The organism is Sphingobium scionense, from assembly GCF_014197035.1.
Taxonomy (GTDB): domain Bacteria; phylum Pseudomonadota; class Alphaproteobacteria; order Sphingomonadales; family Sphingomonadaceae; genus Sphingobium; species Sphingobium scionense.
In genome coordinates this window covers 173,015-399,639 of record NZ_JACIEU010000001.1, presented here as the reverse complement: position 1 = coordinate 399,639, position 226,625 = coordinate 173,015, and the positions used below count along the sequence as shown (strand labels likewise).

The window sequence follows — 226,625 nt, the reverse complement described above, 5'->3', positions numbered from 1 at the left end:
TGGCTTCCAGCGCCTTGGCGACTTCGTGCAGTGCGTCCATTGCGGTCCAGATCTCATGCTCGTCTTCGTTCGACGAGACATCGTCCGCCCCCGCTTCCAGCGCGGCTTCGAACACGGCGTCGGCATCGCCGGCGCTGGCGGGATAGGTGATGAGGCCCAGGCGGTCGAAGCCATGGCTAACCGCGCCCGACGCGCCCAGGTTGCCGCCATTTTTGGCAAAGGCGGTGCGGACATTGGTCGCGGTGCGGTTGCGGTTGTCGGTCAGGGCCTCGACGATGATGGCGACGCCGCCGGGGCCATAGCCCTCGTAGCGGATTTCCTCGTAATTCTCCATGTCGCCGCCGATCGCCTTGTCGATCGCGCGCTGGATATTGTCCTTGGGCATCGACTGGGCCTTGGCGGCGTTGACCGCCAGGCGCAGGCGCGGGTTCATGTCCGGATCGGGCATGCCCATCTTGGCCGCGACGGTGATTTCGCGCGACAGCTTGGAGAACATCGACGAGCGCTTCTTGTCCTGCGCACCCTTGCGATGCATGATGTTCTTGAATTTGGAATGGCCGGCCACGGCCTTCTCCTGACATTTTCTGTGAAACCGAAGCGCGCTCTCTAGCGAGCGCGTGGGCATCCTGCAACGCTAGAGGATAGTCGGGGCGCGGCGATCAGTAGCGGATCGCGGTGCCCGAGGCGGAGACCATCAGCATCGAGCCGTTGGCGCCGATCACTTCATAGTCGAGGTCGACGCCGACGATGGCATTGGCGCCCAGCTTGCGGGCATTGCCCTGCATCTCCTCGATCGCCTCGCTGCGGGCGCGCTGCAGCACATCCTCATAGGCGCCCGATCGGCCGCCGACGATGTCGCGCACGCTGGCGAACAGGTCGCGGAAGAGGTTGGCGCCGACGATCACTTCGCCGGTGACGATGCCCAGATAATCCTGGGCAGGTCGGCCTTCCAGGCGGCTGGTGGTGCTGACGATGATGTCGGTCATAAAGGGCGTCCTCTCTTTTGTGGCGCCCCTGGCGCGAGGGGGCTGGACCAGATGTAGGTCGACAGCACCCCTCGGCAAGGTCCGGTGGCATGCACCGGTCGGGAATCAGGCGGTGTCCGCCTTATTCCATGCCCAGCGCGGACAGATAGGTCTGCAGGATCGCTTCCATTTCCTGGCGGTCATGCGGCTGCATCTTACGCAGGCGGATGATCTGGCGCATGATCTTGGGGTCGTAACCGGTTGCCTTGGCTTCCAGATAGACGTCCTTGATGTCGTCGCCGATGCCCTTCTTTTCTTCTTCCAGGCGCTCGATGCGCTCGATCAGAAGGCGCAGCTGGTCGGCTGCGATATTGCCCTCGCTCATGGGAATCTCCGTGTCAGTGTGAATCGGTTGGCGGATGCTCCTAGAGCCTGATCGACCGAGGTGGAAGCGCTTTGCGCTTCCACCGATATCGCGAATCAGGCTCTATTTGGGAATATCAGGCGGAGTGTCGCGCGCAGCGCTGGTTCGACAGGATTTGCCGAGCGCCTAATGGTTGTCCGCGTTCTTCGCCACACTCTCCTGCATCTTTGCGATCTGCTCGGGCGTCGCCTCGCTCTGATGGCGGGCCTTCCACTCGGCAAAGGGCATGCCATGGACGATCTCGCGGGCCTCGTCGCGGGTCAAGGTTCCGTCCGCCTCGGCAATCCAGTCGGCCAGGCAGTTGCGGCAGAAACCCGCGGTGCCCATCAGATCGATATTCTGCACATCGGTGCGGTGCTGCAAATGCGCCATCAGGCGGCGGAAGGCGGTTGCAGCGACGGCGTCACTGAGTATGGTAGCGGACACAGGCGGAACCTTTCGCTTAATCTACATCATCCTGTCGTGCAGCACGGATAATCGATAACGACGCCCTGGCAAGCCAGAGGCGATCAATACGGCCAGGAGAAGACATGACACGACTACCGCCCCGCTCGCGCAAGGTTCGCATTCTCGCGACCCTCGGCCCCGCCAGCGAGAGCGCAGAGATGATCCGCGCCTTGTTTGTCGCGGGTGCTGACGCCTTTCGAGTCAATATGAGCCATGGCGCGCATGAGGATCATGCCGCTCGCATCGCGACGATTCGCGAACTGGAAAAGGAATTCGCCCGGCCGACCACGATCCTGGCCGACCTTCAGGGGCCGAAATTGCGCGTGGGCACGTTCGAGAAGGGGCTGGTGGTGCTGGAAACCGGCGCCTCGTTCATCCTCGATCGCGACGACACGCCGGGCACGGTCCAGCGCGTCAACCTGCCGCATCCTGAAATCTATGCTGCGCTGGTCCCCGAAACCCGACTGCTGCTGGACGACGGCAAGCTGGTGCTGCGGGTGAAGGCAGTCACCGACACGCGAATCGACACTGTCGTCGAAATCGGCGGCACCCTCTCCAACCGCAAGGGCGTGAATGTGCCCGACGTGGTCGTTCCGGTGCCGGCGCTCACCGACAAGGATCGCCGCGACCTCAGCTTCGCGGTCGATCAGGGCTGCGACTGGATCGCCTTGAGCTTCGTGCAGCGGCCCGAGGATCTCGCTGAAGCGCGCAAGCTGATGGGCGGCCATGGCGCGCTGATGGCGAAGATCGAGAAGCCCTCGGCCGTGCAGCGGCTGGAGGAGATTATCGAGATGGCCGACGGCGTGATGGTCGCGCGCGGTGATCTCGGCGTCGAATTGCCGCCGCAGGCGGTGCCGCCACTGCAGAAGCAGATCGTCGCCACCGCACGTCGCATGGGCCGTCCGGTTGTGGTCGCAACCCAGATGCTCGAATCGATGATCAAGGCGCCGACCCCGACTCGCGCCGAAGTGTCGGACGTGGCGACGGCGGTCTATGACGGCGCCGACGCTATCATGTTGTCGGCCGAGACGGCGGCGGGCGACTGGCCGGTCGAGGCGGTGTCGATGATGGACAGCATCGCCCATAGCGTGGAGCGCGATCCGGGCTATTTCGCGCGGCTGCACTTTACCGAAACGCGGCCTGATCCGACCACCGCCGACGCCCTGGCGGAAGCGACCGCCGGCATCGTGCCGGTTGTGGGTGCCAGCGTCATCACCTGCTTCACCTCGTCGGGCAGCACCGTGCGCCGCGTGGCACGTGAGCGGCCGTCCGCGCCGATCCTGGCGCTGACGCCGCGATCCGATACCGCGCGCAAGCTGGGCCTGACCTGGGGCGTCCATGCGATCCGTACCAAGGATATCGGCAACTTCGAGGAAATGATCGGCAAGGCGCGCCGCATGGCGCTGCGCCATGACATGACGGTCAAGGGTGGCAAGATCGTGGTGCTGGCCGGCGTGCCCTTTGGGACGCCCGGCTCGACGAACGTGCTGCATGTCGCGACCGTGCGCGGCGATGAGTTGAAGGGGCGCGACGAGGCCTGATTCTCCACGCTCGACCGATTCGGCGCGGCGGCCCATCCGGGTTGCCGCGCCTTTTTGTTGGGTAGGCGAATCGATTCGCTGGAAATGCGCGGCCAACACGTTGAGCGCCCGATCCATGGGATCGGGCGCTCAATAAGACCTTTGGAAGGTCCGGAGGATCGGCGAGCCGATCCGTCCGCGCTGTTTAGCCCTGGCGGGCCTTGAAGCGGCGGTTGGTCTTGTTGATGACGTAGGTCCGGCCACGACGACGGATCACGCGGTTGTCCCGGTGGCGGCCCTTGAGCGACTTGAGCGAGTTGCGGATCTTCATTGTCAGCCTTCTGGAATCATGTCTGATTGGAAAAATCGAAGCGCAGCCCCTATGGGGGAGGCGGCCGAAAGTCAAGGGTAGGCCACCGCCTTTTGCCACCGTTCATCCTGCATGCAGCCAAGTCATGGCTTCACCCGTTGGAAGGGAATGCTATGCCGGTGTCGTGTTGGACATAGTCCCGTTGGAGTGCAATCGCATGTTGAAACAGATCATCCTCTCCTCCTGCCTTGCCCTGTCGCTCGCCGCCTGCGCGACGGTGCCGTCGGTGGAGGTGACGCGATTCCACAATGGCAGCCCGGCACAGACCGGATCGATTGCGGTGCAGGAAATCCCCGGCAATCCGGACGTTGGCCTGGAATTTCGCACCTATGCCGGCGCGGTGAGCCAGGAACTGCAGCGCGTCGGTTTCACCAATGCGGGCGATGCCGGCAGCGACTATGTCGCGCTGGTCGGCTTCCGCCGCAGCTTCCGTCCGACCGGCACCGCGCGCAATGAAAAGCCGGTCAGCGTCGGCGTTGGCGGGGCGCTGGGCAGTGGCGGCTATTCCGGCCTGGGGCTGGGCGTCGGCATCAACCTGTCGGGCAAGCCCAAGGATATCGTCTCCACCGAATTGCAGATCCAGATTCGCCGTCGCAGCGATCAGGCCGCCATCTGGGAAGGCCGCGCCTCGACCGAATCGCGTGAAGGCACGCCCGAATCGCAGCCGCGCGCCGTCGCGCAAAAGCTCGCTGCTGCCCTCCTCGGGGGCTATCCGGGCGAATCCGGGCGCACTATAACGGTCAAATGACCATCTCCATTTCGAGCGCCTTCGACAGCGGCAACATCCGCGTTCTTTCCATCACCGACAGTCCCGCAGGCGTCCGCGCCGAGCTGGAAATCGTCAAGGACAAGGACAGCGACTTCTATCAATGGTTCCATTTCCGTCTGGCGGGCGCCGCCGGACGGGAGGTGGAACTGGCGATCGTCAATTGCGCGGGGTCGGCCTATCCGGACGGCTGGCCGGGCTACAAGGCGCGGATGAGCGAGGATCGCGAGAATTGGCTGCAAGCCGATACCGATTATGCCGACGGCACGCTGACCATCCGCCTCTCGCCCGACAGCAATGCCGTCTGGCTCGCCTATTTCGCGCCCTTTTCGATGGAACGCCATCATGACCTGGTCGCCTGGGCCGCCTGCCAGCCAGGCGTCGAGCATCGCGAACTCGGCCTGACCTTGGACGGCCAGCCGCTCGACATGCTGAGCGTCGGCGAAGGCCCCAAGAATGTCTGGCTCTATGCCCGCCAGCATCCCGGCGAGAGCATGGCCGAATGGTGGATGGAAGGCGCGTTGGAGCGGCTGACCGACGACGAGGACGCGGTGGCGCGCTATCTGCGTCAGAAGGCGACCTTCCACATCGTCCCCAACATGAATCCGGACGGCAGCCGGCGCGGTCATCTGCGCACCAATGCGGCGGGCATCAATCTCAACCGCGAATGGCATGAGCCGTCGATGGACAAGAGCCCGGAAGTCTATCTGGTCCGCGCCGCGATGGACGAGACCGGCGTCGATTTCGCCATGGACGTGCATGGCGACGAGGCGATTCCGGCGGTGTTCCTGGCGGGCTTCGAGGGCATTCCCTCGATCACCGACCGGCAACTCTCGCTCTATCATCGCTATCGCGACACGCTGGCGGCCCGCACGCCGGATTTCCAGACGCGCCTCGGTTATCCGGTGGCGAGCGGCGGCAAGGCCAATCTCGCCATGTCGACCAACCAGCTGGCCGAACGCTTCGGCGCGGTCGCGATGACGCTGGAAATGCCGTTCAAGGATAATGACGATCTGCCCGACGCCGATTTCGGCTGGTCGCCGGCCCGTTCGGCGCAGCTCGGCAAGGATTGCCTGGCGGTGCTGGCGGAGATGATCGAGGATATCTGACCGGGCTGATCGGGGGCAATAGATGGAGCATGGCGGCGTGACGCGACGGACGATTCTGCACGGCGCCGGTGGCGCCATGGCGCTCGGCATGGTCGGCGCGCCGGCCATCGCCAAATCCCGTCCGTCGCGCGAGCGGCTGGAAGCGGCGCTCGCGCGCATCGCCGACCCGGCGGGGGAAGGCAAGCGCACCTACCTCACCCTCTATGCGGACAGCGCGCGGGCGGCGGCGGACGCGGCCGATGCCCGCGCCAGTTCGCCCCTCTCGCCGATCGACGGCGCGATCGTCAGCATCAAGGATCTGTTCGATGTCGCGGGCGAGCCGACCCGCGCCGGGTCGCTGATCCTGGCCGATGCCCCGCCCGCCACCGTCGATGCGCCGGTCGTCGCCCGGCTGAAGCAGGCCGGCGCGGTGATCGTCGGCAAGACCAACATGGTCGAATTCGCCTTTTCCGGCGTCGGCGTAAATCCCCATTATGGCACGCCGGGCAATCCGGCCGACCGGGCCCGCGTGCCCGGCGGATCGACCAGTGGCGGCGGCGTCGCGGTGGCCGATGCCATGTGCGAGATCGCGATCGGCACCGATACCGGTGGTTCCTGCCGCATCCCCGCCGCGCTGTGCGGCGTCGTCGGTTACAAGCCGACCAAGGCGCGGGTGCCGGCCGATGGCGCCTTCCCGCTGTCGCCCACGCTCGATTCGATCGGGCCGATCGCGACCAGCGTGGACGCCTGTTTCCGCACCGATGCGATCCTGGCCGGAGAAGCGGCGCGGCCGCTCGATATCGCGCCGCTCAAGGGGCTGCGCGCCGGCATTCCGCAGGGCCTGCCGCTGGCCGATCTGGACGCGACCGTCGCGGCGCGTTTCGCGGATGCGCTGGCGCGGTTGGGCAAGGCGGGCGTGACGCTCAGCGACGAAGTCTTTCCGCAATTCGATGCGATGCAGGCGCTCCAGTCGCCGGTGCCGATCGCCTCGGTCGAGGCCTATGCCATCCACCGCGATCGAATCGCGACCCGTGCGCAGGATTTCGATCCGATCGTGCTGGCGCGGATGCAGGCGGGCCGTGACGTGACGCCCGAACGCCACCGGCAGATGCTGGCGGAGCGCGCTGCGCTGGTGCGGTCGATGGACGCGCGCCTGGCCGGACTGGACGTCCTCGTCCTGCCGACCACGCCGATCGTCGCGCCGACCAAGGCGGAGGTGGCGAACGCCGACGCTTTCGTCGCCCGCAACCGGCTGCTGCTGCGCAACACCGGCCTCGGCAACAGTTTCGATCTGTGCGCCATTTCCCTGCCTCTGCCGCGCGAGAGCGGCCTGCCGGTCGGCCTGATGCTGATGGCGCGCGCCGGGCAAGACCAGCGCCTGTTCGCGATCGCGGCAGCGGTGGAGCGGCTGCTCGCAGTTTAGCCGAACAGTTCCTCCAGGAAATTCACCATCGCGCGGAAGCTGCGGCGGTCGGCGTCGGCGCTATAGGCCAGCCCCTTTTCGGGCATATGGACGCTCTCGTCGGTGAAGGCGTGGCCGGTGTGGCCATAGGCATGAATCTGCCAGTCGCAGCCCGCCTCGGTCAGTTCCTTCGCCAGGCCGACGGTCGCTTCGGGCGGGGCGATCGGATCTTCCCAGCCATGGCAGACCAGCAGCTTGGCAGTGATCCGGGCGTTGGGGAAGGGGGGCGCCTCATAGACCCCATGGAAGCTGACTCCGCCGGCAATGTCGGCGCCAGCCCGAGCCAGGTCGAGCACGCATTTGCCGCCGAAGCAGAAGCCGATCGCGGCCGTGCGTGCGGCATCGACCGCCGACATATCCTTGAGCAGCGCATGGACGCCCAGCATCCGGTCACGCAACAGCGCGCGGTCGGCGTTGAGTTCGTTCATATAGCGCCCGGCGTCGGGATCTTCGCGGGTGGTGCGCTTGTCCTGCCCGAAAACATCGGCGACCAGCACCGCATAGCCCCGCGCCGCGACTTTCTCCGCATAGAGGAAGTCGGCTTCCTTGGTGCCCAGAACATTGGGAACCAGCAGGATGCCCGGCAGCGGGCCGGCAGCGGCATCGTCGACCACGGCGACGCTTTCGAACGGGCCGCCCGGACCGTCATGGATGAGAGTCTGACGGGTGAGGACCATGAAAGCGTCTCCTGTGGATAAGTCGAAAAGTCAGATGCTGCCGAAGCCGGGGGCTTCGCCACGCGCGGCGGCATTGATTCGGCGCGGCCGCTTCCAGCCGATCTGGGGGCGCTTGCGCAGGCGCAGGGTCGGCCAATGACCGCGATCGCTGCGCTCGGCGAGGCGCATGCCCTGCGCGCGATAGGCGGCGATCACCGCATCGGCCTGTTCGTTGAGCAGGCCGGCGAGCACGATCGTGCCGCCATCCTCCACCAGCGCGCAGAGCGAGGGCGCCAGTTCGATCAGCGGCCCGGCCAGGATATTGGCGATCAGCAGATCATAGGGTGCGCGCCCGACCAGCGCGGGATGATCCACGCCGGCGGCGGTGCAAAGCGCCAACTGGCCAGCCCCGGCGCCCAGGGCAATGCCGTTCGCCACGGCATTTTCCCGGCTGATGTCGACCGCCACCGGATCGATGTCGGAGGCAATCGCATAGGCGCGCGGCCATAATGTCATCGCGGCAAAGGCGAGCAGGCCGGTGCCGGTGCCTATATCGGCGACATTGCGGAAGCGCATGCCGACGCTGCGCATCCGGTCGATCATCGCCAGGCAGCCGGCGGTGGTCTCATGCTGGCCGGTGCCAAAGGCGCGACTCGCCTCGATCAGGAAATTGACATGGCCGGGCTGTTCGGGGTCGCTGGCGACATTGCGGACATGGAAGCGGCCGGCGGTGACGGGTTCCAGCCCCTGCTGGCTCATCGTCACCCAATCCTCGTCGGGCAGCGCTTCCACCTGCGGCTTGATAGCTGATGCGCTGGGCACCAGGGTCTTGAGCAGCTTGATCGCGGCCGGACTTGGCTTGCCTTCGAAATAGGCGTCGAGCTGCCACTTATTCTCGTCGTCCGGCTCCGCCTCGCTGGTCATCAGCACCGGCGGATGCTCCATCAGGGCGAAGGCGGCGATGTCCCCGTCCAGCGCCTCCGCTTCGGCGCGGGTGCAGGGCAGGGTGACTTTCCAGCTCTGGGCGGCTGGCGCAGCGACATCATTCATGCCGCCGCCTTTAGACCAGCAGAGGGAAGAGGGGAAGCATCTGGCAATTGTCAGATTGGGCTCAGGCCGGAGCGAAAATAGTGACTTTCGAGAACCGGCGCGGAACGTGCTTGAAGCACGTGAGCACCGGAAGCGCAGAAAGACGCTATTTGCAGCCCGGCCTCAGCCCAGTCTCAGGCGACCTGGCGACCGAAGTCGCTGGAGGCATGCCGCAGGCTGGACAGCTTGCCCTCGACACTCATGAAGCCGCGTTCCAGTTGGTCGATTTCCGACGCGACCACTTCGGTGTCCTGGCGGATCGCGGAAATGGTGGTCGACATCGAGTCGGCGGCAAGGGCGGTCTCATCGACGGCGGCGGTGATCATCGTCACCGTCTGTGCCTGGGCATCCATCGCGTGGCGGATGCGCTGGGCACTGGCCTGCACTTCGCCCACCGTGTCGCGGATGCGCTCGTTGGTCTCGACCGACTGGCGGGTAGATGCCTGGATGGCGCCGATCTTACCGGCAATCTCGTCGGTGGCGCGGGCGGTCTGGTTGGCCAGACTCTTCACCTCTTGTGCGACGACGGCAAAGCCGCGACCGGCGTCACCCGCACGGGCCGCCTCGATCGTGGCGTTGAGCGCCAACAGATTGGTCTGGCCGGCAATGTCGCGGATCAGGCCCAGGATCGATTCGATCGACTTGGCATGGTCCGACAGGGTGGCCGACATGGAAACGGCATCGCCAGATTGCGACGCGGCGCGCTGCGCCACTTCGGCGGCGCTTTCCACTTCGGTGCGGGCGTCCTCGATCGCACGGATCAGGCCGGCCGAGGTGCGGGCGGCCTCGCGCATCGCAAGGGCGGATTGTTCGGCGGCGGCGGCGACTTCCGATGCCTTGCCCAGCATGCCGCGGGTCGCGGCGGAGGCATCCTTGGCCTGTTCGCGCAGCGATTCGCCCAGCTGCGACGCGCCGTCGATCTCGCCCATGATGCGCTGCTCGAACAGGACGCCGAACTGCTGGCGGGCATTGCGCTGGCTTTCGGCATCGTCGATCGCGATCACATTGGCCATCAGGCCGGCATCGACCATGCCGGCCTGCGCCATGATGTCGACCAGCCGGCGGCGGGTGGCGTCGTCAGGCGCGCGTTCCCAGATGAGGTCGGTCAGCTTTTCGTTGGCGGCGGCAACGGGCAGCAGCACGCCGCGCACGGAAATGCCGTGCTTGCGGGCGTGGCGGACGCAGGCGGTGGAGGACAGCGCCCAGTCGCCGGCGCTGTAATGGCGCAGCTTCTGGCGCACATATTCATGTGCGGCGGTCTCGATCTTCGCCAGCGTCGTGGGCTGCAGCCGGCTCTTGAGGCCCGAACTGTCCATATAGGTGGAAAAGAAGGTGCGGGCCGCGACAACCGCATCGTCGCCGACCAGTTGCTCGATTTCGGCCATGCCGCGGGCCAGATCGCCGCGGGGGTCCACTTCGGCCAGCATCTGGGCGATGGCGTTCCTGGGCGTGGTGGCGGAAGTCATGGATTGCAGAACCCCAATTGGTGTCAGGACGAACCAGGCGGTGATAGCGCCATTTGGTTAATCACTTCTTATTTGGACGGCCTCGTCGACTTGGTCGGCGCGGCTTGCCCTCCGGCGTCTTCGCTCCTAAGGGGAGCGGACTCAAAGGACATAGCAGGGACCAGGGTAGACATGGCGCGAACCAACAGCCGGCCGCTCTCGCCGCATTTGACGATCTGGAAATGGGGGCCGGCAATGGCCGTCTCCATCATTCACCGCGTGACGGGCAATGGCCTGGCCACTGCAGGCGCTCTTGGCCTCATCTGGTGGCTGATGGCCGCTGCGACCGGCCCGGAAGCCTATGCCACCTTCGTCACCTGCGCGACCTCGCCGATCGGCTATCTGGTCATGGCGGGTCTGTCCTGGTTCTTCTTCCAGCACCTCTTCTCGGGTCTGCGCCATTTCGTGCTCGACATGGGCGCGGGTTATGAGCTGAAGACCAGCAAGACCTGGTCGATCCTGACCTTCGTGCTGTCGACGATCGCCACCGCCGCCTTCTGGGCCGCGATCTGCCTGGGGAAATTCTGATGGGTACCGGAACCGGAATCGGCCGCGTCCGCGGTCTTGGCTCGGCCAAGCATGGCGCGCATCACTGGCTGGCCCAGCGCTACACCGCCGTAGGCAATCTGCTGCTGGTGCTGTGGCTGCTGTTCAGCCTGATCGCGCTGCCCGGCCTCGATTATGAGAGCGTGGTCAACTGGATTCACAATCCGCTGGTCGCCGTGCCGCTGATGCTGATGATCGTCAGCATCTTCATGCATCTGCGTCTGGGCATGCAGGTCATGCTGGAGGACTATGTCCACGACAAGGGGCTGGCCTTCTTCTCGATGCTGCTGCTGAACTTCTATGCCTATGCCGGCGCTGCCGCGGGCGTCTTCGCGATCGCCAAGATCGCCTTCATCGGGGTCGTCAAGTAATGAGCGAAGCCTACAAGATCATCGACCATACCTACGACACCGTCGTCGTGGGTGCCGGCGGCTCGGGCCTGCGCGCCACCATGGGCAGCGCCGAAGCGGGTCTCAAGACCGCCTGCATCACCAAGCTGTTCCCGACCCGCAGCCACACCGTGGCGGCGCAGGGCGGCATTGCCGCCTCGCTCGGCAACAACAGCCCCGACCACTGGACCTGGCACATGTACGACACCGTCAAGGGGTCGGACTGGCTGGGCGACCAGGACGCGATCGAATATATGGTGCGCGAAGCGCCGGCGGCCGTGATCGAGCTGGAACATGCCGGCGTGCCGTTCAGCCGCAACCAGGACGGCACCATCTATCAGCGTCCGTTCGGCGGCCACATGCAGAATATGGGCGCCGGCCCGCCGGTGCAGCGCACCTGCGCCGCCGCCGACCGTACCGGCCACGCCATGCTGCACGCTCTGTATCAGCAGAGCCTGAAGTATGACGCCGACTTCTACATCGAATATTTCGCCATCGATCTGATCATGGAAGATGGCCCGAACGGCAAGGAATGCCGCGGCGTCATCGCCATCTGCATGGAAGATGGCAGCATCCACCGCTTCCGCAGCCATGCCGTCGTGCTGGCGACCGGTGGCTATGGCCGCGCCTATTTCTCGGCCACCTCGGCCCATAGCTGCACCGGCGACGGCGGCGGCATGGTGCTGCGCGCCGGCCTGCCGCTGCAGGATCTGGAGTTCGTCCAGTTCCACCCGACCGGGATCTATGGCGCGGGCGTGCTGATCACCGAAGGCGCGCGCGGCGAAGGCGGCTATCTCACCAATTCCGAAGGCGAGCGTTTCATGGAACGCTATGCCCCGTCGGCGAAGGATCTGGCGTCGCGTGACGTCGTGTCGCGCTCGATGGCGATGGAAATGCGCGAGGGCCGTGGCGTCGGCGAGCACAAGGATCATATCTTCCTGCACCTCGACCATATCGACCCCAAGGTTCTGGCCGAGCGCCTGCCGGGCATCACCGAAAGCGGCAAGATCTTTGCCGGTGTCGACCTGACCCGCCAGCCGCTGCCCGTGACCCCGACGGTCCATTACAATATGGGCGGCATCCCCTGTAACTATCATGGCCAGGTGGTGACGAAGGTCGGCGACGATCCCGAAGTCGTGGTGCCGGGGCTGTTCGCGGTCGGCGAAGCGGCCTGCGTGTCGGTCCATGGCGCGAACCGCCTCGGCTCCAACTCGCTGATCGACCTTGTCGTGTTCGGCCGCGCGACCGGCCTGTTCCTCAAGGACAATCTCAAGCCCAACACCCCGCACAAGCCGCTGCCGGCCAATGCGGCCGATCTGGCGCTGTCGCGCCTCGATCACTACCGCAACGCCAACGGCACCACCTCGACCGCAGACATCCGCATGGACATGCAGCGCACCATGCAGAAGCATGCTGCCGTGTTCCGCGACAGCGAATTGCTGGCCGATGGCGTCGTCAAGATGCAGGCGGTCAACAAGCGCCTTCAGGACGTCAAGATCGCCGACCGTTCGCTGATCTGGAACACCGACCTGATCGAGACGCTGGAACTGGACAATCTCATGAGCCAGGCCATCTGCACGATGGAAGGCGCCGAGGCCCGCAAGGAATCGCGCGGCGCCCATGCGCATGAGGATTTCCCGAACCGCGACGACGAAAACTGGATGAAGCACACCATCAGCTGGTTCGAAGGCTGGGGTGGCTCGAACGGCAAGGTGACGCTCGATTATCGTCCGGTCCACGACTACACGATGACCGACGAGGCCGAGTATATCAAGCCGAAGGCACGCGTATACTAAGCCTCTGGCATCATGCCGGAAATCTGAAGAGGGCGGGCCATCTGGTCCGCCCTTTTTCTTTGCCCATTGCCAGCGCGCGATCAGGCTCTAGCTTGGGTGTCGATCGATCAAGGAGGTGCCGGCGATGCGGAAACCTGTTGGACGTCAGGGACTGATCCTGCTGCCCTTGTTGCTGACGGCTGCGGCCCCGCCCGAAGATGTGGACGCGGTGCTGGCGCTGACGCGGACAACGAAAGCGACATATGCGGTCTGCACCTGGAATGTGGTGACGCCCAGCGAGGAGGTGCAGCTCAAGGAATGGGCGGCGGAATATCATCAGGGCGACCGTCACCGGGTCGAAACCCCGCGCGACCGCATCGTCGCCAATTGCGCGACCGGGGAGGCGCAGCATCTCGACGTGCGCACTGGTGAAGTGTCAACTTCGCCGTCACTCGCGGCCGCTGCCTGTGGCGTCAACGCCAACCGCAAGCTGGTCGCCAAGGAATTTCTGGGACGGGAGACCGGCGGCCTCTATGGCCCGGTTTCGCGCATCGCGGTCGCCGATGACGGCAATCTGCGCACCTATGATGTGCTCGACGACGGCGCGATCATCGCAGCGACGATCCATGATGCCAATGGTGACGAGACCGAACGGCTGACCAGCGCGGTCCTCACCTACAGCCACAGCCTGCCCGAAGCCGACATCTTCTCCACCACCTCGCTCAGCCGCAGCGTCGTCACGGATGGCTGTCGCAGCGGCCATGGTGGGTGAGGGGGCGGTCAGGTCACGGCAAAAGGCAACAGCGCCTCATAAACCTCGATCCCCGGCTTGCCTTCCACCCGGCCGCCCTGGCGCAGGATGAAGGCATGGCGGACGATCTCGGCCTGCTGCTCGATGCCGTAGCGGGCGAACGGCTTGCCCGGCTCGATCGCATAATCATAGCGGCAGAAGGGGTGGCGCATCAGCGGCAGCCAATATTTGCCCGACCGCTGCGCCTGCCACACATGGGTCATCTCATGGATGAACAGGCCCTGCAGGCTGAGCGGGCTGGCGCAGAAATCGTCGCAGAAGAGGCCGCCTTCGGGATGAAACCACAGGTCGCCGTCGGGGGCCATGGTCACGCCGCGCGGCTGGAACGGCCACCATTTCCGGTTGTGGACGCGCACCCGGTCATAGGCGATCGCGTCGCCGAACATCGTCCGGGCGAGCGCGGCCTCCTCAAGTGTCAGCGGACGGCTGGTCAATGCGCCTTATGCTCTTCCGTCGCATTGCCCGCAGCAGGGGCCGCCGGTGCGCTGCCGTCGGGCTTGCGGATCACCGCATCGACCAGCAACCGGTCGCCGTTCGACATCAGGAAGGTGAGTTGCATCTTGCCGCGGCTGATCGCGGTATCGTTGATGCCCCAGATCATCAGATGCTTGCCGCCCGGCGCGAAGGCCACCGTGCCCTTGGCGGGCACATCGACGCTGTCGATCGGCTGCATCGACACCATGCCGTCCTTGCCGACGCTCTCATGCATTTCGACCTTGAGCGCATAGTCGGTCATCACCCCGCGCAACTGCACCCCGGCATCGCCGCCATGGGCCACGAAATAGCCGGCCGACGGCGTGTCCTTGTTGGGTGACAGCCGGACCCAGGCCTGGTCGACATAGCTGGGCGCAGGGTCGCCGCAGCCGGCGAGGGCCAGCGGCGCGGCAAGGGTGATAAGGGCAAAGGGCGCACGCATGGACTTGGGCTCCGTGACTGTCTCGTTTCCGGTCAATAGCTGACTAATCGTCCCCGATCCTTGTGCCAAGCGAAAGCGCGCCTATATCCCTTGCGCAAACCGGCCTTGCCTTGGCGCTTACGTGAGGTATGGGGCCGTCAACCGCTGAATATATTTTGGGGTTCAAAGAGGACACAAATGGCAAAAGTTATCGGTATCGATCTTGGCACGACCAACAGCTGCATCGCTGTGATGGATGGCGGCAAGCCCAAGGTTATCGAAAATGCGGAAGGTGCGCGCACCACGCCGTCGATCGTCGCCTTCGCCAAGGATGGCGAACGCCTGATCGGCCAGCCGGCCAAGCGCCAGGCTGTCACCAATCCGGACAACACGATTTTCGCGGTGAAGCGCCTGATCGGCCGCCGCTTCGACGATCCCATGACCAAGAAGGACATGGAACTCGTCCCCTATGACATCGCCAAGGGGCCGAACGGAGACGCTTGGGTCAAGGCCGGTGGCGAGGAATATAGCCCGTCGCAGATCAGCGCCTTCATCCTGCAGAAGATGAAGGAAACCGCCGAGAGCTATCTGGGCGAAACCGTGACGCAGGCGGTCATCACCGTGCCCGCCTACTTCAACGACGCCCAGCGTCAGGCGACCAAGGATGCCGGCCAGATCGCCGGTCTGGAAGTGCTGCGCATCATCAACGAGCCGACCGCGGCCGCGCTTGCTTATGGCCTCGACAAGCAAGACGGCAAGACCATCGCCGTCTATGATCTTGGCGGCGGCACCTTCGACATCTCGATCCTGGAGATCGGCGACGGCGTGTTCGAAGTGAAGTCGACCAACGGCGACACTTTCCTGGGCGGTGAAGATTTCGACGCCAAGCTGGTCCAGTATCTCGCCGAAGACTTCAAGAAGGCCGAGAGCATCGACCTCACCAAGGACAAGCTGGCCCTTCAGCGTCTGAAGGAAGCGGCCGAAAAGGCGAAGATCGAGCTGTCCTCGGCCCAGTCGACCGAAGTCAACCTGCCCTTCATCACCGCTGACCAGAATGGTCCCAAGCATCTCGTCAAGACGATCACCCGCGCCGATCTGGAGCGTCTGGTCGCCGACCTGATCAAGCGCACGATGGAGCCTTGCAAGAAGGCGATGGCTGACGCCGGCGTCACCGCCAGCGAGATCAGCGAAGTCGTCCTGGTCGGCGGCATGACCCGCATGCCCAAGGTGCGCGAAGCCGTGAAGGAATTCTTCGGCAAGGAACCGCACACCGGCGTGAACCCGGACGAAGTCGTCGCCATGGGCGCCGCCATTCAGGCCGGCGTTCTGCAGGGCGATGTCAAGGACGTGCTGCTGCTCGACGTGACCCCGCTGTCGCTGGGCATCGAGACGCTGGGTGGCGTGTTCACCCGCATGATCGACCGCAACACCACCATCCCTGCCAAGAAGTCGCAGGTCTATTCGACCGCCGACGACAATCAGCAGGCGGTGACCATCCGCGTGTTCCAGGGCGAGCGTGAAATGGCGGCGGACAACAAGATCCTCGGCCAGTTCGACCTGGTCGGCATCCCGCCGGCGCCGCGCGGCGTGCCGCAGATCGAAGTCACCTTCGACATCGACGCCAACGGCCTGGTCAACGTGTCGGCCAAGGACAAGGGCACCGGCAAGGAGCAGCAGATCCGCATCCAGGCCTCGGGCGGCCTCAGCGACTCCGACATCGACCAGATGGTCAAGGATGCCGAGCGCTTCGCCGAAGACGACAAGAAGCGCCGTGAAGCGGCCGAAGCCAAGAACAATGCCGAAAGCCTGGTCCACACCACCGAAGCGCAGCTGGTCGAACATGGCGACAAGGTCGACGCCTCGCTGAAGGGCGAGATCGAAGCCGCGATCGCGGAAACCAAGAGCGCGATCGAGGGCGGCGACGCCGAAGCCATGAAGGCCAAGGCGCAGGAACTCGCGACCGTCGCGATGAAGCTGGGCCAGGCGATCTACGAGAAGGAGCAGGCTGCTGCAGCCTCGCCGGAGGCCGAAGCGCCGAAGGCCGATGACGGCGTCGTCGACGCCGAATTCTCCGAAGTGGACGACAACAAGGCGTAAGCCCCATGAAACGCTCCTCGACTTCGCTTCGGGCGGACAGGCTGGTTTCTGACCAGTGCATCCGTTCGGAGCGAGGCCGGGGACCGTGCGCGCCGAGGGCGAGATGACGACCGAAATCGACTATTACGAACTGCTCGAAGTAGAACGCACAGCCGACGGGGCCGCGATCAAGAGCGCCTATCGCAAGCTGGCGATGAAATATCACCCGGACAAGACCGGGGGCTGCACCGACAGCGAGGCCAAGTTCAAGGCCGTTTCCGAAGCCTATGACTGCCTGAAGGATCCGCAGAAGCGGGCGGCCTATGACCGGTTCGGTCATGCCGCGTTCAAGCAGCAGCAACAGGGCGGCGGCGGTGGCGGATTCCACGGCGGTGCCGGTGGTTTCTCCGATCTTGGTGATATTTTCGAGACGATCTTTGGCCAGGCCGGCTTTGGCGGCGGTGGTGGCGGGCGCCAGCAGCAGCGCCGCGGCGCGGACCTGCGCTATGATCTCGAAATCACGCTGGACGAAGCCTATCACGGCAAGAAGACCGAGATCCAGATCGAGGTCTCCGCCGCCTGCGACAGCTGCGAAGGCTCGGGCGCCCAGCCGGGCACCGGGGTCAAGACTTGCGGCACCTGCCAGGGTCATGGCCAGGTCCGGGCGCAGCAGGGCTTCTTCGTGGTCGAGCGCACCTGCCCCAGCTGCCATGGCGCAGGCCAGGTGATCGAAAGCCCCTGTAAATCCTGTCGCGGCGAAGGCCGGGTCGATCGGCCCAAGACGCTGTCGGTCAATATTCCGGCGGGCGTCGACGAAGGCACCCGCATTCGCCTGTCGGGCGAGGGCGAGGCTGGCGCGCGTGGCGCGCCTGCGGGCGATCTCTATATCTTCCTGCATGTGAAGCGGCACAGCATCTTCGAACGGGACGGCACGACGCTATTCTGTCGCGTGCCGGTCAGCATCACGACGGCGGCGCTGGGCGGAGTGATCGAAGTGCCGGGCCTTGATGGCCAGCGGCACGAGATCAAGATCCCGAACGGTATCCAGTCGGGCAAGCAGATCCGCCAACGCGGCGCTGGCATGCCGGTGCTGAACGGCCGTGGCCAGGGAGACATGGTTGTCCAGGTCGATGTCGAAACGCCGACCAGGCTGACGGCCAAGCAGCGCGAACTGCTGGAGGCCTTCCGCGAGACCGAAACGGGCGAGGAATGCCCGCAATCGAGCGGCTTCTTCGGTAAACTCAAGGAATTGTGGGGGGACTGATCCTCCCTACAATTGGTTCTTGTCATGACGATGCGATAGCGGCCCCTGCCCAGGGGCCGCTATTTTTGATTCCCGACCCTGATCTCGAACAGCTTGGGCCAGTTCTTGCCGGTGATGAAGACGCGGTCGGTCTTCGCGTCATAGGCGATGCCGTTGGCGACGGCTTCGCTGTCGGTGACGCCGGCCTGCTTGCGCAGGGGAGCGACATCGATCCAGTCGATCACGCCGCCGCTGCGCGGGTCGATCCGGGCGATCTTCGTGTCGTACCAGACATTGGCCCAGATCTCGCCCTTGACCCATTCCAGTTCGTTCAGCCGATCGACCGCGCGGCCGTTCCAGGTGACGGTGATGCGGCGCTGTTCGCTCAGCGTCTCGGGATCGAGGAAGCGCAGTTGCGCGCTGCCGTCGCTCATGATGATCGATCGGCCATCCTGGGTCAGGCCCCAGCCTTCGCCTTCATAGCGGAAGGTCGAGAGGGGCGAGAAATCGTCCAGTTTCCAGACGAAGCCTTGGCGGTGGCGCCAGGTCAGGCTGACGAGCTTGCCGCCCCAGTTGACGATGCCTTCGCCGAAATAGGGCTGCTCGACCACGCGGCGCTGCTCGACCTTGCCGGTCTTGAGCGCGACCTTGCGAATTTCCGACTGGCCTTCGAGGCCGGTGCTCTCATAGAGCGCGCCGTCGAGGTAGAAGAGGCCCTCGGTAAAGGCTGCCGGATCATGCGGATAGGCCTTGATCAGTGTCCAGGGCGTTTCCGCCCGCGCCGGGATGGTCAGGGTGAAGGCGCAGGCAAGCGCCAGCAGCCATTGCCTCATTCGGCGGCCTGCGCGGCGATCGCGGTGGCGAGCCAGGCGGGCAGGGTGGCGGGATCGATCGCCTCCACCCGTTGCAGCTCGATCGACAGGTTGAGGTCGGGCAGGGCGGCGCGCTGGCGCTTCTCGTCGGCCTGTTCCAGCGGCACCGCTACCAGCCGCCGGTTCACCTTGTTGCGATAATGCATGCGGGCGGTGTTTTCCTGGCCGACATAGCAGCCCTTGTCATAATCGACGCCGTGCAGTTCCTCGGCATTGGTTTCGAGCCACAGCGTCTGGTCCTGCCCCAGTTCCGCCGCGCCCTCGAAGATGCCGAGCGACAGCCGATGGGCGCGGAACGCGGCGGAGGCGTCGCCATCGGTCGCCGGCGCCAGCCAGCGCGCGCCCAGTTCTGGCAGGCGGGGGTCGCAGGGCTTGTCGGCCGCGTCTAGCGCCCAATGCACGGCCAGCGAATCGTCGCGGGCGATCACCACCTTGCGCCGCAGCCGGTAAATGGTCAGCCGCTTCGCCAGCGCATCGGCCTGCGCCGTCTCGCAGTCGATCAATATATCGCCGTCGTCGCCCCACAGGATGAAGTCGAACAGCGCCTTGCCCTGTGGCGTCAGCAGCGCGGTCCAGCGCGCTTCGCCGTCTTTCAGCGTCAGCACGTCGCGGGTCAGCAGCCCCTGCAGGAAGGGACGTGCCTCTTCGCCGGAAATGCGCAGGACCGCGCGGTCGGTAAGGGTGGTATCGGTCATCGGCTTTAGGTAGGACGGCGGCACGACTTCGCCAAGCGGTTCGCGCGAACAGCAGACAGGAATATCGCCATGACCCAGACCTTCGACATGATCCTCAAGAACGGCACCGTCCATACGCCGGGCGGCGCGGAGCAGGTGGATGTGGGCGTGCGCGGCGGCAAGATCGTCGCCATCGGCACCGGCCTGGGCGATGCGGGCGAAGTGATCGACTGCACCGGCCTGGACGTGCTGCCGGGCTGCATCGACAGCCAGGTGCATTTCCGCGAACCGGGACTGGAATATAAGGAGGATCTGGAATCGGGCAGCCGCGCCGCGGTGCTGGGCGGCGTCACCGCCGTGTTCGAAATGCCCAACACCAATCCCAATACCGACACCGCCGAGCGGGTGCATGACAAGCTGAAGCGCGCCCATCACCGCATGTGGTGCGACCATGCCTTCTATGTCGGCGCGACGGCGGAAAATGCCGAGCAGCTGAAGGAACTGGAGCGCATTCCCGGCACCTCGGGCGTCAAGATCTTCATGGGCGCATCGACCGGCAGCCTGTTGGTGGATGATGACGCGGCGCTGGCCTGCGTGCTGGCGTCGGGCACCCGCCGCGTCGCCATCCATGCCGAGGACGAGACGCGGATGAACGCGCGCAAGGATTATCGGGTCGAGGGCGATCCCTCGTCGCATCCCGTCTGGCGCGACGATGAAAGCGCGATGATCGCGACGAAGCGGATCATCGCGCTCGCCCGCAAGGCGCGCCGCCGCATCCACATCCTGCACGTCACCACCCCGGCGGAGCTGGAATATATCGGCCAGAACAAGGATGTCGCGACCTGCGAAGTCACGCCGCAGCATCTGACGCTGGCGGGGGAGGACGCCTATCCACGCCTGGGCACCTATGCCCAGATGAACCCGCCGATCCGCAGCGCGGCCCATCGCGACGGCCTGTGGTTCTGGCTCAACCAGGGCGTGCCCGACGTGCTGGGCAGCGACCATGCGCCGCACACGATCGAGGAAAAGGCCAAGACCTATCCCGCCTCGCCCAGCGGCATGCCGGGCGTGCAGACCCTGGTGCCGCTGCTGCTCAACCATGTCGCCGAAGGGCGGCTGACGCTGCGCCGCTTCATCGAACTGACCTCGTCGGGGCCGCAGCGCGTATTCGGCCTCACCTGCAAGGGGCGCATCGCGCTCGGCTATGACGCCGACTTCACCGTGGTCGACCTCAAGAAGAAATGGACCGTCGGCAAGGACTGGCTCGCCTCGCGCTGCGACTGGTCGCCGTTCGACGGCATGGACCTCACCGGCAAGGCGATCGGCACCATCATCCGCGGCAACCGCGTGATGTGGGAAGACAGCCTGGCCAATCAGGCGGTCGGCGAACCGGTCCGGTTCGAGGCGACCGAATTCAACTGATCGGGATCAGGCCGTCGCGAGGGACGGCCTCCAGCCCCCCTCCCGTAAACGGGAGGGGAATGGCGGGAAACCACCCATCCCAAACATGAAAATGGCCCTGACCATCCGAAGACGATCAGGGCCGCAAGTCGTACCGAAAAGAATTCCGGGCCGGTCGCTCAGCCGCGTTCGCCGAGCAAGATCAGATTAGAAGCGGAAACCGCCCGTTACCGCGATCTGATGGCGCGACGCGGCGATGCCGGTGTTGAAACCGTCATAGCTGTAATTGCCATAGTCGCTGTAGCGATATTCGAGACGGGCAAAGTTTCCTGCGTTCGCGAATTCGATGCCGCCGCCGACGCGGTAACCGTCAAGGTTGTCGCCTTCGCTGGCGCTGTCGCCATCATAGCTGACCGAGAGCTTCGCGCGGGCGTTGGTGTAGCCGCCCTTGGCATACAGCATCAGGTTCTGCGACACCGGGAAACCAAGGCGCGCGCCGACATAGAGGTCGCGGCCAGCCGACAGCTTCCAGCGATCGCCATCGACAAGAACGTCGGTTGCGGTTTCCTTGACGGTGGAGTCGCTGACTTCACCTTCAACGCCGATTACCAGAGTGCCGATGTCATAGTCATAGCCAGCGGTCAGGCCATAGAGGAAGCCGCCCTTGCTATCGTCGAGATCGTCGTAGGACAGATTGACACTGTCATAGCCAACGGTCGCACCGACCTTAAAACCGCCGAAATTCGAGGCTTCCTGCGCGTATGCGGGAGCCGACACAGCAGCCAGAGCGGCCGCCGCGAAAAGAACGTTCTTCAAATTACAAACCCCTGATATTGATGCACAAAGTTATCGTGCGACCCTTGCTGGCTCCAATAGGGGGTGAAGCCGTTAGGGCAACCTTGGTTTCGTTTCCAAACCGTTTCGAGGATGGATTGTGACAATTATGTCGCGTTGCAATTTGTCGGGATGGATTGACGATGATTGGGTTTATCGTCCCCGATATGGCTCACATGCGATGCCATCCCCGTCGCCATCCATATGTGCCCCATAGCCCGGCTGCCCCCGGTGGATTGGCGCAGCGCCGGCTGCACGGGCGTCGGCGCAATTCCGATACGACCATGTTCCCGACCCCGTTGGAGTTTGGGCGCGTGGGCTGCGCTGAGGAGTGGCGCTAGAACCTGAAGGCTGCTGGGCGTCCAGTTCGTCCGCCGACATCGGGCGATCCCGGATCGTGTCGCGGGTCGGTCGCCACTCTGATGTGACTTCGTCGGCGGCGCTGGCTTCGGGGACCGTCGTTGAGGAGGACATGTATCTGCTACCACCGCCCACGGCGACGCCGACCAGCCCGGCGACCGCAAACGACTTCAAGGCGAAATTGTTACGCATGTGGGGCATACTGCCGATCGAGAGTAAAGGATCGGTTTGCATTCGAGGGCGGTGCCGATCCGGTGCCCCATTGGCGCGACTCGCTTTGATGGGAGCCGCGCTGCCGCGCGGCGGTCAGAGGGTTTCCGGCTTTGAAGTGGGAGGCCTGCCAGCGGGCCTGTTCGAGATTGCATCAGTGATATGGATAGCCATGGGACAAGCGCGAGGCGGCGTGCCAACGATTATGTCCAGTATCAAACATTCTCTTCCAAAACCCGCCAGTCCGCTTCCCACCCATTCCGGCCGCCCCGATAAAAGTCCTGTCCTACAGCCATGCGCCCGGTATAAACTTCCGGTCGGCTCCTTTCTATCGTCAACCCATTCTATTTCGGCCGTTTTTTCGATCGGCCCAATGTCCCTCATGGCGCACATGCGTAAACTTCCACGCGCTTGCAGCTAAGGCGTTGAAAAGATGTTGTTATGATCGGGGTGAAACGTCATCGGGCAACCGTTATTGCCGCCTGATCGGTCAAGTTTCGCCTCTCGCGACCAAGTAATCCCGCTGTTTGGGCCTTTTCGCCCACCATGCACGCCCATCCGCCTCCGGCGCCGTGCAGAACAGGTCTGTCCAGACCGGGGTCAGGCCGTCGCCAGCCGGTTGCGGCGGGCGGCGGCATAGCTGTCGCTGGCGAAGAGGATGAGGCCCAGCCAGATCAGGCCGAAGCTCAGCATCTGCCCCTGGCTCAGCGTCTCGCCCAGCAGCACCACGCCGCACAGAAATTGCAGCGTCGGCGCCAGATATTGCAGCAGCCCCAGCGTCGCCAGCGGCAGGCGCTGGGCGGCGGTGGCGAACAGCACCAGCGGCACGGTGGTGACGCCGCCGGCCAGGATCAGCAGGCCGGTGGTCGACACGTCCTGGCCAAAGCTGATGCCGCCATGGCCAGCCAGCCAGATCAGGTAGCCGATCGCCGGCGCGACCAGCAGCAGCGTTTCGACCCCCAGGCCGGTCATCGGCGCAACCGGGGTGAGCTTGCGGATCAGGCCATAGAGGGCGAAGCTGATCGCCAGCGCCAGGCTGATCCACAAGGTGGTGAGCGCGGCCGCAGCAAGGATGGCGACGCCGATCGCGGCGATCGCGATCGCCAGCATCTGTCCGCGCCGCAGCCTTTCCTTGAGTATGACCACGCCCAGGCCGACGCTGACCAGCGGGTTGAGGAAATAGCCCAGGCTGCAGGCGATGACATGGCCGTCATTGACCGCCCAGACATAGACCAGCCAGTTGATCGCGATCATCACCGCCGATGCCGCCAGCGGCAGGACCAGCCGGGGCGTGCGCAATGCCGCGACGAAGGCGGCCAGCCCCTTGCGCGCGGCCAGCAGCACCAGGATCAGGATGACCGACCAGATCACCCGCTGGGTCACGATCTCGATCGGGTCGACATGATGCAGCAGGCGGAAGAAGAGCGGCAGCATCCCCCAGATGCTGTAGGTGCCGATCGCGGCGATGACGCCCTTGCGGGCTTCGCTTTCCGCTATGGTCACAGGATGCCGCCGCCCAGGAATAGGCGCAGCGCGCCGAAGGCGGCGACGATCAGGCAGAAATTCTGCCCGCCCTTCTTCGACGACATCAGGCCGATGAAGGCGCCGAACAGCGCCATCGGCACCAGCAGCCAGTTGAGCGCGCCGAGCAGCGGAAACACCGCCGGGATCATCAGGACAAGGGTGACAAGACCGATCAGGGCTGACAGAAGGTTGAGCATAGTCCGACTGATGGCGGCTTTGCTGTCCCGGAACAAGACAAGCGACCATGCCACCCGGCAGAAACTGGCCCTGCGATGGCGTAAGGGCGTCTATGCACCCTGAATGCGAACGGAAAGTCCCGCTATCCGTTCTATGTCGCCGGGTTATGAAGGAGCGAGGCGGATGGCGATTTCCCGACAGATTGGTGTGATGGCGTTGCTGCTGGCGCTCCCGGCCTGTGGCAAGGGCGGCAAGGACGGCAATCTGGCCGCGCTGGACGACCAGTTGACCAACAATGCCGCCGACCCTGCGGTCAGGGGCGCGCTGGCCGACGACATCGTGGTCGATCCCAATCTCGTCGGCCAGTCGAACCGCAACGCCGTGCGCAGCGCCGATCGTGCCGCCAATGGCGCCCTGCCGGTGCTGAGCGGTGACGCCGGCAAGGCGCAGGCACAGGCGGCCAAGCTGGTCGGCGGCAAGCTGCTGTCCGCCCCGGCGCCGGTCAGCGGTCCGATCAAGAACAGCCCGATGACGCTGGGCGGGCTGGCGCGCGAACAGGCGCAACTGGGCGGCGGGGGCAATGCCGGCTGCGCCAAGAAGCTGATCTATGGCATGCAATGGGCGAGCCGCATGCCCGATCCCTTCACCCTCTATCCCGGCGCACAACTGACCGAGGCGGCGGGCGCGGAGAAGGATGGCTGTACCCTGCGCGCGGCGAGCTTCGTGACGGCGGTGCCCAAGCAGGGCGTGATCGACTATTATTATACCCAGGTTCGCCGCGCCGGCTTCGATGCGGAACATCGTATCGTCGAGGGCGACAATGTGCTGGGCGGCACGCGCAAGGCCGATGGCAGCGCCTATTTCATCGTCTTCACCAATGCGCCGGGCGGCAAGACCGGCGTCGACATCATCGCCGACCACGGCAGATAAAAGCGGCCATAAGGGCAAGGGGGCATTGTCCCCTTTTGCTGCACTGAGGCGCTTTGTTTCCAAAACGGAAACGATCTGTCGTCCTTTTGCCAGCTACAAGCCCGACCCGTGCATCGCTACATCGCCTGCAACAACAGGTGGGATCAAGGCGATGCAGCACTCCGTCTTCAACCGGGCCAATACGGCCAATGACAATGTCGGCGAACCCTTTGACGCACAGGAGCGCCAGGTGCTCTGGCTGGCCGATAGCGATCCGGCCAGTTCCGTGCCCTCGGTCCGCGCGCCGCTCGGCCGGTTGCGCAGCTTCCTGCGCGGCCCGGAGCCGACCTACGCCCTGGCCAATCCGCGGCTGGAAACGCTGCGCCAGAGCGCGATCATCCTGCGCACCGGCCGGTCGCTGACCGGTGAGGAACTGGACGCGTTCGATGCGGCCGGTTTCTCGCGCGAGCAGCTCGACCTGCTGCGCGTGCTCTACATGACCGGGGATGCCCGGCGGGCGGTGGTCCGTGCGGCCTGATCCTTCCGGCAGCGCGTTGCGCCAGCAGCCGATGCAGGCGCTGGAGATGCTGCGCGCATTCCATCTGGCGCATCCGCGTGTCGTCACGCGGCTGGCGCTGTTCTTCCTGATCCTGTTCGTGGAAATCGCCCTGTTCAGCGGCATCAACGGCATGGTCGATGACCTGCTGGTATCCTTCGTGGCGACGGTGGCGGCGTCGCTGCTGTTCCTGCCGATGATGGTCAGCGGCCAGGCGCGGTGATCGCGGATGCCGCGCCCGGCTGGCGCCAGCCGGGCGGAGCGTGTAGCACCGGTTCGACGCGGCAGGAGAGCAGACCGGACGACGCCATGGATCTGGATGATTTGCGCAGCTTTGCCCAAGTCGTGCGCCATGGCGGCTTCAGCGCGGCGGAGCGCGCCAGCGGCGAACGCAAGGCGAAGCTCAGTCGCCGGGTCGCGCGGCTGGAACAGGTGCTGGGCGTCCGCCTGATCGAGCGATCGACCCGCAATCTGCGCGTGACCGATGTCGGCCGCGAAATCTATCGCCAGTGCGAGGCGATCGCCGAAGGGATCGACGCCACCCAGGCGATTGCCGCGCGCGCCCGGTCGCAGATCAGCGGCAATCTGCGCATCGCCTGCCCGCCGGGGCTGGCCCGCTATCTGCGCACTGATGTCTTCGCCCGGTTCCTGATGCTCTATCCCGACGTCCATCTGGAAATGCATATCAGCAGCCGGCGGATCGACCTGATTCAGGAGCGGTTCGATGCCGCCTTTCGCGTCGATATCGACACCGTGCATGATCAGGCGCTGACGATGCATCCGCTGGGGCTGCTGGAGCGTATCCTGGTGGCTGCGCCGGCGGTGGCGGCGCAGGTCGCGGCGACGACCATCGCCAGCCTTGCCGAACTGCCGACGCTGAGCGTGGGCGAGCATGTCGAACATGATGAGTGGCTGTTGATGAACGGGCAGGGACGACAGCATGTCGTCGCCCATCATCCCCGTTTCTGCAGCAATGATTCAGCGAGGGTGCGCGATGCGGCGGTGGCCGGGCTGGGCGTGGCGCTGCTGTCGTCAGCAGCCTGTTCGGTCGAGCTGCAACAGGGGCGGCTGGTGCATGTCCTGCCCGACTGGCGGACCAGCGAGGGCATCGTCCACGTCCTCTTCACCGCGCGCACCGGCATGTCGCCGACCCTGCGCGCGTTCATCGACTATGTCGCGGAAAGCTTTCCGTCGCTGACGGACGGCCCGCTGGCCTGAACGGCCGTCAGCGCAAGCCGGCTTCCTTGGTCAGGCTGTACACGCCGCCGACGATCAGCCCGAGCGCCAGCATGTGCGCCGAAAATTCGAAAACAATATCAACCATAATCGATCCCCACCGATTGGAAGCGATCCTTGTGCGGCAGGGCGCCTAACAAGCCGTTAATGCTGATCGGAACGGCGGCTGCCTGTGTCGGGCCTCGCGCTTGACGCTGGTTTGTCCCGATCATAGCATCGGCCCAATATTGGTGGGACGTTCGGAGGCAGGGTTCCATGGAAGATGCCGCTCAGGACCGCGCGCCGGGATACCGCTATTCGCGGCGCGCTACCCTGTCCCTGATCCGGCAATTGTCGGTCGTCCCCAACTGGCGCAATGGCTTTTTGCTGATCCTGCAATGGGCCGTCATCGTCGCCGCCTGCGTGATCGCCATCCGGGTCGATCGCTGGCCCGCCTATCTGATCGCGGGCATCGTTATCGGCACGCGAATCCAGGTTCTTGCGGTGATGATGCATGAGGCCTGCCACGGGATGCTGTTCAGCAATCGCCGCGTCAATGACCTGATCGGCGACCTGTTCGTGGCCTATCCCTTTGCCCTCAGTGTCGATCTCTATCGCGCTGCCCATATGGTGCATCACCGCCATACCAATACGATGCGCGATTATGATTATCGCGCTGCGCGTAAGGATAGCGACCAGGATTTTCCGAAGGACGGGCGCGCCATGGCTGTGTTGCTGTTGCGCAGCCTGACCGGCGTCAACTATTATCGCGTGGCCCGCCCGGCGCGGGTCTGGTCGCCGCTGGCCAATTTCCACAATCCGATGCGCTTCGGCTTCGATTTCCGGCTGGCGCTGCGTATCCGCTATGTCGTCTGGGCGGTGCTGGTCTACGGCCTGATCCTGTGGTCGCCCTGGCGCTGGCAGATATTGGGTTTGTTCCTGATCCCGCAATTTCTGTGGATGAACGTCTTCAACCGCATCCGGGCGATGGCGGAGCATAATGGCGTCACCGACGAATCGGAAATACGCGGCACCCGCACCGTCATCCCGACCCTGATCGACCGGATCCTGATCGGGCCGCTCAATGTCAGCTATCATCTGGAACATCATCTGTTCCCGTCGGTGCCTTGGCATAATCTGCGCCGCTTGCACCGGCATCTGATGGCGTCCGATCCGCTCTATGCGCAGGATGCCCATGTCACGCGGGGCTATTGGGCCATGATTCGGGAATTGATGCCGCCCCCGGGCGCTGGCGATTCAAACCGGCGGGCCGTGCCGGTCGAGGCAAATTCCTAGCCCGAAAGGCGGCGGATCAGGGGATGACCAGTTCCATGCCCGCCTTCACCCGGTTGAGCGCCAGATAGCTGTGATAGCTGGCGACTGATTCATTTTCGGCGAACAGGCGGCGGGTGATCGCTTCATAGCTGCGCATGTCGGGCGCGACGATCAACATGATGAAGCTGCGGCCGCCGGTGACATAATAGCATTGCTGCACTTCGGGCGCGTCGCGGAACAATTGCTTGGCCTTGTCGACGCGCGCCGCCTTTTCATCGACCAGATTGACCTCGACGATGGATGTGACGCCGAGGCCCACCTGATCGGGATCGACGATCGCGACATTGCGCACGATCACGCCGCTGCGCTCCATCGCGGCGATACGGCGCTGCACGGCGGCGGTCGACAGATTGACCGCCTCGGCAATCGCGCGCTGCGGCATGCGGGTGTCGCGCTGGATCAGGCGCAGGATGGCCCGGTCGAAGCTGTCGATTTTGCTGGTCTGGCTCATAAAGTGAGTAATTGTTGCATTTGATGGGCCAATCAAGAGCACTTTTCTCGGTGCGATGATGATATTTCCCATATCGGAATTTGACGGGCGATAGGCGGGCATGAACCAGTTACGACAGCCGGGCGCGATCCTGGCCGGCATATTGAGCGGAGCAGGCGCTGGTGCGTTATGGGGCTTGGTCTTTCTTGCTCCTGAACTTGTGCCCGGCTTTAGCCCGCTCGAACAGGCGATCGGCCGTTATCTGGCCTACGGCCTGATGTCAGCGTTGCTTGTCGCGCCGCGCTGGCGGACGATCCGGCCGCTACTGACGCCGCGCATAATGTGGACGCTGGCCTGGCTCGCGCTGGCCGGCAACCTCTTCTACTATGTGTTGCTGGTGAGCGCGGTGCAGATGGGCGGTATCGCCATGACCTCGCTGGTGGTCGGCTTCCTGCCGGTGGCGGTAACGATCGTCGGCAGCCGTCAGGCGGGCGCGGTGCCGCTGCGGCAACTGGCGCCATCGCTCCTGCTCTGCGTCGCCGGGGCCTTGTGCATTGGCTGGCAGGCGATCGTCTTGCCCGGTGGCGGCGCCGTGGCGACGCGGATCATCGGCTTTGCCTGCGCGGTCGGCGCGCTCATCTCCTGGACCGCTTTTGCCATCGGCAATAATCACTGGCTGCGGCGGATGGAGGGTATCGGCTCGCAGGACTGGAATTTCCTGATCGGCCTTGCCACCGGGGTGCAGGCGCTGCTGTTTCTGCCGCTCGTCCCCTGGCTGGGTAGCGGCAGGCATGATGCGGCCGACTGGACCCGCTTTGCCATTGTCGTCATCGCTGTCGCCCTGTTCGCCTCGATCGTCGGCAATGCGCTATGGAATCGCATGACCCGGCTGCTGCCGCTGACCATGGTGGGGCAGATGATCCTGTTCGAAACCGGCTTTGCCTTGCTCTACGCTTTCATCTGGGAAGCGCGGCTGCCGACGCTGCTGGAGGGCACGGCATTCGTCCTGGTGATCCTCTCGGTCTTGAGCTGTATTGCCGCCCATCGCCGTCCCGTCCCGGCAGAGGGTAGCATCGCCGCCTGAATGCGTCCTTTCCCCTTTTGCGGAATCGCGATAGGGCGAAAAGCATGACCAATATCTTTCTTGTTATGGGCGGCGGCGCAGTAGGCAGCCTGCTGCGCTACCAGCTTGGCCGTTTCGCCGGGCTGATGGCGCCCGGCGCGGCCTGGCCCTGGGGCACTTTTGCCGCCAATCTGATCGGCGGTTTCGCCATGGGCCTGCTCGCCGGCTGGCTGGCGCGCGGCAGCGCCGTCTCGGGCGAGCCGATGCGCCTGCTGCTGGGCGTCGGCCTGATGGGTGGCTTTACCACCTTTTCCTCCTTCAGCCTGGAGACGATGCTGATGATCGAGCGCGGCCAGATCGGCCTGGCGCTCGCCTATGCCCTCTTCTCGCTGGTCGGCGCGGTCGCCGCGCTGGCGCTGGGTCTTACGGTTATGCGGAGTGTTGCGGCATGAAGGGGCGTCCTCCCGGCAAATCTGGTGGTCCGGCACGCGGCGGCAAGCCCGGCGGCACCACGAAACCCGGCGGCCGCAGCGGCGCGCCCGGTCGCGCTCGTGGCGGGGCCAAGGCAGCGAGCGCGCGCAAGAAGGATGGCGACAAGCCGTTCAAACCAGCGACCAGGCCTGCGGCCAAGCCCCGCACCAAGGCGCCGGTCGCCAAGGCGGCGGCTCCGGCCCCGGCGGTTGTAGCCAAGCCCAATCCCGCCAAGGGCGTCAGCCTCGACGTGCGGCAATATCGGGTGCAGGCCGATGATGACGGCATCCGCCTCGACCGCTGGTTCCAGCGGCATCTGCCCGATGTCGGCTTCAACATCGTGTCGCGCTGGTCGCGCACAGGCCAGTTGCGCGTCGATGGCGCGCGCGCTGCGCCAGGCGACCGCATCGCCGAAGGCCAGATGATCCGCGTGCCACCGGCCGAGCCCAAGGCGGCGCCGGCGGACAAGCCCAAGCGCGTCCGGGTGATCGACCTGACCGAGGACGAGATCGCCTATGTCCAGGACATGGTGATCCACCGCGACCGCCAAGCGATCGTCATCAACAAGCCGCCGGGTCTCGCCACCCAGGGCGGGACGAAGACCGACGAGCATGTCGACCGTCTGCTCGACGGACTGATCTTCGACGGCGAATCCCGGCCCAAGCTGGTCCACCGGTTGGATAAGGACACCTCGGGCGCGCTGCTGCTCGCCCGCTCCAGCCGTGCGGCCGCGCATTTTGCCAAGGCCTTTTCCAGCCGCACCGCGCGGAAAGTCTATTGGGCGATCGTCATCGGCGTGCCCAGCATCGACGATGGCATGATCGAACTGCCGATCGCCAAGCAGCCGGGCACCGGTGGCGAGAAGATGCACGTCGATCAGGAGGAGGGCCTGCCCGCCCGCACCCGCTATCGCGTGATCGAGCGCGCCGGCAACCGCGCCGCCTGGGTCGAGTTGCAGCCCTATACCGGCCGCACCCACCAGTTGCGCGTCCATATGGCGGCGATTGGCCACCCGCTGGTCGGCGACGGAAAATATGGCGGGAAGGAGAGTTTCCTCTCAGGCTCGATCAGCCGCAAGATGCACCTCCACGCCCGTCGCATCCGCGTCGACCATCCCGATGGCGGCCGCATCGACATGAAGGCGGAATTGCCCGAGCATTTCCTTGCCAGCCTCGTTTCGCTGGGTTTTGACCTGTCGCTGGGCGACATGCCGCTGGACGACGAAATCGATCGCACCCCCACGCGCGAGGATGAGAAGAAGTTCGCCAGGGCGCATGCCAAGTTGGTCCGCAAGGAACGACGTGGCGAACGGCGTGGCCGCGGCGGGAATTAAGGGGCGGGCGTGCATCCTGATCCCAAATTCCGCTGGGCCGATCGGGACGCTATGCGCGCCTTCGTGGCGAAAGCGCCGTTCGGTATGTTGTTTGCCGATACACCGGCCGGCCCTTGCGTTGCGCATGTTCCGGTGGTCTGGCTGGATGAGGGGCGCATCGGCTTTCACTTGTCGCGCGGCAATCGCATGGCGGCACATCTCGATGGCGCGCGGGCGCTATTCGTGGCGAACGGGCCGCATGGCTATGTCAGTCCAGACTGGTATGGCCTGGAGGATCAGGTGCCGACCTGGAATTATGTTGCGGTCGAACTGGAGGGGGATGTCCGGATGATGGCGCCCGATCGCCTCCCTGCGCTGATCGATGCCTTGTCCCATGACAATGAGGTTCGGCTGGCGCCCAAGCCCGTCTGGACCCGCGACAAGATGGCGGATGGGCTGTTCGACCGGATGCTGGGCGCGATCACCGGTTATGAACTGACCGTCGCCGACTGGCGCGGCACCCGCAAGCTGGGCCAGAACAAGGTGGCGTCCGCGCGCCTCGGCGCCGCGCAGCGGCTGGAGGAGGCGGGCGACAGCGGCATCGCTGCGTTGATGCGGGAAACGCTGGCATGAGCAACCGCCTGGTCGTGTTCGATTGCGATGGCACGCTGGTCGATAGTCAGCACAGCATCTGCACCGCCATGGCCCGGGCCTTCGAGAGCGAGAAGCTGGTGCCGCCCGACCGGCTGGCGATCCTGTCGATCGTCGGCCTGTCGCTGCCCCATGCGATGGCCCGGCTGCTGCCCGAGGCCGAGGCGGATTATCATCTACTGCTGACCGATCGCTACAAGGCGGCCTTCCACGCTCTGCGCAGCGCCAATGCCGTGTCCGAACCGCTCTATCCCGGCATGGCCGACCTGGTGCGGGAACTGGACGGCGATGGCTGGCTGCTGGGCGTCGCCACCGGCAAGTCCGATCGCGGCCTCAACCTGTGTCTTGCCCATCATGATCTGGCGCATCATTTCGTGACTCTGCAGACCGCCGATCGCCACCCGTCCAAGCCCCACCCATCGATGCTGTTGCAGGCGATGGCGGAGGCGGGCGCGGTGCCCGAAACCACGGTGATGATCGGCGATACCCATTTCGACATCGACATGGGACTGGCCGCCGGCACCCGTGCGATCGGTGTCGGCTGGGGCTATCATGCGCCGGCGGAGCTGACGCAGGCGGGCGCCCATGCAGTCGCGATGGACAGCGACGCGTTGCGCCGCCATATCGACGCGCCATGAACGACATGCCTCCCATCCCGCCGGTCGACCCGGAAAAGATCGCGCGCCAGCGTCATTTCGCGATCGGCCTGTTCCGCCTGTCGGGCGCTTTCCTCGTCATGTTCGGCTTCCTGGCCATCATGCAGCGCTTTTCCTGGGTGCAGGGCGACAAGGCCAAGGCATTCGGCATCATCATGGTGATCGTCGGCCTGTTCCAGTTCGTGGTCGTACCGCGCCTGATGCTGGCCCTGTTCAAGCGGAGCCGCCCGTGAAGCGATTCTACAAGCAAGTGACGGTCGAGCCGGTCGAAGCTGGTTTCGCGATCCGGCTGGACGGGCGCCCGGTGCGCACGCCCGCCCGCGCCGAACTGGCGCTGCCCAACGCCGTGCTGGCCGAGGCAGTGGCGCAGGAATGGTGCGACCAGGGCGAGACGGTCGATCCCGCGACCATGGCCTTCACCGGCCTCGCCAATGCGGCGATCGACCATGTTGCCGGCAATCGCGCCAAGTTCGCGGCCGACATCGCCGAATATGGCGGCACCGACATGCTCTGCTACCGGGCCGAGGGGCCGGAGGCGTTCGTCGCGCGTCAGGCTGCAGCCTGGGATCCGCTGCTCGACTGGGCGCGCACCCGCTATGGCGTCGCCTTCGTCACCACCCAGGGCATCATCCATGTCGCCCAGCCCGACGCGACGCTGGAACGGCTGGCGGCGGCGGTGGACGGACTTGCCCCCTTCACCCTGGCCGGCCTGTCGCGGCTGGTGACGTTGAGCGGCTCGCTGGTCTGCGGCCTGGCGGTGCTGGAAGAGGCGTTCGACGCGGATACCGTATGGGAAGCGGCCGAGATCGACGAGCGCTGGCAGGCCGAACAATGGGGCGAGGATGCCGAAGCGCTGGCCCGTTCGGCGCGCCGCGCGGGCGAGTTTGCCGTGGGTCGAGCCTTTTGCGGGATGGCGCGAGCCTGAGGGACTGGGAACGGGACCGCTCGTTCGTTCATTCTTGTGTTGGCGGATGCCCTGATTGCATCCGCCAACATCGGATCAACGACCAGGGAGACCCTGACCTTGCAGTCCCGCATTTTTGTTTCTGCCTTTCTCGCCCTTTCCACCCTTGCCGCACCGGCCCTGGCACAGGATGCCCCCGCAGCCAGCGCTGCCCCCGCCGCCGGCCAGATGACCCCCGAACAGATCAATGCCTTCAATCAGGCGGTGACCGATTTCACCGCCGGCCAGACCGCGTTGCAAGCGGGCGACAACGCCACCGCCGCGACCAAATATGAGGCGGCGATGCCCGCCATCCGCACCGCGGTGGAGGTCGACCCCGCCAAGATCGACAATGTCAATTTCCTCGCCAACGCGCTTTACGCCGATGCCGCTGCCCAGGGCGCGCTCGGCAAGATGGACAAGGTGATCGCGCTCTATAGCGAATCCCTGCCGCACTGGCGCAAGCTGGTGGAGGCCAAGCCCGCCGATGCCACCAGCCGCAACATCCTGGCCGGTATCCTGATCCAGTTGGGCAACCAGAAGCTGGGCGCGCAGGACAAGGCCGGCTCCGCGCCGCTCTATCAGGAAGCGCTGGGCCTGGCCCGCAAGTCGGCGGCGGCCAATGCGGCCGATCCAGTGACGAAGAATATCCTGTTGTCGGCGCTGATCGGCGCCAGCCAGGCGACCGGCGATGCCACGCTTCAGACCGAAGCGGCGACGATGAGCAAGGCGATGCTGGCGGACGGTTCGGTCGATGCGTCGAACAAGCCGGCCGCTCAGGCACTGAGCGGCGTCAAGGCCGGCTGACGATGAAGAGAAGGCTTCGCCCGGCGATCCGGGCGGGGCCTTTGCCGGTCAGGCTTCGACCATGCCGGTAATCTTGTTGGCATAGACCATGCGGCCCGGCCCCAGCATGCCCAGAACCTGCGGCACCATGTGGCGGGCGACCGCGAAACAGCCTTCGCTGCGGCCGCACTTGCCCCAGGATGCGACATGATCTTCGCTGACATAGTCGGCGCCATGGATCACGATCGCGCGCATTTCCGCATTGTTGTTCTGCGGATCGAGGCCGGCAAGGCGCATCGACCGGCCATGCTGGCCTTCATACATGGTCAGCGTCTTGTAGGCGCCGGACGAACTGGCGAGCGAATTGGGCTCGTTGGAAAAGCTTTGCAGCCAGCCCGAATGGCCCGGATCTGACCCACGCCCGTGCGACACCAGATAGCTGTTCGCCTGGCCGCCGATCAGGTCGACGATATGGAATCTGAATTCCTTCGACGGCGCGTTGAAGTCGGCGATGGCGATGCGGTCGCGCAGGGTGAAGTCGCGCGCATGCTGGTCGAGTGCGGCCTTCGCCTCTTCCAGCAGCAGCGCATAGGGCTTGCGCGAAAAAATCGGTGCGGCCGATGGAGTCGCGGGAACCGGAGGACGGTTCGCGGGTTCAGGCGCTACCGGAAGCGCGGCCTTGCCAACACTATCGGTCAAAAACGAAAGGGCGAGTCCGCTTAAAGCGAACTTCGTGAATTTGCGGCGATCCATATGCCGTCTATAACAAATCAACGCCCCCGCTCCAAGACGGGGGCGACCTTCGTCACAGGCTGCTATTGCCCGCTTCGTCCGCTCCCTGGCTCCCCTCGCCGTTTTCGCGCAGGCGAGAGGTCATGCCGCTGGCTTCGGCATCATCCAGAATCTGCTGCTGTTCCGACACGGACGGCGGCGGTGCCGGAGTCGGGGTGACGACATTTTCCGGCTCGGGCGGCAGCGCTTCCGGTTCGTTCACGATGACATTCTCGACCGGGGGTTCGACCAGATTGTTGGTCACCGGTGCTTCCTCTTCCTTCTTGCCGCAGGCGGCAAGCAGCAGCGCGCCCGACAGGGCGGCGAAGGTCAGGGGGCGGGCAAAATGGCGCATGGGGATCAGTCCTTGGCTGCGGGGGCGGTCGAATTGACCGCAGTGGGGTCGACGCGGCGGCTGGAGGCCTCGATCTTCTGGGCCAGCAGCTTGTCCCAGTCATAGGGGTCGGCGCGGAAGTTCATGGTGCCGTTGCTGCTGGCAAAGGCGGTCCAGTAAAGCAGATAGACCGCGACCTGCGAGGGCAGCGACACGCGCTGGGTCTTGTTGGTGTCGATTAGGCTCTGGATCTGGCCCGACAGGCTGGGATCGCTCGCCACCATTAGTTCGGCCAGCGACACCGGTTTTTCCAGGCGGATGCAGCCATGGCTGGCAAGCCGGTCATAGCTGGAGAACTTCCCGCGCGAAGGCGTGTCGTGCAGATAGACGGCGAAGGGATTGTTGAAATCGAACTTCAGCCGGCCGAGCGCGCTGTTGGGGCCGGCGGGCTGGACGATGCGCTCGCCGCCCTCGGGCGTCTTCACGATCTTGTAGCCCTGCTTGGCCAGGGTCGCGCGACCCTTGGGAAACAGTTCCTTCCTGGCGATCGACATCGGCACGTTCCAGGGCGGATTGACCACGATGGAATGGATGTTCGACGACAGCATCGGCGTCTGGTTGGTCGGGCTGCCTGTGACGGCGCGCATCGAGGTGACGGGTTGGTCGCCCTGGAACACGGTCAGCACGGCGGCGGCGATGTTCACCTGGACGCGGTTGACCGGCAATTCGCGCGGCATCCAGCGCCAGCGTTCCATATTGGCCATGATCGCGGCGATGCGATCATCCACCGACACGTTGAGTGCGGTCAGGGTGCGCGCGTCGAGCAGACCGGTGGGATTGAGGCCATAGCGGCGCTGGGCGCGTTGCAGCGCGGCGGTCTGCGGCTCGGTGCCGGTGACGGTGCGATCCTCCAGCGCCAGGCGGGCGCGCACGACATCGGCCGAGGCGCCTGCCGACAGGCTGGGCCAGCCGCCAGTATCCCGGATCTTCTCATAGGTGGCGAGGCCCTTGCGCAGCCCGTCATAGCCCGAATAGGGCGGGGTCAGGCTGGCGGCCCATTGCGGCAGCCGATCCTCGGCAATCGCCTTGGCGAGCGAGGGGCGCGGATCGAAGGCGGCCGGGCGCAGCGCCCAGACCTCCAGGAAATCGGCGGTATCGACCCGGCCGGTGCTGAGCGCGCGGCCGCGATCCAGCAATGCGTTCAGCAATTGCTGCCCGTGCATCGGCGCGGTCGGCTTGCTGCGCGCCATCAGCCCTTCGGCCATGCCGCTCTTCAGCCATTCATTCGCCCAGTCATCCTGCGCCTGCGACAGGGCCGGCAGCGGCACGGGCGGGGGCATCACCGCCATGGGCGGGGGCAGCACGACTTGGCCGGCCGGCGGCGCGCTCTGGGACGGTGTCACGGCCGGCGGCTGCGCGACGGCCGGGATGGCGGCGGCGGCCAGCAGGGGGAGGGCGAGAAAACGGATCAAATCGGGACGGTTCATGCTGGACCAGATAGCGCAAAGCGGCCATCTATCAAATCGCGATAGCGGGAAAAGATCATGCTGCACGTCGTTCACCATCCCGCCTATGTCTCCCCGGCCACAGACGGGCAGCAGGCGCGCTTCGACAAATATGGACTGGTGATGGAGGTGCTGGCCGACAGCGGCGCGCCGATGACCGTTCACACGCCCGCTCCGATGCCCGCGTCCTGGATCGCGGCGGTGCATGATCCCGCCTATGTCGAGCAGGTGCTGGCGCTGGCGGTGCCGCCCGAAAAGGAACGGCGTATCGGCTTTCCGGTAACCGAGCGGGTGATGCGCCGGGCGCTGCTGTCACCGGGCGGCACCTGGCTGGCGGCGAAGCTGGCGCTGCTTCACGGCTATGCCGCCAATGCGGCCGGGGGCAGTCATCATGCGCTGGCCGACAGCGGCGCGGGCTATTGCGTGTTCAACGATTTGGCGATCGCGGCCAACCGGCTGATCGCGGAGGGGGATGCGAACCGCATCCTGATCCTGGACCTCGACGTGCATCAGGGCGATGGCACGGCGTCGCTGATGGCGGGGCGGGGCGATGTCTTCACAGTGTCGATCCATGCGGAGAAGAATTTCCCGGTGCGCAAGGCGCGGTCGACACTGGATCTGGGCCTGGCCGACGATACTGGCGACGCGGAGTATCTGGCGGCACTGGGCGAGTTGCTCCCGCGCGCGCTGGATGATTTTGCGCCGGACCTGATCCTGTATCAGGCCGGGGTGGACGGTCATATGGATGATCGGCTGGGCCGGCTGGCGCTCAGCGACGAGGGGCTGGCCGCGCGCGACGGGCTGGTGATGCGCCAGGCGCTGGCGCGCGCCATCCCGGTCGCCAGTTGCATGGGTGGCGGCTATGGCCCGGACCGGATGGCGGTCGCGCGCCGCCATGCCGCCTGCATGCTGCGTATGGCGTCAGTGGAGCGTGCTGTCTGACGCGTTCGGCTTCGCGGCGCGCCCTTCCATCAGCTTCGCGGCGATCAGCCCGGCCACGCTCAGCGCGACCAGATCGCTCAGCGCCAGATAGAGGCTGTAGCCCCAGGGTGCATGGTTGAACACGGCCTGGCCGATATGCAGCCACAGCACCGTGGCGAGCGCGAACAGGATCGACACCCGCGCCCGGCTGTTGAAGTCGCCGGTGACGAAGCGCAGCGCGAGCGCGATCAGCACGCCGGTCGCCAGCGCCAGCAGCAGTCCGCCGATCAGGCTGGAGCCGTCCATCACCGGGAAGCCAGCATTATTGTAGAAGAGCATCGCCACCGGCCCCTTGCCATAGAGGATGGTGCCCTGCGCCGTGGCGGGATCGGGGATGACATAGACGCCGGTGCCATTGCGGGCCAGCGCCTGCGCCATTGCGGCCTGCAGATTGGCGCTCGCCTGCGGATCGGCACGACTGAGCGCCAGCGCGCTCAAGGGCGTGCCCCAGAAGAGGAAGCCGATGATGAACATGGCGAAACCGCCCAGCAGTCCGCCCAGGATGGTCCGCAGCATCATGGCCTCACTCCCCGTTCCAACGCGCTCCGGACGCGGAGGCTGATCTACAAACGCAGGGAAGGCAATGTCTTTCCGTGGACGGAATCAATCCTTTGGACGGGCCGCCTTTTCGGCGATGCCCGAAAGCCCCTCGCGCCGGTCCAGTTCGTCCAGCACATCGTCGAAGGGAATGCCGCAATCGGCGAGCAGCACCAGCAGGTGGAAGAGGAGGTCCGCGCTTTCGCCGACCAGTTCGGCCCGATTGTCGGCCATGGCGGCGATCACCGCCTCGACCGCTTCCTCGCCGACCTTCTGGGCGATCTTGCCCCGGCCGCGGGCGGTCAGCTTCGCCACATAGGATGCCGATGGATCGGCCTTCCGTCGCTCGGCGATGGTCTGTTCGAGGGTTTGAAGGGTCGCGCGCATGGGCTGCATCAAGCGTCCCGCGCGCGACCCGTCAAATGAATTTTACTTCTGCTTGCGGCGCGCGAAGAAGACGCGGCCGGCCAGCACGGCGGCACCCATGCCGAACAGCGCCATCTGTTCGGGTTCAGGCACCGGGGTCGGCGTGCCACCGCTGCTGCCACCCGACGAGGTGCCGCCGCCGCTGGAGCCGCCGCACTTGAACCAGCAGAAGGTGGCGTTGGCGGGGGCGGGGATGGCGAGGCCCATCAGGCTGGCCGAACCCGCTACGAGAAGAAGTTTGCTGATCTGCATAAAAGTCACCCTGTTTCAAAATGGACAAATCGCTTCGAAACGACCCTGCGCCCTGTCTACGCAGTTCCCATGCCAATTTTGCCAAGTGACGCTTTTCTGCGGTTGGCGACCAATGGCCGCCAAAAGCGCTATATGGTTAATGTCAATTAACCCGACATTTCGGCGCTTTTCCGCGCTTTAATGGCCGCGAACAGGGATGCCGGCGCGGGCCAGGGCCTGATGCGCTTCAGCAATACTATGTTGACCGAAGTGAAATATGGACGCCGCCAGGACCGCGCTGGCATGCCCCTCGACCACGCCTTCAACCAGATGATCCAGCGTGCCGACGCCGCCGCTGGCGATCACCGGGATCGACACGGCATCGGCGATCGTGCGGGTGAGCGCCAGGTCATAACCCCGCTTGGTGCCGTCGCCGTCCATCGAGGTGACGAGCAGTTCGCCTGCGCCGAGTTCGGCGAGGCGCAGGGCATGCTCCAGCGCGTCGATGCCGGTCGGCTTGCGGCCGCCATGGGTGAAGATTTCCCAGCGATCCTCGCCCACCTTGCGGGCATCGACCGACCCGACGATGCACTGCGCGCCGAAGCGGTCGGCGATGTCGGCCACCAGTTCGGGCCGCGCGACCGCGGCGCTGTTGACCGCGACCTTGTCCGCGCCGGCGAGCAGCAGCGCGCGGGCGTCCTCCGCGCTGCGCACGCCGCCGCCGACGGTGACGGGCATGAAGCAGACTTCGGCGGTGCGGCGCACCACGTCCAATATGGTGCCGCGCGCCTCATGGGTCGCGGTGATGTCGAGGAAGCAGAGTTCGTCGGCGCCGGCCGCGTCATAGAGCTTGGCCTGCTCGACCGGATCGCCGGCATCCTTGAGGTCGACGAAATTGACGCCCTTCACCACGCGGCCATTGGCAACGTCGAGGCAGGGAATGACGCGGGTGCGGACGGTCATGACAATTTTCCTTTTTCCGTTCGCCCTGGGCGAAGTCGAAGGGCTCGCCCGAACACAGTGAGGGCCTTCGCGCCGCTCAGGCCTGAACTTCGACTTCGCTCAGCCCGAACGGTAATATGTTTACGCCGCCGCCTGCGCGACCGCGAGCGCGGTCTTGAGGTCGAGGCGGCCGTCATAGATGGCGCGGCCGGTGATGACGCCTTCGATCCCGTCATCGGCATGGAGGCTGAGGATGCGGATATCCGCGATCCCCGCCACGCCGCCGCTGGCGATCACCGGCATGTCGGTGGCGCGGGCAAGGTCGACGGTCGCATCGATATTTACGCCCTTGAGCAGGCCGTCGCGGCCGACATCGGTGAAGAGCAGGCTGGCGACGCCCGCATCCTCGAACCGGCGGGCGAGGTCGATCACCGGCATGTCGCTCTTTTCCGCCCAGCCATCGGTCGCGACGAAGCCGTCGCGCGCATCGACCGCGACGACGATGCCGCCGGGGAAGTCACGCGCCGCCGCCTTGACGAAGGCGGGATCCTTGAGCGCGGCGGTGCCGATCACGATGCGCGATACGCCGAGGTCAAACCAGCGCTCGACCGACTCCCGGTTGCGGATGCCACCGCCGAGCTGGACATGGCCGGGAAAGGCCTCGACGATGCGTTCGACCGCTTCGGCATTGACCGCATGGCCGGCAAAGCTGCCGTCGAGATCGACGACATGGATATGCTGGGCGCCGGCCGCGGCGAAGATCAGCGCCTGCGCGGCGGGATCGTCGCCATAGACGGTGGCGCGGTCCATGTCGCCCTCGGCCAGGCGGACGACCTGGCCGCCTTTGAGGTCGATGGCGGGGAAGACGATCAGGGACATGGGATCAACCTTTGCGCGAACGGGGCCTCAAGGCCGCCAGTCGAGAAAACGGGACAGGAAGGACAGGCCGTAGCGCTGGCTCTTTTCCGGGTGGAACTGGCAACCGATGATGGTGTCGCGCGCGACGGCGGCGACCAGCGGCCCGCCATGGTCGGTGACGGCGGCGACATGGGCCGGATCGGCGGCTTCATAATGATAGCTGTGCAGGAAATAGGCCTCGCCGGCCTCGATCAGCGGCGGGGTGCAGTTCAGCACCACATCGTTCCAGCCCATATGCGGCACCTTGATCGTCGCATCGCCGGGTTCGATCAGGCGCACCGTTCCGGGGATCCAGCCCAGCCCCTCATGCCGGCCGAACTCTTCACCAGCGTCGGCGAGCAACTGCATGCCGACGCATACGCCCAGGAAGGGGATGCCGCGCTGGTTCACGGCCTCGTTCATGGCGTCGACCATGCCGGGGATCGCCACCAAGGCGTCGCGGCAGGCGCGAAAGGCGCCGACGCCTGGCAACACGATGCGGTCGGCCTTCGCCACGATATCGGCATCAGCGGTAATGGTCACATCATCGGCACCCGCCTTGCGCAGAGCATTGTGGACCGAGTGGAGATTGCCCGCGCCATAGTCGATCAGGGCGATGGTCATGGCAGCAGCGTGTCCAGATTGACGCTGGCGGCGCGCGCGGGGAGGAACTCGATCAGTTCGAACGACGCCGCGCCGTTGACGACGAAGGGATCGGTCGCCGCCTTGGCCGCGATATCGTCACGTTCGCCGCGCGCCAGCAGGATGCCGCCGGTGCGCGGTTCGCGCCGGCCAGCGAGCAGCAGCCAGCCATCGGTTATGCCCTGGTCCAGCCAGGCGCGATGATCGGCCAGATGGCCGTCCAGCACATCGATCGGCGCCGTATAGGTCAGCGAAATGATGAACATGGGGTCGGCCTTTCTATGGAAGTGATGCTTAGAGCATGCCCTTGGTCGAGGGGATGGCGTCGGCCTTGCGCGGGTCGATCTCCACCGCCTGGCGCAGCGCGCGGGCCAGGCCCTTGAACGCGCTTTCGACGATATGATGATTGTTGCTGCCATAGAGCAGTTCGATGTGGAGCGTGATGCCGGCGGCCTGGGCCAGGCTGTGGAAGAAATGCTCCACCATCTCCGTGTCCCATTCGCCGACCTTGGTGACGGTGAAGGGCAGCTTGCACACCAGCCAGGGGCGGCCGGAAATGTCGAGCGCGACGCGGCTCAGCGTCTCGTCCATCGGCGAATAGACGCTGCCGTAGCGGCTGATGCCGCGCTTGTCGCCCAAGGCCTTGGCCAGCGCCTCGCCGATCGCGATCGCCGTATCCTCGGTGGTGTGATGCTGGTCGACATGCAGGTCGCCGACGGTCTTGACGGTCATGTCGATCAGCGAGTGACGCGACAGTTGCTCGATCATATGGTCGAGGAAACCGATCCCGGTGGAGACGGTGTAAAGACCGGTGCCGTCGAGGTTGACGGTCACGTCGATCTGCGTTTCCGCAGTGTTGCGGTGAATCTCGGCCGTGCGCATGCGCGCCCTATAGCGCGTCGCGCGCGCCATGCAATCTGATGATGTACCTCTCGGGCAGGGGTTGACCGGCGCTTTCGCGTCGTTAGGACATGTGCCCCATGAGTGAAGACCTGCCCGATAGCCTGATTCCCTATGACGAAATCGTGCAGGAGGCGCTGCGCGCGGTCGTCGGCCGCGTGCTGGGCGAAGTCCAGCAGACCGGCGGCCTGCCGGGCGTCCATCATTTCTACATCACGTTCAAGACGCATGCCGCCGGGGTGGATATCCCCAAGCATCTGTCGGAACGTTTCCCGGACGAAATGACCATCGTCCTCCAGAATAAATTCTGGGATCTGAAGGTCAGCGACCGCCATTTCGAGGTCAGCCTGACCTTCAACCAGGTTGCGGCGCATCTGGTCATTCCCTTCAGTGCGATCACCGCCTTCGTCGATCCGGCGGTCAATTTCGCTCTGCAGTTCCAGGTGCAGGCCGATGAAGAGCCCGAACCCCATGATGCGGCGGAAAATGACGCGCCACCGGTCATGACCGAGGATGGCTCGAACGTCGTCACCGTGGATTTCGGCAAGAAGAAGTGAGTCCTGCGGCCGATATCGGCCGCATGCTCAGAATTCGTGGCGATAAGAGAAGCGCAGCTTCTGGCTCGTTCCGAAACTATTGTCGACATAGCTGATATTCGCGCCGACCGTGTCGCGGTGGCTTATGTGGTAGGACAGGCCACCGCCCAGCGCCACGCCCGAAAAATCATGGGTGCCCTTGGTCACATTGCCGCCCGCCATCGCGGTCAGCTTCGGCCTCAGCGGCCGTAGCAGAAACAGCCCGGCATAGCCGCTGTTGCTGCTGAGCGCGATTGGCAGGCCATCGCTCTGGTCGATGTCGCTGACCGGGCCATGCCCCTTGGTGTAGCTATAGCCGAAGGGCACGAACATCTGCAATTTCCCGGTCTTGAGGCCGATTTGCGACAGCGGCACGAAGCCGCCCAGCGAATAGCGCGTCTGTTCCACGCCCGAATCGAAATGGCTCTTGCCGGCCGAGAAGGTCAGGATCGCGACCGGAAACAGATAGGATGCGCCGACCGACCAGAGGCCCGATTCCGACACGCGGGCATTGAATTTCAGCTTGGGGCCGACCGCGACCGATCCGGACAGCGAAAATTCGTCCGAGGCGCGGGTGATGCCGACCTTGGTCGCGATCTTGGTGGGATCGTCGGATGATTTTTCCTCTTCTGCGCGGGCCGGCGCGGTCGTGGCGGCAAGGCAGAGGAGGAGGGCAAGGACGGGACGATCAGACATGCGGTTTTCCTCCTGGGTGCCGGGCAGGATATCGGGCCGGGCGGGTCGATCAATTGCGGTAAACCCCGGTAAAGGCGTAGATCCTGCCGCTTTGTATCGCTTCCAGGCGGCTGGGCGGATCGGGCGCGGGGATATGCGATATTCGCAAGTTTCGCCTTGGAATTTCCCGCCTCGGCCCTACATCGGGACCAGTTTTGCGATTGATTCTTAACTGGGAGTTCTGAATGTCCGCTACCCGCACCGAAACCGACAGCATTGGCGCCATCGAAGTGCCGGCCGACGCCTATTGGGGCGCCCAGACCCAGCGCAGCATCGAGAATTTCCCCTTCGGCGCGACCGAGCGGATGCCGATCGGCATCGTCCATGCGCAGGCGATCGTGAAGCAGGCGGCGGCGCGGGTGAATGCGAAACATGGCTTGGACGCGAAGATCGTCGCGGGGATCGAAGATGCGGCGCAACAGATCGTCTCGGGCGCGCTGGACGACCAGTTTCCGCTCGTCATCTGGCAGACCGGCAGCGGCACCCAGACCAACATGAACGTCAATGAAGTCATCGCCGGCTATGCCAATGAGCAACTTGCCGGCACGCGTGGCGGCAAGAGCCCGGTCCATCCCAACGATCATGTGAATATGAGCCAGTCGTCGAACGACAGCTTCCCCACCGCGCTGCATGTCGCGACCGTGCTGGCGACCCGCGACCGGTTGATCCCGGCGCTGGAGAAACTGACCGGCGCGCTGACCGCCAAGGCGGAAGGCTGGGGGCATATCGTCAAGATCGGCCGCACCCATACGCAGGATGCGACTCCGCTGACGCTGGGCCAGGAATTTTCCGGCTATGCCGCGCAGTTGGTCAGCAGCAAGGCGCGGATCGAAGGCGCATTGAACGGCAATATCCGCAAGCTGGCGATCGGCGGCACGGCAGTCGGCACCGGTCTCAACGCGCCCGATGGCTGGGCGGACGACATGACGGCGGCGATCAGCGACATTGCCGGCACCCCGTTCGAAAGCGCCCCCAACAAGTTCGAGCAGCTGGCCGCCAAGGACGGTCTCGTCTTCTTCTCCGGCGCGCTCAACACGCTGGCGGTGGCGTTGACCAAGATCGCCAACGATATCCGCTTCCTGGGCTCCGGCCCGCGTTCGGGCCTGGGCGAGTTGGATCTGCCCGCCAATGAGCCGGGCAGCTCGATCATGCCGGGCAAGGTCAACCCGACCCAGTGCGAATCGCTGACCATGGTGGCGGCGCAGGTGATCGGCAATCATCAGGCGGTGACCGTCGGCGGGATGCAGGGCCATTTCGAACTCAATGTCTTCATGCCGCTGATCGGCGCCAATGTGCTGCGCTCGATTCATCTGCTCAGCGTCGGCATGGAAAGCTTCGCCGAGCGCTGCATCGAGGGGATGCAGGCCAATGAGGGGCGGATCGCGGAGCTGGTCGAGCGCTCGCTGATGCTGGTGACCGCGCTCGCGCCGGAGATCGGCTATGACAATGCCGCGACCATCGCCAAGCATGCGCACAAGAAGGGGCTGACGCTCAAGCAGGCCGGTCTCGAACTGGGGCTGGTCGATGAGCCGACCTTCGACCGGCTGGTGCGGCCGGAAAATATGGTCTGATCCAGATCAACTGGCGGAACCGGGGCGGGTGCGATACATTAATCCCCTATGAAGAAAACGCCCGCCCCGACCGCCGCAAAGCTTCCGTCCACCGCGACGCGCGTCCGCAAGTCGAGCCTGTTTCGCAAGGCGGCACGGCTCGGCGCGACGGTGGTGGCCGCGCGGGTCGCGGCAGATACGGGCAAGAAGGGCGTGATCGGCCTGATCGCCGGGGCCGGGGCCAAGCGCCTCATCATGCGCTATCCGGTCGGCGCCATGGTTCTCACCGGCGCCTATCTGGCAGGCAAACTCTATGAGGCCAAGCGCGAGGCGGACCGCAAGATGGCGACCAGGCTGCTGACCGATGCCAGCGCCAAGCCGATCCTGATCGACGAAGCGCGGGCGGCACGTAAAAATGCGAGCTAAAGCGCGCTCTGCCACTCCTTGATCGCATCGATCGGCCAGGCGAGCATCAGGACATTGAGCGTCAGATTGTCGCGGATCACTGCGAGCGCCAGCAACTCGAAGCCGATCGCGACGACGACCGTCAGCCAGACCGGTGCGCGCGACGCGAACAGGAAGCCCAGGGCCATCATGCCGATGTCGCTCATCGAATTGAGGATGGAATCGCCCGAATAGCCGAGCGCGATCGTCGCCGTGCGATAGCGGTCGATGATGATCGGTGAATTTTCGAGGATCTCCCACCCCGCCTCGATCGCCACCGCCACCGACAGGCGGATGCCCAGCGGCCGGCGGCGCATCAGCAAATGGGTCGCGCCATAGAAGAGGAAGCCGTGGATGATGTGGCTGAGGCTGTACCAGTCGGACAGATGCTGGCTGTTGCCGCTGTCGATCAGCCCATGCCATAGCGCGATCGTGCCGCAGGTGCAGATCGGCGGGCGCCCCATCAGATAGAGGATCGCCGCTGCCCCCAGCGCGATCAGCAGGGCGAGGATAAAGCCCTGCTGTTTCATTCCTTTACGCGATCGCGCCAAGCCTCTTCTCCCCCAACCACTTGCAAAATGCCGTCCACGACGCCACTAGCGGCCATGGCCGACAACATTCCCACCGACACCCCCGATTTCAAGCGCCGCGGCGTTCTCTTTGTCCTGTCCTCGCCCTCGGGCGCCGGCAAGTCGACGATTGCACGCAAATTGCTGGCCTGCGAACCGGACCTGTCGATGTCGGTGTCGGCGACGACGCGGACGATCCGGCCGGGCGAAGTCGATGGCAAGGATTATCATTTCGTCGACCTGGAAGAGTTTCGCCGCATGGCGAACGACCATGAGTTCCTGGAATGGGCGCATGTCTTCGGCCAGCGCTATGGCACGCCGCGCGCGCCGGTCGAGGCGATGCTCAAGAGCGGCAAGGATGTGCTGTTCGACATCGACTGGCAGGGCGCGCAGCAGTTGCACCAGATTGCCGGCGGCGACGTGGTCCGCATCTTCATCCTGCCGCCCTCGATGGAGGAACTGGAAAAGCGTCTGCGTGGCCGCGCGACCGACAGCAACGAAGTTATCGAGGGCCGCATGGCGCGTGCCGCCGGCGAGATCGCCCACTGGGACGGCTATGACTATGTGCTGTGCAATGTCGACGTCGAAGAATGTTTCGAGCGCGTGCGCACCATCCTGCACGCCGAACGGATGAAGCGCAGCCGCCAGACCGGCCTGATCGGCTTCATCCGCCGCCTCAGCCGCTATCATCAGGAAGATTGAGTCCTGGCGGCCAACAGGGCCGCTATTTCTCGAAGCCTGCCGGGTCGGCCCAGTCGGGGTGGACCCAGGCCATCACCTTGAACAATGTCCCCATCTCCGCCTCGTCGGTGAGGCGGTGGCGCTGCGCCTCCAGTTCGGCGGCGCGCTGCGGGCTGCCCTTGGCCAGCACGGACGCGCGCACGTCGATGCCCAGATGGCGCAGGAAATGGCCCTGCGTCACTGCGCCATGGACGCGCAGCCCGACCTGGCGCGCGACATTGGCCAGCATCGTGAAATCGACATGGGTGGTAAGGTCGCTCTCGCCCGGATCGGTGAACGGATCGGTGAACTGGTGGTTCTTCACCGCCTGCAGCGTGTCGCCCAGTGCCGGGCCTTCATAGCCATAGTCGATGATGATCGCGACGCCGCCCTGGCGCGCGATCCGGCTGGCCAGGGCATAGCCCGCGGTGGCGCCGGCCTGCGCCACTTCGATGATCGCGCCCTCGGGCGCCTGCGCGGCGATCGGCGGCAGGCCCGATTCGATCCGGCGATAGCCCGGCACCGCCATGAAGCGGCCCTCTTCCTCGCGCCGGATCACCACGCGTTCGCGCCATTCGTCGCCGACGCGGATCATCTGCCGCACCGGCAGGGCATCGAAAAATTCATTCGCGACCACCAGCAGCGGCGACTGGTCGGGCAGGCTTTCGACGCTGTCATGATGGACGACATGGGGAATCTGGGCGCGCTGCCGCTCGCGCAGGGTCGGGCTGGTCTCGACGAAATGGATGCGAGAGGTGACGTCGGCGCCCTCCATCGCGCGCAGCGCATCGCCCGCCAGCGTGCCGCGACCCGGCCCCAGCTCGACATAGAGCGGATCGGCGCGCCGCCCCGATCGCAGCCAGACATCGGCCAGGCACAGGCCGATCAGTTCGCCAAACATCTGGCTGATTTCCGGGGCGGTGGTGAAATCCCCGTCCAGCCCCAGCGGATCGCGCGTGCCATAATAATGCTGGTTTGCCTCGCCCATATAATGGGCGACGGAGATCGGCCCGCCAGCATCAATCTGGCGAGCCAGACGCTCGGGCAAGCCCATCGCGCCGGGCAGGGCGTCAGCTGACACTGGCGCTGCCCGCGATCGGTTCCACGCGCACGCGCCGGCCCTTGGCGGTGACGATCAGGTAGAGGCCGCCCAGAATCATCGGCACGCACAGCCACTGGCCCATGTGCAGGCCGGTGCGGGCGGCAAATTCCATCAGCTGGGCATCGGCCTCGCGGAAATATTCGACGCCGAAGCGGAACACGCCATAGAAGAAGACGAACAGGCCGACCAGCATGCCCGGCTTGTAGCGCGCCTTGGTCTTCCAGAAGGCGAAGGCAAGAATGCCGAACAGGATGATGCCTTCGAAAAACGCCTCGTAAAGCTGGCTCGGATGGCGGGCGAAGGGACCGCCGGTCGGGAAGATCATCGCCCAGGGCACGTCGGTTTCCTTGCCCCACAGTTCGCCATTCACGAAATTGGCGAGGCGGCCGAAGAACAGGCCGAATGGCACGACGCAGGCGACATAGTCATGGATGCGCAGCCAGCTCAGCTTCTCCTTGCGCGCCATGTAGAGGATGCCGAGCGACACACCCGCCGCGCCGCCATGGAAGGACATGCCGCCATTCCACAGCTTGAAGATGTCCAGCGGATGCTGGAGGATTTCAGGCTGGTAGAAGAAGACATAGGCGAGCCGGCCGCCGATGATGATGCCCAGCGTCGCATAGAAGATCATGTCGTCGGCGTGGCGACGCGCCATCGGCGAACCGGGCTGGGCAATGAGCTTCAAGAGATACCAGTAGCCGATCAGGATGCCGGCCAGATAGGCCAGACTATACCATTTGAGCGTGAAGAAGCCCAGGTCCAGGGCGACGGGGCTGAGCCCCAGCTGGTCGAAGCGGATGGCGCTCGAAGCGGCGGCGACAAGGTCCAGGATCAAAATGGCATTCCCTCGGCAATCAGGCCTGCGGCCATAGAACAAGCGGCCGGCAAGATGAAGAGGGGCGATCCCGATTGAAGCTCGATCGCGTCAAATAGGCCGGGCATGCCCGGCGCGGCGACGTCAGGCCGCTTCGCTACAGTCCAGCAGCGCCGCGCGATCCCTGATTTCCACCATGCGCCGGCCGGGCAGGGCGATGATGCCGATGCGCTTGAGGTCGGTCAGTTGCCGGCTTACCGTCTCGATCGTCAGGCCCAGCACATCGGCGATCTGCTGGCGCGACAGCGGCAGGTCGAACCGGTCGAGCGGGGCCTGGCCTTCGCGGGCCAGCCGGCGCGACATGTCGAGCAGGAAGGTCGCGATCTTCTCGCGCGCATTCTTGCGGCCGAGCAGCAGCATCCAGTTACGCGCCCGGTCGAGATCGTCGAGCGTGCGTTGCAGCAGTCGATGCTCCAGCTCGGGATGGGTCCGGGCAAAACCGTCAAAGGCGCCACGGGTGAAGAGGCACAGGCGCGCGTCGGTCAGGGCGGTGACGCTGTGCGGCGTGCTGCGGCCGAAGGGGCGGCCGATGAAGTCGGACGGATAGACCACACCGACAATCTGTTCGCGCCCGTCGCCGGTCGAGGCCGACAATTTGAGCGTGCCGTCGATCACATTGGCGACGATGGTGGCGTCGTCGCCTTCCCACATCACCGTCTGCCCCGCCGCGATCGTGACGCGCCGGCCGAGGCGGTTGAGCGCGCCGCGCTCATCCTCTTCCAGCGTGGCGCAGATGGCGCGGTCGCGCACTTCGCAGCGCTGGCAGAAGCTGGCGTCGGAGCAGGGGGCAGGAACGGGCATGCCGCCGGGCAGGGTTTGCGCGAGATCAAAATGCATGTTCATGACCGCTGCTTGGCGCGGCGGCGGGGCGGGCACTATCCGTAAATCCCCTATGAGACTTTCTGCCCTATTCGAGCCCCGCCTGGAACGCGATGCGCAGCGTCTCCGACAGGCTGTGGACTTGCAGCTTCTGCATCAGGTTGGCGCGATGAATCTCCACCGTGCGCGGGCTGATGCCCAGGTCATAGGCGATCGTCTTGTTGGGCAGGCCGTCGACCAATCCCTTGAGCACTTCGCGTTCCCGATCGGTCAGGATGTTGAGCCGGGCGCGGGCGGTCTCGCGCTGGCTGTTGCGGCCCTGGTCGACGCTTGCCTGCTCGCAGGCCGCCTCGATCGCGGCTAGCAATGCCGCCTTCTCGAACGGCTTTTCGATGAAATCGGTGGCACCTGCCTTCATCGCGGCGACCGCCATGCCGACATCGCCATGGCCGGTCATGATGATGACCGGCAGCATGATGCCCCGCGCGCGCAGTTCGCGCTGCACGTCCAGCCCGTCAATGTCGGGCATGCGCACGTCGAGCAGCACGCAGCCAACCTCCAGCGTTCCGACCTCCTTCAGAAATTCGGTGCCACCCGAAAAGAGCCGCACTGCAAAGCCGCTGGTCTTGAGCATGAAGGAGAGCGAACGGCGGATCGCCTCATCATCATCGACGACATGGATAGGCTGGTCGGTGGGCAGGCTCATGGCAGGCGGTCCGCAGAATCGAGAGTGAAGTGGAAGGCGACGCCGCCCCAGTGCGAGGCGTCGGCCCAGATCCGCCCGCCATGTCCCTCGACGATGGTGCGGCTGATCGACAGGCCCACGCCCATGCCGGCGGGTTTGGTCGTGCTGAACGGGGTGAAGAGCGATCGCGCGACCGCCGGATCGAGGCCCGGACCACTATCGGCGATGATGAGTTCGACCTGCCCGTCCTCGGCCGGCACCGCTGACAGGCGCAGGATGCGGCGGTTGCGGCCATCCATCGCCTCGACCGCGTTGCGGACCAGATTGATGATCACCTGCTGCACCTGCACGCGATTGGCGATGACCCGGCCGACGCGCGGATCGACGACGATGTCCATGTCGATGCCTCGGCTGTCGATGCCGATGAAGGCGAGCGCGACACCCTCGGCCAGCAGCGTGGCGGCCGGTTCGGCCTGGCGGTCGGCCTCGCCCCGGCGGATGAACTCGCGCAGGGAGCGGATGATCTGGCCCGCGCGCATCGCCTGTCGCGCGGCCTCGTCCATTGCCTCGCCCAGCAATTCGCGGTCGATCGGGGCATCGGTGCGCAGCAGGTCGCGGCCCGCCTCCATATAATTGGCGATCGCGGTCAGCGGCTGGTTGAGTTCATGCGCCAGCGCCGCGGCCAGCGTGCCCATCGCCGTGACGCGCGCGGCATGGCTGAGTTCGGCCTGCAGATCCTGCAGGCGGCGTTCGGCCTTCTGCCGATCGGTCAGGTCGCGAACGAAGCCGGTGAACAGCTTTTCGCCATGGTCCTGCACTTCGCCCACCGCCAGCTCGATCGGGAAGGTGGAGCCATCGCGTCGGCGTGCGGTGGTCAGTCGGCCGATGCCGATGATGCGCTTCTCGCCGGTGTCATGATAATGGTGCAGGTAGGAATCATGCCGATCGCGATCGGGCGACGGCATCAGCATCGCGACATTGCGGCCCAGCACATCGGCTTCGGTATATTGGAACATGCGCTGGGCGGCCGGGCTGAACGAGACGATATGCCCGGTCGCATCGATCACGATCAGTGCATCGGGCACCGTTGCCAGGATCGATCCCAGCAGAGCCTGTTCCCGGCTGGTCGCATTGTCCTGCGGATCGCCATCGTTGAACGCCATGTCCGATCACTGGCCGGAAATCAGTGCGCCAGCAAGAGCGGAACCCTTGTTTCGGCCAGAATATAGCGGGTTACGCCACCGAAAATGGTTTCCCGCAAGCGGCTGTGGCCGAAGGCGCCCATTACCATCCAGTCGATCGACAGTTCCTGGCAGGCATGAGCCAGCGCTTCCTCGACGCTGCGATCCTTGCGCGGCCATTCGTGAATTTCGACCGCGATGCCATAGCGCGACAGATATTCGGCGGCATCGGTCGGCGGGAAGTCGCGCTTGGACCGTTCGTCCACGGTGACGACATGGACTTCGCTGGCGACCTCCAGAAGGGGGCGGCCCGCCGTCAGCGCTGATGCTGCCTCATGCGACCCGTCCCAGGCCACCATCGCCCGGCCGGTGCAGCGGAACCCCTTGGCCATGCTCGGGATTGCCAGCACCGGCGCGCGGCTGTTGACCGCCAGGTCAGCGACGATCGGCGCCGGATCATCGACCTGTCGGCGGCCCGGCGGCGGCAGGGAAACGAGCATCGCGTCGGCCAGTCGCCCGGTTTCCAGCAGGCCCTGGACCAGGTCGCCATTACGATAATGCCAGTCCCAGGACATGCCCTCTCGCCGCAGGCGCTCTTCCAATCCGAGCCTGATTTCCTCGTCCTGGCGGCGCACCGCATCGATCGCTTCCGGCACCAGATAGCCGCTGCCGTAGAGATCGGCGGCTACCAGTTCGGGCAGCGGCGCGATTTGCAGGCAACTGATATGGGCGCCGGTCGCGCGCGACAGGTCGAACGCGGCCTGCAGCCGGCTTTCCATGCCGTTGTCCGCGCGTATGTGCAGCAAAATGGTCTTCATCGAACATGTCCCGACAAGAGGGCGCCGATGCAGCGCCGGATGATCGTCATCCTGACTAGAAGCCCGGCCGGCTCGTCTCTATCCGCAAATTTCCCTATTTCGATTGTCGATCCGATGGCACATTCGGGGGGCAACGATCATAGCAAGGGATGCCTTCTTCATGACCGACAAGGATATTCTGGAAACCCGCACCGGTATTCGCGTCCAGGTGCGTCCAGCGCAGGACGGCGATGCCAAGGCGTTGGCCCATTTCTTTTCGGCCGTGTCCGATGATGATCGCCGCTTCCGTTTCCTCAGCAGCGCGCCGGGCGTCAGCGCCGGGCAGATCCACGATCTGATCCATGGCGATCCCGACAATTGCGAGACTTTCCTGGCGACCGACGAGAAGGGCGCTATCCTGGCCGCCGCGACGCTGGCCGCAGATCCCGACCGGACCCGCGCCGAAGTCGCGATTTCGGTGCGCGCCGACCATCGCGGCAAGGGTGTGGGCTGGAGCATGCTGCGTCATGCCACCGACCGGGCGCAGGAAATGGGCGTAGGCCTGTTGCAGGCGATCGAAAGCCGGGCCAATCATGCCGCGATCGAACTGGAGCGCGAACAGGGCTTTGTCGCTCGCAGCATTGATGACGAGCCGTCGCTGCTGATCCTGGAAAAGCATTTCTGATCGCATAGCTGGTGAAATGATGAAGGGGTCAGAGCGGCGATCCGCTCCGACCCCTTCCTCCTGGCCCCCCCCGAAGGATCAGAAGCGCATGCCGACACCCACGCCGAACACGAAGGGGTCGAGCGATACCTTGACGTTCTGGGTGCCAGCCGCCGCGGTGGTCAGCCGCACCTTGGTGTCGATGTCGATATATTTGACGTCGAGGTTGAGGAAGATCTTGTCGTTGAGGTCGATGTCGACGCCGACTTGGCCGGCCCAGCCGAAGCTGTCGGACATATGGACCTTGGTCTTGCCGACCGCATCCTCCAGCCCGCTCGACGCATCCTCGTTGTAGAACAGCGTATAGTTGACGCCGGCGCCGATATAGGGGCGGACATGGCCCTCGACGATCGGGTGATATTGCATCGTCAGCGTCGGCGGCAGCACCCAGGTGGAGGCCAGCTTGCCGATCCCGCCGGTGGTGCCGCTGCGCCCGCTGGCGCTATGCTTGGTGGTCGCGGCGATCAGTTCGAAGCCGATATGGTCGGTCGCCATATAGGTGACGTCGACTTCGGGCGCGATGCCGTTGTTCACCGACACTTTCTCGCCGGGGAAGCCGGGCAGGATGCTGCCGCTCTTTTCGGTGGGGGCGACCATGATGCCGCGCACGCGCACCAGCACGTCGCCCTGCTTGGCCTGCGCCGGGGTTGCTGCCAGCGCCGTGCCCATGGCGCCCATTGCGGCGACAATCATCATCTTTTTCAAGTGCATGCCTTTTCTCCATCCCTGATCGTGGGTCAGTGACGGCGCTGTGCCCCCGATCGGGGTGGTCTTCCTTGATGCGGCGCAATCGACGATTTGATTCTGCGCAATGTTTGGCATCGGGCGCCATGGCAGGCGGGACGCCATGTTCCGCTATCATCCAGACCTGCTCGCCGCGCCGGTGCCGCGCTACACCAGCTATCCGACCGCCGCCCAGTTCGGCGAGGATGTCGGCGCGGCCGATTTGGCGCAGCGGCTCGATACGATATCGGCGGACGCGCGCCTGTCCCTCTATGTCCATATCCCCTATTGTCATGACATTTGCTGGTATTGTGGGTGCAACACCGGCGCGGCGACGCGGCCCCGGCGTCTGTCCGCCTATGTCGATGCGCTGGAGCGGGAAATGGCGCTGGTTTCGGCGCGGCTCGGCGGACGGGGCCGCGTCACCCATGTCGCCTTTGGCGGTGGCAGTCCCAATTCTCTGCCGCTGATCGACTGGGTCCGGCTCAATCATCAGTTGCTGCTCTGCTTCGACGCCAGCGCGGCGGCGATGGCGGTGGAACTGGACCCACGCCGGATCGACCGGGCCTGGATCGACGCCATGGCCAAGGTCGGGGTAACGCGCGTCAATCTGGGGGTGCAGACCTTTGCCACCCATGTGCAGCAGCGGATCGGCCGGGTGCAGCCGGCCGAAACGGTGGCGATGGCGGTGGGCGCGCTGGCCCGCGCGCGCATCCAGGTGGGCTTCGACCTGATGTATGGCCTGCCGGGGCAGAGCGAGGCGGATCTGGCGCAGACCCTGGAGGACAGCATTCGCCTGTCCCCTTCACGCATTGCGCTGTTCGGCTATGCCCATATGCCGCGCCTGCTGCCGCGCCAGCGGCGGATCGACACGACCGAATTGCCAGGCGTCGAGCAGCGCTTTGCGATGGCGAAGCTTGGCCATGCGATGCTGACGGCGGCCGGCTATCAGGCGATCGGCTTCGATCATTTCGCGCTGCCCGATGATCCGCTGGCGGTGGCTGCTGCATCAGGAAGGCTGCGCCGCAATTTCCAGGGCTTTACCGAGGATGACAGCGATGCGCTGATCGGCATGGGCGCGAGCGCAATCAGCCAGTTCCCCGACCTGATCGTCCAGAATGAGAAGAATGCCGGCGCCTATCGGGAGGCATTGTCGGATCATCGGCTGCCCGCGGCCCGTGGGGTGCGGCGCAGTGCCGATGACCAGCGGCGGGGCGCGTTGATCGAACGGCTGCTGTGCGATGGCCGAGCGGCTTGTGGCGACCTTGCCGAGCCGGCGCTGCTCGATCGGTTCGAGCGGATCGGTCTGCTCCGGCGGGAGGGAAACGAGTTGATGCTGCAACCCGGCGCGGCGCCCTATGCCCGGTCCATCGCCGCCTGTTTCGACGCCTATCTGCGCCCGGCCGAAACGCGCTTCAGCGTCGCGGTCTGATCGCCGGCCCGGCCTCCGCCGGGCCGGCGAACACAAGTCCGATCAGAAGCGCACGCCCACGCCCATCCAGACACGGGCCGGATCGATCAGATAGCCCGACGTGTCATAGTTCAGCCGCTTGTCGAGCAGGTTCTGCACACCGGCATGGACGGTGAAGGCGGGCGTGATCTTGTAGGATGCGCCCATGTCCACAACCGTATAGTCGGGTGACACGATATTATTGCCGCTGATCTGCGCCTCGGTCACGGCTTCCTCGCCGCGATAGACGGCGCGCACGAAGGCGGAGAAGCGCTTGTCCGGGCGCCAGTTGAGCGAGGCGCTGGCCTGCTGCTTGGGCGTGTCGTTGAGCGCCGCGCCGATATTGGCGCCGCTCAGCTGTTCCGAATCAGTCAGCGTGCCTGTGGCGTTGAGCCGCAGCGTGTGGGTCAACGGCACATCGACCGACACTTCCACGCCGCGTACCCGCGCCTTGTCGACATTGACGTAGGTCGTGGGCGGGCGGCCGATCGAACTCAAAGGCTCGTCGATGCACCACGCAGCAGCGACTTCGCAGGTCACGCGGGTGATCTTGTCGTCGAAGCGGGTGTCATAGGCGGTTACGCTGGCGTTGAAGCCGCTCCGCGAGAAGAGCAGGGCCGCCTCGATCGTGCGGGAGGTTTCGGCCTCCAGATCGGGATTGCCATAGATGGTGCCGCCCCGGCTGCTCTGGCCCCAGTCGGGAATGGTCTGGCGCAGACTGGGCGCGCGGAAGCCCTGCGAATAGCCGCCCTTCAGGGTCAGCGCCTGGGTGATGTTCCACACCGCATAGACGCGCGGGGTCCAGTGGACACCATATTGTTCGTCATGATCCATGCGGATGCCGCCGGTCAGCGCCAACCCGTCGAGCAGCTTCAGCTCATTTTCGGCGAACAAGGCCCAACTGGTCCGGGTGGTGCCGGTGGTGGTCGCCCCCGACAAAAGGTTGCCGGTCAGGTCGGACAGATCCTCATAGCGATAGAAGCCGCCGACGGTCAGCGTGTTGGACGGCAGCGGGATCACCCATAGGCTCTGGCCGACCGTGTTCTTGATCCGCTTCTGTGCCTCGACATGTTCGGCATCCTCATATTGCAGATAGGATTCGGAACTGGCGAAGCCCCACTGGCCGCTATGGCTGATCGATGCGACCTTGCGCTTCTGGGTCTGGGTGCTCTCGGTGCCGAGCGGCGCGGTCGCTGACGTCTCGGTCGTCTCGCCGGCGACCTCGATCACCTTCTGCCGATAATAGCCGCCCTCCAGCAGGATCTGGTGGTTGGCGCTGAGGTTGAAGCCCAGCTTGCCGGCCAGGCTGTCATCATGCCGCTCGGGCGTGCCGCCGATTTCCGTGTCGCCCTCGCGGCGGTTCATCGATCCCTGCAATTGCAGGCCGATGCCTTTGGTCACCGGCCCGGACAGATAGAAATTGCCGTCGGCATAATTGCCGAAATTGTCCGCCAGTTGCATCGTACCGTTGACGCGCGCGCTGCCGCGCCAATGGTCGCTGATCCGGCGGGTGATGATGTTGACGACGCCGCCCATCGCGTCCGATCCGTAAAGCGAGGACATCGGGCCGCGCACCACCTCGATCCGCTCGATCGCTTCGAGTGGCGGCAGCATGCCGCCTTCGCTGACATTGCCGCCATTGGTGCGGGATTCGCGCGACGACAGCCGCTTACCGTCGACCAGGATCAGCGTATATTGCGGCGCCATGCCACGGATCGAGATGTCGCGGCTATTGCCTTCGCCCGGCGTGACGGTGACGCCGGGGATTTCCATCAGCGCATCGGTCACTTCGCGATAGGGCATGGCGTCCAGCGTCTCGCGCGTGATGACGCTGATCGAGGCGGGGGCGTCGCGCACCTCCTGTTCGCGGCCGGCGGCGGTGACGACGATCTGGTTGGAATCCTGGTCGGCCTCGGCCGCCAGCGCCTGCTGTGCGCTGCTCAGCGCGACAAGGGCCGCGGTCGCCCGCAGCAGATGGATGGATGGCATGGAAATCCCCTGTTCTGGATAGATAGGCACCCGCCAGCCACCCGGCCGGACGAGTCCCGGAAATCAGTGGTGCGGGCTTGGCCCGATCGGTGGAGCGAATATCATGGCGGATTCATTTGCGATCGATTGTCAATTGCAAGTAGCCGTTGCCAGAAGCGCGGGGCGGCGCCAAATATCGATATCGGATAAGGCTTATGCGGCCTTGCTATGGGGCAGGGCTGCGTCGCTGCCGCAATGGTCGGCGAACATGTCGCACAGCCAGGCGATGGCCGGGTCGCGATGCGACCGCTCGTTCCACAGCAGCCGATAGCCGAAGGTGCCGACCAGGTCCGGCGCGGGCAGGCAGGCCAGGTCATGGGTCCGGGCGATCGCCTCGGCCGCGCGGGTCGGCAGCGTCATCAGCGCGTCCGATCCCCGGATCATGTGCGGTGCCGCCTGGAAATAGGGCAGGCGGGCGATCACCCGCCGGCGCGGCGCCAGTGCGCCCAGGCGCAGTTCGATCCGGTCGAAGCCGCTGTCGCTGACGACGAAGCTGATATGCGGGCAGGACAGGAAATCCTCGACCGACAAGGCCCGGTCGGTCGGATGCGCCGCCAGCTTGTGATGGCGATCGACGACGCAGCTGAACGTCTCGGTGAACAGGAAACGCTCATAGGTCTGGGCCGGATCGGGATCGAGCCCGCTGATGATGAGGTCGATCTCGCCCGCGGTCAGCCGCGCCACCATGTCGCCGGTCAAAGGCACGATGTCGATCGCCGCCAGCGGCGCCGCGCGGCCGATATGCGGCAGGGTCGGCGCGACCACGGCGGCGACGCCGAAATCGGTCGATGCGACGCGGAATCGGCGATCGAGCGTCGCCGGATCGAAACGCGGCGGTTCCAGCAGGCCGGCGGTCGTCGCCAGCCAGTCCTGGAGCGAGGGCGCCAGTTCCTCGGCCCGCCGGGTCAGTTCCATGCCGCCGGCGGTGCGCACCAGCAGCGGGTCGCCGAGCAGGCTGCGCAACTGCGCCAGCGACCGGCTGACCGACGGCTGGCTGACGCCCAGTTGCTGCGCCGTGCGCGTGACGCTTTTCGTGCGCAGCAACAGGCCCAGTATCACCAGGCTGTTGAGGTCGAAATGCACGCCGCCAAGCAAGAGAAGTCGGTCCTGTTTCTTAAGGATAATGCGGACCATTCTTAACTGTGGCACTGGTCAGGGTCCAGTCCCGTTGCATTGCCGGACTGTTTCGCCGGGCGATCGGACCCAATTGACAGGCGGTGTCATTCGGACTTATGAAATATTCTGTATCATATCTTCGTCGATCAAAAGGCTGTGCGCCTGCAATCATTGTGTCCGGGGCAACAGGTGCGACGATGGTGAAGGGATGGGCGTCGTCTGTGCGGCGCTCGACGCCGTGACGGTCGATCCAGCATATAAGGGCCGCGCGGTCTGGATGGGAGGATGCCATGACACGCCGTTTCCGGACGTTGCTTTTCTGCGCCTGCGCGACTCTGCCCATCCTGCCGGGCCAGGCTCTGGCCCAGGACAGGGCCAGCGTGACCCAGGACATCATCGTCACCGCCCGCCGGACCGAGGAACGGCTGCAGGACGTGCCGATCTCGATCACCGTGTTCAACCAGGAACAATTGGCCAACCGCAATGTCGTCAATGCGCAGGATCTGGCCGCCTATACCCCTTCGTTGTCCGCCAACGGCAATTTCGGCAGCGAGAATAGCAGTTTCGCCATTCGTGGCTTTGCCCAGGACATCGGCACCGCGCCCTCGGTCGGCGTCTATTTTGCCGATGTGGTCGCGCCGCGCGGGGCATCCAACGGCCTGCCCTCGGGCGATGGCGCCGGGCCGGGCGCCTTTTTCGACCTGCAGAATGTCCAGATATTGAAGGGGCCACAGGGCACCCTGTTCGGCCGCAACACCACCGGCGGCGCGATCCTGCTGGTGCCGCAGAAGCCGACCGACGAATTTTCCGGCTATGTCGAAGGATCGGTTGGCAATTATGACATGTGGCGCGGCCAGGCGGTGGTCAACGCGCCGCTTGGGGATCGCGCGCGGATGCGCATCGGCGTCGACCGGCAGAAGCGCGACGGCTATATGCGCAATGGCAGCGGCATCGGCCCCGACCGGTTCGGCGATGTCGACTATATCGCGCTGCGGGCCAGCCTGGTCGTCGATCTGACCCCCGATCTCGAAAACTACACCATCCTGTCCTACAGTGACTCCAGCAATAATGGCCCGATCCAGAAGCTGGTGGCGGCCGCGCCGGAGGGGCTGGGTCAGCTCGCCTATGGCCAGTTGCTGCGCCAGGGCAGCGGTTTCTATGACGTCATGCAGGCCTTGGAAGACCCCTATTCCAGGACCGAGCAATGGCAGGTGATCAACACGACCAGCTGGCAGGCGAGCGACACGCTGACGGTCAAGAATATCGTCAGCTACGCCCAGTTGAAGCAGCGCATGAATGCGCCGCTGTTCGGCACCGATTTCGTCGTCGATTTCGCCGCGATCAATCCCTTCCTCGCCGCGCTGGGCAGCTATCATCTGCCCTTCACCACGGTGACGTCGATTCCGGACGGCTATACCGCCAACCAGTCGACCTTTACCGAGGAACTGCAATTGCAGGGCCGCTCGGGCGATGGCCGGCTCAACTGGCAGGTGGGCGGCTATCTGGAGGTCAGCGAACCGCTGGGCATGAGCGGCAGCCAGTCGCCCTTCCTGGCGTCCTGCACCGATTCCGCCACGCTGCAATGCACCGATCCGCTGGGCTTCCTGTCCAATCTCGATCCGACCATCCCGACGTTCGCCAAGCCGATCCATGCCGGCACCGTCAATTACACGGCTGGGCGCACCAATTTCCACAATGTCGGCCTCTATGCGCAGGCGACCTATGCGCTGACCGATCAGCTGAAATTGACCGGCGGTTTCCGTTACACCTGGGATCATTCGCGCAATGTCAGCGACCAGCGCACCTATATCGTCGCCTATCCGCCGCAATATGGCGCCTTCAATCCGGCCGCGCGCTATCGCTGCACCAATCCGCAGGCGGCGGCGACCAATTGCGTGTCGCATTATTATCAGTCGTCGGAAAAGCCGACCTGGCTGGTCGACCTGGATTACAACCCGACCCAGGACATATTGCTCTACGCCAAATATGCGCGCGGCTATCGCGCCGGCACGATCGTCCCCAACATCACCGCGCCGCTCAACATCGTCGAGCCGGAGAAGGTGGACAGCTATGAGCTGGGGCTCAAGACCAGCTTTGGCGGAGCGTTGCGCGGCACCTTCAACCTGGCCGGCTTCTATAATGATTTTTCCAACCAGCAATTGCAGGTCGGCTTCAACGCACGGCCGCTGTCCGGGCAGGCGTCCACTGCGGCGCCGGTCAATGCCGGCAAGTCGGAGATATGGGGGTTGGAGGCGGATGCCTCGCTGACCCCGTTCCAGGGGCTGGTGCTGACCGGCGGCTACACCTATCTGCGCACCAAGATCAAATCGGTGCCCGATTTCTCCAGCTTCAACGATCCCAATTATATCCTGGCCGCGCCGTTCCAGCCGGGCGATCCCGAAGTGCTGTCGCCGCGCCACAAGTTCACGGTCAGCGGCACCTACACTCTGCCGCTGGATGAAGAGAAGATCGGCCGCATCTCCTTCGGCGCGACCTTCACCCATCGTTCCTCGATGCTGGTCAACTATACCGATCGCACCAATCCCGATCCGTCGATCGCTGCGCTCAGCACGCTGGCACCGCTCGATCTGCTCAACCTCAATGCCAGCTGGAACAATATCGCCGGCGCGCCCATCGACCTCAGCCTGTTCATGACCAATGTGACCAGGGAAAAATATTATAGCTTCATCGCCGGGCTGGGGTCGCCCAGCGTCAATTTCGAAACCGCGACGCTGGGCGAACCGCAAATATATGGCGCGCGCCTGCGCTTCCGCTTCGGGGGATAAACGGGCACCGGCGACCGGAAATTGATCCATGTCTAGGACGGCGCTTCCGGCGGCTGCTAGGTTGCATGGCAATCAAGCGGAGTCGGTTCGATGGACGTGATCACGGATGCTGCCTATCTGTTTCGCCGGTCGCGCGACGAGACGCGCAAAGCCGACGAAGCCCGTGCGCGCGGCGACGCGGTATGCGTGATTGCTGCGCACAATGAACTGGCGCTGCGCTACAAGGTCCGCGCCCTGTCGCTGTCCAGCGGCGCGGTCCCCTGCATCGACGCGACCGGGCGACGATCGGCCTAATCCTTTTCGCCCTGCAGGCTGATGCGGCCGGGTTTCAGCCCCGGCGCGCTGACCTGTAGCGTGATCGCGCCCGCTTTGCCGGTGCCGCGCAGGAAGGCGACCGCCTTGCCGGCCACGGCCGCGCGCTGTGGCGAGGCAAAGGCGGTGTGATCGGTGACGCTGCCATTGTCGAAGGCGACGACGCGGCCCGGCCCCGACACCGTTGCGCTCAGCAGCGGCGTCGCGCCGGGCACCAGCACGCCCTTCGCATCCACCACTTCGGCCCGCACCGCGACGACATCGTCAAAGCCGCCGCCGACGACCTTCGCCTCGGGCACCAGCCGGATCGCTGCGGGGGCGCCGGCGCTGCGCAGCATGTCTTCCGCCACTTTTGCACCAGCCCGATAGCCGACCGCGCGCAGTTCGCCCGGCGCATAGTCGACGTCCCATGTGATTGCGCTGTCGTCCGCGTTGCGCGGCTTGCGCCCCAGCGACCGGCCGTTGAGGAACAGCTCGACCTCGTCGCTGTTGCTGTAGACCTCGACCTTTTCCTTGTGCGCGGCGCGATTGTCGGGCGACCAGTCGGTCAGCGCGCCCGGCCCCTTGGGCTGGGGCAGGGCGATGCCGACCATGGTCGGCATTTCGCTGATGTCGATCACTTCGGTCACGCGCCGCGCCAGCTTCACCACCGGCTTTTCCGACCACCAGCTCGCCCGTTCCCAGCCGATCGGCTTCACCCCGTCGACCCGGTCGACCAGACCGGACGGGTTGCTGATCGCCGGCCAGCCGGCCCGGTCCGCCTCACCCAGATAATCGACGCCGGTCCACAGGAACATGCCAGCATAGGCCGGGTCGTCGCGCACCACGAGCCAGCTTGACCGGTTCTTGCTGTTTTCGGTGCCGATGATCTTGCGGCTGGGCTTGTCGGCATGGGCCTTGGCCAGTTCATTCTCGCGATAATTCTGGCCCACCACGTCCAGCAGGTCGGCGGTGCCATTGTCATAATCATGGGTGGTGTTGGGGCGGAACAGCGCCATCGTCACCGGCCGGGTCGGATCTTCGGCATGGAAGATATCCTGCAAGCGGGTGATGATCGACTGCGCCACCAGCGGATAGGGCGTGTCGTGAATCTCGTTGCCGATCGACCAGATGACGATGCTGGGATGATTGCGATCGCGCCGCACGAAATCGCGCGCATCGATCGACGACCAGTCGGTGAAATAGAGATGATAATCCTGCGGATTCTTCGCCACCGTCCACATGTCGAAGCCCTCGTTCATGACGATCAGGCCAAGCCGGTCGCACAGGTCGAGAAATTCGGGCGAGAAGGGGTGATGGGCGGTGCGCACCGCATTGACGCCCAGCGCCATCAGCCCCTTGAGCCGCCGTTCATAGACGGACAGCGGCACCGCCATGCCGAACGGCCCGCCATCGGCATGGATCGCCACGCCCTTCAACTTGATGTTGCGGCCATTCAGCCAGAAGCCGCTCGCCGCCTCGAACCGGGCATCGCGAATGCCGAAGGGGACGCGCTCCTCATAGAGCAACCGTCCGTCGGTCGCGCGCACGCGCAGCAGCGCCTGATGCATCGCCGGATCGCCAATGTCCCAGCGGCGCGGATCGGCCAGGGTGCCGGTGACATCCATCTGGGTCACGCGGCCGGCGGGCAGGCTGATGCTCTGGCCGGTGAAGGTCGCGATGCTGCGGCCATCCGGCCCCTCGATCACCGCCTCCAGCCGCGCCTCGACCGGGGCGCTGCCCTGGTTCATCACGCTGCTGCCGATGGTCAGGTCCGCGCTCTTTGCGTCGAGCTTCGCCACGCGCACGCTACTGCCCCATGTTTCGGCATGGACATCGCCCAAGGTGAGGATGCGGACATGGCGATAGATGCCGCCGCCCGCGTACCAGCGCGAGGCGGGTTGCGCGGAGGTGTCGGCGCGCACCGCCAGCACATTCTCCTGCCCGGCGGATTTCAGATGCTGGGTGATCTCGTAGCGGAAGCTGGCATAGCCGCTCGGCCGATGGCCGACATGCTGCCCGTTGATCCACACGCCTGACCGCTCCATCACGCCGTCGAATTCGACAAAGACGCGCTGGCCGGCGGTGGCCGGCGGTAGGGTGAAATGCTTGCGATACCAGGCGACGCCGGTCGGCAGAAAGCCGCCCGATCCGGTCGCGGGCGCATGTTCTTCGAACGGCCCGGATATCGCCCAGTCATGCGGCAGGTCGACCTGCTGCCAACCGGCATCCGCAAAGCCGGGCTGTTCGGCGGTCGCGACATCGCCCTGATGGAAGCGCCAGCCGGCATCGAAATTCTCGGCGCCGGTCGGCTGGGCGAAGACTGGGGTGGGCAGGGCGATCAATAGCGCCAGCGCCAGGCCGGCGGCACTCCGCCCGATCATCCTGCGCATCCGTGCGGTCCGTCCCGTCGCCATATCGGCCCCCTCTCCAGAATATGTCCACTATGTGGCGCTATGGCGCCCTATGTGGGTATATGGCTACAGGAGTGGCGGGCCGATGCCAAGCGGCTTTGCGGCCCCTGCGGGGCGGGCGGCGGCGCAACAGTCAAATCTCCTACGAAGTTCACAGTGTCGTGCGCGGATTCGGGCGAAATGCACCGCAAACGCCCCCATGACGCGCCTGCCACGCGACAGCGACGCGTCGGTTGGGTCACGATGCGGGTCATCCCGACGCGTCGCCGACGCGACATCCAGGCGACAGCGAAGCGACAGATTTGCGCCGCTGATGCGTGAACCGGGGAGCAAAAAGGGAGTGGGGCCATCCCACAGGATAGACCAGAGAAAGGCCGAGTAGGAAAGCCGATGGCCGGAAGCGTCCCGCCCATCATCGGTGTCGGCGCGGGCTGAGGGACATGCTTGCAAGCAAGCCATAAATTTATTGGGACAATTGCATGTCCAGGCCAAGCAAGCTGGCAAGCTTGAAGGTGGCGAATAGCAGGCCGATCAGCAATAGCGCCAGGATCGCGCTTATCTTGCCAATGGCGGTCAGAATATCGCCTTTCCGTGCCTTCCTGTCCTGATCATGATGCCATTTTACGGCAAAGAACATGCCGGTGCCGAGGACCGCAATCTTGAATATTATGAATATGACAGGAAAGGAATCCATCACCCAAATTATTCCGGTGTAATTCTTGAAGCTATTGATTTGTTGTACGTTGCTGGAGCGGTGGCGAACATTGGACATAATGCCCGCCCTCGATTGAGGCCAAAGCCGCTCTCAGCGTCAGATTTGACCTGCTCGTGGGCGCGCATTTGCCCCTTCAGCGCACCTTGAAACCATATGTGCCGCTGACCGGCTGATGGTCGTTGCCCATCACGGTCCAGTTGAGGTCGTAGCTGCCGGTCGGCAGGGCGCGGGGCAGGGTGATGACCAGACCCTTGCCGTCGGCGGCCGCGGCGGTGGTGAAGCCCTTGATCGGCATCGGCGGATGATCGGCCATGCCCGGCATGCCGGTCATGGTGAGGGTGATGCTGCTATGATCGGCCTGGAGCGCTTCGGAAAAGCCCAGGGTCAGCCGGGTCGGCTTGGCGACGCTGGCATTGGCGGCGGGACTGGCCGCAACGAGCTGCGGCCTGGCGAAGGCGGCGCCGGGCAGAGCGATGAGGGCAAAGGCTGCGGCGATCAGGGATTGTTTGAACAGGGGTGGGCGGGGCATGGATGTCTCCGAAAAAATGCGCGTCTTGCAGGGGAATACGCATTGTCCTGTCGCATCCCTCACCCCTCACGCTATTTTGTGCGAGGGATGGGCCGGCCGGATGCGTATCGTCAGGCAGGACAGGAAGGACGGGACGATGGACGATCTGGACGACAGGCTGGCCGGGCTGCGCGCCGCGCCGGCGACGGCGCGCTTCGACGGGCTGGAGGAGGCAGTGATGCAGGGGCTGGACCGCCGCCGCGAACGCAGCGTCGCGCGGCGCAGCCTGATGCTGGCCGGCGTGATGGCGATCGGCATCGGCTGGATCGGCAGCACCGTGCCCGCGCAGCCGGCGCAGGCCGCGCCCGGCCCGCTGCTGATCGGCATGTCCGATTATGCGCCCTCGCGCCTGCTGGAGCGATAGACATGGGCAAACGCTATTGGCTGGTGGCGCTGGTCGCCTTTGCCGCGGCGCTGGCCGCCGTGCTGGTGGCGCGCACCTGGCTGGCGCCCGCGCCGCCGGTGGAGAATGAGGTCCATGCCCTGCTCCATGATCGGCTGACCCTGGACGCCGGCCAGAAGCAGCGCATCGCCGATCTGGAAGCCGCCTTCGCCCAGCGCAAGGCGGCGTTGGATGCAGAAATGCGCGCCGACAACCAGCGGCTGGCCGCGGCGATCGCCGCCGAACATGGCTATGGCCCGCGCGTCGCCCAGGCGGTCGACCGGTCGCACCAAGCGATGGGGGAATTGCAGAAGGAAACATTGAAGCACATCTTCGCGATGCGCGGTGTGCTGCGCCCCGATCAGGCTGCGCTGTTCGACGCGGCGGTGGTCAAGGCGCTGACCCAGCCTGTCGGGTGATAGCCGACGAACATGATGATGCCAGTCTGGCGGCGCAGGCGCTGGCCGGGCGGCAGGCGGCCTATGGCGCGCTGATGCGGCGGCACCGCGATGCCGTCTATCGGCTGGCGCGCGGCCATGTCGGCGATGCCGATGCGGCAATGGACATCGTGCAGGAAAGCTTCGTCGCCGCCTTTGCCTCGCTTGCCCGCTATGATGGACGCCGGCCCTTTCGCGGCTGGATCGCGCGGATCACGATCAACAAATGCCATGACTGGGCGCGCCGCCGTGCCGTCCGCCGCTTCTTCAGTTTCGCCCGGCCGATCGAGGATGCGGCCTATGTCGCCGACGCGGCGCCCGACCCGGAAGTGGCGGCCCAGTCCCGTGCCGGCGTCGCCCGGATCGAGGCGGCGGTGGCGGCGCTGCCGGTTTCCTTGCGCGACGTTATCCTGTTGCGCGGGATCGAAGGCATGACCCAGGCCGAGGTCGCGCAGATATTGGGCGTCACCGAAAAGGCGGTGGAAACCCGCCTCTACCGCGCCCGCCGGCAATTGCAGGAGATGTTGAGGGAAAGCGACGCGGCGCGCGTATAGAGCAGCATGACCGATCTGCCTTCCCTTCCTCTCGACCGCCGCAGCCTGATCCGGGGCGGCGCCGCGCTTGCACTGGCGCAGGCACTGCCCGGTTGGGCCGACACAGGCACGCATGGAGCCGCTCAGGGCGCGCTGTCGGGCGAGACGATCGCGCTCCGCATCGGCGATGGGCATTTTGCGACCGGCGGCCGATCGGCCCATGCGATCAGCGTCAATGGCGGCACGCCCGCCCCGCTCATCCGCCTGCGCGAGGGGCAGGATGTCAACATCGCCGTCACCAACCGGCTGAAGGAGGATAGTTCGATCCACTGGCACGGGCTGATCCTGCCCTTCCAGATGGATGGCGTGCCGGGCATCAGCTTCCCCGGTATCGCGCCGGGCGAGACCTTCATTTATCGCTTCCCGGTGCGGCAGGCGGGCACCTACTGGTATCACAGCCATTCGGGCATGCAGGAGGCGATGGGCCTTTATGGGCCGATCATCATCGATCCGGCCGGCCCCGATCCGGTGGCCTATGACCGGGAGCATGTGATCCTGCTCGCCGACTGGAGTTCGGTTCATCCGCACAGGCTGCTGCAACGGCTCAAGCAGATGGGCGGCTATTACAACATGCAGCGCCAGACGCTGGCGGGGTTGCTGGCGCGGAAGGATCAGGGCCTCAAGGACCGGATCGACTGGGGCGCGATGCGGATGGACCCGACCGATATTTCCGACGTCACCGGCGCGGTCTACAGCTATCTGGTGAACGGCATGGGCACGGCCGAAAACTGGACCGGCCTGTTTGCGCCGGGCGAGCGGGTGCGGCTGCGCATCATCAACGCGTCGACGATGACCAATTTCAATGTTCGCCTGCCCGGCCTGCCGATGACTATGGTCCAGTGCGACGGGCAGGATGTCCAGCCGGTCGAGACCGACGAGTTCCAGATCGGCATTGCCGAAACCTATGACGTGATCGTCCAGCCCGGCGAGGCCAAGCCCTATGCGCTGATTGCCGAGGCGATCGACCGGTCCGGCCTGGTCCGCGCCACCTTGGCGCCGCAGGTCGGCATGGCCGCGCCCGTGCCGGGCCGGCGCGCCCGGCCGCTGCTGGGCATGAAGGATATGGGCATGGACATGGGCGGCATGGACATGGGTCATGACGGGGTGATCGACCTCAGCCAGCCGGCCAATGACGCCATGAGCGGCCACGCCATGAAGATGCGCGACAAGTCGGTCGCGCCGGGCGTGAAAATGGGGCCGGGCGTCGCCACCCTGTCGCCGATGCCGGCCGATCGCACCGCCGACCGGCCGACGGGGCTGGAGGATGTCGAGCATCGCGTGCTGACCTATGCCGATCTGCGGTCGCTGACGCCGAACAGCGACCTGCGCACGCCGACCCGGTCGCTCGACATCCATCTGACCGCGAACATGGAACGCTATATGTGGTCGTTCGATGGGGTGAAGCTGTCGGAGGGGGCGGAGCCGATCGCCTTCCGGCATATGGAACGGGTGCGCGTGACCCTGATCAACGACACGATGATGCCGCATCCCATCCATCTGCACGGCCATTTCTTCGAACTGGTGACGGGCGAGGCGGCGCATAATCCGCGCAAGCATACGGTGAATGTGCTGCCCGGCGGCAAGCTGAGTTTCGACCTTACCGCCGATGCGCTGGGCGACTGGGCGTTCCACTGCCATATGCTGATGCACATGCATGCCGGGATGATGCGGGTGGTGACGGTTCGCCATGGGGAGGATGCGGCATGAAGGCGCTCGCATTCCTTCTGCTCGCCGCCGCTGCGCCGGTGCAGGCCCAGACGATGGACCATAGTCAGATGGATCATGGCGCGATGGGGCATGCAATGCCGGCTATCGACGCCGCGATCCCGCAGGGCACGCCGCCGCCAGTGCCGACCGATCATGCCGCCGACGCGCTCTATGACCCGGCCGCCATGGCCCGCGCCCGCACGGCGATGATCGCGGAAGGGGGCGGCATGACCTATTCGCAATGGATGCTCGATCGGCTGGAATATCGCGCCGGCAAGGGCGCGGACGGCTATGCCTGGGAGGGCGAGGGCTGGATCGGCGGCGACATCAACCGCTTCGCGGTCAAGAGCGAGGGCGAAGGGACATTCGGCGGATCGCTCGAACGGGCCGAGGTGCAGGCGCTCTACAGCCGGGCGATCGACCCTTGGTTCAACCTGCAGGCGGGCGTGCGGCAGGATCTGGGCGAAGGGCCGGATCGTAGCTATGCGGTGATCGGCATCGATGGCCTGGCGCCCTACTGGTTTGAGGTCGGGGCCGAAGCCTTCCTGTCGAGCAAGGGCGACGCCCATCTGCGGCTGGAGGCGAGCTATGACCAGCGCATCACCCAGCGGCTGATCCTGCAGCCCGCCGCCGAGTTCAATCTGGCGGCGCAGCATGTGCCCGAACTGGGAATCGGCGCCGGCCCGTCCGATATCGAGCTGGGGCTGCGGCTGCGCTACGAGATCGCCCGCGAATTCGCCCCCTATGTCGGCGTGCGTTGGGAGCGCAAGCTGGGCGACACCGCCGACTATGCCCGTGCCGCCGGTGAACGCGCCTCTGCCACCAGCCTGGTGATCGGCCTGCGCGCCTGGTTCTGAGAGGCGCTTGCAGCCCGCCTGATATTCGATTATCGATCTCGCCGATCCCGCGCCACACGGCGTGGGATCATGATCGCGCCGGTGTCCCGAAAGGGGCTTAATAGGGAATGCGGTGCGGATGGCCCTCTCATTCAGGGTGTCGTCCAAATCCGCAGCTGTCCCTGCAACTGTAAGCGGTGAGCGCGATGTACATGTGCGGACGGCAGAATGCCCGATCCGCCAGCCACTGGGCCGGACGCTAAATCCTGCGAGGCCTGGGAAGGCCGTGCATCAAGCGATGACCCGTGAGCCAGGAGACCTGCCGGCGTCTGGTCGCTCTTGCCTTGGTCCAGGGGATGGCCGCGGCACGGTAACTTCCGTCTGAGCGACGAACGAGCGGCTGGGGCCGCTGCGATGACGCGCGTCGGTTGCCCTTGGGCGCCCGGCCGGCGCGTGTGTCGGACGTTCGCGCGCGTGCCGCAAGCGAAGGTTGCCCCCGCCCGTCGAACGCGGCGCCGGATGGGGGAATATATGAAGTCCAATATCGTTTCGCTGGTCGCTCTGGCCCTTTCGCTTGCCATCGCATCGCCGGCATTGGCCGACGAAGGGGAAGGCGACAGCATCGTCGTCACGGGCACCAGCCTGGAAGAGACGCTGCCGCAGCAACTCTCCCGCTATGGCCATGCCATCGAGATCGTCACCGACACGCAGATCCGCGATGCCGCCGCGATCGACACCGCCCGCGCGCTCGAAGCCGTGCCGGGCCTGTTCATCCGGTCGCAGTCCGGGCCGTTCAGCTATGTCGACATCGCGCTGCAGGGATCGCGCACCAAGGATGTGCTGTGGACGATGGACGGCATCCGCCTCAACAATCGCCTTTATGGCGGCACGTCGCCCAATGACACCATGGCCGCCAGCATGATCGAGCGGATTGAGGTGCTGAAAGGGGGCGAAAGCCTGTTCTACGGCACCCAGGCGGCGGCCGGCGTCATCAATGTCGTCACCCGCGATTTCAGCGATGATCTGGGCGGCCAGGTCAATGCCAGCCTCGACAGCTTCGCCGGCACCAGCCTGGACGGCTATCTGCGCGGCGCGATCGGTCCGCATCGCTTCGTGGTCTGGGCCAATCGCAGCCAATCGGACGGCTATCGCCCCTATGACGTGATGCAGCCCAGCGCCACCGATCGGGCGCGCGGCTATGATCTCTGGTCGGCGGGCATCAAATATCAATATGACATCGCGCCGGACCTGCGCCTCAACGCGCTCTACCAGCATACCAGGGCCGATCTCGACAATATCAGTGCGACGCGGACCAAGGAGAGCCGCAACGACCGCAACGAGGAAGTGGCCAGCCTGCGCCTCGACTATACCGGCAAGGATGGCGTGCAATTCTTCCTCAAAGGCTATTTCCACGACTGGAAGACCGCCTATGTCCAGATCCGCAACCCCGTGCCAGCGGGGCCGCCGCAGGTCATCTACCCGGCCGGTACCTTCTGGGGCTATCAGGATTATGGCGGCAGTGCGGTGGTGCAGCTCAACATGCTGCGCGGCATCGACACGCTGATCGGCTATGATTTCCAGAGCTTCAACGGCCGCGACGACGTCCTGCTGATCGCGCCGACCGACGAACAGGTCCATGCCGGCGTCCTGCAACTGCGCACCAATGACGACCTGTCGAGCAAGGGGCGGATCGCGGCGGGGCTGCGCTACAACAAGGCGAAGGGATCGGAAAAGACGATCTGGAACGTCTCGGGCCGCTATGATGTCAGCGACGCCTTGTTCGTGGAGGCCAATGGCGGCACCTCCTTCGTGCTGCCCGATGCCTCGCAGCTCTACGGCAATGATCCCTGTTGCGAGGTCGGCAACCCGAACCTGAAGCCCGAGGAGAGTCTGAACCTCAACGCCGCGCTGGGCGGCGCGCTGGCCGGCGGCGCGATCCGCTGGAAGGCGACCTGGTTCAACCGGCGCATCACCGACCTGATCGACACGACCTATGACGATCCGGCCTTCCCGGAAGGCACCTATATCAACGTCAGCGACAAGGTGCGGGCCAGGGGCGCCGAGCTGGAGCTGAATGCGGACCTGACCGGCGGCTGGGGCCTGTCAGCCAGCTACACATATTCGCGTGTCCGCAATCAGGGCAGCTCGGTCCAGCGGGATCGCAATCCGGAGCAATATGGCCGCGCCGCGATCGTCTATGCGCCGCAGACCGGCCGCTTCGGCGCCAATCTGTCGGCCAATTGGGTGGGCGATGTCTGGTCGACCGCATCGGGCTTTGGCCGGATGAACTATGGCAATTATGCCGTGGTCGATGCTGGCGCCCATCTGTGGCTGGACCAGGCGCGGCGCAACCGGTTCGGCGTCAATGTCGAGAATCTGTTCGACAAGGATTATGCCAGCACCGGCTATCGCTCGGCGGTCAGCGATGCAGGCGTATTGGATGGCAGCAACAGCCGCTTCCTCTATTATTACCGGGGCGTGCCGCGCACGCTGCGGGTCAGCTATGGCCTGAGTTTCTGACCATGATGCGGCCGGTCCTGCTGCTGCATCGCTGGCTGGGCATCATCATCGGCGCCGTCATGACGCTGTGGTGCCTGTCCGGCTTCGTGATGCTCTATGTCGACTATCCGCGCCTGACACCGGCCGCGCAGCTTGGGGGGCTCACGCCCCTCAACCTGTCACCGGGGCAGGCGGAGATATTGCCCGATGCCATGATGCTGTCCGCCGCCCGGATCGAGATGATGGCGGGGCGGCCCGTGCTGCGGGTGACACCCGCGTTCGATCCGACGCGGACCATCCCGCAGATGCGGGTGTCCGCCGGCACCCATGACTGGGCGTCGGGCCAGCCGGTCGAACAGCTCGATCCGCAAAATATCCACAGGATCGCGACCGAGTTTGGCCGCAACAGCGCCATTGCCGGACCGCCGGAGCGCATCGCGCAGACGGAGATGGACCAGTGGACGGTCCAGACCTTCCGCCGCAACGCGCCACTCTACCGCGTCGATTATGCCGACGGAGCGGGGACGCAGGCCTATGTCTCGGGCAGGAGCGGGGAAGTGGTGCAACTGACCACCCGCTTCCAGCGCTTCTGGGGCTGGCTCGGCGCGGTGCCGCACTGGCTCTATCCCACGATCCTGCGGCAGGATGGCGCGCTGTGGAGTCAGGTCGTCATCTGGACCTCGCTGATCGGCTGCTTCCTGACGATCACCGGCCTGTGGGTCGGCATCGCCCGGCTGCGCCGTCGCCGCGATGGCGGCATCGGATCGCCCTATCGCGGCCTGTGGTGGTGGCATCATATGGCCGGGCTCTTCTTCGGCATAGTGACGCTGACCTGGGTGGCGAGCGGGCTGTTGTCGATGAACCCCTGGGGGCTGCTGGATAGCGAGGCGATGATGACGCAGCGCCAGCGGCTGAACGGCGATTTCGCCTGGGCCGATGCGCGCCGGGGGATCGCGGCGCTGCCTGCCTTGCCGACGGGCGTCGTCCGGCTGGAGGTGGTGCCCTTTGCCGGTGCCGTCCATCTGGTGGCGATCGATCGGGCTGGCAAGGCGCAGCGCTTCGACGCGGCTGGCCGGCCTGCCGCTTTGTCCGAAGCGGGCCTGCGCGCGGCGCTGCATGATGGTCCGGCGATCGGTTCGATCGAGCTGCTGGGCCAAGAAGACGCCTATTATTATGGCCACAAGGCGAGCATCGCCCTGCCGGTGTGGCGCGTCATCCTGGCCGATGACCAGGCAACGCGTCTTTATGTCGATCCGGCATCGGGGCGCCTGATCCGCGCCTTCGACCGCAATGGCCGGGCCTTCCGCTGGCTGCAGGACGGGCTGCACCGGCTTGATTTCCCGCTGCTGCGTACCCGTCCCTGGTGGGATCTGATCGTCCTGCCGCTGCTCGCCATGGTCACGCTCGTTTGCGGGACCGGGACATGGATGGGCCTTTCCAAACTGCGGCGTGATCTGCGCCGCGTCCGCAATCACCGTCGGCGCGCCCGCGCCCTACGGCCCCTGATCGGAGAAACCGCATGACTGCCACCCCTTTGCAGGCGTCGCTTCGGCGACGCAGCGTGCCGCTGATCGCGGCGCTCGTCCTTGCCAATCTGGCCGTCTGGGGCTGGGCCTTCGCCCTGTTCGGCGACCGGCCGGTGATGATGGGCACGGCCCTGCTCGCCTGGGGCCTTGGCCTGCGCCACGCGGTCGATGCTGATCATATTGCCGCGATCGACAATGTGACGCGCAAGCTGATGCAGGATGGGCAGCGGCCGCTGACCGTGGGCCTGTGGTTCGCGATCGGCCATAGCGCGATCGTGCTGATCGCGGCGCTGGGCCTCGCCTATGCGGTCAGCGCGCTCGCCGGGCTGGAGCGGTTCCGTGCCGCCGGGGGCGTGGTGGCGACGCTGATTTCCGCCACCTTCCTGTTCGCCATCGCGATCATGAACCTTGTGATTCTGCGCCAGGTCTGGGCGACCTTCCGCCGGGTGCAGGCGGGCGGCAGCTATGTCGAGGCGGATCTCGACATGCTGACCGGCGGGCGTGGGCCGCTGTCGCGCCTGTTCCGTCCGGTCTTCCGCCTGATCTCGCGCCCCTGGCAGATGGCGCCGCTCGGCTTCCTCTTTGGCCTGGGTTTCGACACCGCGACCGAAGTGGCGATCCTTGGCCTCTCCGCCGCGCAGGCGAGCGACGGCTTTGCGCTGGGGCCGGTGCTGGTGCTGCCCTTGCTGTTCGCCGCCGGCATGGCGCTGGTCGACACGGTCGACGGCATGCTGATGATGGGCGCCTATCAATGGGCGTTCGTGAAGCCGCTGCGCAAGCTCTACTATAATATCGTCATCACCGCCCTGTCGGCGGCGGTGGCGATCGGCATCGGTACGATCGAGACGCTGGCGCTGCTCGGCGACAAGCTGGGGCTAAGTGGCGGCATCTGGGATGTCGCCGCCACGCTGGGCGAGCATTTCAACGATCTGGGCTTCGCGATCATCGGCCTGTTCATCGCCTGCTGGATCGCCAGTGCGCTCTTCTATCGCTGGAAGGGCTATGACGCGATCGAACTGGCCCCGGCCGGGGAGGTGCGGGCTTAGCCTGAACCGTTCGGGCGGAGCTTCGGTTTTTGCTCAGCCCGAACGGTAATCTTCAGCCTTCGCGTGCGACCTGGAAGCCAGCGAAGGACTGGCTGACCGGCATCAGTTCCAGCGTGTTGATGTTGAGATGCGCGGGCTGGTTCGCGACCCAGAGCAGGGTGGCGGCGATGTCCTCCGCGGTCATTGGATTGGCATTGCCGTAAAGCGTGTCGGACGCCTGCTGGCTGCCGGTGCGGACCAGGGTGAATTCGGTTTCGACCATGCCCGGCTCGATCGAGGTGACGCGCACGCCGGTGCCGTGCAGGTCCGACCGCAGGCCGAGCGAGAATTGATGCACGAACGCCTTGGTGCCGCCATAGACATTGCCGCCGGCATAGGGATAGGTCGCCGCGACCGAACTCAGATTGATGATCCCGCCTTTGCGCGCGACCAGGCCGGGCAGCAGCTTGTGGGTGACGGTGACGAGGCCGGTGATGTTGGTCTCGATCATCTGCTGCCACTGGGCGAGGTCGGCCGACTGGGCCGGTGCGGTGCCGAGCGCCAGGCCGGCATTGTTGACCAGCATGTCGATCGCGCGGAAAGCTTCGGGCAGGCTGGCCAGCGCCGCATCGATCGCGGCTTCGTCGCGCATGTCGAACAGCAGCGGGCAGAAGGCGTCGCCGATTTCGGCGGCCAGCTTTTCCAGCCGATCGGCGCGGCGGCCGGTGCCGATCACCTGCCAGCCATCGGCGGCAAAGGCGCGGACGGCGGCTTCGCCGATGCCGGCGGTCGCGCCGGTGATGAGGACGGTCTTGGTCATGTCGGTCTCCTATCCGCTGTTGGCGGCCGCCTTAGAGCTTGTTTGAAAAATCGCGAAAGAGCGATTTTTCGTTACGGTTCCAGCCCGCTCCCCCGCCCAACCACCCGACAGGATGACACTGGATCGGGTGGTTGGGCGGGGGAGCGGGCTGGAACTAGCTTTCTTAAACAGTCTCTTAGCGAGATCAGGCGGCTCCGCCCAGCGCCTTCACCAGCGCGACGCTGGCGCGCATTCGCTGGGTCTGCGCGATCAGCACTGCGCGCTGGGCGTCGAGCGCATCGGTCTGCGCCGTCACCACCTCCAGATAGTCCGACGCGCCGTCGCGATAGCGGGTCAGCGCCAGATCGCTGGTGCGCTGCGCGGCGTCGGCGGCGCTGCGCTGGTGGCCGATCTGGTCGGACAGGTGATGATTGGCGGCGACCGCATCCTCGACCTGGCGGAAAGCGGTGAGGACCGTGTCGCGATAGCCGGCGGCCAGTTCCTCATACTCGGCGCGCGACATCTTCACCTGTGCGCGGCGCTTGCCGCCGTCGAACAGGTTGAGCAGCGCCGATGCCGGGCCGAGGCCCCAGAAGCTGTTGGGCGCGCTGAACAGGTCGCCATGGGTGGTTTCCCAGCCGCCGGTCAGGCCCAGCGTCAGCGTCGGGAAGAAGGCCGCCTTGGCGACGCCGATCCGCGCATTGGCGGCGAACATGCGTCGTTCGGCCGCCGCGATGTCGGGCCGGCGCTCCAGCAGATGCGAGGGCGCGCCGGTCGGCACGTCCGGGGCGGCGAGCGGCTGGGTGCGGGCGGCGATGCTGAAGTCCGACGCGATCGCACCGACCAGCGCGGCGATCTCATGCTCGGTCGCGGCGCGTTCATTGGCGATCGCGGAGATATCCGCCTTGGCATTGTCCAGCACCGTCTTGGCGCGGTTGACGTCGATGCCCGACGACACGCCGCCCTTGTGGCGCCGGTCGGTCAGGTCGTAGGCCTTGCCGAAGGCTTCGACCGTCTGGTTCAGCAGCTCCGCCTGCGCATCCAGCCCGCGCAGTCGCGCATAGGCGTCGGCGACGGCGGCCTGCAGGCTGAGCCGGGCGGAGGCGAGATCGGCATTGCTGGCGTCGGCGTCGGCGCGCGCCGCCTTCACGCTGTTGCGGATGCGGCCCCACAGGTCGAGTTCATAGTCGAGGCTGCCACCCACCACATAGTCATTATAGGTGACGGCGCTGCCATTGCCCTGGAAGCGGTTGCCCGACACACGGCGGCGGCCGGCATCGGCACCGGCACTGATCTGCGGGAACAGGTCCGCATTTTCCACCCGCGCGGCGGCGCGCGCCTGATCATAGCGGGCGAGCGCGGCGGCGAGCGTCGGGCTGGCCTGCTCGGCGCGGGTTTCCAGGTCATTGAGGACGGGATCGTTGAACGCCTCCCACCAATTGCCGCGCGGCGCCGCGTCGGCCGGCTGGGCCGCGGTCCAGCCCGCCACTTCCTTATAGGCGGCGGGGGCGCTGGTCTGGGGCGGCTGATAGGCCGGCGCCATCGAGCAGCCGGCCAGCAGGGCCGCCGCCAATGTCACGCCCGCGCCGCCGATCCGGCGGTCAGCGCGCATGCGTCGCGCCCTTTCCGGCGGCAGGCGCCGACGCCTGCACCTTCACCGTGTCGCCGGTGCGAATCGCATCGGGCGGGGTGTCGACGATCCGGTCATTGGGGCTGAGGCCGCTGGCGATCTGCACTGTCGCGCCTTCGTCGCGGGCGATGGCGACGGTCTTGAGCGTCACGCGGTTGTCCGCGCCGACCACTGCGACCGACGGACCGTCATTGCTGTAGAGAATCGCGCTGCCCGGCAGGGTCACGCCATTGCCCTGGCCGGCACCGACCTTGAAGCTGACCTGCGCGAAGGCGCCGGGCTTCAAGGCCCCGTCGGGATTTTCCGCCTGCAACTGCACCAGCACGGCGCCCGACTGCGCATCGACAGCGCCCGAGCTGCTGGTCAGCGTCGCGGCAAAGCTGCGGCCGGGATATTCGGGCAGGGTCAGGGTCGCGCCCATGCCCGGCCGGACCGAAGCCGAATAGCCCTGAGGCACGCGGACATAGATGCGCATGCGATGGATGTCGGACACGGTGAACAGCGGCTGGGCGGCGGCATTGCCGGACACCACCAGCGCACCGATCTGGGCCGATCGGCTGGTGACGACGCCGTCGAATGGCGCGGCGAGGCGGGTGAAGCCCTGCTGCGCCTTCAGCCGCTTGACGTTGGCGAGCGCCGCGTTGGAGACGGCGGTGCGAGCGGCGAGATCGCCGGCCTTCTCGTCCGCCTCCTGCCGCGAGACGGCGTCCTGCGCCAGCATCGTGTTCCAGCGCTTCGAGGTGGTTTCCGCGAGGCGCTGGTTGGCGAGCGCGGTCTGGTAATCGGCCTGGGCTGCGGCGACCTGCTGGTCGAGGTCGGGCGCGTCGAGCATGGCGAGCGGCTGGCCCGCGCGCACCCGGTCGCCGATATCGGCCAGCCAGCGGCGGACATAGCCATTGGTTCGGGCATAGATGGCGGCGCTGTTATAGGCTTGCACATTGCCGGGCAGGACCAGGTCATTGCCCTCGCCATTCACGGTCGGCTGTACCACGGCGACGGTCGGCACCGACGCGTCGGCGGCGGTTTCGCGCAGTTCGTTGGTGGCGCTGATGCGCGATGCGACGCCCACGCCGACCACGGCGAGCGCGACCACCGCCGCGCCGATGCCGATCTTCTTCAGCGTGCCGCTGTCGGGGCCGGCCTGCTCGGGATGTTCGATGCTGTTATGGTCAGACATGGCTCGGCTGCATTTCCATGGTGTTGGCCTTCCCTGCCTTGCGGCCGTGGACGAAGGCGAAGATGGTGGGAACGAAGAAGAGGGTGGCGATGGTGGCGCAGATCAGGCCGCCGACGACGGCGCGGCCCAGCGGGGCATTCTGCTCGCCGCCTTCGCCCAGGCCTAGCGCCATCGGCCCCATGCCGATGATCATGGCGAGCGCGGTCATCAGAACCGGGCGGAAGCGGACCATGCCCGCCTCCAGTGCGGCCTTGGTCGCGTCGCCCAGTTCGGCGAGCCGTTCGCGGGCGAAGCTGACGACCAGGATCGAGTTGGCCGTCGCCACGCCCATGCACATGATCGCGCCGGTCAGCGCCGGCACCGACAAAGTGGTGCCGGTCATGAACAGCATCCAGACGATGCCGGCAAGCGCCGCGGGCAGGGCGGTGATGATGACGAACGGGTCGACCCAACTCTGGAAGTTGACCACGATCAGCAGGTAGATGAGCACGATCGCGCCGGCGAGGCCGAAGCCCAGGCCAGAGAAGGCAGTGTTCATCGTCGCATATTGGCCGCGAATGGTGATGGTGGCGCCCTTGGGCTCCTCGGCCTTGAGCGACTTGATCGCCCGGTCGATGTCGCCCGCCACCGCGCCCAGGTCACGGCCCTGCGTCGTCGCGAAGATGTCGAGCACCGGCGCGATATTATAGTGCGACACGACCGGCACGGTGTTGGACCGCACGATGGTGGCCAGGCCGCCCAGCTGTTGTGCGGCACTGGCGTTCGCGCCCGAGACCGGCAGGTTGGACAGGTCGCTGATCGACCCCACCAGATATTCGGGCGCCTGTGCGACGACCGGATATTGCACGCCATTCTGCGGGTTCACGAAGAAGACCGGGGCGGTCTGCGACGTGCCGGCCAGCGAGCTGGCAAGGCTGGTGGTCACGTCGCGTTCGGTCAGGCCATATTGGCCCACGCGCGAGCGATCGACATCGACGTCGAGCTGCGGCGCGCGGCCGGGCTGCTGGATGCGGGCGTCGGCCAGGCCCGGGATGGTGGCGATCTTCGCCAGCAGCTTCTGCGCATAGGCGCGGTTCGCCTCGGCATCCTTGCCCGCGATCTGGACGTCGATCGGCGCGGGCGCGCCGAAGTTCAGGATCTGGCTGGTGATGTCGGCGGGCAGGAAGGCGAAGGTCGTGCCGGGGAAACGGCGCGGCAGTTCGCGGCGCAGCTGGGTCACGAACTCGTCGGTCGGCCGATGGCCATGGTTGAGCGCGATCAGCATGTCGCCGTCCTGCGGGCCGATGGTGCCGCTGTTGTTATAGACAGTGTTGATGGAGCTGACCGGCAGGCCGATATTGTCGGTGATCGAGCCAAGCTGGGCGGCCGGGATGATCTTGCGCACTTCGCGCCCGATCTGGTCGAAGCGAGCGGCGGTATCCTCGATCCGGGCGCCGACCGGCACGCGGATATGCATGGCGATCTGGCCGGAATCGACCGAGGGGAAGAAATTGCTGCCCAGGAACGGCAGCAGGCCGAACGAGAGCACAACGATCGCCATGAAGCCGATCAGGAAGGGCTTGCGGGCGCCCAGCGCGCGATGAAGCATCCCGACATAGGATGTACGGATCTTCTCGAACCGATATTCGAAGCCGCGCTGGAAACGGACCAAGGGATTTTTCGATGTCGCCGTGCCGGCCAGATGCTCGTCCTCGTCACCCAGCTTGTGCGGCTTGAGCAGATACATGGCCATGGTCGGCACCAGCGTTCGCGACAGGATGAAGGACGCGATCATCGCGAACACCACCGACAGCGCCATCGGCACGAACAGGAAGCCGGCGACCCCGGGCAGGAAGAACATCGGCACGAACACGATGCAGATACACAGCAGCGAGACGAACGCCGGAGTCACGATCTGCGCCGCGCCGTCCAGGATGGATTCCACCACCCCCTTGCCCTGTTCCAGATGCCAGTTGATATTCTCGATCGTCACGGTCGCGTCGTCCACCAGGATGCCGACCGCCAAAGCAAGGCCGCCCAGCGTCATGACGTTCAGCGTCTGGCCGAACATCGCCAGCGCCGCGATCGCGGCCAGGATGGCGAGCGGGATCGACAGGGCGATGATGACGGTCGAGCGCCACGAACCCAGGAACAGCAGGATCATCAGCGAGGTGAGCGCTGCGGCGATCGCGCCTTCATGGATGACGCCCTCGACCGCAGCCTTCACGAACAGCGACTGGTCGCCGATCGGCAGGATCTTGAGCGTGTCGGGCAGGGTGGCCGAAATCTTCGGCAGTGCCTGCTTCACGCCGTCGACGATCGCCAGGGTGGACGTGCTGCCATTTTTGAGCACGGTCAGCAGGGCGGAGCGGCTGCCCTCGACATGGACGATATTCTGCTGCGGACCTGCACCGTCGCGAACATAGGCGACGTCGCGCATGTAGATGGTCGCGCCGTTCACCACCTTGACCGGCAGGTCGTTGAGCGCCTCGATCGATTCCGGCGCGTTGTTCAGGCGGACGCTATATTGAGTCGCCCCGATCTTGACGAAGCCGGCCGGGTTGATCTGGTTCTGCGCGGCGATGGCATTGCCGACATCCTGTGCCGACAGCCCCTTGGACTGGAGCGCCAGCGGGTTGAGGTCGATCTGCACCTGGCGCTGCTTGCCGCCGGAAGGGAAGGGCATGGCAAGGCCCGGGATGGTCACCAGCTGCGGCCGGATCTGATTCTGGCCAAGGTCGAACAATTGCTGTTCCGACAGGCCCTTGCCCGACAATGCGAGCTGCAGGATCGGCACGGTCGATGCGCTGTAGTTCAGGATCAGTGGCGGTGTGATGCCCGGTGGCATCTGGCGCAGCACGGTCTGCGAGATCGACGTGACCTGCGCGGTCGCGGTGCGGATGTCGGCGCCGGGCTGGAAATAGATTTTGATGACGCCAATGCCCTGCAGCGACTGGCTCTCGATATGTTCGATGTCGTTGACCGTCGTGGTCAGCACGCGCTCATAGGGGCTGACGATCCGGCCCGACATGTCTTCGGGCGACAGGCCGGCATATTGGAAGGCGACCGCGATCACCGGGATGCGGATGTTGGGGAACATGTCGACCGGGGTGCGCGCGGCGGACAGGATGCCCACGATCGCGATCAGGATCGCCATGACAATGAAGGTCAGCGGGCGATGCAGGGCAACCTTGACGATACCGATCATTCACGACTCCCGGGGCGCATCGCCCGGCGGAAACATGCCGGGGTGCGAAAATTTGCGCCTCTCCTGAAGGAATGTCTCTGTTTTACGGGTTCTGCAGCCATGTTGCCAGAGCGGCAGGCGGCATGAGCCTATGAAGCGCATTCATGAATGTGACGGCAATCCGCATTTCGGCCGCAATCCGGCACGCGCAGCGGGATCGGGGGCGAATCCGCGCGCCATGCCATGGGACGATGAGGACCACCGCCACATCCGCGATGGGCCATGCGCCCTTGGACATTCTGCGTCTAATATATAATATGGCATGATTGATATTTTAGACGAATGGATCAATGGATCTTCGCCATCTCCGCTATTTCCTGACCGTTGCCGAGGAAATGCATTTCGGCCGGGCCGCGTTGCGGCTTGGCATATCGCAACCGCCGCTCAGCCAGCAGATCAGGGCGCTGGAGGAGGAACTGGGCGTGCGCCTGTTCGACCGCACCAGCCGCCGCGTGCGGCTGACCGAAGCGGGACGGCTGTTCGAGCCGGAGGCGCGGGCGACATTGGTGCAGGCGGATCGCGCCAGCCAGACCGCACGCCGGGCGCAGCGCGGCGAGATCGGCCATCTGGGCCTGGGCTTCACCGCCTCCGGCCCATTCGTGCCGCAGATCGCCAGCGCCCTCTATCGCTTTCGCCAGACCTATCCGCAGGTCGAACTCATCCTGCGCGAACAGGGGCGCGACGAGCAGATCGAGAATGTCCGCAACCATCAGCTCGACATCGGCCTGGTGCGCGACTTCCTGCCGCCGGTCCTGCCCGAGGACATGGTGTCGCACTGCCTGTTGACCGAGGACATGCTGCTGGCGCTGCGCGATGATCATCCGCTGGCGCTGCGCAAAGACGATCCCAGCATCACTGATCTCGCCGGCGAGCCGCTGGTTCTTTATGGCGCGCCCAATGGCGCGGGCTTTACCGAACATTTCTTCGCCCAGTGCGAGGCGGCGGGCTTCGTGCCGCGGATCGCGCATGAGGCGCGCAGCCTGGCGACCTTGCTGGGCCTTGTCTCCGCCGGTTTCGGCCCGACCGTGATCGCGCGGTCGATGGCGCGGCTGCATGTCGACAATGTCGTCAACCGCCGCTTCACCTCGCCCGTCACCAGTTCGCTATGGTTGATCCATCACCGCACCCTGTCGCCGCCGGCCGAGGCGTTTCGCGCGACCGTGCTGGAGGATAGCCCGGCGCGCTGACATGGCTCAGGGCGTCGGGGTGGCACCATCCTGCGCGAACCAGGGTTCGGCCAGCCTGGCGGGCGTCGGCCAGATTTCATCCAGCGTCGCGGGATCGTAAATCCGGCCATTCTTCATCACCGCGCCGATCTTCTGCGCATTGGCGATGTCGGCCAGCGGGTCGGCGTCCAGGATCAGCAGGTCGGCAAACTTGCCCGGCTCCAGGCTACCGACATCGTCGCTATGGCCGATCACCTCGGCCGACCCGATCGTCGCGGCCTTCAGCGCCTCCATCGGCGTCGCCCCACCGGCAGCGAAGGCCTGTAACTCCCACTGATAGCCCAGCCCCTGAATCTCGCCATGGCTGCCCAGGCCGACGAGGCCGCCGGCGCGCTGGATCTTCACCGCATCGGCCGCGATCTGCTGCCAGCTCTGCGCCTCGGGCGGCATCCAGTGGCGGTTGCGCAGCTTGTCGCTGACGATCCCGGCCGGCACGAAATGGGTCCATTTCGCATCATCCTGCGGCCGCTTGTTGATGATGAAGTCGAACAGCGCCGGGGTGGTGCCATAGGCGACCAGGATGGTCGGCGTGTAGCTGGTGCGGCTCTGCGCGAACAGGCGGACGATATCCTCGCGCAGCGGCGACACCGGGATGCTGTGTTCATTGCCGGAAAAGCCGTCGATCGCGTGCGTCAGGTTCAGCACCATGTCGCTCGCGCCCTCGGTCGTGGGCATCATGCCCAGTTCCGCCGCCGCCTCGACCATGAACTGGCGCTGGGCGCGGTCGCCGATCATGTAGCTCTTGATGTTCCGGGTGCGATAATGGTCGCGATAGCGGGTGAGGACGTCCACCGCATCCTGCTTGCTGTGGATTTCCGCATTCACGAACACACCCGGCCCGGTCGACCAGGCGCGCGGTCCCCGCATCATGCCGGCATCGATCATGTCCTGATAGGCGAAGATGTCGGTGGTGAAGGGCTGAGGGTCGAGCGCGGAGGTGACACCGAAGGCGAAGTTCGCGGCAAAGTCCCAATGGCCGCGTTCCTGGATTCCGCGTCGTATCTCGAACCAATGGGCATGGGTGTCGACGAAGCCGGGAACGATATATTTGCCGCCGACATCGCGGATCGTCGCGCCCTGCGGCACGGCGACCGACCCACTGGCGCCGACCGCGACGATGCGATTGTCGGTGATGACGATGTCGGCATTGCGGATCACATCCTGCCCGCCCGCCATCGGCATGACGGTCGCGCCGCGCAGCACGACGCTGCCCTGCGGCACATCGCGCGGCAGCTCGACCGGCAGGGCGAAGCTCTGCGCCACCGTCTCGGCCGCGCCCGGTGCTCCGTTCAATGCCTGATCGGTCGGCAAGCGGCGGAAGGTCGATCCGACCGACCAGGTGATGGTCGCGCCCTTGTCGGCCCAGTCGATGAAATCGGCGCCGACCCGTGTCAGCTTGCGCCGCGCCACCGCCGGCGTGTCGAGATTGACGGTCGCCGGTTCGTCGCCATTGGCGGGCGGGATATCGACCAGATAGGCCTGGCTGAACGACTTGATGAGCGCGCGGCTGCCGTCCGGGCTGATCCGCACATCCTCGACCGGCGCCGGGCCGGGGAAATATTGGCCCAGGCCATGGGCGAGCACGCGCAGCAGCGGCTGTGGATCGCCGCCCGCCAATGGCACCGAGGACAGGCCGCCGGCGCCGTAGAAATAGAGGGTGTCACTTTCGCTGCCGAACTGCGGCTGGCGCGCCCCCATGGCATGGGTGATCAGCCGTGCTGTGCCACCGCCGGCGGGCATGTGGATGATGTCGGTCGGGCGCGCGGGATCGATCTCCGACGCGGTGCGCAGCCGGTCATATTGGTTCGCGCGCAGCGCCACCACGCCCTTGCCGTCGGGGGTGAAGACGGGCTGGCTGTAATAGGCCGGGAACTGGGTCAGCCGGCGCGGCGTGCCGCCCGTAGCCGGGATCGTCCAGACATGGCCGCCATCCTTGGCGGTCCAGCTGACATAGGCGATGCTCTTGCCGTCGGGCGACCAGCTCGGCTGGAAGGCATCGGCCGCGACCAGCCTTTTGGGTGTCATGTTCGCTGTCAATTTCTGGACATACAGACCGCCCAGAGCGGTGAAGGCGACGCTGCCGCCGTCGGGCGACTGGCGCGGTGCCTGCACCACGCGGACGCGCACCGGCCCGGTCTCTTCCGTCTGCCGCACGCGGGTCAGCGGGCCGAGGCCCAGTTGCACCGGGGCGGTGAAGGGGATGTCGCTGATCCTGCCCGATGCGATGTCGAGCCGCTTGATCCCGCCGCCGATGCTGATCAGCATCGCCTTGTCGCCCGACATGAAGCTGAAGCGCGGCAGCAGGTCGGCATAATAGCCGCCATCCTGACCGTCCCGGTCGATCGGAAAGGCGATCCATTTGTCCTCGCCGGTCTCCAGATTGCGCAGGCGCAGTCCGTCCTTCTGACCCCCATTCGCGGTGCTTCGGCTGGCATAGGCGAGCAGCTTGCCGTCGTGGGACAGCGCCGGGCGCATCGCTCCGCCGGCCGACTGGATGATCGTCTCGTCCTGCCCGGTCTTGAGGTCGCGGCGCGCGATCGACCAGTTGGGCAGGTCATTCTCGGTCCAGGTATGGCCGCGCTTGGTCGCATAATAGAGAGTGCGGCCGTCGGGCGTCGCGACCGCGCCCATGGCATTCATCTTCGCGTCCCAATTGTCGGGCGATCCCGCCTTGGTGATCTGGATGCCGCTGCCGCCGTCACGGTCATACAGGAACAGCTCGAACGCCAGGATCGAATGGACCGTGCGCGAGACATAGACATGGCGGCCATCGGGCGACCAGGCGGGCGAGGCATAGATGGCGAGCGACTGGTCCTGCGACAGCTGCTTGAGGCCAGTGCCGTCGACATTGGCGATCCAGAGATTGGTGACGCCCGACCGGTCGGAGAGGAAGGCGAACTGCTTGCCGTCGGGGGAGAAGACCGGATTGCGCTCGAACGCCATGCCGGTCAGCAGCGGCCGCGCCGTGCCGCCGCCCGCGTCGAGCGCATAAATGTCGCCCAGCAGGTCGAACAGGATCGTCCGGCCATCGGGCGACATGTCCGGCTGCATCCAGGTTGCCTCATGCGCGTCATAGCGCAGCGTCCGGGTGGGCGTCAGGCTCAGCCCGCTCTTGTCCTGCGCCAGCGCGGGATGGGCACAAAGCAGGGACGCACCCAGCATCAGGGAGGCAAGAGAACGCATTGCGGCCTTTCGGTCAGAAGCTAGGAAGGCAGATAGGGAACGGGGCCGCAACCTTGCGGATGCGGCCCTGTTCTTCAAGGCGTTAGAGGCTCCAGTCGGCGCGCAGGCCGATGGTGCGCGGCCGGATGATCGAGCCCTGCGGCGTCGCCGCATCGTTCGCGAACGGGGCGTTCAGCACGCCATATTTGTCGAACACATTGTTGGCGAAGGCCATCAGCCGGACCTTCTCGCCCAGGCTGACCGAGGCGCGCAGGTCGAACACGTTGAAATCGCCACGGCGCGAGACATCGTCGAAGCTGGTCGGCGCCGACGAGAGGTAGCGATGGGCGATGTCGAAGCTGGGCGCGCCGGTCACATCGGCGAAGCTGAGCGTCAGATTATTGGCGATCGACCATTTGGACGAACCCGGCAGCGTCGTGCCCTTGGCATAGCCGCCCAGCCCCGCAACGTCGAACGGATAGGGCAGGAATTCGGTCAGCTCCGCATCCTGCCAGGTGACGTTGCTGGTGAAGTGGACGATCTTGTTGACGTTCACCGTGCCGGAAAATTCCACGCCATTGACGCGCGCGCCGCCGGCATTGACGACATAGGAATAATAGGACGGCCCCGGACCGAAGAGACGCGCCTGGATATTGTTCCAGTCGAGGTGGAAGCCGGTCAGGTCGATGGCGAAGCGGCCGTCGGGCGTCTGCGCCTTCACGCCGATTTCGTAATTCTTGACCTTGTCGCTCTCATAGGCTTCCGGAATGCTGGGCAGCAGGCCGGCATTGGGGTTGATGCCGCCGACGCGATAACCCTGCGAATAGGTGGCATAGACCATGACGTCCTTGGACGGACGCCAGGCGATCGTCGCCTTGGGCAGGAAGCCGTCTTCCTTCTGGTTGACGCTCCCGCTGCTGTCGGTCGGCGTATAGCCGCCTTCATAACCGCCCAGCGCACCCGCCTGGTTCAGTACGTCGGCCTTGGCGGTGGTGTCATAATAGCGACCGCCCAGCGTGATCTCGATCTGCTCCACCGGCTTGTAGGACAGTTCGCCGAACACGCCAAAATCCTCGTTCGTGCTCTTGGTGAAATAGCCATAGAGGCGGTCGCCCGGCGTCAGTTGCGCACCGGAATAGCCACCGAACAGGTCGGGATTGGCGTCGATATAGTCGGCGGCACCGGCCTGGAAGATCTGGTCATAGCTGTTCTTCTTGGCCTGCAAATAGCTGACGCCGACCAGCCATTTGAACGGACCGTCGCCGGCCGAGGCGAGGCGCGCCTCCACCGTCTTGATGAGCGCGTCGGCCTCGCCCAGCGAATAGGCCGCGCCGTCGCCGGTGGTGACGCCGGTCACATAGGCATAGGGGTAGGAAAAGATAGTGGTGTTGGTCTTCTTGGTGATCGACCCCAGCACGGTCAGGTTGGCGATGTCGCTGACTTCCTGGTCCAGCCGCAGGCTGTTCATCCAGAATTTCGTCTTCTGGGTTTCGGCGCGCGGCAGGTCGCGGACATAGGGGTTGCCCAGGTCGAGATAGGTCTGGTCGTCCAGCTTGCTGTCCTGCCAGCTCGACAGATAGGTGACCTTGGTCGTCTCACCCAGATTGGCGACGATCGATCCGCGCAGGCCGCGGGTGCGATAATCGTTGGAGCCGTTCACGCCGATGCCGGGATTGTCGAGGTAGCCCGCGTCCGACCGCTGCAGCGCGACCAGGCGCAGCGCCAGCTGGTCGGCGACCAGCGGGATGTTGATCATCGCCTTGGCGGCATAGTTGAGTTCGCCCGAGGCATTCTTGGTGGTGCCAACCAGGCCCGATGCGGCGGCGTCGACCTTGGACGGATCGGCGACATTGGCGACATAGTTGACGAGGCCGCCCAGCGTCGAGGAGCCGAACAGCGTGCCCTGCGGACCGCGCAGCACTTCGACGCGCTGCAGGTCGAACGTGTCGACGTCGGGGATGCCGATCGGGAAGCCCGGCTCCACCACCGGCACTTCGTTGAGATAATAGCCGACCGTGGTCTGGCCCTGCTCATGATAGGTGGTGGCGGCGACGCCGCGGATCACGACTTCGGAAATGCCGGGCTGGTAATCGTTGAACACGACGCCGGGCAGGCGGACGATATAGTCCGACAGGCTGTTGGCGTTCATCTTCTTGAGCTGCTCGCCGGTGACGGCGCTGATCGGCAGGGCGACCTGGCGGATATCCTCGTCGCGCTTGCCGGCGGTGACGATGATCGTCTCGCTGTCGCTGGCGGCCGGGGCCTGGGCAAGGGCGGTGCCGGACAAGATGGTCGCGGCCGCCATGGCGGTGAAACTCACAGTCTTGAGATGCGTCAGTCTGTTCATTGTCATTCCCCTTATGATGTGAGAACCGACCTTGTTCCGGCCGGCTTTCTCCCTTGCTCTGTTGTTAGATGTCGCTCCCTTCGCCAAAGCGCTGGCGACCGCCGACGATCGTGCGCAGCACCTTGGTCGCGCCGATCCTGGCCGGATCGATCGCGAACAGATCGGCGTCCAGCACCGCGAAATCGGCCAGCATGCCGGGCTTCAGCAGGCCCATCCGGTCGTCGCTGAAACCGGCAAAGGCGTTGGTCGCGGTATAGGCGTGCAGCGCCTGGAGCATGCTGATCTTCTGCTCGGGCAGCCAGCCGCCGGGGTTGGCGCCGTCGATCGTCTGGCGCAGCACGGCGGCGGCGACCCCGGTCAGCGGATCGAGCGGCGCCACCGGCCAGTCCGACCCGAAGGCGACCTTCGCCCCCGCGTCGAGCAGCGACTTGAACGCATAGGTGCCCTTCAGCCGCTCGGCGCCGACCCGCTGGATCGCCCAGCGTCCGTCGTCGATCGCATGATAGGGCTGGACCGATGCGATGACCTGCTGCCGGGCGAAGCGCGGGATCGCGGCCGGCGCCAGATGCTGGGCATGTTCGATACGGAAACGGCGGTCGCGCCTGCCATTCTTCGCGGCGGTGGCCGCAAAGATGTCCAGCGCCTCGTCATTCGCCTTGTCGCCGATGCCGTGGATGGTGATCTGCAGGCCCGCCGCATCCGCGTCGTTGGTCCATTGCTGGACATCGGCACGCTTGTGGATCGGGAAGCCGCTATTATCGGGCGCGTCGTCATAGGGGCGATAGAACATCGCCGTGCGCGACCCCAGCGATCCGTCATATTGCAGCTTCAGCCCGCCCCAGCGGACCCAGTCGTCGCCGCGACCTTCGGCCTCGATCAGCGCCTTGAGCTTCGCCCAGTCCTGCAACGGCACGAAGGAATAGAAGCGCATGTCGGTCTCGCCTTTGGAACGCAGGCGTCGCAGCGTGTCATGGGTGATCCAGTCCAGTTCGGTGGTGTGGACCTGGACCACGCCCCTGGACAGGCCATGGGCGATGCCCCGGCGCGCGGCATCCTCCTTGTCGGCGTCGGTCGGCGCGGGGATGGCGCGCTTGACCAAGTCCATCGCCGCATCCTTCAGGATGCCGGTCGGGTTGCCATCCTTGTCGCGCACGATCATGCCGCCGGGCACATCGGGCGTGTTGCGGTCGATCCCGGCCAGTTTCAGCGCCAGCGAATTGAGCGCCAGCATGTGCAGGTCCAGCCGCTGCACCGCGACCGGGGTGTTGGGCGTCACCGGGTCCATCCAGCTGCGATCGGGCAATTCGCCGCCCCATAGTTCCGCGTCCCAGCTGCCGCCTTGCAGCCATTGGCCGGGCTTCAGTGCCTTGGCGGCCTCGCCGACGACGCGGGCAAATTCCTGCGGACTCTTCGCCTCGCGCAGATTGGGCTGGCTCAGCAGATAGGAGCCGGTGAGGAAATGGGTGTGCGCGTCTGTGAAGCCGGGCATGACGAAGGCGCCGCCCAGATCGATGATGCGCGTGGTCTTGCCCGACTGCCCCTTGACCGCCGCTGCGCCGATCGCGGCGATGCGTCCGCCGGCAATGCCGATCGCAGACCGCTGCACCGGCATGCCTTCGCCGGTCCAGACCGTCGCGTTGACATAGGCGGTATCGAGCATCTGCGCCCTGGCCCACAGGCTGCTTCCCAGCGTCAATCCGGCGAGGCCAGTGGCGCCGCCGGCCAGCATTTCGCGTCGGCTGAACATCATTGCTCTGCTCCCTCGTGGCTGGTCTCGTCCAGCCGGTCCTCATTGTAGATCCGCATCCAGTCGCGCAGCCCGCCAGGGGCCAGGCTGCCGACAATCTCGTTGATGCCCTGGCGGCTTTCGTCGCGGCCCAGCTTGAACCGGCCGTCGATCGCGCGGACATGGGCGCGAAAGCCGATGATATGCTTCATCATCGGCTCCAGTCGCGGGCCGGCATCGTCGATATGCCAGGGGGCGGCACGGCCAGCCTCCATCCGGTCGGTCAGCGTCTCGATCGACTCGCGCGTCGCCTCGGGCAACAGCTCGACATCGACGGTCAGCACCGCCATCGCATAGTTCCAGGTCGGCACCCATGTCGGGTTCGACTGCATTTCGGGCGAGATATAGCCCTGCGGCCCGTTCACCAGCACGGTGGCGCGGGGCGCCGCGCGCAGTTGCGCCACTTGCGGGTTGGACAGGGCGAAATGGCCCAGCAGCGACACCAGCGCACCGTCCGCGTCGCATTCGGCCAGCAGCGGCAGCGGCGTCGCGCCGAAGCCGGCCTCGCCATGGGAGACGATCCAGCAGAGCGGATGGTCGCCGATCAGGGTGACGATGTCGTCCGGGGAGCGGGGCGCATATTTCATATGCATGACACTGCGCCGGCATTGGACCCTTCCGAAACATCCAATTCAGGAAAGTGAAGGGGTCCAAGTAAGATCAGGGTTCGGCGCAGCGGCGCAGCGCCTGCAACACCTCTTTCGCCTCCTCCTCGGTCAGGCTGGCAAAGCCTATGCGCAGGCCCCGCTCCGTCCCCTCCTCGGCCGCGTAGCTGTGCGAGGAGGCGAAGCTGAGGCCGATCTCGGGTGCCCGTGCCTCCAGCCGATCAAGTGCGGCCATGTCCTTGAACTGCAACCAGAAGGCGAGGCCGCCATCGGGCAGGCGATAGTCGATCAGCCTGTCCATTTCGCTGTCAAGATTGCGGGCGAAGGCATCGCGCCGCCGGGCGTAGATCTGCGCCGTCTTGCGCACATGGCGCCGCACCTCGCCGCTTTCCAGCAGTTCGGCGGCGGCCTCCTCCGTCACGGTATTGCCCATGCCGTCGATCAGCGAGATCTGATAGGCCAGCGCGTCGACGACTTTGGGCGCGGCGGCGATATAGCCGATGCGCAGTGCCGGCACGAGCAGCTTGGACATCGACCCGGCATAGATCACCCGCGCCGGAGCGTAGCTCGCCATCGGCAGCAGCGGCTGCGCGCCGAAGTGGAATTCATGGTCATAATCATCCTCGATGATCGCGAAGGCGAATTGCCGCGCCAGTTCCAGCAGGCGCAGCCGCCGCTCGGGCCGCATCGACACGGTGGTCGGGAACTGGTGATGCGGCGTCACGAAGATGGCGCGAACCCGATGCTTGCGGCAGGCGCGTTCGACATCGGCGACATCGACCCCGTCCTCATCCAGCCCGACGGTGACGATCTTGGCGCCGCAGGCGCGGAAGGCGGCGACCGCCGGCTCATAGGTCAGCCGCTCGACCAGCACCGCGTCGCCCGGCCGGATCAGGATGCGCGCGGTCAGGAACACGCCCATCTGGCTGCCGCGGGTGATGCAGATATTTTCCGCCCCGACCATCAGCCCGCGCTGGCGCCGCAACATGCTGGCGATCTCCTGCCGCAGTCGTGGCGACCCGCGCGGATCACGATAGTGGAGCGCATTGGCGCGCGACGCCCCCTCCGCCGCCTTGCGATAGGCGCGGGCGAGCAGGTCGGCGGGAAACAGGCGCCCGTCGGCAACGCCCTCGTCCAGCTTGCGCCATTTGCCCGCCGGAATGGCGATCAGTCGATCGGGCGCGGCCAGGAACGGATATTCGGTCTCGTCCGGCTGGCGGGTGTCGGGCGCGATCGGCGGGGCAGGGGCATCGTCGCTGCTGGGCAGGGAGGTCGACACGATGGTGCCGCGCGTGCCCGCGCTCACCAGCCAGCCCTGCGCGATCAGTTCCTCATAGGCGGTGACGATGGTCTTGCGATTGACCTCCAGCGCGGCGGCCAGTTCCCGGCTGCTCGGCAGGAACTCGCCGGGCAGCAGCCGGCCGCGTTCGATCTCGTGGATCAGGCCATGGGCGATCTGCATGTAGCGGGGACTGTCCGGCGCGATCCGCACCCGTTCCTTGAGCGGCAGGGTCCAGGGGCGCAGCATCCGCGTGGCGATCAGCGGCGCGATGCAGCCAGGGCCATGTCGGCAAGGGCGATCGTCCCGAGCGGCCCGGCGCGGTCGCCCAATGCCGGGTGGGCGACATAGTCGTCCATCGATGCGATCGTCGCAGCCGCGCCATAGGCCGCCAGGCTGGCGGTCAGTCCATCGCGGATCAGGGGCATCAACTGCGGCTGGCCCATGGCGACCCCACCGCCGATCAGGATACGCTGGGGCAGGCTGGTCAGCGCCAGATTATGGCACATCGCCGCCAGTGCGTGGGCGACGAACGACCATTGTGGATCATCAGCGGACACGTCGCGTCCGCGCTGGCCGGTCCGCGCCTCGATCGCGGGACCATTGGCCAGTCCCTCCAGGCAATCGCGATGGAAGGGGCAATTGCCTGCAAAATCGTCACCGGCGGCGCGCGGCACGCGCATGTGCCCGGCCTCGCTATGGCCCAGTCCGCGCACGGGCATGCCGGACACGATGCTGCCCACGCCGATGCCGGTGCCGACCGTGACATAGGCCCAACTGGTCAATCCCTGCGCCGCGCCCCAGCGCCCCTCGGCCAGCGCCGCGCCATTGACATCGGTATCGACCATGAAGGGCCGTCCGGCCGCGAGGTGGGTGATGTCGGTCCCGTTCCAGCCCGGCTTGGGCGTGCTGACGATCGAGCCGAAACTGGCCGACGCCGGATCAAGATCAAGCGGTCCGAAGCTGCCAAGGCCCAGCGCGGCGAAATCCCATCCGGCCAATGTCGCGGCCACCGCGGACAGGGTCTCGGCGGGCGTGGTGGTCGGAATTTCCACCTGCGCCTGGATATCGTCCGGTCCGGTGCCCAGGATGCAGATGCATTTGGTGCCGCCCAGTTCTACGCCTGCCAGCATCGGCTCATGCTCCCCAGATCGTCTCGGCATAGGCCAGGAAATTGCCGCCCAATATCTTCTCGATCCGGGCCGTCGAATAGCCCTTGGCGCGCAGCAGCCCGACGAGCTTGCGGAACTGGTCCGGCCCGCGCAGGTCGACGACGAAGGGATAGGTGTCGGGCCGTTCGCCCTTGGCGCTGATGCCTGCGGCCTGGCGCGCGGCGATTTCCTTGGCCAGCACCGCCTCATAGGCCTTGAGGTCGTCGATCTGCGTCACCGTGCCGTCGGTGCCGATGCCGACATGATCCTCGCCGCACAGCTTCACCGCATGGTCGATATGGGCGACGACATGTTCGGCGCGGGCATGGCCCGACATATCAAGGAAGGGCATGAAATAGATGCCGATGAAGCCACCGCGATCGGCGACCAGCTTCAATTCCGCGTCGGTCTTGTTGCGGGGCAGGTTGGTGACCGCGCGGCAGCCGGTATGGTTGATCGAGATCGGCTGTTTGGAAATGCGCGCCGCCTCCAGGCAGGTCTGCTCGCCGCTGTGCGACAGGTCGACCATCACCCGCTGCGCATTGCAGCGCGCGACGACCTCGCGGCCGAACGGGGTGAGGCCGCGATTGCCCGGCGCCATCGATCCGTCACCCAACTGGTTGGCGGGATTATAGGTCAGCTGGAAGATGCGCACGCCGAGATTGGCAAAAATCTCGACCTGGCTGGCGTCCTGGCCCATCATCGCGCCATTCTGGAAGCCGTAGATCAGGCCGACCTTGCCCTCCGCTTTGGCGCGGCGGATGTCGGCGGCGGTCAGGATCTTGATGAGGTCGCGGCTGTTGGCGCGCACCTGTGCATCGGTCTCCGCAACTTCGCGCACGCTCTGGACGAATGGGTCGTCCGATCCGGAGACATAGCCGATGGTGATGTTGACCGCCGTCACGCCCGACGCATGGGCTTCGGCCAGCACGCGCGGGCTGAATTGCGGAACGAGGGAGCCGGCCGGCTGGTTGGGGTCGCCCAGGCCGCCCAGCGCATTGATGACGATCATGTCCTTGATCGGATCGGTCTCCACGCCTGCGGCGCGGGCACTGCCGGCGGCCAGCATCGCGGCCGATACTCCCATGAAATTGCGCCGATCCAGCTTCATTCGTCGTCCCCCATTGCTTCCTTGGTCACCGGCACATAGGCGGTGCGGGCATAGGCTTTGCCGCGCTTCACCACCGTCTCGATCGTCTGGATATTGGCGATGTCGGCGACCGGATCGCGCTTCAGCACCACGAAATTGGCAAGCTTGCCCGGTTCGATCGACCCCATATCCTTGGCCTGTCCCGCCGCCTGCGCGCCGACCAGCGTGGCAGACCGGATCACCTCGACCGGGGGCATGCCGACATTGCGGGCGAGGAAGAGCAGCTCCTCATGGACGGCGGGCCACTGATCCTCGACCTCGCCGACGAAATCGGTGCCGGTGGAGATGGGGACGCCCATCTTCCACGCCTGACGGGTGAGGCGGGTGGTGAGATCACCGGTGCAGCGCAGCGGCTTCGCCTTGGGGTCGGCCTTGCGCTTGGCTTCGAACTTCACGAACAGCGCGCCGGTCGCGTCGAGGATCGTGCCTTGCTTGCGCATCGCGCGGAACAGGTCGGCCATCACCGGATCATCATCGCCCGGCGCCAGCAGATTTTCATGTACCGGCGTCCGGTCCTCATAGGCGGCGAGCATCACCGGCTCGCGCTGATAGGCGAGATAGCAGACATGGCTGATCGCGTCCGGTCCGGCGGCGATCACATCGGCCGGGCGGGTGGGGAAGACCGAACTATGCGCCCAGACCAGCATATGCTGGCGATGGGCGGCGGCGGTTACCGCCTTGACCTGGCGCGGGGTCAGGTCGGCATAGACCTTGATCGCGCTGGCCGATGTGCCGCGCGCCAGGGTGATGGCTTCCTTGAGGTCGGTCCTGTCGTCGATCGCCTGCATCCAGGGCGCGGTGCCCGGCGTCACCCCCTGGCTGGCGGCGGCAACGCGCGGGTCGGCGAAGAAGGGCCGGCCGGCCATGATCGCGGCATAATAGATGTCGGGTGCGGCGATCTCCGCCATGCGCGCCTCGCGCGCTAATTCGCCGACCGAGCGCAGATCGTCGGCCATGTCGCGCACCGCCGTCACCCCGCCATAGAGATTGCGGCGCAGCATCGCCTTGGCCTGCACCGCGTTGGGCGGGGTCGCCATATGGACATGGCTGTCGATCAGGCCGGGGATGACATAGCGGTCGGCCAGATCGACCTGCCGCGCGCCCGCGACATCGGCGGCGGGCAGGCTGCCATGCGGCGCCAGCGCGACGATCCGATCGCCGCGCACCAGCATGTCCTGATTGCCGCGCGGCGCCGCGCCGGTGCCGTCGATGATGGTGGCGCCGCTATAGAGCACCGCTTCCTCGACTGGCTTGGGCGGCTGGGCGAAGGCGGCGAAGGGCAGGGTGCAGACGATCAGGGCGGCAAGGCGGGCGGTGTGCATCATCTATCCTTATTCGCCGGGCCGATAGGTGCGCACGGCATGGGCCTTTATGTCTTCGGGGTAGAAATAGACCGGGCGCAGATCGCCCTTGGCATAGAGATCGACTTGATCGGCGAAATGGGGCGAGTGGGGATCGCCGCTCTCACCGCCGGCGCTGACGGCGCGGGCGACGACCTTCGGCCCGAATTCGACCGCCGCGACGAAGCTGTTGCCCTTCGTGCCATAATAGCGCTTCGTCCCCGGATAGCGCGCCGCGCCGAACGCCGCGAGCGATCCCCATTGCGACGAGGCGAAGGGGATGGGGGTGCTGGGCTTGGCATCGTCGAACGTCTGGACGATCGCGCCGTCATTGCGCTGGTAGCGGTTGATCTCGCCCCAGGGCACGGCGATGCTGCCGAAATCGGCAGTCAGCCGCTCGACCGCCTCGCGCAGTGCCGCCAGTTTCTGCGCGTCGCTCGCGCGGGTCGCCATATAGTCGATGGTGGACAGGCCCGCTTCCTTCGCGGCCGGCGCCACCGCCTTCCACAGCGCCTCGCCCCAGAAGACGGCGAGCGAGGTCTGGGTCGAGGTCAGGCTCCATTTATAGTCCCAGCCGCGCAGGCTCTGCACCGCATCGGCCAGCGCCGGATCGGGCGCCCCATCCTGCGCTCTGTCCTGTGCCGCGATCAGGCCCGGAACCAGCCGGGCGAAGCCGGTCAGATAGGGATCATAGGCCGCGCCGATCAGGCTATCGAGGGTGAAATGCTCATTGGCCGACAGCACGATCTGCGCATGGGGGCCGCGCGGATTTTCGCCGGCCTGATCCATGTAGCGGGGAAAGGCCTCGCTCTTGGGGCTATCCGCGCCCGCCGCCGTCCACGGCCAGTTATTGGTGTTCATCGCCCAGCCGCCTTTGGGGTTTACCGCCTGGGGCAGGCTCGACAACTCGTGCAGGCCGCGCCAGTCGGTCGCCGGGTCGCTGCCGTCCACGGGCTTCGTATAGTCGAAGCGATCGTCGCGGATCGGCACGAATTGCGGGTGCAGATAGGCGATCTCGCCCTTGTCGTCGGCCAGCAGCGTGTTGTTGCTGCTGTTCGCCTTATTCTCCGCGACCTTGAGGAAGCTCGCATAATCGCTGGTCTTGGTGCGCAGATAGCTTTGCTCCAGCGCCGGCACCGGCTTGTTCATCAGCGCGAAGGCGATCCACTTGTCGCCCTCGGTCCGCACGATCGGGCCATGATGGGTGGAGTAGCCGGTGAAGGCGCGCTGGGCGAGCTTGCCATCTGGCGTGCGGTAGGAAATGGCGATGGTCTTTTCGGTGACCGGGCGCAATTCCTTGCCATAGCGGTAGAAGAGGCGATCGCCCTGCGGCACGTTCGTTTCGGCAAATTCGTCGACATTGTCGATGCCGCTCGACGTGTGCATCCAGCCGATATGGCGGTTGAAGCCCTGATAGATGAAGAACTGGCCCCAGGTGACCGCGCCATAGGCGTCCAGCCCCTCGTCGCTGCTCATCTGCAGTTCGGATCGGAAGAAGAAGCTGGTGTGCGGGTTGATCATCAGCAGGGCATGGCCGCCTTCCGTCCGGGACGGCGCGATGGCGAAGCCGTTGGATCCCTGCGGCTCGCGATAGGCAAGGCCCTGTTCCAGCATGGTCAGCGCCACCGGCTTCTTCTCGTAAAATGCCTGTAGCTGGGTCAGCGGCACCCGCTCGATATCGCCGCCGATGCTGCCTTCGGTGAAGCTCAATGCCATCCATGGCTCGAACCGGGTGATGACGCGCGGCTTCACCATCGGATGGGTGGAGAGATAATAATTCAGGCCATCGGCCCAGGCCTGCATCAGTTTCTTGAGCCAGGCCGGGCTGCGGGCATAGTCGGCCTGCAGCCGGGCGGGATCGATGAACAGGCGCTGGCGCAGATCCTGCCAGATCGCCTTCTCGCCCTCAGCTTCGGCAAGGCGGCCAAGATTGACCAGATAATTGGTCTCGATCCGGTTGAAGTCGTCTTCCGCCTGGGCATAGACCATGCCGAACACGGCGTCGGCGTCGGTCGCGCCATGGACATGGGCGATGCCCCACTGGTCGCGGGTGATGGTGACCCTGGCCGGCGAGAGCGCGGTCGGCGATTGGGCGAGGGCAGGGCAGGCGGCAAGAGCGACCAATGCCCCCGCAAGGGAGGTGGCGCGCGGCAGGAATTTCGTCATAGAGAGGGGGAGTAATGAAGGGGGCGGGACGGCGCAAGCAGCCACCCGTCAAGGGGGATGATATCGATGCACAGGCTTTTGATCCTGCTGGCCTTTCTGTTCGTTGCGCCGATGCCGGCCGGAGCGAAGGAGGCCGCGCCGACGCTCTATCTGCTGCGCCCCGATGCGGTGTTCGACGGCGCGGCGTCGCATCGCGGATGGGCGGTGCTGGTGCGTGGCAACCGGATCGAGGCGGCCGGACCGGGGATCGCGGTGCCCGCTGGGGCGACCGTCATCGACTTGCCCGGCAAGACCCTGCTCCCCGGCCTGATCGAGGGCCATTCTCACCTGTTCCTGCATCCCTATAACGAGACGAGCTGGGACGATCAGGTGCTGCACGAGCCGCTGGCGCTGCGCACGGTGCGGGCCACGGTGTCGGCGCGGGCGACGCTGATGGCGGGCTTTACCACGGTGCGCGATCTGGGCACCGAAGGGGCGGGCTATGCCGATGTCGGCCTCAAGCAGGCGATCGAGCAGGGCATCATCGCCGGGCCGCGCATGCTGGTGGCAACGCGGGCGCTGGTGGCACCGGGCGCCTATGGCCCGCGTGGGTTCGAGCCGGGCGTCGCCGTGCCACTGGGCGCGGAGGAAGCCGGCGGCCCCGATCTGGTGACGGCGGTGCGGCGACAGATCGCGGCCGGCGCCGATGTCGTGAAGCTCTATGCCGATTATCGCTGGGGCAAGGGCGAGCCGAGCCGCCCGACCTTCACCCAGGCGGAAATGACGGCGGCAGTGGAGGTGGCACACAGCGCCGGGCGCAAGGTTGCGGCCCATGCCGTCACTGATGAGGGGATGCGCCGCGCGATCCTGGCCGGGGTCGACACGATTGAGCATGGCTATGAGGGCAGCGCCGCGACCTTCGCGCTGATGAAGGCGCATGGTGTCGGCTATTGCCCGACCCTGGCAGCATCCGACGCCACCGCGCGCTATCGTGGCTGGACCGGGGCGGAACCGGCCCCGGCGGCGGTGACGCAGGCGCGCCAGGCGCTGGATCGCGCGCGGGCGGCGGGTGTCGCCCTCTGCCTGGGCGGCGATGTCGGCGTGTTCGCGCATGGCGACAATGCGCGCGAGGCGGAGCTGATGGCCGCCGCCGGCATGGCGCCCCGCGACGTGCTGGTCGCGGCGACCAGCGGCAATGCGGCACTGTTCGGCATCGCCGACCGGCTGGGCGCGGTGAAGCCGGGCCTGCTCGCCGATCTGGTCGCCGTCCAGGGCGATCCGACGCGGAGCATCGGCGCGCTGCGCCAAGTCGGCTTCGTGATGAAGGACGGCGTCATCTACAAGGGGTCGGGCGCGCAGCGATGAGCCAGGGCGATCGCGCGTTCCTGGGCCATCCGCGGGGCCTGGCCTATCTGCTGTTCACCGAAGCGTGGGAGCGTTTCTCCTATTATGGCATGCAGTCGCTGCTGGCCCTCGATCTGGTCAAGCATCTGCTACAGCCCGGACAAGCCGACGGGCTGCTTTTCTTCGATGCCTTTCGCCAACTCTATGGCGAGCTGGATGGCCAGCCGCTCGCCTCCGCCATTGTCGGCACCTATTTTGCCAGCGTCTATGTGACGCCGATCCTGGGCGGGCTGGTCGCCGACCGGCTGCTGGGACGGCATCGCACGGTGCTGCTGGGTGCGCTGACGATGATGGCGGGGCATTTCCTGATGGCGGTCCAGGCCGCCTTCCTGCCGGCGCTAGGCTTGCTGGTGCTGGGCAGTGGCCTGTTCAAGGGCAATCTCGCCAGCCAGATCGGCGCGCTCTATGGCCATGATGACCCGCGTCGCGACGGCGCGTTCCAGCTTTATTATCTGGGCATCAATATCGGCCTGATCGCCGCGCCGCTGGTGATCGGTACGCTGGCGGAAACGCGCGGCTGGCATATCGGCTTTGCCGTCGCCGGCGTCGGCATGGCGATTGCCACGATCATCTACCTCGTCGGGCGCGAGCATCTGCCGGCTGATGAGCGCAGGCCAAGATTGCAGGGGCGCCGGGCCATGACCCGGCAGGATCTGCGCGGTCTGCTGGGCATCGTGCTGCTGATCCCGCTGCTGGCGGTCGCGCTGCTGCCCAACAACCAGATATTCAACGCCTATCTGATCTGGGGCGACGCGCATCTTGAGCTGACGTTGGGCGGGCTGCGCGTGCCGACCAGCTGGCTCATCACCCTCGATGCGGGGCTGGGCCTCGCCATCCTTGCCGGTCTGCCCTTCCTTTATCGCCTTTATGCGCGCCACCGGCCGGAACCCGGCGATCTTGCCAAGCTGACGATCGGGTCGCTCTTTGCGACCGGGGGCATGCTCTGTCTGGCGCTGGGATCGGCGCTGGCGGGGGCAGACGGCAGGACGGGGCTGGGCTGGGCGATTGCCTTCCATCTGCTCAACGGCATCGGCTTTGCCCATATATTACCGGTCAGCCTGGCGCTGTTTACTCGCGCCGCGCCGCCGTGTCAGGCCGGGCTGGCGATCGGCCTCTATTATCTCGTCTTCTTCCTGGGCAATGTTCTGGTCGGCTGGGTGGGGGGCTTCTACGCCCGCATGCCGGCCCCGTCCTTCTGGCTGCTACATGCCGGGATCGCTGCGGGATGCGGCGCGATTTTCCTGATATTGACGTTACGGAAAGCGGTTTTCCGGTCGGATTGACGCTTTTTTCACGTTCGACCGACGCCTGGCCTCACACTGGCCATGCCATTCCCGATCCTGCGAGCGCGGGCATCCGACGCGCGCCGACAGGAGGGAATGATGACTGCCGATTTCGATCCCGCCGATTTTGACGGCGACAGCGCGCTCGATACCGACATGGCCGGTTTCGACATCGACCCCAAGCTGCGGCCGGTGCGGCATCTGCCGCTGCTGGTGCAGGCGAGCGGCCGCTATAATTTCGTGCGCTCGCCGCGCTTCCCGATGCCGCGCGCGCTGCCCGGTGCGGTCGATCGCTTCGACGACGATATCAATGCGCTGACGCTCTACACGCGCGAGGAATTGCGGCTCGACGTCGACGGCCGCTATCCGCAGATGACGGTCAGCGGCACGCGCGCCGGCCCGCTGGGGCCGGTGGTCAGTTGGGTTGCCGCACTGACCCGGACCGGGGCCAATCATTATAGCGGCCAGATCTGGTTCAAGGATGGCCAGGTCGGCGCCATCCCCCATACCCAGATCAGCCTCAAGGTGACGAAGAGCCTGCTCGCCGCCCAGCGCAAGGTCGAGGCGACCTTCACCGGCGGTGGCGCGGCTAGCTTCGTGCGCACCTATATTTTCAGCTCTTCGAGCTTCCGTCCGGCCGAGTTCGAATATGACACGGTGGCTGGCGCGACCCGCGTGACGGAAATCGGCACGCACGATCATCCCAATCATCCCGCGACCATGGCCAGCGAGACGCTGAGCCTGGATACCGTCTATCGGCGGGCGGGCTTCAACGTCGGCAACGCGTCCGGCGGCGGCGCCATTCCACTGGATGCGGCCGGCGCCGACCAGCGCTGGACCGACCAGGAAATGCATGATGCGATGCAGATTTACTGGTCGCGCTTCACGGATAAGCCGCAGTGGTCGTTGTGGGTATTGTTCGCCTCGCTCCATGTGCAGGGCAGCAGCTTGGGCGGCATCATGTTCGACGATATCGGGTCGAACCATCGCCAGGGTACGGCGATCTTCACCGACGCCTTCATCGCCAATCCGCCGGCGGGCGATGCCGATCCCGACGCCTGGGTGCGGCGGATGCGCTTCTGGACGGCGGCGCATGAGGTCGGCCACGCCTTCAACCTGGCGCATAGCTGGCAGAAGGCGCTGGGTACGCCCTGGATTCCGTTGGCCGACGATCCCGAAGCGCGCAGCTTCATGAACTATCCCTATGCGGTGGCAGGTGGTCAGGCGGCCTTCTTTGCCGATTTCGACTTCCGCTTTTCCGATCCGGAACTGCTGTTCATGCGCCATGCGCCCGAACGCTTCGTGCAGATGGGCAATGCCGACTGGTTCGACCAGCATGGATTTTCGCAGGTGGCGATGGACTCCAATGAGGAGTTCGGCCTCACCCTGTCGGTCAATGCCCGCGATAATCGTCTGCCCTATCTGTTGCCGCCGGTGGTCGAGATGGCATTGGTCAACCGAAGCGGACGGCCCAAGCTGGCATCGGCGGCGCGCCTGTCCGAGCGCGCGGGGCTGACCCTGATCATCAGCAAGGATGGCCGGCCCGCGCGCCAATGGTCGCCCTATTCGCGCCATTGCGGCGAGAGCCTGGAGATCATCCTGGGCCAGGGGGAGGCGCTGTATGACAGCGTGCTGGTCGGCGCCGGCCGCAATGGCTGGGACATGGCCGAACCGGGCCGCTACACTATCCAGGCAATGCTGGTCGTCGATGGCCGGGCGGTCATCTCCAACGCGTTGGAGGTCAAGGTCGATCCGCCCGAGAGCCGCGAGGAAGAGCGGCTGGCGCAGGATATCTTCACGCCGGAAGTCGGCCAGGTGCTGGCCGTCAACGGCACGCGCGGGGTTGGATCGGCGGTCGATGCGCTGCGGGCCGCCACGCGGATGCGCCAGCATCCCGTCGCGCGCCAGGCGGCGATCGCGCTCGCCGGACCATTGGCCGACGAATATAAGCTGCTGCAGGTGGATGAGCGGGCGCGGCCCGGCGAAACGCCTGCTGCGGCCGCCCGCCGGATCGAAGTCTATGACGCCGATCTGAAGGAGGCGCGCCACCTGCTGGCGATCGCGACCGAGGGCAGCGCCGATGCCGCCGTCAATGCCGTTGGCCATACCCGTTTCCTGCGCGAGGCGGGCAAGCTCGCCCGTGCGCTGGATGGCGGAGTGGCCTCGGTGCTGCGCCAGGCGGGGCTGGGCTTCGACGCGGTGCGGGCAGGCGATGTCATTGGCGGCTTCAACCTGGGCCAGGACATGCAGCGCATGCTGGCCGTCAAGGCGAACGGCCTCAGTATCTGATCCATGCAGGCGCATCGCCTGTCGTGGCGGTGCGCCCCATCATTCCGAAAGGGGACCAACAATGTCGGAATTTCGCAAAATCACGATCGCACTCGAACAGGGATTCAAGGACGACAGCGTCCGCATCTCGATCGGCGATCGGCTGGTGCATTGGCTGGACCATGTGAAGACCCGCGCCAAGATCGGCGTTGCCCATACGCTGGAACTCAACCTGCCGGCCGGTAATGATCCGGTGCAGGTCGAACTGCCGAGCAAGGATGTGCGCATCTCGATCGAACCGGGGATGGGCGAGGCATGCTATTGGGGCGTGTCGGTCAGCCCGAACGGCAAGGCCATGTATGTGAAGCGCTCGGTCGAGCCCTTCGCTTATGTCTGACGCGCTCCGTGCGGCGTTGATAGGGTTTTCCCTTATTGTCCTCGCCCTGCTTGTCATTACGGTCCCGCAACCTACTTTTGATCCATCACGAACTGTGGGGGTATATATGGCTGAATCCTACGACACCGACGCAAATTATGTCATCAAGCTGACCGATCCGGCCGATCCGGCCAAGGTCGTTGGCTATGCCTTTGTCGAGCAGGTCCATTATCTGGCCGCCGATGATGTCAGCGATGATGCCAAGGCGGCGATTGCCGGCGTGGCCGGCCTGTTCACCGAAGGCCCGGTTCTGGACGCGGTCGCCCTGCCGGGGCAGCAGCGCGCCACCCGTGCCTATTTTGCCGAGATCGGGTCGGGCAAGGCCGACTTCGCCTGAGGCCGATCGCGCCATGAAGATGTTCCGGCGCGGGGCGCATCGCTCCCGCCGTCCTGCCGACACTCTCGCACGGATCACGCCTGTGGCCCGTGCGCTGGGTGTCACGCGGCTTGCCGATGTGACCGGTCTGGATCGCATCGGCATCCCCGTATTCCAGGCGGTCCGTCCCCTGTCACTGTCGCTGTCCGTTTCGCAGGGCAAGGGCGCCACGCCCGATGCCGCCCGCGTCTCTGCCCTTATGGAAGCGATCGAACTGCATCATGCCGAAACCTGCGTTGCCAGTAGCCATGGCGTGGCCGATGCCGGGGAAGCCCGGCTCTGGAGCCAGATGGCGCGGGCCGACAAGCAGGGCGTAGCCTTCGATCCCGTCCGACCGCGTGGCTGGGTCGAAGCTGTCGACCTGCTGAGCGGGCGGGCGACGCGGATACCCCATGGGCTGGTGACGATGGACTTCACCGTGCCGGCCGAACCCGATCTGTGGCCCAACAGCAATGGGCTGGCATCCGGCAATACGCCGGCCGAGGCGCGCTGTTCGGCGCTGTGCGAACTGATCGAGCGGGAGGATCATGCCCGCTGGCTGGAACGGGGGCTACGCGCCCGCCGGGCGAGTGCGATCGATCTGGACAGTGTCACCGACCGACTGGGGCGCAGCCTGATCGCGCGGGTGCGGCGCGCGGGTCTGTCGCTGTCCTTGTGGGACATGACCGGTCCGATCGGTGCGGCCGTGATCGGCTGCGCCATCACCGAACGCGGCGCGGCCCGCAGCGTGCAGTTGCCGCCGGCGATGGGGGCGGGATGCCATCCCGATGCCGGTGTCGCGCTCGCCCGCGCCATTTGCGAGGCGGCGCAGACCCGTGCCGCGCTGATCGCCGGCGCGCGCGACGATATCGATCCGGCGCGCTATCGCGATGCCGGGCAGCAGCGGCAGGGTTTTCTGCTGGCGATGCTCGATTTCGTGCCGGCAACCCGACCCTGGTCGGCGGTGCCCTCCGTTGCCCATGACGGGGCGGAGGATGACCTGGCCTGGCTGCTCGATAGCTGTGCGAGGGTGGGGGCAGGGCCGGTCCTATGTCATGACCTGACCCGGCCCGACCTCGGCATCGACGTGGTGAAGCTGCTGGTGCCGGCCTTTGGCGATCATGACCGGCCATCGCGCACAGGCGCGACGCAAGCGGCGATGGAGCCGGCATGAGCAGGCATGCGATCGTCTTTGCCGGGCCGAGCCTGGGCGGTTGCGCGATGGCCTTGCCCGATGGCGTCGACCTGCGCGGACCTGCGCGGCGCGGCGACATGCTGCGCGCGGCGATCGAACGGCCGGCCGCGATCGGCCTGGTCGACGGGCTATTCGAAACCACGCCATCGGTCTGGCACAAGGAAATCATCCAGGTGATGGCCGAGGGGATCGCCGTCTATGGCGCGGCGAGCCTGGGCGCTTTGCGCGCGGCGGAACTGGCGCCGTTCGGCATGGTGGGCATCGGGGCGATCGCGCAGGCTTACACGGCTGGGCAGATCGAGCGGGACGATGCGGTGATGGTCAGTCATGCGCCGGCAGAACTGCGCCATCGCGCGCTGACGCTGGCGCTGGTCGATGCCGAACATGCGATCGAGCAGGCGGAGATGGAGGCAGGCGATCGTGCCCTGCTGCTGCGGCTGGCGCGGCGGATGAATTTCCGCGATCGTAGCTGGGCGCTGATTGGCGAAACCTTCCGGCAGGCGACGGGGCGCAATCTGCCACCGGTCGATCAGCGGTTGAGCCTCAAGCGCGCGGATGCGGAGCTGTTGCTGCGGACGATTGCGGGACCGGTGGTCGCGCCGCATGTCGCGCCGCCGCCGCAAAGCTTCTTCCTGCGCAGCCTGCGCGCGGAGATCAGCGCGGCGTGATGCGCAATCCGGCCTGTTCCAGCCCGGTCAGGAACAGGTCGCGCTCGGCCGGACCTTGCAGCGGCAGGAACTGGATCATGGTGTCGACCAGATCCACGTCGCGGGCCGGGGCATCGCCCTGCCACAGGCTGGCGAAACGCTGGCGCAGTTCGTCGATCACCGGGGCGGCCCGCTTCGCGCCGCCCAGCATGCCCAGATTGGCGCCCCGTACCGCCAGATAGTGGATCGATCGGTTGCGGCCGATCTCGAACTGGGTTTCCGCCGCTTCATGCTCCCCCGACAGGGCATAGAGCACCGCGAGATCGGAAAAATATTCGTCCGATGGGAAGGGGTTCAGCTCGAAGGCACGGGCGATCAGGCGCTGCGCTTCCTTCAGTTCGCCCAGATGGACGAGGCCGAAGCCGATCTCGTTGATGCCGTCGGCGTGAAAGGGCGTCAGGTCGAGCGCGGTCATGAAACCCTGCATCGCCTGTTTCATGTCGCCGCGCCGCAGATAGCACCAGGCGAGGCGCGACTGCACGCCGCCATGGGTGGGTTCCAGCGCGACCGCGCGGGTGCAGAGATCGAAGGCGCGCGCGCGTAATGGCGCGGCATCATGGCCCGCCATCAACTGCATGAAATCGGTGTTGTAGAGGCGCGCCAGTTGCAGATAGGCGTTGGTCAGGCGCGGCTCCAGCAGGATCGCGCGCTCCAGCAGGTCGGCACCTTCCTGCACGTCGACCAGGCTGGCGGCAGCCAATATCTTGGCGCGGGCGGTGAAATAGAGCGGATAGGCGTCCGACCCGCTGGGCACGCGTCCTTCCATCAGCTTGCCGACATCGCGTTCGACCACGGGCAGGATGGCGCCGGCGATCCGGGCGACCAGATCGTCAATCGCGGCGAGCAATTCGCCTTGCCGCACGGTCAACTGGCGTGTCCAGACCAGGAAGCCGCTGTCGATCCGCGTCATGCGCAGATTGATGCGCCAGCCATCGCCGTCGGCGCGGACCGACCCGTCCAGCGCATAGCTGGCGAGGGAGCCGGAGGCGGCCGCCTTCATCCGCTCGGTGGACGGGGCATCGACCGACAGGATGCGCAGGTCCCGCATGCCGCCCAGGGCGGTCTGCAGATCGTCATGGCAGATGCTGGTGAGCAGGGCGCCGTCCGGCCCGCCATCGCCGATCAGGGTGAACGGGGCGATCACCAGGATCGGCGGTTCGACATCGGCTTGCGGCATCGCGGCGATGGCGGTCGCGCGCGGGGCGGCGGCGATGACCGATCCGACCGTCGTCAGTTCGCGCAGTAGTCTTTCGGTGTCGGGCGAGACGCGGGCATCCAGATCGCGTTGCAGCCCGGTCTCCAACTGGCGGTAGCGGCGGTGGAGCGCGACATGGTCGCCGGCCTTCTGGTCGAGCGCCATGCCGAGCCGGGCGATCCGTTCATCGCCGGTGTCGAGCCGCTGCAACTGGGTCAGGATCGTCCGGCGCAGGTCGAGCAGATCGTCCGAGCCATTGCGCTCCACGGCGTGCAGCACATCCTGGACGATACGCTCGCGCCAGCGCTGCCGCTCGATCATCAGCCAGTCGTCGAAGCTGCGATCCAGCCCCTCCAGCCCGTCCAGTATCGCGCTGCCCGCGCCGTCGAGGATGCGGGCCAGCTCGGCAAGATCGTTGGCGGCGGCGCAGGCGAGTATCTCGCCCAGATCGCTGGAAAAGCCGCCCTCTGCCAGACGAAGGTCGCGCCGTTCGATTTGGATGAGCGGGGCGGCCGGATGCGTGCGCAGATCGGTCAGTGCCTGGCGCAGGCTGGCGCGGGCCTGAACCTCGCCCCGATCGCTCCACAACAGGCCGACCAGTCGGTCGCGGCTGGCGCGGCGGTCGGGTTCCAGCGCAAGATGGGCGAGCAACGCACAGGCCTTGCGGCTGCGCGGGCTATGGTCGCGTCCGTCCGCCTCGTCGATCAGCCGAAAATCGCCGAGCAATCGTAAGCGAAACCGAAGCTCGCCAACCCGTATCACCATTGCGCCCTTTATTGTTGGCGACCTGTAGTGCCGGGCCGCCCGTCAATTCGCCCTAACACAGCTTGCTGAACAGGGCGACGGTCCGTTTAGGCTGCGTCACGATCTAGGGCCATAGCCAATTCAGCGGTCGAACAGCTTGATCTCCGCCAACCGGATCGCCTTGCCCTGGGGCTGGCGCATCAGCACGCGCCACTGGCGCGCGGCGCGGCCGGCAAAGCGCAGGTCGGTCACGCCATTGGCGCGCGGCACCCCCTTGGGCACCGCCACATCGCGCCATTGGCCATTGACCATTGCCTGCAGGCGATAGGATTGCGGCACGGCAAACTGCTTGCCGTCGGCGAAGAAGGCGAGTTCGGCGCGGCCGATGGACACTGGTTTGCCCAGGTCAACGGCATACCATTGGTTGGCCTCTCCCGGCGCGGAGGACCAGCCATTGGGCAGTTCGGGGAAGAACCAGGTGCGGCCGTCGATCGCGTCATGGACATTTTCGGAGTCGGTGTTGCTGGATGCGCTGCCCATCGGGAACTGGCTGCGCACCAGTTGCACGGCGCGGTTGATCGGCCGGGCGACCGGCGCATTGGCGATGCGTGTCACCGGCAGCTCGATCCGGCCCAATGTCTCGCGCCGGGCGACTTCCTTGCCGTCGACCTCGACCGACAGGCCCTTGCCCCGGCCATAATGGCTGCCGTCCGCGTCCCAGGTCACGGCGATGCGATGGCCATGATAGGGTACGTCCTGCGCCCGGAACCAGGCCAGCGCCTGCGGATCGCCGGCATCGGGCAGCAGCGGGTTCACCTCCAGCACATCGTCTGCGCGCGGGCGGATGCCGACCAGGCCACCCAGGATCAGGTCATTATAGCCCGAGTGGAAATAATGATGGCTGCGGTCGAGGCCGACGATCGGCTTGCCGGTTTCGGGATGATAATCCTCCTCCAGGTCGAGCCGGTCCCCCTGATAATGGAGCGCGGTATATTGGCGTAGCAGGCGCATATAGTCGCTGCGGCTGACCGGGCCTTGCTGACTGTGATGATCGAGCAGATTGGCCATGGCGATCAGCACCTGGGTCGTCTGATAGGGCCAGATCGGGCCGTTCCACTGGCATTCCGGCGCATCGCCCAGATAGCGATATTGCCGCATATAATATTCGTAACTGGCCTCGACCGTGCGCATGCCCGCCCTGCCGGCGAGCGAGGCGGGGTCGAGCAGGTGCGTCCAGGCGCCGGCATATTTGGCTTCGTCCGGGACCAGGTCAAACATCCAGGGGAGATAGCCCACCAGTTCGCGATTGCGGATCGGATCCCAATAATTGACGTGCGGGTTCTTGCGGCTTTGATGCCGGTCGATGAAGTGGCCGAGCGTCTCGCTCCACAGGTCGGCAAGGACATGGTCCTTCAGCGCCTGCGCGCGGGCCTCATATTCCTGCGCCATGGCGGTGTCGCCGGCCATGGTCGCCATCTTCGCCAGCGCGCGGGCATTGGCATACATGTAGCTGTTGACCGAGGGGCGGAAGGCGTCGCCGCCCCGGAACCCGTCCTTGCCGCCCGAGGCGTCGATCGAGGAGACGGTATATTCGGTGGCGTCGAGCAAGGGTTCGACGAAATAGAGGCCCTTGTCGAAGTCGAACTTCTCGTCCCACAGGCGGTAGATGTGGCGCATCACCGGCAGATGTTCGAGCACGCCCGCCTTGTCGCCATCGATCAGGTAACGGCCCCAGACCGAGTCCGCCATATAGTCGGTGAAGTGGCGGTCATTGCCGCCGCGATACATGAAGCGGATATAGTCGTCGGCAAAGCGCCGGTCGTTCAGCCAGCGTCCCTCGGCCAGATGAAAGCCGGTCGCGTCGTTGAGGCTGGCATAGGGATGGCGCTGCCAGTCGACATCGTCGAAAAATTCGGTGGTGATGTAACCTTCTTCGCCCAGATCGCGCTGATGGCCACGGTAGAGCTGCCAGCGATAATAATAGACGGCGTCGATCTTCGGATCGGCGGATTCGAAGAAGGGGATGCGATCCTGATACCAGGGCGCGTCATTGCCGAAGCGCTGCACTGCGATCGCATGGGTATCCAGCCCGGCGGAGCGGGGAGGGGGAGAAGCGGCGCCCATGCCGATCATGGCAGCCCCTGCCAGCAGAAGCATCCTCATCGCGCGCATCGTCCGTCTCCCTGTATCCTGAAACAAATATGGCGGCCGTTCCGGGGAGTTGGAGAGGGTTCCCGGAACGACCGCCATGAAAATGGGGCGCAGCGAGGAGACGCCGCGCCCCATCGGGCACTCAGTCAAACTTGAAACGGACACCCAGAGCGAAGGTCCGATCAATCAGCAGCGTGCTGGAGTTGAATTCCGTCGGATTGCCGACATCGCCGAACTTGTAATAGTTCTGCTGCTTCGCCTTGGTGATGTTCACCGCGTCGAAAGTGACGCCGATATCGTCATTGACGTTCCAGGTCAGCTGGAAGTCCAGGCTCTTTTCGGGCGCGCGCCACATGCCGATCGGGTTGGCGAAGGAGCGGCCTTCGTTGTTGTTCAGGAACCCCTTGCGCCAGATGTAGGACAGGCGGGCACCGACCGGGCCGCTGTCATAGGCCAGCGTGGCATTGTAGGACAGCTTCGACACGCCGAAGAAGGCCGATTTGGTGGTGCCGGTGATCTCACCTTCATTGTTGACGACCGGGATTGTCTGCTCGGAATCCAGGATCGTCGCGCTGCCGGTGAAGCCCAGGCCGTCGAGGATCGACGGCAGGTAGGACGGGAAGTAGGTCAGGCCCAGTTCCACACCCTTGAGCGTGCCGTTCGAGGCATTTTCAGGCCGGGTGATGTTGAAATATTCGGTATAGGTTTCGTTGCGCGGCAGATAGTTGTTCGGGATGAACTCACGCACGGTCAGCGGCACGACCAGGCCGTCGATCTTGCGACGGAAAGCGGTCGCATAGATGGCGCTGTTGCGTTCGAAATACCATTCGATCGCAAGGTCCATATTCTTCGAATGGGTCGCACGCAGATTGGCGTTGCCCGACGAACCCGAGCCGAAGCCGATGCGGGAGAGATCGCCCGTCAGCGCTAGATTGGGGTTGAGGTCGCCAAAGGCCGGGCGGCGCAGCGTTTCGCCATAGTTGAAACGAATGCGCAGATTGTCGGTCAGATTATAGCGCGCGGTGAAGGAGGGCAGGAATTTTTCCGAACCGGTCGACACGGTAGTGCGCGCGAAATTATTGCCGCGGTCGAAATAGTCGTACAGCGTGTCGATCGCAACGAAGCGCACACCAGCCTGAAGCTGGAGCGGACGACCGAAGATTTCGACTTCGCCATCGGCCATTATATAGGCGGCCAGATTGCTTTCGTTGATGCCGAACACATGGCCGAAGCTCATTTCATCCGACAGCAACAGGCCTGGCGCGACGGCGCGGTAGAGCTGGCGGACGGCATCCTTGTCCATGCTGCGCGGATCGGCCAGCACCCAGCTGGTCGGAATGTCGGCGCGTCCGTCGAAGAAGCCGCTGTTGGTGAAGGGGGTGCCTTGGCTGAAGGCCGCCAGCGTCATGCCCGGCAGGCCACCGGCGCCCTGATCGCGAACATAGGAATCGGCCTTGCGATCGTCGAAGCGGAACCCTGCCTTGATACGGCGCAGGAAGCCTTCGTCCCACTCATATTCGCCGTCCAGCATCATGGTCAGCGCGCTGCCGGTATTCTTCGTGCCGCTGTCGAACAGGTTGCCGACAGTCCACTGGCTTGCGTCGGTCAGCACGCCCTGATTGGCGAAGCTGTAGGCGGGCAGGCCGCCTCCCGCGTTGAAATCGACGTCGATGTCGAGCGGGCCGCGATCGGTGCGAATGGCGAAGAACGAGGTTTCGTTCTTGCTGTCCTGATAGGCGATGTCGGCGACGATCTTGCCGCGCTCACCCACATTCCACTTGGCGTTCAGTGCATAGACATAGCTGTCCGTCTTGTTGGTCGCCATGTCGCCGCTGTTGAAGCCCGCGACCGCGCCCATCTGGCGCGACTTGATGATGTTGGTGCCATCATAGAGTTCGAAGCTGTTGGCCACGTCAGCGGGCAGGTTGCCCCACCAGTCGGCGAAACTGAAGTGCAGGCTGTTGAAGGTTTCCCCACGGAAGCCGGTGTAGAAGACTTCGGCGGTGTAGACCGAACTGTCATTGGGCGCCCACTGGAGCGCGGCGTTGACCGAGGGACGCTCACGCTTGCCGTAGAGGTCGGACGCGATGACGGCGTCGCGTGAGAGATAATAGGGCGTTTCCACGCCGTTGATGTTGAGTGTCGAACCCGGCGCGGTCGGCAGGCCGGCGTCGAGGCCCGGCGTCCAGTTCTCGTTGGTCGCGCCAGGGAAGATACGCTGCAGCGGGGTTAGGCCCGAACCCGCGGGCGGATTTTCGGTGGCGAAGGGCACCATGGCGCCCGCCTGGAGATTCTGGTTGCGATAATGGGCACGGGTGTAGCTGCCGTTGATCAGGAAGCCGATGTCGCCGATGCCGGTTTCCCAGCGATCGCTGACCAGCAGCGCGACGTTCGGATTGAACTTGTCCGCCAGTTCGGAATAGACGCCGCGCGCCAGACCGGAAATGGTGAAGCCATCGAAGTCGAGCGGGCGACGGGTCTGGACGTCGATCTGGCCGGCAAGGCCGGTTTCGAGTTGGTCGGCCGAGCGCGTCTTGTAGACGTCGACCTGCTTCACGAGGTTGGCCGAGATGTCCTGCAGGGCGAAGGATGTGCCGGCGGCAGTGAAGATGTTGCGGCCGTTGAGGGTGGTCAACGGATCGGTGAGGCCGCGAATAGTGATGGTCGCCGCTTCGCCACCGGCACGGTCGGTGACCTGGATGCCGGTCACGCGCTGGAGCGCTTCTACCACATTATTGTCCGGCAACTTGCCGACATCTTCCGACACGATCGAATCGACGATCTGGGTCGAATTCTTGCGGACGTTCAGGGCACCGACGATCGACGCGCGCACGCCGGTGACGACGATGTCTTCGGTCGGTGCTTCCTGGGCTACGGTCTGCGGAGCGGCGTCGGTCTGAGCAAAGGCTGCGCTCGACAGCGTCAACGCGACGATGGATGCAGAACAGAGTGCGATCGGCCTGATAGCCATTTCAAGTCCTCCCCAAGGGGCTGGCCCGTTGCCATGCCCACGAATTACTCGGACTAATTATTTCCACATGCTGAGAAGCGCAAGTGAAATATTGGACCAAGGCTGCGCTACATGGCGCCAATGTGGCAATTTTGCAGCATGGGGATAGGCCCGATTTTGTGGGGGTTTCGGCGGATAAAATGCCAAAAGGCCATGGGCTTGCGCGGCTTTTGGCGGCGCAAGCCCATGGCCCTATTTGTCAGACTCGGCGAGTCGCGATCAGTCGGCAATCCATTGGCTGCGCGGATCCTTGGCGCGGGCGAGGCCGATGCGCCCGTCGATCGCGGCGAGATGCTTGCCGGCTGCCGCAATCGTGGCGAAGCGCACCGTGCCCTGGGCCGGGTCAGTGAAGCGGACGAACTGGCTGCGCAACGCGAAATCGGCGCTGCGATCATCCTTCATCAGGCTGACCGTGCCGTCCTTGGCCGCGACCAGATAATGGTCGGGCAGCAGGATGGGGGAAAGCATCACGCTCTTCGCGCCGGCACGGCCGGGCGACTGGCGGAACTGGGTCTGGGCGAGTGCAGGGTTGCCCGCGATCAGGTCGGTGCCCTGATGCGCCAGCAGCGCCTTGGGATCGGCAGCCGAGACGAACCGTTCGGGCATGGCGCCATTGCCGACCGGAACACCGAAATCAGGGGTGCCATCGGCCTGGAAGTAGAGGCGCTGGACGCGGGTGTGGCGGTCCGGGTTGAACAGCGGGTCGCCCTGGATCGCCTCATAGTCGCGGCCATGATAGACGAGGATGTCGCGGCCCTTCTCGTCCACGGTGAAGCTGTTGTGGCCGGGGCCATAGACGCTGGTTTCGGTGCTTGTCTTGAACACCGGCTGGGGCGACTTGGTCCAGCTCTTGGGATCGAGCAAATCGGCATTCTCGTCCGCCGTCAGCATGCCAAGGCAATAGCGCGCGTCGGTGGCGCTGGCCGAATAGGTCATGAACAGGCGGCCGTTGCGATGCAGGACGGCGGGCGCTTCGGCCACCTTGTAGCCGCGCACTTCCCAGTCGAGCGTCGGCACGGTCAGGCGGGTCGCCTTGCCGGCCAGCTTCAGCGGCGATTCCAGCTTGGCGATATAGAGATTGCTGTTGGTCTCGATGCCGGGCTCCTTTTGGGCCCAGGCGAAATAGCGCACGCCCTTGTGGACGAAGCTGGTCGAATCGAGGTTGAAGCTGTCCCAGGGTGCCTGGAACTCGCCCAGGACGCTCCATTTGCCGGTCATCGGATCGGCGCCGTCACATACCACGGCATAGGTGCGGATGCGGAACACGTCGTCGCCACCGCCGCTCGGGCCGGCGGCGAAATACATATACCACCTGCCGTCGATCTGATGCAGTTCGGGCGCCCAGATGAAGCCCGAGCGCGGGCCGCTCGCCTCATGGCGCCACAACACCGCTTCCTGCGCGGTGGCAAGGCCGCCCAGCGTCTTGGAGCGGCGTAGCACCAGCCGGTCATATTCGGGCACCGACCCGGTCATGTAATAATAGCCGTCGTCGTGCAGGAAGACCTGCGCGTCGGCGCGCTGCTTGACCAGCGGATTGACCGGAACCGGGGCGGCTATGGCCGGGGTCGCGGCACCGGCACGGGCGGCGATCGGCGCGGCCGACAAGGCGGCGGTGCTGGCAAGGAAGCCACGGCGGGACAGATGACGGGACAGGGCGAAATTCATTCTTCTCTCTCCTGATGCCGCGGCGGGACGCGGCGATAGTCAGACAATTGGATCAATAATCGGCAACGGGCCAGCCGTCAGCCCCCCAGTGCACCGGGGCGATGCGCAGGGTGGGGGCGCCGTTCGCCTGCTTGTCATAGGCATGGTAGACGACATAGTCTTTGCCATCCTTGTCATGCAGCCAGCCGGCATGGCCGGGGCCGCGGAAACGCTGCTGTTCCTGCAGGTCGGCGCGCAGGAAGATGCTGCCGCCGCCTTCCATCAATGGGCTGCCGTCCTTGCCCAGATAAGGGCCAGTGATCGCCTTCGAACGGCCGATCACGGTGTAATAGGTGCTGTTCACGCCCTTGCAGCAATAGTCATAGCTGACCATCAGCCAATAATAGCCGCCATGGTCGACGATGAAGGGTGCCTCCACCGGCGCCGGGCCGCCGGCGGGGGCCGGGCGACGCGCGATCGAATAGGGCTTGGCCTTGGGATCCTTGGGTTTGCCGGTCTTGGCATCCAGTTCGAACAGCTTGATCCCGGTCCAGAAGCTGCCGAGGCTCAGCCAGTGGCGGCCATCGCGGTCGATGATGAAATTGGGATCGATCGCGTTGTAATCATCCTCCCTGGTCGACATCAGGACCAGCCCGTCGTCACGCCAGCCGAAATTCTTCGCCTTGGGGTCCAGCGTCGGGCTGGTGGCAAGGCCGATGGCCGAACGGTTCGATCCGAAGGTCGAGACCGAATAATAGAGGCGATAGCGGCCGTTCACATAAGAGATGTCGGGCGCCCACATGCCGTTGCTGCCCGGAATCGCCTGCTTCGCCCAGTCGGGCAGCGCGGTGAACACGGGCTTTCCGGCGGTCCAGTGGACAAGGTCGGGCGAGGTTCGCGTCTCGATCAGCCGGTCGCCATGGCCGGTGCTGAAGACATGATAGGTGCCGCCTTCGCGGATGATGACGGGGTCATGGGTGGGGACGAGGTTGCCGGTCAGGCGGTCGTTGAGCGTGGTGGCGGGCTGCTCGGTTGGCGTGGCCGGGGGCTGGGCGATCGCGCTGCCGGCCAGCAGGGCAAGGCTTGCCAAGGTGATGATGGTCTGCCGCATCTGCCGGCCTCTCCCCAAATTATCGAAAACGAAAAAATGGGTGGGCAGCCCCGAAGAGCCGCCCACCCAGTTGGCGAAAAGCCTTATTGCAGTTCGAGCACGACCACCGACTTGGGCGGCAGCGCGACGGTCAGCGCGCCGCCGCTGACCTGTGCGCCGGTGAAGGCGACGGGCTTGACGGTTTCGGGCGCGTCGAAACTGTTGTGCGCATTGATCGCCGACGCCGTCAGGATGCGGCCGGTGACGCCGCTGGCGTTGAGGCCGTCGAGCTTCACGGTGACCGTGTTGGTCTGGTTCGGGTCGAGATTCGACAGGCCGACATGGACCTTGCCATCCTTGCCCTTCACCGCCGAGCCGCTGACCGCCGGCATGGCGTACTGATCCTTGGCATACCAGGGCGTTTGGATGTCGATCGGCAGCACGGTGGCATCCTGCCAGGGCTTGTACATCTCGAAGACATGATAGGTAGGCGTCAGCACCATCTTCTTGCCGTCGGTCAGGATCATCGCCTGCAGCACGTTCACCATCTGCGCGATCGCGGTCATGCGGACGCGGTCGGCATGCTTGGCGAAGATGTCGAGATGGATCGAGGCGATCAGCGCGTCGCGCAGCGTGTTCTGCTGGCGCAGGAAGCCCGGATGCGTACCCGGATCCTGAGCGTACCAGCTGCCCCATTCGTCGACCGCCAGGAAGACGCGCTTCTTGGGATCATATTTGTCCATGATCGCGCTGTGCTTGGTGATCAGCTCGTCCATGTGCATCGCGCCATTGAGCGCATCGGCCCAGCCATTTTCGTCGAAGTCGACGGCAGGTGCGCGCGGCGGCCAGCCACCGGCGGGGTGGACATAATAATGGAGCGAGACGCCGTCGAGCTTGTCGCCCGCGACCCGCATCATGGTTTCGGTCCAGTTATAGTCGTCGACATTGGCGCCAGCAGCGATCTTCATGATCTTGGTGCCGGCGGGTGCCTTGACGAAGGTGGCATAGCGACGGGTCTCGTCGGCGGCGAATTCGGCGCGCATGTTGCCACCGCAGCCCCACAACTCATTGCCGACGCCGAAATAGGGAACCGCCCAGGGTTCCTTATGGCCGTTCTTGGCGCGCAGATCGGCCAGGGTGCCGGCCGGCGAGGTCATATATTCGACCCACTCGGCCATCTCCTGCGGCGTGCCATTGCCGACATTGCCCGCGATATAGGCTTCGGCGCCGACCTGGCGCAGGAGTTCGAAAAATTCGTGCGTGCCCACGGTGTTGGGTTCGGTCACGCCGCCCCAGTGGGTGTTGATCTTGACCGGGCGATCCTTTTTCGGACCGATGCCTTCCCGCCAGTGATATTCGTCGGCGAAGCAGCCGCCGGGCCAGCGGATCACCGGCACCGACAGGTTGCGCAGAGCCGCGACCACATCGTTTCGGAAGCCGTTGGTGTTGGGAATGGACTTGTCGTTGCCGACCCACAGGCCGCCATAGATGCCATTGCCCAGATGCTCGGCAAACTGGGTGAAGACGCGCTTGTCATAGACGGCACCGGGCTGGTCTGCGTGGATGGTCGCCGTGGTCGGCTTGCCGCCGGTCTGGGCGTGCGTGGCCGGGGCGAGCGCGGTGGCGCATAGCAGCAGCGCGGCCGTTGTACGGCGCAGGGCTTTCAACATTCCTCTCTCCTCTCGAAATTCAGTCGTGAAATGCGTCGGTGGTTTCCCGCTTGCCGCGCAGGAAGGCGTCGGCAACCAGGCGCAGCGGATCGGTATCGACATCGCTGCGGCCGCCGCGGATCAGCGTGGCGAAGCGGCTGTAGAGGCCGGCATATTCGATATCCTCGCCATGGTCGGTGCCGCTGGGCAGCGACAGCACGGCGCCGCCATGGCTGAGCTTCAATGGACCGGCATCGGTCTCGACTATGATGTCCCAGCTTTGCGGGCCGGTCTGGCGCCAGTCGAGATCCATATGGATTTCCGCGCCGGCGGTGTCGCGAAACAGCATATCGGCGGCGATCGGCGCAGCGCGGTTTTCCGGCAGCACCAGGGTCGCGTCCTTTAGGAAGAAGGGGCGGGGCAGGATATGGGTCGCGATCGACAGGGCATTGATGCCGGGGTCGAACACGCCGAGGCCGCCGGGCTGCCAGATCCAGGCCTGGCCCGGATGCCAGACGCGGACATCCTCACGCCAGATGATCGACACCTTGTCGATCCGCCGTTCGGCGAGCCAGGCGCGGGCCGGGGCGACGCCGGCGGCAAAGCGCGAATGCCAGGCCGCGAACAGGCTGGCCCCGACCTTGTCGGCACGGGCGCTGAGCGCGGCCACTTCGGCCAGGGTCGCGCCGGGCGGCTTTTCCAGGAAGACATGGATGCCCTTGGCCAGGGCCTGCGCCGCCAGGTCGTAACGGACCTGGGGCGGGGTGCAGAGCGCGACCGCATCGACGGCCGGACCCTGTTCCAGCAATTCGTCCAGGCTGGCATGGTGCGGCACGCCGTCCAGCCCGGCATCATGCGGGCTGACCGTTGCGGCAAGACTGAACGCGCTGTTCCCCCGGATGGCCGGGACATGCTGGTCGCGTGCAATCTTGCCGATGCCGATGATCGCGATGCGGATCGGGTCCATCGCTTCAGAGCGCCTGTACGGTCACTTCGACAGGTTCGGCGCGCTTGAGCGCATTGCGCACCGGCAGGGTGAAGGGCGCGGCGATGATTTCGAACACGTCGCCTTCCTGTGTCTGCACGCCGTCGCTGAAGGACAGGGTGGCGGTGCCGAAGAAATGGACATGAACGTCGCCGGGGCGGCGGAACAGGTCATATTTGAAATGATGATGTTCCAGGTTGGCGAAGCTGTGCGACATATTGCCTTCGCCCGACAGGAACGGCTTTTCCCAGAGGATCTGGCCGTCGCGCAGGATGCGGCTGGTGCCCTCGATATGCTCGGGCGGGGTGCCGACCAGCAGTTCCGGGCCAAGCGAGGCCTGGCGCAGCTTGGAATGGGCGAGCCACAGATAATTGTGCCGCTCGGTCACATGGTCGCTGAACTCGTTGGCGAGCGCGAGGCCCAGGCGATAGGGCATGCCGTCGGGACCGATGATGTAGATGCCGGCGATTTCCGGTTCCTCGCCGCCATCCTTGGCAAAGGCGGGCATGGTCAGCGGATCGGTCGGGCCGACGAGCTGCGAGCCGTCACCCTTGTAGAACCATTCGGGTTGCTGGCCGGCCTGGCCGGCGGCGGGCTTGCCGCCTTCGAGGCCTTCCAGGAACATGCGCATCGAATCGGTCTGCTTTTCGGCAGCGGCCGCCTCGCGATGCATCTTGTCGCGGCCCTCGGCCGAGCCGAGATGGGTGAGGCCGGTGCCGGTCAGCTGGATATGGGCGCCATCCTCATGATCGATCGGGGCGAGCAGTTCGCCGGCCTCGAAAGCGACACCGATGTTGACAGCATCACCCTTGCCGGCGGCGGCGACCGTTTCTGCCAGGCTGATCTTGCGGTCGATGGCATGCAGCGCAAGGGCGCGGATGCTGTCGAAACCGGGAACGAAATGAGCGGTGTCACCTTCGGCCGCAATGACGGACCGGACGCCGTTTTCGGCGCGGTGCTGCAACAGACGCAATGTCATGAAAAACTCTCCTCCCGCGCGCCGATCCGTGGCGCTGGTATTGGCTAGACAATCCGCTTTGCGCCATGGCGGCGCGCTGCCTGGAAAGGCTGGGCGACTGGCCGAACCGGGGCCGCCTTTTCCCTTTCCATCCCTTAATTACTCCGACATATTACAGGAAGATGGTAATGGCAATGATTGTCTTTTAAGAAGAGCCATGCCTGATGAGGGGCGGGCCGAGAGGAGCATGAATGGAACAGGGGAAGCCGCCTGAAAATGGGGCAGGGGCGGACAATGGCGGGGGGGCGGCCAAGCCGGCGCGCGGCCCCGGTCGCCGACTGCATGGCGCGATCGCGCACAAGCTGGGCATGGCCATCTTGTCCGGCCAATATCAGCCCGGCGACACGCTGTCAGGCGAAGTTGCCTTTGCCGAGGAACTGGAAGTATCGCGCAGCGCCTATCGCGAGGCGATCCAGGTGCTGACCGCCAAGGGGCTGGTCGAAAGCCGGCCCAAGGCGGGCACCCGCGTGCTGCCGCGCAACCGCTGGAATCTGCTCGACCCCGAAGTGCTGGCCTGGGCCTTTGCCGGCGAGCCCGACATCCAGTTCGTGCGCGACCTGTTCGAACTGCGCGCCATTGTCGAGCCGGCAGCGGCGCGGCTGGCGGCGACGCGGCGCGACAAGGAGGATCTGCGCATCATGAAGGATGCGCTGACAGCGATGCGCCGCCATACGCTGGCGACCGAGGCAGGGCGCGCGGCCGACCGCGATTTCCACAATGCGATCCTGAACGCGACGCGCAACGATGCCTTGCTGGTGCTGACCGCCAGCATTGGTGCGGCGGTCAACTGGACCACCCAGTTCAAGCAGCGCGCTCGGGCTTTGCCGCGCAATCCGATCCCCGACCATGTCCGCGTCTATGATGCGATCGCGGCGGGTGATCCGGTCGCGGCGGCCGAGGCGATGGGGGTGCTGGTCGACCTGGCGCTGGAGGATACGGCGAGCACGATGGAGCGCTGAAGCGTCTGTCGAAAAATGCGCGGAAGAGCGCATTTTTTAAGAGTCGCACCGGCCCACACCCCCACCCGGCCGCCCATCAGGATACCATGTCTGGGTGGCCGGGTGGGGGTGTGGGCCGGTGCGAAAGCGCCGGAGGCGCATAACAAAACGACCAAAGAAAAAGGCCGGGGTGGCGATCCACCCCGGCCTTTTCTGTTGGGCGGCAGCCCCGGATGCTTAGTGCAGTTCCGGTTCCGGCAGCGCCTGCGTCGTCTTCGATCCCCACAGGGCGTAGAAGAGGACATAGAGTTCGCAGGCAGCGGTCAGCAGGAAGCTGGTCTGCAGGCCGTAATGGTCGGCCATCCAGCCCTGCACCACGACCAGTGCGCCACCGGCAATCGCCATCACCAGCAGGCCCGAACCTTCTTCGGTCAGCGGGCCGAGGCCCTTGATGCCCAGGGTGAAGATGGTCGGGAACATGATCGAGTGGAACAGGCCGACCAGGATCAGCGACCACATGGCGACCGGGCCGGTGGTGAAGACGGTGACCAGCATCACGATGAAGGCGCCGATCGAGAAGGCAGCGAGGACATGGCCCGCATCGAACTTCTGCATCATCGCCGAACCGGCGAAGCGGCCGACCATCATCCCGCCCCACAGCAGGGTCAGATAATTGCCCGCCTGTGCTGGCGTCAGGTTAGCGATGGTGGGCTGGCTGACGAAGTTGACGAACAGGTTGGCGACGCCGATTTCCGCGATCAGATAGATGAAGATCGCCGGGATACCGAACACCAGATTGCGATGCTTCCAGAGCGAATGTTTCTTGCGCTCTTCCTTGTTGTGGCGCGTCGTGGCGTTACCCATTGCTGGCAGCGGGAAGCGGGCGATGACGATGGCCAGCACCGCCAGCACGATCGCGACCAGCACATAGGGCAAAATCACAGACTGTGCGTCGGCCAGACGTTCAGCTTGAGTCAGGACGACTTCGCCCTGCGCCGTGCCACTCTTCGACCGGCCGAGGATCAGATAGGCGCCGAACGGAGGTGCCAGCATGGTGCCCATTGAGTTCATCGCCTGCACCAGATTGAGGCGCGAGGAGGCGGTTTCGGCCTTGCCAACGACCGCGACATAGGGATTTGCCGCGACTTGGAGCAAAGTCACGCCCGCAGCGATCACAAATAGCATGGTGATCGTTACCCAGTAAGAAACCAGCGTGGCGGCGAGCGTCATGCCTAGCGCACCGGCAGCCATCACGAGCAATCCGACGACAAGTGACTTCTTGTAGCCGATCCGTTCGATTATTTTCGCCGATGGATAGGCCGCAACGCCATAGGCGATGAACCAGGCGAACTCGAGTAAGGTCGTCTGCAGGTAACTTAGCGCAAACACGCTGCGCAGATGCGGCAGCAGCGTGTTGTTGATGACGGTGATGAAGCCCCACATGAAGAAGAGGCTGGCCAGCAGCGCGAGCGCGGGCCCATAACGCGTGCCGGGGTTATGCGTTGCGACCGGCGCAGCGCCTGAGGAAATCGGTCCTGCCATTCATCCTTCTCCAGTGCAGTTCCACTAGCTGACGAGACCGATCTAGGGTTGCGTCCGCTTATTTTGTCGGAGTATATCCCCCGTAACCGCCCGTCAATGGGCGTAGGTTTCACGAGAGGAAGTCCATGCGAAAGGTCGTCGATTTGAAAACAGCGCTGTCATACGCACTGGCCCTGTCGCTCGCAAGCGGCACGGCGATGGCGGCGGATGCCAGCCGCGCCCCGGCCGGCAAGCTGGCCGACGGCACCGCCATCGAGACGATCACGCTGAGCAACAGCCAGGGCGTGTCGGCCAAGATCCTGAGCTATGGCGCGACCCTCCAGTCGCTGTCCGGCCCGGACAAGGACGGCAAGAGCGCCGACGTGCTGCTGGGCTATGACGATCTGGCCGGCTATGTCGACCATCCCAACTTCTTCGGCGTGACCGTGGGCCGCTATGCCAACCGCATCGCCGGCGGCAAGTTCAGCCTCGACGGCAAGGCCTATCAGCTGCCGCTCAACGACAAGGTCAATTCGCTGCATGGCGGTGGCAAGGGCTTCGACAAGCAGGTGTGGAAGGTCGTGTCGGTCAAGAGCGGCCCGGTCGCGACGCTGATACTGTCGTTGGTCAGCCCCGATGGCGATTCGGGCTATCCCGGCAAGCTGGACGTCACCGTTACCTACACGCTGGACGAGAGCGGCAATCTGGGCATCGCGTTCGACGCGAAGACCGACAAGCCGACCATCGTCAACATGACCAACCATGCGATCTTCGACCTGGGCGGCGAAGGCTCGACCGACGGCGCGCTGGGCCATGTGCTGACGATCCCGGCCAAGGCCTATACCCCGGTCGATGCCAACCTGATCCCGACCGGCGAACTGAAGCCGGTGGAAGGCGGCGTGTTCGACTTCCGCAACGGTCGCCGCGTTGCCGACGGCATCCGCGATGGCCATGATGCGCAGATCATCGCGGGCCGCGGCTATGACCATAATTTCGCGCTCGACAAGGGCCTGACCAAGACGCCGGGCCTGGCCGCGCGTCTGGAAGATTCAGCGTCGGGCCGCGTGCTCGAAGTGCTGACCACGGAACCGGGCGTGCAATTCTATACCGGCAATTTCCTGGACGGCACCTTCATCGGCAAGAACCAGCATGTGTATCGCATGGGCGACGGCATCGCGCTGGAGCCGCAGAAATTCCCCGACTCGCCCAACCAGCCGAGCTTCGTTTCGGCGCGGGTCGATCCGGGCAAGCCCTATCACCACCAGATGGTCTATCGCCTGTCGGTGAAGCGCTGACATGACCGCCTGGCGCAAGATCGAACGCGGCGACATCCGCGACACGCTGGGGGAGGGGACGCTCTGGTCCGCCCGTGAAAATGCGGTCTATTGGGTCGATATCCTGGCCCCGGCGCTCAACCGGCTGTCGCTCAACGATGGCCAGGTGTCGCGCTGGGCCATGTCCGAACCGCTCGGTTGGGTAGCCGAGCGGGCGCAGGGCGGCTTCATCGGCGGTTTCCAGAGCGGCTTTGCCAGCTTCACGCTGGACCCGCTGGCGATCACGCCGATCCATGATCCCGAACCGCATCTGCCCGGCAATCGCATGAACGATGGCAAGGCGGACAAGGATGGCCGCATCTGGTGCGGCACGATGGACATGGCCGAAGGGCAGGATGTCGGCGCGCTCTATCGCCTCGATCCCGACGGTTCGGTCACGGTGATGGATGACGGCTATCGCGTGCCCAACGGCCCGGCCTTCTCGGCCTGTGGCGACTATCTCTATCACAGCGATACCGGCCGCCGGATCATGTATCGCTTCCGCCGCGGCGCGGACGGAGCGATTCACGATCGCCAGCCCTTCATCACCTTCACCGAAGCCGATGGCCATCCCGATGGCATGACGGTGGATGCCGAAGGCTATTTGTGGGTGGCCCATTGGGGCGGTTCGCGGATCAGCCGCTTCTCGCCCGAGGGCAAGCTGGACCGGGCGATCGAATTGCCGGCAAAGCAGGTGACCAACATCACCTTCGCCGGTCCCGACCTCGACCGCATGTTCGTCAGCTCGGCTGCGATTGGCCTGCCCGAATCCGACTATGACGGCGCCTTTTTCGAGGTGGAATGCGGCGTGAAGGGCCTGCCGACCAATCTCTACGCCGGCTGATACAAGCCGACTCACAGAAAAGAAGCCGCCGGCCTGCAAGGGCTTGGCGGCTTTTTTCATGTCCTGCGACCAGCCGTGGCAAATCGCTGTTGCAACCCCTGCAGCTACGCGCTAATGCGCAGGACAACGTTGTCACTCCCCTCTCCAAAAGGGTGGCAATGCTTCATCCCGGTCGATGGCCGGCGACTGCACGCGCTACGCTGTCGGCCGGGATGTGCCTTTCCCCTGAAATCGCTGGAAAATCGGGTGCTGCTCAGGCGGGGCGGCGCAGGCGCAATGTCGCGCGCAGGCCGGGGCCGGCATCGCCCAGCAGCAGCGCGCCATGATGCAGCCGTGCGACGGCCTCGACCAGCGACAGGCCCAGCCCCGATCCGGGCTTGCTGCGCGACGGGTCGAGTCGGCCGAAGCGCTTCATCGCCGCCTCATGCTGGTCGGCGGGAATGCCCGGCCCATTGTCGCTGACGCTGATGGTGAGCGCGTCACCATCCATCGCGGCTTCAAGCGCGATACGATCGCCGCCCTCGGCATATTTCAGCGCATTTTCGATCAGATTGGCGATCGCCTGGCTCACCAGTTCGCGGTGGAGCGGGAAGGCGAGGCCGGCGGGCGCCGCGACATGGAGGGTGAAGCCGCTATCCTCGATCAGCGGGCCATAGACTTCGGCCAGATCCTCCAGCAGTTCGGCGATCGCCGTGTCGCACATCCGGTCGCTGCCGAAACCCGCCTCGGTGCGGCTGATGAGCAGGGCGGTCGAGAGCATCCCTTGCAGCGTCTGCGCCTCTCGATGGACCTTTTCCAGCGCGTCGAGCGCCTGGTCATCGCGGGTCTGGGTGCTGGCCTGCTCCACCACCGAGAGCAGGCGGGTGACAGGCGACTTGAGGTCATGGGCCAGGCCATCGGTCATCATCCGCAACTGGCTGACCAGCGCGTCGATCCGCTCCAGCATGGCGTTGATCGACAGGCCCAGCCGATCGAAGGCGTCGCCGCTGCCGTCGGTGGCGACCCGGCGATGGAAGGCGCCGACGGCGACCGCATTGGCGGTGTCGGCTATGGCGGAAATCTGACGCGCCAGCACCCGGCCGAGCAGGATCGCGATGATGAGGGTGAGCAGCAGGCTCATCAGGAAGGCGATGGTCAGCGCCTCCTCATAGATGCGGGTCAGTTGCAGGCTGTGGGACGTGACGATGCCGGCGAGCAGGCGGCCGCCATCGGGCAGGCGGGATGTGCTGACGCCGATCGGCTCGGGCTGTTCTCCGCCGATGCGATACAGCTCGATCGTGCGCCAGGGGGTATTGTCGGTTATGGTGGTCGGCCAGGCGCCCAGATTGCCGGCGACGATCCGGCCCTGCGCGTTGGTCAGCAACAGCACGATGCGCTCGCTGCGCACCGTGGGCAGGCGCCGCTCGATATCCTGCCGCAGTCCGGCCGCGCCGCGCTCCCGCGCGACCCGCAGCAATTCGTCGCGCAGATCATGGACGGCATCGCGATCGGCGGCAACGACGGTGCGCTGGCTCGCCTGCTGCACGAACAGCAGCACGCCGCCGGTCACCAGGAACTGGCAGAGGAAGGCGAGGCCGACGAAGCGGCCGATGGTCGACCGGGCAAAGCCGCGCCAGCCAGCCGCAGCCCCAGCTCCCGCCTCAGCCATCGAGGCCCAGGCGATAGCCCATGCCACGCACCGTATGCAGCAGCGGCCGGTCCGATCCATCGTCCAGCTTGCGGCGCAGGCGGCTGATATGCACGTCGATCACATTGGTGCCGGGGTCGAAATGATAGTCCCACACGCCTTCCAGCAACATGGTGCGGGTGACGACCTGGTCGGGGTGGCGCAGGAAGAATTCAAGCAGGCGAAACTCGCGCGGTTGCAGGTCGATCGCCTTGCCGGCGCGCTTCACGCGGCGGGCGAGCAGGTCCATGTCGAGATCGTCATAGCGCAGGCTGGTGACGACCGCGGCATTGCCGCCGGCCTTGCGCAACAGCAACTGCACCCGCGCCAGCAGTTCGGCAAAGGCGAAGGGCTTGGTCAGATAATCGTCGGAGCCGCTGGTCAGCCCTTCGACACGATCCTCGGGCGTGCCGAGCGCGGAGAGAAATATGACCGGCGTCTCGATGCTGGCGGCGCGCAGAGCCTTGAGCACGGCCATGCCATCCATCGCGGGCATCATCCGGTCGAGGATGATCGCGCCATAGCTGCCGTCGCTGGCGAGGAACAGGCCGTCGCGGCCATTATCGGCCTGATCGACGGTGAAGCCCGCCTCGGTCATGCCCTTGACGATATAGGCGGCGGTGGCGGCATCATCCTCCACCACCAGAATCTTGTGGCTCATGCGCGCGGCCCCCTAATCTGGCGAACGGTCGAGGGCCACCATGCGGACGGCATCCTGATGCCGCAAGCCCAATATGAGATGGGCGTTGCCATGCTGGCTGAGATAGGCATTGGCCTGGTCCAGCGAGGCGATCGGCGTGCCGTCGATGCCGATAAGGTCATCGCCAACCGCAATACCCGCGCGGGCCGCCGGACCGCTCGATTCCATGCTGGTGACGACAAGGCCGGTGCCGGCCGGCTCAGCATTTTCCAGCGTCAGCCCCGGCAGCAATTGGGCGCTGGCGCCCGACACGCTGCCATGGTCCTCCGCATCGCGGCGGACATGCAGGAAGAAGGCGCCGCTCATCAACGCCGCACACAGCGCCAGGCCGATCAGCAAGCGGCTGGTTGCGGTCTTGTCTATGCGCGGGGCCTCCATGTTCCTGGCCATGTCCTGAGCTGTCTTTGCGGGTAGAATGGGCGAGGCAGGGTCACGAGTCATGTTACACTTTGTTCATGCCTGAGTGGCGTCGGAGTAACCGAGACACGGCCGGACCGTTCCAGCTTGCCCCAGCCCACGACCCAACCGCCAATGGCCGATGCGATCGCGCGCACCACCACCCAATACATGATCTGCCGATAGACGAAGCGCTGGGCGACCAGCAGATGGGCGGGGTAGCGCACCTTGTTGCCGTCGAGCCGATAGGCCATCGCGCCACAGCCGATGTCGATGCCGGTGAAGACCAGCCAGTAGAGCGCCATGGTTGCGACGTCGCCGCTGGTCTGGGCCCAGCCATGCTGCTGCACGCGCAGGATCGTCCCGGCGATCGACAGCAGCAGCGCCAGATCGATTAGCGGCGAGATGGCGGCGAAGGCGATCTGGAACAGCCAGGCCTGGGGCATGCCGACCAGAGCCAGGCCGGTGGGCTTGCGGCTGCGCAGGATGGCGGCGTGCTTCCACAGGCATTGCAGCGTCCCGAAGGCCCAGCGATAGCGCTGTTTCGACAGTGCCTTGAAGCTTTCGGGCGCCTCGGTCCAGGCAATCGCCTCGGGATCGAAGGTGACGCGCCAGCCTGCGCGCTGGATCGCGATGGTCAGATCCTGATCCTCGGCCAGCGTGTCTTCGGGATAGCCGCCGACAGCATCCAGCGCCGCCCGGCGCCAGGCACCGACGGCGCCGGGCACCACGGTCATGGCGTCGAAGCCGGCGAGCGCACGCCGCTCCAGATTCTGGGCGGTGATATATTCCAGTGCCTGCCAGCGGGTGACGAGATTGACCCGGTTGCCGACACGGGCGTCGCCCGCCACCGCGCCGATCGCCGGATCGGCGAACCAGCGCGCCAGCCGCGCGATCGTCAGCGGCTCGAACTGGGTGTCGGCGTCGAGCGCGATCAATATCTCGCCGGTCGCCTCCATCAGGGCGCGATTGAGCGCCGCCGCCTTGCCGCCATTCTGCAAGGTCAGCAGGGTGACGCGCGGATCGTCGGCAAAGGCGCGGGCGACGATGGCGCTGGTCTCGTCCTTCGACCCGTCGTCGGCGACGATCAGTTGTAGCGCGGGATAGTCGCTGGCCAGCACGCGCCGCACCGACGCCTCGATCACGCGCGCCTCATTATAGGCGGGGATGATGACCGAGACGGTCGGCTGATAGACGGGCGGGGCCGGGCGATCACGCCGGGTCTGGAACCAGGCGAGGAAGGTCATCAGCAGCGCACGGGCGATACCGAGCGAGATGGCGACATAGAAGATCCAGCCGAGCAGGGCGGAGATGACGGCCAGCGTGATGAACATGCCGACATCGACGCGCACCGCGGTCAGGTCGCCGGCACGGACCGGCGGCATCGCCGCTTCGCGCGAGAGGCCGGCAAGGCGCGAGACCGGTACGAAGCGATAGCCTTCCTTCTGCAGGGTGGTGATAATCTGTGGCAGGGCCGCGACCGTCTGCGACCGTTCGCCGCCACCATCATGCAGCAGGATGATATTGCCGGACCGGTCGGCGTCGGCGGCATGGACCTGGTCGATCACCTGGCGGACGATCGCGTCGGTGCCCGGCCGCTGCCAGTCATTGGGATCGACGTGCAGGCCGACGACGGTATAGCCGGCCTTCTGCGCTGCCAGCGCCGGCCCCAGTTCGTCCGCCGTGGTCGGTTCAGCGTCGCCGAAATAGGGCGCGCGGAACAGCTTCATGCTGCGCCCGGTATAGGCCTGGACCAGTCGCTGGGTGGCGTTGAGTTCCAGGCGGGTGCTCTCGTCCGACCAGGTGGCAAGGTTGGGATGGCTGTAGCTGTGGTTGCCGATTTCGTCGCCGTCGGCGACGATCCGCTGCAACAGGCCGGGATGTTCCAGCGCATTTTCGCCGATGACGAAGAAGGTGCCGGGCACATGATGCTGCTCCAGCACCGACAGGATCTTGGGCGTCCAGGTCGCGTCCGGGCCATCGTCGAAGGTCAGCGCCAGCATCTTGGGCTGGGCGCCGCCGGTCCGCCGCACCTGATAGGGGGTGGGCAGCACATGATAGGTTTCGCGCAGGATGGTGCCCTGCGGGCCGAAGGCGATCGAGCGCCTGCCATCGGTCGGCGTTGCGGTGATGCGCAATATCTCGCCCGATCCCTCGACATCGGTGTCGAGCTTGCTCGCGACCTGGCGCAGGTCGGGTCGGCTGCCGTTGCGGAAGGCGGTGAGGTCGGACCAGATGCCCGGATCCTCGCTGCCCAGCCGCCACAGCGCCACGCCCTGAATGCCGAGGCGACGGAGCGCCTGCAGCTCGTTCCAGCTGGCGGCGGCATCGAGCATCCAGACCTGATGGCGATGGCCGTCATCATCATAGGCGAAGCCGGCATTGCCGCTGGCGGGATCGAAGCTGACCGGGGAGTCGCTGTCATGGGCGGCGAGCCAGGCCTCGTCGAGCGACAGGGCGTCGGCGCCACCATCATGCCAGTCATAGCCATAGCTGCCCAAGGCAACGATGATGCGATCGCGGCCGATGCGGCGGCCGGCATCCTCTACCGCGCGGGCGAACCAGTCCTGCGCGGCGATCGGGCCAGGGGTGCCGCCCTGCCAATGCTGGTCATAGGCCATGAAGATGACATGGTCGGCGACCTGGCCGAGGCGCGCGAGCGGCCACTCCTCGCCGGCCGGCGCCGTCACTGCGAGCTTGGCGCGGGCGGGCAGGTCGCTGCGCAACTGGCGCAGGAAATGGAGATAGGCGGGCAGCGCGCCGGACGGCAGCGATTCAAAGTCCATTACCAGCCCGGCATCATGATGCGCCGCGACCGAGGCCGCCAGCCGCTGGGCGAGCTGGCGGCTGGCGGCCGGACTGGCGAGCAGGCGGGCGGTGCCGGCGCCGTTCCAGCCATGGGCATCGATATTCTGGACCATCGGTAGCAGCTTGGGCGGGCGCCCCATGCTGGCGATCATCTGGTCTAGGCGCGGGTCGGCATGGACACGGGGCGTGGGATCGCTGCCCGGCACGGTCACCAGCGCGGGCACGACCCAGTCGAGCTGCCCGACATGGCGGCGCAGCGAGGCGATGCTGCTTTCGTCATCGGGGACATAGAAGCCGACATTGAGCGGACGGGCCTGTGCGACATGGCCGGGCCAGCGCGGTAGCCATTTGGACAGGTCATGGCGCAGTCGCGACATGCCGGTCAGATGCGCGGCGCGTGGCTGTGGCAAAGGCAGCGCCAGATCGCCTTCCGACGGAACGGCGATCAGCGTCGTCGCAAAGGCGATGGTGGCGGCGATGATGGCGCACAGCAGGGCGGCGAGCGCGCGCCGCGCCCAGATGCCGCGCCGGCCGGTGGGATCGAAGAAAATGGGTCTGGTCATGGCCTGTGGTCCGCGCGTCGCTACTCCTCTGCGACGATGGTGCGGCAATAGGCCTGCCCGGCTTCCCGCCGGATGATCCCATCATGAAATCTTGGTCATGAACCTCATCGCGCGGTCCAGCGATCGGCCAGTCGCACCGGTTTCCACAGGTTCGGCCCCATCAGCAGCAGCGCCATGCCGATGCTGGCGCAGAGAAAGGCAAGCGCGGCGAGCGACAACTGGCCAGCGGTAACCGCTGGATGGCCATGGGCGAGCGCAGCCAGGGCGCGCCCCTCGGGCCAGAGCGTAGCCAGCAAGGCGAGGCCGAGCAGGCGCAGGCCGATCTTCAAGGTCCAGCGGGGACGCCAATATTGCATCACGGGCCGCCTCCGTTGCGGCGGCATCGCAATTAAGCGGACGGGCATAGGGATGCGAGACAGGGAACCGGCAGATTGCGTAGGGATTTCATAGCATTTGAAGCTGATGCGGGCCGTCCGGCCGGAATCATATGCGAATCCTATGCCGGGGAGGGCAGACCCCTATGGTTTTCAAATGGCCTTTCATGGCATGGCGGCCGGATATAAAGACGAAGGGCACGCATAGATGACTGAACAGGGGGATCCGGCCGCAGGCCAGGATCGCACGCCGCACGGCCGACCGGCTGCGCTTGCGCTCGGTGCGCTGGGCGTGGTGTTCGGCGACATCGGCACCTCGCCACTCTATGCGCTCAAGGAAAGCTTCGTCGGCCATCATCCGCTGGCGGTCGATCCGCTGCATATCTATGGCGTCCTGTCGCTGATCTTCTGGACGATGACGCTGATCGTCACCGCCAAATATGTGTTCATCGTCATGCGCGCCGACAATGACGGCGAAGGCGGCAGCATGGCGCTGCTGGCCCTGATCGGCCGGCGACTGGGCGAAACGCGCTGGACCCCGGCGATCGCGATGCTGGGGGTGCTGGCGACTGCGCTCTTCTATGGCGATGCGATCATTACGCCCGCCATTTCGGTGCTGTCGGCGGTCGAGGGGCTGACCATCGTGCAGGCGAGCCTGGCCGACCTGGTGTTGCCGATCGCGATCGTCATCCTGATCGCGCTGTTCCTGATTCAGCGCTTTGGCACAGCCATGGTCGGCATGGCCTTCGGCCCGATCATGGCGATCTATTTCATCACCCTTGCGGCGCTCGGCATCGCCAATATCGTGCAGCACCCCGAGATCATCGGCATCGTCAATCCGCTCTGGGCGATCCGTTTCTTCGCGATCGATCCCAAGCTCGCTTTCCTGGCGCTCGGCTCGGTGGTGCTGGCGGTGACCGGGGCGGAGGCGTTATACGCCGACATGGGCCATTTCGGGCGCAAGGCGATCAGCGTCGCCTGGCTCTATGCCGCCTTCCCCTGCCTGATGCTCAACTATCTGGGGCAGGGGGCGCTGCTGCTCGACAATCCGGCGGCCGCGCAAAATCCCTTCTTCCTGATGGCGCCGGACTGGGCGCGTCTGCCGCTGGTGATCCTGGCGACGATGGCGACGATCATCGCCAGCCAGGCAGTGATTTCCGGCGCATTCTCGGTCACGCAGCAGGCGGTGCAACTGGGTTTCCTGCCGCGCCTGCGCATCCTGCACACCAGCGCTTCGGCGGCGGGACAAATCTATGTGCCGCTGATCAACTGGCTGCTGCTGATCTTCGTCATCCTGCTGGTGCTGGGCTTTGGTAACAGCAGCAATCTGGCGGCCGCCTATGGCATTGCGGTGACCGGCACGATGGTCATCACCGCCTGCATGCTGGGCGTGCTGACCTTCAGCGTATGGCGCTGGCCGCTACCGGCGGCGGCAGGCGTCACCGGCCTGTTCTTGATCATCGACGGCGCCTATTTCGCGTCGAACGTGACCAAGATCCCCGATGGCGGCTGGTTCCCGCTGCTGGTCGCGGCGGTGGTGTTCACCGTGCTGACCACCTGGGCGACCGGACGGCGGATCATGCGCCATTATCTGCGCGAAGGGGCGATGGAGCTGGACCTGTTCGTGCGCTCGACCCTGGCCTCGCTCAAGCGCGTGCCGGGGACGGCGATCTTCCTCTCCTCCACCACCGACGGCGTACCGCCGGCGCTGCTGCACAATGTGAAGCATAACAAGGTGCTGCACGAACGGGTCATCATCCTGACCGTGCGGACTCAGGGCGTGCCGCATCTGCCGCTGCAGGGGCGCACCACGGTGGAGGATCATGGATCGGGCTTCTACCGGCTGATCCTGCGCCATGGCTTCATGGAGGATGTCGATATTCCGGCGGCGATGAAGTCGGTCCACGACTGCGGCGGACCGATCAGCGTCAAGGACACCAGCTATTTCCTCAGCCGCCAGACGCTGATTCCGTCGGAACGGCCGGGCATGGCGATGTGGCGCGAAAAGCTGTTCGCCTGGATGATCCGCAATGCGGAAAGCCCGATGGCCTTCTTCAACCTGCCGACCAACCGCGTGGTCGAGCTGGGGTCGCAGATCGAGATCTAGTCGTTACCCTGTTTCAGGCGGTAGCCGATCCCCAGTTCGTTGCTGATGATCTGCGGCCGCTGCGGGTCGGCCTCCAGCTTCTGGCGCAGGCCGCGCACCAGCACGCGCAGATATTCGACATGATGGGCATGTTCGTTGGGCCAGACATGGTCCATGATCTGCTTGTGGGTGATGACCCGGCCGGGAAAGCGCGCCAACTGCTCCAGCACGCCATATTCCTTGGGCGTCAGATGCACTTCGGCCCCGTTCCTGGTGACGATATGGGCGACCAGATCGATGGCCAGGTCGCCGGCCGTCACCTTCATCGCGCCGCCATCGCGCGTCATCCGGTTGCGCAGCGCCACCCGCACGCGGGCAAGCAGTTCGTCGGTATCGAACGGCTTGGTCAGATAATCGTCGGCGCCCAGGTCGAGCGCGGCGACCTTCTCGTCGGTGGCGTCGCGCGCCGACACGATGATGAGGGTCGTGTCGCTTTCCTTCTTGATGATCGGCACCAGCTCCAGCCCGTCGCGATCGGGCAGGCCCAGGTCCAGCAAGGTGATGTCGGGGCGCTCGCTGCGCAGCTTGTCCAGTGCCTCGCGCGCGGTCTGCGCCTCGATCGTGGCATAGTCGGCGCGGGCGAGGGCGGCCTGGATCAGCCGGCGGATCTGCGGTTCGTCGTCGACGATCAGCAGGCTGTGGCGCGGCTTCATGCGATGTCCTTTTCCATGATGTCGGTGAGGATGAGGGATTGGGGAATATGCAGGGTGAAACAGGCGCCGGGTGGGTCGGCAACGGTGCGCGCCGATACGCTGAGCCCCATCGCCTGGGCAAAGGCCTTGACGATGGCGAGGCCAAGGCCGGTGCCGGTCTTTGACCGGTCGGAGCCTTCCAGCCGGGTGAAGGTGTCGAACACCCGCGCCTCCATGCCGGCCGGGATGCCCGGCCCCCGGTCGATCACCGACAGGCTGATGGCATCGGGCTCGCGCAGGCTGCGCACGGTGACGGGCGTGCCGGGATCGCCATAGCGGCCGGCATTGTCGAGCAGGTTGATGAGGATATGGTGCAGCAGCACCGGATCGACCCGGACCAGTGGGATGTCGGGCGGGATCTGCACGTCGAGCGGCCGCTCGGCCAGCGCGCTGCGGCTGTCATGGGCGGCGCTCGCGACGGCATCGAACAGGTCGGTCGCCTCCGCCCGCATCGGCAGCGCGCCGGCCTCCACCCGCGCCATGTCGAGCAGGTTGGCGACGAAGCGGGACAGACGCTGCGCCTCGCCATCCAGCGTATCGATCAGTTCGGGCGAGGGATGGGTGCGCATTTCGCGCGTGGCCGAGATTATCGTGGTGAGCGGTGTGCGCAAATCATGGCTGACCGAGGAGAGCAGGGCGGAGCGCAGCCGGTCGCGCTCGCGAATCTGGCCGGCCTCGATCATCGCCTCCTCCAGCGCCATGCGGTCGAGCGCGATCGCGGCCTGGTCGATCAGGCTGCGGAGCAGCGGCATCCGGTCGGTGCGCACCGGCTCGCCCGCATCCTCGCGTGCCAGCCCGATCACCGCCAGCACGGCGTCCTTCGTGGTCACGGGTAGGAACAGCCAGTCCGATGCGGTGAGGGTGGAGGAGCCACGCCCGGCCGGCTCGCCATGCTCCATCGCCCAGCGGGCGGCGGCGCGCTCAATCTCGTCCAGCCGGTCCTCGGGCGGATAGGCGGCGCGCAATTGCGGCCCTTCATCCGACGGGATCATCAGCACTGTGCGCACGTCGAACAGCCGGGCGATCTCGGCGCAGATGGCATGGCGGATTTCCTCCAGGCTGGGGGAGGCGGTCATCTGGCGGGAAAAGCCCGCCAGCGTTGCATTCTGGCGCGCGCTCGCTTCGGCCAGGGCCGACTGGGCGTGCATCCGCGCGGCAAACTGGCTGGTGACCACTGCCACCCCCAGGAAGACGAGGATGGAAATGACATTTTCCGGATTGCTGACGGTCAGTGTGCCGGTCGGTGGCAGGAAGAAGAAATTATAGGCAAGGCTGGAGGCAAGGCCGGTTGCGAGGCCGGTGCGCAGGCCATGACTCGCCGCCGCGAACATCACCGGCACCAGATAGAGCAGGGCGATATTGCCGAGGTCGATTGCCTCCAGCATCAGCCGGCCGAGCAGGGTCATGCCGATCACTGCCAGCATCGACCAGACATAGCCGATCGGGTCGCCCCAATGACCGCTGCTGGCATCGTGCGGGCGCGGCACGCTGTCCTCGCCGGGCATGACATGGACGGCGACCGGGCCGATGTCGCGCACCAGCCGATCGACCACCGACCCATGGCGCAGCTCGAACCACCAGCTACGCGCCGACTTGCCGATCACGATCTGGGTGGCGCGCGCGTCGGCGGCGAAGCGGCGCAGCCCGTCGGCAACGCTGGAGGCAGGGATGGAGGCAGTGTCGGCGCCGAGGCGCGAGGCGAGGGCGAGCGTATCGGCCAGGCGCTGCCGATCCTCGTCCGATAGCTGCGGCCCGCGCGGGGTTTCGATATGGACGGCGGTCCAGGGCGCGCGCAGTGCGTCGGCCAGTCGCTTGGCGGAACGGACCAGGCCGGCGGCGCTCGGCTGTTCGCTGACCGCCACGATCACGCGCTCGCCAGCGACGAAGCTGCCCGCCAGCGCATGGGCGCGGACATAATCGAGCATCTGGGCATCGACCGCCTGCGCGGCGCGGCGCAGCGCCAGTTCGCGCAGCGCGGTCAGGTTCGACTTGGAAAAGAAATGGTTGAGGGCGCGACTGGCTTCCTGCGGGATATAGACCTTGCCGTCCTTCAGCCGCTCGATCAGTTCGTCGGGCGGAATGTCCACCACTTCGATCTCGGCATGTTCCAGGATCGAATCGGGCACCGTCTCCCGCACGCGGACGCGGGTGAAGGAGGCGACGACGTCGTTGAGGCTTTCGACATGCTGGATGTTGATCGTCGAATAGACATGGATGCCGGCGGCCAGCAATTCCTCGACATCCTGATAGCGTTTGGGGTGGCGGCTGCCCGGCGCATTGCTGTGCGCCAGTTCGTCGACCAGCACCAACTGCGGATGGCGCGCCAGGATCGCGTCGATATCCATCTCGCCCAGGCTGTGGCCCTGATGGTCGACGGTGCGGCGGGGGATGATCTCATGGCCATGGACCAGCGCCTCGGTCTCGCGCCGGCCATGGGTTTCCACCACGCCGACGACGACATCGACGCCTGCCTCGCGTCGCTGCCGTCCTTCGGTCAGCATCTCCCAGGTCTTGCCTACCCCCGGCGCAGCGCCGAGAAAGACCTTCAGGCGGCCACGGCCTTCCTGCGCGGCCGCGCGCAGGAAGGCTTCGGGATCGGGGCGATGCGGTTCGTTCACTGGGTCCGTTTAGCGCCAATCGCATCCAGCCGTCGATTCAACTCGAACAGATTGACGCGGGGTTCGCCGACGAAGCCCAGCAGCGGCTGCTCGACGCTCTTTTCTACCAGGGCACGGACGCGCGCCGCATCGATCCCGCGCGCGGCGGCGACGCGATCGACCTGATAAAAAGCTGCCTCGGGGCTGATATGGGGGTCGAGCCCCGAGGCAGAGGTGGTCACCAGATCGGACGGAACAAAACGACCGGGTGTAGCAGCTTGAAGGGTCTCGACGTCGGTCCTGACGCGGTCGGCCAGCGCCTGGCTGGTCGGACCAAAATTGGAGCCGGAGGAGGCAAGGCCGTCATAGCCCTTGCCCGCCGCCGACGGACGGCTGTGGAAATAGATGTCCGAGGTGAAGGCCTGGCCGATGACGATGGAGCCGACGATCTTTCCTTGATCCTCGACCAGGCTGCCATTGGCCTGGGACGGGAACAGCGTCTGGCCGATGCCGGTCAGCGCCAGCGGATAGGCAAGGCCGAGCAGCAGGGCGAAGAGCAACGTCATGGTCAGGGCCGGACGCAAGGCGGATTTTAAATCGGTAAACATGGGTTTGTCCTTCCTCAGGCTAGGCCGAGGCCGTTGACGGCAAGGTCGATCAGCTTGATGCCCACGAACGGCGCGATCAGGCCGCCCAGGCCATAGATGGCGAGGTTGCGGGCCAGCAGCGGTCCGGCGCCGATCGGGCGATAGGTCACGCCCTTGAGCGCCAGCGGCACCAGACAGGGAATGATCAGCGCGTTGAAGATGATCGCCGACAGGATCGCGCTTTCCGGCGTGGCCAGCCCCATGATGTTGAGGATGCCAAGGCCCGGATAGAGCGCCACGAACATGGCCGGGATGATCGCGAAATATTTGGCCACGTCATTGGCGACCGAGAAGGTCGTGAGCGCGCCGCGCGTCATCAGCAACTGCTTGCCCAGGCCCACCACCTCGATCAGCTTGGTCGGATCGCTGTCCAGGTCGACCATGTTGCCGGCTTCGCGGGCCGCCTGCGTGCCGGTGTTCATGGCGACGCCGACATCGGCCTGAGCCAGGGCAGGGGCGTCGTTGGTGCCGTCGCCGCACATCGCGACCAAGCGGCCACCCTGCTGTTCCTTGCGGATCAGAGCCAGCTTGTCCTCCGGCGTCGCCTGCGCCAGGAAATCGTCGACCCCGGCCTCGGCCGCGATGCTGGCGGCGGTCAGCGGGTTGTCGCCGGTGATCATCACGGTGCGGATGCCCATCTGGCGCAGTTCGCCGAACCGTTCCCGGATGCCGGCCTTGACGATGTCCTTGAGGAAGATCGCGCCCAGCAGCTTGCCATCCTTGGCCACCGCCAGCGGGGTGCCGCCGGCACGGGCGATCTCGTCGGTGATGCGGCGCAGTTCGCCCGCGACCGGGGTGGAGCCCAGGCCCGGATTGGCCTTCAGCACCGAATCCACCGCCCCCTTCTGGATCGTCGATCCATCGATGGTGACGCCGGAAATCCGGGTCTGGGCGGTGAAGGGAATGACCTCCGCATTGGCAGGCAGGGCGTCTACCGACTGGTTGAAGCCTTCGCGGGCCAGCAGCACGATCGAACGGCCTTCGGGCGTCTCGTCCGCCAGGCTGGCGAGCAGCGCGGCCTGCGCGAGCTGGACCGGGGTCGTGCCGCCCACGGCACGGAATTCGGTCGCCTGGCGATCCCCCACGGTGATGGTGCCGGTCTTGTCCAGCAGCAGCACGTCTATGTCGCCCGCCGCTTCGACGGCGCGGCCCGACTTGGCGAGCACGTTGAAGCGTACCAGACGGTCCATGCCGGCAATGCCGATCGCCGACAGCAGGGCAGCGATGGTGGTCGGGATCAGGGTGATCAGCAGGGCCGCCAGGATCGCCACCGGAATGGCGCCGCCGGCATAGCTGGCGAAGCTGGGGATGGTGCCGACCGCGATGAGGAAGATGATGGTCAGGCCGACCAGCAACAGGGTGAGGGCGATCTCGTTCGGCGTCTTCTGCCGCTCGGCGCCCTCGACCAGCGCGATCATGCGATCGAGAAAGCCCTGGCCGGGATTGACGGTGACGCGGACGCGGATCTCGTCGGAAATGACGCGGGTGCCTGCGGTCACGGCCGAACGGTCGCCGCCCGCCTCGCGGATCACCGGCGCGGATTCGCCGGTGATGGCCGCTTCGTTGACGGAGGCGACGCCGGAGAGGACCTCGCCATCGGACGGGATCAGGTCGCCGGTCTGGACCAGCACCACGTCGCCCAGCTTCAGCGCGCTGGCGGCGACGGTCTCATAGCTTTCGCCATGGCCCTTCAGCCGCTTGGCGGTCAGGTCCGCCTTGGTGGCGCGCAGCGAGGCGGCCTGCGCCTTGCCGCGCCCTTCGGCCAGCGCCTCGGCAAAGGTGCCGAAGAGGACCGTGAGCCAGAGCCAGATGACCAGTTGCAGCTTGAAGCCGACGGCCAGGCTGTCCTGCCCGACAAGGAGCAGGACGGTCAGCAGCACCGCGACGATTGCGGTGGTGAACATCACCGGGTTGCGGATCAGTTCCTGCGGCTTGAGTTTGCGGAAGGCGTGGCCGATCGCTGGAACGATCAGGTCCGCGGTGAAGAGCGATTTTTGTTCGGATGTGTCAGAGGACCGGGCCATGGAATGGGATCCTTAGAAAAGCTGGCCACGGATCATCGCGAGATGATCGGCGATGGGGCCAAGGGCGAGGCTGGGCAGGAAGGTCAGGCCGCCCACGATCAGCACGATGCCGACCAGCAGACCGGTCCACAGTGGCCCCGTGGTGGGGAAGCTGCCGGCGGTTTCGGGCGTATATTTCTTCGCGGCCAGGCTGCCCGCGATGGCCAGCATGGGAATGATGATGAAGAAGCGGCCGATCCACATCGCGACACCCAGCATCCCGTTATAGAAGGGGCTGTTGGCCGACAGGCCGGCAAAGGCCGAGCCATTATTGCCGACGGCGCTGGTGAAGGCGTAGAGGATCTCGCTGAAGCCATGCGGTCCCTTGTTGAGCGGGCCGGCCAGGCCCGCGTCGGTGACGCTGGCGATGGCGGTGAAGCCCAGGATGATGAGCGGCAGCACGGCGATGGCGAGCACCGCCAGCTTGACTTCGCGGCTCTCGATCTTCTTGCCGACATATTCCGGCGTGCGACCGACCATCAGGCCCGCGACGAACACGGCAAGGATGGCGAACAGCAGGAAGCCATAAATGCCTGCGCCGACGCCGCCGACCACGACTTCGCCGAGCTGGATGTTGAACAGCGGGATCATGCCGCCCAATGCGGTGAAGCTGTCATGCATGGCGTTGACCGCGCCGCAGCTTGCCGCCGTGGTGACGACGGAGAAGAGGGCAGAGGCGGCGATGCCGAAGCGGACTTCCTTGCCTTCCATATTGCCACCGGCGACGCCCAGATTGTGGAGCACCGGATTGCCGGCCGCTTCCTGCCAATAGGCGACGGTGACGCCGGCGAGGAAGATCACCAGCATGGCGGCGAGGATGGCCCAGCCCTGGCGCGGATTGCCGACGGCCTTGCCGAAGGTCCAGGTCAGGCCGAAGCCGATCATAAAGATCGACAGCATCTGTGCCAGGTTGGTGAGCGCGGTCGGGTTCTCGAAGGGATGGGCACTGTTGGCATTGAAGAAGCCGCCACCATTGGTGCCCAGCATCTTGATCGCTTCCTGGCTGGCGACGGGGCCAAGCGCGAGGGTCTGCTTCACGCCTTCCAGCGTGGTCACGTCGACCGAGCCGGCCAACGTCTGCGGCACGCCGCTCGCGATCAGGAACAGGGCGTAGACGATGCAGATCGGCAGCAGCAGATAGAGGGTCACGCGGGTGACGTCGGCCCAGAAATTGCCGATCGTCGATGCGCTGCGCCGGGCAAAGCCGCGGAACAGGGCGAAGGCCAGCGCAATGCCGGTGGCGGCCGACAGGAAATTGTGGATGGTGAGGCCCAGCATCTGGCTGAGGTTCGACATGGTCGACTCGCCCGAATAGCTTTGCCAGTTGGTGTTGGTGGTGAAGCTGACTGCGGTGTTGAACGCCAAGTCGCTGCTGGTGCCGCCAAAGCCCTGCGGATTGAACGGTAGCAGGCCCTGCAGGCGTAGCACCGCATAGGTGAAGAGCAGCAGCGCGACGTTGAAGATCAGCATGTGAACCGCGTAGCGGCGCCAGCTCTGTTCGGCGTCGGGATCGATCCCCGACAGCCGATAGAAGCCGCGTTCGATCGGACCCATCACGGCATGAAGCGGCGTGCGGCGGCCCTCATAGAGGGCGAACAGCCACAGGCCCATCGGTTTGGTGAGCGCCAGCAAGATGCCGACAAAGGCTGCGATCAGCAGCCATCCCTGGAAGGTCATGTGCGGCCCCCCTTAAAAGCGTTCGGGCCGTGCGAGCACGGCGACGAGATAGACGAGAAGCCCGGCGGCGGTGATCGCCGCGAGCCAGAGGTCGATGGTCATGGCATCCCTCCTTCAGGCGTCGCCGCACAGCCGGACATAGCCGAGGCTAGCCGCTGTCAGCGCCAGGATGATGCCGATCCACAAGAGATCCTGCATGGGGGTAACTCCCGCATCACGCCCGCCGCGGGAGGCGGACAGGGTCGTTAGCGAGCGCCCGATTAGGCCCCTCTTCCGTTTGAATGCGAGACGCGGGCGGGGCAGGCTGCATAGTATTTGCGTATGATTTTTTAGCGGGGCCGGGATGGATAGCTTTTCTACCGCGACGGCCAGCATTGCTTGGGGGACGATTCTCTATACCATCGGTAGATAAGCCGCCCGAGTCGGCAGAGAGGACGCATTATGGCCTATCAGGATCAGGACAGACCGTTGACGCGCCTGCGCGATCGGCTGGCGCAGGCCCTTTTCAGGGAGCCCGCCGTGGTGCTGTTCGAGCGCGATGCTGATGACCGTAATCTGCCCGTTTCCCGCACCGATCGCGAACGCCAGCCGCAGGATGCCTGCGCCTGATCGGGGAAACCCTGTGTTTCCAGGGCGAAAGCCCAATGCCTCTTCGCAGCGGCGGAACATCCGCTAGATAGATTTCCGACAGCATGGCGCGCCGATCGCGTCAGCGCCTTGAAGGAGATCCAGATGGCTACCAGCCCGCGCGAAGTTACCCGTCCCGTCGATCCGCTGATCCTGGAGCGCTGGTCGCCCCGCGCCTTTGACGGCTCGGCGATTCCCCAGGCCGATATCGACACGCTGTTCGATGCCGCCCGCTGGGCGCCCTCGGCGTTCAACTACCAGCCCTGGCGCTTCCTCTATGCCCATCGCGAAAGCGCCGACTGGGCGCGCTTCCTCGATCTGCTCTTCCCGTTCAACCAGGGCTGGGTGCAGCATGCCGGCGTACTCGCCTTCGTCCTGTCCGACACGCTGATGGCGGCGCCGGGATCGGAAGATTACAAGCCCTCGCACAGCCACAGCTTCGATGCGGGCGCCGCCTGGGCGACGCTGGCGCTACAGGCTACGCGGCTTGGCTATCATACCCATGCGATGACCGGCGTAGATTTCGACAAGGCGCGCGCCGAACTGGCAGTGCCGGAGCGTTTCCGGATCGAGGCGGCGATCGCGATCGGGCGTCAGGGCGACAAGGCCGTCCTGCCCGAAGCGCTGCAGGCGCGCGAGGCGCCGAGCGGCCGGCATGAGATCGAGACATTCGCCCATCAGGGCAATTTCATCGTCTGACAGGGAAAAAGGGCGGCGTTTTGAAACGCCGCCCTTTCTGTATCAGGTCGTGCTCCAGCCGCCGCCCAAAGCGCGGAACAGGTCCACCTGGGCAAAGGCGACGGCGCGGTTGGCGGTCGCCAGGTCCGCATCGGCCGATGCCTGGGTACGCAGCGCATCCAGCACGGTCAGGAAGTCGATCTGCCCCTCGCGCTGGCGTGCCAGGCTGATCCGTGCAGCCCGAGCCGCCTCGTCCCGCGCCGATTGCAGCGTCGCCCGCCGCTCCAGCGCATTGGCATAGGTGGAAAGCGCCGTCTCGGTTTCCTCCAGCGCCTGCAACACCGTGCCGTCAAAGGCGGCAAGCGACGCGTCGCCATCCGCCTTGGCCGCCGCGATCTTCGCGCGATTGGCTTCCTGATTGGGGAAGGCCCAGCTGATCAGCGGCCCCAGCAGGAAGTTGAGCGGCCCGGCACCGAACAGATTGCCTCCGCCGACCGCCGTGGTGCCGATCGATCCGCCCAGCGTGATACGCGGATAGAGATCGGCGGTGGCCACGCCGACCCGCGCCGTGTCGGCCGCCAGCCGTCGTTCCGCCGCGCGCACGTCCGGCCGCCGGGCGAGCAGCGCCTGGCCGTCGCCGACCGGGATGGGCTGTGTCACATTCGGTGTCACGGTTGCGTTCTGGACGGATGCAGGCAGGTCCTGCGGCGTCCGCCCGGTCAGCGTCGCCAGCCGGAACAGGGCGGCATTGCGATCCGCGATCAGATTGGGGATCAGCGCCTGCTGCTGTTCGCGCAGGGTCGTCACCCGGACCACGTCCAGCCGGTCGGACCGGCCAGCGTCGAAGCGGGCGCTGGTGATGCGGATCGACTTGTCGAGCAGGTCGACCGTTTCCTTCGCGACGGCAAGGCGCTGGGCCGAAGCGGTGGCATCGACATAGGCGCGCACCGTATCGGCGACCACCGCGACACGAACGGCATCGGCATCGGCCTGGGCCGCGCCGAGATCGCCGCGCGCCGCCTCTATACTACGCTTCACCCGGCCGAACAGGTCGACCTCATAGGCGACGTCCAGCCCCATATCGACGGTCCAGTTTTCCCGGTCCATGCCGGGCAGGGTCTGGGCCTGCGACACCCGGCCATAGGTCGGTGAGCCGCTGACATTGGTGCTCGGCAGCCGGTCGGAACGGGCGCCGCGCAACTGGGCGCGGGCGCGTTCCAGCCGGGCGACGGCGACGCGGATGTCGGTATTGGCCTTGAGCGCATCACCGACCAGTCCATCGAGCAGCGGGTCGTTATAGAGCCGCCACCAATGGTCGTCGGTTGCGCTCTGGGCGACCGCCGGGTTCGCCGCCCCGATGAACGGGGCGGCGGCGGTGGTTGGGGTGGCGGGGGCCTTGTAATCCGGCCCGGCGGCGCAGGCTGTCAGCGCGCTGACGCTGAGCAGCAGGGCAATCAGGTTCCTTGTCATGGCTTTTGTCCTCATTCGGCCGGCTGCAAGGTCGCAGCGTCGTCAGCCTCCGGGCGCCGGCGGCGGGCGAAGCGATCGCCCAGCGCACGGCACACGACATAGAAGGTGGGGGTGAAGAGCAGGCCGAAGGCCGTCACGCCGGTCATGCCGAAGAAGACCGCCGTGCCCAGCGCCTGGCGCAGTTCCGCACCGGCCCCGCTGGCGATCACCAGCGGCACCGCCCCCAGGATGAAGGCGAAGCTGGTCATCAGGATCGGGCGCAGACGGGTCTGGGCAGCCTGGACGGCGGCTTCGACCGGGCTCAGCCCCTGTTCCTCTTCCGCCTGCTTGGCGAATTCGACCACCAGGATGGCGTTCTTCGCGGCAAGGGCGATCAGCACGACCAGGCCGATCTGCGTCAGGATATTATTGTCCATCCCGCGCAGGTTCACGCCCAGCATGGCCGCGAACAGGCACATCGGCACGATCAGGATGATCGCCAGTGGCAGGGTCAGGCTTTCATATTGCGCTGCCAGCACCAGGAAGACGAAGAACACCGCCATGCCGAACACGATGCCAGCGGTATTGCCGGCACTGATCTGCTGATAGGCAACGCCGGTCCACTCGCTGGCATAACCCGCAGGGGCCGCGTCGGCGAGCTTCTCCATCGTGGCCAGCGACTGGCCCGACGAATAGCCCGGTGCCGTGTCGCCATCGATTTCCACGGCGGGCAGCAGGTTATAGCGGACCACGCGATAGGGGCCGGTCTTGTCGCGGAAGGTGGAGACCGAACCGATCGGCACCATCTGGCCGCTGTTCGACCGGGTCTTCAGGTTGGCGATATCAGCCACGGTGCCGCGATGATCGGCATCGGCCTGGGCAGTCACGCGATAGGTGCGACCAAGCAGATTGAAGTCGTTGACGAAGGCAGAGCCAAGATAGACCTGCATCGCTTCGAACACGCGCTCGGGCGGCACGCCCAGCAGGTCGGCCTTGCGGCGATCGACATCCGCGAAGATGCGCGGGGTGCCGACGTCGAACAGGGTATAGACCTGCGCCAGGCTGGGGCTCTGATTGGCCTTGCCGATCAGCTCGCCAGCGACCTTGTTGAGTTCCGCATAGCCGCGATCCTCCCGGTCCTCCAGCATTAGGCGATAGCCACCGGCCGAGCCGATGCCCTGGATCAGCGGCGGCGGCACCAGCAGGATGCGCGCCTTGTCATAGCCCGCGACCGCCTTGTTCGCCTGATCCATGATCCCGGCATAGGTGGCGCCCTCCGCCTTGCGCTCGGCAAAGCTCTTGAACGGGAAGTAGATCGCCGCGCTGTTGGGCGCCTGCGTCTGCGACGGACCATGGAAGCCGGCGAACATCACCGCGCCGCGCAGGCCCTTGATCGGCAGGATCTTCGCCGCGACCTCGCGCGTCACCTTGTCGGTGCGCTCCAGCGATGCACCCGAGGGCAACTGGACGACGGCCAGGAAATAACCCTGGTCCTGCGCCGGGATGAAGCCGCCGGGCGTCACCCAGAACAGGGCGATGGTGGCAGCGATCAGGCCGGCATAGGTCAGCAGCATCTTCTTGGGTCGGGCGACAAGGAAACGGGTAAGGCGCGCATAGCCCGCGCTCATCCGATCAAAGCCCTGGTTGAACCGATCCGCTGCCTTGGCCGCGACCTGGCGCCAGCGTGGCGCATTGTCGAGGTCAGGGGCACCATGTTTGGGCTTCAGCAGCAGGGCGGCTGCAGCCGGCGACAGGGTGAGCGAAAGGATCAGCGAGATGACCGTCGCGGTCGAGATGGTGACCGCGAACTGCTGGTAGAAGGCACCGGAAATGCCGGTGATGAACAGGGTCGGCACGAACACGGCGCACAGCACCAGCACGATCGCGATCAGCGCGGTCGACACTTCGTCCATCGACACGCGCGCCGCCTGCAGCGGGCTCATGCCATTTTCGATATTGCGTTCGACATTCTCGACCACGACGATCGCGTCGTCGACGACGATGCCGATCGCCAGCACCAGGCCGAACAGCGACAGGTTGTTGAGCGAATAGCCGACCGCCGCCAGCATCGTCGCCGTGCCGATCAGCGAGACCGGGATCGCGATGATCGGGATGACCGCCGCGCGCCAGTTCTGCAGGAAGATGAGGATGACGAGCACGACCAGTATCACCGCTTCGAACAGCGTGTGATAGACGGCGTCGATCGACTGGCTGATGAATTCGGTCGGGTTGTAGATGATGCTATATTCCAGGCCCTTGGGGAAGCGCTTGGACAGTTGCTCCATCTCCGCCTTGACCTTCTCCGCGGCGTCGAGCGCGTTGGAGCCGGGGCGCTGCATCGTCGCGATCACGACCGTCGGCTTGTTGCTGAGATAGGTGTTGGTGCCATAATCCTGCGCGCCCAGCTCGACGCGAGCGACATCGCGCACGCGCACCTGGTGGCCATCGGCATCGGAACGGATGACGATGTCGGAAAACTGATCGGGCGTGGTCAGGCGGCCCTGCATTTCGACGCCAAGCTGGAAGGCTTCGCCCCGGTCATAGGGTGGCTGGCCGATCGAACCGGCCGACACCTGGACATTCTGTGCCCGGAGCGCCGAGACGATCTCGCCGGCGGTCAGGTCCAGCGCGGCGGCGCGATCGGGATCGATCCAGATGCGCATCGCATAGTCGCGCGCACCGAACAGTTGCACGTCGCCCACGCCGTCGAGCCGGGCCAGCCGGTCGCGCACCTGGGTCAGGGCATAGTTGGAGATATAGTCGCGGTCATAGGTGCCGTCGGGCGACTGCAAATTCACGACCATCAGGAATTCCGGCGTGGTCTTGCGGGTGACGACGCCCAGTCGCTGCACTTCCTCGGGCAGGCGCGGGATAGCGACGGCGACGCGGTTCTGCACCAGCACCTGTGCGGCATCCAGGTCGGTGCCGATCTTGAAGGTGACGGTCACGACCACCTTGCCGTCGCCGGTCGACTGGCTGCTCTGGTAAAGCATGTCGTCGACGCCGTTGATTTCCTGTTCGATCGGCGCGGCCACGGTCGATGCGACCGTTTCGGCCGACGCGCCGGGATATTGGGCGGAAACCGTGACCGTGGGGGGCACGATGTCGGGATATTGGGACACCGGCAGGCCGACGAAGGCGAGCGCGCCGACCACGGTGATGACCACCGCGATGACGGCGGCAAAGATCGGCCGGTCGATGAAGAAACGGGAGAAACGCATCGGATCGTCCTTTGCGAAAGGCGAAAGGGATACCGCGCGATCCGGCAGGGGCCGGATCACGGGCAGGGAATTTCGTTTGGTTGGCCCCACCCGTGTGAAGGGTGGGGCCAGTTCTTACCGGGCGAAGGTGGCCTGGGCGGCGACCGGGGCGACGCTGTCGACCGGGGTGACGGGCGCCGGGGTCGGGCTGATCCGGGCCGGCTTCACCGCGACCTTGGCACCGGGCATTGCCGCCTGGATGTTGCTCACGACCACGCGGTCCTTGGGATCGAGGCCGCTGCGGATGATGCGCAGCCCGTCGACGATCGGGCCAAGCTCGACCGGCTTCACCGCGACGCTGTCATCCTTGTCCACCACCAGCACGGTCTTGCGTGCCTGGTCGGACTGGATCGCCTCGTCGGGGACCAGCAGGGCATTGGCCTTGCCGCCATTGGCCAGGCGCATATTGCCGAACAGGCCGGGGGTCAGGAAATTGCCCGGATTGTCGAACACGGCGCGGATGCGGATCGTGCCCGAACGGGGATCAAGCCCATTGTCGGTGAAGTCCAGACGGCCCTGATGGTTATAGTCCGCCTCGTCCTGCAACCGCACTTCCACCGCGCCGCCATTCTCCTTGTCGCGCTGCGACTTGAGGTAGAGCGCTTCGGATGCATCGAAGTTGAAGTAGATGGGGTCGAGCTTGTTGACCGTGGTCAGCAGCGACGCGGTGCTGCCTTCTCCGCCCGACACCAGATTGCCGACGTCGACGCGGCGATCCGATACGCGGCCGGAAATCGGCGCACGCACCTGGGTGAACTCGACATCCAGCGCCCGGCTGCGTTCGCGGGCCTGCGCGCCGGCCAGAGCGGCCTGCGCCGCCTGCAGACGCGAGCGGAGCGAATCCACCTCGCTTGCCGACACGGCTTCGTCGCCGGTCAGCCGCTGGACGCGGCCATAGTCATTCTGCGCCAGCAGCAGCGCGCTGCGGGCGGAGGCGACGTTGGCCCGAGCCTCGGCCAGAGCGGCCTGGAAGGGGCGCTGGTCGATGGTGAAAAGCAACTGCCCCTGACGAACGAAGTCGCCGTCGCGGAAGTGGATGGCGGTCACCGCGCCCGATACGCGGGGGCGGATCTCGACCGTCTGGCTGGGGGCGAAGCGGCCGACATAGTCATCCCACTGCGTCACGCTGCGGGCGAGCGGCGCGGAAACGCCGACTGCCGCCAGCGGGGTGGCTGCGGCCTGGGCCGAGGGGCGGTCGACCAGCTTCCAGCCGATGCCGAACAGAGCGATGAGCGCGATGGCGGCAATGCCGCCATGCTTGCGCGACCATCGGCTTCCGGGGGATGCATGGATGTCCGACGCGGACCCGTCGGCGGTTATCTTGGTGAACTGGTTCATGGATTAGCTCCGGGGGACGCGGGCAGTGCGGCCCGCGCTGATGGTGGCGAGCAGCAGTTCGAGCTGCGCGGTGGAAAAGCCGGCCGCACGGAAGGCGGCGAGGGCGGACAGCGAAACGGCATAGCCCTTGTGCCAGGCCTCGACGGCCAGGCGGCGCAACGCTTCGAGCCGTTCGCTGGCGAGGGTCGGGCTATGTTCCTCGCCCCAGATCCACTTGCGCAGGCGGGCGAAGCGGCCGGGGCCGCGCAGCGAGCGCAAACCATCGGTACGGGCGAGATCGACGATCTGCCATTCCTGGGCAGAAAAATCGGCTGCCAAGGCTTCTGCCGCGAAGTGCGGAGCGGGGGCGCTACGGGCGGCGCCAACGGCCATATGCGGGCCGGCAAGCGCCTGGGCGAAATCAAGGAAAGCCATGGCCTTTTCCTTCCTGTAATCTGGATCGGGCGCATGTCATCACGCGGCAAAACGCATCGCGCGTCCCGAAATACTCGCCCGAAGATGCGGGCATGCGTTCTTGCAGCGCGAACGGCACGGACCGTCGCGAAGAGAGCGCAAAAATGGTGAATCAGGAGGAGCCCGTTACCGGGAAACCGCCCCTTTTAGATGACGCTATCGTCGACAGCGCCGATGTTTGAATTGCTGCATGATGACCTCCCTGGGCTACGCACCCAGCATCATTGTGTACCATGCGGTATATATTAACGAGGGCTATCCCGTCAACCGTCTTTTTGTACCGGAAGGTATTTTATTCGCAGTGCGTCAATTTCAAGGGGGCGTCGCTGCGATAACGAAATAAAATCGCCGGAGCATATCCGATTGTATCGATCGGGCTCCTCTCGATTTTAGTTGTGCCACCTTTTAGAGGCGCTGGCCTCGCCTCCGAGCCGGCGCGTGATTCCGGCGGCTTGGAATGGGCTCTATTTGCTCGGCCACATGGTAAGGGTGGTGTCGATCAACTGTTCCAGCCGCTCGCGCGGCACGCCTGCGCCGGCCTGCACGGCCATGCCCTGGATCACGGTCGACAGGTAGCAGGCGAGCGCCTGCGGCTCGACTCCGGTGGGCAGGTCGCCTTCCGCCTGTGCGCGCTCGAACCTGTCGAGCAGGGCGCGGTCGGAAGAGGCACGGCGTGCCAGCACTTCGTCGCGGATGCATTCGGAATGGGCGGTGCCACCGACCGAACTGATGACACCCATGCAACCCTGAGGATCGGTATTGCCGGTCTGGATTGCCAGCGAACCACGCAGCATGCGTTCGGCGACGGCCTTGGCGGTGGGTTCTTCGAGCGATGCCTTCACATAGCAGAGCTTGTCGCGCTCATAGAGGTCCAACGCCTTGCGGAACAGGGCTTCCTTGTTGCCGAAGCAGGCATAGAGGCTGGGCTTGGTGATGCCCATCGCTTCGGTCAGCTCCGCCAGCGATGCGCCTTCATAGCCGCGCCGCCAGAAGACCTGAAGCGCAGCCGCCAGGGCTTCCTCGGGATCGAATTCCCTCGGGCGGCCCCTGCCGCTCTGTGTTGCCGTGATTTCCATACCGACCGGTATATAGGGATGATGGCTGCTTACGTCCATAGGGCGTGCAGTGCCATGACAGAACCAGTTTTTCAGTGATGCGGAAGAATTGGATGCCCGACAAGGATTCGAACCTTGATTGACGGAGTCAGAGTCCGCTCTCTTACCATTAGAGGATCGGGCATCATCAGCAGGGCTTGCCCCGCTTGGGAGGCCGCAGATAGGCGGGGTTTTAGAGTCGGTCAAGCGCTTTATGCGGCTTTTCTTGCAGTTTTTTGGATTGGCCGACGGTGCTTATGGCTGATCGCTTTCCTTCGTCAGGCAAAGAAAAGCCCGCCGGATCAATGCTGATCCGGCGGGCAATCTGTCGGTCTTCTTCAAAACCGGGCTGGGAGCCGCTTCCCATTTAGGAAGCGGCGCCTGCCTTTTCAAAGTCAGTCCATGTCCTGCGTGGTGAAATCATCACCCTGCACGGCACCCAGCGGATCGTCGCCGATCGCGGCTTCCGGACCCTGGGCCAGTTCGGCCGCATGTTCCTGGGCCGCGCTCTTCGGCGCGATCAGGTCGACCTGGCTGGAAGCGCGCAGCGCAGCGCGCATCGCCGCGTCACGCGACGAGGCGGCAACACGCAGGCGGTTCATGCCGGCACCGGTGCCGGCCGGGATCAGGCGGCCGACGATGACGTTTTCCTTAAGGCCAACCAGCGTGTCCTTCTTGCCCTGGACCGCCGCTTCCGTGAGGACGCGGGTGGTTTCCTGGAAGGACGCCGCCGAGATGAACGAACGGGTCTGCAGCGAAGCCTTGGTGATGCCGAGCAACACCGGCTTGCCGGCGGCCGGGGCGAAGCCCGGCTGCAGCTTGCTGTTGATCTCGTCCATTTCCTCGCGGTCGACCTGCTCGCCCACCAGCAGGGTGGTGTCGCCGGACTCGATGATCTCGACCTTCTGCAGCATCTGACGAACGATCGTCTCGATGTGCTTGTCGTTGATCTTCACGCCCTGCAAGCGATAGACTTCCTGGATTTCGGCGACCAGATATTCGGCCAGCGGCTCGATGCCGAGCACTTCCAGAATGTCGTGCGGGTCGGGCGAACCGCCGATCAGGTTGTCGCCACGCTTGACGTAGTCGCCTTCCTGAACGTCGATCACCTTGCTCTTGGGGATCAGATATTCGACCGGCTCGCCGCCATCCTCGGGATTGATGGCGATCTTGCGCTTCGCCTTGTAATCCTTGAGGAACTGGACCCGGCCCGAGACCTTGGCAATGATCGCATTGTCCTTGGGCTTGCGGGCTTCGAACAGTTCGGCGACGCGCGGCAGACCACCGGTGATGTCGCGGGTCTTGGCCGCTTCACGGCTGACACGCGCCAGCACGTCACCGGCCTGAACCTGTGCACCATCGTCGACCGACAGGGTTGCACCCACCGCCAGCATGTAGCGGGCGGCTTCGCCGCTGTCGTCGTCCATCAAGGTCAGGCGCGGACGCAGATCTTCCTTGGTCCGGGCAGCACCACGATGTTCGATCACGACGCGCTGGGCGATGCCGGTGGCTTCGTCGGTCTGTTCGGTCAGCGTCTTGTTGTCGATCAGGTCGACATACTTAACGATACCCGGCTTTTCCGTGATCACCGGCATGGTGAAGGGATCCCATTCGGCGAAGCGATCCCCTTTCTTCACGGCATCGCCATCTGCGAACAGGATGGTGGCGCCATAAGGCAGGCGGTGCGTTTCGCGCTCGCGACCCTCGTTGTCGATGATCGCGACTTCGCCGTTGCGGGCGAGCGACAGGCGACGGCCGTTCTTGTCGGTGATGGTCGGCATGTCGCGCAGTTCGATCGTGCCGTCCGACATCGATTCCAGGTTCGACGTTTCGTTGAAGTTCGCCGCGCCGCCGATGTGGAAGGTACGCATGGTAAGCTGCGTGCCCGGTTCACCGATGGACTGTGCCGCGATGACGCCGACCGCTTCACCGATGTTCACCGGCGTACCACGGGCGAGGTCGCGGCCGTAGCACTTGCCGCAAACGCCCATCCGGCTTTCGCAGATCAGCGGGCTGCGGATCTTCACCGCCTGCGTGCCGATCGCCTCGATCTGGGTGATCATGGCTTCGTCCAGCAGGGTGCCGATCGGGATGATGACGGTGCCATCCTTGCTGTCGACGATATCCTGCGCCGTGGTGCGGCCCAGAATACGTTCGCCCAGCGAGGCGATGACCGAACCACCCTGAACGATGGCCTTCATCTCCAGCGCCTTTTCGGTGCCGCAATCTTCCTCGACGATGGTGCAGTCCTGCGACACGTCGACCAGACGGCGGGTCAGGTAACCCGAATTTGCCGTCTTGAGCGCAGTGTCGGCCAGGCCCTTACGGGCGCCGTGGGTCGAGTTGAAATATTCAAGGACGGTCAGACCTTCCTTGAAGTTCGAGATGATCGGCGTTTCGATGATCTCGCCCGAAGGCTTGGCCATCAGGCCGCGCATACCGGCCAGCTGCTTCATCTGCGCCTGCGAACCACGGGCACCGGAATGCGCCATCATGTAGATGGAGTTGATCGGCGCCAGACGACCGGTCTTGGGATCCTTGGGCTGGGCACGGATTTCGTCCATCATGGCGTTCGCGACCTGGTCGCCGCAACGGCTCCAGGCGTCGATCACCTTGTTGTACTTTTCCTGCTGCGTGATCAGACCGTCCTGATACTGCTGCTCATAGTCCGCCACCAGTGCCTTGGTCTCGTCGACCATCGTCACCTTGCTGTCGGGGATGACCATGTCGTCCTTGCCGAAGCTGATGCCCGCCTGGAACGCGTGCTTGAAGCCCAGCGACATGATCGCGTCGGCGAACAGCACCGTGTCCTTCTGGCCAGTGTGACGATAGACCTGATCGATCACGTCCCCGATTTCCTTCTTGGTCAGAAGGCGGTTGACGACGTCGAAGGGCACCTTGTGCGACTTGGGCAGACATTCGCCCAGCAGCATGCGGCCGGGGGTCGTTTCGAAGCGCTTCATATACTGCTGACCGGCTTCGTCGGTCTGCGGCACGCGGCTGATGATCTTCGAATGCAGGGTGACCGCCTTGGCATAGAGGGCCTGGTGGACCTCCTGCATGTCGGACAACAGCATGCCTTCGCCCGGCTCGCCTTCGCGTTCCATCGACAGGTAATAGATACCCAGGACCATGTCCTGCGAGGGAACGATGATCGGCTTGCCGTTGGCGGGCGACAGGATGTTGTTGGTCGACATCATCAGCACGCGCGCTTCCAGCTGGGCTTCCAGCGAGAGCGGCACGTGGACGGCCATCTGGTCACCATCGAAGTCGGCGTTGAAGGCCGAGCAGACCAGCGGGTGAAGCTGGATCGCCTTGCCTTCGATCAGCACGGGTTCGAACGCCTGGATGCCCAGACGGTGAAGCGTCGGCGCGCGGTTCAGCATGACCGGGTGCTCGCGAATGACTTCGTCGAGGATGTCCCAGACTTCCTTGCGCTCCTTCTCGACCCACTTCTTGGCCTGCTTCAGGGTCATGGACAGACCCTTGGCATCGAGGCGCGCGTAGATGAACGGCTTGAACAGTTCGAGCGCCATCTTCTTGGGCAGGCCGCACTGATGCAGCTTCAGTTCCGGACCGGTCACGATGACCGAACGACCCGAATAGTCGACGCGCTTGCCGAGCAGGTTCTGACGGAAGCGGCCCTGCTTGCCCTTGAGCATGTCGGACAGCGACTTCAGAGGACGCTTGTTGGCGCCGGTGATGACGCGGCCACGGCGACCATTGTCGAACAGGGCGTCGACGGCTTCCTGCAGCATGCGCTTTTCGTTGCGGACGATGATGTCCGGCGCACGCAGCTCCATCAGGCGCTTCAGGCGGTTGTTGCGGTTGATGACGCGGCGATACAGATCGTTGAGATCCGACGTCGCGAAGCGGCCACCGTCCAGCGGTACCAGCGGGCGCAGTTCGGGCGGGATCACGGGGACAACGTCCAGGATCATCCACTCGGGGCGGTTGCCCGATTCCAGGAAGCTCTCAACCACCTTCAGGCGCTTGATGATCTTCTTGGGCTTCAGTTCCGACTTGGTGACGGCCAGTTCGTCCAGCAGCGCCTGCTTCTCGCCTTCCAGGTCGAGATCCATCAGCATCTGCTTGACGGCTTCGGCACCGATGCCGGCCGAGAAGGCGTCTTCGCCATATTCGTCCTGGGCGTCGAGCAGTTCGTCTTCGGTCAGGAGATGATATTTCTCCAGCGGGGTCAGACCCGGCTCGGTGACGATATAGCTCTCGAAGTAGAGGACACGCTCAAGCTGCTTGAGCTGCATGTCGAGCAGCAGACCGATGCGCGAGGGCAGCGACTTGAGGAACCAGATGTGCGCGACCGGGGCGGCCAGTTCGATATGGCCCATGCGCTCGCGGCGGACCTTCGACACGGTCACTTCCACGCCGCACTTTTCGCAGACGATGCCCTTGTACTTCATGCGCTTGTACTTGCCGCACAGGCATTCATAGTCCTTGATCGGACCGAAGATGCGGGCACAGAACAGGCCGTCACGCTCAGGCTTGAACGTGCGATAGTTGATGGTTTCCGGCTTCTTGATCTCGCCGAAGGACCAGGACCGGATGCGCTCGGGAGAGGCAAGGCCGATCTGGATCTGGTCGAAGGTTTCCGGCTTCTGGACCGGGTTCGCGAAGTTGGTCAGTTCGTTCATATCTCAAGTCCCTCTAGAGGGTGTAATTCTCGGGCGAAGGCAGGGGAGGGGCGCTGCCGAAACAGCGCCCGCGAACCCTTATTCCGCCGCAGTCGCGATGCCCTCGTCGTCGACCTCGTCCATCGCGGCGAGTTCGACGTTGAGACCCAGCGAGCGCATTTCCTTGACAAGCACGTTGAAGCTTTCGGGGATGCCGGCCTCGAACGTGTCGTCACCCTTGACGATCGCCTCATAGACCTTGGTGCGGCCGACCACGTCGTCCGACTTCACCGTCAGCATTTCCTGCAGCGTGTAGGCCGCGCCATAGGCCTGGAGCGCCCACACTTCCATTTCACCGAAGCGCTGGCCACCGAACTGCGCCTTACCACCAAGCGGCTGCTGGGTGACAAGCGAGTACGGCCCGATGGAGCGTGCGTGGATCTTGTCGTCGACAAGGTGATGCAGCTTCAGGACGTACTTGTAGCCGACGGTCACCTTGCGGTCGAACACGTCGCCGGTACGGCCGTCATAGAGCGAGACCTGGCCGGACTCGTCCAGACCCGCCAGCTTCAGCATCGCCGACACGTCGGATTCGACGGCGCCGTCGAACACCGGCGTCGCCATCGGCACACCGCCACGGACATTCTGCGCCAGCTCGACGATCTGCTCAGGGCTGCGGGCCTCGATTTCGGCGACATAATTGTCGCCATAGATCGTCTTGAGCAGTTCCTTCACCGCCTCGGGGGGCTGGCCCGCCTCGGGGTTCGGATTGGCTTCACGCCAAGTGTCCAGAGCCTGGCCGATCTGGGCGCCCAGGCCGCGTGCGGCCCAGCCCAGATGCGTCTCGAAGATCTGACCGACGTTCATGCGCGACGGCACGCCCAGCGGGTTCAGCACGAAGTCGACGGGAGTGCCGTCTTCCAGGAAGGGCATGTCTTCGGCCGGCAGGATGCGGCTGATGATACCCTTGTTACCGTGACGGCCGGCCATCTTGTCGCCCGGCTGCAGCTTGCGCTTCACCGCAACGAAGACCTTGACCATCTTCAGCACGCCCGGCGGCAGCTCGTCGCCGCGCTGCAGCTTGTCGACGCGATCCTCGAACTTCTCGACGATCAGCTTCACCGCTTCATCATACTGCGCCTTGACGGCTTCGATGCCGGTCTGGCGGACATCGTCCTCGACCGCGAACTTCCACCATTCGTGACGTTCGACTTCACCCAGCAGAGCCTCGTCGATCACAACGCCCTTCTTGACGCCCTTGGGGGCGGCAGTGGCGGTCTGGCCGATCAGCATTTCCTGCAGACGGTTGAAGGTCGCACGGTTCAGAATGCCGCGTTCGTCCTCACGGTCCTTGGCGAGACGGTCGATTTCCTCCCGCTCGATCGCCATGGCACGTTCGTCCTTGTCGATGCCGTGACGGTTGAACACGCGGACTTCCACGACCGTGCCGGCAACGCCCGGGGGCAGACGGAGCGAGGTGTCGCGCACGTCGCTCGCCTTTTCACCGAAGATCGCGCGGAGCAGCTTTTCTTCCGGGGTCATCGGCGATTCACCCTTGGGGGTGATCTTGCCGACCAGGATATCGCCCGGCTCCACTTCGGCGCCGATGTAGACGATGCCAGCCTCGTCGAGGTTGCGCAGCGCTTCTTCGCCAACGTTGGGAATGTCGCGGGTGATGTCTTCCGGACCCAGCTTGGTGTCGCGGGCCATGACCTCGAACTCCTCGATATGGATCGAGGTGAAGACGTCATCCTTCACGATCCGCTCGGAGATCAGGATGGAGTCTTCGTAGTTGTAGCCGTTCCAGGGCATGAACGCGACGAGCACGTTGCGGCCCAGCGCCAGCTCGCCGAACTCGGTCGACGGGCCGTCGGCGATGACTTCGCCGGCCTGCACCAGTTCACCGACCTTCACCAGCGGACGCTGGTTGATGCAGGTGTCCTGGTTGGAGCGCTGGAACTTCTGCAGCGTGTAGATGTCGACGCCCGACTGGCCGGGTTCGACATCGCCGGTGGCGCGGATCACGATTCGGGTCGCGTCGACCTGGTCGATGATGCCGGCGCGCTTGGCGGCGATCGCCGCGCCCGAGTCACGAGCCACGGTGCCTTCCATGCCGGTGCCGACGAACGGCGCCTCGGCACGGACAAGCGGCACCGCCTGACGCTGCATGTTCGATCCCATGAGCGCGCGGTTGGCGTCGTCATTTTCCAGGAATGGAATGAGCGAGGCGGCAACCGAGACCAGCTGCTTGGGGCTGACGTCCATCAGGGTGATGTTGTCGCGGGGCGCCATCAGGAATTCGCCGGCTTCACGGGCGGAGATCAGATCTTCCGCCAGGGTGCCGTCGGCGTTCACTTCGGCGTTGGCCTGCGCGATCGTGTGCTTGGCTTCTTCCATCGCCGACAGATAGACGACGTCGTTCGTCACCTTGCTGTCGATCACCTTGCGGTATGGCGTCTCGATGAAGCCATATTTGTTGACGCGGCTGAAGGTGGCCAGCGAGTTGATCAGACCGATGTTCGGGCCTTCGGGCGTTTCGATCGGGCAGATACGGCCATAGTGGGTCGGGTGAACGTCGCGGACTTCGAAGCCGGCGCGCTCACGGGTCAGACCACCCGGGCCAAGGGCCGAAACGCGGCGCTTGTGGGTGACTTCCGACAGCGGATTGGTCTGGTCCATGAACTGCGACAGCTGCGACGAACCGAAGAATTCACGCACAGCGGCCACGGCGGGCTTCGCGTTGATCAGGTCGTTCGGCATCACCGTCGACACATCGACGGACGACATGCGTTCCTTGACCGCACGTTCCATGCGCAGCAGGCCGACACGATACTGGTTTTCCAGCAGTTCGCCGACGGAGCGGACGCGACGGTTGCCGAGATTGTCGATATCGTCGATCTCGCCCTTGCCGTCCTTCAGGTTCACCAGTTCCTTGACGACGGCCAGGATGTCCTCGACGCGCAGGGTGGTGACCGTGTCCTCGGCATCGAGGTCGAGGCGCATGTTCATCTTCACGCGGCCGACCGCAGACAGGTCATAGCGTTCCGGATCGAAGAACAGGCCGGCGAACAGCGCTTCGGCGGTTTCCTTCGTCGGCGGTTCGCCGGGGCGCATGACGCGATAGATGTCGCTCAGGGCCTGGTCGCGCTCTTCGGCCTTGTCGGCCTTGAGCGTGTTGCGGATCCACGGACCGGTGGTGACATGGTCGATGTCGAGCAGTTCCAGGCGGTCGATGCCCGCCTTGTCCAGCTTTTCGAGGTTTTCAGGGCTGACTTCGTCGCCGGCCTCGATGTAGATTTCGCCGGTCTTCTCGTTGATCAGGTCATAGGCGCTGTAGCGGCCATAGACTTCCTCGGTCGGGATCAGCAGGGTGGCCAGGCCATCCTTTTCCGCCTTGTTGGCGGCACGGGGGCTGATCTTGTGACCGGCGGCGAACACGACTTCGCCCGACTTGGCGTCGACGATGTCGAACGCGGGCTTCAGGCCGCGCCAGGCTTCGGCGGTGTAGGGGATCTGCCAGCCGCCTTCGCCACGGACGAAAACGACCTTGTTGTAGAACTGGCCGAGGATTTCCTCAGCGGTCAGGCCGAGCGCATAGAGCAGCGCGGTGACCGGCAGCTTGCGCTTGCGGTCGATACGCACGTTGACGATGTCCTTGGCGTCGAATTCGAAGTCGAGCCACGAACCACGGTAAGGAATGACGCGCGCGGCGAACAGATATTTGCCCGACGAGTGGGTCTTGCCACGGTCATGGTCGAACAGGACGCCCGGCGAACGGTGCATCTGCGACACGATGACGCGCTCGGTGCCGTTGACGATGAAGGTGCCGTTCTGCGTCATGAGCGGCATGTCGCCCATATACACGTCCTGCTCCTTGATATCGAGGACCGAACGGGTTTCGGTGTCGGCATCGACCTCGAACACGATCAGGCGCAGGGTGACGCGCATCGGCGCGGCATAGGTGATGCCACGCTGACGGCATTCCTCGACGTCGAACTTCGGATCTTCCAGCTCATAATGGACGAAGTCCATTTCGGCGGTGCCGGCGAAGTCGCGGATCGGGAAGACGCTGCGCAGGGTCTTTTCCAGGCCCGACACATAGCCGATGGCCGGATTGGAGCGCAGGAATTGTTCGTAGCTCTCCCTCTGGACTTCGATCAGGTTCGGCATCTGCACCACTTCGTGGATGTCGCCGAACACCTTTCGGATGCGCTTCTTCGCGCCGGTGTTGATCGTTGGGAGAGCCTTGGTCGCCATGCGGTTCCTGCCTGTCTGTTCGTCGCGTTTTTTCGCATTGCAGCGAAAATTCAGTCGAGATGCGGCAGAATCGGGGGTGATTCGCACCCCATATTCCACGCAAAAAAGTGCGGGCCGGGACTGTCCGATCCGCACTGCCAGCGTCTTGTTACCCACCAAAAACGCCCAATTCCGCCGGTTTCGTGCGCCATACGAACCGGTCCCCGAGCGAAAAGGGGGACGGCCCATGCCATCCAGGGAGGATGGGTCAAGGCCGATTTCGAATGACCCATATAGGAAAATGGGCGTGGTTTGTGAAGGGGGTCAGGCAAACAAGCCGCGTTCCGCCCGGATCGCCGCGACCAGCCGGTCGAGTTCGGCACTGCTGTTGAACAGGGCTGGGGTCACGCGCAGAACAGGCCCGGATGCCAGCCCGGCTTTGGCGACCACCAGCAACCTGTATTTGTCGAGGAACAGCTTGGCCGCCTGCTTGGCGCCGTCCGGCCCCTTCATGCCGGGCAGACGGAAGCCGGTGACCGCGCCAAAGCGGCCTGGCTCCTGCGGTAGCAATATCTCCAGCCCCGGAACGTCGCGCACCCGGTCGACCCAATAGTCGCGCAGCCGGACGAGATGGCGATATTTCGCCTCCAGTCCGATCGCATCCTGCACGTCGATCGCGCGGGGAATGCTCAGGCGCGCTGCAAAATCGACCGTGCCGGTCGGGATGCGGGCGCGAATATCCTCCGGTCCATGGATGCGGTTGCCAAGCCAGGGGGCAATATCCTGCAGGCGCGCCTTTCGAATATAGATGCCGCCGGTGCCGAGCGGCGCGGCGAGCCATTTGTGCAGCGAGAAACCGATGAAGTCGGCGCCGATGTCGTCCACGGTGAAGGGCAGGTGGCCGACCGCCTGGGCACTGTCCAGGATCACGTCGACGCCCCGCGTCTTGGCCATGGCGACGATCGCCTTGACCGGCGGCACCAGCCCGTTGCGGTTGGACAAATGGGTGAGCAGCAGCAGCTTCGCGCGCGGCGTGTCCTTCAATATCCTGTCATAGGCTGCCAGGATATTCGCTTCGGTGTGCGGCTCGGGCAGGCTGAAGCGGACGATCCGGGCGCCGCGGCTTTGCTCCAGATAGTCGCAGGCATATTGCATCTCGTCATAATCGACATCGGCATAGATCACTGCATCGCCGGCCTTGAGCAGGGCATAATTGGCGATCAGCGCATAAAGCGCCTCGGTGCCGCCACCCGACAGCGCAATCTCCTCGGTCTGCGCGCCGAGCAGTTTGGCCACCGCCGCGCGCGATCGGTCCAGTTCGGCGTCGCGCGGATGGCCGGGCGCGGCATTGCGCAGGAACAGCGAATTGTTGCGGTTCACCCATTGCGAATAGGCGCGATAGCTCGCCGCCACCGGCCGGGTCATCGCGCCATAATAGGCTGCGTCGAAGGTCGCGAAATTCCGTTTGACATCATAGAGCGGCAGCAACGCACGCTGGGCACCCTCGAAATCGACCATGTCGCCCGAGAAGCGGAAGGGCGCCTCGTCGGGCCAGTCATCCGACGGCCCGGCCGTGGCCGCAGCCGCGCCGTCCGCCGCCAGGCCGACACCGAAAGTGACACCCAGCGCGCCGCCCGCCCGTCCGATAAAGCCCCGTCGCGTAACCATCTTGCCCCCGAAGAATGTCGTGATTTTATACCATAACGTAATCGCGCGCGAAATCCGCCAGCGTCGTCTGCGTCAGGAGCCGGATGGCGTGACGGGTGTCACCTTCGGTGTCACGATCGGTGGCGCGGCAGGCGGGGTCGGGGCAATCTTGACCGTCTCGAACCGCTCCTTGCGCCGCACCCCATCCAGCGAGGGCGCGATGACTGCGGCTGGTGGCGGCGCTGGCGTGACAGTCGGTACGCGCTGGCGCATGCATTCGGCTTTGGTCGGGCGGGGGAACTGGCTGCAATTCCAGAGCGCGCGCTGCAGTCCGTTGCCGACATAATGGATATAGGCGAAGCTCATCGCCTCAAGCTGGGCGTCGTTGAGCGGCAGGCCGGTGGGGACGGCGCCGCCGCGCCAGCCCATGATCCGGCATTCGGGCCGGCCGGCACAGAAGGTCTCGGCCAGCGCGGGCCAGCTCTCCGGCGGGCTGCTGCGATTCAGCTCGACCAGGAAACTGCGCCCGCCCGGTGCGATCGCGATCAGCCGGACGCCGCCGATCGTCTTGCCCAGCGAGTCCGATCCGATGACGCGTTCCGGCCTGGCGGCCAGCGCGGCGGCGGCTTCGGTCGCCAGCACCGGCGGCATGCCCGGAAGGCCGCTGCCCGGCAGGCCCTGATGCGCGGCGGACAGGCGGGCGATGCGGGCGATCAGCGGCTCGCTGCCCGCTTCGCCCAGGCGGAAGGCGGGCGGCGTGCCCCACCAGCCGCGCCAGCGGAAGAACAGGTGTGTGCCGACCGCGGTGATCTTGTCCAGGCTGCCGCTCCAATAGGGCACGACCCAGTCGGTGTGATAGTGGGTGGCATAGCCGACGGCCTTGAACACCTTGCCGGCGAGAGCCCCGTGCGCAATCTCCCTTGCCCGTTCCCACGCGGTGACGGATGGTGCGCGCGCCAGCGCACCGTCGCACGAGAAGGTGAATTGGCAACCTGTGGTGCGTTCCTGCCCCTGGAATACGACACCGCAGACCGTCTTGGGGAAGGCGGGGTGCCGCACCCGATTAAGCACGACCTGCGCCACCGCCTGCTCGCCAATGGCATCGTCGCCTGCCTCATAAAGCTGGGCCGCTGCCAGGCAGTCGGTGGCACGGGCCAGGTCGGTCTCCGACCCGCGGAACAGGAACGGCCGGGCCGACGGATTGGGATCGCGCGAGAAAGGGATTTTGGCGTTGAGGTCACGGGCCTGATCGGGGCCGAGCGCAAAGACTTCGACCGGCTCGACGGCTGGCGGGGGAATAGCCGGACGCCGCATCCGCGCGGCGGCAAGGGTGGTCAGTCTGTCACGTTGAATGGCCGCGTCGCCAGCGCGTGGCCGGCTTTCCCAGCCGGCCACCGCCATGGGCAGACCGACGAACAGCAGCAGCCATATCAGCCACATCGCGCGATGTGGCTGAACGGGGGAAGTGCCGTCGATCATGCCCTATGCTCTGATCCGCTTATTCGGGCAGGAAGTCGGGCACCGAAAGATAGCGTTCGCCGGTGTCATAATTGAAGCCCAGAACGCGGCTGCCGGCAGGCAGTTCCTTCAGCTTCTGCGCGATCGCGGCGAGGGTGGCGCCCGACGAGATGCCGACGAGCATGCCTTCTTCGCTCGCGGCACGGCGGGCATAATCCTTGGCATCGGCCGGATCGACCTGGATCACGCCGTCGAGTATCTGGGTGTGCAGGTTTGCCGGGATGAAGCCGGCGCCGATGCCCTGGATCGGGTGCGGGCCGGGCTGGCCGCCGCTGATGACCGGCGACAGGGTGGGTTCGACCGCATAGACTTTCAGGTTCGGCCACTGCTTTTTCAGCACTTCGGCGGTGCCGGTGATATGGCCGCCGGTTCCCACGCCGCTGATCAGCACGTCGATCGGCGCGTCAGCGAAATCGGCGATGATTTCCTGTGCCGTGGTGCGAACATGCACGTCGACATTGGCGGGATTTTCGAACTGCTGCGGCATCCAGCTGTCGGGGGTCTGCGATACCAGTTCCAGCGCCCGTTCGATCGCGCCCTTCATGCCCTTCTCGCGCGGGGTCAGGTCGAAACTGGCGCCATAGGCCAGCATCAGCCGGCGGCGCTCGATCGACATGCTTTCGGGCATGACCAGGATCAGCTTGTAGCCCTTCACCGCCGCGACCATGGCCAGGCCCACGCCGGTATTGCCCGATGTCGGCTCGATGATCGTGCCGCCCGGCTTCAGGTCGCCCGATGCTTCGGCCGCCTCGATCATGGCTAGCGCGATGCGGTCCTTGATCGATCCGCCGGGGTTCGACCGTTCCGACTTGATCCACACTTCAGCGTCCCCGAACAGCCGGTTGACCCGGACATGGGGGGTATTGCCGATGGTTTCGAGAATAGTGGCAGCTTTCATATCGCCTTCTCCTGGCTGGGGTCCGCCTCCCTTAAGTCGGGTGGGTCGAAAGTGCGTGCAAGGCGCAGTTCGGGAAAGAGCCGCGCCCAGAATATCGTGATGAGAATGGCGCCGACGCCACCCCCGATGATCGCAGCGATAGGCCCAACCAACGCGGCAAGGAAGCCCGATTCCGCTTCACCCAGTTCGTTGGAGGCGGAAATGGTCAGTTGCGACAGGCTGGAGACCCGGCCGCGCATCGCATCGGGCGTGTGAATCTGCACCAGCGACTGGCGCACGAACACGGACACCATGTCGGCGCCGCCCAGCACGATCAGCGCGGCGATGCCGGCCTCCACCGCGATGTCGCGCGGCAGGAAGGCGGTGCAGCCAAAGGCGATCGTGGCCAGGCCGAACAGGATGACCGCGGCCAGCATCTTGAGGCCGACCTGCGTCTTCATCGGCCGGAAGGAGAACCAGAGCGCGGTCAGCGCTGCGCCGATCCCCGGCGCGATCGCCAGATGGCCATAGCCGGTCGACCCGACATGCAGGATATCGCGGGCATAGACGGGCAGCAGCGCGGTCGCGCCGGCCAGAAGCACCGCGAACAGGTCCAGCGTGATGGTCGCCAGCACCAGCCGGTTGCCCTTGAGATAAGTGACGCCGTCGATCATCTGGCGGATCGGATGGCGGCCCCGCTGGCGCGGCGGCTGGGGCACCGGGCCGATCATCATCATCGAGATCAGGCCGACCCCGAACAGCGTCGCCGACAGCGCATAGGCGGCCCAGGGCTCGATCGCATAGGCATAGCCGCCCACCGCCTTGCCGAGGATATCGCCCGTCTGCCAGGCGACCGACGACAGTGCGATCGCGGTCGGCAGCACTGCGGGCGGCACCAGATTGGGCGCCAATGCCCCATAGGCCGGGCCGTTGAAGGCGCGGGCGATGCCGACGATGACCGCAATGCCGAAGATCAGCGGCAGGCTGACCCAGCCCTCGTAGGTGGCAAAGGCCAGCACGGCTGCGGCGAGCATCAGCAGCGCGAGCGTCAGCCGGGTGATGATCCGCCGGTCGAAATGATCGGCCACCCATCCGGTCACCGGCGTCAGGAAGAAGAGCGGCAGGAACTGCGCCAGGCCGATGAGGCCCAACTGCGCCGATGCCTCGCCCGTGCTCATCGTCTCCCGCGCGACATTATAGGCCTGCCAGGCCAGCAGGATCATCATGCTGTATTGCGCCAGCGTGGCGCAGAAACGGCCGACCAGATAGGCGCGAAAATTGCCGAAATGGAGCGGATGGGGCGCGGCTGCAGAGGAAGACATGGCTGCGCTCTAGCCTTATCCCGTGGCGGATAGCAACGGGCCGGACATAATCGACCGGCCCCTTTCCATCCTTATTTGAACAGGCTGCCCAATATGCCGCGCACCAATTGGCCGGCGATGCCGCCGTTCGAGGACTTGCGGCTCGATCCACCGAACACGGCGCGCCCCAGTTCATTGGCGACCTGACGTCCGACCGAGGACGCCGCTGAACGGGTCGCCGACTGGACGGCCTTGTCCAGGCTGCTGGGCTTGGCGGCCTCGCGCGCGGCGGCAGCGTCGCGTCGGGCCTGTTCCTTCAATTCCTGTTCGCGCTGCTTGGCTTCGACTTTGGCCTGGGCAGCGGCAGCCCTGTCGGCTTCCGCCTTGGCCTTGGCGGCCTGGGCAGAGGCAGCGGCCGCCTCGCCGCGCGCGGCCAGAATTTCTTCGGCGGATTCGCGGTCGACCGCGGTGTCATATTTGCCCTCGCAGGGCGAAATCGACTGGATGATCGCGCGCTCTTTGGCATCGACCGGGCCAAGCCGCGATCGGGGCGGGGCGATCAATGTGCGCTGGACTACACCGGGTGCACCATCCTCCTGCAACAGCGACACCAACGCTTCGCCGGTCTTGAGTTCGGTGATCGCGGTCTCGATGTCGAGATCGGGGTTGATGCGGAAGGTATCCGCCGCTGCCTTGATCGCCTTCTGGTCGCGGGGGGTGAAGGCGCGTAGCGCATGCTGTACCCGGTTGCCGAGCTGGCCGGCGATGGCTTCAGGGATATCGATCGGATTCTGCGTCACGAAATAGACGCCGACGCCCTTGGAGCGGATCAGGCGCACGACCTGCTCGATCTTGTCCTGCAATGCGGCCGGCGCGTCGTCGAACAGCAGATGGGCTTCGTCGAAGAAGAAGACCAGCACCGGCTTTTCCGGGTCGCCGACCTCGGGTAGAGTCTCGAACAATTCGCTCAGTAGCCAGAGCAGGAAGGTGGCATAGAGCTTGGGGCTCTGCATCAGCTTGTCGGCGGCGAGGATATTCACATAGCCACGCCCCTTGTCGTTGACCTTCAGGAAGTCGTGGATGTCGAGCGCGGGTTCGCCGAAGAAATGGTCCCCGCCCTGGGTTTCGAGCTGGAGCAATTGGCGCTGGATCGCGCCGACGCTGGCCTTGGTCACATTGCCGAAGCGGGCCGAGAGCATGTCGGCATGCTCCGCGCAATAGGCGAGCATGGCCTGGAGGTCGCCCAGGTCGAGCAGCAGCAGCCCTTCCTCGTCGGCATATTTGAAGGCGATGTTGAGCACGCCTTCCTGCGTGTCGTTGAGGCCCATCAGCCGGGCCAGCAGCAACGGTCCCATCTCGCTGACCGTGGTGCGGATCGCGTGACCCTGTTCGCCATAGAGATCCCAGAAGATCGCGGGATTGTCGGCATAGCTGTAATCAGTGATGCCGATTTCCTTGGCGCGCGATACCAGCTTGTCGGCATTTTTGGCCGTCGGCGATCCGGCCATGGCAATGCCCGACAGGTCACCCTTCACATCGGCCACGAACACGGGGACGCCGAGCGCCGAGAAGCTTTCGGCGATGCCCTGCAATGTCACAGTCTTGCCGGTGCCGGTCGCGCCGGCGATCAGACCATGGCGATTGGCCCGGCGCAGGTTCAGATACTGGGGGATGCCGCCGTCCTTTTCGGGCGCGCCCAGACCAAGGAAGATGCCGTCGCTCATGGGCTTATGCTCCTCAAAAACGGGTCGGGCCGCGCCCGCCGGACTGTCCGCTCCTTCTTAGAAGGGAGGCAGGCAATCCGGCAAGCGCGGCCCGTAACGATTGTCGCTTTCGCTGCTTTTATCGAAGTTAGACGAACTTACTTCGTTGAACTTCGATATAGCCCGCGCGGCGTTTGAGCGTTTCAAGCTGCTGATGCGTAAGCATCATAGCAGCTTGTCATCATTTGTCGCGCAGGCGGATGGGCAGGAACAAGGGCGCCTGGCCGCGACGCAGCACCTGCAGCAGGATGGCGTTGCGGCCCTGGGCCGACACGGCCTTCACCTGTGCGTCCAGGTCCGCCTGGGTCAGGACCGGGCGGTTGTTGGCCGACAGGATCACGTCGCCGCGACGCAGGCCCTTGGCGCCGGCATCGGTCGACCCGTCGACGGCGGTGATGACGATGCCGCGGGTGTCGCCGGCAACACCCAACTGGCGGGTGATGCTGGGGGTCAGCGGGATGGCGGAGATGCCCAGCGACTTCTGGGCCGCCTGGGTGTCGCTGCCTTGCTCGCCCTGCTGGCTGAAATCATCATCCTGCGGCTGAGCGAAATTGTTGAGTTCGTCTTCGCTCGGGCGTTCGCCCACGATCGCATTCAGGGTCATGCGCTGGCCGTTGCGCAGCAGCACAATCGGCACGCTCGCCCCGATCTTGCTGTTGGCGACGATCGACGACAGATTCTGGTCCGGGGTCACTTCCTGACCGGCGACGCTGACGATCACGTCGCCCGCCTTGATACCGGCCTTCTCCGCGCCCTTGCCGGGTTCGACGCCCTGCACGAACTCGCCGCGATTCTTGGCCAGGCCGAGCGAATCCGCCATGTCCTCGCCCAGCGGGCTGATCTGCACGCCCAGATAGCCGCGCTTGATGCTCTGGCCCTGCCGCAGCGTTTCGACGATCGGCGCTGCCTGTTCGGATGGGATGGCGAAGCCGATGCCGACATTGCCGCCCGAGGGCGACAGGATCTGGCTGTTGATGCCGATCACATTGCCGCGCATGTCGAACATCGGGCCACCGCTATTGCCCTGGTTGATCGATGCGTCGGTCTGGATGAACTTGTCATAGGTGCCGCCGGTGCCGCGATGCACGGCGGAAATAATGCCTGCGGTCACGGTGCCCGACAGGGCGAAGGGGTTGCCGATCGCAACGACCCAGTCACCCACGCGCGCCTTGGTGCTGTCACCGAACTTGACGAAGGGCATGGGCTTCTTCGCGTCGATCTTCAGCACGGCCAAGTCGGTCGCCGGGTCGCGGCCGATCAGCTTGGCGGGATATTCTTCCTTGTTGGTCAGCGTGACGGTGATGCTGTCGACGCTCGCGCCTTCGGCACCGGCCGACACGACGTGATTGTTGGTGACGATATAGCCATCGGCCGAGATCAGGAAGCCCGAGCCGAGCGATTGGGCCTGGCGGGTTTGCGGCTTGGCGCCGCCACCCTGGCCGAACAGGTCGCCAAAGGGCGTGCCGGCAAAGGGATTCTGCACGGTGACGCGCTGCTTGGTCGAGATATTGACTACGGCCGGCTGCAGCTTTTCGACCATGTCGGCCAGGCTCGCCGGCGCGCCGGCGGGGGCTGCGGCCTGCAAGCCCTCATTTTGCGCGGTCTGTGCGCCGACATTGGAACTGGTCGTGACGGCGATGGCGGTGCCGCCGAGCAGCAGGGCGCCGGTGATGGCATAAGCGTAACGCACTCGTGACGGTCCTCTTCAGAAATTCGGGAGCGGGAAGGGCGGGACTCTCGGGGAGTCTTTCGATGCGCCGCCCTGCCTTAACCGATATTGAATGACACTGGTTCCGTAATGATCCCGAAGCCTGCCGATTAGCGGCCCTGGAACTGCTTCAGGAACTCATTGTCCTTCGACAATACCATCGTCGTGCCGCCCGGACGATCCGGGGCAAAGGTGTAGCGATAGGCCTGCATGGCACGATAGAAATCGTAGAAATTTGCGTCCTTGCCAAAGCTTTCGGCATAGATGCGGGCGGCATTGGCGTCGGCTTCTGCGCGGATGATCTGCGCCTGCTTCAGGCCCTGGGCACGGATCGTCAACGCTTCCTGCTTGCGCGCCGTACTCATGCGGGTGAACGCGCTTTCGAGCGGCGTGCCGTCGGGCAGGTCGGCGCGCTTGATCCGCACGTCGACGATCTCGGCGCCATATTGGCGGGCGACCCGGTCAAGCCCGGCCTCGATATTCTGCATCACCTGGCCACGTTCGGGGCTGAGCAGGGCCGCGAAGGGCCGCTTGCCCAATTCGTTGCGCAGCGCCGAACCCAGGATCGGGCGCAGCGCATCCGACACCTTCTCCTCGCTGCCGGCCGAAATATACATGCGCAGCGGATCAACGATGCGATAGCGGGCAAAGGCGTCGACCTGCAGGCGCAACTGGTCGGTCGACAGCACCTGCTGGCGCTCCATCTCGACCGAGAGCACGCGCTTGTCGATCCAGACGATCTGGTCGAAGAAAGGCACACGCAGGATGACGCCGGCGCCGGTCTTGCCGAAATCCTCGTTCGGGCGATACCGATTGATGATCTGCTTGGGCTCGCCGAAGCGGACGATCACGCCCTGCCGGGTTTCCGGCACGATGGTGACGACGCTGCCGACCAGGATCAGCAGGATGATCGCCGCGATGGCGAGGGCGATGGGGTTGCGCAGGCTCACTGGCCGTCCTCCGTCGCGTTGGCACCCGACTGGGGCGTTGCCGCCTGCGCCCGGCGCTTGAGTTCGGGCAGGGGCAGGTAGGGGGTGACGTTGCCGCTTTCGACGATCGTCTTGTCGACGGTGGACAGGACACCCTCCATGGTTTCGTAATACATGCGCCGGCGGGTCACGTCGGGCGCCAGCCGATATTGTTCATAGACCTTGTCGAAGGCGGCTGCCTCGCCCTGCGCCTTGGCCGTCACCTGCTGGGCTGCGGCGCGCGCCTCGTTGAGGTAGGTCTGGGCAGTCTGCTGCGCGGCAGACACTTCCTTGAAGGCGTCGTTGACTGCGGCCGGCGGATCGGCCTGCTTGATTGCGACGCCCTGGACGCGAATGCCGGAGCGATAGCCGTCAAGAATTTCCTGCATCCGCTGTTCGACCTGCTGCTCGATCTCACTGCGGCCGGCGCCCAGCGCATCGTCCAGGCTGACGCTGGCGACGACCGAACGCATGGCGCTCTCGGCGACTTCGCGGATCGACGCGTCCGGGTCGGCCAACTGGAACAGGTAGAGTTCGGGATTACGGATGTTCCAGCGCACCGAATAAGCGAGGTCCACGATATTCTGGTCGCCGGTCAGCACCAAATTCTCGCTCTCCGCGCTGGCCGAGCCGATATCAATCGTGCGAATTTCCTCGACATCGACCGTGCGAACCGCCTCGAACGGGGCGGGCAGGGTCAGGCTGATGCCGGGCGACAGGGTGCGGCTATATTTGCCGAGCAGCGTCACGACGCCGCGTTCCTGGGGACCGACCCTATGGAAACTGGTCAGCACCAGCCACAATATCACAAGGATGCCGACGGCGATCGGCCACAACGCCTTGCCGCTGGCACGCGGCGGCAGGCCGCCAAAGCCGCCGCCCTGGCCGAAGCTCTCGCGGCTCTTGCGCAGCAGTTCCTCGATCGCGGAGGGGGATTTGCTGCCGCCCGGCTTGCCGGGCTGGGTCCAGGGATTGCGGGGGCCACCATCGCTGCCCCCGCTCTTGCCTGGTCCGTCATTGCCCTCAGGCCCGTCACCTTTGCCGCCCCAGGGGCCCTGGGCCATGGCGCTCACGATGCCGGGCATCCACCCGAATAGTCTGCTCATGTCATCTCTATAGGAACGGCTGCACGCGAAAAACAGTGCCCTTAACGACGATTATTGCCTAGAGGGCCAAGTCATGACCGATATCGATGATTTTGCCGCCCGCCTGAAGACGCTGACCGATGGTCGTGCCAGCACGCCGCGCGTCAAGGATGGGGTGTTGAGCCTGGCACTTAACGTGGGCGGTCTGGCGCCCGAACGGCGCGATGCCGTGGCTGCCGCGATCCGCGAGGGCGGCCTGATGCTGCCGGGCGTCACCGACGTGCGTATCGCCATGACGGCCGAGCGCCGCGCGCCGCGTATCATCGCCGTGGCGTCGGGCAAGGGCGGGGTGGGCAAGTCGACCCTGTCGGCCAATCTTGCCATCGCTTTGTCGCGGCTGGGTCACAAGGTCGGTCTGGTCGATGCCGACATCTATGGTCCGTCGCAGGCGCGGCTGCTCGCCAGCGAGGACCAGAAGCCGCAGGCGCGCGAAAAACGCCTCTTCCCGGTCGAAAGCCCGCTCGGCATTCCGATGCTGTCGATGGCGCATCTGGTCGATCCGGGCAAGGCGCTGGCCTGGCGCGGGCCGATGGTCGGCAATGCGCTGGGGCAGTTGATCGACGCCGACTGGGGCGACACCGACCTGCTGGTCATCGACCTGCCGCCGGGCACGGGCGACATCCAGCTGACCATGCTCCAGAAGCACAAGCCGGCGGGCGCGGTGATCGTTTCGACGCCGCAGGATCTGGCGCTGATGGATGCGACCCGCGCGATCAGCCTGTTCGAACAGGCGCAGGTGCCGATGATCGGGCTGGTCGAGAATATGGCCGGCTATGCCTGCCCGCATTGTGGCGAAGTGTCCGACCCGTTCGGTTGCGGTGGCGCGGAAGCGGCGGCCGGCGAGCTTGGCCTGTCCTTCATCGGCCGCATCCCGCTGGCAATCGACATTCGCAAGCGCTCCGACGCGGGTGATCCGCCGGCGGCCGGCGAAGGGCCGCATGCCGATGCCTTCCGCGCCGTCGCCGAAAAGGTCGCGGCCTGGCTGGCGAAGGCCGCCTGATCAGAGGCTGAGGTGCAGGAACTGGTTGAAGGCGCTCGCGCGATATTCGCCGAACGCCTCGCCATTCACGAAACCATTCCGGCGATAGAGCGTCAGCGCCGGATCGAAGGCCGCGCCGCTGCCGGTTTCCAGGCTGAGCCGGGTCATGCCCCGTTGCCGTGCCTGCCCGATGATATGGCGCAGCAGGGCTGCCGCCACGCCTCGGCGCAGATGATCGGGATGGGTGCGCATCGACTTGAGTTCGCCCTGACCCCCGACCAGATCGCGCAGCGCGGCGACGCCGGCGATCTGGTCGCCATCCCAGGCGGTCCAGACGCAAATGCCCGGCTGCTGCAATCCCGACAGGTCGAGCGCGAAGACGCTTTCTGATGGTGATTCCGCCTGCATGCCGGCCAGATGGATGGCCAATAGCGCGCGTGTCGGCGCGCCGCTCAGATCGTCTTCGCGAATATCGAACATCGGCAGGGTCTAGCCGTGGCGCGTACGGTGCGCCACGGCCAAGTCCGGCTTATTTGACGTTGATCTCCAGCGACGGGTCGACCATCGACCGGCGCGGCGCTGGCCGGGCGGCCGGCAATGGCGCGGCGCGGGGCGCGGGCGAGTAGCTGGCGGGGATCGGTGCCGGCTGGCCCAGCATGGGCGCAGGACGACGCGGCGGCGCCAGCGCGATTTCATTCTGGGTGAAGGCCTGCAGTTCGCGGCCGGCCGGGATGATCGCGGTCTTGCCGGTGATGAAGCCTGCGAACACGCCGGCCGCGATCACGCCGCCGATGGTCGCGGCGGTATTGCCCTCGCCCTCCTGACGGAAGCTGCCCTTGATCGGGATGCGGCGCCCGGCGACTTCGATATAGCGCAGTTCGATATTCATCTTGCCCGACTTGCCGAACGCGCCCTTGCCGGTCAGCCAGGTCACTTCGCCCACGGCGCGGGCATTCATCGGGATGACGACATAGCCATCGACCATCACCGGATCGGCGACCGACAGGTCGAACATCGACCCTTCCTTGGCGGTTTTGCTGGACAATTCGCTGTTCATGCGCAGCATGACGGCGGTGTTGGCGGGCAGGACCATGGCCGGACTGGCCTCGGGCGCCTGCATGACGGGCAGCGGCGCATCGGCTTGTGCCAGCAGCGGCTGGGCAGTCGTAGCCATAATGGCAAGCGCGGCAATGACGACAGACTTCATCTCAGACCCCCTGGATACGGCCCGTCCCCACCGGCCGGCGCGAATCGCGCATTGCCGGACCTAGCCGGATGCTGCTTAGGAATTGGTTAGGACCGGGGCGGGCCAAGCCCCTTGTTCGCGCCTTCGCCCTGCCCATATCGGGGAACGGAACAGGAGGACCGCCATGCCGCTCACCGCCGCGCAGGATATTGCCGATCTGCTCAACGAAACCCGGACCATCGCACTGGTCGGCATTTCCGATCGCCCCGACCGGCCGAGCTACAGCGTGATGAAGACGCTGCAGGATCATGGCTATCGGGTGCTGCCGGCCAATCCGCAGATCGCCGGCGAACATGTCCATGGCGAATTCGTCTGGGATCGGCTGTCCGACATCGGCGTGCGGATCGACATGGTCGACATCTTCCGGCGTAGCGAGGCTGCGGGCGAGGTGGTGGATCAGGCGATCGCCGCCGGCGCCAAGTCGGTCTGGATGCAGTTGGGGGTGATTGATGCCGATGCCGCGGCCCGTGCCGAAGCGGCGGGGCTTAAGGTCGTGATGGACTATTGTCCCGCGATTGAGATCCGACGGCTTGGCCTTGCGCCGATCGCGGCGGATTAGCCCTAGGCAGCACGGCACCGCGCCTCTATCAGCAAGGCCATGGCGCGGACACCGTTGAAACGACGCAAAGACAGAGGTTTGAGCGACAGAGGTGTGAGCCGTCGCACGCTGCTGGTCGGTGGCGGCGCGGCAGCGGGACTGGTTCTGGCCTGGGCGGCCTGGCCGCGCAGCTATCGGCCCAACCTCAATGTCGGGCCGGGTGAACAGGTGTTCGACGCCTTCCTCAAGATCGACCGGGCGGGACAGGTGATCGCCATCGTGCCGCAGACCGAAATGGGGCAGGGGGTGACCACCATCCTGCCGCAGATAATGGCCGACGAACTGGGCGCCGACTGGCGCACCGTTGCGGTGCAGAGCGCGCCGATCAGCCCGCTCTATGCCAACGGCCTGCTGGCGCGTGACTGGCTGGCGAGCGACTGGACCCGCGTGGCGGGCGATGCCGGCAATTGGGCGATCGACCAATATGCGACGCGCAGCGCGCTGATGCTGACCGGGGCGGGCACGTCGGTGCCGATGTTCCATGACGCCTATCGTCGGGCCGGTGCGGCAGCGCGCGTGCTGCTGTGCAAGGCGGCGGCGGCGCGCTGGGGCGTGCCCTGGGAAAGCTGCGACATCCAGAATGGCATCATTACCGACGGGGCCGAGCGCAAGCTGCGGCTGGGCGATGTGGTGGAGGATGCCGCCGGTTTCACCCTGCCCGACATCCTGCCCTATCGACAGGGCAATGACGGCCGGCTGGCCGGGCAGGATCTGCCGCGGCTCGACACCCCATCCAAGATTGACGGTAGCCACAATTTCGCCGCGGACATCCGGCTGCCCGACATGGTCTTCGCCTCGATCCGGCAGGGGCCGATCGGAGACGCCGTGCTGAAGGATGCGCGCGATGCCGAGGCGCAGAAGATTACCGGCTTCCTGAAACTGGTCCGCACCGAGCGCTGGATCGCGGCGGTCGGCACAAACTGGTGGGCGGCGAACCGTGCGCTCGACCTGATTGATCCCAGCTTCATCCTGCGGGGCACGCCGGTCGACAGCGGCCGCATCGATGCGGCGCTGGAGGATGCCTTTTCCGGTGATGCCGGTCGGCGCCTCTATGTGCAGGGCGACCTGTTGCCGGTGTTCGAGAAGGCGACGATCCTGGCCAGCGAATATCAGGTCGATCCCGGCCTGCATCTGGCGCTGGAGCCGATGTGCGCGACGGCGCGGGTGACGGAGGAGGGCACCGAAGTCTGGATCGCGACGCAGGCGCCCGCGCTGGCCCGCGCCGCGATCGCCGATGCGCTCGGTCTGTCGGATAGCGCGGTGACGCTCTACCCGCTCCATGCCGGCGGCGCGACCGGACGGCATTTGGACTGGGAGGCGGGCGTGCAGGCGGCGCTGATCGCGCGCGATGTCGGCCGCCCGGTGCAACTGCTCTGGTCGCGGCTGGAGGATGTGATCCAGGATCGGCCCGGCGCGCCGGCTCATGCCCGCATGGCGGCCAAGCTGGGCCGTGGTGGCATGATCGAGGGATGGCTCGCCAAGGTCGCGGCCCCCTGCGCCATGACCCAGACCTGGTCGCGCATCGCCCATGGCAAGCTGCCGCATGATGCCGCCGCCGATGCGGGCGACAAGGCGACGCGGCTGGCCGTGGCCGGCATGGTGCCGCCCTATGCCATTCCGAACTGGGCCGTGGATCATTATCCTGCTGACGTTGGCCTGCCGCTCGGTTTCATGCGCGGCAATGCGCATCTCCATAGCGCCTTCTTCACCGAATGCTTCCTTGACGAACTCGCCCATCTGGCGGGGATCGAGGCGATGTCCTTCCGCATCCAGATGTTGGGCGGCAACCCGCGCCTCGCCCATTGTCTCTCCACGGCGGCAGCGATGGGCGGCTGGCAGGGGGGCATTGCCGGCAGCGGGCAGGGGATTGCCGCGCATATGATGAATGGCGCTTATGCGGCCGTGATGGTCGAGGCGGGGATCGAGGGCAACAAGCTCAGCGTGCGGCGGATGGTCGCGGCGGTGGATTGCGGCGATCAGGTCAATCCCGATATCGCGCGGCAGCAGATAGAAAGCGGGCTGATCCATGGCCTCGCGCTCGCCATGGGGGCGTCGGTGCCCTATGCCGCTGGCATGCCGACGCGCGCCATGCTGGGGCGGATGAACCTGCCGCGGCTGGGCGATATTGGAGAGGTCAGCGTGGAACTGATCCGCAGCACCGCCGATCCGGCCGGCGTCACCGACCTTGGCGCACCGCTTGCCGCGCCGGCGATCGCCAATGCGCTCTTCACCGTCACCGGGCAGCGATTCCGCAGCCTGCCGATCATGGGGAATGGCTGATGCTGCCGGCTGATCATCCGTCCATTGCCACGCCGAGGGTAGGTGTCCTGCTGATCAATCTGGGCACGCCCGATGCGCCCGATCCGGCTTCGGTCCGCCGCTATCTCGCCGAATTCCTGTCCGATCCGCGCGTCGTGGAAATTCCCAGGCTGATCTGGCAGCCGATCCTGCATGGCGTGATCCTGACGACCCGGCCCAAGAAGTCGGCCCATGCCTATCAGCAGGTGTGGATGACGGAGGGATCGCCGCTGGCGGTCCATACACGGGACACGGCGGCGGCATTGCAACGCGCGATGGGACAGGATGCCGTGGTCGACTGGGCGATGCGCTACGGCAATCCTTCCATTGCCAGTCGGTTGGCGGCGATGAAGGCGCAGGGCTGCGAGCGTATCCTGCTGGCCCCGCTCTATCCGCAATATTCCGCCGCGACGACGGCGACGGCGCTCGATGCCGCCTTCGCCGCTATGGCGAAGATGCGGTGGCAGCCGGCGGTGCGCAGCTTGCCGCCCTATCATGACGATCCGGCCTATATCGAGGCGCTCAGGCTATCGATCACGCAGCAGATGGCGGCACTGGACTTCAAGCCCGATGCGCTGCTGGCCAGTTTTCACGGCATGCCCGAGCGTACCTTGCATCTGGGCGATCCCTATCATTGCCATGCGGTGAAGACGGTGCGCTTGTTGCAGGAGGCGCTGTCACTGCCCGTTCATATGAGCTTCCAGTCGCGCTTTGGACGGGCCAAATGGCTGGAACCGGAGACCGAAGCGACGCTCACCAGATTGGTGAAAGAAGGTGTCCGGAACATTGCTGTCGTGACACCCGGATTTTCGGCAGATTGTCTGGAAACCCTAGAGGAAATAGGTCTTCGCGCGAAAGAAGTTTTTTTAGCGGAAGGTGGCGAAAAATTTGCCTTTTTACCCTGTCTAAACGCATCTCCCGAAGCTATCACCCTCTACCAGCGGCTGGTTGGCCGCGAGCTTTCAGGATGGGTAGACCAGAGGGTCTAGCACAGGAGAGGACAGGCGCATGTCGAGAGTAGCGATCGTGACCGGCGGAACCCGCGGTATCGGGCAAGCCATCAGCCTGGCGCTCAAGGAAATGGGATATACGGTTGCCGCCAACTATGCCGGCAACGAGGAAAAGGCCAAGGCCTTCACCGAGGCCACCGGTATCGCGACCTTCAAATGGGATGTCGGCGATCATCAGGCTTGCCTGGATGGCTGCGCCGCCGTGGCGGAAGCGCTCGGCCCGGTCGACATCGTCGTCAACAATGCGGGCATTACGCGCGACGGCGTGCTGGCGAAGATGAGCTTCGACGACTGGAACGAGGTCATGCGGATCAACCTTGGCGGTTGCTTCAACATGGCCAAGGCGACCTTTGGCGGCATGCGCGAGCGCGGCTGGGGCCGCTTCGTCAATATCGGTTCGATCAACGGCCAGGCCGGCCAATATGGCCAGGTCAACTACGCCGCCGCCAAGTCGGGCATCCATGGCTTCACCAAGGCGCTGGCGCAGGAAGGCGCGAAGTTCGGCATCACCGTCAACGCGATCGCGCCCGGCTATATCGACACCGACATGGTCGCCGCCGTGCCGGCACCGGTGCTGGAGAAGATCGTCGCCAAGATTCCGGTCGGCCGTCTGGGTCAGGCGCATGAAATTGCCCGCGGCGTCGCCTTCTTCTGCAGCGATGAAGGCGGCTTCGTGACCGGCAGCACGCTGTCGATCAACGGCGGCCAACACATGTATTGATGGCCAAGGGCGATGCTTCCGATGGCGCAGCCGCGTCCGGGGCGTCGCCCTTTGCCCCACCGGTCAAGCGCAGCGTGACCATTGCCGGGCACCAGACCGCAATCAGCCTGGAGCCGATTTTCTGGCAGGCACTGCGCGATGCCGCTGCCGAGGCCGAATTGCCGATCAATGCGCTGATCGCCCGGATCGACGTGGCGCGGATAGCGGCCGACGATCCGCCCAATCTGGCCAGCGCCATGCGCTGCTGGCTGTTTGCCCGGACGATGCAGGCGGATTCCTCCGACGCCTGACTGTCTCTGTTGCCGTTCCTGCATTGCTATAGCGTTTCTTCCGGACTTCTGCGCCGGGGCGAAATGCGCTAGGGGCCTGCGAATGAAATTGATTCGCATTAGGGTCCGCTGTATCGCGATCCTGGGCTGACGGATGGAGGACGGGCAATGCTGCAGGCGGCACAGGGCAGGGCGGAGGTCTATGCGACCGATTTCGCCGATGTCGGTGACGATCGTCCGATGCCCGTCGCCGGGATTACCGCCATCGCCGTTCCGGTCGAGCGCTATGGCGCCCGTCGCGGCCCCAACCTGCCGGCCATTGCCGCCATATTGGTCGTGCATGCGCTGCTGATCGGCGCGCTGATCCAGGTGCGCAATCATGTCGTCCGAGCCGAAGAGGCGAAGCTGACGGTGGTGAATCTGTCGCCACCCCCGCCGCCGCCCGCCGCCGAAGCGCCCCCGCCGCCGCCATCCCAGCCCCAGGTCGTGGCGCCGCCGCCGATCGTCCAGACGCCGGTGCCGCCGGTGCAGATCGCCACCACGCCCGATCCGGTCCCCGTGCCGTCGCCGGTCGCCGTGTCGGCCCCGCCATCGCCGCCGGCACCCGCCGCGCCGGTCATGGCTGCCGCTGCCCCCTCGGTCGTGCAGGCCGGCGATATCGGCGCGCAGATGGTGTCGGGCAAGCCGCCCCGTTATCCGATCGACAGCCGGCGCAAGCGCGAGCAGGGCACCGTCGTGCTGGCGCTGGTGGTGGGCACCGATGGTGGCGTCGAAAGCATCGGCATTGCCCGTAGCAGCGGCTTTGCGCGGCTGGATGATGCCGCGCGCGACGCGGTCAAGCATTGGCGCTGGCGCCCGATCATCCGCGATGGCCAGGCCGTGCGGGTCAAAGGGGTGGTCGAAATCCCCTTCATGATCCGCGCCGCTGCCGCCTGATCCCGCTTTTTTTCCGATAGTCGGCAATGGACAAGACCAGCGTGCGCGTCGGTCGCCCAGGAGAAGTTTTGCATGTTGATCGTCGTCCCCGACCTGCTCGACGCCGCCGGTGTCGCGCATATCCGCGCGCTCATTGATGCGGCGCAATGGGTCGATGGAAATGTTACCTCCGGCCATCAGTCGGCGCTGGCCAAGCGCAACCTGCAATTGCCCGAAACCGCGCCGGAAGCGCGCCAGGCCGGGCAGATGATCCTCGATGCGCTTGGCCGGTCGCCTCTGTTCATCGCTGCCGCGCTGCCGCTCAAGATCTTTCCGCCCCTGTTCAACAGCTATGCCGGCGGGCAGGCGTTCGGCACCCATGTCGACAATGCTGTGCGCATCCAGGCCGGCACCGGCTTTCGTGTCCGATCCGACCTGTCGATCACCGTCTTTCTGGAAGAGCCGGAAAGCTATGAGGGCGGCGAGCTGACGATCGAGACCCATTTCGGCGTGCAGCAGGTGAAGCTGCCGGCGGGGCAGGCGGTGCTCTATCCCTCCTCCTCGCTGCATCGGGTCGAACCGGTGACGCAGGGCCGGCGCGTCGCCAGCTTCTTCTGGATGCAGTCGATGATCCGCGACGATGCCGCGCGCCAGATGCTGTTCGATCTCGACAGTTCGATCCAGCAACTGGCGCTCGATCGCGGCCATGACGATGCCCAGGTGATCCGCCTGACCGGCGTCTATCATAATCTGCTGCGCCGCTGGGCCGACGCCTGAAGGACGGTCATTGCCGGGGCACAGTGACGCGACAGTGCCGAAGTTCACAGTGTCGTCGCGTGATTCGGGCCAAATGCACCGCAAACGCCCGTGATATGCGCCGGTGAGGCGACGGACGCGCGTCGCCTGGGTCAGAGCTGCATCACGGTGATGCGTCGATCGGCTTACGCCGACGCGCCTGTGAAGCGACGATCGGGTCACTGTCCGCCATGCCCCGTGCGGGGGCTGGCGGGCTGGGCAGGGCGCAAAAAGTGATCCATCCCGCAGGATAGATCAGAGAAAATCCAAATAGGACAGGCGGCAGGACGGATAGTCCCGCCGCCGTCCGTGACGATGAGTCAGTCCAGCGGCTTTGGTGCGCCCGTCCCCATGTAGCGGGACAGGTTGTAATGAAGGCTGGCGACCGCCCGCTCCATATAGGGGTTGGGCTGGGTGCCGCGGAAGCCGACATTCTTCATGCCCTGCTGCACTGCCTGCATATTGGTGAAATCCTGCTGCAGCACCGGCGGCCACTCCTCGGCGCTGGTATATTCCCATTCGGTGGCAGGCGTTTCCGCTGCCGGGAACAGTTCATAGACCGCCGCCTCGAAAATGCACTTGTCCGGGTCCGCGCCATAGGGGCGGGCGGAATAGCAGAGCATGTTGTTGACGGCATGGCCGATCTGGAAATTGGGGAATATCTGCCAGGCGGTGCCGCTCTTGGCGGTATGGGCGGGTTCCACCACCGGCCAGAAGACGCCGCGCTTCTCGTCATCGGCCCGCGCCGTGGCGAGCCAATGCTGTAGCACCTGCGGCGCGGGCGTACCCTCGGGCAGTTCGTCCTTCAGCCGCTGCGCGGCGGCGACCAAAGTCATGGTCGTGTTGGTATTGGCATTTTCCCAGGTGAAAAGCTGCATCTCCGCCGTCGACAGGCGCGGGTCTTCGCCCGATCCGATACGCAGCTTGGCCTGGTTCTCGTCCATATTCTTGGGCGCTTCATAGCCGATATTGGTGTGCAGCCCATGTTTGCGCGCCCAGCCGCGAAATTCGCCGAAGGCGTTGAATTCGGGATGGGTGGTCTGGACATGATAGGTCTCGCTGAACGCCTCCATCGCGACCTTCCAGTTGCAGTCGAAGATGATCCATTTGCGCCAGCGATAGCGCATATTCTGAAGGCCGAAGGGATCGAGCATGTCGGGCACGACGCCCAGATAATCGGCGAGCGGGCCGCAATCGGGATCGAGGTTGATCCACGCCCATCCACCCCATATGTCGACGCTGACCTTGCCCAGCGCGGTGCGCTGCGCCGTCAGCTTGCCCTGCCAGTCGTCGGCATGGTTGGCGAAGGTGCATTGGCCCTGGCGATCGAAGGTCCAGCCATGGAAGCCGCAGATGATCGACTTGCGGTTGCCGCGCGCGTTGCGCTGGCCCGCCGGGGTATCGATCAGGCGGCGGCCGCGATGCGGACAGACATTATGATAGGCGCTCAGCTCATCCGGGCCGGTGCGCATGATGATGACCGAATCTTCAAGAATGTCATAGGTGACGAAATCGCCAACCTCGGGAATATCCTCCAGCCGGGCCGCCTGCAGCCAGACCTTGCGCCACAGCCGCTCCTGCTCGGCGCGGGCATAGTCCTTCGAAACATAGGCTTCGACCGGGACGATGACCGGCTCGATCAGATCCTCGCCGGGCGTGCCGATGCTGCTGATCTCGTTCATGGCCTATTCCTTCTCCATTTCACCCTTTTGCCATGCCCGCGTCACCCGGACTTGACGATTTCAGACAGTCGGGCTCAGCGCCCGGACCATTGTGGTTTGCGTTTTTCGGCAAAGGCGCGCGGTCCTTCCTGCGCGTCCTCGCTGTTGTAGGTATGTTCGGAGGCGGCGCGGGCGGCCTGCAACGCGGCGGCACGGCCCATCTCGGTCGCCAGCATCACCGTGTCGCGCCCGGCCTTCACCGACAAGGGGGCGCCCTCCAAAATCTCCGCCGCCAGATCGAGCGCCACCTGCATCAGCGCATCCGGCTCGGCCAGGCGATTGACCAGGCCGATCTCATAAGCGCGCTGGGCGGTGATCGGTTTGCCGGTGAGGATGATCTCCATCATGATCCGTTGCGGGATCATGTGAATGAGCGGCGCGGCCCAGGGCGAGCTGCGCCCGACCTTCACCTCGGTAATGGCGAAGCGCGCCGCCGTGCTGGCGACGCACAGGTCGCAGGCCTGGGCGATCATCCAGCCACCGGCAAAGGCCACACCATTCACCGCCGCGATCGTCGGCTTGCTGAGTTCGATATTGTCATAGGGCAACGGGAACATGGCGCGGGGCGGCACGGTCATGCCGGTGTCGACCATCTCCTTTAGGTCGCCGCCCGCGCAAAAGGCCTTCTCCCCCGCGCCGGTCAGGATGGCGACGCGCAGGGCCGGATCATGCTCGAACCGTTGCCAGGCGGCGCGCAGCCCCTCGCGCACGTCGCGGCCCAGGGCATTGCGCTGGTCGGGGCGGTTGATGGTGAGGATGGCGATGCCATCGGGCCGCGCATCGAACAGGACTGCGTCGGTTGAAGCTTCGGGCATCAATACCCCCTCTGCTGGATGATATGGGCCGCCCGCTCCAGTTCCTCGCGGAAGGCCGGGTCGGCGATGGCGATCAGGCGGCGGGTGCGTTCGGCGAGTGTCTGCCCTTTCAGTTCCGCCGCACCATATTCGGTGACGATGATGTCGACATCGCTGCGTGCGGTGGTGACCGGACCGGACAGGGTCGGCACGATCTTGCTCAAACTGCCGCCCTTGGCCGAGGCGGAGAGCGCGATGATCGAGCAGCCGCCGGGCGAGCGGGCGCCGGCGCGGACGAAATCGACCTGGCCACCGGTGCCGCCCAGATAAGCCGCGCCCGACTGTTCGGCATTGACCTGGCCGGTCAGGTCCACCTCCAGCGCGCTGTTGATGGTGACGAGGCGCGAGAGCCGCCCGAGGACTGCGGCGTCATGGGTGTAGCTGGTCGCGCACATACGGATGGCCGGGTTGTTATGCGCCCAGTCATAGAGGCGGCGGGTGCCGATCAGCGCGCCGTTGATCGAGACGCCGGTGTCGATTTCCTTGCGCGCATTGGTCAGCACGCCGGCCTCCGCCAGTTCGACCAGCCCATCGCCCAGCATCCCCGAATGGACGCCCAGGTCGCGCCGGTCGCCCAGCAGCCGCAATATCGCGTCGGGCACCGCGCCGACGCCGGTCTGGATCACCGACCCGTCGCCGATATAGGCGGCGCAGTGGCGGGCGATCGCCTCGTCGGTGGCGGCGATCTTCGCGGGCGCGACCTCTACCGGCGGGCGCGACACGGGGATGGCGACGTCGATCGCGGATGCCGGGATCAGTTCGCCCGGCACATAGGGCACGGCTTCGTTGATCTCCGCAATCACCACCCGCGCCTTGTCCACGGCGGCGCGGACATAGTCGCCGATCAGGCCGCAGCTATGGTTGCCGTCGGCGTCGGCCGGGCTGAGCTGAATCATCGCCACGTCGCAGCCGATGATGCCGGCCGCGATCATTGGCGCGACCTGGCTGACATGGACCGGGATGACCTGCAGCTTGCCAGCCTTGGTCATCGACCGCAGCGCACCGATCGCGCCCATGGAGGAGAGGCGGAAACTGTCCGCGCTTTCGAGGGTAAACAAGCCTGAGAAGCTGGTGGCGATGAAGGCGGACAGGTCGCCGACCTGCCCCCCCTGCTCGATCAGCGCGCTGACCAGACTGACCGGCTCGCCGCAGGCCTGGCCAAAGACGATGCGGTCGCCGCGCCGCAGATAGGGGGTAAGGTCGATCACAAGGCCCCGGCCTGGCGCAGCAACTGCTCGGCGCGGCTGAGATAGGGGCGGTCGAGCATCCCGCCCTTGTAGCCGATTGCGCCGACGCCGGGATTGGCGGCGAAGATGTCGACGATCGCCTGGGCCTCGGCAATCTCTTCCGGCGTGGGGGTGAAGGCGGCGTTGATGACGTCGACCTGCGCCGGGTGGATCGCCAGCATGCCGCGATAGCCGTCGCGCCGGACCTTCTCCGCCCGCGCCTTCAACCCGTCGAGATCGCGGAAATCGCCCTGGATCGTCTCGATCGCGGTGACGCCGGCGGTGGCAGCGCCCAGCAGGCACATCGACCGCGCCAGTTCATAGGTGAAGCCATAGCTGCCGTCGGCATTGCGGTTGGAGCTGGCGCCGATCGAGTCGGCCAGATCCTCCGCGCCCCAGGTCAGCGCCACCACGCGCGGCGCGCCCTTGTAATCGCCGGTATGAAACATCGCCTCGGCCGTTTCGGTGACCAGCACGATCAGCGGGGTCGATCCCCGTTCGATGCCATGCGCCGCCTCGAACGCGGTCAGATAATGGTCGAGCAGCTCGACATCCTGCCGGCCATAGACTTTGGGCAGCATGATGCCGCCCGGCCGCGCCGGCATGATCGCGGCGAGATCGTCGAGCGTATAGGGGCCATCGAGCGGATTGACCCGCACCCACAGCCGCTCGCGCCCTTCGCTGCGGGCGGCGAGAAAGTCATGCACCATCTGGCGGGCGATCGCCTTGTTTTCGGTGGCGACCGCATCCTCCAGGTCGAACAGCGCGATATCGGCAGCGCTGTCCGCCGCCTTGGTCATCTTCTTCTCGCTGTCGCCCGGCGCGAACAGCCAGGAGCGCATCTTGATCGGCAGCGTCATCATTTTCGCCTCAATAGGATTTGGGCAATTCCAGCACCTTTTCGGCGATGAAATTGAGGATCATGTGGGGGCTGACCGGGGCAGTGCGCGGGATCAGCACTTCGCGCAGCAGCCGTTCGACATGATATTCCTGGGCATAGCCCATGCCGCCCAGGGTCAGCATCGCGGTATGGCAGGCCTCAAACGCGGATTCGGCAGCGAGATATTTGCCGCTGTTCGCCTCCACGCCGCAGTCCTCGCCCTTGTCGAACAAAGTGGCGGCCTGCATCACCATCAGGTTCGCTGCCTCCAACTGCATCCAGCATTTGGCGAGCGGATGCTGGATGCCCTGATTCATGCCGATCGGCCGGTCGAAGACGATGCGTTCGCGGGCATAGCGGGCGGCGCGCTGGATCGCGTTGCGGCCGATGCCGATCGCTTCGGCGCCAAGCAATATGCGTTCCGGGTTCAGCCCCTTGAGGATGATCCTGAAGCCCTGTCCCTCTTCACCGATCCGATCCTCTTCGGGGATGAAGAGGTCGTTGATGAACAGCATGTTGGAGCCGACCGCGTGGCGGCCCATTTTGGGGATCAGCTGATGCTCGATCTTGCTGCGATCCAGCTTGGTGAAGAAGAGCGACAGGCCCTGCGTCTTGTTCTTCACCTGATCGAGCGGGGTGGTGCGGGCGAGCAGCATCATCCGGTCGGCGACATGGGCGTTGGTGATCCAGATCTTCTCGCCATTGACGCGATAGCCGCCCTCGACCCGCTCGGCTCTGGTCTTGAGCTTGGTCGTGTCGAGCCCGGTATTGGGTTCGGTCACGGCAAAGCACATCTTCTCCGCGCCCGAGATGATCGGCGGGATCATGCGCTGCTGCTGTTCGTCCGTGCCGAACAGGGCTATCGGCTCCAGGCTGAAGACCGGGCCGTGGATGCTGGACGCGGCGGTCATGCCGCCGCCGGCCTCCGCCACCGCCTGCACCATGATCGCCGCTTCGGTGATGCCTAGGCCCGCGCCGCCCGCCGTTTCGGGCATGGCGATGCCCAGCCAGCCGGCGTCGGCCATTGCCCGGTGGAAATCGGACGGGAAGACGGCGTCCTTGTCCCGGTCCAGCCAATAGTCGTCGGGGAATTGGGCGCAGAGCTGGAACACCGCATCGCGGATGTTCCTCTGGTCTTCGGTCAGGGCAAAATCCACGTCTCTGGGGGCCTTCTGCTGGCGTCTGAATGATCGCCTGCGGGTATCATCCGGCCTCCCGCGCGCACAATCGGGCTGCCCCACATATCGGTGGGGCGAAGGGGTTGCGCGTGGATTTCGCCGCGCCCTTGGCCTAGCCCCAAGGCAGTTATGGGGAGAGGATGATGGACGCGACGCACATGCCTAAAGGGCCATTGGCCGGGATCCGCGTGGTGGACCTGACGGCGATGGTGTTCGGCCCCTATGCCACCCAGATCATGGCCGACATGGGCGCCGACGTGATCAAGATCGAGCCACCGGCGGGCGACAATACCCGCTATATCAATGCCGGGCCGACGCCGGAGCTGGGCGGCGTCTTCACCAACGTCAATCGCGGCAAGCGCAGCGTGGTGCTCGACCTGCGGCAGGAGGGGGGCAAGGCGGCGCTGCGCGCGCTGATCGCGACGGCCGACGTCTTCATCCATTCGATGCGCGGCAAGGCGATCGCCAAGCTGGGCTTCGACTACGCGGCGGTAAAGGCGATCAGACCCGACATCGTCTACACCAATTGCTATGGCTATAGCCGGCGCGGGCCGGACGGCGACAAGCCCGCCTATGACGATACGATCCAGGCGGAATGCGGCATCCCCCATCTGCAGCAGCTGATGACCGGCAAGCCCGATTTCATGGCGACGATCATCGCCGACAAGGTGGCGGGCCTCACTGGCCTCTATGCGACGATGATGGCGCTGTTCCACCGCGAACGCACCGGCGAGGGGCAGGAGGTGGAGGTGTCCATGTTCGAGACCATGGCGTCCTTCATGCTGACCGAACATGCCAGCGGCATGCTGTTTGATCCGCCGCTGGGGCCGGCCCATTATCACCGCGTTGTCGCCCGCAACCGCAAGCCCTATGCGACCAAGGACGGCCATGTCGCGGCGCTGGTCTATAATGACAAGCATTGGAACGCCTTCGTCGCGGCGGTGAACCCGCCCTGGGCGACCGACGAGTTCGACACGCTGGCCAAGCGCGCGAAGCAGATCGACCGGGTCTATGGTCTGCTCGGCGAAACCTTTGCCGAGCGGACGACGCAGGAATGGCTCGACCTGCTGGAGGCGCTGCACATCCCCGCCGCGCCGCTGCGCACCACGGATGAGCTGTTCGACAATGACCATCTGAACGCGATCGGCTTTTTCGAGACGGTCGAGACGCCGCAGGGGCCGGTGCGCTTCCCTGGCGTGCCGACCTGGTTCTCGCAGACGCCGGGCCGGGTCGCGGGCGGCGCGCCGGAACTGGGGGCGCATAGCCGTGAAGTGCTGGACGAACTGGGGGTGGCCGCGTCCGACGCCTGATCGTTCCATCGGCATGGCGATGGGTTGGGGCGCTGCCTTGGCGCTCCCCGACCCAGCCTTTACCACCTTGTCCAAGCAAGAAATCTGGGTGAGGCATGTGATGGTTGAGGCTGCTGAAATGACGCGCGCGGACTTCCCGCTGGAAATCAGCGATCCCGAGCGCATTCCCACGGCACGTTATTATGACGCGGATTTCTATCGCCGCGAATGCGAGGAGCTGTGGCCCCATGTCTGGCAGATGGCCTGCCGCGTGGAGCAGGTGCCGGAGGTCGGCGACTGGATCGAATATAGCAACCTGGGCAAATCCGTCATCATCGTGCGGACCAAGGACGGCATTCGCGCCTATCATAATGCCTGCCGCCATCGCGGCGTGCCGCTGACCGAGGGCAGCCACGGCAATTGCAAGGGCAAGGGCTTCATCTGTCCCTTCCATGGCTGGCGCTGGAATATCGAGGGCAAGAACACCTTCGTCTATGGCCGGCACATGTTCAGTGAGCATCAGCTGGACGAACAGGATCTGGCGCTGCGCCCCTGCCGCACCGAGATCGAGATGGGCTGCGTCTTCATCAATTTCGACGATGAGGCGCCCTCGCTGCGCGAACAGCTCGGTCCGCTCGCGATCGGACTGGAAGCCTATAATGCGGACAAGATGCGCGCCGAATGGTGTTTCGGCACCGTCCTGCCAGCCAATTGGAAGATCGCGATGGAAGCCTTCATGGAAGGCTATCATGTCATGCGCACCCATCCGCAGCTGCAGCAGAAGGTGCCGATCCTCTATAACATGATGTATGGCATGGACACCGGCGGGATCGGCGTGCCGATCAATCCCAACCGGTCGATGAAGGAGAATATCGAGGACCAGGTCGAGCATATGCAGTTGCTGAGCGACGGCATGGCGGGCATGTGCCATGCCAAGGATGTCGCTGTCGCCCGCACCCTGATCGATGTGGAACTGCCCGAAGATCCGGGCCAGGCGATCATGCAATGGTTCGGCATGGTCAATCATTTCGTGACCCAGGCCGGGCAGGCGCGGGGCGAGCCGACGCCTGACCTCAACAAGATCGCGGTCGAGACCCCGGTCAAGTCGGTCGAATTCATCTTCCCCAATTATTTCCTGCTGCCCTTCCTTTCCAGCATGGCGGCTTATCGCATCCGCCCGCTCGGCCCGGAAAGCTGCATGTTCGAGCTGTGGTCGCTGACCCATTTCCCCGAAGGGCAGGAGCCGCCGGTGGTGATGGAGCCGGTGATGCTGCCCTATGATAGCGACCAGTTCCCGATGATCCCGCGCCAGGATTATTCCAACATCCCGATCCAGCAGAAGGGGATGCATGCCGAAGGGTTCGACTTCATGCGCCTGTCCAAGGATATCGAGGGGCTGATCAGCAATTATCAGCGCATCATCGACGGCTATCTGAACGGCGTGTCGCCCGACAAGCTGGTCGCAGGCACGCAAAAGCTGGCCGGCAATTTCGACGGGCCGATCGTCGACCTGGGCTTCTGACCACATAGGGAGGCGCGGCGATGCACAAGCTGGTCATCCTGCTCAAGCGCCGCGCCGACCTGACACCGGAACAGTTCCGGGCCTATTATGAAGGGCAGCATGCGCCGCTGTGCATGCGCTATATGGTCGGCGTCAGCCATTATGCGCGCCGCTATATCGGCCCTGGGCCGGGCATGCCGGACCTGCCCTTCGACGTCATCACCGAGGTGTGGATCAAGGATCGCGCGGCGTTCGACATGGTGCTGGACGCGATGGGCAAGGGCATCCTGCCCGACGACGTGATCGCCGACGAGGAACAATTGTTCGACCGCGCCCAGTCGCGCTTCTGCGCCATGCTGGCCGAACATGAGACGCATATTCCGGAGACATGAAGGGACGACAGGCATGAAATTCGCGTTCGGCATGCCCCGGCTGATCGAGCTGAAGGCGACGATGCAGCCCTGGGAATTGTCGGTCACGGGGGCGGACCAGACGCGGCTGGCGAAGCTGGCCGATGATCTGGGCTATGACATGATCAGCGTGCCGGAACATTTCCTGATCCCGCGCGCCCATGTCGACCTGTCGGGGCCGCATCATTTCCATGCCTATGCGGCGATGGGCTATTATGCCGGCGCCACCAGCCGCATCCGCATCAACAGCTCGATCGCGATCCTGCCGCTGCAGCATCCCGCGATCACCGCCAAGGCGCTGTCGACGATCGACTGGCTGTCGGGTGGCCGGGCGATGGTGACCTTCGGCGCGGGCTGGCTGGAGCAGGAGTTCGACCTGCTCGGCGTTCCCTTCCACCAGCGCGGGCGGATGTGCGACGAATATCTCGCCGCGATCGTCGAGCTGTGGACCAGCGACGATCCGCAGTTCGAGGGCGAGTTCGTCTCTTTCCGCGATGTCGCCTTTGCCCCGCGCCCGGTGCAGCAACCGCATCTGCCGATCTGGATGGGCGGCGAGGCCGACGCCGTGCTTAGGCGCGCCGCGCGCCATGCCAGCGGCTGGTGGCCCTATCTGACCAAGCCCGAGGATATCCCGGCGAAGATCGACTTCATCAAGTCGCAGCCGGGCTATGACGGCCGGCCGTTCGACGTGATGTATGGCTTTGCCACCAGTCGGGTCGGTGAGGGCCACGCCGTGGTCGACGATCCGCGCGCCCGGCCGGGCATGACCGCGCCGGAGATCATCGACCGGCTCGGCTGGTTCGGGACGCTGGGCGTCACCATGAGTTCGGTGCCGATCCCGGCGGTGCGCAGCATCAGCGAATATGAGGATTATGCCCGCTGGGTGATCGAGGAGATCAAGCCCAGGCTGGGCTAACCCCAGAGCGCGTCGGCGGCGGCGAGCGCCTGGCCGCCGCGTCCACCCAGATCGCCGATCAGCGCCTTGAGGCGATAGGTCCACAGGTGCAACGGATGTTCCAGCGTCATGCCCATGGCGCCGAGGAACTGGTGGAAATCATAGACGCTGGTGCGCGCCGATTCCTGGGCATGGAGCGCGGCCAGCGCAGCGTCCCCGGCATCGAGCGTCGAGGCCGCCTTCATCGCCAGCCAGTAGAGGCCATTGGCGCGCACCTGCGCTTCGGCCAGACGATGGCGCAGCGCCTGGAAGGTGGCGAGGGGCCGGCCGAACTGCTGGCGGTCGGTGACATAGGTGGCCGTGCTGTCCAGCGCGGCGGCGAGCAGGCCCGCCGCCTCCGCCGCCAGCGCCACGCGCCAGCGGGTGCGGATATCGTCGGCCGACACGCTATGGTCGGTGCGGTCGTCCGGCTGGGCGATCAGGTTGCCCATCGGATAGGCATAAAGCGCTTCCGGTTCGGCCCGGACATGCTCGGGGCCCGCGACGAAGCTGCGCACGCGATCCGGTCCGACCAGCAGCACCGTCGCGCCCGGCGCAAGGAAGCGGACAGGGCGATGGGTCTTGTCTTCCTCCACCAGGCAGAGCGGGCGCGGCGTCGCATCGCCCAGCAGCGGACGGATGAGGGCGCTGGCCGCTGCCTCCACCGTCTGCGGCAGGCGCGCCAGCCGCTCGACCACCAGCGCGGCGCTGATCGCGCCGAGGTCGGGATCGAAGCCGATGTCGAGGAAGCCGCCCTCCGCCAGGTCGCGGTCGAGCGCCTCGCTGGTCAGGGCAAACCCGGCCTCATGCAGCGTCGCGCCGGCATAGGGCCGGGTCAGCGTGTCGATCGCGTCGAGAATCGCGATCTGGTCGTCGGTCAGGGACAGGTTCATCAGCGCGGCTCCCGCGGCAGTTTGAGCACATCGCTGGCGATGATGTTGAGCTGGATTTCCGCCGCGCCGGCGGCGATCCCCGCGACGATCCCGCGCTGATGATGCATTTTGAGATAGGGGTGGGCGTCGGCCAGCGCCTGCGGCAGATATTCGACGATGAATTCGCATACCCGCCGTTCGGCCATCACCGTGGCGAAACGGGCGGAGCTGGATTCGGCGCCGATCGCCTCGCCCCGGCAGCGGCGGTCGACGATCGCGTAGCTCGCCATCCGCGCGGCTTCGCACAGGGCGGCGGCATGGGCCGCCTCGATCCGCACCGCCTCGCCGGCAAATTCGCCCTGGGCCTGCAACAGCGTTACCGCCCGGTCGAGCGCGGCACGGGCGAGGGCATAGCGGGGAATGCCGAGCCGTTCATTGGTCAGCGAATAGCCGATAATCTCCCAGGCCTGGCCTTCCTCGCCCAGCCGCGCCTCCACCGGCACGACGACATCGTCGAAGAACACCTCATGAATGTCGCCTTCGCCGATCAGCGAGGGGATTTGCCGCACGGTGATGCCGGGCGTGTCCATCGGCACCAGCAGGATGGAAATGCCCTGCTTGCGATCGTCGCTGGTGCGGCAGACCAGGAAGCAGGTGTCGGCCAGACCCGCATAGCTGGTCCAGATCTTCTGCCCCGACACGCGATAGACGTCGCCGTCGCGGGTCGCGCGGGTGCGCAGCGAGGCGAGGTCGGAGCCGGAACCGGGTTCGGAAAAGCCCTGGCACCAGAGCGCGCGGCCGCCGGTGATGGCGGGCAGATAGCGCGCCTTCTGCGCGTCCGAGCCGTAGCGGATCAGCGTCGGCCCGACCCAGTTGACGTTCATATATTGGCCGCCGCGCGGTTCGCCGGCGATCCACATTTCCTCGGCCAATATGGTCTGGTGCCAGGGATCGAGCCCCTGGCCACCAATCTCCCTGGCCCAGTGCGGGGTCAGCAGCCCTTCGTCGGCGAGGCGCCCGCAAAAGGTACGGGCATAGTCGGTCAGCGCCGGCGAGGCCGGGCCATGCTGCGAGAAACGCTCCCAATCCTCCGGCAGCGTCGCGGCGAGAAAATCGCGCAACCGCTGGCGAAAAGCCTCTTCATCCTGCGTCCATTCAAAATTCATTGGTCCACGCATCCCCTGCCCAACAGGGATGCGATACTTAAGAGCAGCGCGCCGCGACAGGGCGGCGGGCAAGAGAACGCCCCGGTGATGGGCGCGGGCAGACCCTTGCCGCGCTCCGCCGGCTTGGGCAGCTTTCCGTCATGAGTGAGAGCGATTTCAGGGCAGTGGCATGCTATGACGACGTGCCGCTGGGGAAAACCAAGGCGGTGACCATTGATGGTCGCGCGCTGTTGCTGTGCAATAGCGACGGACAGATTCACGCCATCGCCGCGCTCTGCTCGCATGCCGACGAACCGCTCGCCTGCGGCCGCATCCGCCTGGGCTGGATCGCCTGCCCGGCGCATGGCGCGCGTTTCGACCTGGAGACCGGCGAGCCGCTGACCGGCCCGGCGAGCGAACCGATCGCCACCTATCCCGTCCGCATCGTCGACGGCATCATCGAGGTGGCGATCTAGCGCCATTTCCCTTCTCGTCATCCTGACGGAGGTCAGGATCCATTCAGCGCTACGGTTGAGAGCGAGCGCTGAATGGATCCCGGATCAAGTCCGGGATGACGGAGGGGGTGGTTGCGTCGTTGCGTGTCCGATCGAAGGAAGGGCTTACCAGCCATCGCCTTGGGGATATCGCCGCCCGCCATCTTGCGGGGGGCGGCGCAATTGGGCCTAGCGTCGGGCATGAGAGGAACCGGAACGGGATGGAGGGGCAGGCTTTGACCGATGCGCTCGACGGGCTGCGGCAGGAAGTGCGCCAGTGGCTGGCCGACAATGCGCCGCAGGGCTGGCGCGACCGCAGCAGCAGCGAGTCCGCCTTCCTGCAGATCCAGCGCGACTGGTTCGCGAAGCTGGTCCAGGGAGGCTATGCCGTGCCGCACTGGCCGGCCCAATGGCCGGGCGGCGGCCGCAGTCTCGCCGAACAGAAGATCCTCTATGAGGAACTGGCGCGCGCCGATACGCCTCGGCTGCTATTGTCCTTCATGTCGACCTATCATGCCGCCTGCACCCTGTTCGAATGGGCGAGCGAGGAGCAGCAGGCGCTGCTGATCCCACGCATCCTGGCCGGTGAAATCTGGTGCCAGGGTTTTTCCGAGCCCAATGCCGGATCGGACCTGGCCAATGTCCGCACCCGCGCCGAGCGGGTCGGCGACACATATGTGGTGAACGGTCAGAAGCTCTGGTCGACCATGGGCCAGTTCGCCGACAAATGCCTGCTGCTGGTGCGCACCAGCAATGACGGGCCGAAACAGGCGGGCCTCACCTATCTGCTGCTCGACCTCAAGGCACCGGGCGTCACCGCGCGGCCGATCCACCAGATTCACGGTGACGAGGAATTTGCCGAGCTGTTCCTCGACAATGTCGAGATTCCCGTGAGCGATCGGCTGGGCGAAGAGGGGCAGGGCTGGGCCGTCGCGCAATCCACCCTCTCCTCCGAACGCGGCCTGACCCTGCTGGAACTGAGCGCCCGGCTGCGTGGCGCCCTGTGGCGGCTGGCCGATCTGATCCGGGCACAGGGCCGGCAGGAAGATAGCGGCATAGTCCGCGACTTCGGCCGGCTGAGCGCCAAGGTAGATGCCACCTGCGCCGTCGCCGACCAGTTCCTCGCCAACCGCATCGCCGGGATCGAGCGGGTCGGCGACGCGTCGATCGTCAAACTGTCCTATTCGCGCACGCTGCGGGACTTCACCGCGCTCGGGCTGCGGCTGGGCGGCATCGACGCGCAATATCACAGCCCGATCACCTTTGGTGGCGGTATGGAGACCGGCAACTGGATGGCCGATTTCATGAACAGCTATGCCTGGACCATCGCCGGCGGCAGCGACGAGGTGCAACGCAATATCATCGCGGAACGGCTGGTCGGCATGCCGCGCGAACCCAAGAGCTGGACGCTGAAGGAGGGCGCGGCATGAACATGACCCGCGCGGAAGTGCAGGACGCCGCCGACAAGGCCTTCGGCCAGAGCGATCTGGCCCCGGATGCGGCGCAGAGCTGGGCGCTGATCGCCGAGATGGGCTGGCTGATGATGGGCGTGCCGGAGGAACTGGGCGGCCTGGGCCTCGGCCGCGAGGCGGCGGGCGTCATCCATCAGGGCGTGGGCAAGGTGCTGGTGCCCGGCCCCGTGCTGGCGCAGATGCTGACGATCGAGGCGCTGGCGGCGGCCAATGACCTGCCCGAGCGCGACGCGCTGATCGCCGATGCCATGGCCGGCGAGGTGATGACCGCATCGCTGGCAGGCGGGCTGGATGGCGCCGATCGCCTGACATGCGTGCCCGATGCCGATACTGCCAGCCATGTTTTGCACGTTACAGCCGATCGGGTGGCGCTGGTGCCGGCGGAGCAGTTTGTCGTCACCTATCGCATCGGGTGGGACAAGAGTCGGCGCCTGTTCGATGTTACGGTCGAAGGGCCGGGCCTTACGCTGGCAGAGGGGGATGCCGCCTGCGCGCTGGCCGATCGGATCGAGGCGCTGCGCCTCTTCTGCCTGGCGGGCGACAGCCTGGGCGGCGCGGAGGCGGCGCTGGCGATGACCGTCGCCTATCTGGAAACCCGGCAACAGTTCGACCGGCCACTGGCGCTGTTCCAGGCGCTCAAGCATCGCGTCGCCGACATGCGAACGCAACTGACCGCCGCCGACGCCCTGTTCTGGAGCCGGGCGCAGCAGGCCGATACCGATATCATCGCACTGGGCGCGCTCAAGGCGCTGGCCTGCGCCGTCTATCGGCTGGTCGCGGAAGAGGCGATCCAGCTTCATGGCGGCATTGGCCTCACCATGGAGCATCCCTGCCACCTGTTCCTGAAGCGGGCGATGCTTAATTGCGCGCTCGGCGGCGACGCGGATCATTGGGACGAACAAACGGGCAGGGCGGCGCTGGCAGCGGCGGTCTGACACCATGACGGGAGAGAAGATGATGCGCCGATCGATTGCCCTCTGCATGACAGCCCTGTCACTGGCCCTGGTCGCGACAGCGGGGACCGGCGCCGACGCTCAGCCGAGCAGCGCCCCGACCACCGCAGCCGAAGACCCGCTCTTCACCCAGCCCTATATCGATATCGACGAATGGCGTGATGCGCCGGTGCGGCACCGCTATGTGCATGGCGGATTCAAGGGGACGGAGACACGCTTCTCCTTCTATTTTCCCGACAAGAAGCAGTATCAGGGCCGCTTCTTCCAGCATATCACGCCGGTTCCCGATGACGAGAATCTGGCGCAGAAGCTGACGGACGGCGAGGAAGATTATATCGGCTTCGCGATCGCGTCGGGCGGCTATTATGTCGAGACCAATGGCGGCGGCCGCGACCAGGTGGGCATGCCGGGCAAGCCCAACGACTTCACCATCGCCGCCTATCGCGCCAATGCCGCATCGGCCCGCTATTCGCGCGTCGTCGCGCAGCAGATGTACGGCGGCAAGCGTCCCTATGGCTATGCCTTTGGCGGCAGCGGCGGCGGCTTCCGCACGGTCGGGTCGATCGAGAATACGACCGGCGTGTGGGACGGTGTCGTTCCCTATGTGCTGGGATCGCCGATGGCGCCGCCCAACATGTTCTCCGTGCGGATGCGTGCGATGCGGGTGCTCAACGACAAGTTCCCGCAGATATTGGATGCGGTGGAGCCGGGCGGCAGTGGCGATCCCTATGCCGGGCTGACGCCGCAGCAGGCGTCGGTGCTGCGCGAGGTGACGGCGATGGGTTTCCCGACACCCAGCTGGTTCGGCTGGAAGACGATGGGCATCCATGGCTTTGCCGCCCTTTATGGCGGGATGGTGATGGCGGACGCCGGCTATTTCACTGATTTCTGGACCAAGCCGGGCTATCTCGGCCATGATGATCCCAAGAGTTTTGCGGGCTATCGGTTGCAGCATGAGGCGACCGTCGCCGCGCCGATCAGCGCGGCGCAGGCGGCCGAACTGAAGCTTGACACGCGCATCACCGACGGCGCTGCCAATGTCGACAATGCCTTTGCTGCGCTGCAGGGCCGGGCGGCGCAGCGCATCGTCGCCTTCCGCCTGTCCAGCCCGCCGCCCGCCACCTATTTCGTCGGCGGCGACCTGATTATCGGGTCGGGCGCGGCACAGGGCAAGCGGCTGACGATCAACCGCATCGCCGGCGATGTCGTGATCCTGGGCGTGGTGGATGATGCCACCGTCGACCTGTTGAAGACCGGCGATCAGGTGCGCGTCGACAACAGCAATTTCCTCGCCGCCGAAACCTATCACTGGCATCAGGTGCCGCCGGCCGATGCCGGCTATCCGGTTTGGGACCAGTTTCGCGGGGCCGATGGCAAGCCGCTCTATCCCCAGCGCCCCTTCCTGCTGGGGCCGCTCTTTACCGCCGCGACCACCGGCAAGCCGATGGGCCAGCCGCCGATGACCGGCCAGTTCCAGGGCAAGATGATCCTGGTCGAAAATCTGTGGGATCGCGAGGCCATGCCCTGGCAGGGCGACTGGTATCGCCAGCGGGTGATCGCCGCGCAGGGCGCGGGTGCCGACCAGAATTTCCGCATCTGGTTCACCGACCATGCGCTGCACGGAGACAGCAGCCATCAGGAAGACCCGACCCGCACGGTCAGCTATCTGGGCGTGCTGGAACAGGCGCTGCGCGACCTGTCCGCCTGGGTGGAAAAGGGCGCTACGCCGCCGGCCAACACCGCCTATCGCATCGACAATGGCCAGGTGATCGTGCCGGCCGATGCGGCCGCGCGCGGTGGCATCCAGCCGGTCGCCAGCGTCACCGCCAATGGCGGCGCGAAGGCGGTGGTGAAACCCGGCACGGCCGTCACCTTCCGCGCAACCATCAGCGTGCCGCCGGGCACCGGCCGGATCGTGTCGGCGGAATGGGATTTCGACGGCAGTGGCGCCTTTGCCGAGAAGGCCAAGCTACCTGGCGGTTCTGGGAATAGCCTGACACTGACGACGCGCCACATCTTCGCTGTCCCCGGCACCTATTTCCCCGCGCTGCGCATCGCGTCGGAGCGCAAGGGTGATGCGGCCACCCCCTATGCCCGCATCCAGAATCTCGGCCGGGTGCGGGTAATGGTGGAGTAAATCGGCACCGCTGCCGTCGGGGGACCATGGCGGCACGAGGGGCACGTGATTTCGATGGGGCATCGTGCGGGTCATGACCGCATATGAAACTAAGTCGCAATTGCATTCATGTTGCAGATGCGTAATAGGCTGGGCTTTCGGATGGCAGCCAACGGAGCCCAGGTGACCAAGCGCATATTGTTCCAGATCCACTGGTTCCTGGGGATTACCGCCGGCCTGGTGCTGGCGCTGATGGGCGTGACCGGCGCGACCATTAGCTTCGAGGACGAGATCAGCGAGGCGCTGTCGCCGCGCCTCTATGCGCCCGGCGTGCCCTCCAGACCGGACCTGTCGCCCGACCAGTTGATCGCCAGGGTGCAGGCCGACAATCCGGGCTATTATATCGCGCGGCTGGACTGGGAAATGGCGCGCGACCGGTCGCACAGCGTGCGCCTGTCGTCGAGCGAAGGGCGCGGCCGCAAGCAGGGGCAGGTCGATCGGGCTACCGGCGCCTGGCTGGGCGCGCCGGCGGGCGAGGGCTTTTTCCATCTGATGGATGACCTGCATCGCTGGCTGGCGCTGCCGGGCGGCGGCAATGGCATCGGCCGGCAGATCACTGCCTTCAGCGCGATTGCGCTGATCTTCTTCGCTCTGTCCGGCCTCTATCTGCGCTGGCCGCGCCAAGCGCTGGACTGGCGTGCCTGGCTGGTGCTCGACCTGCGCAAGACCGGGCGCAACCTGTGGCGCGCGCTGCATGTCGTGATCGGCACCTGGGTGCTGCTCTTCTATCTGCTGAGTGCGCTCACCGGCCTGTGGTGGAGCTATGACTGGTATCGGCAGGGGGTGATCTACAGCCTGACCGGCAAGGCGCCGGGCGAGGAAGGCCGGCGGTCGGAAAAGCGCGAGGGGATCGCGCCGCGACCGTCGATCGATCCGGCCTGGACCGCCTTCCGCCGCGCCACCGGCCATGACTATGTCTGGGTGCGCATCACCCAGCCGGCGCCGTCGCAGCCGATGAAGACGATCAGCTTCGACGCCCGGCCCGAAGGCGCGCGCCATCTGCGCCAGACCGACAAATATAGCTATGATCCGGCCAGCTATGCGCTGGAGAAGCGCGACCTCTATGATCGCCGGCCGCTGGGCGTGATCATCACCCAGAGCGTCTATGAGCTGCACCGCGGCGCCTTTTTCGGGCTGCCCGGCCGGATCATCATGATGCTGACCAGCCTCACCATGCCGCTGTTCACGGTGACGGGCTTCCTGCTCTATCTCTCGCGCCGCAAGCGCAAGCAGGCGGCGCGGGCGCTGGCCGGCGATGTCGCGGCGGTTGCGGGTGGCGACATGGGCGGCGGCGACCTGCTGATCGTCTATGCCAGCCAGACCGGGACGGCCGAGATTCGCGCGCGCAACGCGGCGCAGGCGCTGGCCCATGGCGGGGTGCGGGCACAGGTGGTGCCGGTCGGCCGGCTGACCCGTGACATGCTGGCGGGGGCGCAGCGCATCCTGTTCGTTGTTTCGACCTATGGCGAGGGCGAGCCGCCGGACATGGCGCGCGGCTTTGCCAGCCGCCTGCTGCGCGGCGGCGCGATCGATCTTGGCCATCTCCATTATGGCGTGCTGGCGATCGGCGACCGGGAATATCCCGATTTCTGCGCCTTCGGCATCGCGGTCGACGGCTGGATGGCGGGGGCGCGCGCGCAGCGGCTCTTCCCGCTGATCGCCATGGGGCATGAAGATGAAGCGGCGGAGCGGGCCTGGCATGATGCGCTGCATGATCTGGGCGCGGGCGAGGGCGATCGGGGCCAGACGGTGATCCCGTTCACGCCGTGGCGGCTGGTGGCGCGCCATGCGCTCAATCCCGGCAGCCCGGCGCTGACCGCCTATCATCTGCAGTTCGAGCCGGTCGGCACGGATGTGCCCGAATGGCAGGCAGGCGATATCGTAGAACTGCACCCGTGCAATGCGCCCGAGGCGGTCGAGGCGCTGCTGGCCAGCCAGGCGCCCGAGGGCGACCTGATCGCGGCGCCGGCGGCGTTGCGGGCGGAACTGGCGCGGGCGATGCTGCCCGACGCCGGAACCCCGCTCACCATGGCCGCGGCGCGCGCGCTGCGCCCCCTGCCGGCGCGCGAATATTCGGCGGCGTCGATCATGGCCGATGGCGTGCTGGACCTGGTGGTGCGGCAGGTGCGCGATGGGGACGGGCGGCTGGGCATCGGCTCGGGCTGGCTGACCGCGCATATGGTGCCGGGCAAGACGACGATGATGCGGGTGCGGCCCAATCCGGGCTTCCGCACCGATCCGGCGGCGCGCGGTGCGATGATCCTGATCGGCAATGGCACCGGCATTGCCGGGCTGCGCGCCCACCTCCGCGCGGCCGCCCATGACGGGATTGGCGGCCACTGGCTGCTGTTCGGCGAGCGCAGCCGGGCGTATGAGCGCTATTTCGATGCGGAACTGTCGGCCTGGCTGGCGGACGGCACGCTGGCACGGCTGGACCGCAGCTTCTCGCGCGATGCGGATTGCGGCCGCTATGTCCAGCATCTGCTGGCGGACGCCGGCGCGGAATTGCGCGAACGGATCGGCCAGGGCGCGACCATCCTGGTCTGCGGCAGCCTGGAAGGGATGGCGCAGAGCGTCCATGAGGCGTTGATCGCGATCCTGGGCGAGGCGGCGCTCAACGATCTGGCCGAGGCCGGCCGCTACAAGCGCGACGTTTATTAAGGGCGGATTGGCGAAGTCTGGGAGGTCCGGAAGCAAGTTGAGGCGGACCTTGACGACTGACGACCAAGTGCGGCGGTAAAATCCTCCCCTGCAAGGGGAGGGGGACCACGAAGTGGTGGAGGGGTGTCGCCCTATCGAGAGGGCGACACCCCTCCGTCTGGCCTACGGCCAGCCACCTCCCCTTACAGAGGAGGATGGCCTAGAACGACCGCTTGTTGCCCATTACCCCGGCAATTGATTTGCCAAAAAGCGGACCTTGCATGGCCTTTCGAACGTCGGCATTTAATTGGCAATGCAAACGGTCTCATTTCAAGCCACACCAGAAGACTTGCTCGGAGCCTATAGGCTCAATTTCCGAGTGACACTCCAGTCAAAACGGGTGATCCGAGCCTATGTTGGTGGGGGTGCAACACTTGCCGCGATGGCGATGGCAGCTGCTTGGCAATGGGATATTGTTTCCGTTCCAATTGCCGCTGCAATTGGTCTTGGATACTGGATTGCGTTCCTTTCATTGATATTTTTTTCGGCCTATCTGCGGCTTCCTTGCCAAGTCAGACGAATCTTCGATCAACAGAAGTCCTTGCACGACAATACTACTGTAGAATGGTCGGAAAGTGGCGTCTCGTTTACTTCATCCCGTGGCCATTCTCAGTTCTCATGGTCAGATTTCGTGAAAATCGTGAAGGGGCAGGACACCATTATCCTTCGTCAAAGCGATGCCCTCATGAATTTTATCCCCAGCCGGGCGCTGTCACAGGAGCAATTAGATTCGTTTCCGGTGACGGTGTGAACCGCTTACTGCTCAGATAGCATCCAAGCTCAGGTCTGCTTTCTTGTATTGGTTGTCTGAAAGCAGACGATCCGCAATCCACCCAACGCCGCCCTCTGGGGCGCCAGCTCGCCTTCGTCCGGCCTCAGTCGGCCAGCATGGCGGCGAGGGTGGGGGTCATATATTCTTGGCCGCCGGTCTCGGTGCGCAGGATCAGTCGGGCGGCGAGGTTGTGGCGGGTGGCGAGGGCCATGCCGCGATCGGCGCCCAGCACGGTGATCGCGGTCGCCCAGGCGTCGGCCAGCATGGCCGATGCATGGAGCACGGTGACGGCGGCGACGCCCTCCGCAATGGGCGCGCCGGTCGCGGGATCGATGCTGTGCGACAGGCGGCGCTCGCCCTCCATCCGGTAGCGGCGATAATCGCCCGAACTGGCCATGGAAAGGCCGCAGAGCGCGACCCGAAGCGTCGGGAGGTCGAGGCCCGGCGGCACTTCGGCATCGACCCACCAGGGCTGGATATCGGGCTTCACGCCCTCGCCGCGCAACTCGCCGCCAATCTCCACCAGGAAATTGGTGAGGCCGAGGCTGCGCAGGCAGGCCGCGACCGCATCGACGGCATAGCCCTTGGCGATGCCGGAAAAATCGAGCGCAACGTCGGCGGTGCGCCGGGCGCGGTCGCCATTGAGTTCGATGCAAGTCCAGGGCGCGACGGAGGCCGTGGCGCTGCCGCCAGCGAGGGCCGGGCCGAAGCCCCAGCGGGCGACGATGCCGCCGATCGCGGGGTCGAAGGCGCCGTTCGACAGTCGGGCCATGGATAGGCCCGCGCGCAGCACGCCCATCATCGCGGGCGGCAGGCGGGTCCATTGGCCGATCGGGCTGCGGTTGAAGCGGCTGATGTCGGAGCCGGCTTCCCAATTGCTCATCTCGCCGATGACGGCGGCCAGCACGGCCTCGATATGGGCCTGGCAGTCGGCGGGCGGATCGACGATGCGGGCCGACCATGTGGTGCCCATGGTCGGTCCGCCCAAAGCGACGATAGCGCCTTGACGCTGGCGCCCGGCAAATTGCTCGGGCGACAGGTCGGGCGCTATCGCGATCCGGACGGGATTGCCGGCGGGCCGGGTCAGGGCGCCAGCACTTCGAGCGTGCTGATGTAGGAGGCGCGGTTTTGCGGCGGGCCGGCCGGCGGTGCGGGCGGTGCACCCTCCGGCTTGCCGCCCTGCGCGCCCGGACCACCAGGACCGCCGGGGCCACCTTCACGGCCGCCGCCGGTGCTGGCGTTCAGCCAATACATGCCGGGGGCGCCCCATTTGACGGCCAGCTTGCCATCCTTGTCGGTGGTAAGGTCCATCTGGCCCAGCGCATCGCGATAGCGGATGCCGCCGGGAATGACGGTGACCTTGAGGCCGGATGCCGGTTTGCCGTCGAGCAGGAACTGGAAGGTCGCGGTCTCGCCCGACACCAGGTCATTGGGATGGGTCACCGGGACCAGTTCGATGCCGACGCCGGTCGGCTTGAAGATCGTGCTGGTCGGCGCGCCCAGCGTCACGAAGATCTCGTTGCGGTTGCTCGCCTCGGCGGTCTGGACATTGGTGGCGCCGGCCGGGATCGCCTGGGCCAGATTGGCCTTGGTGGTGCCGCGCGGCAGGCGTTCCTGCTTGCCGTTGAGGGTATAGCTGCCCATCACCATGGTCGAGACATTGGCGATGCGATAGGTGCCCGGCTTGGTCAGATGCACGTCGAAGGTCGAGCGATATTTGCCGGTGGCGGCATTTTCGATCTTGCCGGTGGTGCCATCGGGCTCGGTCACGGCGATGCCGTCGGTGCGCATCGGGAAATGTTCGAAATAGAAGAGGTCGTTGGAGACCGCTGCGTCGACCGTCACCCAGCTGTCGGTGCCCGACAGGGTGGTGGAGGAGGGCAGCATCCACTGGCGGTGCGCCTGCGCCGCGCCGGAGAGCATCAGGGCGGCAAGCGCGCCCGCGATCAGATATTTGGCTTTCATGGTCTTCTTCCCCTGTTACTTGCCGAAGCTGACGCTGACGGCGCCGAGTTCGCTGCTGCCCTGTGCCTTGGCGGCGACGCCGGGCTTGGCCGGCCAGGTGAAGGGCAGGCGGAGCAGTTCGCGGCCGCCGACTTCACGGGCGGCTTCCACCACCAGCGTATATTTGCCCGGACCCAGGGCGCCGAGCGGCCCCTTGCCGGCGGTGAAGCTGATCTTCTGGTCGCCCGGCGCGCGGGTCGCGCCCGACACGCCATCGGCCGGGAAGCTCATCGTGCGGCCCGACACGCGCCACCACTGGCGAATGTCGCGCAGCCATTTGGTGCCTTCGCCCTTGGCCTTGTCGACATCATACCAGACCGCGAGCGTGCGGGGGGCGGCGCCCTCCTTCTCCAGCCAGATCGCGACATAGGGGCGATGATATTCGGCGACCGACAGGCGCGGGATATTGACCGTGACGGTCATCGTCTGCGCGGTGGCCGGCGCGGCCAGCGCACCGGTGACGCCGAGCGCAGCGCCGCCGCTCAGGAGTAGTTTGTAACGGGTCTGCATGAGGTGATCGTCCCCCTTAATGGATGAAGATGATGGCAAGCAGGGCAGGCAGGGCCAGGCCGATCGCGACCAGCGGCCAGGTGCTCGGCCGCTTGGCGGCGTGGAGTTGCAGCAGCAGCAGGCCAGTGAGGGCGAACAGGAAGCAGGCGACCGCGAAGATGTCGATGAACCATTTCCACACGGAGCCGGCATTGCGGCCCTTGTGCAGGTCATTGAGATAGCTGACCCAGCCACGGCTGGTCGCTTCGCTGGTGACCTTGCCGTCATGCCGGTCGATCGACACCCAGCCATCGCCGCCGGGACGCGGCAAAGCGAGATAGATTTCGTCCGCCGACCATTCGGCTTCGCCCGCGCCGCTCTGGCCGATTTCCTTTTCGACCCATTGGGCGATCGGGGCGGGCAGAGGTTTCTTGGCATCGGGCGCGTCATCGGCTGCGACCAGCTTGCGCAGCGGGGCGGGCAGGGCGGCGCTCTTCTCGACGGTCTGCGGCGAACCCTCGACATCGGCGGCATGGTTGAGGGTAATGCCGGTGAAAGCGAAGAGCAGCAAACCGATCAGGCTGATCGCCGAACTCACCCAATGCCAGGTATGCAGCTGCTTCAACCAGAATGCCTTGGCGCTCTTCTTTTTCTTGGGCTGGGCGCGGGCGGGAGCGTGCATCGAGGAAACGGCGAGTCCTGTGGGAAATGAGGTGGTCCGAATAACGCGAACGACTCGCAATTGCAAACCGCTCGCAACAGGAAAAATGTATCAAAATGTAAGCGGCATGGAACCGGAATGACGCGCGGGCGTCTCCGCTTGCCGCCCCCTGCTTGACCACCATACTTGACGGGGGGGGCATGCCCCCCTAGCGCAATCAGCTTGGACAGCGATATCGCGGGGATGCGATGTTTTCCGATCGGCCCTTCTCCAGGCCGTAGCTGGCCGTTGGACCCGTCCGTCAGACGGGGCCGTGACAAGGGACGAATTATGCTGCTTTCCGTTGCCGCCACTGGAATGATGCTGATGGCGGGACAGGGGGAGGTCGTGGACAGCGGCGTTCCTGTGGTGCCGGCTGCGGCCGTGGCGCCCGCGCCGGCGGAAACGCCCCAGCCGATCCCCACCGATCAGGGCCAGCCCGGTCAGGCGCCCGCGCCCGGCAGCCCCTATCCGCCGCCGGTCGTGCTGCCCACGCTCAGCCCGATCGCGGACCAGCCCAAGGAAGAGGCGCCGGTCGATCCCAATGCGATCGTCGTGACCGGTGATACCGGCCTGCGCAAGCGCGATCCCCTCGCCGAGATCAACGAACAGTCTTTCGAGGCGGTCCAGGCGGTCGACAAGGCGCTGATCGAGCCGGTGGCCAAAGCCTATAACAAGGGCCTGCCGCGCCCGGTGCGCAAGGGGCTGCGCAACTTCTTCTCGAACCTGGGCGAGCCGGTCGTGTTCGCGGCCTATATGCTGCAGTTCAAGCCGGGCAAGGCGTTCGAGACGGCGGGTCGGTTCGCGATCAACACGACGCTGGGCTTTGTCGGCCTGTTCGATGTGGCCAAACGCAAGCCGTTCAACCTGCCGTTTCGTCCCAATGGCCTGGCCAACACCCTGGGCTATTATGGCGTTGGCCCTGGCCCCTATATGTATCTGCCGCTGGTCGGCCCGACGACGCTGCGCGACATCATCGGCGACACGGTCGACAAGATGATCCTGCCCTTCGCGGTGGGCAAGCCCTTCACCCAGCCGACCGTCGTCATCCCGATGGCGGTGCTGGACCAGTTGGGCGAACGCGCGGCGTTCGACGAGCGCATCCAGTCGATCCGCTCCGACGACAATCCCTATGGCAGCTATCGCGACCTCTATCTCAACCAGCGCAAGGCGGAGATCGAGGCGCTGCATGGCCGTTATACGCCGGGCGTGACGCCGGTCTATGGTCCGGGGCTGCGGGTGCCCGGCAAGGACAAGCCGGGGACCGATGCGCCGATTGCGCCGGAGGCTGCTGCCCCGGTTGCTGCGGAGCCAGCCCCGGCCCCCGCACCGGCGCCCAAGCCGCTGATGGTGCAGCCGTTGCCCGCCGACCCGCGCTGATCGCATCGAAGGACCATGAAAAAGCGCCCGATCACTGGATCGGGCGCTTTTTTTCTGAGCGGCTGAAACCCCTTCCCTTTGCGGGGAAGGGGCGTTGGTCTCAGCGACCGAGCAGGCCGCGGGCCTGGCCGGCGATTTCCGCCAGCATCGCGACATTGGGCGACGCCGCTGCCTTGGCGCGCTGCACCAGGGCGCGGAACTGCTGAATGCGCGCGCCGCGTTCGATCAGCCATTTCTCGACATGGTCGGACACGTCCTTGCCCCCGGTTTTCAGGCCGCCCTGGGCCAGGAAGTCGAGCCGCACCTGCTGCATGTCGCGCGCGACGCCGGAGATGAGCAGGCGTTCCCACGGATCGGTCGGTTCCATGCGGGCGGCGGCCGACTGGACCCAGTCGATGCCGACGGCCTCGCCCAGATGGGTGAAGGCGCGGGTCAGCGCGATCTCGTCCATCTTCAGGCGACCGGCGAGCGCGGCGATGCCGACGGCCCCGTCCAGCTTGAACAGGCCGGCGGTCCGCACCGCCAGCGTCTCGGGCGCACCGAGCGAGAGCAGACGGTCCGTGACGGCCGTGACGCGGCGCAGCGCTTCGCTGGTCAGCAGGTCATCGACTTGGCCAGCGAGCGCCTCGACGCCCTTGGCCAGGATCGCATGGCCGGCGTCGGGCAGGGTGCCGGCGGGCACGCTGCGCAATATGTCGGCGATCTGCGCGCGCATGCCGCTCGCGATGTCGCCGAACAGGGCGAGGCGGGCGGCTTCCGACATGTCGGCCGCGTCGATATCCGCCCACAGGGTGCGGATGTCGTAGAGCCGCTCGGCGATCAGGAAGGCGCTGGCGAGGTCGGCGATCGAGCAGCCTTCCTCCTCGGCCAGTTCGAAGGGGTGGATGATGCCGAGGCGGTTTACGATGCGGTTCGCAACCTTGGTGGCGATGATCTCTTTCTTGAGCGCATGGGCCGCGATCGCATCCGCTTCCTTTTCCTGCATGGCGGCAGGGAAGGCGGCGGCGAGTTCGGCGCCCATGCTGGGATCGGTGGCGAGGTCGCCATGTTCGATCGCGTCCTGCAGCGCCAGCTTGGCAGTAGAGAGCAGCACGGCGAGTTCGGGGCGGGTGAGGCCCTGGCCATCCTGACCACGCCGCAGCAGCTGGTCATTGGCGGCCAGCCCCTCGACCTGGCGGTCGAGACGGCCGGTTTCCTCGAACGTCTCGATCAGGCGGACATAGGAGGCCAGGTCGGCCGCGCCGCCGCTTTCGGCGATCGACAGGCCGAGCGCCTGAAGCCGGTTATCCTCCAGCACGATCGCGCCGACCGCATAGGTCATGCTTTCCAGCAGGGCATTGCGCTGGTCGAAGGGCAGGCGGCCTTCCGCCATTTCCTTGTTCAGCGCGATCTTGATGTTGACCTCATTATCCGAGCAGTCGACGCCGGCACTATTGTCGATGAAGTCGGTGTTGATCCGCCCGCCATGGAGCGAGAAGGCGATCCGGCCGGCCTGCGTGGTGCCAAGGTTTGCGCCTTCGCCCACCACCTTGACGCGCAGTTGTTCGGCATTGACGCGCAGCCGGTCATTGGCCGGGTCGCCGACATCGCCATGGCTCTGCGCGGCGGCCTTTACATAGGTGCCGATGCCGCCGAACCACAGCAGGTCGTTGGGGCTCTTGAGGATGGCGGAGATGAGCGCGGTCGGCTCCATCTCGCTCTCGGTCACGCCCAGGATTTCCTGGACTTGGCGGGTGAGCGGAATCTTCTTGAGGCTCCGGGCGAACACGCCGCCGCCCTCGGAGATCAGCGACTTGTCATAATCCTCCCAGCTGGAACGGGGCAGGGCAAACATGCGATTGCGCTCTTCCCAGCTCCTGGCGGGATCGGGATTGGGGTCGAGGAAGATGTGGCGATGGTCGAAGGCGGCGACCAGCTTGATCGCCTTGCTGAGCAGCATGCCGTTGCCGAACACGTCGCCCGACATGTCGCCGCAGCCCACGACCTTGACCGGCTCGCTCTGCACATCAACGCCCATTTCGGCGAAGTGACGCTGGACGCTGATCCAGGCGCCCTTGGCGGTGATGCCCATCGCCTTGTGGTCATAGCCGTTGGAGCCGCCGCTGGCGAAGGCGTCGCCCAGCCAGAAGTCCCGCTCCAGCGCGATCGCATTGGCGACGTCGCTGAAGGTCGCGGTGCCCTTGTCGGCGGCGACCACGAAATAGGGATCGTCGCCGTCGCGCACCACCACCTGGGCGGGGTGCTTGACCTTGTTTTTCACGATATTGTCGGTGATCGACAGCAGGGTGCGGATGAAGATGCGATAGCTTTCGGTGCCTTCGGCGAACCAGGCGTCGCGATCGACCTGCGGATTGGGCAGCTGCTTGGGATAGAAGCCGCCCTTCGCGCCGGTCGGGACGATGACAGCGTTCTTGACACGTTGCGCCTTCATCAGACCCAGGATCTCGGTACGGAAATCGTCGCGGCGGTCGGACCAGCGCAGGCCGCCGCGGGCGACCGGGCCGGCGCGCAGGTGGATGCCTTCGACGCGCGGGCTGTAGACCCAGATTTCGCGCCAGGGCAGCGGCGCAGGCAGGCCGGGGACGAGGGCGCTGTCGATCTTGAACGCCAGCGCCTCGGTCGCGGCCGGCGCATAGAAGTTGGTGCGCAGCGTAGCGGTGATGACGGCGCGGATCAGGCGCAGCACGCGATCCTCGTCGATCGACGTTACCTGCTCCAGGCCGGCGTCGATCTCTGCCTGAATGGCGCTCGCCTTGTCGCTGCCATCCTGCGCGGCGGGATCATGCAGCGCTTCGAACAGGGCGATGAGGTTGCGGGCGACACTCTGTTCGCGGCGCAGCGTCTCGGCGAAGGTGGCCATGCCAAAGGCGGTGCCGGTCTGGCGCAGATAGCGGAACAGGGCGCGGAACAGCACGACCGCGCGCGGGGCGAAGCCGGCGGTGACGATCAGTTCGTTGAACCTGTCATTTTCGGCGACGCCTTCGATCACCTGGGCGATCGCTTCGGTCACCACGTCGGCGCGGTCGATCACGGCCTGGGCGTTGCCGCCGGCCGGCAGTTCGAGCACGAAGCGCTGGACATGGCCAAGCGCGCCGCCGTCGATCGGCGTCGTCATCTCGTCGATCACGCGGAAGCCGAAATTCTCGAAGGCGGGGACGACTTCGGACAGGGCGATGGCGTCATGGCTGTAGAGTTTGAGACGCAGCCGTTCGGCGCTGTCTTCGGGGTTGCGATAGATGCGGATCGACTTGTCGCCCGGACCCGACAGGCCGTGGATCAGGCGGATGTCGACCGCGGCCTCGGCCGGACCGGCGCCGTTGCGATAGGCCATGGGAAAGCCGCCGGCGAAGCGCTGGGCCAGCGCGGCGGCGCGGCCGCCTTCCTCGGTCTCGGCCAGAGCCTCCTCGACGGCGGGCAGCCAGCCGCGCACCATCTGCTTGATCTGGCGATCGAGCGCAGCGTCGTCGGGCACGACACCGCCGTCGCGCAGGTCAAGGGTGATGCGCAGCAGCGCCAGGCCGCCTTCTTCCAGCGCGATTGACCAGCTCAATACCGGGCCATTCGCCGCCTTGGCCAGCATGTCCTGGACCGCGACGCGGCGTGCGGTCGACAGTTCGTCGCGCGGCAGCCAGACAAAGGCATAGAGGTGACGGGCGAGCGCGCTGGTGGCCAGCACCAGCTTGGGACGCGGCCGGTCGGTCAGCGACATGAAGGTGAGCGCCAGATGCTCCAGCGTGTCGCGCTCGAAACCGATCAGAATGTCATGCGGCAGGGTGGTGAGCGCATGGGCCAGCGTCTTGCCGGCATGGCCGGCGGGATCGAAGCCATATTTGTCCATCAGCGCCGACAGGGCTGAACGCAGCAGCGGCACCTTCTCCGGCGAGGCGGCAAGCGCCGCGCTGGTCCACATGCCCGCATGGATCGACAGGCCGGTGATGGCCTTGCCCTCGCGCACCGGCAGGATGATGAGGTCCAGCAGCACGCCGCGATGGACGCGCGAGAGAATGTTGGACTTGATGATGAGCGGGCTGCGCTTGCCTTCCTCGAACCAGCTGAAGGCGGCTTCGCGCGAGGCGGGAGCGATCAGCGACTTGTCGCGCAGTGCGCAGATGCCGAGCCGCTCTTCCGAAGTGCCGACGCGGCTGCACAGTTCATGGCCGATCTGGGTGAAATGGCCCGCGAGGAACCAGCGCAGTAGCGCGGCGCCCTCATCATCGGTCACGGCATTGGCGTCGCTGGCCATCGCTTCCTGCATGCGCGGCCAGTCGCGCACGGCGACGCGGACGTCCGCCAGCGTGTCTTCCAGCGCCTTTTCCAGCGCGCGGCGCGCCTTAGCGTCGGCACGGTCGGCCTCGATATAGATCATCGATTCGCGGCGGGCACCTGGCGCATCATCGTCCAGGATCGCGGACAGAGAGCCGTCGGCGCCACGCGCGATCGACAGGACGGGGTGGAGCAGCCGGTGGATGCTGATATCGGCCGCCGCCAGAGTGGTGGCGATCGAATCGACCAGGAAGGGCATGTCGTCGTTGATCAGCGCGATCCGCATGAAGCGGCCGGTGGCGCCTTCGCCCAGGGTCTCGATCGCGATGCCGGGCTGGCCGGCCTTGCGCGCATTCGCGGTGCGACCGAGGAAGGCCGCAGCGGCGGCAATGGCCGCCTGATCAAATCCCTCGCTCTCGCCGGGCAGGGCGCCCTTTGCCAGGACGCCTTCCAGCGCCGCGCGAACAGTTGAATCGACTTCCTTGATATTGGGATCAGCCAGCGCCGTCATTCGCCTACCTCTTAGCCGCGGGGAAATGTCCCGCCGTTGCCGAAACGGAGGAGGCGTCGGAACACCGCCAGACGACTCCTTGTCCTAGGGGCCTCTATATGCCTCTCTCACCGGATCGTCTCAAGTATTGGTCGAAATAAAATTTCGCGCGCGTGAAATATTATGATGCAGCGCAACATGGTCGGGCCGCCCGTTACTGGCGACTGACTAGCCCGGACCGGGACATGTCCGGAGGCGGGAATGCCCCTATGCACTTGGAAAGCAGGGATGTCACGCCAAGATGGCGTGTTTGCGGCATGGCCGGGTGTCTGCGCCGATACAAGCTCTCAGTCGGCGGCGGCCAGGATCACGCGCTGGCCCAGGTCCGATCCTTCCGGCAGCGTGGCGACGATCGCCAGCGTGCCGTCCGCCTCGCGCCGGGCGACGACGACGGCCAGGCCGTCATTGTCGGTGGCGACGGCCAGCGGATCGAGCGCGGTTGCGCATTTCATCGTGTCGCGGGCGGTCTGGCGCTTGTCGGGGCGGGCGGGCATGTCCGCCCGGCGGGCGGCGCGCTCGTCGCGGACGAGGGCTTTCAGCCCGCCATCATAGCCGGCCAGATAGGCGGCGAAGCTGCCGACGGGCAGGACGGCGGTAGCGGCATGGTCCAGCGCGGTGGCATATTCGGTGATGCGCGTCTTGTCATAGGTGGCGCCGAAGACCAGCTTGATGACGGCGGTCATCGGGCTGCGCGCCTGCGCCTTGATGCCGTAATCTTCCAGCAGTTCGGCATATTCCTCGGCCGATCGGCGGGTCACCAGCGCGAAATCATAAGCGAGGCCGATCGCGCGATAGAGGGCGGCATGGCTGCGCGCCTCGCTGGTGCGGGCCTTTTCCGCGCCCTCGCGGGCGAGCGCCAGCCAGTCGGCCAGTGGCGCATCCTCGGTCGGCATTTCCATGCCGGCCAGGTCCAGCACATCATCCTCGTCCGCGCCCGGACCATCGGCCCAGATCGGCGCATCGCTGCGCGCCGGGGGATTGTGCAGCAAATTGGTGTCGACCTCGCGCTCGATCGCGACCGACAGGGCGTGGCTGGCCATTTCCTTCCAGTTGATCACGCCAAAGACGAAATCGATCGAATCGGCCTGTGCGGAAAAGGGCATCAGTATGCCGCGATAGAGAATCTCGCGCCCGCGCTGGTTGATGAACTCAGCCTCGAATCCGATCGGGGCGGCATTGGCGATGATCTGCAGATAATGATCGGTCAGGCGCGACAGCAGCGACCGTGCGGGCACATCGGCGATATGGCCGATCGGTCCCTCTATCTCGCATTCCTCGCGCAGTGCCGTGCCGAGATAGACGACGGCGGGATTCTCGATCCCCGCAGAGAAGTCGAGCAGCACGCTATAGGGGCCGAAATCGTCCAGTTGATCGGGCGAGAGATCCTCGATCGAGGGCAGGGCGCGGTCGCCCAGCAGCGACGCCCAATAATTATAGGCGCGCACCTGCATGCGCCGTTCCTCATAGCCCACGCTGAGCGGCCGATCGATCGCGGCGTCGCTTGGATATTCGAAATCGTCCTGATCGTTGGCGACGTCATGCCCCCGCAGAATGTCCATCCGGTCGGTCCTTGGAACAGAGAATAAGCGACTTTGGGCGCGACAGTGCCATGGGGATGGTAAACATGCCGTAAATTCGCGCGCAAAAGCCGACGGATGGCGGGCGTCGTCAGCCGATTGTGCGGTAAGGGCGCGGACGGCGGCAAGAAAGTGCATTTGGGCGCTTGTCCAATTGCCCGACCGCTGTTATCTGCCCGCGCCAGTGCCGCTTTAGCTCAGTTGGTAGAGCATCGCATTCGTAATGCGAGGGTCACGTGTTCGAGTCACGTAAGCGGCACCAGGAACGCCCCTCGAAAGGGGCCTAAACCCTCGAAAATCAGCCAAAAATTTGCTATGCTTGAGCATCGGCTTTCCGGTGAAGCCCCCACGCGTCCACCTGTATCCAGGTGATTTGGGGGCCCCAAATCCGGGGGCCTAAATGACATGCTTGAGTCGAGGCCCCCAGATGCTGACTGCAGTTCAGATCAAGACCCTGAAGCCCAGAGAAAAAGCCTATAAGGTCGCCGACGGCGCCGGGCTCTATCTCCTGGTCAACCCCAATGGCTCGCTGCTATGGCGGGTGAAGTTCCGCTTTCACGGCATCGAGAAGAAGATGGCGCTGGGGCGCTATCCCGACATGAGCCTGAGAGAGGCGCGCGAGAAGCGCGACGAAGCCCGGGAATATCTTGAGCAGGGCGTCGACCCTGTTGCCCACAGGAAGCAGGAGAGGCTGAAGGCCGAGGCTGCGGCCCGCACGACCTTCCGGGTCGTGGCGGACGAATTCATCGCGAAGATGGAGATCGAGGGCAAGGCTCCCGCCACGCTCAAGAAGATGCGGTGGTTTCGCGACGTGCTGGACCCCAAGATCGGCAATCGGCCCATCAAGGACATCACGGCCCATGAGTTGCTCAGGGCGCTCAAGCGGTTCGAGCAAAAAGAGCATTATGAATCTGCCACCCGCGCCCGTGCATTCTCCGGCCGCGTATTCCGTTATGCGGTGGCAACCTTACGGGCGCAGCACAACCCGGCCGACATTCTGCGCGGTGCGCTGGTCAGCCCGAAAGTAAAGCATCATGCCGCCATCCTGAAGCCGGAGAAGGTTGGCGAACTGCTGCGTGCGATCGATGGCTATGGCGGCAGGATTGAAACGCGCTTTGCTCTGCAGTTGGCCCCGCATGTCTATCTCCGTCCAGGCGAACTGCGGAAGGCAAAGTGGGACGAGATTGATTTCGAGGCGGCGATTTGGCGCGTGCCTGCCGAGCGCACGAAGATGCGCAAGCCTCATGTCTTTCCCTTGTCGAAGCAATCGCTCAATTTGCTGCAGGATCTCCGGGCTCTGGGAAACCGGGGTGACTATCTGTTTCCTGCCAACAGTAGTTGGCTCAAGCCCATCTGCGAAAATACGCTGAACATCGCCATCCGACGCATGGGCTTCACGAGCAGCGAGATGACCTCGCATGGATTCCGATCCACTGCGAGTACGCTTCTGAATGAAAGTGGGCTCTGGCATCCCGATGCAATCGAACGGTCGTTGGCGCATCGCGAGCGTGACAGCGTCCGGGCTGCTTATCATCGCGGGGCGCATTGGGACGAGCGGGTTCGCATGGCGCAGTGGTGGTCGAATTATCTCTGTCGGTTGCGGGATGGCGCGGAGGTGATCCACCCCATGTTTGGCACCTGACACTTATTGACTCCTGACTGCCTGAATATTGCCAAATGGCATTATATGAATTACGTCATGCCAGATGGAGGTAGGTATGGCGATGTTGCAGCCGATTGACACTGTTCCGGCCCCTTTCCGGCCAGAGCCGATTTCGCAGGAAGAAGGTGGTGCGCTGTTCCGTGCGGCGCTCAACCTTTTTGCGCGATGGGGGGTCACGGATGAGCAGGCTGCTGTGCTGACCGACATGCCGGTGCGGACTTACCGCAGGTGGAAGGCAGAGGGGCCGGGACGTATCTCGCGCGACGGGCTGGCCCGGCTTTCCAACCTGATGGGCATCCACAAGGCTTTGCGGATCATTTTTCAGGAGCCGCAGCGCGGATATGACTGGATCAAGGCCCCCAATGCCGCTTTTGGCGGCGCCAGCGCCTTGCAGGTGATGATCGGGGGAGAACTGACCGACATCATGCGGGTCCGGCGCTATCTCGACGCGGAGCGTGGTGGCTGGTGACGACGCCAGACGAACCGCCGGTCAGCAAGGTCGAATGGGAGGGGGCGGTCAGGATCATCCGCAGCATCTATCCTCCCATCGACCTGTTCGAGGATATTGCGGACCCCGCCGACTGGCCCCTTCTGCTTTCGGCGGAGCAGAAGACGAACCCGCGCATCATGGCATCCGTCGGCAACATCGATCTAGTGCCGTCGGGGCGCCGGGTTGGAGGCGTCGGCTCCTCATATCTGATGGCATCGTTCACGCACGTCAGCATCGATCGGCCGAGCCGTTTCTCGGGCGGAGAATTTGGCGTCCTATACGTGGCACGCAATTATGAAACGGCGCTTTTCGAGACGATCCACCACCATGCGGCCTTCATGGCGAGAACCAGTGAGCCTCCGGGCTGGACGTCTCAGTTCCGCGAGATAGTGATGAAGGTCGATGCCGAGCTTCATGACCTTCGTGACGACAGAAATGAATTCCGAGCCTGCCTTGACGCGGATAGTTATCGAGCGGCGCAGCAACTTGCGGCGCGCCTGCGGACCGGCGGGTCGAACGGCATTGCCTATCCAAGCGTTCGGCAGACTGGTGGGGAATGCGTCGCTCTCTTCTACCCGGATTGCGCGTCCGGTCCTGTTCAGGGGCGGCATCTGGATTATCACTGGGATGGAAAGCGGGTCGATCTCGTGCGCGACGCGGGAAGCGGTGCCGTCTTCAGGGTCGTCGAGGCAGCATGAGCGCCGTCCATGATCGCCATGCGCATGCGGCCGAATTGTTGAGCGCACATCCTGACTTCCGCATCCAGCGACGCCTTTTGCCGGTCACTGCCTTTCACGAGGCGGCCCCACTCGTCCCGAGCCGGATTGGCGTCGCGATCGACGTTGAGACGACCGGGCTGAACCACGATGCGGATCGCATCATCGAGCTGGCTGTCCAGCGCTTCCGGTTCGACGCACAAGGGCGCATCATTCAGGTCGGTGTGCCCCGCGTCTGGCGTGAGGATCCGGCCATGCCGCTGGACCCCAGGATCACGATGCTCACCGGCCTGACGGAGGAAGACGTTGCAGGCCAAGCAATCGACGATGCTGCGGCCGTGGACATACTCGCCTCCGCTGACATCATCGTTGCCCATAATGCCGCATTCGACCGGCCGTTTGTCGATCGTCGTCTGCCAGCCATTGCCGGCAAGCCATGGGCTTGTTCCATGGCCGAGCTCGACTGGCTCGAGCTGGGTTTCGAAGGGCGCGCGCTTGCGCATCTCGTTTCGCAATGTGGGTGGTTCTACGAGGGGCACCGGGCCGAAAACGACATCCTTGCTCTTCTCTATCTGCTTTCACACGGATTGCCGGACGGCGAGACAATCCTTGCAAAACTGATCGCCTGTTCGGATCAGCCAACCTGGCGCGTTAATGCCGTCGATGCGCCGTTCGATGCCAAGGATCGTCTGAAAGCGAGGGGGTATCGCTGGGATGCCGCCTTGCGCTTCTGGTGGAAGAGCATCAGTCAAGGGGATGCAGGCGCCGAGCGCACCTGGCTGCTCAGTGACGTTTACGGAGGATATGGCGAACCTGCGTTCATACCCGTTACGGCCTGCGAGCGGCATCGGTAATCCGTAGTTGGATCGCCGGCATGCGATTGACGGCGGCTGTTCCTGACCTCGCATTCTGGCGCGGAGCGCTCGCCGGCCTCATGCCGCCCAGCGATCAAGGTCCGGAAATAGCGGCAATGCCGGCGGATTGGCTGGCTCCACTACGCGAGCGTCGAATGCCGCGATAGTCAGCCATTCGATGCGCCATTCGACACGGGCAGAATTGCCCTCAAAATGAACGAAGCCTGCGCCATCGCGAGCGACTTCCCAACGGCAGCGCATGTCCTTGTCGTAGCAACCCATCAGCAATGTGCCGTCGCTCAGGCCAATCAGAAATCGATCGTCATTTTCATAAGGCACTGCCAGCATCGTTTCCACGTCGCCGGTAACCCGCAGGCGAACACTATCCGAAATCGGGGTGATCAGAACGCACATCGCAGAATCCCTCTTTCCTACATGGAAACAAATAGTGAACATATAGAGCGGAAAAGGAGTCGGCAATGATGATTATCGACGGATCGTTTCTTCTTGGAGTGGCAGCGGTGCTGACCAGCCTCGCGACCCTGTTGCGGGCCTTGAAGGGGCAACGGTAAGAAGTTACGGGCTGATGGCTGGGAGGCTCGGTTTGGTAATATGCATGCTGCTTAATTCGGTGCAGGATTTTGTAAGCATTCAGAACCGATTTCTTCGTTTCTGAATTTCCAGTTTTGGCCGGTAGGCGAATGTCGCGTTCGGAGAGGCAAAGGCAAGATAGCTGCCGGTAGCGCTGGCTGCTCTCAGGCAGAAAATCCACTTATCTCAGTGTGAAGATTTTCCAAGCCACCTCTGTCGCCGCGGTGGCCTGTTTCGTCCAGCGTCAACTATGATCGCCGCACTGCCTCCCGAAGCAGCGTGCTACGAAATGCGCGCTTACCGATAATTGGCTCTCCAATCGGGTGTTCACGTCCCACGACAACATCGTTGACCACTGCTGCGAGGCCTGGAACAGGTTGGTCGATCAGGCATGGCGCATCATGACCATCGGCCACCGCAAATGGGCCCGTCAGTTCTGATCAATGCAGGCTGGTATTAGTCAGGCTCATTCACCTGACGCAGTGGGCAGGTTTCGCCCCTTGGGACTAGACGAAGCCGAGTTCTTCCCAATCCTTTTCAGTGTCGAAGTAGCGATCACAAAGCTCTTCTGAGTTCACGTGGAACCGGCCCTCGATCTTTTCGATTAACGCGAGAAGCGGCTCGCACTCATCGACAAAAGTCTTCGCAACCTCATTTAGGTAGATGGAGTGGTTGAAGTCGTGTCCGGGCATTTGGACGCGCTGGGTAAAGCTGGCGGTCCCGGTCTGGTTCATGACGAGATAAAATGCATGGAACTTAACGAAAGTGTCATCAAGCCCTTCAAGGTCGAGTTGGTCATTCATAACGTCAAGAAATCTACTCCTGAAGCCCCCAGCCTCCAATTTGGTCCCATGCCCGGAGTAGGCGATGCGCACGTGGTTCACGTACATGCTACCTTCGACTAGGCGCTCAGCACCAATCCGTTCAAAAGCGAACCCATTGACGTGATAGCTATTCCAGTAGCTGCCATCTGGATTAGCCTTGTGCGTTTCGATGCGCTGTCGGAGCAGTTTGCCATCCAGCAAAGCAGATCGGAGTTTCACTTCGGGCTGTGTTGGATGCCATCGAGGAAACCGTAAGACATCTCCCTTGATGAAGGTCTTACGGCTTTCCGAATACCCCATGAACTCACAGTCAGTTGGCGAGATTATTAGTACCGCGTCTGGGTACTCGCGCATAATGGCCGCGCGAGCGCGAGGCCGAAACGCCTGTTCTACTGCAGATGCGCGTTCAGCGTATCGCTCGTATTCTTCAATCAAAGCGACTGGAATGATCGGCATCTTGGTATCTCGTTGCTGATTTAGGACGGCGCAGGAGAGAAAGTATTTCTTGAGAAGCTAAAGAACGCCGGCTCAGAATTGCCGCTGTGCCGCACGCACCGGCGATATCGCAAGACCTTTCGGATTCCCAGCTGTTAGCGGCAAGAAGTTTACAGCCGCGTTCGACGGTGGGCGGCTTACCTCTGACTGAGGCGTGCTGTTGCTGGCGCAGGGGGAGCGCGCAATGGGGATTTGTCGGCAGCTTGCGGCCTGCATCACCGATCCGCGCGACCCTGCGTGGGTGGTCCATCGCCTCGAGCCCGGCGAATAACTCCTCAGCCGTGCGGTAGCGGGCACGGCTGACGTCGCCACCGCAGGGCCGAGGCACTCCCTTCCGATAGGGCCCGCGCCATGCTCAGCGAGGGAAACCGGACATTCCGCTGCCAAGCGTGCCCAATCGGCCCTCAAACGACCGACAAGGGCGCGTTGCTGACTTTGCAAGGCAGCTTGCCTATGTCCTCTATCCACCCAACCCGGCGCTTCGATCGGATGAATGGCGCAGCAAGTCGCGCTAGTCCCGTCCGTCCGCTTTTTGCCCTCGCCAGGTCCGAAGCCAGAATGGCGGTGACGGGGGGTGAGGCGGTCAGGTTCGCGCTGATTCATGCGGTTAGCTGACGCTATTCCAAATTCGCTACGGAAGAGAGGAATGCTTGCCGCTCTGCATGTTTCTTTAAGCGCCGCCAACGCAGAATAAATCCCACTACGCCAAATGGAACGCACCATAACAAAGCGATGCCCATGTGCGAAAATATCTCATGCGCGCGGTCAGGATGGTCATTTATCTCAATTCCGTCTGCGAGGATCGCTAAAGCGGACATGACAACCCACAGCACGAAGAACACTCGTTCATGGATTGCAGATGGGACTGATGGGCGAGACGGGTAACGCTGCATTAGGTCATGGTGCCATCGCCCCAGAATGTCCGCAATCGAGAAAGGTTGATCGCGGCTACAACGGCGAACAATGGTCGCTTCACACCGGACAGCTTTCCCGCCCAGGAGCGGACCGACCGCTATCGGGTGTGCCTGGCGCCGATCGGCGCGTTGAGCGTCTATCAGGGGTGGGAAGCGGAACGGCGGCTTTCGAGCGTTGAGGGGGAATTTTTGCCATCGTCCCCCCTTCAACTTCCTTATGACAGGACTTCTTCGACGGTTCCCCATCCTACCAATGTCGCGCCCTCTTGAATGCGCCACTTTCGGCCGGGATAAATTTCCGCTTGATGCTGAGGTCCAATAAACAACTCGATTAGAAACTCAGCACTCTCGCCCGGTCTTAATTCCTTCCCATTTGGCACATCAATCGATCCCATCGCCATTTCGAGGTCCAACGACTCAAAGAAATTATGGTTCGGACGGTAACTTCCGCTGATCGCATGCCTTCGTCCTCCTTCTATCGTCGATAAAAGTCGAATGCTTGCGCGGATAATTACGCTTTCATTCATAGCTCTACTCATCGTTCCGCCGGTTGCGAGACAATGCTCGGCACGATGTCCGCTTTTGGACGCCCAATACAGAAACGTAAAAGGCAATTTTTGGTCGCTTCCTGCCGGGCAGCTTTCCCGCCCAGAAGCGGACCGACCACTATCGGGTGTGCCTGGCGCCGATCGGCGCGATGAGCGTCTATCAGGGGTGGATTGCGGACTATCCGAATTCTGGTCGCAGGAGGCGGCTAGCGGACGATCGCGGCGTCCTCGATTGACAGATTTTCTGGCTCGATGAATGAACCGCGTAGCTGCCCTTTACCCAGATAAGTGATGTAGCAATCAGGCGTTATTTTCAAACGACGGGCAACTAAATTGCTTGCACAGGCTTTCCTGATAGGTGCGAGGGAGGAATGTGAGAAGTTGTAGACTGAGCGCCCCTCTTCTATCCTAAGGCCCACCATATCCTGCACCCAATGCTCTAAAGATAAGCGTTGCGCCCTCCCCGATCGTATAGATAGAGGGGCCGACCATTCTTCATAACTACTATCATGATATTGTAGCTTGATATTCTGACCGCTGCGATTGTCGATGACCGTTGGCCAAGCATCACAGGCAGCCAGCGGAAATGTCAAACTAATTGCTACGATAGCGCGCTTGCTCATCATCCCAAGATTTTCATCCCAACCGAATGTTCTGTCGTGCCAGCGTGAAAGCATGTCCGCAATCGGTAAGTCCGCTAAGCGCCGGGAACGGCAAAAACTGGTCGACGGCCGACCGGCAGCTTTCTCCCCCCGATGGGCAGCAACTAATCTGAACGAACGACCGCTTCCGAGAAACGGAATTGAGGCGCTGGACGGCTCAAATGGGCGCTACTTACCTGGGGCAGCCATGAAACTGCCGGCGCGGGTTGAATTTGTGCGGAAGGAGCTCAACCCGGTGACTGTCGACTGCACTGATCCATTCTGACCCTGACCTTTAAGAGGCGAAATCGCACACATTATCGGCGATCAGGCACAAATCCGGGCGTGACACACGCTCCCCCCGCGATACTATCGGGCTTGGGGGGAGGATGATGGCGCGGAAATCGGACAATGGCGGGTGCGGCCTGATGGCCATATGCATTCTGCTGATATTTGCCATCGCCAAATGTGGCGGTGGTGCGACCCATAACAGCGACAGCACTCCGTCGGAAGAATCGTCGGAGGCCATCGCCGGAGCAGTCTCAGAGGCCGCCACGATGTATGTCGCCACCGCCACTCTAAATTGCCGCTCAAAACCTCAGAAGGACGCCAGACCGGTCGAGAAGCTAACGCGTGGGGACATGGTGTCGGCAGGCGAAGCACGCGGTTCGTGGGTCATGTTGGACCGTATCGGCGAAGACTGTTGGGTCGCGCAGCGCTTCTTGTCAGAGAGCGAGCCGGAGCCAGAGCCGGTGTCCGCTGCCAGACCCGCGCGGTTGTTGTCGCCGGCGTCTTCAGACCCGCTGGAGACGGTGTCGTCGCGGCGATCTGGCCCCAGCTGTGGCGGCAAGTGGAAGTGCGGGCAGATGGATAGCTGCGCCGAAGCATATCACTATCTGAACGAATGCGGCGTTGGCCGGCTTGATGGAGATGGAGACGGCGTGCCGTGTGAAAGCATATGCTGACCCGTCGCGTATCAGACCGCTGTCCACTCCGGTACCCGTTGATCCTGCAGGAGGCGTAGTCGGCGCCAATCAAGCGCTGAATAAATATCCGCAAGGTCGCCGCGCCCATCGACCGGCAATGCTGCGGCAACTTCCCGCTCAAACCTTGCGCTCAGGGCATCGTTGGCGAGATAGGCCAGCTCCCACCATCCGATGATCCGATCTCGACTGTCCGCAAAGATCGCTGCGGATGGCACTCGATCTCGCTTCTGACGCTGGTTCACCTTCCGGTCGCATGGGCCGAGGTTCCAAAGATCGCTGCATGGCCATGCCGCCCAAGGCAGGCAATGGTCGATGTCCAGCCGCGTCAGCGGTAGCTCTTGGCCAGTCCAGATACATTCGAGCTGGCGATCGCTTCGAGAAATTCGCTCTGCGGCAAGGCGAGCGATCGATGTGCTGCGAACGGGCTCGCGCCATTCCAGAGCGGCTTCGGCCATTCCCAGCGGAACGGGAAGGCTCATCCGATCGGCGTAGGTCCGCATGAGGCGGTTCCATTCGGCGACGAGCATCGGCTCGATCCAGGCGCCGAAGCGGCACAAGGCGCGCCAGAGATGGCCAGGAACGACCAACTTCCCCCAAGCCTGGAGGCGCTGAAGATCAAGTTCGATCCCGGTTGCTTTCGTTCGACGCTGCCGGACGATTTCAAACACCCGCTGATCGCTGTTCGGGAATCGTGTGAAGTTCGCCGGCATCGTTGCGATCGTGGATGCGGCCTCGTTCACCGCCGCAAGGGTGGCTGTGGCGCGATCGGGTTCGAAGACAGCGCCGACGCGCAATTCGGCTGGATCGGTGCCATCCGTCAGCAGTCGGCGGAATCCTGCCTTGGCAAAGCCAAGGCGGTCCGGCCCGCTATTCTTGGGCAGTTGCGGGAGACCCAGCCGTACCAAGGGTAGAGGACATTGGCGTCGAGTATGACGACAAAGCGGTCCGCTATATCACTCAATCGGCGTCAAACTCCTGGCCAAGGCGCTGCAGCTCCGTCAGCGCGGCGCGGCGTTCCTCATCCCTCTTGGCTTTGTAGGCCAAAAGTTCGCTGGCGCGTATCCTGCGATGAGAGCCGACCTTGTGATGGCCGATCACCCCTTCGTCGAGCAGCTTCACCAGGAAGGGGCGCGATACGTTGAGAAGATCGGCGGCCTCCTTGGTGGTCAGCTCCGCGCCATAGGGAACAAGGGTGATCATTTCGCCGCGTCCGACATGCGTCAGGACGTCGAGCATGAGTTGCCCCAGCGGAGCCGGTAGCTCGAGCTGGAATTGATCGCCATTTTTCTCGACGCTGATCGGCAAACCAGCCGGGGTCAGGGCCTTGGCCAGAAGACGTGCGGCTTCGGAGGCCGCGCGGACCTCGTTTTCCGTAGGCGGCCGCTCGGAAAGCGCTTGCTCGCTCATGTCAGTCTCCAATGGGCTTGGGGTGGATGATAAGCATATATGGATTTCACTTCATAAACGCAATAAGTGCAATGAGTGAAATAACTGTAAACGGTTTCGTTCCGTCGTTTTGCAGATTGGAGCTCAGAAACAAAGCTCATTCAGGCGTCCCCTTCGGACTGCGCTCTATGCCGCTGCGCGCAACCGAGCCTGCGCTATGCTTGTCTCGGCCCTGCCGGGTGACGATCGCTGACGCGCGATCCTGGCGGATCGCCAGTGGACATCGCTGGGCGCGATGGCGTCGGCCGGTCCGGCCAAGCGGTGAGGGCGTCGCTGCCCTCTAGCCCCGTCGCGCCGGGCGGCAAGCCGGCCTGTGGCGCGGCTCCTCCACTTTGTTCCGGCCCTTCGGATGCAGTCCGCCGCTTGTCCGGGCCTGCCGGTGCGCTCTTGCCGCCCACCCCGCTTTTCCGGGGTCCGGTGTGTGCAAGAGGAGTAAGGAAGATGGAACTCAAGCATATCGACATTGCCTGCCTCTCGATCTCGCCTGCCAATATGCGGGGGATGAGGAAAGCGCCGGACCTGACTAATATCCTGCCGTCCGTTCGGGCGCGGGGCGTGCTGGTGCCGCTGATCGTGCGAGCAAAATCCTGTCCCGAGCCTGTCGAGGGAGGGTCGCCTACCACCTATGAGATCGTGGCGGGCAAGCGGCGTTACCATGCCGCGATGATCGTGGCGCAGGAGGAAGGGACCGTTGAGCCGCTGCCCTGCGCGATCATGGAGGCGGGGGATGACGCGGCGGCGCTGGAAGCCTCGCTCATCGAGAATATCGCCCGGCTCGATCCTGACGAGGTGACGCGATGGGAGACGTTCACCCGGCTGGTGAAGGAAGGCCGGTCGCCAGAGGATATTTCGCTGACATTCGGGCTGACCGCCTTGCAGGTGAAGCGGACGCTGGCGCTGGGCAATCTGCTGCCCCGCATTCGCAATCTCTATCGCAGCGATACGATCGATGCCGTGACCGTGCGGCATCTGACTTTGGCGTCGAAGGCGCGGCAGCGCGAATGGCTGGCGCTGCTGGACGATGAGGATGTTCGTCCGCCGATGGGTCATCATGTGAAGGCGTGGCTGCTGGGCGGCTGTGCCATTGCGACGGACAACGCGCTGTTCGATCCGGCCGATTATAATGGCAGGATCGTGGCGGACCTGTTCGGTGATCACAGCTATTTCGCCGACGCCGACCTTTTCTGGCAGATGCAGGAGGCGGCGATTGCCGAAAAGGTCGAGGCATTGCGCGATGCCGGTTGGCAGGATGTTGCCGTCATGGCGCGGGGCGAGGCCTTCCATTCATGGGAGCATGAGCGCTGCCCCAAGACCAAGGGCGGGCGCGTCTATGTAACCATGGGCCATGGCGGCGACATCAGTTTCCATGAAGGCTATGTGACCCTCAAAGAGGCGCGGAAGCTGGAGCAGGGCGGCAGTGTCGAGAAGGCGGTTCGGCCCGAACTATCTGCGCCGCTGGCCAGCTATATCGACTTGCACCGTCATGCCGCCGTCCGGGCGAAGGTCGCGGCTGCGCCCTCTGTTGCCCTGCGGCTGATGGTCGCCCATGCCATTGCCGGTTCCTCGCTATGGCGGGTGGATGTTGCCTCGCAGCGTGGGGCGACTGACCCGATTACGGAGAGCGTTGAAAATTGCGCGTCGGAAGCCGGTTTCGACAAGGAACGGCGGATAGCGCTGGACCTGCTCGGTCTCGATCTCGACACGCCCACTGTCACCGGCCACGCCTATGATCGGGAGCTGATCTCGCTCTATCTGCGGCTGCTCGATTTGGATGACGCCATGGTGCTGGGTATCCTTGCCATTGTCATGGGTGAGACGCTGGAAGTCGGGTCGACACTGATCGAACTGCTGGGCGTCCAGCTTGAGGTGGATATGGCGTCATGCTGGCAGGCCGACGACGTCCTCCTCGACCTTGTCCGCGACCGGGAGGTGATGGGGCATGTCCTTGCCGATGTGGCGGGGGAAGAAACGGCATTCGGCAATGCCGGGGCAACCGCGAAGGTGCAGCGCCAGATCGTGCGGGACTGTCTTGCCGGGACCAAGGGCCGGGAGAAGCGGAACGGCTGGGTGCCGCGCTGGATGGCCTTTCCGCCTTCGGCTTACACCGAGCGGGGCGGGGTCGGCAGCGTCGAGCGGTGGGAGGCGGTTGCAGTGCTGATCGAGCCCCAAGATGAAAAGCAGCCGAAACAGGGCGACCTCGAAACGACCGATGTCAACGACGAAGTCGTGATCGCCAGCGAGGAGGAGCCGGCCAAGCAGGCAGCCTGATCCTATGTGTTGCAGGCGGCGGTAGCCCGCCGCCTGCCTTTCCTCTCTCGGCGGCAGGAGCACGGTCGGATTCTCGCGCCGGTCGGCTTCGCCGCCCGGCGTGAGTTCTTGCGAAAGAGTCAGAGAAATGCGGAGCGCTGCGAAAGGCAGCGCGAAGGGCTTGGCTGCGGACACCGCGCGATGGGCGCGATGGCGTCTGGTCATGATCTGATCGGCCTGTCGGCGCGGCGGGGGTGGGCGTCGCTACCCTCTAGTCCCACCGCGGCGAGCCGCAAGTCGGGGCGTTGCCCCAACTCCTTCACTAGCGTTGCGACCCTTCGGGTGCTGCCCGCTTCGCTGGTGGGCCTGCCGGTTCGCTCCTGCCGCCCACCCCCGCCACTCCGGCGGCCGGTGCGATGCGGGAAGGAGAAAGGACATGGGGTATCAGGACAAGACCGCGCGCCTGGGAGGAAGCCTCTACAGCGAGGTGACCGACCGGATCGTCGCGCAGATCGAGGAGGGCACCCTGCCATGGGTGCGGCCATGGGATAATGGCAAGGCGGCTCTGGGGCTGCCACGCAATGCCGGGACCGGCAGGCGCTATTCGGGAATCAACGTGCTGATCCTGTGGCACCGTTTGTTCGAGCAGGGCTATGGCTCGCAGCGCTGGCTCACCTATCGGCAGGCGCAGGCACTGGGCGGCAATGTCCGCAAAGGGGAGCAGGGCACGACCGTCTGCTATGTGTCGACGCAGTCTTCGCTCCGGGGGAGTGAAGAACCGTTGGCACGGTTCACGCCCAGGGAGGACGACACGGTCCCGACCGGACCGGATGGCGAGCAGCGACAGATTGCGTTCTTTAAACGCTTTACCGTCTTCAACCTCGACCAGTGCGAGGGGGTGGAGGATGCGGGATCTTCGTCGGTCACGACATGGAACAAGGCGCTCATCATCCCGCGCGCAAATGCTCTGATCGGCGCGACCGGCGCTGATATCCGGATTGGTGGCGGGGAAGCCTATTATGCGCCGCAGGACGATTACATCCGCGTGCCCCGGCCCGAACATTTCCACGAGCCGATCAATTGGTTTCGCACGGTCCTGCATGAGCTAGGGCATTGGAGTGGACACCGATCGCGACTGGATCGCCTCCCCGATACCGGCTTTGCCAGCCCTGCCTATGCGCGCGAGGAGCTGATCGCCGAAATGGCCAGCGCCTTCCTCTGCGCGGAACTCGGCATCGTTCCGACCGTGCGCCATGCAGACTATCTGGGCGCGTGGCTGTCCGTCCTACGCGAGGACAGCAAGGCGATCTTCCGCGCCGCCAGTCAGGCCAGCAAGGCCGCCGACTTTCTGCTCGCATATCTTGGTGAGGGGGGAGAAGATCATGACTGACCATGATCCCGAGCGGCTGGCCAGGACAGCAGCGGCGCTGCGAAAACTATCTCCCGAGGCGCTTCAGGTATTTCTCTGCAACCGGGTGGAGGGGATGACCTATGTCGAGATCGCCCGGCAGGAGGGCATGACGCTCGAACAGGTGCAGCAGCATATGCTCGAGGCCATCCGAACTATCGTCAACGACGCAGGATAGACGCTAAATCGCCTTGCCGGCTTTCAGGGCTTGGCAAGGCGATGATTTGCCGCGATTCTGCGCGGCATCATGAGACAGCTGGACGACCCTGCCGTAAATTTGCCCGCCGCCAAGCGGCGGGAGCTGGCGCATGTCGTCGAGATCATCCGCGAGGGCTTCGCGCGTGCGATCCGGCACCGCACCCAGCCCCGTTATCGCAACGGTCATATCCTCAAGATCATCCTGTTCGGCAGCTATGCGCGCGGCGACTGGGTCGAGGATCCGGTCGGCCGCTATTTCTCCGACTATGACATTCTCGTGGTGGTCGATCATGAAGATCTGACCGACATTCCGGAATTTTGGGGGAAGACCGAGGACCGGTTGCTGGATGAGCTGACCGAGGGCAGGGCACTGCGCACTCAGGTCAGCCTCGTCTATCACAGTCTGGACGAAGTGAACGAGAAGCTGCGGCTTGGGCGCTACTTTTTCATGGACATCCTCAAGGACGGCATCCTCCTTCACGAGGAGGCCGACCATCCGTTCGTCGAGCCGAAACAGCTATCATCAGATGAGGCGTTGCAGGAGACGCGGGACTATTTCGAGGAATGGTTCGAGAGTGCGGCCACGTTCTTAAAAACTGGGGCGTTGGTCCAGCAGATGGGACGACCCAAGGAAGCGGCGTTTCAGTTCCATCAAGCGACCGAGCGCCTCTATCACTGCATCTTTCTGGTGCGGACCCTCTATTCCCCCAAGACCCATAATCTGAACCGCCTGCGCGCTCTGACCGAACAGCTGGAACCCCGGCTCCGGACGGTCTGGCCGACCGACAGCAAGTTCGAGAAGCGCGCCTATAATCTGTTGCGCGAGGCCTATATCAAGGCGCGCTATTCCCGCGAATATGTCATCGGCGCGGACGAACTGGCCTGGCTCGCCGAGCGGGTCGCGATGTTGCAGACGCTGGTCCTCGAGCTCTGTACCGCGCGGATTATGGAACTGGAAACGTCCCTCAGCCCATCACATAATTCTTGAGCGCCCGCAGATCGCGGGTGATCCATTTGGCGTCGCGGGCGAAATCCTCGTCGGTCATGCCGGGCTGACGAAACAGCGTCAACATGACCTCCGCGCCCTCCCCATTGGCGATCACGCGCAACGGAATATGGACCTCCTGTCCGTCCCCCGTCCCGACAAAATGGTCCATCACCCCATAGTCATTGTAGGGCGTGACGCGGATCGTGATCGGACCATCGGGACCATCGGCAAGCCATCCGGTCCCGCCCCAACGAAGATCGGACTTAGTGAGGCCCGACGCCCACTTTGGGAATATCTCCGGTTGCCAGATCGCCTCATAAAGCACCTGCCAGTTGCGATCGATCGATATGCTGTAGGTGCGCGCGGGAAGCATGACGCCATCTCCTTTATGGGACGGGCGCTGTAGCGCCTCGGTCGATTTCTGTCATCGGCGGCAGGCTGATCTTGTGCGGCAGAAGCAGGTCGATTTGCCCAGGGCACCGTGCCGCAATCCAGCACGATATAGGCCGCCCTTCGACCGATTCGAGCGGGCGCATTCGCAAAGCTCATGCGAAATAACGACGCACGCCTGAGGGCGTATTTGTAATGCACCGTACGCACGGGTGCTGCGGGCGCGAATCACCCGGATTTCTGCGGGTTTCAGCCAGGTGCCAGCCGGTGCCAGTGTCGGCATTCTGATCGGCGGCTGGCACCAAATGGTCACCATTTGAGGGCAATACAGAGCTAAGTATCTGATAAACTTTGGCACCATGTTGGTGCCACGCGTCCTCATCCTAAAGCGTTGAGATCACCGGAAAATCGGCGTATAAAGGTCAGGCTTCACCTCATCTGGACAGGCAAAGAACAGGAGTTCTGCGCTTGCCTGGAATCAATATCAGATTGAAGGATGCTCCCCGCGAGCGTCTCGTCACCGGCACCCGATCGGCACGGTTCAGTCGCCTTGGATATGTCCGCAACATCTCGGATCGCTTCGAGAGAAACGACGCCGGCGGCTTTTATGGTTGCTTCGATGGGGTGCAGGTCACCCTCATTCAGGTCTTTCCCATTTTGGCAGCAACAAGACGGCCTGACCTTCTCCCGAAGGACATGGACGATGCCCGCACTCTGCTCCTCGAAAGAGGGCTGCTCGCGCCCGAGGATCGGGCAGAATGAGCATCTTTGGCAACAATATATTGGGCACTTGGCCCCGACGGTATCCGGGCCAGGTTGGGCAGATCGAAGCTAACGACGGCATGACCTATGCCGTCATCGACATATGCGAGGTGGTAAACCAGTCGCGCGTGCAGAGAATCCCGGCACTGGTCCTGCCGACCCAGGCCATCAACTTGCCCAACTTCACCGACTATCTCCGGTTCGGCCGCGATCTTCCGGCCGTCCGGTTTAGGCATCGCTGTCTCCAGGGTGAGACCGTCGCGACGGCACTGTTGAACGGCGCACTTCGGTGGTCAGATTGGATGAGAAACTGGAGGATGAACATGCCTCGACCGTCGGCGCAGTTCATTTGGTAAACGCTGTCGAAGCAGGCGATCCGGCCAGCGCAATGCCCGAAGCAAAACCTCTCTCCGGTCCAACCTACAGCAGCGATCGACCGCTCCTGCCTGACAACTCCCAGCATTGAGGAACAGTATTATGGTACATGTGATCAGGACGCAGCGCGGATTGCCGCGTGAAGCCGCCAGCGAATTTCCAGCGATACCCAACAACCAGCCTGAGCCGTTGACGGTCAGAATACCCGCTGCCATCAAAATGACAGGCATCGGGCGGTCGAAGCTTTATGAATTGATTCAGTCGGGCGACATCGAGATCGTGAAGATCGGATCCTCTACCCTAATCCCGGTCGAAAGTCTGCGTGAGTTGATCAACCGCAACAGGCGTTGACTGGACGGTCGGGGGGCGAACCGCGTTGTGGGTGCGGCTGCGGCAAGTGTCTCCTTTTGTTGTGGACATCGGCTGGAGCTTCGTCGCCGGATGCAGACCACAATGGGACATTCGCGACAGTCCGCTTCAGAGAGACCGATCCAGGGAAGCCGCCATTCACAGCCCATAGACAGTCTACAGACGGAGGGCTGCAAAGCGCCTCAATCCGGTCGTCCATGACGCCGCTTTCACTTCCCGGAGCCAGCCATGGTAAACACTTGGCCTCCAATTGTTCACCTGTTGATCCTGACGTTTCAGCGGTACGTGCGGAGCGCGCAAGGGTCTATAATCGTTTCCGGTATGACCCTCAGAAGCGGAAGGCGCTCGATGCTTGGGCCGCGCATCTCCGCCAGTTGGTCGCGAGCACGAGCCTTGCCACCAATATCGCGCCCTTCGCGCGCTATGTCCATGGCTGACGGTTTTTGCTGGCGGCGAGGAGATTCACGCTGGAAGGGCGGAAAAGCGGTTAGTTCGAGTGGAAGCGAAAAGAGCGTCGCCCCTCAACCTCAGGCTCCCCAAGAATGTGTTTTGCGGTTAAGGCATGAAAAGTGATCTGGAGGGCGAAGGGTGTTCCGGATGGGTTTGAAAGGCATGGCTTGAGCGGGGTTCTTGCAACAGGTGGTGATGCGGTCCGAGACCGGCTGCTCGAAGAGCGCCGTAAAATCGGTGCGTTTTACACTCCGGAGCCATTAAGTCAGATACTCTCTGACTGGGCTATTCGTTCGTCTCTCGATTTTGTTCTTGAACCGAGTTTCGGCGGATGTGGCTTTTTACAATGCGCACAGGCTCGTCTTATTTCGCTTGGTTGCGGACAGCCGCGAAAGCAGATATATGGCTGCGACATCGATCCTATCGCCTTCGATTATCTCGCGGACGTCTTCCAGGCCCCGGTTGATCTGAGTCGCTTCTCGCAAACCGACTTTCTCGAAGTTTCTCCGGGTGGACAATGGCCGGAGTCGTTCTCAGTCGTCCTCGCGAATCCCCCCTACATCCCGTATCAGGAACTTGGAACCGAGCGGAGGCAGACCCTCAGTTCAACCAAATGGCCAATCGATGGCGTGGCCGGGCGCGCGAGCCTCTGGGCTTATTT

200 protein-coding genes, 2 tRNA genes, 1 pseudogene and 1 riboswitch (2 of these 204 running past the window's edge) are annotated in these 226,625 nt (G+C 65.0%); of the genes and pseudogenes, 89 read left to right on the top strand and 114 right to left on the bottom strand.

Annotated features, from left to right (window positions below):
* The 4 genes from GGQ90_RS01705 to GGQ90_RS01690 form a co-directional block, all read right to left on the bottom strand.
* Nucleotides 1–565, bottom strand: partial view of a YebC/PmpR family DNA-binding transcriptional regulator gene (locus GGQ90_RS01705; protein ID WP_188080518.1) — the 5' portion only. Its footprint begins 179 nt before the window's first position; 565 of the gene's 744 nt are visible here — the first part of the coding sequence; it begins with the start codon at nucleotides 563–565; its stop codon lies off the left edge, out of view.
* Nucleotides 566–659: 94 nt separating this feature from the next.
* Nucleotides 660–986 carry a heavy metal-binding domain-containing protein gene (locus GGQ90_RS01700; RefSeq protein ID WP_188080517.1) on the bottom strand — a complete coding sequence of 109 codons (327 nt, stop codon included), beginning with the start codon at nucleotides 984–986 and terminating at the stop codon, nucleotides 660–662.
* A gap of 121 nt (nucleotides 987–1,107) precedes the next feature.
* A complete protein-coding gene (locus GGQ90_RS01695) occupies nucleotides 1,108–1,350 on the bottom strand; it encodes a DUF2312 domain-containing protein (protein WP_004210171.1) in 243 nt (80 codons plus the stop codon).
* A 165-nt stretch (nucleotides 1,351–1,515) separates the two neighbouring features.
* Nucleotides 1,516–1,815 (bottom strand): DUF1244 domain-containing protein, encoded by a 300-nt coding sequence (locus tag GGQ90_RS01690; RefSeq protein ID WP_188080516.1) that lies wholly within the window; start codon nucleotides 1,813–1,815, stop codon nucleotides 1,516–1,518.
* Nucleotides 1,816–1,919: 104 nt separating this feature from the next.
* On the opposite strand from GGQ90_RS01690, the gene pyk reads away from it, so the two are divergent.
* Complete coding sequence (pyk, locus tag GGQ90_RS01685) at nucleotides 1,920–3,377, top strand: pyruvate kinase (protein ID WP_188080515.1); 1,458 nt, start codon at nucleotides 1,920–1,922, stop codon at nucleotides 3,375–3,377.
* Nucleotides 3,378–3,561: 184 nt separating this feature from the next.
* On the opposite strand, the gene ykgO is transcribed toward pyk, so the two are convergent.
* Nucleotides 3,562–3,687, bottom strand: a complete 126-nt coding sequence (gene ykgO / locus GGQ90_RS01680; protein ID WP_004210176.1) for a type B 50S ribosomal protein L36 — start codon at nucleotides 3,685–3,687, stop codon at nucleotides 3,562–3,564.
* A 196-nt stretch (nucleotides 3,688–3,883) separates the two neighbouring features.
* On the opposite strand from ykgO, the gene GGQ90_RS01675 reads away from it, so the two are divergent.
* From GGQ90_RS01675 to GGQ90_RS01665, 3 genes are read left to right on the top strand one after another with little or no spacing between them, the layout of a single operon-like run.
* On the top strand, nucleotides 3,884–4,474 hold the full coding sequence (locus GGQ90_RS01675; protein WP_188080514.1) for a DUF4136 domain-containing protein: 591 nt from the start codon (nucleotides 3,884–3,886) through the stop codon (nucleotides 4,472–4,474).
* Entirely contained in the window at nucleotides 4,471–5,601 is a 1,131-nt protein-coding gene (locus GGQ90_RS01670) for a M14 family metallopeptidase (protein WP_188080513.1), read from the top strand. The genes GGQ90_RS01675 and GGQ90_RS01670 overlap by 4 nt, the downstream gene beginning before the upstream one ends.
* A 37-nt stretch (nucleotides 5,602–5,638) precedes the next feature.
* Nucleotides 5,639–7,003 carry an amidase gene (locus GGQ90_RS01665; protein WP_343053517.1) on the top strand — a complete coding sequence of 455 codons (1,365 nt, stop codon included), beginning with the start codon at nucleotides 5,639–5,641 and terminating at the stop codon, nucleotides 7,001–7,003.
* Here GGQ90_RS01665 and GGQ90_RS01660 read toward each other — a convergent pair.
* The 3 genes from GGQ90_RS01660 to GGQ90_RS01650 all read right to left on the bottom strand — a co-directional run bounded on the left by GGQ90_RS01660 (nucleotide 7,000) and on the right by GGQ90_RS01650 (nucleotide 10,253).
* The gene (locus tag GGQ90_RS01660) at nucleotides 7,000–7,719 is read right to left on the bottom strand and encodes a dienelactone hydrolase family protein (RefSeq protein WP_188080511.1); all 720 of its coding nucleotides are present in this window, start codon (nucleotides 7,717–7,719) and stop codon (nucleotides 7,000–7,002) included. The two genes, GGQ90_RS01665 and GGQ90_RS01660, sit on opposite strands and share 4 nt — an antisense overlap.
* A gap of 30 nt (nucleotides 7,720–7,749) precedes the next feature.
* Nucleotides 7,750–8,748, bottom strand: a complete 999-nt coding sequence (locus GGQ90_RS01655; RefSeq protein ID WP_188080510.1) for a 50S ribosomal protein L11 methyltransferase — start codon at nucleotides 8,746–8,748, stop codon at nucleotides 7,750–7,752.
* Nucleotides 8,749–8,921: 173 nt separating this feature from the next.
* Nucleotides 8,922–10,253: a methyl-accepting chemotaxis protein gene (locus GGQ90_RS01650; protein ID WP_188080509.1), complete on the bottom strand. Its 1,332-nt coding sequence runs from the start codon at nucleotides 10,251–10,253 to the stop codon at nucleotides 8,922–8,924.
* A gap of 171 nt (nucleotides 10,254–10,424) precedes the next feature.
* On the opposite strand from GGQ90_RS01650, the gene sdhC reads away from it, so the two are divergent.
* From sdhC to GGQ90_RS01630, 4 genes are all read left to right on the top strand, one after another.
* On the top strand, nucleotides 10,425–10,820 hold the full coding sequence (sdhC, locus tag GGQ90_RS01645) for a succinate dehydrogenase, cytochrome b556 subunit (protein WP_188080508.1): 396 nt from the start codon (nucleotides 10,425–10,427) through the stop codon (nucleotides 10,818–10,820).
* On the top strand, nucleotides 10,820–11,209 hold the full coding sequence (gene sdhD / locus GGQ90_RS01640) for a succinate dehydrogenase, hydrophobic membrane anchor protein (RefSeq protein ID WP_188080507.1): 390 nt from the start codon (nucleotides 10,820–10,822) through the stop codon (nucleotides 11,207–11,209). The genes sdhC and sdhD overlap by 1 nt, the downstream gene beginning before the upstream one ends.
* On the top strand, nucleotides 11,209–13,023 hold the full coding sequence (gene sdhA / locus GGQ90_RS01635; RefSeq protein WP_188080506.1) for a succinate dehydrogenase flavoprotein subunit: 1,815 nt from the start codon (nucleotides 11,209–11,211) through the stop codon (nucleotides 13,021–13,023). The genes sdhD and sdhA overlap by 1 nt, the downstream gene beginning before the upstream one ends.
* A 124-nt stretch (nucleotides 13,024–13,147) precedes the next feature.
* A complete protein-coding gene (locus GGQ90_RS01630; RefSeq protein WP_188080505.1) occupies nucleotides 13,148–13,774 on the top strand; it encodes a hypothetical protein in 627 nt (208 codons plus the stop codon).
* A gap of 8 nt (nucleotides 13,775–13,782) precedes the next feature.
* On the opposite strand, the gene GGQ90_RS01625 is transcribed toward GGQ90_RS01630, so the two are convergent.
* The gene (locus tag GGQ90_RS01625) at nucleotides 13,783–14,247 is read right to left on the bottom strand and encodes a vgr related protein (protein ID WP_188080504.1); all 465 of its coding nucleotides are present in this window, start codon (nucleotides 14,245–14,247) and stop codon (nucleotides 13,783–13,785) included.
* Nucleotides 14,244–14,729, bottom strand: a complete 486-nt coding sequence (locus tag GGQ90_RS01620; RefSeq protein ID WP_188080503.1) for a copper chaperone PCu(A)C — start codon at nucleotides 14,727–14,729, stop codon at nucleotides 14,244–14,246. The genes GGQ90_RS01625 and GGQ90_RS01620 overlap by 4 nt, the downstream gene beginning before the upstream one ends.
* Nucleotides 14,730–14,906: 177 nt before the next feature.
* Here GGQ90_RS01620 and dnaK point away from each other — a divergent pair, with 177 nt between their 5' ends.
* Nucleotides 14,907–16,805 (top strand): molecular chaperone DnaK, encoded by a 1,899-nt coding sequence (gene dnaK, locus GGQ90_RS01615; RefSeq protein ID WP_188080502.1) that lies wholly within the window; start codon nucleotides 14,907–14,909, stop codon nucleotides 16,803–16,805.
* A gap of 103 nt (nucleotides 16,806–16,908) precedes the next feature.
* Nucleotides 16,909–18,048, top strand: a complete 1,140-nt coding sequence (gene dnaJ, locus GGQ90_RS01610; protein ID WP_188080570.1) for a molecular chaperone DnaJ — start codon at nucleotides 16,909–16,911, stop codon at nucleotides 18,046–18,048.
* Nucleotides 18,049–18,107: 59 nt separating this feature from the next.
* Here dnaJ and GGQ90_RS01605 read toward each other — a convergent pair whose 3' ends face one another.
* Together GGQ90_RS01605 and ygfZ are read right to left on the bottom strand one after the other, a co-directional pair.
* Nucleotides 18,108–18,860 carry a glutaminyl-peptide cyclotransferase gene (locus GGQ90_RS01605; RefSeq protein WP_188080501.1) on the bottom strand — a complete coding sequence of 251 codons (753 nt, stop codon included), beginning with the start codon at nucleotides 18,858–18,860 and terminating at the stop codon, nucleotides 18,108–18,110.
* Nucleotides 18,857–19,594 carry a CAF17-like 4Fe-4S cluster assembly/insertion protein YgfZ gene (gene ygfZ / locus GGQ90_RS01600; RefSeq protein WP_188080500.1) on the bottom strand — a complete coding sequence of 246 codons (738 nt, stop codon included), beginning with the start codon at nucleotides 19,592–19,594 and terminating at the stop codon, nucleotides 18,857–18,859. The genes GGQ90_RS01605 and ygfZ overlap by 4 nt, the downstream gene beginning before the upstream one ends.
* Nucleotides 19,595–19,663: 69 nt before the next feature.
* On the opposite strand from ygfZ, the gene GGQ90_RS01595 reads away from it, so the two are divergent.
* Nucleotides 19,664–20,995, top strand: a complete 1,332-nt coding sequence (locus GGQ90_RS01595) for a dihydroorotase (RefSeq protein ID WP_188080499.1) — start codon at nucleotides 19,664–19,666, stop codon at nucleotides 20,993–20,995.
* Between the two features lie 186 nt (nucleotides 20,996–21,181).
* Here GGQ90_RS01595 and GGQ90_RS01590 read toward each other — a convergent pair whose 3' ends face one another.
* From GGQ90_RS01590 to GGQ90_RS01575, 4 genes are all read right to left on the bottom strand, one after another.
* Entirely contained in the window at nucleotides 21,182–21,790 is a 609-nt protein-coding gene (locus GGQ90_RS01590) for an outer membrane protein (RefSeq protein ID WP_010339626.1), read from the bottom strand.
* Nucleotides 21,791–21,961: 171 nt separating this feature from the next.
* Nucleotides 21,962–22,189, bottom strand: a complete 228-nt coding sequence (locus GGQ90_RS29230; RefSeq protein WP_010339627.1) for an excalibur calcium-binding domain-containing protein — start codon at nucleotides 22,187–22,189, stop codon at nucleotides 21,962–21,964.
* A gap of 789 nt (nucleotides 22,190–22,978) precedes the next feature.
* Nucleotides 22,979–23,881 (bottom strand): EamA family transporter RarD, encoded by a 903-nt coding sequence (rarD, locus tag GGQ90_RS01580; protein WP_188080498.1) that lies wholly within the window; start codon nucleotides 23,879–23,881, stop codon nucleotides 22,979–22,981.
* Nucleotides 23,878–24,099 carry a hypothetical protein gene (locus tag GGQ90_RS01575; RefSeq protein ID WP_004208594.1) on the bottom strand — a complete coding sequence of 74 codons (222 nt, stop codon included), beginning with the start codon at nucleotides 24,097–24,099 and terminating at the stop codon, nucleotides 23,878–23,880. Before GGQ90_RS01575 ends, rarD begins: the two co-directional genes overlap by 4 nt.
* A 163-nt stretch (nucleotides 24,100–24,262) precedes the next feature.
* Between GGQ90_RS01575 and GGQ90_RS01570 the strand changes: the two genes are divergently transcribed.
* The 5 genes from GGQ90_RS01570 (at nucleotide 24,263) to GGQ90_RS01550 (ending at nucleotide 28,055) form a co-directional block, all read left to right on the top strand.
* Nucleotides 24,263–25,009 carry a hypothetical protein gene (locus GGQ90_RS01570; RefSeq protein WP_188080497.1) on the top strand — a complete coding sequence of 249 codons (747 nt, stop codon included), beginning with the start codon at nucleotides 24,263–24,265 and terminating at the stop codon, nucleotides 25,007–25,009.
* Between the two features lie 151 nt (nucleotides 25,010–25,160).
* Nucleotides 25,161–25,526 carry a hypothetical protein gene (locus tag GGQ90_RS01565; RefSeq protein ID WP_188080496.1) on the top strand — a complete coding sequence of 122 codons (366 nt, stop codon included), beginning with the start codon at nucleotides 25,161–25,163 and terminating at the stop codon, nucleotides 25,524–25,526.
* A complete protein-coding gene (locus tag GGQ90_RS01560; protein ID WP_343053516.1) occupies nucleotides 25,516–25,767 on the top strand; it encodes a hypothetical protein in 252 nt (83 codons plus the stop codon). The genes GGQ90_RS01565 and GGQ90_RS01560 overlap by 11 nt, the downstream gene beginning before the upstream one ends.
* Nucleotides 25,768–25,853: 86 nt before the next feature.
* On the top strand, nucleotides 25,854–26,762 hold the full coding sequence (locus GGQ90_RS01555; protein WP_188080495.1) for a LysR substrate-binding domain-containing protein: 909 nt from the start codon (nucleotides 25,854–25,856) through the stop codon (nucleotides 26,760–26,762).
* A 273-nt stretch (nucleotides 26,763–27,035) separates the two neighbouring features.
* Nucleotides 27,036–28,055 carry a fatty acid desaturase family protein gene (locus GGQ90_RS01550; RefSeq protein ID WP_188080494.1) on the top strand — a complete coding sequence of 340 codons (1,020 nt, stop codon included), beginning with the start codon at nucleotides 27,036–27,038 and terminating at the stop codon, nucleotides 28,053–28,055.
* Nucleotides 28,056–28,071: 16 nt separating this feature from the next.
* On the opposite strand, the gene GGQ90_RS01545 is transcribed toward GGQ90_RS01550, so the two are convergent.
* Nucleotides 28,072–28,545 carry an Lrp/AsnC family transcriptional regulator gene (locus tag GGQ90_RS01545; RefSeq protein WP_380767023.1) on the bottom strand — a complete coding sequence of 158 codons (474 nt, stop codon included), beginning with the start codon at nucleotides 28,543–28,545 and terminating at the stop codon, nucleotides 28,072–28,074.
* Nucleotides 28,546–28,645: 100 nt separating this feature from the next.
* Here GGQ90_RS01545 and GGQ90_RS01540 point away from each other — a divergent pair, with 100 nt between their 5' ends.
* The 8 genes from GGQ90_RS01540 to GGQ90_RS01505 all read left to right on the top strand — a co-directional run bounded on the left by GGQ90_RS01540 (nucleotide 28,646) and on the right by GGQ90_RS01505 (nucleotide 34,427).
* Nucleotides 28,646–29,608: a DMT family transporter gene (locus GGQ90_RS01540; RefSeq protein WP_188080492.1), complete on the top strand. Its 963-nt coding sequence runs from the start codon at nucleotides 28,646–28,648 to the stop codon at nucleotides 29,606–29,608.
* 44 nt (nucleotides 29,609–29,652) lie between these two features.
* Nucleotides 29,653–30,039 carry a fluoride efflux transporter CrcB gene (crcB, locus tag GGQ90_RS01535; protein WP_188080491.1) on the top strand — a complete coding sequence of 129 codons (387 nt, stop codon included), beginning with the start codon at nucleotides 29,653–29,655 and terminating at the stop codon, nucleotides 30,037–30,039.
* Nucleotides 30,036–31,391, top strand: coding sequence for an RluA family pseudouridine synthase (locus GGQ90_RS01530; protein WP_188080490.1), 1,356 nt, complete (start codon nucleotides 30,036–30,038; stop codon nucleotides 31,389–31,391). Before crcB ends, GGQ90_RS01530 begins: the two co-directional genes overlap by 4 nt.
* Before the next feature lie 9 nt (nucleotides 31,392–31,400).
* A complete protein-coding gene (locus GGQ90_RS01525; RefSeq protein WP_188080489.1) occupies nucleotides 31,401–32,003 on the top strand; it encodes an FMN-binding negative transcriptional regulator in 603 nt (200 codons plus the stop codon).
* Entirely contained in the window at nucleotides 32,000–32,659 is a 660-nt protein-coding gene (locus GGQ90_RS01520) for an HAD-IA family hydrolase (RefSeq protein ID WP_188080488.1), read from the top strand. Before GGQ90_RS01525 ends, GGQ90_RS01520 begins: the two co-directional genes overlap by 4 nt.
* Nucleotides 32,656–32,910 carry a hypothetical protein gene (locus tag GGQ90_RS01515; protein ID WP_188080487.1) on the top strand — a complete coding sequence of 85 codons (255 nt, stop codon included), beginning with the start codon at nucleotides 32,656–32,658 and terminating at the stop codon, nucleotides 32,908–32,910. Before GGQ90_RS01520 ends, GGQ90_RS01515 begins: the two co-directional genes overlap by 4 nt.
* On the top strand, nucleotides 32,907–33,602 hold the full coding sequence (locus GGQ90_RS01510) for an ATP12 family protein (RefSeq protein ID WP_188080486.1): 696 nt from the start codon (nucleotides 32,907–32,909) through the stop codon (nucleotides 33,600–33,602). The genes GGQ90_RS01515 and GGQ90_RS01510 overlap by 4 nt, the downstream gene beginning before the upstream one ends.
* A gap of 99 nt (nucleotides 33,603–33,701) precedes the next feature.
* Nucleotides 33,702–34,427 (top strand): tetratricopeptide repeat protein, encoded by a 726-nt coding sequence (locus GGQ90_RS01505; RefSeq protein WP_188080485.1) that lies wholly within the window; start codon nucleotides 33,702–33,704, stop codon nucleotides 34,425–34,427.
* A gap of 48 nt (nucleotides 34,428–34,475) precedes the next feature.
* On the opposite strand, the gene GGQ90_RS01500 is transcribed toward GGQ90_RS01505, so the two are convergent.
* The 3 genes from GGQ90_RS01500 to GGQ90_RS01490 are packed head-to-tail and all read right to left on the bottom strand — an operon-like array spanning nucleotide 34,476 to nucleotide 36,998.
* Nucleotides 34,476–35,159, bottom strand: coding sequence for a murein L,D-transpeptidase catalytic domain family protein (locus GGQ90_RS01500; RefSeq protein WP_188080484.1), 684 nt, complete (start codon nucleotides 35,157–35,159; stop codon nucleotides 34,476–34,478).
* 52 nt (nucleotides 35,160–35,211) lie between these two features.
* Nucleotides 35,212–35,532: a hypothetical protein gene (locus GGQ90_RS01495; RefSeq protein ID WP_188080483.1), complete on the bottom strand. Its 321-nt coding sequence runs from the start codon at nucleotides 35,530–35,532 to the stop codon at nucleotides 35,212–35,214.
* A gap of 5 nt (nucleotides 35,533–35,537) precedes the next feature.
* Nucleotides 35,538–36,998: a L,D-transpeptidase family protein gene (locus tag GGQ90_RS01490; protein ID WP_188080482.1), complete on the bottom strand. Its 1,461-nt coding sequence runs from the start codon at nucleotides 36,996–36,998 to the stop codon at nucleotides 35,538–35,540.
* 57 nt (nucleotides 36,999–37,055) lie between these two features.
* Here GGQ90_RS01490 and GGQ90_RS01485 point away from each other — a divergent pair, with 57 nt between their 5' ends.
* Complete coding sequence (locus GGQ90_RS01485) at nucleotides 37,056–37,958, top strand: histone deacetylase family protein (protein WP_188080481.1); 903 nt, start codon at nucleotides 37,056–37,058, stop codon at nucleotides 37,956–37,958.
* On the opposite strand, the gene GGQ90_RS01480 is transcribed toward GGQ90_RS01485, so the two are convergent.
* The 8 genes from GGQ90_RS01480 to hisB all read right to left on the bottom strand — a co-directional run bounded on the left by GGQ90_RS01480 (nucleotide 37,938) and on the right by hisB (nucleotide 42,554).
* Nucleotides 37,938–38,516, bottom strand: coding sequence for a hypothetical protein (locus GGQ90_RS01480; protein ID WP_188080480.1), 579 nt, complete (start codon nucleotides 38,514–38,516; stop codon nucleotides 37,938–37,940). The two genes, GGQ90_RS01485 and GGQ90_RS01480, sit on opposite strands and share 21 nt — an antisense overlap.
* A gap of 84 nt (nucleotides 38,517–38,600) precedes the next feature.
* On the bottom strand, nucleotides 38,601–38,921 hold the full coding sequence (locus tag GGQ90_RS01475) for a phosphoribosyl-ATP diphosphatase (protein ID WP_188080479.1): 321 nt from the start codon (nucleotides 38,919–38,921) through the stop codon (nucleotides 38,601–38,603).
* A gap of 42 nt (nucleotides 38,922–38,963) precedes the next feature.
* Entirely contained in the window at nucleotides 38,964–39,212 is a 249-nt protein-coding gene (locus GGQ90_RS01470) for a PEP-CTERM sorting domain-containing protein (protein ID WP_004208572.1), read from the bottom strand.
* A 177-nt stretch (nucleotides 39,213–39,389) separates the two neighbouring features.
* On the bottom strand, nucleotides 39,390–40,154 hold the full coding sequence (gene hisF / locus GGQ90_RS01465; RefSeq protein ID WP_188080478.1) for an imidazole glycerol phosphate synthase subunit HisF: 765 nt from the start codon (nucleotides 40,152–40,154) through the stop codon (nucleotides 39,390–39,392).
* Between the two features lie 120 nt (nucleotides 40,155–40,274).
* The gene (hisA, locus tag GGQ90_RS01460; RefSeq protein WP_188080477.1) at nucleotides 40,275–41,012 is read right to left on the bottom strand and encodes a 1-(5-phosphoribosyl)-5-[(5-phosphoribosylamino)methylideneamino]imidazole-4-carboxamide isomerase; all 738 of its coding nucleotides are present in this window, start codon (nucleotides 41,010–41,012) and stop codon (nucleotides 40,275–40,277) included.
* 27 nt (nucleotides 41,013–41,039) lie between these two features.
* Entirely contained in the window at nucleotides 41,040–41,654 is a 615-nt protein-coding gene (gene hisH, locus GGQ90_RS01455; protein ID WP_188080476.1) for an imidazole glycerol phosphate synthase subunit HisH, read from the bottom strand.
* Nucleotides 41,651–41,938: a YciI family protein gene (locus tag GGQ90_RS01450; RefSeq protein ID WP_188080475.1), complete on the bottom strand. Its 288-nt coding sequence runs from the start codon at nucleotides 41,936–41,938 to the stop codon at nucleotides 41,651–41,653. The genes hisH and GGQ90_RS01450 overlap by 4 nt, the downstream gene beginning before the upstream one ends.
* Before the next feature lie 28 nt (nucleotides 41,939–41,966).
* Nucleotides 41,967–42,554, bottom strand: coding sequence for an imidazoleglycerol-phosphate dehydratase HisB (gene hisB / locus GGQ90_RS01445; protein WP_007710360.1), 588 nt, complete (start codon nucleotides 42,552–42,554; stop codon nucleotides 41,967–41,969).
* Between the two features lie 98 nt (nucleotides 42,555–42,652).
* Here hisB and GGQ90_RS01440 point away from each other — a divergent pair, with 98 nt between their 5' ends.
* On the top strand, nucleotides 42,653–43,129 hold the full coding sequence (locus tag GGQ90_RS01440; protein WP_188080474.1) for an SspB family protein: 477 nt from the start codon (nucleotides 42,653–42,655) through the stop codon (nucleotides 43,127–43,129).
* 27 nt (nucleotides 43,130–43,156) lie between these two features.
* Here the strand turns inward: GGQ90_RS01440 and GGQ90_RS01435 are convergent, their stop codons facing one another.
* Nucleotides 43,157–43,843, bottom strand: coding sequence for a hypothetical protein (locus GGQ90_RS01435; protein WP_188080473.1), 687 nt, complete (start codon nucleotides 43,841–43,843; stop codon nucleotides 43,157–43,159).
* Nucleotides 43,844–44,067: 224 nt separating this feature from the next.
* On the opposite strand from GGQ90_RS01435, the gene fumC reads away from it, so the two are divergent.
* Nucleotides 44,068–45,453: a class II fumarate hydratase gene (gene fumC, locus GGQ90_RS01430; protein WP_188080472.1), complete on the top strand. Its 1,386-nt coding sequence runs from the start codon at nucleotides 44,068–44,070 to the stop codon at nucleotides 45,451–45,453.
* Between the two features lie 48 nt (nucleotides 45,454–45,501).
* Nucleotides 45,502–45,858, top strand: coding sequence for a hypothetical protein (locus GGQ90_RS01425; protein ID WP_188080471.1), 357 nt, complete (start codon nucleotides 45,502–45,504; stop codon nucleotides 45,856–45,858).
* Here the strand turns inward: GGQ90_RS01425 and GGQ90_RS01420 are convergent.
* Nucleotides 45,855–46,406, bottom strand: a complete 552-nt coding sequence (locus GGQ90_RS01420; protein WP_188080568.1) for a DUF2585 domain-containing protein — start codon at nucleotides 46,404–46,406, stop codon at nucleotides 45,855–45,857. The two genes, GGQ90_RS01425 and GGQ90_RS01420, sit on opposite strands and share 4 nt — an antisense overlap.
* A gap of 75 nt (nucleotides 46,407–46,481) precedes the next feature.
* On the opposite strand from GGQ90_RS01420, the gene gmk reads away from it, so the two are divergent.
* On the top strand, nucleotides 46,482–47,147 hold the full coding sequence (gene gmk / locus GGQ90_RS01415; protein ID WP_004208560.1) for a guanylate kinase: 666 nt from the start codon (nucleotides 46,482–46,484) through the stop codon (nucleotides 47,145–47,147).
* Nucleotides 47,148–47,169: 22 nt separating this feature from the next.
* On the opposite strand, the gene GGQ90_RS01410 is transcribed toward gmk, so the two are convergent.
* The 6 genes from GGQ90_RS01410 to GGQ90_RS01385 all read right to left on the bottom strand — a co-directional run bounded on the left by GGQ90_RS01410 (nucleotide 47,170) and on the right by GGQ90_RS01385 (nucleotide 52,644).
* Complete coding sequence (locus tag GGQ90_RS01410; protein WP_380767040.1) at nucleotides 47,170–48,246, bottom strand: class I SAM-dependent methyltransferase; 1,077 nt, start codon at nucleotides 48,244–48,246, stop codon at nucleotides 47,170–47,172.
* Entirely contained in the window at nucleotides 48,236–49,102 is an 867-nt protein-coding gene (gene lgt / locus GGQ90_RS01405) for a prolipoprotein diacylglyceryl transferase (RefSeq protein WP_188080470.1), read from the bottom strand. The genes GGQ90_RS01410 and lgt overlap by 11 nt, the downstream gene beginning before the upstream one ends.
* Before the next feature lie 123 nt (nucleotides 49,103–49,225).
* Nucleotides 49,226–49,984 carry a Crp/Fnr family transcriptional regulator gene (locus GGQ90_RS01400; protein ID WP_188080469.1) on the bottom strand — a complete coding sequence of 253 codons (759 nt, stop codon included), beginning with the start codon at nucleotides 49,982–49,984 and terminating at the stop codon, nucleotides 49,226–49,228.
* Nucleotides 49,985–50,048: 64 nt separating this feature from the next.
* On the bottom strand, nucleotides 50,049–50,666 hold the full coding sequence (fixJ, locus tag GGQ90_RS01395) for a response regulator FixJ (RefSeq protein WP_188080468.1): 618 nt from the start codon (nucleotides 50,664–50,666) through the stop codon (nucleotides 50,049–50,051).
* Nucleotides 50,663–51,808 carry a sensor histidine kinase gene (locus GGQ90_RS01390; protein WP_188080467.1) on the bottom strand — a complete coding sequence of 382 codons (1,146 nt, stop codon included), beginning with the start codon at nucleotides 51,806–51,808 and terminating at the stop codon, nucleotides 50,663–50,665. Before GGQ90_RS01390 ends, fixJ begins: the two co-directional genes overlap by 4 nt.
* Nucleotides 51,809–51,828: 20 nt before the next feature.
* Nucleotides 51,829–52,644 carry a universal stress protein gene (locus GGQ90_RS01385; protein WP_188080466.1) on the bottom strand — a complete coding sequence of 272 codons (816 nt, stop codon included), beginning with the start codon at nucleotides 52,642–52,644 and terminating at the stop codon, nucleotides 51,829–51,831.
* 160 nt (nucleotides 52,645–52,804) lie between these two features.
* Between GGQ90_RS01385 and GGQ90_RS01380 the strand changes: the two genes are divergently transcribed.
* On the top strand, nucleotides 52,805–53,308 hold the full coding sequence (locus GGQ90_RS01380; RefSeq protein WP_188080465.1) for a GNAT family N-acetyltransferase: 504 nt from the start codon (nucleotides 52,805–52,807) through the stop codon (nucleotides 53,306–53,308).
* Between the two features lie 78 nt (nucleotides 53,309–53,386).
* Here GGQ90_RS01380 and GGQ90_RS01375 read toward each other — a convergent pair whose 3' ends face one another.
* Entirely contained in the window at nucleotides 53,387–54,058 is a 672-nt protein-coding gene (locus GGQ90_RS01375) for an OmpW/AlkL family protein (RefSeq protein WP_188080464.1), read from the bottom strand.
* 136 nt (nucleotides 54,059–54,194) lie between these two features.
* Here GGQ90_RS01375 and hemN point away from each other — a divergent pair, with 136 nt between their 5' ends.
* Nucleotides 54,195–55,502 (top strand): oxygen-independent coproporphyrinogen III oxidase, encoded by a 1,308-nt coding sequence (hemN, locus tag GGQ90_RS01370; protein WP_188080463.1) that lies wholly within the window; start codon nucleotides 54,195–54,197, stop codon nucleotides 55,500–55,502.
* A 42-nt stretch (nucleotides 55,503–55,544) separates the two neighbouring features.
* On the opposite strand, the gene GGQ90_RS01365 is transcribed toward hemN, so the two are convergent.
* Nucleotides 55,545–57,509 (bottom strand): TonB-dependent receptor domain-containing protein, encoded by a 1,965-nt coding sequence (locus GGQ90_RS01365; RefSeq protein ID WP_188080462.1) that lies wholly within the window; start codon nucleotides 57,507–57,509, stop codon nucleotides 55,545–55,547.
* A gap of 192 nt (nucleotides 57,510–57,701) precedes the next feature.
* Complete coding sequence (locus GGQ90_RS01360) at nucleotides 57,702–58,643, bottom strand: LysR family transcriptional regulator (protein WP_188080566.1); 942 nt, start codon at nucleotides 58,641–58,643, stop codon at nucleotides 57,702–57,704.
* Between the two features lie 311 nt (nucleotides 58,644–58,954).
* Between GGQ90_RS01360 and GGQ90_RS01355 the strand changes: the two genes are divergently transcribed.
* Together GGQ90_RS01355 and GGQ90_RS01350 are read left to right on the top strand one after the other, a co-directional pair.
* The gene (locus tag GGQ90_RS01355; RefSeq protein WP_188080461.1) at nucleotides 58,955–61,450 is read left to right on the top strand and encodes a TonB-dependent receptor; all 2,496 of its coding nucleotides are present in this window, start codon (nucleotides 58,955–58,957) and stop codon (nucleotides 61,448–61,450) included.
* A gap of 90 nt (nucleotides 61,451–61,540) precedes the next feature.
* A complete protein-coding gene (locus tag GGQ90_RS01350) occupies nucleotides 61,541–61,744 on the top strand; it encodes a hypothetical protein (protein ID WP_010339662.1) in 204 nt (67 codons plus the stop codon).
* On the opposite strand, the gene GGQ90_RS01345 is transcribed toward GGQ90_RS01350, so the two are convergent.
* From GGQ90_RS01345 to GGQ90_RS01335, 3 genes are all read right to left on the bottom strand, one after another.
* Nucleotides 61,741–64,158, bottom strand: a complete 2,418-nt coding sequence (locus GGQ90_RS01345; protein ID WP_188080460.1) for a glycoside hydrolase family 2 TIM barrel-domain containing protein — start codon at nucleotides 64,156–64,158, stop codon at nucleotides 61,741–61,743. The genes GGQ90_RS01350 and GGQ90_RS01345 overlap by 4 nt on opposite strands.
* Before the next feature lie 460 nt (nucleotides 64,159–64,618).
* Complete coding sequence (locus GGQ90_RS01340; protein WP_246428082.1) at nucleotides 64,619–64,927, bottom strand: hypothetical protein; 309 nt, start codon at nucleotides 64,925–64,927, stop codon at nucleotides 64,619–64,621.
* A 76-nt stretch (nucleotides 64,928–65,003) separates the two neighbouring features.
* Nucleotides 65,004–65,399, bottom strand: a complete 396-nt coding sequence (locus tag GGQ90_RS01335; protein ID WP_188080459.1) for a copper resistance protein CopC — start codon at nucleotides 65,397–65,399, stop codon at nucleotides 65,004–65,006.
* A 100-nt stretch (nucleotides 65,400–65,499) separates the two neighbouring features.
* Here GGQ90_RS01335 and GGQ90_RS01330 point away from each other — a divergent pair, with 100 nt between their 5' ends.
* From GGQ90_RS01330 to GGQ90_RS01295, 8 genes are all read left to right on the top strand, one after another.
* Entirely contained in the window at nucleotides 65,500–65,802 is a 303-nt protein-coding gene (locus GGQ90_RS01330; RefSeq protein WP_188080458.1) for a hypothetical protein, read from the top strand.
* A gap of 2 nt (nucleotides 65,803–65,804) precedes the next feature.
* On the top strand, nucleotides 65,805–66,239 hold the full coding sequence (locus tag GGQ90_RS01325) for a periplasmic heavy metal sensor (protein ID WP_037521141.1): 435 nt from the start codon (nucleotides 65,805–65,807) through the stop codon (nucleotides 66,237–66,239).
* Nucleotides 66,236–66,811: a sigma-70 family RNA polymerase sigma factor gene (locus GGQ90_RS01320; RefSeq protein WP_188080457.1), complete on the top strand. Its 576-nt coding sequence runs from the start codon at nucleotides 66,236–66,238 to the stop codon at nucleotides 66,809–66,811. Before GGQ90_RS01325 ends, GGQ90_RS01320 begins: the two co-directional genes overlap by 4 nt.
* A 6-nt stretch (nucleotides 66,812–66,817) precedes the next feature.
* A complete protein-coding gene (locus tag GGQ90_RS01315) occupies nucleotides 66,818–68,557 on the top strand; it encodes a copper resistance system multicopper oxidase (RefSeq protein ID WP_188080456.1) in 1,740 nt (579 codons plus the stop codon).
* On the top strand, nucleotides 68,554–69,414 hold the full coding sequence (locus GGQ90_RS01310; protein WP_188080455.1) for a copper resistance protein B: 861 nt from the start codon (nucleotides 68,554–68,556) through the stop codon (nucleotides 69,412–69,414). The genes GGQ90_RS01315 and GGQ90_RS01310 overlap by 4 nt, the downstream gene beginning before the upstream one ends.
* Before the next feature lie 62 nt (nucleotides 69,415–69,476).
* A riboswitch (cobalamin riboswitch) is annotated at nucleotides 69,477–69,734 on the top strand.
* A gap of 190 nt (nucleotides 69,735–69,924) precedes the next feature.
* The gene (locus GGQ90_RS01305) at nucleotides 69,925–71,913 is read left to right on the top strand and encodes a TonB-dependent receptor plug domain-containing protein (protein WP_188080454.1); all 1,989 of its coding nucleotides are present in this window, start codon (nucleotides 69,925–69,927) and stop codon (nucleotides 71,911–71,913) included.
* Nucleotides 71,914–71,915: 2 nt separating this feature from the next.
* On the top strand, nucleotides 71,916–73,415 hold the full coding sequence (locus tag GGQ90_RS01300; RefSeq protein WP_188080453.1) for a PepSY domain-containing protein: 1,500 nt from the start codon (nucleotides 71,916–71,918) through the stop codon (nucleotides 73,413–73,415).
* Complete coding sequence (locus tag GGQ90_RS01295) at nucleotides 73,412–74,464, top strand: HoxN/HupN/NixA family nickel/cobalt transporter (protein ID WP_188080452.1); 1,053 nt, start codon at nucleotides 73,412–73,414, stop codon at nucleotides 74,462–74,464. The genes GGQ90_RS01300 and GGQ90_RS01295 overlap by 4 nt, the downstream gene beginning before the upstream one ends.
* 52 nt (nucleotides 74,465–74,516) lie before the next feature.
* Here GGQ90_RS01295 and GGQ90_RS01290 read toward each other — a convergent pair whose 3' ends face one another.
* From GGQ90_RS01290 to GGQ90_RS01275, 4 genes are all read right to left on the bottom strand, one after another.
* Nucleotides 74,517–75,263, bottom strand: a complete 747-nt coding sequence (locus GGQ90_RS01290; protein WP_188080451.1) for an SDR family NAD(P)-dependent oxidoreductase — start codon at nucleotides 75,261–75,263, stop codon at nucleotides 74,517–74,519.
* 184 nt (nucleotides 75,264–75,447) lie between these two features.
* Nucleotides 75,448–76,854, bottom strand: a complete 1,407-nt coding sequence (locus GGQ90_RS01285) for an efflux transporter outer membrane subunit (protein ID WP_188080450.1) — start codon at nucleotides 76,852–76,854, stop codon at nucleotides 75,448–75,450.
* Complete coding sequence (locus GGQ90_RS01280) at nucleotides 76,844–78,049, bottom strand: efflux RND transporter periplasmic adaptor subunit (RefSeq protein ID WP_188080449.1); 1,206 nt, start codon at nucleotides 78,047–78,049, stop codon at nucleotides 76,844–76,846. Before GGQ90_RS01280 ends, GGQ90_RS01285 begins: the two co-directional genes overlap by 11 nt.
* Entirely contained in the window at nucleotides 78,042–81,236 is a 3,195-nt protein-coding gene (locus tag GGQ90_RS01275; RefSeq protein ID WP_188080448.1) for an efflux RND transporter permease subunit, read from the bottom strand. Before GGQ90_RS01275 ends, GGQ90_RS01280 begins: the two co-directional genes overlap by 8 nt.
* A 329-nt stretch (nucleotides 81,237–81,565) precedes the next feature.
* Between GGQ90_RS01275 and GGQ90_RS01270 the strand changes: the two genes are divergently transcribed.
* Complete coding sequence (locus GGQ90_RS01270; protein WP_188080447.1) at nucleotides 81,566–82,462, top strand: LysR substrate-binding domain-containing protein; 897 nt, start codon at nucleotides 81,566–81,568, stop codon at nucleotides 82,460–82,462.
* 6 nt (nucleotides 82,463–82,468) lie between these two features.
* Here the strand turns inward: GGQ90_RS01270 and GGQ90_RS01265 are convergent, their stop codons facing one another.
* The 9 genes from GGQ90_RS01265 to GGQ90_RS01225 all read right to left on the bottom strand — a co-directional run bounded on the left by GGQ90_RS01265 (nucleotide 82,469) and on the right by GGQ90_RS01225 (nucleotide 97,487).
* Nucleotides 82,469–85,663, bottom strand: coding sequence for an amidohydrolase family protein (locus GGQ90_RS01265; protein ID WP_246428081.1), 3,195 nt, complete (start codon nucleotides 85,661–85,663; stop codon nucleotides 82,469–82,471).
* Nucleotides 85,664–85,766: 103 nt separating this feature from the next.
* Nucleotides 85,767–88,010, bottom strand: coding sequence for a TonB-dependent receptor (locus tag GGQ90_RS01260; protein ID WP_188080445.1), 2,244 nt, complete (start codon nucleotides 88,008–88,010; stop codon nucleotides 85,767–85,769).
* 64 nt (nucleotides 88,011–88,074) lie between these two features.
* Complete coding sequence (locus GGQ90_RS01255; RefSeq protein ID WP_188080444.1) at nucleotides 88,075–89,760, bottom strand: amidohydrolase; 1,686 nt, start codon at nucleotides 89,758–89,760, stop codon at nucleotides 88,075–88,077.
* The gene (locus GGQ90_RS01250; RefSeq protein ID WP_188080443.1) at nucleotides 89,757–90,389 is read right to left on the bottom strand and encodes an FMN-binding negative transcriptional regulator; all 633 of its coding nucleotides are present in this window, start codon (nucleotides 90,387–90,389) and stop codon (nucleotides 89,757–89,759) included. Before GGQ90_RS01250 ends, GGQ90_RS01255 begins: the two co-directional genes overlap by 4 nt.
* A gap of 67 nt (nucleotides 90,390–90,456) precedes the next feature.
* Nucleotides 90,457–91,929: a MocR-like pyridoxine biosynthesis transcription factor PdxR gene (gene pdxR, locus GGQ90_RS01245; protein WP_004208515.1), complete on the bottom strand. Its 1,473-nt coding sequence runs from the start codon at nucleotides 91,927–91,929 to the stop codon at nucleotides 90,457–90,459.
* A gap of 11 nt (nucleotides 91,930–91,940) precedes the next feature.
* Nucleotides 91,941–92,813, bottom strand: a complete 873-nt coding sequence (locus GGQ90_RS01240; RefSeq protein ID WP_188080442.1) for an ROK family protein — start codon at nucleotides 92,811–92,813, stop codon at nucleotides 91,941–91,943.
* Nucleotides 92,814–92,817: 4 nt separating this feature from the next.
* Complete coding sequence (locus tag GGQ90_RS01235) at nucleotides 92,818–93,942, bottom strand: dipeptidase (protein ID WP_188080441.1); 1,125 nt, start codon at nucleotides 93,940–93,942, stop codon at nucleotides 92,818–92,820.
* Nucleotides 93,939–95,303 (bottom strand): amidohydrolase family protein, encoded by a 1,365-nt coding sequence (locus tag GGQ90_RS01230; protein WP_188080564.1) that lies wholly within the window; start codon nucleotides 95,301–95,303, stop codon nucleotides 93,939–93,941. The genes GGQ90_RS01235 and GGQ90_RS01230 overlap by 4 nt, the downstream gene beginning before the upstream one ends.
* 9 nt (nucleotides 95,304–95,312) lie before the next feature.
* Complete coding sequence (locus GGQ90_RS01225; protein ID WP_188080440.1) at nucleotides 95,313–97,487, bottom strand: penicillin acylase family protein; 2,175 nt, start codon at nucleotides 97,485–97,487, stop codon at nucleotides 95,313–95,315.
* A 66-nt stretch (nucleotides 97,488–97,553) separates the two neighbouring features.
* Here GGQ90_RS01225 and GGQ90_RS01220 point away from each other — a divergent pair, with 66 nt between their 5' ends.
* The 7 genes from GGQ90_RS01220 (at nucleotide 97,554) to GGQ90_RS01190 (ending at nucleotide 105,075) form a co-directional block, all read left to right on the top strand.
* Nucleotides 97,554–98,831: a metal-dependent hydrolase family protein gene (locus tag GGQ90_RS01220; RefSeq protein ID WP_188080439.1), complete on the top strand. Its 1,278-nt coding sequence runs from the start codon at nucleotides 97,554–97,556 to the stop codon at nucleotides 98,829–98,831.
* Nucleotides 98,828–100,153, top strand: coding sequence for a peptide MFS transporter (locus tag GGQ90_RS01215; RefSeq protein ID WP_188080438.1), 1,326 nt, complete (start codon nucleotides 98,828–98,830; stop codon nucleotides 100,151–100,153). The genes GGQ90_RS01220 and GGQ90_RS01215 overlap by 4 nt, the downstream gene beginning before the upstream one ends.
* Before the next feature lie 99 nt (nucleotides 100,154–100,252).
* Nucleotides 100,253–102,442, top strand: a complete 2,190-nt coding sequence (locus tag GGQ90_RS01210; protein ID WP_188080563.1) for a hypothetical protein — start codon at nucleotides 100,253–100,255, stop codon at nucleotides 102,440–102,442.
* Between the two features lie 61 nt (nucleotides 102,443–102,503).
* Entirely contained in the window at nucleotides 102,504–102,818 is a 315-nt protein-coding gene (locus GGQ90_RS01205) for a hypothetical protein (protein WP_188080437.1), read from the top strand.
* A gap of 106 nt (nucleotides 102,819–102,924) precedes the next feature.
* On the top strand, nucleotides 102,925–103,194 hold the full coding sequence (locus GGQ90_RS01200) for a hypothetical protein (RefSeq protein WP_188080436.1): 270 nt from the start codon (nucleotides 102,925–102,927) through the stop codon (nucleotides 103,192–103,194).
* Nucleotides 103,195–103,207: 13 nt separating this feature from the next.
* Nucleotides 103,208–104,386, top strand: a complete 1,179-nt coding sequence (locus tag GGQ90_RS01195) for a YcaO-like family protein (RefSeq protein ID WP_188080435.1) — start codon at nucleotides 103,208–103,210, stop codon at nucleotides 104,384–104,386.
* Nucleotides 104,383–105,075 carry a TfuA-like protein gene (locus GGQ90_RS01190; RefSeq protein ID WP_188080434.1) on the top strand — a complete coding sequence of 231 codons (693 nt, stop codon included), beginning with the start codon at nucleotides 104,383–104,385 and terminating at the stop codon, nucleotides 105,073–105,075. Before GGQ90_RS01195 ends, GGQ90_RS01190 begins: the two co-directional genes overlap by 4 nt.
* Here the strand turns inward: GGQ90_RS01190 and GGQ90_RS01185 are convergent.
* The 8 genes from GGQ90_RS01185 to araD1 all read right to left on the bottom strand — a co-directional run bounded on the left by GGQ90_RS01185 (nucleotide 105,062) and on the right by araD1 (nucleotide 118,561).
* On the bottom strand, nucleotides 105,062–107,074 hold the full coding sequence (locus tag GGQ90_RS01185) for a trifolitoxin synthesis, TfuA (protein ID WP_188080433.1): 2,013 nt from the start codon (nucleotides 107,072–107,074) through the stop codon (nucleotides 105,062–105,064). The genes GGQ90_RS01190 and GGQ90_RS01185 overlap by 14 nt on opposite strands.
* 120 nt (nucleotides 107,075–107,194) lie before the next feature.
* Nucleotides 107,195–109,225, bottom strand: a complete 2,031-nt coding sequence (locus GGQ90_RS01180; RefSeq protein ID WP_188080432.1) for an MGH1-like glycoside hydrolase domain-containing protein — start codon at nucleotides 109,223–109,225, stop codon at nucleotides 107,195–107,197.
* A gap of 121 nt (nucleotides 109,226–109,346) precedes the next feature.
* Nucleotides 109,347–112,175, bottom strand: a complete 2,829-nt coding sequence (locus GGQ90_RS01175; RefSeq protein ID WP_188080431.1) for a TonB-dependent receptor — start codon at nucleotides 112,173–112,175, stop codon at nucleotides 109,347–109,349.
* 258 nt (nucleotides 112,176–112,433) lie between these two features.
* Complete coding sequence (locus tag GGQ90_RS01170) at nucleotides 112,434–113,879, bottom strand: glycoside hydrolase family 43 protein (RefSeq protein WP_188080430.1); 1,446 nt, start codon at nucleotides 113,877–113,879, stop codon at nucleotides 112,434–112,436.
* A gap of 52 nt (nucleotides 113,880–113,931) precedes the next feature.
* Entirely contained in the window at nucleotides 113,932–114,969 is a 1,038-nt protein-coding gene (locus GGQ90_RS01165) for an arabinan endo-1,5-alpha-L-arabinosidase (RefSeq protein ID WP_188080429.1), read from the bottom strand.
* A gap of 83 nt (nucleotides 114,970–115,052) precedes the next feature.
* Entirely contained in the window at nucleotides 115,053–116,618 is a 1,566-nt protein-coding gene (locus GGQ90_RS01160; RefSeq protein ID WP_188080428.1) for an alpha-N-arabinofuranosidase, read from the bottom strand.
* Nucleotides 116,619–116,637: 19 nt separating this feature from the next.
* Entirely contained in the window at nucleotides 116,638–117,564 is a 927-nt protein-coding gene (locus GGQ90_RS01155; protein WP_188080427.1) for a Gfo/Idh/MocA family protein, read from the bottom strand.
* A gap of 4 nt (nucleotides 117,565–117,568) precedes the next feature.
* Nucleotides 117,569–118,561 (bottom strand): AraD1 family protein, encoded by a 993-nt coding sequence (gene araD1, locus GGQ90_RS01150; protein WP_188080426.1) that lies wholly within the window; start codon nucleotides 118,559–118,561, stop codon nucleotides 117,569–117,571.
* Between the two features lie 230 nt (nucleotides 118,562–118,791).
* Between araD1 and GGQ90_RS01145 the strand changes: the two genes are divergently transcribed.
* On the top strand, nucleotides 118,792–119,559 hold the full coding sequence (locus GGQ90_RS01145; protein ID WP_188080425.1) for a FadR/GntR family transcriptional regulator: 768 nt from the start codon (nucleotides 118,792–118,794) through the stop codon (nucleotides 119,557–119,559).
* A gap of 216 nt (nucleotides 119,560–119,775) precedes the next feature.
* Here GGQ90_RS01145 and GGQ90_RS01140 read toward each other — a convergent pair whose 3' ends face one another.
* Nucleotides 119,776–121,080, bottom strand: coding sequence for a sugar MFS transporter (locus GGQ90_RS01140; protein WP_188080424.1), 1,305 nt, complete (start codon nucleotides 121,078–121,080; stop codon nucleotides 119,776–119,778).
* A 125-nt stretch (nucleotides 121,081–121,205) separates the two neighbouring features.
* Between GGQ90_RS01140 and GGQ90_RS01135 the strand changes: the two genes are divergently transcribed.
* Both GGQ90_RS01135 and GGQ90_RS01130 read left to right on the top strand, forming a co-directional pair.
* Complete coding sequence (locus GGQ90_RS01135) at nucleotides 121,206–122,354, top strand: aldose epimerase family protein (RefSeq protein WP_188080423.1); 1,149 nt, start codon at nucleotides 121,206–121,208, stop codon at nucleotides 122,352–122,354.
* 1 nt (nucleotide 122,355) lies between these two features.
* Nucleotides 122,356–123,216, top strand: coding sequence for an SMP-30/gluconolactonase/LRE family protein (locus tag GGQ90_RS01130; RefSeq protein ID WP_188080422.1), 861 nt, complete (start codon nucleotides 122,356–122,358; stop codon nucleotides 123,214–123,216).
* Between the two features lie 253 nt (nucleotides 123,217–123,469).
* Here GGQ90_RS01130 and GGQ90_RS01125 read toward each other — a convergent pair whose 3' ends face one another.
* The 5 genes from GGQ90_RS01125 to GGQ90_RS01105 form a co-directional block, all read right to left on the bottom strand.
* Nucleotides 123,470–124,864, bottom strand: a complete 1,395-nt coding sequence (locus GGQ90_RS01125; protein WP_188080421.1) for a sensor histidine kinase — start codon at nucleotides 124,862–124,864, stop codon at nucleotides 123,470–123,472.
* Nucleotides 124,857–125,543: a winged helix-turn-helix domain-containing protein gene (locus GGQ90_RS01120; RefSeq protein WP_188080420.1), complete on the bottom strand. Its 687-nt coding sequence runs from the start codon at nucleotides 125,541–125,543 to the stop codon at nucleotides 124,857–124,859. The genes GGQ90_RS01125 and GGQ90_RS01120 overlap by 8 nt, the downstream gene beginning before the upstream one ends.
* Nucleotides 125,544–125,555: 12 nt before the next feature.
* Nucleotides 125,556–125,960: a PDZ domain-containing protein gene (locus tag GGQ90_RS01115; RefSeq protein ID WP_188080562.1), complete on the bottom strand. Its 405-nt coding sequence runs from the start codon at nucleotides 125,958–125,960 to the stop codon at nucleotides 125,556–125,558.
* 59 nt (nucleotides 125,961–126,019) lie between these two features.
* Entirely contained in the window at nucleotides 126,020–129,349 is a 3,330-nt protein-coding gene (locus tag GGQ90_RS01110) for a trifunctional glycoside hydrolase family 18/polysaccharide deacetylase/glycosyltransferase family 2 protein (RefSeq protein WP_188080419.1), read from the bottom strand.
* 104 nt (nucleotides 129,350–129,453) lie between these two features.
* Nucleotides 129,454–129,705 (bottom strand): hypothetical protein, encoded by a 252-nt coding sequence (locus GGQ90_RS01105; protein WP_188080561.1) that lies wholly within the window; start codon nucleotides 129,703–129,705, stop codon nucleotides 129,454–129,456.
* A 226-nt stretch (nucleotides 129,706–129,931) separates the two neighbouring features.
* Here GGQ90_RS01105 and GGQ90_RS01100 point away from each other — a divergent pair, with 226 nt between their 5' ends.
* Nucleotides 129,932–131,830 carry a potassium transporter Kup gene (locus GGQ90_RS01100; RefSeq protein WP_188080418.1) on the top strand — a complete coding sequence of 633 codons (1,899 nt, stop codon included), beginning with the start codon at nucleotides 129,932–129,934 and terminating at the stop codon, nucleotides 131,828–131,830.
* On the opposite strand, the gene GGQ90_RS01095 is transcribed toward GGQ90_RS01100, so the two are convergent.
* Genes GGQ90_RS01095 through kdpF form a run of 6 tightly spaced genes read right to left on the bottom strand, consistent with a single transcriptional unit; the run spans nucleotide 131,827 to nucleotide 139,647 of the window.
* Entirely contained in the window at nucleotides 131,827–132,522 is a 696-nt protein-coding gene (locus GGQ90_RS01095) for a response regulator transcription factor (RefSeq protein WP_188080417.1), read from the bottom strand. The two genes, GGQ90_RS01100 and GGQ90_RS01095, sit on opposite strands and share 4 nt — an antisense overlap.
* Complete coding sequence (locus tag GGQ90_RS01090) at nucleotides 132,519–135,179, bottom strand: DUF4118 domain-containing protein (protein ID WP_188080416.1); 2,661 nt, start codon at nucleotides 135,177–135,179, stop codon at nucleotides 132,519–132,521. The genes GGQ90_RS01095 and GGQ90_RS01090 overlap by 4 nt, the downstream gene beginning before the upstream one ends.
* Nucleotides 135,176–135,766, bottom strand: coding sequence for a potassium-transporting ATPase subunit KdpC (gene kdpC, locus GGQ90_RS01085; RefSeq protein WP_188080415.1), 591 nt, complete (start codon nucleotides 135,764–135,766; stop codon nucleotides 135,176–135,178). Before kdpC ends, GGQ90_RS01090 begins: the two co-directional genes overlap by 4 nt.
* 14 nt (nucleotides 135,767–135,780) lie before the next feature.
* Nucleotides 135,781–137,829, bottom strand: a complete 2,049-nt coding sequence (kdpB, locus tag GGQ90_RS01080; RefSeq protein WP_188080414.1) for a potassium-transporting ATPase subunit KdpB — start codon at nucleotides 137,827–137,829, stop codon at nucleotides 135,781–135,783.
* Between the two features lie 12 nt (nucleotides 137,830–137,841).
* Entirely contained in the window at nucleotides 137,842–139,545 is a 1,704-nt protein-coding gene (gene kdpA / locus GGQ90_RS01075; RefSeq protein WP_188080413.1) for a potassium-transporting ATPase subunit KdpA, read from the bottom strand.
* 12 nt (nucleotides 139,546–139,557) lie between these two features.
* Entirely contained in the window at nucleotides 139,558–139,647 is a 90-nt protein-coding gene (kdpF, locus tag GGQ90_RS01070) for a K(+)-transporting ATPase subunit F (protein ID WP_004208480.1), read from the bottom strand.
* Between the two features lie 339 nt (nucleotides 139,648–139,986).
* Here kdpF and GGQ90_RS01065 point away from each other — a divergent pair, with 339 nt between their 5' ends.
* Both GGQ90_RS01065 and GGQ90_RS01060 read left to right on the top strand, forming a co-directional pair.
* A complete protein-coding gene (locus GGQ90_RS01065) occupies nucleotides 139,987–140,154 on the top strand; it encodes a hypothetical protein (RefSeq protein WP_188080412.1) in 168 nt (55 codons plus the stop codon).
* Nucleotides 140,155–140,277: 123 nt separating this feature from the next.
* Nucleotides 140,278–140,871 (top strand): nitroreductase family protein, encoded by a 594-nt coding sequence (locus GGQ90_RS01060; protein WP_188080411.1) that lies wholly within the window; start codon nucleotides 140,278–140,280, stop codon nucleotides 140,869–140,871.
* Nucleotides 140,872–140,913: 42 nt separating this feature from the next.
* Here GGQ90_RS01060 and GGQ90_RS01055 read toward each other — a convergent pair whose 3' ends face one another.
* The 17 genes from GGQ90_RS01055 to hflK form a co-directional block, all read right to left on the bottom strand.
* Entirely contained in the window at nucleotides 140,914–142,320 is a 1,407-nt protein-coding gene (locus GGQ90_RS01055; RefSeq protein ID WP_188080410.1) for an efflux transporter outer membrane subunit, read from the bottom strand.
* 11 nt (nucleotides 142,321–142,331) lie between these two features.
* Nucleotides 142,332–145,520, bottom strand: coding sequence for an efflux RND transporter permease subunit (locus GGQ90_RS01050; protein WP_188080409.1), 3,189 nt, complete (start codon nucleotides 145,518–145,520; stop codon nucleotides 142,332–142,334).
* A gap of 114 nt (nucleotides 145,521–145,634) precedes the next feature.
* Complete coding sequence (locus GGQ90_RS01045; RefSeq protein ID WP_188080408.1) at nucleotides 145,635–146,897, bottom strand: efflux RND transporter periplasmic adaptor subunit; 1,263 nt, start codon at nucleotides 146,895–146,897, stop codon at nucleotides 145,635–145,637.
* 3 nt (nucleotides 146,898–146,900) lie between these two features.
* Entirely contained in the window at nucleotides 146,901–147,311 is a 411-nt protein-coding gene (locus GGQ90_RS01040) for a hypothetical protein (RefSeq protein ID WP_188080407.1), read from the bottom strand.
* A 503-nt stretch (nucleotides 147,312–147,814) separates the two neighbouring features.
* Entirely contained in the window at nucleotides 147,815–148,465 is a 651-nt protein-coding gene (locus GGQ90_RS01035) for a TetR/AcrR family transcriptional regulator (protein WP_380767079.1), read from the bottom strand.
* 50 nt (nucleotides 148,466–148,515) lie between these two features.
* A tRNA-Gln gene (locus GGQ90_RS01030) sits at nucleotides 148,516–148,589 on the bottom strand.
* Between the two features lie 48 nt (nucleotides 148,590–148,637).
* On the bottom strand, nucleotides 148,638–148,811 hold the full coding sequence (locus GGQ90_RS01025; RefSeq protein ID WP_188080406.1) for a hypothetical protein: 174 nt from the start codon (nucleotides 148,809–148,811) through the stop codon (nucleotides 148,638–148,640).
* A 28-nt stretch (nucleotides 148,812–148,839) separates the two neighbouring features.
* The gene (rpoC, locus tag GGQ90_RS01020) at nucleotides 148,840–153,096 is read right to left on the bottom strand and encodes a DNA-directed RNA polymerase subunit beta' (protein ID WP_188080405.1); all 4,257 of its coding nucleotides are present in this window, start codon (nucleotides 153,094–153,096) and stop codon (nucleotides 148,840–148,842) included.
* Nucleotides 153,097–153,174: 78 nt separating this feature from the next.
* Nucleotides 153,175–157,332 (bottom strand): DNA-directed RNA polymerase subunit beta, encoded by a 4,158-nt coding sequence (gene rpoB, locus GGQ90_RS01015; RefSeq protein WP_188080404.1) that lies wholly within the window; start codon nucleotides 157,330–157,332, stop codon nucleotides 153,175–153,177.
* Between the two features lie 303 nt (nucleotides 157,333–157,635).
* Complete coding sequence (locus GGQ90_RS01010; RefSeq protein ID WP_188080403.1) at nucleotides 157,636–158,979, bottom strand: aminotransferase class V-fold PLP-dependent enzyme; 1,344 nt, start codon at nucleotides 158,977–158,979, stop codon at nucleotides 157,636–157,638.
* A gap of 72 nt (nucleotides 158,980–159,051) precedes the next feature.
* Entirely contained in the window at nucleotides 159,052–160,437 is a 1,386-nt protein-coding gene (locus GGQ90_RS01005; RefSeq protein WP_188080402.1) for a cell wall hydrolase, read from the bottom strand.
* A 19-nt stretch (nucleotides 160,438–160,456) separates the two neighbouring features.
* Complete coding sequence (cysK, locus tag GGQ90_RS01000; protein WP_188080401.1) at nucleotides 160,457–161,374, bottom strand: cysteine synthase A; 918 nt, start codon at nucleotides 161,372–161,374, stop codon at nucleotides 160,457–160,459.
* On the bottom strand, nucleotides 161,371–162,675 hold the full coding sequence (locus tag GGQ90_RS00995) for an MFS transporter (RefSeq protein WP_188080400.1): 1,305 nt from the start codon (nucleotides 162,673–162,675) through the stop codon (nucleotides 161,371–161,373). Before GGQ90_RS00995 ends, cysK begins: the two co-directional genes overlap by 4 nt.
* A 71-nt stretch (nucleotides 162,676–162,746) precedes the next feature.
* Nucleotides 162,747–164,378, bottom strand: a complete 1,632-nt coding sequence (locus GGQ90_RS00990; protein ID WP_188080399.1) for a helicase HerA-like domain-containing protein — start codon at nucleotides 164,376–164,378, stop codon at nucleotides 162,747–162,749.
* A 220-nt stretch (nucleotides 164,379–164,598) separates the two neighbouring features.
* The gene (locus tag GGQ90_RS00985; RefSeq protein ID WP_188080398.1) at nucleotides 164,599–166,107 is read right to left on the bottom strand and encodes a Do family serine endopeptidase; all 1,509 of its coding nucleotides are present in this window, start codon (nucleotides 166,105–166,107) and stop codon (nucleotides 164,599–164,601) included.
* Between the two features lie 128 nt (nucleotides 166,108–166,235).
* A complete protein-coding gene (hflC, locus tag GGQ90_RS00980) occupies nucleotides 166,236–167,075 on the bottom strand; it encodes an SPFH domain-containing protein (protein WP_188080397.1) in 840 nt (279 codons plus the stop codon).
* On the bottom strand, nucleotides 167,072–168,199 hold the full coding sequence (hflK, locus tag GGQ90_RS00975; protein ID WP_188080396.1) for an FtsH protease activity modulator HflK: 1,128 nt from the start codon (nucleotides 168,197–168,199) through the stop codon (nucleotides 167,072–167,074). Before hflK ends, hflC begins: the two co-directional genes overlap by 4 nt.
* A gap of 73 nt (nucleotides 168,200–168,272) precedes the next feature.
* Between hflK and GGQ90_RS00970 the strand changes: the two genes are divergently transcribed.
* On the top strand, nucleotides 168,273–169,238 hold the full coding sequence (locus tag GGQ90_RS00970; protein ID WP_188080395.1) for an Mrp/NBP35 family ATP-binding protein: 966 nt from the start codon (nucleotides 168,273–168,275) through the stop codon (nucleotides 169,236–169,238).
* Here GGQ90_RS00970 and GGQ90_RS00965 read toward each other — a convergent pair whose 3' ends face one another.
* Nucleotides 169,239–169,697 (bottom strand): GNAT family N-acetyltransferase, encoded by a 459-nt coding sequence (locus GGQ90_RS00965; protein WP_188080394.1) that lies wholly within the window; start codon nucleotides 169,695–169,697, stop codon nucleotides 169,239–169,241. It lies immediately after the preceding gene.
* Between the two features lie 49 nt (nucleotides 169,698–169,746).
* A complete protein-coding gene (locus GGQ90_RS00960; protein ID WP_246428079.1) occupies nucleotides 169,747–170,391 on the bottom strand; it encodes a hypothetical protein in 645 nt (214 codons plus the stop codon).
* A gap of 196 nt (nucleotides 170,392–170,587) precedes the next feature.
* Here GGQ90_RS00960 and GGQ90_RS00955 point away from each other — a divergent pair, with 196 nt between their 5' ends.
* From GGQ90_RS00955 to GGQ90_RS00925, 7 genes are all read left to right on the top strand, one after another.
* Nucleotides 170,588–171,022: a CoA-binding protein gene (locus GGQ90_RS00955; protein ID WP_188080392.1), complete on the top strand. Its 435-nt coding sequence runs from the start codon at nucleotides 170,588–170,590 to the stop codon at nucleotides 171,020–171,022.
* Between the two features lie 39 nt (nucleotides 171,023–171,061).
* Entirely contained in the window at nucleotides 171,062–173,341 is a 2,280-nt protein-coding gene (locus GGQ90_RS00950; RefSeq protein ID WP_188080391.1) for a molybdopterin cofactor-binding domain-containing protein, read from the top strand.
* Entirely contained in the window at nucleotides 173,338–174,348 is a 1,011-nt protein-coding gene (hemH, locus tag GGQ90_RS00945; RefSeq protein WP_380767100.1) for a ferrochelatase, read from the top strand. The genes GGQ90_RS00950 and hemH overlap by 4 nt, the downstream gene beginning before the upstream one ends.
* Nucleotides 174,349–174,367: 19 nt before the next feature.
* Complete coding sequence (phbB, locus tag GGQ90_RS00940) at nucleotides 174,368–175,090, top strand: acetoacetyl-CoA reductase (RefSeq protein WP_188080389.1); 723 nt, start codon at nucleotides 174,368–174,370, stop codon at nucleotides 175,088–175,090.
* Entirely contained in the window at nucleotides 175,090–175,380 is a 291-nt protein-coding gene (locus GGQ90_RS00935; RefSeq protein WP_188080388.1) for a ribbon-helix-helix domain-containing protein, read from the top strand. The genes phbB and GGQ90_RS00935 overlap by 1 nt, the downstream gene beginning before the upstream one ends.
* A 147-nt stretch (nucleotides 175,381–175,527) precedes the next feature.
* Entirely contained in the window at nucleotides 175,528–176,295 is a 768-nt protein-coding gene (locus GGQ90_RS00930; protein WP_188080387.1) for an energy transducer TonB, read from the top strand.
* 72 nt (nucleotides 176,296–176,367) lie between these two features.
* Nucleotides 176,368–177,051, top strand: coding sequence for a Fe2+-dependent dioxygenase (locus GGQ90_RS00925; RefSeq protein ID WP_188080386.1), 684 nt, complete (start codon nucleotides 176,368–176,370; stop codon nucleotides 177,049–177,051).
* 338 nt (nucleotides 177,052–177,389) lie between these two features.
* Here the strand turns inward: GGQ90_RS00925 and GGQ90_RS00920 are convergent, their stop codons facing one another.
* The 5 genes from GGQ90_RS00920 to GGQ90_RS00900 all read right to left on the bottom strand — a co-directional run bounded on the left by GGQ90_RS00920 (nucleotide 177,390) and on the right by GGQ90_RS00900 (nucleotide 182,907).
* Nucleotides 177,390–178,751 (bottom strand): aromatic ring-hydroxylating oxygenase subunit alpha, encoded by a 1,362-nt coding sequence (locus GGQ90_RS00920; RefSeq protein WP_188080385.1) that lies wholly within the window; start codon nucleotides 178,749–178,751, stop codon nucleotides 177,390–177,392.
* Nucleotides 178,752–178,825: 74 nt separating this feature from the next.
* Nucleotides 178,826–179,605, bottom strand: coding sequence for an enoyl-CoA hydratase/isomerase family protein (locus tag GGQ90_RS00915; RefSeq protein WP_188080384.1), 780 nt, complete (start codon nucleotides 179,603–179,605; stop codon nucleotides 178,826–178,828).
* Nucleotides 179,605–180,852, bottom strand: a complete 1,248-nt coding sequence (locus GGQ90_RS00910; RefSeq protein WP_188080383.1) for an acetyl-CoA hydrolase/transferase family protein — start codon at nucleotides 180,850–180,852, stop codon at nucleotides 179,605–179,607. The genes GGQ90_RS00915 and GGQ90_RS00910 overlap by 1 nt, the downstream gene beginning before the upstream one ends.
* Nucleotides 180,849–181,730, bottom strand: coding sequence for an HpcH/HpaI aldolase/citrate lyase family protein (locus tag GGQ90_RS00905; protein ID WP_188080559.1), 882 nt, complete (start codon nucleotides 181,728–181,730; stop codon nucleotides 180,849–180,851). The genes GGQ90_RS00910 and GGQ90_RS00905 overlap by 4 nt, the downstream gene beginning before the upstream one ends.
* A gap of 10 nt (nucleotides 181,731–181,740) precedes the next feature.
* A complete protein-coding gene (locus GGQ90_RS00900; protein WP_188080382.1) occupies nucleotides 181,741–182,907 on the bottom strand; it encodes an acyl-CoA dehydrogenase family protein in 1,167 nt (388 codons plus the stop codon).
* Between the two features lie 164 nt (nucleotides 182,908–183,071).
* Between GGQ90_RS00900 and GGQ90_RS00895 the strand changes: the two genes are divergently transcribed.
* From GGQ90_RS00895 to GGQ90_RS00880, 4 genes are all read left to right on the top strand, one after another.
* Nucleotides 183,072–184,238 carry a CaiB/BaiF CoA transferase family protein gene (locus GGQ90_RS00895; RefSeq protein WP_188080558.1) on the top strand — a complete coding sequence of 389 codons (1,167 nt, stop codon included), beginning with the start codon at nucleotides 183,072–183,074 and terminating at the stop codon, nucleotides 184,236–184,238.
* Nucleotides 184,239–184,356: 118 nt separating this feature from the next.
* The gene (locus GGQ90_RS00890) at nucleotides 184,357–185,739 is read left to right on the top strand and encodes an aromatic ring-hydroxylating oxygenase subunit alpha (RefSeq protein ID WP_188080557.1); all 1,383 of its coding nucleotides are present in this window, start codon (nucleotides 184,357–184,359) and stop codon (nucleotides 185,737–185,739) included.
* Between the two features lie 20 nt (nucleotides 185,740–185,759).
* Complete coding sequence (locus GGQ90_RS00885) at nucleotides 185,760–186,110, top strand: EthD domain-containing protein (protein WP_188080381.1); 351 nt, start codon at nucleotides 185,760–185,762, stop codon at nucleotides 186,108–186,110.
* Nucleotides 186,111–186,123: 13 nt separating this feature from the next.
* Nucleotides 186,124–187,044 (top strand): TIGR03619 family F420-dependent LLM class oxidoreductase, encoded by a 921-nt coding sequence (locus GGQ90_RS00880; RefSeq protein WP_188080380.1) that lies wholly within the window; start codon nucleotides 186,124–186,126, stop codon nucleotides 187,042–187,044.
* Here the strand turns inward: GGQ90_RS00880 and GGQ90_RS00875 are convergent.
* Entirely contained in the window at nucleotides 187,041–187,955 is a 915-nt protein-coding gene (locus GGQ90_RS00875; RefSeq protein ID WP_188080379.1) for an acyl-CoA dehydrogenase family protein, read from the bottom strand. The genes GGQ90_RS00880 and GGQ90_RS00875 overlap by 4 nt on opposite strands.
* The gene (locus GGQ90_RS00870; RefSeq protein WP_188080378.1) at nucleotides 187,955–189,100 is read right to left on the bottom strand and encodes an acyl-CoA dehydrogenase family protein; all 1,146 of its coding nucleotides are present in this window, start codon (nucleotides 189,098–189,100) and stop codon (nucleotides 187,955–187,957) included. The genes GGQ90_RS00875 and GGQ90_RS00870 overlap by 1 nt, the downstream gene beginning before the upstream one ends.
* A 140-nt stretch (nucleotides 189,101–189,240) precedes the next feature.
* On the opposite strand from GGQ90_RS00870, the gene GGQ90_RS00865 reads away from it, so the two are divergent.
* The 6 genes from GGQ90_RS00865 (at nucleotide 189,241) to GGQ90_RS00840 (ending at nucleotide 197,625) form a co-directional block, all read left to right on the top strand.
* A complete protein-coding gene (locus GGQ90_RS00865; RefSeq protein WP_188080377.1) occupies nucleotides 189,241–189,555 on the top strand; it encodes a Rieske (2Fe-2S) protein in 315 nt (104 codons plus the stop codon).
* Nucleotides 189,556–189,794: 239 nt separating this feature from the next.
* Nucleotides 189,795–191,003 (top strand): acyl-CoA dehydrogenase family protein, encoded by a 1,209-nt coding sequence (locus tag GGQ90_RS00860; protein ID WP_188080376.1) that lies wholly within the window; start codon nucleotides 189,795–189,797, stop codon nucleotides 191,001–191,003.
* Nucleotides 191,000–191,980, top strand: coding sequence for an acyl-CoA dehydrogenase family protein (locus GGQ90_RS00855; protein WP_188080375.1), 981 nt, complete (start codon nucleotides 191,000–191,002; stop codon nucleotides 191,978–191,980). Before GGQ90_RS00860 ends, GGQ90_RS00855 begins: the two co-directional genes overlap by 4 nt.
* 46 nt (nucleotides 191,981–192,026) lie before the next feature.
* Complete coding sequence (locus GGQ90_RS00850; RefSeq protein ID WP_246428078.1) at nucleotides 192,027–194,135, top strand: PKD domain-containing protein; 2,109 nt, start codon at nucleotides 192,027–192,029, stop codon at nucleotides 194,133–194,135.
* 141 nt (nucleotides 194,136–194,276) lie between these two features.
* A complete protein-coding gene (locus GGQ90_RS00845; protein WP_223178030.1) occupies nucleotides 194,277–196,835 on the top strand; it encodes a PepSY domain-containing protein in 2,559 nt (852 codons plus the stop codon).
* A 292-nt stretch (nucleotides 196,836–197,127) separates the two neighbouring features.
* Nucleotides 197,128–197,625 carry a YcxB family protein gene (locus tag GGQ90_RS00840; protein WP_223178028.1) on the top strand — a complete coding sequence of 166 codons (498 nt, stop codon included), beginning with the start codon at nucleotides 197,128–197,130 and terminating at the stop codon, nucleotides 197,623–197,625.
* A gap of 124 nt (nucleotides 197,626–197,749) precedes the next feature.
* Here GGQ90_RS00840 and GGQ90_RS00835 read toward each other — a convergent pair whose 3' ends face one another.
* The 4 genes from GGQ90_RS00835 to GGQ90_RS00820 form a co-directional block, all read right to left on the bottom strand.
* Nucleotides 197,750–198,619 carry an FAD:protein FMN transferase gene (locus GGQ90_RS00835; RefSeq protein ID WP_188080372.1) on the bottom strand — a complete coding sequence of 290 codons (870 nt, stop codon included), beginning with the start codon at nucleotides 198,617–198,619 and terminating at the stop codon, nucleotides 197,750–197,752.
* A 110-nt stretch (nucleotides 198,620–198,729) separates the two neighbouring features.
* Nucleotides 198,730–199,611 carry a DUF4198 domain-containing protein gene (locus tag GGQ90_RS00830; RefSeq protein ID WP_188080371.1) on the bottom strand — a complete coding sequence of 294 codons (882 nt, stop codon included), beginning with the start codon at nucleotides 199,609–199,611 and terminating at the stop codon, nucleotides 198,730–198,732.
* A 15-nt stretch (nucleotides 199,612–199,626) separates the two neighbouring features.
* The gene (locus GGQ90_RS00825) at nucleotides 199,627–200,160 is read right to left on the bottom strand and encodes a DUF2271 domain-containing protein (RefSeq protein WP_188080370.1); all 534 of its coding nucleotides are present in this window, start codon (nucleotides 200,158–200,160) and stop codon (nucleotides 199,627–199,629) included.
* Nucleotides 200,161–200,176: 16 nt separating this feature from the next.
* A complete protein-coding gene (locus GGQ90_RS00820; protein ID WP_188080369.1) occupies nucleotides 200,177–200,821 on the bottom strand; it encodes a PepSY-associated TM helix domain-containing protein in 645 nt (214 codons plus the stop codon).
* Nucleotides 200,822–201,130: 309 nt separating this feature from the next.
* Here GGQ90_RS00820 and GGQ90_RS00815 point away from each other — a divergent pair, with 309 nt between their 5' ends.
* Entirely contained in the window at nucleotides 201,131–202,219 is a 1,089-nt protein-coding gene (locus GGQ90_RS00815; protein ID WP_188080368.1) for an MlaA family lipoprotein, read from the top strand.
* A gap of 100 nt (nucleotides 202,220–202,319) precedes the next feature.
* Here the strand turns inward: GGQ90_RS00815 and GGQ90_RS00810 are convergent, their stop codons facing one another.
* Both GGQ90_RS00810 and GGQ90_RS00805 read right to left on the bottom strand, forming a co-directional pair.
* Nucleotides 202,320–206,993 (bottom strand): NAD-glutamate dehydrogenase, encoded by a 4,674-nt coding sequence (locus GGQ90_RS00810; protein WP_188080367.1) that lies wholly within the window; start codon nucleotides 206,991–206,993, stop codon nucleotides 202,320–202,322.
* A 326-nt stretch (nucleotides 206,994–207,319) separates the two neighbouring features.
* Nucleotides 207,320–208,591 (bottom strand): PAS domain-containing protein, encoded by a 1,272-nt coding sequence (locus tag GGQ90_RS00805; RefSeq protein WP_188080366.1) that lies wholly within the window; start codon nucleotides 208,589–208,591, stop codon nucleotides 207,320–207,322.
* 204 nt (nucleotides 208,592–208,795) lie between these two features.
* Between GGQ90_RS00805 and GGQ90_RS00800 the strand changes: the two genes are divergently transcribed.
* The 5 genes from GGQ90_RS00800 (at nucleotide 208,796) to GGQ90_RS00780 (ending at nucleotide 212,332) form a co-directional block, all read left to right on the top strand.
* A tRNA-Thr gene (locus tag GGQ90_RS00800) sits at nucleotides 208,796–208,871 on the top strand.
* A 165-nt stretch (nucleotides 208,872–209,036) separates the two neighbouring features.
* Nucleotides 209,037–210,251, top strand: a complete 1,215-nt coding sequence (locus tag GGQ90_RS00795) for a tyrosine-type recombinase/integrase (protein WP_185705821.1) — start codon at nucleotides 209,037–209,039, stop codon at nucleotides 210,249–210,251.
* Between the two features lie 76 nt (nucleotides 210,252–210,327).
* Nucleotides 210,328–210,741: an antitoxin Xre-like helix-turn-helix domain-containing protein gene (locus GGQ90_RS00790; protein ID WP_188080365.1), complete on the top strand. Its 414-nt coding sequence runs from the start codon at nucleotides 210,328–210,330 to the stop codon at nucleotides 210,739–210,741.
* Complete coding sequence (locus GGQ90_RS00785; protein ID WP_188080555.1) at nucleotides 210,735–211,460, top strand: RES family NAD+ phosphorylase; 726 nt, start codon at nucleotides 210,735–210,737, stop codon at nucleotides 211,458–211,460. Before GGQ90_RS00790 ends, GGQ90_RS00785 begins: the two co-directional genes overlap by 7 nt.
* Nucleotides 211,457–212,332 (top strand): 3'-5' exonuclease, encoded by an 876-nt coding sequence (locus tag GGQ90_RS00780; protein WP_188080364.1) that lies wholly within the window; start codon nucleotides 211,457–211,459, stop codon nucleotides 212,330–212,332. Before GGQ90_RS00785 ends, GGQ90_RS00780 begins: the two co-directional genes overlap by 4 nt.
* Before the next feature lie 78 nt (nucleotides 212,333–212,410).
* Here GGQ90_RS00780 and GGQ90_RS00775 read toward each other — a convergent pair whose 3' ends face one another.
* Both GGQ90_RS00775 and GGQ90_RS00770 read right to left on the bottom strand, forming a co-directional pair.
* Nucleotides 212,411–212,746 carry a hypothetical protein gene (locus GGQ90_RS00775; protein ID WP_188080363.1) on the bottom strand — a complete coding sequence of 112 codons (336 nt, stop codon included), beginning with the start codon at nucleotides 212,744–212,746 and terminating at the stop codon, nucleotides 212,411–212,413.
* Nucleotides 212,747–213,429: 683 nt separating this feature from the next.
* Entirely contained in the window at nucleotides 213,430–214,203 is a 774-nt protein-coding gene (locus tag GGQ90_RS00770; protein WP_188080362.1) for a hypothetical protein, read from the bottom strand.
* A 106-nt stretch (nucleotides 214,204–214,309) separates the two neighbouring features.
* On the opposite strand from GGQ90_RS00770, the pseudogene GGQ90_RS00765 reads away from it, so the two are divergent.
* Nucleotides 214,310–214,498: pseudogene (locus GGQ90_RS00765) on the top strand (transposase); the annotation flags it as partial.
* Between the two features lie 873 nt (nucleotides 214,499–215,371).
* Here GGQ90_RS00765 and GGQ90_RS00760 read toward each other — a convergent pair.
* Complete coding sequence (locus GGQ90_RS00760; protein WP_188080361.1) at nucleotides 215,372–215,683, bottom strand: hypothetical protein; 312 nt, start codon at nucleotides 215,681–215,683, stop codon at nucleotides 215,372–215,374.
* Between the two features lie 227 nt (nucleotides 215,684–215,910).
* Nucleotides 215,911–216,381, bottom strand: a complete 471-nt coding sequence (locus GGQ90_RS00755) for a hypothetical protein (RefSeq protein WP_223178026.1) — start codon at nucleotides 216,379–216,381, stop codon at nucleotides 215,911–215,913.
* 353 nt (nucleotides 216,382–216,734) lie between these two features.
* Here GGQ90_RS00755 and GGQ90_RS00750 point away from each other — a divergent pair, with 353 nt between their 5' ends.
* A complete protein-coding gene (locus GGQ90_RS00750) occupies nucleotides 216,735–217,310 on the top strand; it encodes an excalibur calcium-binding domain-containing protein (protein ID WP_188080359.1) in 576 nt (191 codons plus the stop codon).
* A gap of 11 nt (nucleotides 217,311–217,321) precedes the next feature.
* Here the strand turns inward: GGQ90_RS00750 and GGQ90_RS00745 are convergent, their stop codons facing one another.
* Nucleotides 217,322–218,236: an HNH endonuclease domain-containing protein gene (locus GGQ90_RS00745; RefSeq protein WP_188080358.1), complete on the bottom strand. Its 915-nt coding sequence runs from the start codon at nucleotides 218,234–218,236 to the stop codon at nucleotides 217,322–217,324.
* A 52-nt stretch (nucleotides 218,237–218,288) separates the two neighbouring features.
* Nucleotides 218,289–218,738 carry a helix-turn-helix domain-containing protein gene (locus tag GGQ90_RS00740; RefSeq protein WP_188080357.1) on the bottom strand — a complete coding sequence of 150 codons (450 nt, stop codon included), beginning with the start codon at nucleotides 218,736–218,738 and terminating at the stop codon, nucleotides 218,289–218,291.
* A gap of 480 nt (nucleotides 218,739–219,218) precedes the next feature.
* Here GGQ90_RS00740 and GGQ90_RS00735 point away from each other — a divergent pair, with 480 nt between their 5' ends.
* The 4 genes from GGQ90_RS00735 to GGQ90_RS00720 all read left to right on the top strand — a co-directional run bounded on the left by GGQ90_RS00735 (nucleotide 219,219) and on the right by GGQ90_RS00720 (nucleotide 223,618).
* A complete protein-coding gene (locus GGQ90_RS00735; RefSeq protein WP_188080356.1) occupies nucleotides 219,219–221,045 on the top strand; it encodes a ParB/RepB/Spo0J family partition protein in 1,827 nt (608 codons plus the stop codon).
* Between the two features lie 415 nt (nucleotides 221,046–221,460).
* Nucleotides 221,461–222,414 carry an ArdC family protein gene (locus GGQ90_RS00730; RefSeq protein ID WP_188080355.1) on the top strand — a complete coding sequence of 318 codons (954 nt, stop codon included), beginning with the start codon at nucleotides 221,461–221,463 and terminating at the stop codon, nucleotides 222,412–222,414.
* On the top strand, nucleotides 222,407–222,610 hold the full coding sequence (locus GGQ90_RS00725; protein WP_188080354.1) for a sigma factor-like helix-turn-helix DNA-binding protein: 204 nt from the start codon (nucleotides 222,407–222,409) through the stop codon (nucleotides 222,608–222,610). Before GGQ90_RS00730 ends, GGQ90_RS00725 begins: the two co-directional genes overlap by 8 nt.
* Before the next feature lie 69 nt (nucleotides 222,611–222,679).
* Nucleotides 222,680–223,618 carry a HEPN domain-containing protein gene (locus GGQ90_RS00720; RefSeq protein WP_188080353.1) on the top strand — a complete coding sequence of 313 codons (939 nt, stop codon included), beginning with the start codon at nucleotides 222,680–222,682 and terminating at the stop codon, nucleotides 223,616–223,618.
* On the opposite strand, the gene GGQ90_RS00715 is transcribed toward GGQ90_RS00720, so the two are convergent.
* Nucleotides 223,596–223,991 (bottom strand): polyketide cyclase, encoded by a 396-nt coding sequence (locus GGQ90_RS00715; protein ID WP_188080352.1) that lies wholly within the window; start codon nucleotides 223,989–223,991, stop codon nucleotides 223,596–223,598. The two genes, GGQ90_RS00720 and GGQ90_RS00715, sit on opposite strands and share 23 nt — an antisense overlap.
* Nucleotides 223,992–224,476: 485 nt before the next feature.
* On the opposite strand from GGQ90_RS00715, the gene GGQ90_RS00710 reads away from it, so the two are divergent.
* The 4 genes from GGQ90_RS00710 to GGQ90_RS00695 all read left to right on the top strand — a co-directional run.
* Nucleotides 224,477–224,770 (top strand): hypothetical protein, encoded by a 294-nt coding sequence (locus GGQ90_RS00710; protein ID WP_223178024.1) that lies wholly within the window; start codon nucleotides 224,477–224,479, stop codon nucleotides 224,768–224,770.
* Nucleotides 224,767–225,126 (top strand): hypothetical protein, encoded by a 360-nt coding sequence (locus GGQ90_RS00705; RefSeq protein ID WP_188080351.1) that lies wholly within the window; start codon nucleotides 224,767–224,769, stop codon nucleotides 225,124–225,126. The genes GGQ90_RS00710 and GGQ90_RS00705 overlap by 4 nt, the downstream gene beginning before the upstream one ends.
* Before the next feature lie 121 nt (nucleotides 225,127–225,247).
* Complete coding sequence (locus GGQ90_RS29795) at nucleotides 225,248–225,496, top strand: helix-turn-helix domain-containing protein (RefSeq protein ID WP_188080350.1); 249 nt, start codon at nucleotides 225,248–225,250, stop codon at nucleotides 225,494–225,496.
* A gap of 635 nt (nucleotides 225,497–226,131) precedes the next feature.
* Nucleotides 226,132–226,625: the 5' portion of an N-6 DNA methylase gene (locus GGQ90_RS00695; RefSeq protein ID WP_188080349.1), read on the top strand. 1,195 nt of this gene lie beyond the right edge of the window; 494 of the gene's 1,689 nt are visible here — the first part of the coding sequence; its start codon is at nucleotides 226,132–226,134; the stop codon falls past the right edge of the window.

What these genes read in the sequence shown, in the direction of transcription:
- GGQ90_RS01700 (WP_188080517.1), bottom strand. Translation starts at nt 986, where the DNA reads ATGACCGACATCATCGTCAGCACCACCAGCCGCCTGGAAGGCCGACCT.
- GGQ90_RS01695 (WP_004210171.1), bottom strand. Translation starts at nt 1,350, where the DNA reads ATGAGCGAGGGCAATATCGCAGCCGACCAGCTGCGCCTTCTGATCGAG.
- pyk (WP_188080515.1), top strand. Translation starts at nt 1,920, where the DNA reads ATGACACGACTACCGCCCCGCTCGCGCAAGGTTCGCATTCTCGCGACC.
- ykgO (WP_004210176.1), bottom strand. Translation starts at nt 3,687, where the DNA reads ATGAAGATCCGCAACTCGCTCAAGTCGCTCAAGGGCCGCCACCGGGAC.
- GGQ90_RS01675 (WP_188080514.1), top strand. Translation starts at nt 3,884, where the DNA reads ATGTTGAAACAGATCATCCTCTCCTCCTGCCTTGCCCTGTCGCTCGCC.
- GGQ90_RS01670 (WP_188080513.1), top strand. Translation starts at nt 4,471, where the DNA reads ATGACCATCTCCATTTCGAGCGCCTTCGACAGCGGCAACATCCGCGTT.
- GGQ90_RS01660 (WP_188080511.1), bottom strand. Translation starts at nt 7,719, where the DNA reads ATGGTCCTCACCCGTCAGACTCTCATCCATGACGGTCCGGGCGGCCCG.
- GGQ90_RS01655 (WP_188080510.1), bottom strand. Translation starts at nt 8,748, where the DNA reads ATGAATGATGTCGCTGCGCCAGCCGCCCAGAGCTGGAAAGTCACCCTG.
- GGQ90_RS01650 (WP_188080509.1), bottom strand. Translation starts at nt 10,253, where the DNA reads ATGACTTCCGCCACCACGCCCAGGAACGCCATCGCCCAGATGCTGGCC.
- sdhC (WP_188080508.1), top strand. Translation starts at nt 10,425, where the DNA reads ATGGCGCGAACCAACAGCCGGCCGCTCTCGCCGCATTTGACGATCTGG.
- sdhD (WP_188080507.1), top strand. Translation starts at nt 10,820, where the DNA reads ATGGGTACCGGAACCGGAATCGGCCGCGTCCGCGGTCTTGGCTCGGCC.
- sdhA (WP_188080506.1), top strand. Translation starts at nt 11,209, where the DNA reads ATGAGCGAAGCCTACAAGATCATCGACCATACCTACGACACCGTCGTC.
- GGQ90_RS01630 (WP_188080505.1), top strand. Translation starts at nt 13,148, where the DNA reads ATGCGGAAACCTGTTGGACGTCAGGGACTGATCCTGCTGCCCTTGTTG.
- GGQ90_RS01620 (WP_188080503.1), bottom strand. Translation starts at nt 14,729, where the DNA reads ATGCGTGCGCCCTTTGCCCTTATCACCCTTGCCGCGCCGCTGGCCCTC.
- dnaK (WP_188080502.1), top strand. Translation starts at nt 14,907, where the DNA reads ATGGCAAAAGTTATCGGTATCGATCTTGGCACGACCAACAGCTGCATC.
- dnaJ (WP_188080570.1), top strand. Translation starts at nt 16,909, where the DNA reads ATGACGACCGAAATCGACTATTACGAACTGCTCGAAGTAGAACGCACA.
- GGQ90_RS01605 (WP_188080501.1), bottom strand. Translation starts at nt 18,860, where the DNA reads ATGAGGCAATGGCTGCTGGCGCTTGCCTGCGCCTTCACCCTGACCATC.
- ygfZ (WP_188080500.1), bottom strand. Translation starts at nt 19,594, where the DNA reads ATGACCGATACCACCCTTACCGACCGCGCGGTCCTGCGCATTTCCGGC.
- GGQ90_RS01595 (WP_188080499.1), top strand. Translation starts at nt 19,664, where the DNA reads ATGACCCAGACCTTCGACATGATCCTCAAGAACGGCACCGTCCATACG.
- GGQ90_RS29230 (WP_010339627.1), bottom strand. Translation starts at nt 22,189, where the DNA reads ATGTCGGCGGACGAACTGGACGCCCAGCAGCCTTCAGGTTCTAGCGCC.
- GGQ90_RS01575 (WP_004208594.1), bottom strand. Translation starts at nt 24,099, where the DNA reads ATGCTCAACCTTCTGTCAGCCCTGATCGGTCTTGTCACCCTTGTCCTG.
- GGQ90_RS01570 (WP_188080497.1), top strand. Translation starts at nt 24,263, where the DNA reads ATGGCGATTTCCCGACAGATTGGTGTGATGGCGTTGCTGCTGGCGCTC.
- GGQ90_RS01565 (WP_188080496.1), top strand. Translation starts at nt 25,161, where the DNA reads ATGCAGCACTCCGTCTTCAACCGGGCCAATACGGCCAATGACAATGTC.
- GGQ90_RS01555 (WP_188080495.1), top strand. Translation starts at nt 25,854, where the DNA reads ATGGATCTGGATGATTTGCGCAGCTTTGCCCAAGTCGTGCGCCATGGC.
- GGQ90_RS01550 (WP_188080494.1), top strand. Translation starts at nt 27,036, where the DNA reads ATGGAAGATGCCGCTCAGGACCGCGCGCCGGGATACCGCTATTCGCGG.
- GGQ90_RS01545 (WP_380767023.1), bottom strand. Translation starts at nt 28,545, where the DNA reads ATGAGCCAGACCAGCAAAATCGACAGCTTCGACCGGGCCATCCTGCGC.
- GGQ90_RS01540 (WP_188080492.1), top strand. Translation starts at nt 28,646, where the DNA reads ATGAACCAGTTACGACAGCCGGGCGCGATCCTGGCCGGCATATTGAGC.
- crcB (WP_188080491.1), top strand. Translation starts at nt 29,653, where the DNA reads ATGACCAATATCTTTCTTGTTATGGGCGGCGGCGCAGTAGGCAGCCTG.
- GGQ90_RS01530 (WP_188080490.1), top strand. Translation starts at nt 30,036, where the DNA reads ATGAAGGGGCGTCCTCCCGGCAAATCTGGTGGTCCGGCACGCGGCGGC.
- GGQ90_RS01520 (WP_188080488.1), top strand. Translation starts at nt 32,000, where the DNA reads ATGAGCAACCGCCTGGTCGTGTTCGATTGCGATGGCACGCTGGTCGAT.
- GGQ90_RS01515 (WP_188080487.1), top strand. Translation starts at nt 32,656, where the DNA reads ATGAACGACATGCCTCCCATCCCGCCGGTCGACCCGGAAAAGATCGCG.
- GGQ90_RS01500 (WP_188080484.1), bottom strand. Translation starts at nt 35,159, where the DNA reads ATGGATCGCCGCAAATTCACGAAGTTCGCTTTAAGCGGACTCGCCCTT.
- GGQ90_RS01495 (WP_188080483.1), bottom strand. Translation starts at nt 35,532, where the DNA reads ATGCGCCATTTTGCCCGCCCCCTGACCTTCGCCGCCCTGTCGGGCGCG.
- GGQ90_RS01490 (WP_188080482.1), bottom strand. Translation starts at nt 36,998, where the DNA reads ATGAACCGTCCCGATTTGATCCGTTTTCTCGCCCTCCCCCTGCTGGCC.
- GGQ90_RS01485 (WP_188080481.1), top strand. Translation starts at nt 37,056, where the DNA reads ATGCTGCACGTCGTTCACCATCCCGCCTATGTCTCCCCGGCCACAGAC.
- GGQ90_RS01480 (WP_188080480.1), bottom strand. Translation starts at nt 38,516, where the DNA reads ATGATGCTGCGGACCATCCTGGGCGGACTGCTGGGCGGTTTCGCCATG.
- GGQ90_RS01475 (WP_188080479.1), bottom strand. Translation starts at nt 38,921, where the DNA reads ATGCGCGCGACCCTTCAAACCCTCGAACAGACCATCGCCGAGCGACGG.
- GGQ90_RS01470 (WP_004208572.1), bottom strand. Translation starts at nt 39,212, where the DNA reads ATGCAGATCAGCAAACTTCTTCTCGTAGCGGGTTCGGCCAGCCTGATG.
- hisF (WP_188080478.1), bottom strand. Translation starts at nt 40,154, where the DNA reads ATGACCGTCCGCACCCGCGTCATTCCCTGCCTCGACGTTGCCAATGGC.
- hisA (WP_188080477.1), bottom strand. Translation starts at nt 41,012, where the DNA reads ATGTCCCTGATCGTCTTCCCCGCCATCGACCTCAAAGGCGGCCAGGTC.
- hisH (WP_188080476.1), bottom strand. Translation starts at nt 41,654, where the DNA reads ATGACCATCGCCCTGATCGACTATGGCGCGGGCAATCTCCACTCGGTC.
- GGQ90_RS01450 (WP_188080475.1), bottom strand. Translation starts at nt 41,938, where the DNA reads ATGTTCATCATTTCGCTGACCTATACGGCGCCGATCGATGTGCTGGAC.
- hisB (WP_007710360.1), bottom strand. Translation starts at nt 42,554, where the DNA reads ATGCGCACGGCCGAGATTCACCGCAACACTGCGGAAACGCAGATCGAC.
- GGQ90_RS01440 (WP_188080474.1), top strand. Translation starts at nt 42,653, where the DNA reads ATGAGTGAAGACCTGCCCGATAGCCTGATTCCCTATGACGAAATCGTG.
- GGQ90_RS01435 (WP_188080473.1), bottom strand. Translation starts at nt 43,843, where the DNA reads ATGTCTGATCGTCCCGTCCTTGCCCTCCTCCTCTGCCTTGCCGCCACG.
- fumC (WP_188080472.1), top strand. Translation starts at nt 44,068, where the DNA reads ATGTCCGCTACCCGCACCGAAACCGACAGCATTGGCGCCATCGAAGTG.
- GGQ90_RS01425 (WP_188080471.1), top strand. Translation starts at nt 45,502, where the DNA reads ATGAAGAAAACGCCCGCCCCGACCGCCGCAAAGCTTCCGTCCACCGCG.
- GGQ90_RS01420 (WP_188080568.1), bottom strand. Translation starts at nt 46,406, where the DNA reads ATGAAACAGCAGGGCTTTATCCTCGCCCTGCTGATCGCGCTGGGGGCA.
- gmk (WP_004208560.1), top strand. Translation starts at nt 46,482, where the DNA reads ATGGCCGACAACATTCCCACCGACACCCCCGATTTCAAGCGCCGCGGC.
- GGQ90_RS01400 (WP_188080469.1), bottom strand. Translation starts at nt 49,984, where the DNA reads ATGAACATGCATTTTGATCTCGCGCAAACCCTGCCCGGCGGCATGCCC.
- fixJ (WP_188080468.1), bottom strand. Translation starts at nt 50,666, where the DNA reads ATGAGCCTGCCCACCGACCAGCCTATCCATGTCGTCGATGATGATGAG.
- GGQ90_RS01390 (WP_188080467.1), bottom strand. Translation starts at nt 51,808, where the DNA reads ATGGCGTTCAACGATGGCGATCCGCAGGACAATGCGACCAGCCGGGAA.
- GGQ90_RS01385 (WP_188080466.1), bottom strand. Translation starts at nt 52,644, where the DNA reads ATGAAGACCATTTTGCTGCACATACGCGCGGACAACGGCATGGAAAGC.
- GGQ90_RS01380 (WP_188080465.1), top strand. Translation starts at nt 52,805, where the DNA reads ATGACCGACAAGGATATTCTGGAAACCCGCACCGGTATTCGCGTCCAG.
- GGQ90_RS01375 (WP_188080464.1), bottom strand. Translation starts at nt 54,058, where the DNA reads ATGCACTTGAAAAAGATGATGATTGTCGCCGCAATGGGCGCCATGGGC.
- hemN (WP_188080463.1), top strand. Translation starts at nt 54,195, where the DNA reads ATGTTCCGCTATCATCCAGACCTGCTCGCCGCGCCGGTGCCGCGCTAC.
- GGQ90_RS01365 (WP_188080462.1), bottom strand. Translation starts at nt 57,509, where the DNA reads ATGCCATCCATCCATCTGCTGCGGGCGACCGCGGCCCTTGTCGCGCTG.
- GGQ90_RS01355 (WP_188080461.1), top strand. Translation starts at nt 58,955, where the DNA reads ATGACACGCCGTTTCCGGACGTTGCTTTTCTGCGCCTGCGCGACTCTG.
- GGQ90_RS01350 (WP_010339662.1), top strand. Translation starts at nt 61,541, where the DNA reads ATGGACGTGATCACGGATGCTGCCTATCTGTTTCGCCGGTCGCGCGAC.
- GGQ90_RS01345 (WP_188080460.1), bottom strand. Translation starts at nt 64,158, where the DNA reads ATGGCGACGGGACGGACCGCACGGATGCGCAGGATGATCGGGCGGAGT.
- GGQ90_RS01340 (WP_246428082.1), bottom strand. Translation starts at nt 64,927, where the DNA reads ATGTCCAATGTTCGCCACCGCTCCAGCAACGTACAACAAATCAATAGC.
- GGQ90_RS01335 (WP_188080459.1), bottom strand. Translation starts at nt 65,399, where the DNA reads ATGCCCCGCCCACCCCTGTTCAAACAATCCCTGATCGCCGCAGCCTTT.
- GGQ90_RS01330 (WP_188080458.1), top strand. Translation starts at nt 65,500, where the DNA reads ATGCGTATCGTCAGGCAGGACAGGAAGGACGGGACGATGGACGATCTG.
- GGQ90_RS01325 (WP_037521141.1), top strand. Translation starts at nt 65,805, where the DNA reads ATGGGCAAACGCTATTGGCTGGTGGCGCTGGTCGCCTTTGCCGCGGCG.
- GGQ90_RS01315 (WP_188080456.1), top strand. Translation starts at nt 66,818, where the DNA reads ATGACCGATCTGCCTTCCCTTCCTCTCGACCGCCGCAGCCTGATCCGG.
- GGQ90_RS01310 (WP_188080455.1), top strand. Translation starts at nt 68,554, where the DNA reads ATGAAGGCGCTCGCATTCCTTCTGCTCGCCGCCGCTGCGCCGGTGCAG.
- GGQ90_RS01305 (WP_188080454.1), top strand. Translation starts at nt 69,925, where the DNA reads ATGAAGTCCAATATCGTTTCGCTGGTCGCTCTGGCCCTTTCGCTTGCC.
- GGQ90_RS01300 (WP_188080453.1), top strand. Translation starts at nt 71,916, where the DNA reads ATGATGCGGCCGGTCCTGCTGCTGCATCGCTGGCTGGGCATCATCATC.
- GGQ90_RS01295 (WP_188080452.1), top strand. Translation starts at nt 73,412, where the DNA reads ATGACTGCCACCCCTTTGCAGGCGTCGCTTCGGCGACGCAGCGTGCCG.
- GGQ90_RS01290 (WP_188080451.1), bottom strand. Translation starts at nt 75,263, where the DNA reads ATGACCAAGACCGTCCTCATCACCGGCGCGACCGCCGGCATCGGCGAA.
- GGQ90_RS01285 (WP_188080450.1), bottom strand. Translation starts at nt 76,854, where the DNA reads ATGCGCGCTGACCGCCGGATCGGCGGCGCGGGCGTGACATTGGCGGCG.
- GGQ90_RS01280 (WP_188080449.1), bottom strand. Translation starts at nt 78,049, where the DNA reads ATGTCTGACCATAACAGCATCGAACATCCCGAGCAGGCCGGCCCCGAC.
- GGQ90_RS01275 (WP_188080448.1), bottom strand. Translation starts at nt 81,236, where the DNA reads ATGATCGGTATCGTCAAGGTTGCCCTGCATCGCCCGCTGACCTTCATT.
- GGQ90_RS01270 (WP_188080447.1), top strand. Translation starts at nt 81,566, where the DNA reads ATGGATCTTCGCCATCTCCGCTATTTCCTGACCGTTGCCGAGGAAATG.
- GGQ90_RS01265 (WP_246428081.1), bottom strand. Translation starts at nt 85,663, where the DNA reads ATGCTGGGTGCGTCCCTGCTTTGTGCCCATCCCGCGCTGGCGCAGGAC.
- GGQ90_RS01260 (WP_188080445.1), bottom strand. Translation starts at nt 88,010, where the DNA reads ATGAACAGACTGACGCATCTCAAGACTGTGAGTTTCACCGCCATGGCG.
- GGQ90_RS01255 (WP_188080444.1), bottom strand. Translation starts at nt 89,760, where the DNA reads ATGATGTTCAGCCGACGCGAAATGCTGGCCGGCGGCGCCACTGGCCTC.
- GGQ90_RS01250 (WP_188080443.1), bottom strand. Translation starts at nt 90,389, where the DNA reads ATGCATATGAAATATGCGCCCCGCTCCCCGGACGACATCGTCACCCTG.
- pdxR (WP_004208515.1), bottom strand. Translation starts at nt 91,929, where the DNA reads ATGCTGCGCCCCTGGACCCTGCCGCTCAAGGAACGGGTGCGGATCGCG.
- GGQ90_RS01240 (WP_188080442.1), bottom strand. Translation starts at nt 92,813, where the DNA reads ATGCTGGCAGGCGTAGAACTGGGCGGCACCAAATGCATCTGCATCCTG.
- GGQ90_RS01235 (WP_188080441.1), bottom strand. Translation starts at nt 93,942, where the DNA reads ATGAAGCTGGATCGGCGCAATTTCATGGGAGTATCGGCCGCGATGCTG.
- GGQ90_RS01230 (WP_188080564.1), bottom strand. Translation starts at nt 95,303, where the DNA reads ATGCACACCGCCCGCCTTGCCGCCCTGATCGTCTGCACCCTGCCCTTC.
- GGQ90_RS01225 (WP_188080440.1), bottom strand. Translation starts at nt 97,487, where the DNA reads ATGACGAAATTCCTGCCGCGCGCCACCTCCCTTGCGGGGGCATTGGTC.
- GGQ90_RS01220 (WP_188080439.1), top strand. Translation starts at nt 97,554, where the DNA reads ATGCACAGGCTTTTGATCCTGCTGGCCTTTCTGTTCGTTGCGCCGATG.
- GGQ90_RS01215 (WP_188080438.1), top strand. Translation starts at nt 98,828, where the DNA reads ATGAGCCAGGGCGATCGCGCGTTCCTGGGCCATCCGCGGGGCCTGGCC.
- GGQ90_RS01210 (WP_188080563.1), top strand. Translation starts at nt 100,253, where the DNA reads ATGACTGCCGATTTCGATCCCGCCGATTTTGACGGCGACAGCGCGCTC.
- GGQ90_RS01205 (WP_188080437.1), top strand. Translation starts at nt 102,504, where the DNA reads ATGTCGGAATTTCGCAAAATCACGATCGCACTCGAACAGGGATTCAAG.
- GGQ90_RS01200 (WP_188080436.1), top strand. Translation starts at nt 102,925, where the DNA reads ATGGCTGAATCCTACGACACCGACGCAAATTATGTCATCAAGCTGACC.
- GGQ90_RS01195 (WP_188080435.1), top strand. Translation starts at nt 103,208, where the DNA reads ATGAAGATGTTCCGGCGCGGGGCGCATCGCTCCCGCCGTCCTGCCGAC.
- GGQ90_RS01190 (WP_188080434.1), top strand. Translation starts at nt 104,383, where the DNA reads ATGAGCAGGCATGCGATCGTCTTTGCCGGGCCGAGCCTGGGCGGTTGC.
- GGQ90_RS01185 (WP_188080433.1), bottom strand. Translation starts at nt 107,074, where the DNA reads ATGGTGATACGGGTTGGCGAGCTTCGGTTTCGCTTACGATTGCTCGGC.
- GGQ90_RS01180 (WP_188080432.1), bottom strand. Translation starts at nt 109,225, where the DNA reads ATGCGCGCGATGAGGATGCTTCTGCTGGCAGGGGCTGCCATGATCGGC.
- GGQ90_RS01175 (WP_188080431.1), bottom strand. Translation starts at nt 112,175, where the DNA reads ATGGCTATCAGGCCGATCGCACTCTGTTCTGCATCCATCGTCGCGTTG.
- GGQ90_RS01170 (WP_188080430.1), bottom strand. Translation starts at nt 113,879, where the DNA reads ATGAATTTCGCCCTGTCCCGTCATCTGTCCCGCCGTGGCTTCCTTGCC.
- GGQ90_RS01165 (WP_188080429.1), bottom strand. Translation starts at nt 114,969, where the DNA reads ATGCGGCAGACCATCATCACCTTGGCAAGCCTTGCCCTGCTGGCCGGC.
- GGQ90_RS01160 (WP_188080428.1), bottom strand. Translation starts at nt 116,618, where the DNA reads ATGTTGAAAGCCCTGCGCCGTACAACGGCCGCGCTGCTGCTATGCGCC.
- GGQ90_RS01155 (WP_188080427.1), bottom strand. Translation starts at nt 117,564, where the DNA reads ATGGACCCGATCCGCATCGCGATCATCGGCATCGGCAAGATTGCACGC.
- araD1 (WP_188080426.1), bottom strand. Translation starts at nt 118,561, where the DNA reads ATGACATTGCGTCTGTTGCAGCACCGCGCCGAAAACGGCGTCCGGTCC.
- GGQ90_RS01145 (WP_188080425.1), top strand. Translation starts at nt 118,792, where the DNA reads ATGGAACAGGGGAAGCCGCCTGAAAATGGGGCAGGGGCGGACAATGGC.
- GGQ90_RS01140 (WP_188080424.1), bottom strand. Translation starts at nt 121,080, where the DNA reads ATGGCAGGACCGATTTCCTCAGGCGCTGCGCCGGTCGCAACGCATAAC.
- GGQ90_RS01135 (WP_188080423.1), top strand. Translation starts at nt 121,206, where the DNA reads ATGCGAAAGGTCGTCGATTTGAAAACAGCGCTGTCATACGCACTGGCC.
- GGQ90_RS01130 (WP_188080422.1), top strand. Translation starts at nt 122,356, where the DNA reads ATGACCGCCTGGCGCAAGATCGAACGCGGCGACATCCGCGACACGCTG.
- GGQ90_RS01125 (WP_188080421.1), bottom strand. Translation starts at nt 124,864, where the DNA reads ATGGCTGAGGCGGGAGCTGGGGCTGCGGCTGGCTGGCGCGGCTTTGCC.
- GGQ90_RS01120 (WP_188080420.1), bottom strand. Translation starts at nt 125,543, where the DNA reads ATGAGCCACAAGATTCTGGTGGTGGAGGATGATGCCGCCACCGCCGCC.
- GGQ90_RS01115 (WP_188080562.1), bottom strand. Translation starts at nt 125,960, where the DNA reads ATGGAGGCCCCGCGCATAGACAAGACCGCAACCAGCCGCTTGCTGATC.
- GGQ90_RS01110 (WP_188080419.1), bottom strand. Translation starts at nt 129,349, where the DNA reads ATGACCAGACCCATTTTCTTCGATCCCACCGGCCGGCGCGGCATCTGG.
- GGQ90_RS01105 (WP_188080561.1), bottom strand. Translation starts at nt 129,705, where the DNA reads ATGCAATATTGGCGTCCCCGCTGGACCTTGAAGATCGGCCTGCGCCTG.
- GGQ90_RS01100 (WP_188080418.1), top strand. Translation starts at nt 129,932, where the DNA reads ATGACTGAACAGGGGGATCCGGCCGCAGGCCAGGATCGCACGCCGCAC.
- GGQ90_RS01095 (WP_188080417.1), bottom strand. Translation starts at nt 132,522, where the DNA reads ATGAAGCCGCGCCACAGCCTGCTGATCGTCGACGACGAACCGCAGATC.
- kdpC (WP_188080415.1), bottom strand. Translation starts at nt 135,766, where the DNA reads ATGTTTACCGATTTAAAATCCGCCTTGCGTCCGGCCCTGACCATGACG.
- kdpB (WP_188080414.1), bottom strand. Translation starts at nt 137,829, where the DNA reads ATGGCCCGGTCCTCTGACACATCCGAACAAAAATCGCTCTTCACCGCG.
- kdpA (WP_188080413.1), bottom strand. Translation starts at nt 139,545, where the DNA reads ATGACCTTCCAGGGATGGCTGCTGATCGCAGCCTTTGTCGGCATCTTG.
- kdpF (WP_004208480.1), bottom strand. Translation starts at nt 139,647, where the DNA reads ATGACCATCGACCTCTGGCTCGCGGCGATCACCGCCGCCGGGCTTCTC.
- GGQ90_RS01065 (WP_188080412.1), top strand. Translation starts at nt 139,987, where the DNA reads ATGGCCTATCAGGATCAGGACAGACCGTTGACGCGCCTGCGCGATCGG.
- GGQ90_RS01060 (WP_188080411.1), top strand. Translation starts at nt 140,278, where the DNA reads ATGGCTACCAGCCCGCGCGAAGTTACCCGTCCCGTCGATCCGCTGATC.
- GGQ90_RS01055 (WP_188080410.1), bottom strand. Translation starts at nt 142,320, where the DNA reads ATGACAAGGAACCTGATTGCCCTGCTGCTCAGCGTCAGCGCGCTGACA.
- GGQ90_RS01050 (WP_188080409.1), bottom strand. Translation starts at nt 145,520, where the DNA reads ATGCGTTTCTCCCGTTTCTTCATCGACCGGCCGATCTTTGCCGCCGTC.
- GGQ90_RS01045 (WP_188080408.1), bottom strand. Translation starts at nt 146,897, where the DNA reads ATGAACCAGTTCACCAAGATAACCGCCGACGGGTCCGCGTCGGACATC.
- GGQ90_RS01040 (WP_188080407.1), bottom strand. Translation starts at nt 147,311, where the DNA reads ATGGCTTTCCTTGATTTCGCCCAGGCGCTTGCCGGCCCGCATATGGCC.
- GGQ90_RS01035 (WP_380767079.1), bottom strand. Translation starts at nt 148,465, where the DNA reads ATGGACGTAAGCAGCCATCATCCCTATATACCGGTCGGTATGGAAATC.
- GGQ90_RS01025 (WP_188080406.1), bottom strand. Translation starts at nt 148,811, where the DNA reads ATGGGAAGCGGCTCCCAGCCCGGTTTTGAAGAAGACCGACAGATTGCC.
- rpoC (WP_188080405.1), bottom strand. Translation starts at nt 153,096, where the DNA reads ATGAACGAACTGACCAACTTCGCGAACCCGGTCCAGAAGCCGGAAACC.
- rpoB (WP_188080404.1), bottom strand. Translation starts at nt 157,332, where the DNA reads ATGGCGACCAAGGCTCTCCCAACGATCAACACCGGCGCGAAGAAGCGC.
- GGQ90_RS01010 (WP_188080403.1), bottom strand. Translation starts at nt 158,979, where the DNA reads ATGGTTACGCGACGGGGCTTTATCGGACGGGCGGGCGGCGCGCTGGGT.
- GGQ90_RS01005 (WP_188080402.1), bottom strand. Translation starts at nt 160,437, where the DNA reads ATGATCGACGGCACTTCCCCCGTTCAGCCACATCGCGCGATGTGGCTG.
- cysK (WP_188080401.1), bottom strand. Translation starts at nt 161,374, where the DNA reads ATGAAAGCTGCCACTATTCTCGAAACCATCGGCAATACCCCCCATGTC.
- GGQ90_RS00995 (WP_188080400.1), bottom strand. Translation starts at nt 162,675, where the DNA reads ATGTCTTCCTCTGCAGCCGCGCCCCATCCGCTCCATTTCGGCAATTTT.
- GGQ90_RS00990 (WP_188080399.1), bottom strand. Translation starts at nt 164,378, where the DNA reads ATGAGCGACGGCATCTTCCTTGGTCTGGGCGCGCCCGAAAAGGACGGC.
- hflK (WP_188080396.1), bottom strand. Translation starts at nt 168,199, where the DNA reads ATGAGCAGACTATTCGGGTGGATGCCCGGCATCGTGAGCGCCATGGCC.
- GGQ90_RS00970 (WP_188080395.1), top strand. Translation starts at nt 168,273, where the DNA reads ATGACCGATATCGATGATTTTGCCGCCCGCCTGAAGACGCTGACCGAT.
- GGQ90_RS00965 (WP_188080394.1), bottom strand. Translation starts at nt 169,697, where the DNA reads ATGTTCGATATTCGCGAAGACGATCTGAGCGGCGCGCCGACACGCGCG.
- GGQ90_RS00960 (WP_246428079.1), bottom strand. Translation starts at nt 170,391, where the DNA reads ATGGCTACGACTGCCCAGCCGCTGCTGGCACAAGCCGATGCGCCGCTG.
- GGQ90_RS00955 (WP_188080392.1), top strand. Translation starts at nt 170,588, where the DNA reads ATGCCGCTCACCGCCGCGCAGGATATTGCCGATCTGCTCAACGAAACC.
- GGQ90_RS00950 (WP_188080391.1), top strand. Translation starts at nt 171,062, where the DNA reads ATGGCGCGGACACCGTTGAAACGACGCAAAGACAGAGGTTTGAGCGAC.
- phbB (WP_188080389.1), top strand. Translation starts at nt 174,368, where the DNA reads ATGTCGAGAGTAGCGATCGTGACCGGCGGAACCCGCGGTATCGGGCAA.
- GGQ90_RS00935 (WP_188080388.1), top strand. Translation starts at nt 175,090, where the DNA reads ATGGCCAAGGGCGATGCTTCCGATGGCGCAGCCGCGTCCGGGGCGTCG.
- GGQ90_RS00930 (WP_188080387.1), top strand. Translation starts at nt 175,528, where the DNA reads ATGCTGCAGGCGGCACAGGGCAGGGCGGAGGTCTATGCGACCGATTTC.
- GGQ90_RS00925 (WP_188080386.1), top strand. Translation starts at nt 176,368, where the DNA reads ATGTTGATCGTCGTCCCCGACCTGCTCGACGCCGCCGGTGTCGCGCAT.
- GGQ90_RS00920 (WP_188080385.1), bottom strand. Translation starts at nt 178,751, where the DNA reads ATGAACGAGATCAGCAGCATCGGCACGCCCGGCGAGGATCTGATCGAG.
- GGQ90_RS00915 (WP_188080384.1), bottom strand. Translation starts at nt 179,605, where the DNA reads ATGCCCGAAGCTTCAACCGACGCAGTCCTGTTCGATGCGCGGCCCGAT.
- GGQ90_RS00905 (WP_188080559.1), bottom strand. Translation starts at nt 181,730, where the DNA reads ATGACGCTGCCGATCAAGATGCGCTCCTGGCTGTTCGCGCCGGGCGAC.
- GGQ90_RS00895 (WP_188080558.1), top strand. Translation starts at nt 183,072, where the DNA reads ATGGACGCGACGCACATGCCTAAAGGGCCATTGGCCGGGATCCGCGTG.
- GGQ90_RS00890 (WP_188080557.1), top strand. Translation starts at nt 184,357, where the DNA reads ATGACGCGCGCGGACTTCCCGCTGGAAATCAGCGATCCCGAGCGCATT.
- GGQ90_RS00885 (WP_188080381.1), top strand. Translation starts at nt 185,760, where the DNA reads ATGCACAAGCTGGTCATCCTGCTCAAGCGCCGCGCCGACCTGACACCG.
- GGQ90_RS00880 (WP_188080380.1), top strand. Translation starts at nt 186,124, where the DNA reads ATGAAATTCGCGTTCGGCATGCCCCGGCTGATCGAGCTGAAGGCGACG.
- GGQ90_RS00875 (WP_188080379.1), bottom strand. Translation starts at nt 187,955, where the DNA reads ATGAACCTGTCCCTGACCGACGACCAGATCGCGATTCTCGACGCGATC.
- GGQ90_RS00870 (WP_188080378.1), bottom strand. Translation starts at nt 189,100, where the DNA reads ATGAATTTTGAATGGACGCAGGATGAAGAGGCTTTTCGCCAGCGGTTG.
- GGQ90_RS00865 (WP_188080377.1), top strand. Translation starts at nt 189,241, where the DNA reads ATGAGTGAGAGCGATTTCAGGGCAGTGGCATGCTATGACGACGTGCCG.
- GGQ90_RS00860 (WP_188080376.1), top strand. Translation starts at nt 189,795, where the DNA reads ATGGAGGGGCAGGCTTTGACCGATGCGCTCGACGGGCTGCGGCAGGAA.
- GGQ90_RS00855 (WP_188080375.1), top strand. Translation starts at nt 191,000, where the DNA reads ATGAACATGACCCGCGCGGAAGTGCAGGACGCCGCCGACAAGGCCTTC.
- GGQ90_RS00850 (WP_246428078.1), top strand. Translation starts at nt 192,027, where the DNA reads ATGACAGCCCTGTCACTGGCCCTGGTCGCGACAGCGGGGACCGGCGCC.
- GGQ90_RS00845 (WP_223178030.1), top strand. Translation starts at nt 194,277, where the DNA reads ATGGCAGCCAACGGAGCCCAGGTGACCAAGCGCATATTGTTCCAGATC.
- GGQ90_RS00840 (WP_223178028.1), top strand. Translation starts at nt 197,128, where the DNA reads ATGCAAACGGTCTCATTTCAAGCCACACCAGAAGACTTGCTCGGAGCC.
- GGQ90_RS00835 (WP_188080372.1), bottom strand. Translation starts at nt 198,619, where the DNA reads ATGGGCACCACATGGTCGGCCCGCATCGTCGATCCGCCCGCCGACTGC.
- GGQ90_RS00830 (WP_188080371.1), bottom strand. Translation starts at nt 199,611, where the DNA reads ATGAAAGCCAAATATCTGATCGCGGGCGCGCTTGCCGCCCTGATGCTC.
- GGQ90_RS00825 (WP_188080370.1), bottom strand. Translation starts at nt 200,160, where the DNA reads ATGCAGACCCGTTACAAACTACTCCTGAGCGGCGGCGCTGCGCTCGGC.
- GGQ90_RS00820 (WP_188080369.1), bottom strand. Translation starts at nt 200,821, where the DNA reads ATGCACGCTCCCGCCCGCGCCCAGCCCAAGAAAAAGAAGAGCGCCAAG.
- GGQ90_RS00815 (WP_188080368.1), top strand. Translation starts at nt 201,131, where the DNA reads ATGCTGCTTTCCGTTGCCGCCACTGGAATGATGCTGATGGCGGGACAG.
- GGQ90_RS00810 (WP_188080367.1), bottom strand. Translation starts at nt 206,993, where the DNA reads ATGACGGCGCTGGCTGATCCCAATATCAAGGAAGTCGATTCAACTGTT.
- GGQ90_RS00805 (WP_188080366.1), bottom strand. Translation starts at nt 208,591, where the DNA reads ATGGACATTCTGCGGGGGCATGACGTCGCCAACGATCAGGACGATTTC.
- GGQ90_RS00795 (WP_185705821.1), top strand. Translation starts at nt 209,037, where the DNA reads ATGCTGACTGCAGTTCAGATCAAGACCCTGAAGCCCAGAGAAAAAGCC.
- GGQ90_RS00790 (WP_188080365.1), top strand. Translation starts at nt 210,328, where the DNA reads ATGGCGATGTTGCAGCCGATTGACACTGTTCCGGCCCCTTTCCGGCCA.
- GGQ90_RS00780 (WP_188080364.1), top strand. Translation starts at nt 211,457, where the DNA reads ATGAGCGCCGTCCATGATCGCCATGCGCATGCGGCCGAATTGTTGAGC.
- GGQ90_RS00775 (WP_188080363.1), bottom strand. Translation starts at nt 212,746, where the DNA reads ATGTGCGTTCTGATCACCCCGATTTCGGATAGTGTTCGCCTGCGGGTT.
- GGQ90_RS00770 (WP_188080362.1), bottom strand. Translation starts at nt 214,203, where the DNA reads ATGCCGATCATTCCAGTCGCTTTGATTGAAGAATACGAGCGATACGCT.
- GGQ90_RS00760 (WP_188080361.1), bottom strand. Translation starts at nt 215,683, where the DNA reads ATGAATGAAAGCGTAATTATCCGCGCAAGCATTCGACTTTTATCGACG.
- GGQ90_RS00755 (WP_223178026.1), bottom strand. Translation starts at nt 216,381, where the DNA reads ATGCTTTCACGCTGGCACGACAGAACATTCGGTTGGGATGAAAATCTT.
- GGQ90_RS00750 (WP_188080359.1), top strand. Translation starts at nt 216,735, where the DNA reads ATGATGGCGCGGAAATCGGACAATGGCGGGTGCGGCCTGATGGCCATA.
- GGQ90_RS00740 (WP_188080357.1), bottom strand. Translation starts at nt 218,738, where the DNA reads ATGAGCGAGCAAGCGCTTTCCGAGCGGCCGCCTACGGAAAACGAGGTC.
- GGQ90_RS00735 (WP_188080356.1), top strand. Translation starts at nt 219,219, where the DNA reads ATGGAACTCAAGCATATCGACATTGCCTGCCTCTCGATCTCGCCTGCC.
- GGQ90_RS00730 (WP_188080355.1), top strand. Translation starts at nt 221,461, where the DNA reads ATGGGGTATCAGGACAAGACCGCGCGCCTGGGAGGAAGCCTCTACAGC.
- GGQ90_RS00725 (WP_188080354.1), top strand. Translation starts at nt 222,407, where the DNA reads ATGACTGACCATGATCCCGAGCGGCTGGCCAGGACAGCAGCGGCGCTG.
- GGQ90_RS00720 (WP_188080353.1), top strand. Translation starts at nt 222,680, where the DNA reads ATGAGACAGCTGGACGACCCTGCCGTAAATTTGCCCGCCGCCAAGCGG.
- GGQ90_RS00715 (WP_188080352.1), bottom strand. Translation starts at nt 223,991, where the DNA reads ATGCTTCCCGCGCGCACCTACAGCATATCGATCGATCGCAACTGGCAG.
- GGQ90_RS00705 (WP_188080351.1), top strand. Translation starts at nt 224,767, where the DNA reads ATGAGCATCTTTGGCAACAATATATTGGGCACTTGGCCCCGACGGTAT.
- GGQ90_RS29795 (WP_188080350.1), top strand. Translation starts at nt 225,248, where the DNA reads ATGGTACATGTGATCAGGACGCAGCGCGGATTGCCGCGTGAAGCCGCC.